General features: G+C 39.2%; 173 protein-coding genes and 1 tRNA gene (2 of these 174 running past the window's edge). 87 read left to right on the top strand and 87 right to left on the bottom strand.

All coding sequences use genetic code 11. From position 1 onward, the window contains the following. The 3 genes from UABAM_RS12995 to UABAM_RS12985 form a co-directional block, all read left to right on the top strand. On the top strand, positions 1 to 1,238 hold the 3' portion of the coding sequence (locus tag UABAM_RS12995; protein ID WP_151968436.1) for a glutamine--tRNA ligase/YqeY domain fusion protein. It extends 460 nt beyond the left edge of the window; the window shows 1,238 of its 1,698 coding nt (coding positions 461-1,698); its start codon lies beyond the left edge, outside the window; it ends in the stop codon at positions 1,236 to 1,238. A gap of 78 nt (positions 1,239 to 1,316) precedes the next feature. Then, on the top strand, positions 1,317 to 1,583 hold the full coding sequence (locus UABAM_RS12990; protein ID WP_151968435.1) for a hypothetical protein: 267 nt from the start codon (positions 1,317 to 1,319) through the stop codon (positions 1,581 to 1,583). A 171-nt stretch (positions 1,584 to 1,754) separates the two neighbouring features. Continuing rightward, a complete protein-coding gene (locus UABAM_RS12985; RefSeq protein WP_151968434.1) occupies positions 1,755 to 3,932 on the top strand; it encodes a VIT domain-containing protein in 2,178 nt (725 codons plus the stop codon). 794 nt (positions 3,933 to 4,726) lie between these two features. Here the strand turns inward: UABAM_RS12985 and UABAM_RS12980 are convergent. From UABAM_RS12980 to UABAM_RS12970, 3 genes are all read right to left on the bottom strand, one after another. After that, positions 4,727 to 5,599, bottom strand: coding sequence for a M48 family metalloprotease (locus tag UABAM_RS12980; protein WP_173013289.1), 873 nt, complete (start codon positions 5,597 to 5,599; stop codon positions 4,727 to 4,729). Positions 5,600 to 5,669: 70 nt separating this feature from the next. Beyond that, the gene (locus UABAM_RS12975; protein WP_151968432.1) at positions 5,670 to 6,215 is read right to left on the bottom strand and encodes a hypothetical protein; all 546 of its coding nucleotides are present in this window, start codon (positions 6,213 to 6,215) and stop codon (positions 5,670 to 5,672) included. Between the two features lie 231 nt (positions 6,216 to 6,446). Then, the gene (locus UABAM_RS12970; protein WP_151968431.1) at positions 6,447 to 7,601 is read right to left on the bottom strand and encodes a pentapeptide repeat-containing protein; all 1,155 of its coding nucleotides are present in this window, start codon (positions 7,599 to 7,601) and stop codon (positions 6,447 to 6,449) included. Between the two features lie 192 nt (positions 7,602 to 7,793). Between UABAM_RS12970 and moaA the strand changes: the two genes are divergently transcribed. The 16 genes from moaA (at position 7,794) to UABAM_RS12890 (ending at position 25,272) form a co-directional block, all read left to right on the top strand. Next, positions 7,794 to 8,786, top strand: a complete 993-nt coding sequence (moaA, locus tag UABAM_RS12965) for a GTP 3',8-cyclase MoaA (RefSeq protein WP_151968430.1) — start codon at positions 7,794 to 7,796, stop codon at positions 8,784 to 8,786. 99 nt (positions 8,787 to 8,885) lie between these two features. Continuing rightward, positions 8,886 to 9,713 carry a hypothetical protein gene (locus UABAM_RS12960; RefSeq protein WP_151968429.1) on the top strand — a complete coding sequence of 276 codons (828 nt, stop codon included), beginning with the start codon at positions 8,886 to 8,888 and terminating at the stop codon, positions 9,711 to 9,713. Between the two features lie 161 nt (positions 9,714 to 9,874). Beyond that, positions 9,875 to 10,666 carry a RodZ family helix-turn-helix domain-containing protein gene (locus UABAM_RS12955; RefSeq protein ID WP_151968428.1) on the top strand — a complete coding sequence of 264 codons (792 nt, stop codon included), beginning with the start codon at positions 9,875 to 9,877 and terminating at the stop codon, positions 10,664 to 10,666. Further along, positions 10,644 to 11,552, top strand: coding sequence for a peptidase MA family metallohydrolase (locus UABAM_RS12950; RefSeq protein WP_151968427.1), 909 nt, complete (start codon positions 10,644 to 10,646; stop codon positions 11,550 to 11,552). Before UABAM_RS12955 ends, UABAM_RS12950 begins: the two co-directional genes overlap by 23 nt. Further along, positions 11,524 to 11,937, top strand: coding sequence for a Holliday junction resolvase RuvX (gene ruvX, locus UABAM_RS12945; RefSeq protein WP_151968426.1), 414 nt, complete (start codon positions 11,524 to 11,526; stop codon positions 11,935 to 11,937). Before UABAM_RS12950 ends, ruvX begins: the two co-directional genes overlap by 29 nt. Further along, a complete protein-coding gene (locus tag UABAM_RS12940) occupies positions 11,934 to 12,509 on the top strand; it encodes a hypothetical protein (protein WP_151968425.1) in 576 nt (191 codons plus the stop codon). The genes ruvX and UABAM_RS12940 overlap by 4 nt, the downstream gene beginning before the upstream one ends. A gap of 76 nt (positions 12,510 to 12,585) precedes the next feature. Next, a tRNA-Met gene (locus UABAM_RS12935) sits at positions 12,586 to 12,660 on the top strand. Between the two features lie 90 nt (positions 12,661 to 12,750). Further along, complete coding sequence (locus UABAM_RS12930; protein WP_151968424.1) at positions 12,751 to 13,449, top strand: hypothetical protein; 699 nt, start codon at positions 12,751 to 12,753, stop codon at positions 13,447 to 13,449. Positions 13,450 to 13,565: 116 nt separating this feature from the next. Next, on the top strand, positions 13,566 to 13,751 hold the full coding sequence (locus UABAM_RS12925) for a hypothetical protein (protein ID WP_151968423.1): 186 nt from the start codon (positions 13,566 to 13,568) through the stop codon (positions 13,749 to 13,751). 10 nt (positions 13,752 to 13,761) lie between these two features. Continuing rightward, positions 13,762 to 15,096, top strand: a complete 1,335-nt coding sequence (locus UABAM_RS12920) for an ATP-binding protein (protein WP_151968422.1) — start codon at positions 13,762 to 13,764, stop codon at positions 15,094 to 15,096. 273 nt (positions 15,097 to 15,369) lie between these two features. After that, complete coding sequence (locus UABAM_RS12915) at positions 15,370 to 16,809, top strand: TolC family protein (RefSeq protein ID WP_151968421.1); 1,440 nt, start codon at positions 15,370 to 15,372, stop codon at positions 16,807 to 16,809. 21 nt (positions 16,810 to 16,830) lie between these two features. After that, positions 16,831 to 18,456 carry a hypothetical protein gene (locus UABAM_RS12910; protein ID WP_151968420.1) on the top strand — a complete coding sequence of 542 codons (1,626 nt, stop codon included), beginning with the start codon at positions 16,831 to 16,833 and terminating at the stop codon, positions 18,454 to 18,456. Positions 18,457 to 18,466: 10 nt separating this feature from the next. Then, positions 18,467 to 21,673 carry an efflux RND transporter permease subunit gene (locus UABAM_RS12905; RefSeq protein ID WP_151968419.1) on the top strand — a complete coding sequence of 1,069 codons (3,207 nt, stop codon included), beginning with the start codon at positions 18,467 to 18,469 and terminating at the stop codon, positions 21,671 to 21,673. Positions 21,674 to 21,677: 4 nt separating this feature from the next. Continuing rightward, the gene (locus UABAM_RS12900; RefSeq protein WP_151968418.1) at positions 21,678 to 22,163 is read left to right on the top strand and encodes a hypothetical protein; all 486 of its coding nucleotides are present in this window, start codon (positions 21,678 to 21,680) and stop codon (positions 22,161 to 22,163) included. 137 nt (positions 22,164 to 22,300) lie between these two features. Continuing rightward, positions 22,301 to 22,978 carry a response regulator transcription factor gene (locus UABAM_RS12895; RefSeq protein ID WP_151968417.1) on the top strand — a complete coding sequence of 226 codons (678 nt, stop codon included), beginning with the start codon at positions 22,301 to 22,303 and terminating at the stop codon, positions 22,976 to 22,978. Between the two features lie 23 nt (positions 22,979 to 23,001). Then, entirely contained in the window at positions 23,002 to 25,272 is a 2,271-nt protein-coding gene (locus UABAM_RS12890; RefSeq protein ID WP_151968416.1) for a fused MFS/spermidine synthase, read from the top strand. A 27-nt stretch (positions 25,273 to 25,299) separates the two neighbouring features. Here the strand turns inward: UABAM_RS12890 and UABAM_RS12885 are convergent, their stop codons facing one another. Further along, positions 25,300 to 26,121 (bottom strand): crotonase/enoyl-CoA hydratase family protein, encoded by an 822-nt coding sequence (locus tag UABAM_RS12885; protein ID WP_151968415.1) that lies wholly within the window; start codon positions 26,119 to 26,121, stop codon positions 25,300 to 25,302. 205 nt (positions 26,122 to 26,326) lie between these two features. On the opposite strand from UABAM_RS12885, the gene UABAM_RS12880 reads away from it, so the two are divergent. The 6 genes from UABAM_RS12880 (at position 26,327) to UABAM_RS33415 (ending at position 31,944) form a co-directional block, all read left to right on the top strand. Then, positions 26,327 to 26,707: a nuclear transport factor 2 family protein gene (locus UABAM_RS12880; protein WP_151968414.1), complete on the top strand. Its 381-nt coding sequence runs from the start codon at positions 26,327 to 26,329 to the stop codon at positions 26,705 to 26,707. A gap of 187 nt (positions 26,708 to 26,894) precedes the next feature. After that, positions 26,895 to 27,836, top strand: a complete 942-nt coding sequence (locus UABAM_RS12875; RefSeq protein WP_151968413.1) for an alpha/beta hydrolase — start codon at positions 26,895 to 26,897, stop codon at positions 27,834 to 27,836. Positions 27,837 to 27,932: 96 nt separating this feature from the next. Next, entirely contained in the window at positions 27,933 to 28,838 is a 906-nt protein-coding gene (locus tag UABAM_RS12870) for a helix-turn-helix domain-containing protein (protein WP_152022000.1), read from the top strand. Between the two features lie 281 nt (positions 28,839 to 29,119). Continuing rightward, positions 29,120 to 31,411 (top strand): protein kinase domain-containing protein, encoded by a 2,292-nt coding sequence (locus tag UABAM_RS12865; protein ID WP_151968412.1) that lies wholly within the window; start codon positions 29,120 to 29,122, stop codon positions 31,409 to 31,411. Between the two features lie 87 nt (positions 31,412 to 31,498). After that, complete coding sequence (locus tag UABAM_RS12860; protein WP_151968411.1) at positions 31,499 to 31,702, top strand: hypothetical protein; 204 nt, start codon at positions 31,499 to 31,501, stop codon at positions 31,700 to 31,702. 68 nt (positions 31,703 to 31,770) lie between these two features. Beyond that, entirely contained in the window at positions 31,771 to 31,944 is a 174-nt protein-coding gene (locus tag UABAM_RS33415; protein WP_173013288.1) for a hypothetical protein, read from the top strand. An 8-nt stretch (positions 31,945 to 31,952) separates the two neighbouring features. Here UABAM_RS33415 and UABAM_RS12855 read toward each other — a convergent pair whose 3' ends face one another. Both UABAM_RS12855 and UABAM_RS12850 read right to left on the bottom strand, forming a co-directional pair. Beyond that, positions 31,953 to 32,936 (bottom strand): nucleoside hydrolase, encoded by a 984-nt coding sequence (locus UABAM_RS12855; RefSeq protein WP_151968410.1) that lies wholly within the window; start codon positions 32,934 to 32,936, stop codon positions 31,953 to 31,955. Between the two features lie 63 nt (positions 32,937 to 32,999). Further along, entirely contained in the window at positions 33,000 to 34,019 is a 1,020-nt protein-coding gene (locus tag UABAM_RS12850; RefSeq protein ID WP_151968409.1) for a VIT1/CCC1 transporter family protein, read from the bottom strand. 550 nt (positions 34,020 to 34,569) lie between these two features. Between UABAM_RS12850 and UABAM_RS12845 the strand changes: the two genes are divergently transcribed. The 5 genes from UABAM_RS12845 to UABAM_RS33410 all read left to right on the top strand — a co-directional run bounded on the left by UABAM_RS12845 (position 34,570) and on the right by UABAM_RS33410 (position 40,713). Continuing rightward, on the top strand, positions 34,570 to 35,235 hold the full coding sequence (locus tag UABAM_RS12845; RefSeq protein ID WP_151968408.1) for a glutathione S-transferase family protein: 666 nt from the start codon (positions 34,570 to 34,572) through the stop codon (positions 35,233 to 35,235). 69 nt (positions 35,236 to 35,304) lie between these two features. After that, positions 35,305 to 35,553: a DUF6868 family protein gene (locus UABAM_RS12840; protein WP_229759394.1), complete on the top strand. Its 249-nt coding sequence runs from the start codon at positions 35,305 to 35,307 to the stop codon at positions 35,551 to 35,553. A gap of 265 nt (positions 35,554 to 35,818) precedes the next feature. Continuing rightward, a complete protein-coding gene (locus tag UABAM_RS12835) occupies positions 35,819 to 39,925 on the top strand; it encodes a hypothetical protein (RefSeq protein WP_151968407.1) in 4,107 nt (1,368 codons plus the stop codon). Positions 39,926 to 39,932: 7 nt separating this feature from the next. Beyond that, a complete protein-coding gene (locus tag UABAM_RS12830) occupies positions 39,933 to 40,142 on the top strand; it encodes a hypothetical protein (protein ID WP_151968406.1) in 210 nt (69 codons plus the stop codon). A 409-nt stretch (positions 40,143 to 40,551) separates the two neighbouring features. Further along, positions 40,552 to 40,713 carry a hypothetical protein gene (locus UABAM_RS33410; RefSeq protein WP_173013287.1) on the top strand — a complete coding sequence of 54 codons (162 nt, stop codon included), beginning with the start codon at positions 40,552 to 40,554 and terminating at the stop codon, positions 40,711 to 40,713. 12 nt (positions 40,714 to 40,725) lie between these two features. Here UABAM_RS33410 and UABAM_RS33405 read toward each other — a convergent pair whose 3' ends face one another. Then, entirely contained in the window at positions 40,726 to 40,896 is a 171-nt protein-coding gene (locus tag UABAM_RS33405) for a hypothetical protein (protein ID WP_173013286.1), read from the bottom strand. A 211-nt stretch (positions 40,897 to 41,107) separates the two neighbouring features. Here UABAM_RS33405 and UABAM_RS12825 point away from each other — a divergent pair, with 211 nt between their 5' ends. After that, positions 41,108 to 44,572, top strand: coding sequence for a serine/threonine protein kinase (locus UABAM_RS12825; protein ID WP_151968405.1), 3,465 nt, complete (start codon positions 41,108 to 41,110; stop codon positions 44,570 to 44,572). Between the two features lie 9 nt (positions 44,573 to 44,581). Here the strand turns inward: UABAM_RS12825 and UABAM_RS12820 are convergent, their stop codons facing one another. Then, positions 44,582 to 45,118 carry a tetratricopeptide repeat protein gene (locus UABAM_RS12820; RefSeq protein WP_151968404.1) on the bottom strand — a complete coding sequence of 179 codons (537 nt, stop codon included), beginning with the start codon at positions 45,116 to 45,118 and terminating at the stop codon, positions 44,582 to 44,584. Between the two features lie 122 nt (positions 45,119 to 45,240). After that, on the bottom strand, positions 45,241 to 45,954 hold the full coding sequence (locus UABAM_RS12815) for a hypothetical protein (protein WP_151968403.1): 714 nt from the start codon (positions 45,952 to 45,954) through the stop codon (positions 45,241 to 45,243). Between the two features lie 363 nt (positions 45,955 to 46,317). Between UABAM_RS12815 and UABAM_RS12810 the strand changes: the two genes are divergently transcribed. Next, on the top strand, positions 46,318 to 47,643 hold the full coding sequence (locus tag UABAM_RS12810) for an SGNH/GDSL hydrolase family protein (RefSeq protein WP_173013285.1): 1,326 nt from the start codon (positions 46,318 to 46,320) through the stop codon (positions 47,641 to 47,643). A gap of 46 nt (positions 47,644 to 47,689) precedes the next feature. Here the strand turns inward: UABAM_RS12810 and UABAM_RS12805 are convergent, their stop codons facing one another. Genes UABAM_RS12805 through UABAM_RS12795 form a run of 3 tightly spaced genes read right to left on the bottom strand, consistent with a single transcriptional unit; the run spans position 47,690 to position 50,030 of the window. Continuing rightward, positions 47,690 to 48,850: a M20 family metallopeptidase gene (locus UABAM_RS12805; RefSeq protein WP_151968401.1), complete on the bottom strand. Its 1,161-nt coding sequence runs from the start codon at positions 48,848 to 48,850 to the stop codon at positions 47,690 to 47,692. Positions 48,851 to 48,858: 8 nt separating this feature from the next. Beyond that, positions 48,859 to 49,452 (bottom strand): flavin reductase family protein, encoded by a 594-nt coding sequence (locus UABAM_RS12800; RefSeq protein WP_261343986.1) that lies wholly within the window; start codon positions 49,450 to 49,452, stop codon positions 48,859 to 48,861. Between the two features lie 2 nt (positions 49,453 to 49,454). Beyond that, positions 49,455 to 50,030, bottom strand: a complete 576-nt coding sequence (locus tag UABAM_RS12795; protein ID WP_151968399.1) for a hypothetical protein — start codon at positions 50,028 to 50,030, stop codon at positions 49,455 to 49,457. Between the two features lie 231 nt (positions 50,031 to 50,261). Here UABAM_RS12795 and UABAM_RS12790 point away from each other — a divergent pair, with 231 nt between their 5' ends. Continuing rightward, the gene (locus tag UABAM_RS12790) at positions 50,262 to 51,704 is read left to right on the top strand and encodes a flavin-containing monooxygenase (protein WP_151968398.1); all 1,443 of its coding nucleotides are present in this window, start codon (positions 50,262 to 50,264) and stop codon (positions 51,702 to 51,704) included. A gap of 42 nt (positions 51,705 to 51,746) precedes the next feature. Here UABAM_RS12790 and UABAM_RS12785 read toward each other — a convergent pair whose 3' ends face one another. Next, positions 51,747 to 52,700, bottom strand: coding sequence for a WD40 repeat domain-containing protein (locus UABAM_RS12785; protein WP_151968397.1), 954 nt, complete (start codon positions 52,698 to 52,700; stop codon positions 51,747 to 51,749). Between the two features lie 393 nt (positions 52,701 to 53,093). Here UABAM_RS12785 and UABAM_RS12780 point away from each other — a divergent pair, with 393 nt between their 5' ends. Continuing rightward, entirely contained in the window at positions 53,094 to 53,693 is a 600-nt protein-coding gene (locus UABAM_RS12780) for a protoglobin domain-containing protein (protein WP_151968396.1), read from the top strand. A gap of 127 nt (positions 53,694 to 53,820) precedes the next feature. On the opposite strand, the gene UABAM_RS12775 is transcribed toward UABAM_RS12780, so the two are convergent. Continuing rightward, on the bottom strand, positions 53,821 to 54,417 hold the full coding sequence (locus UABAM_RS12775; RefSeq protein ID WP_151968395.1) for an RNA polymerase sigma factor: 597 nt from the start codon (positions 54,415 to 54,417) through the stop codon (positions 53,821 to 53,823). 275 nt (positions 54,418 to 54,692) lie between these two features. On the opposite strand from UABAM_RS12775, the gene UABAM_RS12770 reads away from it, so the two are divergent. Genes UABAM_RS12770 through UABAM_RS12745 form a run of 6 tightly spaced genes read left to right on the top strand, consistent with a single transcriptional unit; the run spans position 54,693 to position 61,418 of the window. Further along, positions 54,693 to 57,029 (top strand): serine/threonine protein kinase, encoded by a 2,337-nt coding sequence (locus UABAM_RS12770; protein ID WP_151968394.1) that lies wholly within the window; start codon positions 54,693 to 54,695, stop codon positions 57,027 to 57,029. 12 nt (positions 57,030 to 57,041) lie between these two features. Next, the gene (locus UABAM_RS12765; protein WP_151968393.1) at positions 57,042 to 57,287 is read left to right on the top strand and encodes a ribosomal protein L7/L12; all 246 of its coding nucleotides are present in this window, start codon (positions 57,042 to 57,044) and stop codon (positions 57,285 to 57,287) included. Between the two features lie 39 nt (positions 57,288 to 57,326). Continuing rightward, positions 57,327 to 57,518, top strand: a complete 192-nt coding sequence (locus UABAM_RS12760) for a hypothetical protein (RefSeq protein WP_151968392.1) — start codon at positions 57,327 to 57,329, stop codon at positions 57,516 to 57,518. Continuing rightward, entirely contained in the window at positions 57,515 to 58,948 is a 1,434-nt protein-coding gene (locus UABAM_RS12755; protein WP_151968391.1) for a sodium:solute symporter family protein, read from the top strand. Before UABAM_RS12760 ends, UABAM_RS12755 begins: the two co-directional genes overlap by 4 nt. 33 nt (positions 58,949 to 58,981) lie before the next feature. After that, positions 58,982 to 59,881, top strand: coding sequence for an alpha/beta fold hydrolase (locus tag UABAM_RS12750; RefSeq protein WP_151968390.1), 900 nt, complete (start codon positions 58,982 to 58,984; stop codon positions 59,879 to 59,881). A gap of 34 nt (positions 59,882 to 59,915) precedes the next feature. Next, on the top strand, positions 59,916 to 61,418 hold the full coding sequence (locus UABAM_RS12745; protein ID WP_151968389.1) for an alpha/beta hydrolase: 1,503 nt from the start codon (positions 59,916 to 59,918) through the stop codon (positions 61,416 to 61,418). A gap of 90 nt (positions 61,419 to 61,508) precedes the next feature. Here UABAM_RS12745 and UABAM_RS12740 read toward each other — a convergent pair whose 3' ends face one another. The 14 genes from UABAM_RS12740 to UABAM_RS12675 all read right to left on the bottom strand — a co-directional run bounded on the left by UABAM_RS12740 (position 61,509) and on the right by UABAM_RS12675 (position 88,908). Next, positions 61,509 to 62,537, bottom strand: coding sequence for a hypothetical protein (locus UABAM_RS12740; protein ID WP_151968388.1), 1,029 nt, complete (start codon positions 62,535 to 62,537; stop codon positions 61,509 to 61,511). Positions 62,538 to 62,660: 123 nt separating this feature from the next. Next, entirely contained in the window at positions 62,661 to 65,279 is a 2,619-nt protein-coding gene (locus UABAM_RS12735; RefSeq protein ID WP_151968387.1) for a serine/threonine-protein kinase, read from the bottom strand. A gap of 116 nt (positions 65,280 to 65,395) precedes the next feature. Then, positions 65,396 to 67,858, bottom strand: coding sequence for a serine/threonine-protein kinase (locus UABAM_RS12730; RefSeq protein WP_151968386.1), 2,463 nt, complete (start codon positions 67,856 to 67,858; stop codon positions 65,396 to 65,398). A 421-nt stretch (positions 67,859 to 68,279) separates the two neighbouring features. Next, positions 68,280 to 69,509 carry an OprO/OprP family phosphate-selective porin gene (locus UABAM_RS12725; RefSeq protein ID WP_229759393.1) on the bottom strand — a complete coding sequence of 410 codons (1,230 nt, stop codon included), beginning with the start codon at positions 69,507 to 69,509 and terminating at the stop codon, positions 68,280 to 68,282. 490 nt (positions 69,510 to 69,999) lie between these two features. Further along, entirely contained in the window at positions 70,000 to 71,931 is a 1,932-nt protein-coding gene (locus UABAM_RS12720; RefSeq protein ID WP_151968384.1) for a serine/threonine-protein kinase, read from the bottom strand. A 68-nt stretch (positions 71,932 to 71,999) separates the two neighbouring features. Then, a complete protein-coding gene (locus tag UABAM_RS12715; protein ID WP_151968383.1) occupies positions 72,000 to 73,136 on the bottom strand; it encodes an SGNH/GDSL hydrolase family protein in 1,137 nt (378 codons plus the stop codon). Positions 73,137 to 73,145: 9 nt separating this feature from the next. Continuing rightward, the gene (locus UABAM_RS12710; protein ID WP_151968382.1) at positions 73,146 to 74,543 is read right to left on the bottom strand and encodes an MBOAT family O-acyltransferase; all 1,398 of its coding nucleotides are present in this window, start codon (positions 74,541 to 74,543) and stop codon (positions 73,146 to 73,148) included. A gap of 162 nt (positions 74,544 to 74,705) precedes the next feature. Continuing rightward, positions 74,706 to 75,518, bottom strand: a complete 813-nt coding sequence (locus UABAM_RS12705; RefSeq protein WP_151968381.1) for a hypothetical protein — start codon at positions 75,516 to 75,518, stop codon at positions 74,706 to 74,708. A 33-nt stretch (positions 75,519 to 75,551) separates the two neighbouring features. Next, the gene (metG, locus tag UABAM_RS12700; RefSeq protein ID WP_151968380.1) at positions 75,552 to 77,621 is read right to left on the bottom strand and encodes a methionine--tRNA ligase; all 2,070 of its coding nucleotides are present in this window, start codon (positions 77,619 to 77,621) and stop codon (positions 75,552 to 75,554) included. Between the two features lie 48 nt (positions 77,622 to 77,669). Then, positions 77,670 to 82,706 carry a sigma 54-interacting transcriptional regulator gene (locus UABAM_RS12695; protein ID WP_151968379.1) on the bottom strand — a complete coding sequence of 1,679 codons (5,037 nt, stop codon included), beginning with the start codon at positions 82,704 to 82,706 and terminating at the stop codon, positions 77,670 to 77,672. Between the two features lie 190 nt (positions 82,707 to 82,896). After that, positions 82,897 to 83,823 (bottom strand): serine/threonine-protein kinase, encoded by a 927-nt coding sequence (locus UABAM_RS12690; RefSeq protein ID WP_151968378.1) that lies wholly within the window; start codon positions 83,821 to 83,823, stop codon positions 82,897 to 82,899. A gap of 2 nt (positions 83,824 to 83,825) precedes the next feature. Then, entirely contained in the window at positions 83,826 to 85,376 is a 1,551-nt protein-coding gene (gene lysS / locus UABAM_RS12685) for a lysine--tRNA ligase (protein WP_151968377.1), read from the bottom strand. Positions 85,377 to 85,615: 239 nt separating this feature from the next. Continuing rightward, complete coding sequence (locus UABAM_RS12680) at positions 85,616 to 87,820, bottom strand: tetratricopeptide repeat protein (RefSeq protein ID WP_151968376.1); 2,205 nt, start codon at positions 87,818 to 87,820, stop codon at positions 85,616 to 85,618. 230 nt (positions 87,821 to 88,050) lie between these two features. Next, positions 88,051 to 88,908: a DUF547 domain-containing protein gene (locus tag UABAM_RS12675; protein ID WP_173013284.1), complete on the bottom strand. Its 858-nt coding sequence runs from the start codon at positions 88,906 to 88,908 to the stop codon at positions 88,051 to 88,053. A gap of 126 nt (positions 88,909 to 89,034) precedes the next feature. Between UABAM_RS12675 and UABAM_RS12670 the strand changes: the two genes are divergently transcribed. Genes UABAM_RS12670 through UABAM_RS12660 form a run of 3 tightly spaced genes read left to right on the top strand, consistent with a single transcriptional unit; the run spans position 89,035 to position 91,865 of the window. Further along, positions 89,035 to 89,580 carry an RNA polymerase sigma factor gene (locus UABAM_RS12670; protein ID WP_151968374.1) on the top strand — a complete coding sequence of 182 codons (546 nt, stop codon included), beginning with the start codon at positions 89,035 to 89,037 and terminating at the stop codon, positions 89,578 to 89,580. A gap of 12 nt (positions 89,581 to 89,592) precedes the next feature. Then, a complete protein-coding gene (locus UABAM_RS12665; protein ID WP_151968373.1) occupies positions 89,593 to 90,924 on the top strand; it encodes a zf-HC2 domain-containing protein in 1,332 nt (443 codons plus the stop codon). A gap of 2 nt (positions 90,925 to 90,926) precedes the next feature. Next, complete coding sequence (locus UABAM_RS12660; RefSeq protein ID WP_151968372.1) at positions 90,927 to 91,865, top strand: secretin N-terminal domain-containing protein; 939 nt, start codon at positions 90,927 to 90,929, stop codon at positions 91,863 to 91,865. 40 nt (positions 91,866 to 91,905) lie between these two features. On the opposite strand, the gene UABAM_RS12655 is transcribed toward UABAM_RS12660, so the two are convergent. Then, a complete protein-coding gene (locus tag UABAM_RS12655; RefSeq protein WP_151968371.1) occupies positions 91,906 to 92,691 on the bottom strand; it encodes a hypothetical protein in 786 nt (261 codons plus the stop codon). A 251-nt stretch (positions 92,692 to 92,942) separates the two neighbouring features. Here UABAM_RS12655 and UABAM_RS12650 point away from each other — a divergent pair, with 251 nt between their 5' ends. Beyond that, complete coding sequence (locus UABAM_RS12650) at positions 92,943 to 93,995, top strand: hypothetical protein (RefSeq protein ID WP_151968370.1); 1,053 nt, start codon at positions 92,943 to 92,945, stop codon at positions 93,993 to 93,995. A 14-nt stretch (positions 93,996 to 94,009) separates the two neighbouring features. Beyond that, on the top strand, positions 94,010 to 94,513 hold the full coding sequence (locus UABAM_RS12645; RefSeq protein WP_151968369.1) for a hypothetical protein: 504 nt from the start codon (positions 94,010 to 94,012) through the stop codon (positions 94,511 to 94,513). 69 nt (positions 94,514 to 94,582) lie between these two features. Here UABAM_RS12645 and UABAM_RS12640 read toward each other — a convergent pair whose 3' ends face one another. Then, positions 94,583 to 95,362, bottom strand: coding sequence for a hypothetical protein (locus UABAM_RS12640; RefSeq protein WP_151968368.1), 780 nt, complete (start codon positions 95,360 to 95,362; stop codon positions 94,583 to 94,585). Positions 95,363 to 95,454: 92 nt separating this feature from the next. Between UABAM_RS12640 and UABAM_RS12635 the strand changes: the two genes are divergently transcribed. The 4 genes from UABAM_RS12635 to UABAM_RS12620 all read left to right on the top strand — a co-directional run bounded on the left by UABAM_RS12635 (position 95,455) and on the right by UABAM_RS12620 (position 99,961). After that, positions 95,455 to 96,423, top strand: a complete 969-nt coding sequence (locus tag UABAM_RS12635; protein WP_151968367.1) for a hypothetical protein — start codon at positions 95,455 to 95,457, stop codon at positions 96,421 to 96,423. Then, positions 96,410 to 97,132 (top strand): hypothetical protein, encoded by a 723-nt coding sequence (locus tag UABAM_RS12630; RefSeq protein ID WP_151968366.1) that lies wholly within the window; start codon positions 96,410 to 96,412, stop codon positions 97,130 to 97,132. The genes UABAM_RS12635 and UABAM_RS12630 overlap by 14 nt, the downstream gene beginning before the upstream one ends. Positions 97,133 to 97,136: 4 nt before the next feature. After that, positions 97,137 to 98,546 carry a hypothetical protein gene (locus tag UABAM_RS12625; protein WP_151968365.1) on the top strand — a complete coding sequence of 470 codons (1,410 nt, stop codon included), beginning with the start codon at positions 97,137 to 97,139 and terminating at the stop codon, positions 98,544 to 98,546. Positions 98,547 to 98,707: 161 nt separating this feature from the next. Beyond that, on the top strand, positions 98,708 to 99,961 hold the full coding sequence (locus UABAM_RS12620) for an SGNH/GDSL hydrolase family protein (RefSeq protein WP_173013283.1): 1,254 nt from the start codon (positions 98,708 to 98,710) through the stop codon (positions 99,959 to 99,961). Here the strand turns inward: UABAM_RS12620 and UABAM_RS12615 are convergent. Together UABAM_RS12615 and UABAM_RS12610 are read right to left on the bottom strand one after the other, a co-directional pair. Next, on the bottom strand, positions 99,947 to 101,392 hold the full coding sequence (locus tag UABAM_RS12615; RefSeq protein ID WP_173013282.1) for a leucine-rich repeat domain-containing protein: 1,446 nt from the start codon (positions 101,390 to 101,392) through the stop codon (positions 99,947 to 99,949). The two genes, UABAM_RS12620 and UABAM_RS12615, sit on opposite strands and share 15 nt — an antisense overlap. Beyond that, positions 101,377 to 105,867 (bottom strand): WD40 repeat domain-containing serine/threonine-protein kinase, encoded by a 4,491-nt coding sequence (locus UABAM_RS12610; protein WP_173013281.1) that lies wholly within the window; start codon positions 105,865 to 105,867, stop codon positions 101,377 to 101,379. Before UABAM_RS12610 ends, UABAM_RS12615 begins: the two co-directional genes overlap by 16 nt. A 156-nt stretch (positions 105,868 to 106,023) precedes the next feature. Here UABAM_RS12610 and UABAM_RS12605 point away from each other — a divergent pair, with 156 nt between their 5' ends. The 3 genes from UABAM_RS12605 to UABAM_RS12595 all read left to right on the top strand — a co-directional run bounded on the left by UABAM_RS12605 (position 106,024) and on the right by UABAM_RS12595 (position 108,679). Next, a complete protein-coding gene (locus UABAM_RS12605) occupies positions 106,024 to 106,752 on the top strand; it encodes a tetratricopeptide repeat protein (RefSeq protein WP_151968361.1) in 729 nt (242 codons plus the stop codon). A 208-nt stretch (positions 106,753 to 106,960) separates the two neighbouring features. After that, on the top strand, positions 106,961 to 107,572 hold the full coding sequence (locus UABAM_RS12600; protein ID WP_151968360.1) for a hypothetical protein: 612 nt from the start codon (positions 106,961 to 106,963) through the stop codon (positions 107,570 to 107,572). Positions 107,573 to 107,584: 12 nt separating this feature from the next. Then, complete coding sequence (locus UABAM_RS12595; protein WP_151968359.1) at positions 107,585 to 108,679, top strand: M48 family metallopeptidase; 1,095 nt, start codon at positions 107,585 to 107,587, stop codon at positions 108,677 to 108,679. Positions 108,680 to 108,707: 28 nt separating this feature from the next. On the opposite strand, the gene UABAM_RS12590 is transcribed toward UABAM_RS12595, so the two are convergent. The 4 genes from UABAM_RS12590 to UABAM_RS12575 form a co-directional block, all read right to left on the bottom strand. Then, positions 108,708 to 109,637, bottom strand: a complete 930-nt coding sequence (locus tag UABAM_RS12590; protein ID WP_151968358.1) for a class I SAM-dependent methyltransferase — start codon at positions 109,635 to 109,637, stop codon at positions 108,708 to 108,710. Between the two features lie 82 nt (positions 109,638 to 109,719). Beyond that, entirely contained in the window at positions 109,720 to 110,163 is a 444-nt protein-coding gene (locus UABAM_RS12585; protein WP_151968357.1) for a CBS domain-containing protein, read from the bottom strand. Between the two features lie 12 nt (positions 110,164 to 110,175). Continuing rightward, complete coding sequence (locus UABAM_RS12580; RefSeq protein WP_151968356.1) at positions 110,176 to 110,619, bottom strand: universal stress protein; 444 nt, start codon at positions 110,617 to 110,619, stop codon at positions 110,176 to 110,178. Between the two features lie 11 nt (positions 110,620 to 110,630). Then, on the bottom strand, positions 110,631 to 111,083 hold the full coding sequence (locus tag UABAM_RS12575; protein ID WP_151968355.1) for a universal stress protein: 453 nt from the start codon (positions 111,081 to 111,083) through the stop codon (positions 110,631 to 110,633). A gap of 476 nt (positions 111,084 to 111,559) precedes the next feature. Between UABAM_RS12575 and UABAM_RS12570 the strand changes: the two genes are divergently transcribed. Then, positions 111,560 to 112,006 carry a universal stress protein gene (locus tag UABAM_RS12570; protein WP_151968354.1) on the top strand — a complete coding sequence of 149 codons (447 nt, stop codon included), beginning with the start codon at positions 111,560 to 111,562 and terminating at the stop codon, positions 112,004 to 112,006. After that, complete coding sequence (locus UABAM_RS12565; protein WP_151968353.1) at positions 112,007 to 112,447, top strand: universal stress protein; 441 nt, start codon at positions 112,007 to 112,009, stop codon at positions 112,445 to 112,447. It abuts the gene before it with no gap. A 137-nt stretch (positions 112,448 to 112,584) separates the two neighbouring features. Here UABAM_RS12565 and UABAM_RS12560 read toward each other — a convergent pair whose 3' ends face one another. The 4 genes from UABAM_RS12560 to UABAM_RS12545 form a co-directional block, all read right to left on the bottom strand. Beyond that, entirely contained in the window at positions 112,585 to 113,028 is a 444-nt protein-coding gene (locus UABAM_RS12560) for a GNAT family N-acetyltransferase (RefSeq protein WP_151968352.1), read from the bottom strand. A 146-nt stretch (positions 113,029 to 113,174) separates the two neighbouring features. Then, positions 113,175 to 114,293: a DegT/DnrJ/EryC1/StrS family aminotransferase gene (locus tag UABAM_RS12555; protein WP_151968351.1), complete on the bottom strand. Its 1,119-nt coding sequence runs from the start codon at positions 114,291 to 114,293 to the stop codon at positions 113,175 to 113,177. Then, on the bottom strand, positions 114,293 to 115,519 hold the full coding sequence (locus UABAM_RS12550) for a glycosyltransferase family 4 protein (RefSeq protein WP_151968350.1): 1,227 nt from the start codon (positions 115,517 to 115,519) through the stop codon (positions 114,293 to 114,295). Before UABAM_RS12550 ends, UABAM_RS12555 begins: the two co-directional genes overlap by 1 nt. Continuing rightward, on the bottom strand, positions 115,516 to 116,481 hold the full coding sequence (locus UABAM_RS12545) for an NAD-dependent epimerase/dehydratase family protein (RefSeq protein ID WP_151968349.1): 966 nt from the start codon (positions 116,479 to 116,481) through the stop codon (positions 115,516 to 115,518). The genes UABAM_RS12550 and UABAM_RS12545 overlap by 4 nt, the downstream gene beginning before the upstream one ends. A gap of 232 nt (positions 116,482 to 116,713) precedes the next feature. Between UABAM_RS12545 and UABAM_RS12540 the strand changes: the two genes are divergently transcribed. From UABAM_RS12540 to UABAM_RS12530, 3 genes are all read left to right on the top strand, one after another. Continuing rightward, positions 116,714 to 118,408, top strand: a complete 1,695-nt coding sequence (locus UABAM_RS12540; RefSeq protein ID WP_151968348.1) for a C45 family peptidase — start codon at positions 116,714 to 116,716, stop codon at positions 118,406 to 118,408. 82 nt (positions 118,409 to 118,490) lie between these two features. Next, positions 118,491 to 119,294, top strand: coding sequence for a pyrroline-5-carboxylate reductase (proC, locus tag UABAM_RS12535; RefSeq protein WP_151968347.1), 804 nt, complete (start codon positions 118,491 to 118,493; stop codon positions 119,292 to 119,294). Between the two features lie 135 nt (positions 119,295 to 119,429). After that, the gene (locus tag UABAM_RS12530) at positions 119,430 to 120,065 is read left to right on the top strand and encodes a PEP-CTERM sorting domain-containing protein (protein ID WP_173013280.1); all 636 of its coding nucleotides are present in this window, start codon (positions 119,430 to 119,432) and stop codon (positions 120,063 to 120,065) included. Here UABAM_RS12530 and wzy read toward each other — a convergent pair. Further along, a complete protein-coding gene (gene wzy, locus UABAM_RS12525) occupies positions 120,062 to 121,414 on the bottom strand; it encodes an O-antigen polysaccharide polymerase Wzy (protein WP_151968345.1) in 1,353 nt (450 codons plus the stop codon). The genes UABAM_RS12530 and wzy overlap by 4 nt on opposite strands. After that, on the bottom strand, positions 121,407 to 122,903 hold the full coding sequence (locus UABAM_RS12520; protein WP_151968344.1) for an oligosaccharide flippase family protein: 1,497 nt from the start codon (positions 122,901 to 122,903) through the stop codon (positions 121,407 to 121,409). The genes wzy and UABAM_RS12520 overlap by 8 nt, the downstream gene beginning before the upstream one ends. A 323-nt stretch (positions 122,904 to 123,226) precedes the next feature. Between UABAM_RS12520 and UABAM_RS12515 the strand changes: the two genes are divergently transcribed. Both UABAM_RS12515 and UABAM_RS12510 read left to right on the top strand, forming a co-directional pair. Then, a complete protein-coding gene (locus UABAM_RS12515; RefSeq protein WP_151968343.1) occupies positions 123,227 to 124,801 on the top strand; it encodes a serine/threonine-protein kinase in 1,575 nt (524 codons plus the stop codon). A 294-nt stretch (positions 124,802 to 125,095) separates the two neighbouring features. Then, positions 125,096 to 127,486 (top strand): serine/threonine-protein kinase, encoded by a 2,391-nt coding sequence (locus UABAM_RS12510; protein ID WP_151968342.1) that lies wholly within the window; start codon positions 125,096 to 125,098, stop codon positions 127,484 to 127,486. Positions 127,487 to 127,512: 26 nt separating this feature from the next. Here the strand turns inward: UABAM_RS12510 and UABAM_RS12505 are convergent, their stop codons facing one another. Further along, positions 127,513 to 129,612, bottom strand: coding sequence for a protein kinase domain-containing protein (locus UABAM_RS12505; RefSeq protein ID WP_173013279.1), 2,100 nt, complete (start codon positions 129,610 to 129,612; stop codon positions 127,513 to 127,515). Between the two features lie 142 nt (positions 129,613 to 129,754). Further along, the gene (locus tag UABAM_RS12500) at positions 129,755 to 130,567 is read right to left on the bottom strand and encodes a PhnD/SsuA/transferrin family substrate-binding protein (protein ID WP_151968340.1); all 813 of its coding nucleotides are present in this window, start codon (positions 130,565 to 130,567) and stop codon (positions 129,755 to 129,757) included. A gap of 28 nt (positions 130,568 to 130,595) precedes the next feature. Between UABAM_RS12500 and UABAM_RS12495 the strand changes: the two genes are divergently transcribed. Together UABAM_RS12495 and UABAM_RS12490 are read left to right on the top strand one after the other, a co-directional pair. Further along, positions 130,596 to 131,405 carry an alpha/beta fold hydrolase gene (locus UABAM_RS12495; protein WP_151968339.1) on the top strand — a complete coding sequence of 270 codons (810 nt, stop codon included), beginning with the start codon at positions 130,596 to 130,598 and terminating at the stop codon, positions 131,403 to 131,405. Further along, positions 131,402 to 132,157, top strand: a complete 756-nt coding sequence (locus UABAM_RS12490; RefSeq protein ID WP_151968338.1) for a lipopolysaccharide kinase InaA family protein — start codon at positions 131,402 to 131,404, stop codon at positions 132,155 to 132,157. Before UABAM_RS12495 ends, UABAM_RS12490 begins: the two co-directional genes overlap by 4 nt. A gap of 29 nt (positions 132,158 to 132,186) precedes the next feature. On the opposite strand, the gene UABAM_RS12485 is transcribed toward UABAM_RS12490, so the two are convergent. The 4 genes from UABAM_RS12485 to UABAM_RS12470 are packed head-to-tail and all read right to left on the bottom strand — an operon-like array spanning position 132,187 to position 138,653. Continuing rightward, positions 132,187 to 136,311 carry a serine/threonine-protein kinase gene (locus tag UABAM_RS12485; protein WP_151968337.1) on the bottom strand — a complete coding sequence of 1,375 codons (4,125 nt, stop codon included), beginning with the start codon at positions 136,309 to 136,311 and terminating at the stop codon, positions 132,187 to 132,189. Positions 136,312 to 136,323: 12 nt separating this feature from the next. Then, entirely contained in the window at positions 136,324 to 137,616 is a 1,293-nt protein-coding gene (locus UABAM_RS12480; RefSeq protein WP_151968336.1) for an O-antigen ligase family protein, read from the bottom strand. After that, positions 137,616 to 138,080 carry a KdsC family phosphatase gene (locus UABAM_RS12475; protein WP_173013278.1) on the bottom strand — a complete coding sequence of 155 codons (465 nt, stop codon included), beginning with the start codon at positions 138,078 to 138,080 and terminating at the stop codon, positions 137,616 to 137,618. The genes UABAM_RS12480 and UABAM_RS12475 overlap by 1 nt, the downstream gene beginning before the upstream one ends. 9 nt (positions 138,081 to 138,089) lie before the next feature. Next, complete coding sequence (locus UABAM_RS12470; protein ID WP_173013277.1) at positions 138,090 to 138,653, bottom strand: class I SAM-dependent methyltransferase; 564 nt, start codon at positions 138,651 to 138,653, stop codon at positions 138,090 to 138,092. Between the two features lie 96 nt (positions 138,654 to 138,749). Between UABAM_RS12470 and UABAM_RS12465 the strand changes: the two genes are divergently transcribed. Genes UABAM_RS12465 through UABAM_RS12455 form a run of 3 tightly spaced genes read left to right on the top strand, consistent with a single transcriptional unit; the run spans position 138,750 to position 148,344 of the window. Then, positions 138,750 to 140,996, top strand: a complete 2,247-nt coding sequence (locus tag UABAM_RS12465; protein WP_151968335.1) for a protein kinase domain-containing protein — start codon at positions 138,750 to 138,752, stop codon at positions 140,994 to 140,996. A 28-nt stretch (positions 140,997 to 141,024) separates the two neighbouring features. Then, positions 141,025 to 145,074 (top strand): serine/threonine-protein kinase, encoded by a 4,050-nt coding sequence (locus UABAM_RS12460; protein WP_173013276.1) that lies wholly within the window; start codon positions 141,025 to 141,027, stop codon positions 145,072 to 145,074. A gap of 9 nt (positions 145,075 to 145,083) precedes the next feature. Beyond that, the gene (locus UABAM_RS12455) at positions 145,084 to 148,344 is read left to right on the top strand and encodes a WD40 repeat domain-containing serine/threonine protein kinase (protein ID WP_151968333.1); all 3,261 of its coding nucleotides are present in this window, start codon (positions 145,084 to 145,086) and stop codon (positions 148,342 to 148,344) included. 387 nt (positions 148,345 to 148,731) lie between these two features. Here the strand turns inward: UABAM_RS12455 and UABAM_RS12450 are convergent, their stop codons facing one another. The 9 genes from UABAM_RS12450 to UABAM_RS12410 all read right to left on the bottom strand — a co-directional run bounded on the left by UABAM_RS12450 (position 148,732) and on the right by UABAM_RS12410 (position 155,655). Next, positions 148,732 to 148,932: a hypothetical protein gene (locus tag UABAM_RS12450; RefSeq protein WP_151968332.1), complete on the bottom strand. Its 201-nt coding sequence runs from the start codon at positions 148,930 to 148,932 to the stop codon at positions 148,732 to 148,734. A 1-nt stretch (position 148,933) separates the two neighbouring features. After that, on the bottom strand, positions 148,934 to 149,152 hold the full coding sequence (locus UABAM_RS12445; RefSeq protein WP_151968331.1) for a hypothetical protein: 219 nt from the start codon (positions 149,150 to 149,152) through the stop codon (positions 148,934 to 148,936). 208 nt (positions 149,153 to 149,360) lie between these two features. Next, positions 149,361 to 149,993 (bottom strand): lipoyl protein ligase domain-containing protein, encoded by a 633-nt coding sequence (locus tag UABAM_RS12440; protein ID WP_151968330.1) that lies wholly within the window; start codon positions 149,991 to 149,993, stop codon positions 149,361 to 149,363. Positions 149,994 to 150,076: 83 nt separating this feature from the next. Beyond that, positions 150,077 to 151,351, bottom strand: coding sequence for a dihydrolipoamide acetyltransferase family protein (locus UABAM_RS12435; protein WP_151968329.1), 1,275 nt, complete (start codon positions 151,349 to 151,351; stop codon positions 150,077 to 150,079). A gap of 16 nt (positions 151,352 to 151,367) precedes the next feature. Then, on the bottom strand, positions 151,368 to 152,345 hold the full coding sequence (locus UABAM_RS12430) for an alpha-ketoacid dehydrogenase subunit beta (protein ID WP_151968328.1): 978 nt from the start codon (positions 152,343 to 152,345) through the stop codon (positions 151,368 to 151,370). Next, positions 152,345 to 153,430, bottom strand: coding sequence for a pyruvate dehydrogenase (acetyl-transferring) E1 component subunit alpha (pdhA, locus tag UABAM_RS12425; protein ID WP_229759392.1), 1,086 nt, complete (start codon positions 153,428 to 153,430; stop codon positions 152,345 to 152,347). The genes UABAM_RS12430 and pdhA overlap by 1 nt, the downstream gene beginning before the upstream one ends. Before the next feature lie 26 nt (positions 153,431 to 153,456). Next, a complete protein-coding gene (locus UABAM_RS12420) occupies positions 153,457 to 154,596 on the bottom strand; it encodes a cyclic nucleotide-binding domain-containing protein (RefSeq protein ID WP_151968326.1) in 1,140 nt (379 codons plus the stop codon). A 59-nt stretch (positions 154,597 to 154,655) separates the two neighbouring features. Beyond that, positions 154,656 to 155,081 carry a hypothetical protein gene (locus UABAM_RS12415; RefSeq protein WP_151968325.1) on the bottom strand — a complete coding sequence of 142 codons (426 nt, stop codon included), beginning with the start codon at positions 155,079 to 155,081 and terminating at the stop codon, positions 154,656 to 154,658. Then, positions 155,056 to 155,655, bottom strand: a complete 600-nt coding sequence (locus tag UABAM_RS12410) for a hypothetical protein (protein ID WP_151968324.1) — start codon at positions 155,653 to 155,655, stop codon at positions 155,056 to 155,058. The genes UABAM_RS12415 and UABAM_RS12410 overlap by 26 nt, the downstream gene beginning before the upstream one ends. A gap of 512 nt (positions 155,656 to 156,167) precedes the next feature. On the opposite strand from UABAM_RS12410, the gene UABAM_RS12400 reads away from it, so the two are divergent. The 6 genes from UABAM_RS12400 (at position 156,168) to UABAM_RS12375 (ending at position 161,487) form a co-directional block, all read left to right on the top strand. After that, complete coding sequence (locus tag UABAM_RS12400; RefSeq protein WP_151968323.1) at positions 156,168 to 156,827, top strand: type II secretion system protein; 660 nt, start codon at positions 156,168 to 156,170, stop codon at positions 156,825 to 156,827. Between the two features lie 104 nt (positions 156,828 to 156,931). Continuing rightward, positions 156,932 to 158,470, top strand: a complete 1,539-nt coding sequence (locus UABAM_RS12395; protein ID WP_151968322.1) for a bifunctional metallophosphatase/5'-nucleotidase — start codon at positions 156,932 to 156,934, stop codon at positions 158,468 to 158,470. Between the two features lie 2 nt (positions 158,471 to 158,472). Continuing rightward, a complete protein-coding gene (locus tag UABAM_RS12390; RefSeq protein WP_173013275.1) occupies positions 158,473 to 159,441 on the top strand; it encodes a leucine-rich repeat domain-containing protein in 969 nt (322 codons plus the stop codon). A 19-nt stretch (positions 159,442 to 159,460) separates the two neighbouring features. After that, on the top strand, positions 159,461 to 160,033 hold the full coding sequence (locus UABAM_RS12385) for a hypothetical protein (protein WP_151968320.1): 573 nt from the start codon (positions 159,461 to 159,463) through the stop codon (positions 160,031 to 160,033). A 10-nt stretch (positions 160,034 to 160,043) separates the two neighbouring features. Beyond that, on the top strand, positions 160,044 to 160,547 hold the full coding sequence (locus UABAM_RS12380; protein WP_151968319.1) for a hypothetical protein: 504 nt from the start codon (positions 160,044 to 160,046) through the stop codon (positions 160,545 to 160,547). Next, entirely contained in the window at positions 160,537 to 161,487 is a 951-nt protein-coding gene (locus UABAM_RS12375; RefSeq protein WP_151968318.1) for a ketopantoate reductase family protein, read from the top strand. The genes UABAM_RS12380 and UABAM_RS12375 overlap by 11 nt, the downstream gene beginning before the upstream one ends. 276 nt (positions 161,488 to 161,763) lie before the next feature. Here the strand turns inward: UABAM_RS12375 and UABAM_RS12370 are convergent, their stop codons facing one another. From UABAM_RS12370 to UABAM_RS12345, 6 genes are all read right to left on the bottom strand, one after another. Continuing rightward, entirely contained in the window at positions 161,764 to 162,771 is a 1,008-nt protein-coding gene (locus tag UABAM_RS12370; RefSeq protein WP_229759391.1) for an SWIM zinc finger family protein, read from the bottom strand. A gap of 12 nt (positions 162,772 to 162,783) precedes the next feature. After that, positions 162,784 to 165,444 carry a DEAD/DEAH box helicase gene (locus UABAM_RS12365; protein WP_151968317.1) on the bottom strand — a complete coding sequence of 887 codons (2,661 nt, stop codon included), beginning with the start codon at positions 165,442 to 165,444 and terminating at the stop codon, positions 162,784 to 162,786. Between the two features lie 176 nt (positions 165,445 to 165,620). Then, positions 165,621 to 166,352 (bottom strand): hypothetical protein, encoded by a 732-nt coding sequence (locus tag UABAM_RS12360; RefSeq protein ID WP_151968316.1) that lies wholly within the window; start codon positions 166,350 to 166,352, stop codon positions 165,621 to 165,623. 9 nt (positions 166,353 to 166,361) lie between these two features. After that, positions 166,362 to 167,957, bottom strand: a complete 1,596-nt coding sequence (locus UABAM_RS12355) for a hypothetical protein (protein WP_151968315.1) — start codon at positions 167,955 to 167,957, stop codon at positions 166,362 to 166,364. A 19-nt stretch (positions 167,958 to 167,976) separates the two neighbouring features. Next, positions 167,977 to 169,236 (bottom strand): ABC transporter permease, encoded by a 1,260-nt coding sequence (locus UABAM_RS12350; protein ID WP_151968314.1) that lies wholly within the window; start codon positions 169,234 to 169,236, stop codon positions 167,977 to 167,979. After that, the gene (locus UABAM_RS12345; RefSeq protein WP_151968313.1) at positions 169,236 to 169,922 is read right to left on the bottom strand and encodes an ABC transporter ATP-binding protein; all 687 of its coding nucleotides are present in this window, start codon (positions 169,920 to 169,922) and stop codon (positions 169,236 to 169,238) included. The genes UABAM_RS12350 and UABAM_RS12345 overlap by 1 nt, the downstream gene beginning before the upstream one ends. Positions 169,923 to 170,119: 197 nt before the next feature. Here UABAM_RS12345 and UABAM_RS12340 point away from each other — a divergent pair, with 197 nt between their 5' ends. After that, positions 170,120 to 171,307: a sialidase family protein gene (locus UABAM_RS12340; protein WP_151968312.1), complete on the top strand. Its 1,188-nt coding sequence runs from the start codon at positions 170,120 to 170,122 to the stop codon at positions 171,305 to 171,307. Positions 171,308 to 171,440: 133 nt separating this feature from the next. On the opposite strand, the gene UABAM_RS12335 is transcribed toward UABAM_RS12340, so the two are convergent. Beyond that, positions 171,441 to 173,657 carry a Sel1-like repeat-containing protein kinase family protein gene (locus UABAM_RS12335; RefSeq protein WP_151968311.1) on the bottom strand — a complete coding sequence of 739 codons (2,217 nt, stop codon included), beginning with the start codon at positions 173,655 to 173,657 and terminating at the stop codon, positions 171,441 to 171,443. A 2-nt stretch (positions 173,658 to 173,659) separates the two neighbouring features. Continuing rightward, positions 173,660 to 174,616 (bottom strand): TRAP transporter substrate-binding protein DctP, encoded by a 957-nt coding sequence (dctP, locus tag UABAM_RS12330; RefSeq protein WP_151968310.1) that lies wholly within the window; start codon positions 174,614 to 174,616, stop codon positions 173,660 to 173,662. 224 nt (positions 174,617 to 174,840) lie between these two features. Between dctP and UABAM_RS12325 the strand changes: the two genes are divergently transcribed. From UABAM_RS12325 to UABAM_RS33400, 6 genes are all read left to right on the top strand, one after another. Beyond that, the gene (locus UABAM_RS12325) at positions 174,841 to 175,779 is read left to right on the top strand and encodes a carbohydrate kinase family protein (protein ID WP_151968309.1); all 939 of its coding nucleotides are present in this window, start codon (positions 174,841 to 174,843) and stop codon (positions 175,777 to 175,779) included. 297 nt (positions 175,780 to 176,076) lie between these two features. Then, positions 176,077 to 177,270 (top strand): outer membrane protein assembly factor BamB family protein, encoded by a 1,194-nt coding sequence (locus tag UABAM_RS12320; protein ID WP_173013274.1) that lies wholly within the window; start codon positions 176,077 to 176,079, stop codon positions 177,268 to 177,270. Between the two features lie 110 nt (positions 177,271 to 177,380). Next, positions 177,381 to 178,193, top strand: a complete 813-nt coding sequence (yqeB, locus tag UABAM_RS12315; RefSeq protein WP_173013273.1) for a selenium-dependent molybdenum cofactor biosynthesis protein YqeB — start codon at positions 177,381 to 177,383, stop codon at positions 178,191 to 178,193. Next, on the top strand, positions 178,193 to 179,704 hold the full coding sequence (locus UABAM_RS12310) for a sulfatase-like hydrolase/transferase (RefSeq protein ID WP_151968306.1): 1,512 nt from the start codon (positions 178,193 to 178,195) through the stop codon (positions 179,702 to 179,704). The genes yqeB and UABAM_RS12310 overlap by 1 nt, the downstream gene beginning before the upstream one ends. Then, a complete protein-coding gene (locus UABAM_RS12305; RefSeq protein WP_151968305.1) occupies positions 179,701 to 181,068 on the top strand; it encodes a class I SAM-dependent methyltransferase in 1,368 nt (455 codons plus the stop codon). Before UABAM_RS12310 ends, UABAM_RS12305 begins: the two co-directional genes overlap by 4 nt. A 4-nt stretch (positions 181,069 to 181,072) precedes the next feature. Further along, positions 181,073 to 181,231: a hypothetical protein gene (locus UABAM_RS33400; RefSeq protein WP_173013272.1), complete on the top strand. Its 159-nt coding sequence runs from the start codon at positions 181,073 to 181,075 to the stop codon at positions 181,229 to 181,231. Between the two features lie 155 nt (positions 181,232 to 181,386). On the opposite strand, the gene UABAM_RS12300 is transcribed toward UABAM_RS33400, so the two are convergent. From UABAM_RS12300 to UABAM_RS12290, 3 genes are read right to left on the bottom strand one after another with little or no spacing between them, the layout of a single operon-like run. Then, positions 181,387 to 185,280, bottom strand: a complete 3,894-nt coding sequence (locus UABAM_RS12300) for an FHA domain-containing protein (protein ID WP_173013271.1) — start codon at positions 185,278 to 185,280, stop codon at positions 181,387 to 181,389. Between the two features lie 17 nt (positions 185,281 to 185,297). Next, positions 185,298 to 186,167: a gluzincin family metallopeptidase gene (locus UABAM_RS12295; RefSeq protein ID WP_151968303.1), complete on the bottom strand. Its 870-nt coding sequence runs from the start codon at positions 186,165 to 186,167 to the stop codon at positions 185,298 to 185,300. A gap of 1 nt (position 186,168) precedes the next feature. Next, positions 186,169 to 186,984, bottom strand: a complete 816-nt coding sequence (locus UABAM_RS12290; RefSeq protein ID WP_151968302.1) for a rhomboid family intramembrane serine protease — start codon at positions 186,982 to 186,984, stop codon at positions 186,169 to 186,171. A gap of 23 nt (positions 186,985 to 187,007) precedes the next feature. Between UABAM_RS12290 and UABAM_RS12285 the strand changes: the two genes are divergently transcribed. Further along, positions 187,008 to 187,298 (top strand): ComEA family DNA-binding protein, encoded by a 291-nt coding sequence (locus UABAM_RS12285; RefSeq protein ID WP_151968301.1) that lies wholly within the window; start codon positions 187,008 to 187,010, stop codon positions 187,296 to 187,298. Positions 187,299 to 187,428: 130 nt separating this feature from the next. On the opposite strand, the gene UABAM_RS12280 is transcribed toward UABAM_RS12285, so the two are convergent. Then, a complete protein-coding gene (locus UABAM_RS12280; RefSeq protein WP_151968300.1) occupies positions 187,429 to 187,818 on the bottom strand; it encodes a SpoVG family protein in 390 nt (129 codons plus the stop codon). A gap of 388 nt (positions 187,819 to 188,206) precedes the next feature. Between UABAM_RS12280 and dnaK the strand changes: the two genes are divergently transcribed. Then, a complete protein-coding gene (dnaK, locus tag UABAM_RS12275) occupies positions 188,207 to 190,123 on the top strand; it encodes a molecular chaperone DnaK (RefSeq protein ID WP_151968299.1) in 1,917 nt (638 codons plus the stop codon). Between the two features lie 78 nt (positions 190,124 to 190,201). Here the strand turns inward: dnaK and UABAM_RS12270 are convergent, their stop codons facing one another. The 5 genes from UABAM_RS12270 to UABAM_RS12250 form a co-directional block, all read right to left on the bottom strand. After that, on the bottom strand, positions 190,202 to 191,437 hold the full coding sequence (locus tag UABAM_RS12270) for a PhoPQ-activated protein PqaA family protein (RefSeq protein WP_173013270.1): 1,236 nt from the start codon (positions 191,435 to 191,437) through the stop codon (positions 190,202 to 190,204). A gap of 5 nt (positions 191,438 to 191,442) precedes the next feature. Beyond that, complete coding sequence (locus tag UABAM_RS12265) at positions 191,443 to 192,447, bottom strand: hypothetical protein (RefSeq protein ID WP_151968297.1); 1,005 nt, start codon at positions 192,445 to 192,447, stop codon at positions 191,443 to 191,445. A gap of 21 nt (positions 192,448 to 192,468) precedes the next feature. Beyond that, complete coding sequence (locus tag UABAM_RS12260) at positions 192,469 to 193,410, bottom strand: NAD-dependent epimerase/dehydratase family protein (RefSeq protein WP_151968296.1); 942 nt, start codon at positions 193,408 to 193,410, stop codon at positions 192,469 to 192,471. A 9-nt stretch (positions 193,411 to 193,419) separates the two neighbouring features. After that, positions 193,420 to 197,535: an AsmA family protein gene (locus tag UABAM_RS12255; protein ID WP_151968295.1), complete on the bottom strand. Its 4,116-nt coding sequence runs from the start codon at positions 197,533 to 197,535 to the stop codon at positions 193,420 to 193,422. Between the two features lie 95 nt (positions 197,536 to 197,630). After that, positions 197,631 to 198,716 (bottom strand): thioredoxin family protein, encoded by a 1,086-nt coding sequence (locus UABAM_RS12250; RefSeq protein ID WP_151968294.1) that lies wholly within the window; start codon positions 198,714 to 198,716, stop codon positions 197,631 to 197,633. A 218-nt stretch (positions 198,717 to 198,934) separates the two neighbouring features. Here UABAM_RS12250 and UABAM_RS12245 point away from each other — a divergent pair, with 218 nt between their 5' ends. Then, positions 198,935 to 202,006, top strand: coding sequence for a tetratricopeptide repeat protein (locus UABAM_RS12245; protein ID WP_151968293.1), 3,072 nt, complete (start codon positions 198,935 to 198,937; stop codon positions 202,004 to 202,006). 3 nt (positions 202,007 to 202,009) lie between these two features. Here the strand turns inward: UABAM_RS12245 and UABAM_RS12240 are convergent, their stop codons facing one another. From UABAM_RS12240 to UABAM_RS12215, 6 genes are all read right to left on the bottom strand, one after another. Beyond that, a complete protein-coding gene (locus UABAM_RS12240) occupies positions 202,010 to 205,693 on the bottom strand; it encodes a serine/threonine protein kinase (RefSeq protein ID WP_151968292.1) in 3,684 nt (1,227 codons plus the stop codon). 23 nt (positions 205,694 to 205,716) lie between these two features. Then, positions 205,717 to 209,307 carry a serine/threonine-protein kinase gene (locus tag UABAM_RS12235; RefSeq protein ID WP_151968291.1) on the bottom strand — a complete coding sequence of 1,197 codons (3,591 nt, stop codon included), beginning with the start codon at positions 209,305 to 209,307 and terminating at the stop codon, positions 205,717 to 205,719. A 3-nt stretch (positions 209,308 to 209,310) separates the two neighbouring features. After that, a complete protein-coding gene (locus UABAM_RS12230) occupies positions 209,311 to 212,964 on the bottom strand; it encodes an efflux RND transporter permease subunit (RefSeq protein WP_151968290.1) in 3,654 nt (1,217 codons plus the stop codon). 305 nt (positions 212,965 to 213,269) lie between these two features. After that, on the bottom strand, positions 213,270 to 213,833 hold the full coding sequence (efp, locus tag UABAM_RS12225) for an elongation factor P (RefSeq protein WP_151968289.1): 564 nt from the start codon (positions 213,831 to 213,833) through the stop codon (positions 213,270 to 213,272). Between the two features lie 125 nt (positions 213,834 to 213,958). After that, positions 213,959 to 214,696: a hypothetical protein gene (locus UABAM_RS12220; protein WP_151968288.1), complete on the bottom strand. Its 738-nt coding sequence runs from the start codon at positions 214,694 to 214,696 to the stop codon at positions 213,959 to 213,961. 131 nt (positions 214,697 to 214,827) lie between these two features. Continuing rightward, positions 214,828 to 216,474, bottom strand: a complete 1,647-nt coding sequence (locus UABAM_RS12215; RefSeq protein WP_151968287.1) for a hypothetical protein — start codon at positions 216,472 to 216,474, stop codon at positions 214,828 to 214,830. A gap of 192 nt (positions 216,475 to 216,666) precedes the next feature. On the opposite strand from UABAM_RS12215, the gene UABAM_RS12210 reads away from it, so the two are divergent. Continuing rightward, on the top strand, positions 216,667 to 217,020 hold the full coding sequence (locus tag UABAM_RS12210; protein ID WP_151968286.1) for a response regulator transcription factor: 354 nt from the start codon (positions 216,667 to 216,669) through the stop codon (positions 217,018 to 217,020). 78 nt (positions 217,021 to 217,098) lie between these two features. Next, positions 217,099 to 217,923, top strand: coding sequence for a TIM44-like domain-containing protein (locus UABAM_RS12205; RefSeq protein WP_151968285.1), 825 nt, complete (start codon positions 217,099 to 217,101; stop codon positions 217,921 to 217,923). A 104-nt stretch (positions 217,924 to 218,027) separates the two neighbouring features. Here UABAM_RS12205 and gap read toward each other — a convergent pair whose 3' ends face one another. The 4 genes from gap to hydA form a co-directional block, all read right to left on the bottom strand. Continuing rightward, a complete protein-coding gene (gap, locus tag UABAM_RS12200) occupies positions 218,028 to 219,035 on the bottom strand; it encodes a type I glyceraldehyde-3-phosphate dehydrogenase (protein ID WP_151968284.1) in 1,008 nt (335 codons plus the stop codon). Positions 219,036 to 219,154: 119 nt separating this feature from the next. Next, complete coding sequence (locus tag UABAM_RS12195) at positions 219,155 to 219,433, bottom strand: hypothetical protein (protein ID WP_151968283.1); 279 nt, start codon at positions 219,431 to 219,433, stop codon at positions 219,155 to 219,157. Positions 219,434 to 219,436: 3 nt separating this feature from the next. Continuing rightward, entirely contained in the window at positions 219,437 to 220,018 is a 582-nt protein-coding gene (locus UABAM_RS12190) for a DUF4291 domain-containing protein (RefSeq protein ID WP_151968282.1), read from the bottom strand. Next, positions 220,018 to 221,397: a dihydropyrimidinase gene (gene hydA, locus UABAM_RS12185; RefSeq protein ID WP_151968281.1), complete on the bottom strand. Its 1,380-nt coding sequence runs from the start codon at positions 221,395 to 221,397 to the stop codon at positions 220,018 to 220,020. The genes UABAM_RS12190 and hydA overlap by 1 nt, the downstream gene beginning before the upstream one ends. 362 nt (positions 221,398 to 221,759) lie before the next feature. Between hydA and UABAM_RS12180 the strand changes: the two genes are divergently transcribed. The 5 genes from UABAM_RS12180 (at position 221,760) to UABAM_RS12160 (ending at position 228,002) form a co-directional block, all read left to right on the top strand. Then, positions 221,760 to 223,811 (top strand): FHA domain-containing serine/threonine-protein kinase, encoded by a 2,052-nt coding sequence (locus UABAM_RS12180; protein WP_151968280.1) that lies wholly within the window; start codon positions 221,760 to 221,762, stop codon positions 223,809 to 223,811. A 246-nt stretch (positions 223,812 to 224,057) separates the two neighbouring features. After that, complete coding sequence (locus UABAM_RS12175) at positions 224,058 to 226,364, top strand: pentapeptide repeat-containing protein (RefSeq protein ID WP_151968279.1); 2,307 nt, start codon at positions 224,058 to 224,060, stop codon at positions 226,362 to 226,364. A gap of 66 nt (positions 226,365 to 226,430) precedes the next feature. Further along, on the top strand, positions 226,431 to 226,889 hold the full coding sequence (locus UABAM_RS12170) for an NUDIX hydrolase (protein ID WP_151968278.1): 459 nt from the start codon (positions 226,431 to 226,433) through the stop codon (positions 226,887 to 226,889). A gap of 11 nt (positions 226,890 to 226,900) precedes the next feature. Then, the gene (locus UABAM_RS12165) at positions 226,901 to 227,251 is read left to right on the top strand and encodes a hypothetical protein (protein ID WP_151968277.1); all 351 of its coding nucleotides are present in this window, start codon (positions 226,901 to 226,903) and stop codon (positions 227,249 to 227,251) included. Beyond that, on the top strand, positions 227,244 to 228,002 hold the full coding sequence (locus UABAM_RS12160) for a hypothetical protein (RefSeq protein ID WP_151968276.1): 759 nt from the start codon (positions 227,244 to 227,246) through the stop codon (positions 228,000 to 228,002). The genes UABAM_RS12165 and UABAM_RS12160 overlap by 8 nt, the downstream gene beginning before the upstream one ends. A 180-nt stretch (positions 228,003 to 228,182) precedes the next feature. Here UABAM_RS12160 and UABAM_RS12155 read toward each other — a convergent pair whose 3' ends face one another. The 3 genes from UABAM_RS12155 to hemW all read right to left on the bottom strand — a co-directional run. Next, positions 228,183 to 229,589, bottom strand: coding sequence for an ankyrin repeat domain-containing protein (locus UABAM_RS12155; RefSeq protein ID WP_151968275.1), 1,407 nt, complete (start codon positions 229,587 to 229,589; stop codon positions 228,183 to 228,185). 31 nt (positions 229,590 to 229,620) lie between these two features. After that, positions 229,621 to 230,295 (bottom strand): hypothetical protein, encoded by a 675-nt coding sequence (locus UABAM_RS12150; RefSeq protein WP_151968274.1) that lies wholly within the window; start codon positions 230,293 to 230,295, stop codon positions 229,621 to 229,623. A gap of 84 nt (positions 230,296 to 230,379) precedes the next feature. Further along, on the bottom strand, positions 230,380 to 230,686 hold the 3' end of the coding sequence (hemW, locus tag UABAM_RS12145) for a radical SAM family heme chaperone HemW (RefSeq protein ID WP_151968273.1). 818 nt of this gene lie beyond the right edge of the window; 307 of the gene's 1,125 nt are visible here — the last part of the coding sequence; its start codon lies off the right edge, out of view; it ends in the stop codon at positions 230,380 to 230,382.

Here is a 230,686-nt window from a genome sequence, read left to right as displayed (position 1 = left end):
GTCCTTACCGCGATCGATCTGTAGAGGAAAATCTCGAATTGTTTCAAAAAATGCGCGATGGGGAGTTTGCCGAAGGTGAGCATATCTTACGTGCGAAAATTGATATGGCTTCGCCAAACCTAAATATGCGCGATCCAGCTTTGTATCGTATTCGTAAAGTACATCACCATCGTACAGGAGACAAGTGGTGTATCTATCCAATGTACGATTATGCACACTGCACTTCCGATGCTATTGAGGGGATTACCCATTCCATTTGTACACTGGAATTTGAAAACCATCGACCATTGTATGACTGGTGTTTGGACGAAATAGGAACAGAGTGCCATCCGCAACAAATTGAGTTTGCCAAGTTAAATTTAACGCATGTCATTATGGGAAAACGCCATATGACGAGAATGGTGAATGACAAGATTGTCGATGGTTGGGACGATCCACGTATGCCGACAATCGCTGCGATGCGTCGCCGGGGATTTACAGCGCGCGCAATTCGCAATCTTTGTGAAAGAGTTGGGGTTGCGAAACGCGAAAACACCATCGAAATGGCATTACTAGATTATTTTGTCCGCGAAGACTTGAATAGTATTGCACCGCGGGTAATGGGAGTATTGAAGCCTCTGAAACTGGTTATTACCAATTACCCTGAAGACAAAGAAGAGCTTCTCGATGCGCCGAATCACCCGACCGATGAAAGTTATGGTACCAGACAAGTGCCTTTTTCCAAGGTGCTATACATCGAACAAGATGACTTCATGGAAAATCCTCCAAAAAAGTATTTTCGCATGACGGTTGGTCGCGAGGTACGTTTGCGGTATGGATACTATGTGACTTGTACGGATGTCGTCAAAGATGATAACGGTGAGATTCTCGAAGTTCATTGCACATATGATCCCGAGACAAAAGGTGGTAGTTCTGCGGACAACCGCAAGGTCAAAGCAACTATACACTGGGTTTCTGCAAAACATGCGCTGGAAGCAGAGGTGCGTTTGTACGAACATTTATTTGCTGTGGAAAATCCGTCAAAGGGTGAAATCGAGGAAAATTTGAATCCAAATTCATTGACGGTGACTAGCGGGTATTTGGAACCAAGTGTAAAAGATGCAAAGGCCGAAGATAAGTACCAGTTTGAACGCGTGGGATATTTTTGTGTAGACAAAGACTCCTCCGCAGACAAATTAGTGTTTAATCGCACGATTACCTTAAAAGATTCTTGGGCAAAAGTTAAAAAGAAAAAATAGGAATGAATTATGTCAAAAATAGTTTTTTATAACCGCAAATGAAGCGGATGCGCAAAAGCGAGAGAGTTTCTCTCGGAAGTGGATAACGAAATCGAACATCACGATGTACGCAAAGAGCCTATTAGTGAAGAACAAACGATAAAATTGCTGAAAGGCAAGAAGCTCTTCTTGGAAAAAAAAGGCAAAAGTGTAAAACGCGTAACTTCGAAAGAAGCCGATCAGGAAACCTTATTGAAAATGTTTCTCGGACGTTCAGGTACACTACGTGCCCCTGTTCTTATGGGAAAGACTTGGGCAATGGCTGGATTTGAAGAAGATACGTATCGTGAATTGTTAGAAAAATAATCAAATTTTTTCGATCCCGATCCCATTCCCGATCCCGTTCCCGATCCCAAAAAAGTTTTTCATTTTCGGGATCGGGAACGGAATCGGGATCGGGATCGTTTTTTTTTGGGAACTTTTTTTTACTGGGGTTTCTCTAAGAAAATAAAAACTTCATTTTTAAAGGAAGATATCATGAAAAAGAGTGTTATTTATTTAGCGGTGGCATTACTTAGCGCTACAGTATACGCAAGAGTAATTCCCAATATACCTAACACGACGATTCGTCCGACAATAACTCTTTTGCCTATCCAAGCAAAAACGCATACTGTTACCACCAAGATAAAAAACAATATTGCGATAACCACATTGGAAACAGAATACTATAATCCCAATAATCGCGTTCTCGAAGGAACGTATTTATTTGCGCTTCCTAAAGGTGCGTCTGTGGGGACTTTTTCTCTGTGGATCAATGGCAAAGAGATGCCTGCCGAGTTACTCGATGCAAAAAAAGCCGAAGATTTGTATGTGAGCATTGTGCGCAAAATGATTGACCCTGCTCTTTTAGAGTTTGTTGGGCGTGAGACATTTAAGATGCGCATATTTCCTTTCCCCGCAAGAGGCAGTCGCAAGATCAAGTTAACTTACCAACAGGTTCTTAGTGCCGACAACAACTTGGTACGTTATGAATACCCTCTAACTGCGGTAGGTAATGGACACAATGATACCATTCAAAATTTTTCATGCAATATCGAAATCGAAGCGCAAAATGCGATTAAGTCGGTGTTTTCACCTACTCACGACATTAAAATAAAAAAACAGGGAAAAACAGCTAGCGTTAGTTTTTCTGGCAATCATATCAATACTGACCGTGATTTTGTTCTTTATATGTCAAATTCAAATAAGCGTGTAGACCTTAGTTTTATCCCTTTTGCGAAAAAAGGTAAAAAAGGTCATTTTTTGATGATGTTATCTCCGAAAACAAAAGTGGACGCAAGTGAGATCAATGCCAAGGATATTGTATATATTCTAGATACGTCTGGCTCAATGGTTGGTGACAAAATGGAGCAGGCAAAAAAAGCTTTGCAATACTGCTTACACCAATTAAATGGTAAAGATAATTTTAATATTGTGTCTTTTTCCACCGAAGCCACGACTTACAAAGATAAATTAATTTCTGCTTCAAAGTCTAACGTGAAACAAGCTCTTGACTACGTTGATGAAGAAATCTTTGCCCGCGGAGGCACCAATTTAGACGAGGCTTTGACCTATGCTATTGATATGGCTCCAAAAAATAGCTCACGGCCTTATATGATCATTTTATTGACAGACGGAAAACCAACTATTGGAGTTACCAACGCGGAACAGATTATCAAAAAAGTGCAAAAAGCGAATTTGTCGAATTTACGTCTATTCTCTTTTGGTATTGGAGATCAGCTAAATGCAAAGCTTCTAGACCGCCTAGCAGAAGAAAATAACGGTACAAGAGAATATGTCAGTGCAAAAGAAGATATCGAAATTAAAATTTCTAATTTTGTCGATAAAGTTTCTTTTCCTGTATTAAGTGATATCAAAATTCAATTTCCATCTGTAGATGACTTGAGAATTACCGAAGTGTATCCACGCAAATTCCCCGATTTATTCAAAGGCTCAAGCATTACTTTACTCGGTCGTTTTCGCGGACATGGAGATCAGGTAATTAAAGTGAGCGGAATGATCGGTGGCGAAAACAAGGAATTTGTTTATGAAGTATCTTTCCCAGAAGAAAATACCGAAAATAGTCATGTGCCGCGTTTGTGGGCTGTACGCAAAGTCGGATTTTTGTTAGACCAAATACGTCTTCACGGTGAAAACGATGAGCTGAAAAAAGAAGTTATTCGCCTCGCGAAAAAATTTGGAATTGTAACACCGTATACTTCTTATCTTGTCGTTGAAGATGAAATAAATCGCGTCCCTACAACAACAAGGCCTGTGCCGCGCAGACAACGCGAAGGTTGGTTTGGTCGTGGAAATGCCGGAGCTGATCGTGCAATGAAATCGGAAAGTGGTAAAGATGCGGTCCAAGCTTCGCAGGATATTAAAGAGATGAAAAACGCTAAAACAGCTTACAAAAAGCTATCAGGTAAAAAAGGTAATGCCCAAAAAGTGATTCGTCGCGTTGATTTTAAGACATTTTATTTGAAAAATGGAGTTTGGTGTGACAGTGAAACCATCAATAAAGATATGTCGCAAAAACAAAGAGTTGTATATCTAAGTGACGCGTATTTTGCTTTACTTAAGAAATATCCGAAAATAGGTAAGTTTTTGGCTATTGGAAAAGAGATTGATTTGTTGTGGAATGACACTGTTTTTGAAATTCGTATGAAAAAATAGGTGGGTAAAAACAAAAAGAGCACTAACCCTAGTGCTCTTTTTTTTTGGAGTACTTTATACACAAATAAACTTATCATCCTCTCGGATTGATAATATTACTCATCCTGCATTGTTCTTAGCTATACTTCTTGTAAAACAAAACTCACAATTTTAACTCAAATCGCTCATCCCTGGTTTGTTCTACGGTTATTCCTGCATTGTTCTTTGTAAAATGGTCCAACAATTTTTTAGAAGCAACTTAGTGTGTGGCCACTTCTAAAAAATTGCTCATCCCTGGACCATTTTACGACTTATTCATCCTGCATTGTTTCTTGTAAAGCAACTTACCAGTTTTTGAAAACTGCTCATCCCTTGTTACTTTACTTTTATAATTTTGCATTTAGTTGCGTTTCGTTTGTTGCTGCTCGTGTATAAGAACAAATACCATACCAAATGACTTTTTTTTTATATTTTTTTTTGTAAATGTTATGCGTTTTTATTTGTGGATATTCTTTTAGGTTAGTAAATACTGATCTAAGAGGGGAATTTTTTTTCTTGAGAGAAAGCTCTGAAAAGTTATTGGAAATGAGACTAAACTATTCCTATTTAGCTATGTTTGTATATCTGAAATAACAAATAGACGTTTTTTCGTCGGATAATTGTCAGGTACCTGTCGTTTTCCCGTCTGTTTTGAAATAGTGTTGTTGAAATAAATGGTGAAATGGGTGAAACGTGGAGAAATTTTGGGACGAATGAGGCGTTATAAAATGAATATTTGGCAATGATCGCCAAATATTCATTATTGAAATGTAAGATTACCAGCCAGCGTTACCGCTTTGAATCCATTGTTTTGCTTGTTGTAAACGGCCAGTTTCCATAACACCGCTTGCATCACCTTGAAATTTTTCTTCTTGCATTAGTTGGTTGAAAGCTTCTCGTCGTTCTGCTGTTGTGACGTGATCACCATTTACTTGTGAATCTTTTTCACTTATGATATCGAAAACGCCAAGCATTGCTTTTGGGTCGTAGCCTGTATCGTATGCATAACGAATACCTTCCGCATCCGCTTCTAATTCTGTTTCTTTCGGAAGTGAATGGGTAAAAATGTTATTGCTTAGATCTTTGATAAAACCGCTAAAGCTTGCAAATTGTGATGGACTTCCAAAGGACGAAGCTTTCAGAGCGCCACCACCAGCTTCCACAAGACCTCCGAGTGTCTTTGAGTTTTTCATTTCGTTTAAGGTATGTCTTTTTGCGATATGAGCAATTTCGTGACCTAGAACAACCGCAAGCTGTGCTTCATTCTGTAAAGTCAATATAAGACCAGAGGTGATAAAAATAAAACCTCCAGGAACGGCATACGCATTTTTTCTGTCAGTATCTATGACTGCCACATAGTAAGGAATATCAGGGCGAGAACTATTTTGAGCGAGAACATTTACCAGTGTGTTCATGTACAGCATTAGTTCTTTGTTATTGATAGGTTCGCCAAAATCTCGTGTTGCGTATAGCTGAACACCGACAGTTTCACCTAGTATTCTCTCGTCTTCATAAGACATTTGGCTAATGGCGGAAGTAACCGCTTTTGCAAGACCAGTCGCAACATCTGCGGCTCCTGAAGCTTGTCTTGCAGTGGTACTATCAACGCCCGCTTTTCTTGCCAAGCTACTGTTTAGTGCGCTGTCCATGTTTTTTTTCATGGATTCACAAGCGACGACAAATAAGATAGCTATTGCACATGTAATTGTTATAAATTGTTTATTCTTCTTCAAATTCTTCATCTCCCGGATCAGCATAGGCCCCAATATTACCATCTTCTTGAAATTTATCTAACATCTCCGATGTTATTTTTTCTAAGTTAACACCACGCGACGTAGGTTGAGAAGCAAAATCAGCCTTGTCTGTGGTGATGAAAGACTGATGATAGTCCATAAACTTTTGGTGTTTTTCGGAAACACTTTGACTAGAAGAAAATTTAATCGCCACTTTACTTAAACCACGAACTGCGTTACCAGTTGCAACATTGTCCGCATAATTCGCTGTAAGGAGACTTTTGTCACTTTTCGGCGCTTTCTTGGATACTTTACCTTTGTATACCCATAACTTTTTCCCCTTGTATTTGACGCGGATCCACTTGCGAACTTTTTTTACTTTTTCTAGTGCATCACCGCGTTTTGCTTTAGCAGCTGTCTTTTTTTTCCTTGGATGCTTTCGCAGTTTAGCGCTTTTGGATTTCACATAAAGGTTTTCAGAAAAACCCGCGCTAGCGAAAACAAACAAAATACAAAGTACCAATAATCTCATTGCATTCCTTTCGAGTTAATGAGAACTAGTGGGTTGTGAATAAATCAAGTCATCATTATTTTCTAGTAGTTCTTTCGACTAACTGTTGCTAGTACCCGAAATTGCTCATAGAATAGTAGATTGACAACACGATCTAATAGCTTACCACATTTTTTTTCTTTTTGCAGTAAATCTTACAATTTTTTCTAAATGAATCTCAAAATGTTTTTAAAATGTTCTTGTTTTGTGATTTTATAGACCCTTATCTTTGAGTTCTTTTAGCGTTAAGAATAGTGCATCTACTCGTTGGTTGGTCAAAGAAGAGGCATTTACCGATTGCGAGAACGCTTTTTCGTCTATGGTGGGTAATTTTTGCTGTAACTCTTTGGCAAACGCTTTGTCGAAGATAGCTCTATCTAGATTACGTGCTTTATAAAAGTACTCGACTTTTAATCCTTTTGTACCGCGAAAATTTGCCCCTAATAAGTCAGATCCCACAAAGAACACATCGTGGAATTCCGAACCTTGGAAGTTGACACTACTTAAGTTGGTTTGATCAAAAAGTGAAGAGGTGATCGGGCAGTTGCGAAAAGCACTGCCGGACAGACCTGAAAATGTGAATACGGTGTTGAATATCGAAGTTTCGGTAATCTGTGTCGCTTTAATTTGACTTGCGGAGAATGCCGAAGCTTTGATGATACATTTGTGTAGATTGGCACTTTCCATCACCGCATTGTTCAAACTATTTTGATTGAACTCTAAGCCTGTGATCGCAACTTTTTTGGAGACAATACACAAAAAAGAAGAGATAAAGTCGGTAATCGCCTGAGTGTGCATCCCCAATTCCTGGAAATCTTTTTCACGTTGTAAGAACACTTCCCATTTGTTGCCCATCTCTTTTTTGAAGTTTTGCAACATGGTGTTGTACACTTCCATTGGTGTCTTGGTATTGAGTTCTTCGATTTGTTTGAAGTTGTTTTCCACTTGTTGCAAGTCTTTATCTGCCTGATCACGCCACTTTTTTAAAGGATAACGTCGAATAAAAAAGTTGCGATCTATGTCGAGTAGTTTCTGGACAATGGTGCGAAATTCACTTTTTTCTACGCGACGCAAACTGGCAACCATCGCACCCATTACATTGTAGTCGAGTTCTACAGAAGTGCGATTGATGAGGATATCAATCGCTTCGTTGTAAAAACGGTTGCCTTTTATGATAAAAGTACCAAGGTTTGTCGCGGCGGCCAGACGTTCTTCCTGGTTGTTGGACGTCAGCTTTTCAATCTCGGAGCGAAAGTTGTTGTCTTGACGTTGTTGAATAGATTGTCTGTATTGAAAAAGACCGGCCATTGCGGGGATAAACACAGCAAGTGCCCCAGTAAAAATACCAATAAGTGTAGGTATGTCCATACTGTATCCTTTTTGTTTTGTACAATAATTTGTTTCAATAACACAATTCCGATATACGGAATACTAGACGCTGTTTGTAAAATAGTATAAAATAGTTCTAGCGTTTCTGTGCTCTATGCAAACGGCACAGATTAAAAGTAGCCTTAAGGCTTATATTTCTTGTTCAAAATTTTTATTTTCTCGGTGTTCTTTATGCTAAAAGATCTTCTACAACGTCCTATTCGCACCATGAGAATTTCAGTGATTGATGCTTGCAATTTTCGTTGTACTTACTGTATGCCCACAGATAAATACGGTGCCAATTATAAATTTTTACCCAAAAAACAACTGTTAACCTTTGATGAAATGGTGCGTTTAATCTCGATTTTTACAACGTTAGGTGTCAGAAAAATAAAAATTACCGGAGGAGAACCCTTATTACGGGAAAATATTTGCCATTTTATTTCTTCTGTGTCGCAAATTCCGCAAATAGAAGATATATCTCTAACCACAAATGGCTACTTTTTACCAAGGCAAGCAAAAAATCTCAAGGATGCAGGTCTTCACAGAATTACCATAAGTTTAGACAGCTTACAACAACAAAATTTCCAAAAAATTATTGGACGTAAGTACAGTTTGGACAGAGTGCTACAAGGTATCGCGGCGGCAGAGGACGCCAAACTTTTTCCTATCAAAATAAATGTGGTTGTTATAAAAGGCTACAACGATATGGAAATTTTAAATATCGTGGAGTACTTCAAGAAAAAACACTACATCGTACGTTTTATTGAATATATGGATGTTGGTAATGTCAATGCTTGGGAAATGCGCCACGTGGTTCCTTCCAAACAAATTTTGCAAACAATACAAGAAAAATATGCCTTAGTGGCACATGGGCTACAGTATGGAGAAGTGGCGAGTCGTTACGTACATGAAGATGGAGAAGGGGAAATAAATTTTATTTCATCGGTGACCGAACCATTTTGTAGTAGTTGTGTACGCGCGCGTTTGTCTGCGGAAGGTAAATTATACACATGTTTATTTGCTTCCAAAGGGCATGATGTAAAATCAATGTTGATAAAATCCGATGACGATATACGTGACTACTTAAGCAACATTTGGCAAAAGCGCAGTGACCGTTATTCGGAAGAGCGCTCCAATACTACGAAGAAAAATAAGGTAGAAATGTATCACATTGGCGGATAAACCATCAACATTTTACTTGTTTCCCAAAGCTTACTTCCTCATAATAAAATTGGTGTAAATCGTCAAATACCAAAAAAATCACATCTTTAAGGATTTTATATGTATAAAACAACTATAATCTTAACCTTTTGCCTTATTATGCTAGTCGGAAATGTTTGGGCAGACCGTAATGTCTCACCTGGAGCATATGCAAAGGCTTGGAAAGATGCAAAAGAAAAGTATGAAGACCTAACTGGTGAAAAAAAGCCAGAACTGACCAGTAAAAAAAAGTCTTCTGGCATCACCAAAGCAGCAAAGGCCGCGGATAAAGCATACGATGGTATGGAAGGTAACGTGAACAAAAAATCATACAAAAAGTATGAGTCTGCTATCAAAAAATTACGTAAAAAAACCAAAGCGTATTTAAAAGTTTTGGAAAAAGCGAAAAAAGAATTAGATGACAAAGACAAGGAAAAAGCAGTGGATGTACTCATCGCATATGTAAAAGCGATCGCTGCTACAGCAAAAGGAAATTTAGCAACCAAAAAATCTGCTTTGAAAAAACACGATGCCAAAACACTGGCGGTAACCAATGCGAAAGATTTACTGAAAGCTACGGTGAAAAAAGCCGACATATTCATTGCAGACATTGAAGCGGCGAAAACAATCGATGAAAAAATCGCCGCTTTCAACAAAGATGTTCACACGATCTCTCGCGATATGGGGATGCAATTAAACACCTTGAAAAAATTTGGTAAGGAAAAGTTCAAAAAAGAAGCCGGAGAACTTTTTAAGATTTCAGGTCGATGGGGAAGTAACTCTCCAAGCCTTATTGACGTCAAGGACGACGCTACCGATAACGAAAAGTTAGAAGCATTCAACGAAGAGTACGACATTTTTGCACCTATGCACAAAGACATCTATAAATTTTCTAAAAAACTCAAGTAATGAACTAAGTGAATCGTAGAAATACGATTCACGCAAACCTACCATATTTTTACAAAACCAACGTATTGTACTGTATGAAATTCGTTGACTTTTCACGATGTCAAGCTACAATTATTTGAATGTAAAATTAAAAATGTAGATAAATACTGGAGACTTAAAGAATGCAAAAAATTCTCGCTATACTACTTATGACAATGCTTGTTGTTGCCTGTTCAAGCAGTGACAATGTCGAAAATAACAATGTGCAAGACACCGAACAATCCTCACAAAACAGTTCTGACGACAACGCGCAACAAAACGATGAAAGCCAAGATGCAGACAACAGCGATGCGACAAACGATGCAAATAGCGACACCTCTGCAAACGATGCTTCTGCAAACGATGCTTCTGCAAACGACACTTCTGCCAATAACGACACTGCAAATAACGTAGCTGCGAATGACACTTGGCAAAGCAATGTGGAAAATACGATGAATGACGCAGCGGATTCTTTAAACAACGCGACAAATGACGCAAATGATGCAATGAACAATGCTGCTGACTCTACAAACGATGCAATGAACAACGCGGTAGATAACACCGCGGTAAATGCCGGCGGAAGTAATTCTGTTCTTCTCATTTTAAATTTCAATGATCTAGTGGAAGAGGCAGAAAAAGCGATGATTACCAAGGCGACCAAAAACAAATGGTTTAAAGATAAACAAACTGTGGAATTAACGGAAAAAGCTTATTACGACCAATCTGCGCAATACATGGGGTCAACTATATTTATTGGTAAAGTACAACGCGCTTATGGTGAGTTTACCATGGATATTCGTACAGGTGTTGTCGCAAAAGATGACCAAGGGTACTACGAAGAACCCATCAGTAACTGGAGTGTGCGCGGTGCGCAAACAGCAGAAGAGCTGGCAAAAGAAATAAAATACGGTGATGATGTCTTTGCAAAAAAATAATATTCTGCTTATTTCTTTATTGATAACTTCCTTTGTTTTTGCACAACAGGGTAAGTTATCAATAGAAATAAACCCCAAACTAGATGCACAAAAAATTGTTCCTCACGTGCAAAAAATATATGAGAAATCGTGTAGTAATATTGAAAAAAAACTACACCTATCTCCCCCCAAACATGTGCGTATTGTCATTTGTGCATCTAACAAAGAGATGAATATTCTCTCTGGTCACAAACTACCCTCTTGGGCGTTAGGTGTTGCATTTTCGTCGCGTAGTCTCATTTTAATTAACTACAAAAATGTCGATATATTTTCCAACAGTTTACCTTCTGTACTAGAACACGAAGTTTGCCATTTATATCTGGGACAATGGGAAATAAAAAACAATTTACAGCTTCCGCAATGGTTTAATGAAGGTATTTGTGAGTGGATTTCCGGACGACTGCACATGCAACACAATACGCAAATATTTGAAAGCGCTGTGTGGGACCAACTCATACCCTTACACGAACTAAACGACGGCTTTCCCTTAAATGCCCAAAAAGCTGCTTTGGCATATGTTCAATCGCGTGACATTACCGTTTACATCGCAAAAAATTATCAAACAACTAGTATCACCCAAATCATTCACCATTACGGAAAAGTGAAAGACTTTTCAGTGGCTGTCGAAAAAGTAACCGGCATACCACTGCAAACACTAGAAAAAAACTGGATAGACTCCATTACCCCAAAATACAAATGGTTTTGGCGTTTTACACAGCTTTTTTCGCTATTTACTATAATGGCCATTTTGACTATTATTGCATATACCAAACAACGAAAGCGCAAACAGGCACTTCTCAATAGCTGGGAAAAAGAAGATGAATTTTACGAAAATATTGGGTATTGATTATGGACGCCGTCGCATCGGTGTTGCCATATGCGGCCCTTTGGGAATCGCCAATCCCCTTACGGTAATTACACGTAAAAACAACAATGTCTTTGATGAATTCGCGGAAATTATCGAAGAAAATGATGTCAGTAAAATAGTAATGGGCCTACCGAAGAATATGGACAATACCGAAGGTGAAATGGTAAAAGAAGTCAAAGAGTTCGCTCAGGAACTACAAGAAAAATTTGATATCCCCATTGATTTTTGTGACGAACGTTTGAGTAGCTGGGAAGCACAAAATTCACTAAAGCGTTTGGGAATGTCGCCCAGCAAAAGAAAAAAAATCATTGACGCCGTAGCTGCGGCACTCATCCTACAAAATTACGTGGATCAACAAAAATGACAAACGAACAACTAGAACCAAAAGATGAAGAAGCAAAAAGCGCAGATGAGGAAACAAAGAGCGAAGAAGCAAAAAACAATGAAACGAAGCGTACGACAAAAATACCTGTAAAACGCAATGCGCAGACAAAACGCACCAAAAGAAAGAAACCAAAAAAAAGTATATGGCAACGCAATTGGCTGGCATGTATCGCGGGTTTGACTATTTTTTCGTCACTGTTTTTGCCATGGATAGGAAAGACCAAAGGCTTAGCCCTAATCTGGCAGATGAAAAACGATAGAAGATTGATCGAACATCTCTACCACCCACAACAAGATTCATGGATTTTCTTTGGACACCTTGCCATCATTTTGGCGTTTGTACTGGTAGTATTTGTCGAATACTGGCGTGAAAAAGCGGGGAAATTCAGTGCATTGATTTATATGTTTTTTGCCGGCGTCATACTCGCGACGTTAGGCTACGCGCATATTGCGAATATCAAGGCTTTCGCTAGCGGAATGTGGGTTGTGATAGCTGGCGCTATTGCACTTGGGCTCTCTGGCTCTACGATGTTCTATGTGAAAAGAAGGTAGTTTTTTGGAAAATTTACAAAAATGTTCTTGACTTTGTTCGGTCTTGTGATATATTCTTCCATACAAAATAAATATAGGTGAAGTAGCTCAGTGGTAGAGCAGTGGAATCATAATCCATTGGTCGGGGGTTCAAATCCCTCCTTCACTACCAAAAAATAAAAAAGCCCTTGAATTCCAAGGGCTTTTTTTATTGCTAAACTCAATTCTCCCAATTCATTTCTCTAAACTTGATGGGGATCCTGTGAAAAATTCACAATATGTATTGACACAAATTGATCACTCTATAAAAGCAAACATTCCCAACATAAACTCTAAAATACACAGTGATGTTGGTGGTGGTTACTCCCTTCATTTTCGAGCGGACAATCAATTGTGTAAGGTCTATTTTTATAAAGAAGATACATCCCCATATGCCGCATTTTACTCCGATGGTAATTTGTTATTTGATGTTCAACTGAACGATTATGAGTTGTTGGCCAAAGTTTTACAAAGATGGGTCTGCGACAAGGCAACACCATCACAAATACAATCTGAATTTCCCTGGTTACATACCGCGACCCTTTCAGATTACTATGATCGTGACCGAGCTATTGAAAATGTATTTATGGAAAGTTGGGATTCGATTGAGCGGTTTTGTAACGAAGAATATGTACGCTGTAAATGCGATACTGTTTTGTTGCAAGATATGGTGCGTAACATGCGTAAAAGTGGCTATGATCGCCTTTTGCGTGCCGGAACAACATTGTTGTCCTTAGGACTTTCGCGTTCTCGTCGTCATGGATTGAGAGAGGGACAACCGTGTATTTGGTTTGAATTTAACGGCGTAACAATGGATGTGTATGCCTATTTTACCTCCACAGTGTTGGAAAAACATCCCATAAAATTTACCGCAGAAATTGAACAACTGTTACAAAAATTAGCAAAGTGTAAAATCAGTTAACACGCGACTTACGATGAGGTAGAAATCTGTTCAAAAAACAATTTCACCTTGAAGAAAATGGCTATGAAAACCACCAAAAATAGCTGGAAGAGTTTAGAGCAAAGTGCGAAAACAGAGTGTTTTTTATTGGCTCGAAAGATGAAAGTTTTGGTAATCAGAATTGCCAGTTGCTGGGAGATAAATTACAGATTAGAGTAGTTCCCTCCTTGGAGCGAGAATGGGGAAAATATGTCAATATACCTGTAAAGTTTAGTTATAAACAAGAAACCATCTCCGCAGCGCTAAAAAGTCAACCGTTGTAGGAATTGAGAGATGTTTAGAACAAATAGAAGTATTCGTTTTAAGTTTACCATAGCATTTGCATTGTTTGTGGCGATAACCCTGTGTATTTTTTCAACTGTGCTTTACATTTTGTATAGTCATCAGGTTCGTCAAAATATTGAAAAATCTCTTCATTTTATTGTTGAACAAAGTATAAGAAACTTTTTTGATGAACATGATAAATTTCATTTGCATACTCAAAATGAACCGGATCAATTTTCCCAATTTGTTATTTTGCAAGTGTACAAAAAGGGCAATTTATTATACTCATCTCATGATATTCCCTGGCAGAATAAGGAGTATCCTCTCCACCAATATGTCGAAATTAAAAACGGTAAAGTACTGGTTTTATCTAAACCGTTTTCAAGAGAATATACAATCCGCGCATTTTATCTACAGTCGAATGAAATTAGCCAATTAAACAGTTTGATCATTATTTTAATTGCACTGGTAATTATGAGTGTCTTGTTCTCCGTTATAGGTTCTTGGCATTTGTCCTTTAGACTTCTAACCCCTTTTCGCAAAATAGCAGAGGATGCTTCGCGCATTAGTACGAAAAACTTTGATGAGAAACTCAAATTCTCTGTGAAAAATGATGAAGTTGGCCAATTGTGCACTACGCTGAATAAGTTATTCGATCGTTTAAAAAAATCTTTTTCCACATTACAAAAATTTACCAGTAATGCATCTCATGAATTAAAAACTCCTTTAACTATTATGCGTGGAGATATTGAAGTTTTACTACGCAAAAAAAGAACACCTGAAGAATATGAACAAACTTTATTGTGCACGCTAGATGAAATAGATCGTATGTATCGTTTGATACAAGGTTTATTACTTCTGTCTCAGGCGGAAGGTGATGAAATTGAACTGGATAATTGTGAAATTTGCTTGGTGGATATTGTAGCGTGTGCGAAACACAATATTGGTAAAATACATCGAAACTCTGATATTACTCTCCATGAAACAATGGATGATTCCGTTTTTGTTTGGGGAAACTCTATCTGGATACAACAAATCATTGAAAATTTGATGAACAATGCTTTCCAAAATACACCGCAAAAAGGTGATATTTATATCAAAGTAGAACAATCTATAGAATATGCTATTTTTCATATTAGAAATTCAGGAGATGGTATTTTACAGGAAGACGCGCCTTTTATTTTTGATAGATTCTACCGAATTGTAGGTTCTGGCGCAGGAGGATTTGGACTAGGTCTTGCAATATGCAAAGCCCTGGCGGAAAAACACGGTGGCCGAATTGAGTTTTCCAGCGTTCCTCGTCAAGAAACGAAATTTTCTCTTTATTTGCCGCTAAAAAAATAGGGCGTGTCATCAATTCACCTTCATTCACTATTGAGCCCTTCTAAATACTAGCGTCGTTGCTCCTTATTTAAATAACCTAGCTATGATGCATACGGAGCGCCTAGCTAGAATTTACAATGACTTTAATATTAAATAAACTTTAATTGATGACACACCCTAGGTTTCTGCGTTTTTCATAATTTTTTCATGATCTTTTCAGGATTTTTTCATTTTTCCTAACTATGATAGAACGAAATCAGTTTAGATTACGAACTTATAGTTGGGAGTTTGTTCATGTTTTGTTGCAAAATACTTCTATTTATCATCGTTATTTTTTCAGGGTGTCAATCCTACAAACCACAGCCAATTATTCCGCGAAATTCATTGAGCGACATTGAAAAATCGCGAAATACTTTACTTGCTAGTGAAAATCTATCTTCTATTGATTCGCAAAATGATCAAAGAGCTTGGAATTTTTCTTTTATAGAGGCGGCAAAAACACTAAAGGAAAACAGTCCTAGCCTGAAACAAGCACGATCAGAGTACAAAAAAGAATTGCGTCAGGCTGAGATAAAGACACCTTTGCCTAACCCTCAACTACAAACAGGTGTGATTATCGGTTCGAATTTGGGAGATGATAGTTCTGGCCGTGTACAACCACTTGTATCTTTTGGTTTTACTATTCCGCTGAGTAAACGCCTATCACGCCAAGATGAAGTAAATAGCTCTCGGGCAAAATACGCTTACATGAAATACTTATTACAGCATCGAAGTGAATATTTGAAGTTACGCAGATACTACATCGAACTGATTTTACTCGAAAATCGAAAAACTATTCACAAAAGAATCGTCTCTTCTATTCAGACCTCCATCAATGTAACGCAAAAACTGATCGATGCAGGTGTTGCAACGGCACTCGATATTGGAATAGTAGAGCTTGAGTTATTAGAAAAACAATCTCAACTTGCCAAGGTCGAAGGGGAAATGACAAAAGTAAGAGGCAAACTATCACAAATTTTAGGTGTAAGCAGTAAATTTTTGGTATGGCCTTCCTCTATTACCTGCCCAAAATTACCGAAAAGTGTACCTGAACTTGCAAAGTTAAAAGCAATTATGTTAGAGAATAACTCTTCGTTGGCTCTGTTACAAGCTACATACGAAATCGCAGAAAAAGAACTGCATTTACAAATTACGAAGCAAACACCAGACATTACACTTACCCCTTCCTTTGAGGGCGATCCTGGGCAAGATACAAACTTTTGGGGAGTTGCAGTAAGTTTCCGCGTGCCCATTTTTGATCAAAATCAACGGGCAATTGCTTTAAAAGAGAGTAATAGAGAGCTCGTTAAGGTCCAGTACAATGGGGCATTGAGCAATGCATTGGCATTTCTTGAGACATCTTATCAGCACTATTTGCAACAACAACAGAGATTTCAAAAGATAACGGATATCGTTTTGCAAAAAAGTAAAAGAAATGTTGGTATCGCTTTGGAAACACTAAAAAGAGGTGAAGTCGACTTTTTAAAATATATAGACTCCGAGCGTTCTCTTCGCAATATTTTGCTAGATGTTCATGAAGCGAAGACCGAAATGTATAAAGCATGGTTGAATATGGAAACTGTGATGGGAATGCCTATATGGCTTTTACCAGAAGAACAACAACAGAGCATTCCATCTTTATCAGGCAAGCAAGTGAATGAGGAGAACACTCCGCGCGATCAACCGGGAGAATAGATGTTTTTAGGAGACTGTTAGATGAAACAAATACTATTAGTAAGCATTTTGAGTTTGATATGCGGAGGATTGGGAATTGCAGGCGGATGGTTTGCTGGACTAGAGAAGGGAAAAAGCTTTGTCCAAGAAAAAGAGGAAGATCACGACGACCATGAAAAGCCAGCCATATCAGAAATTGCTTTAGAAAATATGGGGATTATTGTCGGCCCAGCGAAGTTATCAAGCTTTAGTAAATATAGAACAATTCCCGCTGTTGTAGAGGAATTAGTAACTACATCACAACCTGTTTTTACTCCCGTTAGTGGTCATATTGAAAAAGTTTTGGTTAAAGAATATGAGTTGATAAAGAAAAAGCAGGTGGTGGTTTCGTTAATTCGCGATGCGATTCCGCGTATTGATCTTACTTTAACAGGAGATATTCTCAAGCCTGCAACAGAAGAACTTCATGAATCGTTCGCTAAATTTCGACGCGCAGTGAAAAATCTAGAAATTCTCGAAGCAGAGTTGCAGCGTATTCAAAAATACTCCAAAAGCGAAATAACAGATGCTTACCCAATACTACCCAAGAAAAGAATTATTGAACTCAATTATGAAATCACTCGTGCAAAGCAAGAAATTACGATTACCCAAGAAGAGTTGGTGCGACATGGGCTGTCGGAAAGTCAAATCGAAGCGGGTAAGTTGGGAAAGATACCACGTATTGACGCACAGATTTGGAATAGAACTTTAAAGTCTCATGGTTTATGGCCATCCACAGCAGAAAAACTTTATCAAGTTTTGCCGGAAGATATTCAAAAACTTCACTGGACAATGGCAACGATTAGTGAGCTTGTGGCTGCTGGTCTCGTAAAGCGTGATTTGTACATGTGGCTGAAAAAAAATCGCGCTGTCGGAAAACACTTTCTTGAAATAGGCGGACTGCTACAGCGCGGAAATTCTTTGGATAAGATCCGTCACATGTACGATTTAAATGCCTTTGATTCCATTGTTAAGATCAATGCCCCAGATAATGCCGATAGTTGGGATGTTGAGGAAATTTTGATAAAGGAACATCAGTCAGTCGAAGAAGGGCAACATCTAATTACTCTGAAAAACCCAAAGCACTTATATTTGGTGGCAAGACCAGAAGGTAGTGAGAGAAACTTAATATTGAACGCCTTACAAAACAATGTAAAAGTGCAAGCAAGCCCTCTGTTGGAAAAAGAGGGGCCCACTCTTGAAGATTTAGAAATAGAAAACATTGTCAGTGATAAAAAAACGGGGGCAATGAGAGCATATATACAAATTCAAAATGAGGTATTTAAGATACACTCCTCTGTAGTAAAACGTAGAACATGGAAGCTACGAACGAAACAGCAATATATTTTACGTGTTCCCACGGAGACAATGGAAAAAGTATATGTTTTTCCTAAAGATGCGGTAACCGAAGATGGTCCCAGTAAAATTATGTTTCTGCAAAACGGTGATCATTTTCGACCAATAGAAGTCAAAGTTTTATACCAAGATCATGAGTCTGTTGTCATAAGTAATAAAGCCGATATTTTTCCTGGAGATATTGTCGTTTACCAAGGTGCTTTTGCTTTAGGTCTAGCTCTTAAGTCAAGTTCTGGTGCAGACGCTGGGCATGGGCATGGACATGGTCATTAGGAGAACTTAAATGCTAAACCGAATTATTGCTTTTTCACTCAAGAACCACCTATTAGTAATAATTGCCTCGTTATTTATTGCTGGCTATGGCGTCTTTGTTGCAGTACAAATGCCCGTTGACGTACTACCTGACTTAAACAGACCAATCGTTACGGTAATTACGGAAATCCACTCCATGGTTCCTGAGGATGTCGAGAGAAGAATTACCATACCACTAGAACAAGTTTTCAATGGCGCAACAGGAGTTTCACGTGTTCGTTCTTCTTCGGGGTTGGGGATTTCCGTCGTTTTTGTTGAATTTGACTGGCATACAGACATTTATCGAAATCGCCAAATCATTCAAGAAAAAATACAACTTGCCAAATCAAAACTTCCTCCACAGGCCAATCCGCAAATGGCTCCCATTTCGAGCATTATGGGACAAATTCAGCTAGTAGGAGTACAAAGCCGAAGCGGAAAAACCAAAGCCACGGAGCTAAGAGCTTTGGTGGACTACAAAATAAAATATCGCTTGCTGTCCATTCCCGGTATTTCGCAAATCATTTCCATCGGTGGTTCGCCACGGCAACTTCAAGTAACGGTGAACGCGGATAAACTTCGTTTTTTCGATGTTACACTTGATGAGGTAGCCGAAGCCATCAAAACGGCAAATTTGAATGCTGCAGGTGGGTTTCTCAATATAGGTTCTAAAGGACCAACAATTACAGTAACAGGACGTGTTGTTGAAAAAGAGCAACTTGAAAAAGCAATGGTCAAGTTTGATCCGGTAAGATCTATCCTTTTAAGAGATATTGCGCAAGTTGAATTTGGCCCCGCGGCGATTCGTGTAGGTGATGCTGGTATTAACTCAAGGCCAGGTGTGATTATGGTTGTTTTTAAACAGCCAGGCACTGACACGGTATCTTTGTCTAAAAGAATAAACCACGAGTTAGAATCACTACAACTCGGTTTACCCAAAGACGTTGTTTTGGTGCCTGATATTTTTCAACAATCTATTTTCATTACCCGTGCCATTGATAACGTAATGGAAGCGGTTCGCGACGGTGGTATTTTGGTATTTTTTATTTTACTGTTGTTTCTAATGAACATTCGTACAACATTTATCACCTTAACAGCGATTCCGCTTTCTGTTGCCGTGACCGCAATTATTTTTGATATGTTCCATCTATCCATCAATACCATGACTTTAGGAGGTTTGGCCGTTGCCATTGGTGCATTGGTTGACGATGCGATTGTCGACGTGGAGAATGTTTATCGGCGTTTAAAAGAAAATTCACAACGCAAAAAACCAAAACATAAGTTATGGGTAATTTTTCGCGCATCAAGCGAAGTTCGCAAACCTATACTCTTTGGAACGTTGTTGGTAATAGTCGTATATCTGCCACTATTTTTTCTTTCTGGTTTAGAAGGACGTCTTTTTGTTCCTATCGGCATTGCTTATATCTTAAGCGTTGCTTCTTCCTTATTTGTCGCGTTAACCGTGACTCCCATACTGTGTTACTATTTACTTTCTGAGATGAAAGGTATGGAGAGAAAATCAGATACCTGGGTTGTCTCCAAGCTCAAAAGCCTTGTCGGAGGAGTTATTGACTTTAGTATTAAGTACCACCTGCAAGTTTTTGCTGTGTTTTTAGTGATGGTCGTTGTTAGTGTTTTTCTTCTTTTGACAAGAGGTACGCAATTTTTACCGCCTTTTAACGAAGGGGTGGCACAAATCAATATGTATTTGCCACCAGAAGTAGCACTAGAAACTTCTAATGAGTTTGGAAGGCGCCTCGAAAGAATTTTAACCAAAGTAGAAGGTGTAAAAAACGTTGGACGCAGAACTGGTCGATCAGAGAACGATGAAAATGCTCACGGAGTGAATATTACCGAAATAATCGTTACTTTTGATCCCAAAGCCAATCTGCCACGTGAGGCGATTGTTGCCGACATTCGTAAACACATGAAAGAAGAGTTTCCTGGACTTCCTTCCGAAGTAGATCAACCACTTTCCCACATGCTTTCGCATATGCTTTCCGGTGTGAAAGCACAAGTGGCCATAAAAACCTATGGGCAGGACCTCGATGTTTTGCGTTCTGTGGCGAAAAAAATCGAACAAGCGATAAAGTCCATTCCTGGCGTTGTCGATTTGTATGTGGAACAGCAATTACTTCTAGATCATATTGTGATTAATCCTAAACGTGACAAGCTTGCACAAATAGGTGTGACAGTCGAAGACATTGCGGAACTTGTAGAACTTGCTTTAGAAGGCGAAGAAGTATCGCGCATGCAAATAGGTTCGTTTACATATCCGATGATCGTGCGACTTGAAAAACAAAGCCGTGAGAATCTAGACAAAATTAGAATGTTAAAGGTTCGAACAAAGCATGGAATTTCTATACCATTGTCGGATGTCGCTGTTGTTGAGGTAGGTAAAACGCCTAATAACATAAATCGCGAAAATGTATCGCGACTCATTGTCGTACAACACAATGTTGCTGGTAGATCTCTTGGTGAAGTCATCGCTGACGTACAAAAAGCGCTTAAACCTATCGAAAAAGAATTGGGCAAAACAACTGGTTATTCCATCCGCATTGGTGGACAATACGCTGCCCAGATCAATGCAACAAAAAGAATATTTGTTTTAAGTTTTGTATCTGTCGCCATTATGTTTTTAGTGCTCTTTGCACATTTTAAATCGATCAATTTTTCCGTATTAGTACTTGTCAGTATTCCCATGGCGTTTATTGGCGCGATGCTATATATCATTATAAGTAAGCAGGCTGTTTCGGTAGCAACGATGGTCGGACTGATTTCTTTAGGAGGTATTGCAGCACGCAATTCGATTCTTCTACTGGATCGCTATGTTCATTTGATGCGTGATGAAGGTGTTCCTTTTAGTGCTGCAATGATTATTCGTGCAGGACAAGAGCGTATGGTTCCTGTTTTGATGACCGCTTTAACAAGTGGAATTTCTCTTGTTCCTATCGCACTTGCACCAGGAGAACCAGGGCGAGAAATTCTCTACCCCGTAGCAACGGTAATCATTGGCGGATTAATTTCTTCAACCATACTTGACTTTATCGTCATACCAGCGTTATTTTGGATGTTTGGTAAAAACTCTGCGGAAAAGATTGCTGAAGAGCCGGAATCGTTTGATTCTGCAACAGAAGAAATGTACATTGCATTTGAAGCTGATAAAGGTTCCAATAAACACGATAACTTTAAGGAGTAAATTTGTGAAAAACTTTTTTATAATACTATTATCTTTAGCAGTAATATTTTCGTTAGGGTGCGATCAACAAAAACCTACGAGTAGTAAAAATAATAATGAAGAAGAACACGGTCATGGTCACCATCATCATGAAGCAGGTGCACATGGTGGTAATATTCTCGACTCAGGAGGAACTCTTCACGTTGAGTTTGTACATGATCAAGAAGCCGGAAAAGTATCGTTATATATTCTGGGAGGAGATGGAAAAACTCCACAAAATATAAGTAGCGCTCCGCGAATTAACTTAAGAACTTCCGATGGTCCCAAACAGTTAAAAACGCAAAAAGTCGCCGATAACGCATCTCACTACGAAGTAAGTGACAGTGCTCTAAAGGGCGATATAAACGGAAGAATTGCCATTGATTTCGAAGGGAAAAGATTCAATCTTGATATTGAAACTTCCGATGACGATCATCACGATGGACATTCTGGACACGGGCACGATCATTGAGGAAGGCCGATCAAATAAAGTAATCATAATACCATTCTGTAAGAGGAGCACTCATCAAACTATAGCTTTTGACAATAAACGTTATATTGTTACCTACGGAGGATAAGCTCCTCTACAATTGGAAACCTGGAGGCATTATGAGAATTTTGTTAGTGGAAGATGAAGAGGGCGTTATTCGTTTTATTACAAAAGGACTCTCGGAAGAAGGGTTTACTGTTGACTCTTGCCCTACCGCAGAGTCAGCACTGCAGCAGATAGAAACGCAAAAATACGACTTACTTATTTTAGACATTTCTCTTCCCAAGATGAACGGTTTCCAATTTCTGTCTATTTTTCGCAAAAAAGAAAAACTAGTTCCCGTTCTGGTGCTGACGGCTAAGGATACACTTAATGATAAAAAGCAAGGTTTCGAATTACAGTGCGATGATTATTTGACAAAACCGTTCCACTTTGAAGAGTTACTTATGCGCATTAGAGCGCTGTTGAGAAGACATATAAAAGAATCCAAAGTGGTCGAAATTGGAAATCTACGCTTAGATATTGGTTCTTTCAAGGTCTTTATTGATGATCGTCCTGTTTCTTTAACAAAAAAAGAGTTTGCACTACTGCGGTATTTTATGGCAAATGAAGGGCATGTAATTTCGCGCACCCAAATATTGAACCATGTTTGGCAAGAACCCTACAATATTGGAAGCAATGTCGTGGATGCTACGGTAAAGTCCTTACGTAAAAAAATATACATCCAAGGTAATTCGTTTAAGATTTCGTCTGTGTATGGAATAGGTTATATTCTCCAAGATGAACAGAGTCTTTAAATCTCACCTCTCAGGATCTAATTATGCAACTACTATTATACAGTCTTATATTTTTCTCTGGAGTAAGTGCTTTAGTCTATGAAATTATCTGGAGCAGGCAAATTGGATTGTTGTTTGGTAATACCGCGCAGTCAGCGGGTATTGTTATTACCATTTACTTTTTAGGTTTGGCGATTGGTTATAAGTGGGCTGGCAAAACTATAGATAGCCGGCAAGGTCCTCTGCGACACTACGCAATTGCCGAAATGTTTGCTGGTCTATGGAGTTTTTGCGTTCCTTCACTATTACAATACACTTCGATGAACTTTCCTGGAATAAATCACGACCATGAACTTGTACGTACCGTTTTACGATTAACGTGTATAACAATGATTTTTTTTCCAACAACCATTGCTCTCGGATATTCATTTCCCGCTTTTGCCAGATTTTTGGCAACACAACAACACAACTCGCGTAAACCCATTATCACCTCGTATGCTTTAAATACCATTGGGGCATTTTCAGGGGTATTGTTCACCGTTACGTTATCTATTTATTATTTGGGAATAACAGGTACGAATCACACCGCAGCAAGTATATCTTTTGTATGTGGACTTGTTGCTTTCATGCTTTCTATAAAATGCAAAGACAACTGTCCCGTTAACGACGATATACAAAGCAAAAGTACTTCTCTAATGGTGTATTGTTTGGTCATTCTCTCTGGATTTAGTATCCTAGGTTTGGAAGTTCTCTACATCCATCAATTTTCTCTAATCTCACACAACAGCGTTTACAATTTTTCAGCAACTTTGTGCTCTTTTCTATTTTGTTTGAGTTTGGGAAGTTTCTTGACCAATTACCTCGCGAAAAAAACACACGCGTATTTTGTCCTGATTTGTTTAGCCGTATCTTTTTTTCTCCCACTGTCACTACAATTTTTTCACTACGCAACACACGGTAAACTATTTATTTTTGCAAATAATTTTGCCTTATACATCACCTACTATTTTTTATTTAATCTATGCGTTGTTGTATTACCCATTACCACGATGGCAATGATTTTACCTCTGTGTTGGGGGCATCTAAAGTCACAACAAGCAAAAACAATTGGGAATCTTACATTTATAAATACTATTGCGGGAGCCATTGGCTCTGGAGTCACGACATTTATATTGATACCTCATCTCGGTTTTTACGCGTCGTTTATATTTTTTGCTATTTTGTATTGGTGCGCATCGATCATACTTCTGTGGCATTTTGCGGAAAAAAAATATCGTTTTCTTCCTGTTTACGCCATAGTACTAGCGATCTGTCTTTTTTCTCCGCTTCACCAGTACCAAAGGAAAAAACACCAAGTGATATGGCAAAAAGATACATTTTACGGTCCTATAAAAGTCATCAAGGAAAAACGTTCCGGAAATCTAAAAATAACGCAAAACAACCATTACTCTTTAGGAAGTAGTTTTGCAGAGATACGCGAAAAAAGACAGACTCATATTCCACTACTACTTCACCCATCACCACAACATGTTGTGTTTTTGGGAATGGGAACCGGTCTAACGGCAAAAGGTGCTCTACAACATCAACAAGTAAAACATATAGATATTATCGAACTAATTCCCGAAGTTGTTCGCGCCGCGAAGTTTTTTCACCGAGAACGCGACAGCATATTCGAAGACAAGCGAGTAAATGTGATCGTCAATGATGCACGACATCACCTCTATCGTAAACATAAATTTTATGATGTGATTATCTCCGATCTTTTTGTTCCGTGGCATAGTCATACAGGATATTTGTATACAGTAGAACATTACCAAAGTGCTTACAAATCACTAAAAGAAGATGGTATTTTTTGCCAATGGTTACCTCTATATCAAATGGGAGAGCGAGAATTTCGCATTATAACCAACAGCTTTTCGTCTGTTTTCTCAAACACCTCACTGTGGCGCGGAGAGGCAAGCAACAGTTACCCTCTTGTCGCTTTAATCGGCTTTAAAAAAGATGTCGTAAACCTTGCTAACACAAAGAAACGCATACGCAAACTACAGACAAAACGAAAGTTTTCCGTTGCATTAAAAACAGGACGTGTAAAAATACTCGTTCCCACAGATAAATTCTTGCACAGCGAAAGGTTTTTTTCTTTGTACATGGGCGAATGGAAGTATCAGGGACGACCTCTAAACACCGATGACTTTCCTCTCATCGAATTTTCAACTCCGATCACACAGCATAAATCACAATTTTTACACGGTGTAAAATGGAAAAATTTTCGCGAAGAAGCGTTGAGTAAATTACCGAGAAAATACAGAGATTGAGTGATACGAAAAGAAATCCACCTGAATTTATTTTCCTTTGTATTGAGGTGAACGTTTTTCGATAAAGGCAGCTATCGCTTCAGCAAAGTCTTCCGATTGCAAGAAAGCACTATTCCACGTAGCGGTATATTGCAAACTATCTCCAATAGACTTACCATCTTGAAAATTGAGAATGTGTTTGACCCCTTGTATGGTAAGAGGTGGATTGGCTGCGATGCATTTAGCTTCTTCATGGGCTCGTTGCCAAAGTTCATCTGGAGAATCCAACACAGCGCTCACTAAACCTAACTGCATAGCGCGTTGTGCATCAATATCTTTTGCGGTCAGAGCTAATTCGCGCGTTGCGGCATCGCCGATAATTTTTGGAAGTCTTTGCAAACTACCTAAATCCGCAACAATTCCCATGCGCGCTTCACGTAAGCTAAATAGTGCGTCCTGGGAACAAAATCGCAAGTCGCAAGCAGAGATTAAATCAAGCCCAGCCCCGATACACCAACCATGTATAGCTGCGATCACTGGTATTTTGAGACGTGCAGGGGCCGAAATTGCATTTTGCCATTTTTCTATTAAGAGCCGAAGTTCATTACGGGGTTGTGCTAAACCACCTTGGAGTAGAGGTTTCAACATGGACATCGATTGTTTTAGGTCTAATCCGTAAGAAAATGATTTGCCTGCTCCGCGCAAAATAACAGCACGTGTTTTGTTGCAAGTTTCGAGGTGACTAAAAATACTACCTATTTCCTCAAACATTTTCGGATTAAAAGAGTTACCGCAGTCCATTCTATTTAAAATAACTTCAACAATATGATCTTGATGATTTACTTGTATCGTTTCGTAATCATAGCTCATTTATAGCTCCTCGCTTGGTAAATTCTATTTTTTATGAGTAAGAATTTTTGTTGCCATTACACTTGGTTGTTTTATTGCGCAACTTGGATGTCTATTGAACATTGCAATATGCCAAAAAAATTATACTTTTCGTTTTATCACACAAAAGATATTTTGTGTAAAGATAATTCCAAAAACATTTTTAGATCTCAATGAAGGAGCCGTTATGTCTTTAGACATTTGTAAACTTTATTTAGAGGCGCTTAATACAAAAGATTTAGAGGGCGTTCTTAAACTATTTCACAATGAAGCGGTCGTTTATTCACCGCTTTATGGAGAAATAAAAGCGGAGCTGTTTTATAAAACACTGTTTGAAGATACAACTTCTTCGGATACGAAATTATTAGATCTATTTTATTCCGATAGCAAAAAGACATCTGTTGCTCTTCACTTTAATTATCGTTGGCAGATGAAAAATGGAGAACATTTTGAATTTGATTGTGTTGATATCTTTGAGATTTCTTCAGATGCTACTCAATTTTTAAAACTAACTATTATTTATGACACAGCACCACTACGTGACGCTTTCAATGGAAATAAGAGATAAAGGAATACCGCAGCAAATAAGCGAGTTTTGTACAACATGTTTACGAACATTTTCTCCGTCGTAATGAAAGCAGAAATGTATCCAAATTACGCAGTTTTGTTTATCGACGCTAGGTGGATAGTTCGATAATATATAAGCTATTCAGCCATTTATGGACTTAAACACAAATTCGAAAAGGATAAATATTATGACAATCGAAATAAAGCCAGGTACTAACAAAATCAATTTTAAGAGCCAAGGTATCAACATTGTTGGTGTACTGTATACTCCAGAAAATTTTAATTCAACAAAGACCTATGAAGGCATTGTTATGACTCCTCCATTTCCACAGGTGAAGGATCAAGTGTTGGCGAACTACGGCCCAAAATTGGCGGAGCGCGGTTATGTGGCACTGGCTTTTGACTACAGTTCAAAAGGCGAATCCGACTCCTACGATCCGAAATTTCGTGATGATGAAAACATGACACGCAAGTGGGAAGATCTACGCAATGCGATTTCCTACCTTGGGAGTCTAGCATTTGTTGAAGGTATCAATGGTATCGGTTTCTGCGGGGGGGGTAACATTATGTCATCTACAATTATCACTGATTTGCGCGTAAAAGCTTTTGCTTCTGTCAGCGCGATGATGGCTTCGGATATGATGCAATTTGCTGATCGTAATGTGTTTATTCAGCAGGTTCAAGCAGCGAATGCTGCGCGCCAAAAGATGTTTGAAACCGGAGAACCCGTTTTGCATGACTATTTCGGTTACACTGATCCAGACTTTTTGAAGAAAAACCCTAATTTATCCGGGACATTTGCTGAAGGTTACGATTACTACGGAACAGCGCGTGGTGGTACAGAGACTTATCCGAACTTCACCAACGTATTGATTTCTACAGTTTTTGAAACCGCAGCAGTGAATCTGGGTGAACATTATGCTGACAAGTTAATCCAGCCCTATTGCGGGATTGTTGGGGCAGAGGCAGATACGGCCATTTGCACCAAAGCCTACTTTGATAAAGTAACATCCGCAAAAGAATATCATGAAATTGAAGGTGCAAGTCATGTTGGTTTGTACGATGTGCCGGAAAATATTGAAAAAGTTGTCGAAATTATCGATACGTTTTTTCAGAAGCACAGCAAGTAGGTACAAAAAGGTAATATGAAAAGAAGTGTGCCGCCCATTACTCCTATAGGCGGTCCACGGAGATTAAAAATTATAAGAAAATATAGAGTGTGCCTTATGACAACAGAAAAAATACATTTCAGCGATTTGGCAGAGTACCATGAATTTCTTGGTCTTTCCATACCAGAACATCCATTGTTTTCGGTGGTATCTGTGTCATCTAATAAAGATGCGTGCGATATTGATATGATACTGAGCAGTGATTTTTATTCCATATCACTCAAGCACGTTACCTCCGGTGAGATTCTCTATGGTCGTACCAAATATGATTGTAGAAACGGCACGATGATTCTCACGGCTCCCCATCAAGAAATTAAATTAAAAGGAGTAAAAGTTGAAGCAACAGGCCGGGCAATTATTTTTCACGAAGATTTTATTCGTGGGCACAAGATCAAGAATGAAATCAGGAAATATAGCTATTTCAGCTATGGAGTAAATGAGGCTTTGCATTTATCACCCAAAGAAGAACAAATGATCGCTCAAGTGATTGACCAAATTGAGGTAGAGTACTACAACAACCAGGATGAATTTAGTAAAGATCTGATTTTGTCGCTATTGGATACACTGCTGAGATATGCCAATCGTTTCTATCATCGTCAGTTTTTACACCGTAAAGAAGTCAACTCTGATCTACTGGACCAGTTCATTGATGAGGTAGAGAAATATATTGTCGACAATAAGTGGGAAGAGAAAACCATTCCGACAATAGAGGATGTGGCAAGCGCAATGGCAATGACCCCACGTTATTTAAGTGATGCGCTCAAGGTAGAAACTGGTAAAACTGCCATGGAAAACTTACATCTGTACATAATTGATAAGGCGAAAGATCTCCTACTTGGCTCCAATACATCGGTGGCAACCGTGGCCTATAAACTGGGCTTTGAATACCCACAATATTTCGCTAGGCTATTTAAAAAGAAAACGGGTATGACACCGACGGAATACCGAAGGTCCGTGGATTGAAGTTCTCCATTCCAAACTATTTCTTTTTTTACTACATTTTGCTATAAAAGAGTTGCTAAATCTAAATAAGTTCTATTTTTGGGATGAAAAGTTTGTAGACAATCCTTGAGGAAATCAGTGAACTTAAAAATTTAGGCGCTGTCTTTTTTACACCAGAAAAGTAAACACAAGTAGCGATCATATAAAAAGATTGTTGTCTATGTGGGATTGGCTCGCGATGAGCACCCCTAAAGGTTAGCAACCGCTTAAGGTAACCAAAATGAGAAAATAGGGAGGAAATTGTGGGAAAAACAGTCTGTCCTAATTGTAAAAAAGGCTATACTCTAGCCAACGAAAAGATAGAGCAAAAGCAGCCTGTAACATGTGGACAATGCCATAAAGTTTTTATACCCCTTGCCAAAACATTTCCCGGTGAAATAGCGCAGAGTGGACAACAAATCAAAAAAAAGAAATTTGGCCGCTATGAAATCATCTCGGTAATTGGCCAGGGAGGTATGGGAAAAGTTTATCATGCTTTTGATCCCAAGTTAAACCGTTCTGTCGCTCTGAAAATACTTCTTTCCTCACAGCAAAACCATATTAGCGAGCGTTTCATCATCGAAGCACAGGCAATGGCGTGTTTGATGCATCCAAATATTGCTGTGATTTACGATATTGGTAGCAAAGATGGCAAGGACTTCTTTACAATGGAGTTTATAGAGGGCATTCTTCTTAAAGAATTCATAAGGCAAAATCATTCCATTTCTGAACTTTGTCAGGTAATGCTAAAAATTGCGAAAGCATTATCTTATGCTCATCAGCAAGGTGTTGTTCATCGCGATTTAAAACCGTCGAATATTATGATGGTGGATCATGAACCAAAAGTGATGGATTTTGGGTTGGCGAAACTACGAGAGAACCAACAAGGACTTACCACATCGGGTATGCTTTTAGGTACGTTGCAATACATGTCTCCAGAGCAAGCAAATGGTCAGGTCAACATCATTGATGAAAGAAGTGATATTTACAGTTTAGGTGCGATTTTTTACGAAATGCTGATGAAAAAACCTCTCATTGAAGGAGAGACGAATTTCAATATGCTCTACCAGGTACTCAACGCCCAGGCTAAATTTTCGAGTGATATACCGGGTTCTCTTGTGCAAATTTGTAAACGCGCTTTAAAAAAAGATGTAAAACTACGCTATCAAAAAATGGATGACTTTATCCGCGATTTAGAAAGTCACCACAGCAAGAAAATACCACGAAAAATTGTGCGTAATAAAACAACTTCGCGAACAAAAAACAGGCGAAAACCCCCTAAGAAAAAAAATATGAATCCTGTTTTGTATTTTGTTCCCGTTGTTTTGTTTTTTGTTTTTATGGGGGTACTCTTTACCACAAATGACGACCAACGACAAAGCGAGAAAAATTATTCTACACACGAAGATCATAGCAAAAATTTACACACCAAAAAACCACAAAAAAACGACACCTCTGACAATAAAAGTACAAATCGAGAAGTGCGTCTAGTAAAAAATAGACCTGTTTTTCAAGGAAACAACGCTCACACCGGCGTCTACAACGAGAAATCGATTTTATTTAAAAAATTGAAGTGGAAAACACCCGTACAAAAAAAAGCAACTAGTTCTGTGATATACAAGGGGCTTATTTTATTTGCCGCGCGAACAACATGTTATGCGCTAAATTCTTCTAATGGAGAAATCAAATGGACTTTCGATAAAGCCGACCAGGATATTTGGGCAACACCTGTTGCCGCAAATGACGTTGTGTATTTTGCAAGTAAAGATGCTCACATATATGCTCTAGATATAAGAACTGGCCAACTCATCGACAAGTACAATTCTCATGGAGGAATTGATAGTTCTCCGATTATAGAAAACAACACTTTGTATTTTGGAAATGGCGAAAAGATGTTTTATGCCCTAGATGTAAAAGGCCGGAAACCTAAGTTTAAATGGAAATTCTTAGCAAAAGGAGCGGTTCAAGCTTCTCCCACCATTTATCAAGATTACATATATATCAATAGCCGTCCAGTACAAGGAACGAAACATTACACTAAGGGAGTTTGTCATGCCATTGATAAAACAGGAAAGGAAAAATGGCGTTTTCAAACAAAAGATCAAATCATTTTTTCCGCGCCAACAGTCGCAAATGGTATTGTCTATATTGGAGACTACTCCTATACTTTTTTTGCTTTGCATGCAAAGACCGGAAAGCTTTTGTGGGAAAAATCTGTGACGGGTAACGTGGACGCTTCAGCAGCCGTAAATAACTATGGTGTTTATGTTCCCGATTCTAGCGGATTATTGTCAGCATTCCATCCGAAAACAGGTAAAAAGTTATGGAGTTTTTCCACCACACCAGCACAACCTATTTTCGCTTCGCCTATTATTGCCCAAAAAGTACTATACGTTGGTTCGACAAATGGTACTATGTACGCGATCGATTGTGAAACAGGAAAAGAGTTAGATAGATTTGAGACAAAAGGTAAAATATACAGTTCTGCGAGCATAGACAAAAACAACCTCTATTTTGCTAGTGACGATGGATTCTTTTATGCTTTTGGCAGATAAAAATCATGTATGTTTTTATGTTTAGCTCTTTGTTCAATTCATCGAAAATAGTATCAAATTCCCATTGTCCCATCGAAGCACAAGTTGGTGAAGTGGATACCAGAGTTTATGTTAGTGGCCCTGGCAATGCGTGCGTTAAATAGCAATAAAGCCACGTATCTGATTGGGCATGCCCAAGCTGCTCGTACAGAAATGTTACATCTTGCCAATGAATTTCGAGCGTTGGCGAAAAGGACATCTATTGCGACACCAGCACTAGATCAATTATACACGTATGCAAATAGTGGGTGAATCCCCATGAAAGAAAGTGGTATAACGGGGCAATCTCAATACAAAAGAAAAGTAAAAGGTTGGGGAAAATGAATATTCATACATATACAGCATTGTTTGCAGGAGCTTTTTTGGCCTTAGGTTTGCTTGTGGGCTATATGAATGCGGGGATTGTTCCTGCCGAGATGAAAAATATTGTGAAAGCAATGATGGTGATTTTAGTGGGGATAATTATAGTTCTTGGTAAGGATTTCTCATCCTAACAGAGTAGCTATTTTAGACAATAAGTACGAAAAATATCGTAAAATTTGCGAATATTCACCTCAAGAACAGCTTCCAATGAGGAATTTTCCGGATAACAAAGAGAGAAACCCGCAGATAGTAAGTCTCCGTAACTATCCGTGTATCCGGTATTGTCAATGTACAGTTGTACGGAAATTTTTTTGCGAACAATGGTGGGATCTATTGCCACGCTTAAAGCCAAAGGATCGTGGAAATAGAAAATATCGCGACGCCAATGTTTTTCCCATACTGCACAAAAATGTTTGAGAAGTCTTTGTGCCTCGGAAGAGTTATCCAACATATCAACTATCTCTTGTTTGGGAAATGAGATTTTGTGTGTGACATTCCGTCCCACCATAATTTTGGGGATATCTGAATTAAGTACCGCGTTCGCTGCCGCTGGATCAGCGCCTAAATTGTGCTCATAAAAAGTAACGTACTCTTTTTCGGGAGTGATTTCGAACTGTTGTGCAATGTGTTGTACACCAACATCGAGAATTTGTGACTCTTTTTTTTGAATACCACCACCCATAAAAACCAAACGCTTGATTTTGTTTGTAACTCGTGGATACTTGGCGATGAGATGGGCTATATTTGTCATCGGTCCAATACAAACAATTATAATCTCGTTTTCGTACTCTTCGATTTTGCTACGCATTAACTCTATCGCGTCGTGAAACATTTTGGATTTTACATTTATCTCTGGTAATTTTAAGTTATCTTGTTCGTTTCCTGTGGTCCAAATAGGATTTAGTTTGGAAATTGGTGTTGATTCGCCAATGCCTACAGGAATATCTTGTTGGAATGCATTTATTAAACTTTGTGCGATTTGGGCGCGAATTTGTGTGGGGCCATAGACTGTCGAAACACCACAGAGTTCCACTTGCGGATGATTTAGAGCTAAGGCCAATGCAAAAGCATCATCAACATCGGAACCAATATCTGTGTCTAAAAAGATTTTTACTTTTTCCATCGTTTCGGTCGCATACAAAAGGCCATAATGATTGTTATAACTTGCTTTTCACTGAAAATACAGTCACGTTCTTACTTTATCTTGTACACTTAAAACACAGTTCGATATACCGCTTGTCAAGATTGCCAAGCTGCCCCAAATAAATATACTGCGTCGTAAATACCAGGAGCAGACAAGTGACATAATGATCAAAAATAATATTGTACAAGGAAATAGCACCATCGAGATTGTTTGCGGTAAACTTTTTACAAAAATGACTACAAGAGGAAATATGCCACCACTGCAAAAGGTAGCAAAACGCATAAACTTACTGGAAGTGGAAGTGCTCCAGTCAATCTCGTCTATAATGGACAGCATGTAGGGGAAAAATGCAACCAGAGCAAATGCAATAAATGAGATTGTCACAACAACACCGTTGTAGTCGTTGATCAATAGATACGTTGCTATGATTGCCAATGCAAAGCCAATAATCTTGTACCACTTCCAAAAATAATCGGTATTTACTGACCAAGTCATATCTGCTTTGGTGGATTCCATTTCACCATCACTTTTTAGCTGTGAAATATCGCTACCGCGAGAATTTTGCGCTTGTTGTAGAGTATCGTAAATGTCTTCTGCACTTTCGACAAAGGGAAATGTTTTCATTGTATAGTTGTTGTTTTTTATTGTCATTGATATGAGTCTTTCCTCGGCAAGTTGTCCCTCTGCTTTTACCTTTATATCTTTGACGTGGAAATTTCCCCAGCGAATATTTCTTTTAAGGACATTGGTATATGGTAAAAACACGCAAAAGGGGTAATAGAGCGGAATGGAGAGGCAAATTCCTTCCTCATCAACGCGTATATAAAAACAAGAGATAAAAGCTGCCTGAAAACATCGCAAAGTGGTCGCAAGAAGAATCCAGGGGATCACAACTTGCATAAGACGTAACAACACCGTGTAGATGCCACCTTCTTCCTTTATCGACAACAAAAATATTGTGCTTGCTACCAAGATCACAAGGCTTAATATTCCAAAAATGAAAGGACGTAAACGATTTTGTTGTACAATATCTGTTGTGGCTGGGGTGGTTGATTTCTCCATGGAATGCTCTCTTTTGTAAGGAAAGATGAATAAAAGATACTGACGGTTACTATTTTTTGTGACAATCCATTATTTCATATACTTCTCGGATATAAGATTTAAAATGATTTTTATTGTAACATAATTTTAAAAACTTCGTATCTATCTATAGAGGTTTCGAGGAAACTAGTACTTTGGAACATTAAAACTTAGCAATTTCAGATACTTAAGCGATGCCTCAAATTAAATTTTCTAGAGTACTAGGGCGTGTCATCAATTAGCGAAACTCGCCAAATGTAGAGAAAATATACACCTAGTGTCATTCCTGGCTTGACCAGGAATCCACAAATAAAAGTGCAAAACCCAATAAAGACAAGAATTTCTTTTTACATAAGAATTTTTTTCTTTTATTGCTTTCTCTCTTAAAAAGCGTGGATCCCGCATCAAGTGCGGGATGACACCGTAAAGGAAATATTTATTTAATTGATGACAGCCCATAGATCGTAAAGAGTATATTTTTTAGTGTGAATGAGCGACTGTTTTCTTTTTATTTGAAATATAGGAGAAACACATGATTGATTTTTATACTGCTGCAACTCCCAATGCGCATAAAGTTTCTATTATGTTAGAGGAGACGCAACTTCCTTATGAAGTTCATCATCTTTCATTAATTGATGGCGATCAAAAAAAACCTGAGTACTTGGCCATTAACCCCAATGGCCGGATTCCGTCTATTATCGATAGGGATCATGGAAATTTTGCGGTATTTGAATCAGGTGCTATCTTAATATACCTAGCGGAAAAAACAGGTAAATTTTTATCAAAAGACATGAAACAACGTTCGCGAACCATTCAGTGGCTTATGTTTCAAATGGCTGGTATTGCTCCTATGCAAGGACAAGCAAACGTATTTTTTCGCTATATAACACAGGACATTCCTTTTGCTATTGAACGTTATCAAAAAGAAACGCGGCGTCTGTATGAGGTACTCAACAATCATTTACAAGACAACGAGTACTTGGCGGGGGAGTATTCGATTGCTGATATGGCGACATGGCCATGGATTCGTATCCACGATTGGGCGGGTGTGAGTATTGATGGTTTAGATCATCTACAACGGTGGTGCAAAATAGTAGGAGAACGTCCTGCATGCCAGAAAGGCATTACAATACCCAAAAAGCTTGAGTTAGGGGACCATGATGAAGTCGCAAAAGCAGGAAAGAAACTCACCGAATAGTTGATTTGGACGGCATTGTTTTTGCATATAGTAGGTGTAAATCTTAACAGTGTTGCCATAAGGAGAAAAATGATGTCTACAGAAATATTAACTACATTGTTGGGTTGGGCTTCCGTCATCAATATAGGGATATTGATGGTTTCAACAATAATGATTTTTTTACTTGGTAACTTTGCCACCAAAGTTCACAGCAAAATGTTTAAAATGGAAGAGGCGGATGTACAAAAAGGCTATTTCCAGTACTTGGCGCAATACAAAATAGTGACTTTGGTTTTTAATGTTGCCCCATACCTTTCGTTAAAAATCATGGGATTTTGAAAACAAGCACATAATCATGATAGAACTGGTTATGTGCTTTTTTTATTATAACTTACGCGTTTTTATATGGGCGCGATTTGGCTGCGGTGTAAGATTGGGAAGGCTTTGGGTGGCTAAACCTCTGTTATATATAACGTTACGATAAAATATTTTCAGGAAAAGACTTGCGGGGTTGCAATGAAAAGTTTAATATAAGTTTATAGATTTGAATAACTTGTGGTTGTCATTTGCTACTGTGAATAAAACTTTCATTTAGGAGAAAACAGTGCAATCAAAGTTAATCATCATTTTGATATTTATGGTGGGTTGTTCGATGATGGACGCTCCACAACAAATATCTGAAAAAACGCCGCAAAATTCCGCCAAAGAAAATAAAACGATTACTGAGGTAAAACCAAAACTTGAGGATGCAGAACTCCCTTTGGGAGAAGAGCTTGAGGAATCGAATAATGTTACCATTGTAAACAGTGATACACTTTTGTTACCAGAAAGTGAAGGTCGCGTTGCCCCTGACGAAATTCGAGATTTTCCTGGTCCGCCAATAGATCTAAAGAGACTTGGTCATCGACCAGAGGAGCTCCGCGCTAATCTCCTTATTGCTGATGAAGACGATGATCTAAAAATCGAAAGAGTAAAAGTGGAAATTCGCAAACTTTTTCGCAATGCTTGGGATTTGTCAGAAAAAGGCGAATATGCACAAGCAACAGCTGAAGTGCAGAAGGTACAAGAGATTATTAAATGGGTTCCATACCACTACAATTTTGTCGATCCTTATGGGCAATTTGCACAAGTGTTTTACCAACATTTGCAGAAAAAAGGGTCGGCTAAGGATCTTGGTTCTTACATTTGTGAGCAGATCTCACTGAAAACACAGCAGATGAATGAAGAAAACTTTGCCCGTTCATATGCCTCTATTAAGCAAATGGAAAAATTTGCGGAGTTCCTTCCGCAACTAAGAGCGACATGTCACTATTCAGACCAAGTAAAAAATGCCCTTGCCGTTGTGGCGAAAAATCAATCCTCTAAAGTCGAAAAATCTCTTGTTCACATTTCAAAATTACGCAAGGACAGACAATACGATCAAGCTTTGAGTGAACTACACAAGCTTAAAAAGGACTTGGTTTTTGTATCGCGTTCTGAAAATGAAAAGCTCTCGCAAAAACTCTCTACAAAAATACTAGAATGTACTGTGGAAAAAGATCGCGAGATACACATCGCTGCCAATGACAATGTTCGGCAAGGTAAAGCGTATTTACAAAAAGAGCTCTATCAGAAAGCTGTGTTATCATTAGAACGGGCGCATAAACAGTTATTGTCTCTTAACTACAAACATACATCGAAAACTTTGGAGGTGGCAAAATTACTTGCGAGTGCCAAAGATAAAAAAATAAGCGTCGATATACACGCGCTAGTGGCAAAAGGCAAGCAGTTGCTAGCACAAGGCAATGAAGAGGAGGGGACCGCTGCGTGGAAACAAGCACAAAAGATGCTAACGAGTATTCCCTATCAGCAAGATCGCAAACTTCGCGATGTAAGTAGAAAAATAAAACAATATTTCTATCAAAGACAAACACCGACAAAAAAACATCGCAATGTTGCGCAAATTCGCGTGGGAGAAAATCAGTATCTGACATTAAAAGAATTACGTGTGATTGTCAAAGTAGAGGATTTTCGTGTACGTACGATCGTTGATCATGTGTTCTACAATCCTTTTCCAAGGCAATTGGAAGGTTCTTTTCGTTATTCTTTACCAGACAACGCCAGCATGGGCTACTTTGCTTTCTATCCTGATATGGAGAAGAAGGCCGTGCGTATAGGCGACGCGTCGGCAAAACTACCGCAACTTCCTTCTCTGACAAAAATTGCCGATACGAAGATAGATGATTTTTTCAAAGAGGAAACGAATGTATTTGGTGACCCAAAAGTGGCTCATGTCGTTCCAAAACAAAAGGCATTAATTGCTTATGAAGAAACTACCCGCAGAAGAGTAGATCCGGCGTTAGTAGAGTGGGTGAGTGAAAATACTTTCCGTGCGCGTGTTTTTCCTCTTCAGGAACGAGGCTATCAGCGGGTAGTGATTGCATATGATCAAACTCTCCCTGTAAAGAGTGGTCGTTGTGAGTACCAGTTCCAGCTACCGGATTTGCCACAATCAAATATTTCCGCGGTACTGCTAGCAAAAACACCGGGGATGTGTAACCTTCGCCGTGGGCCAAAACACGACCGTTGGTTTAGTTATGAGTTACATGGTGCTGCGGAGAATATTCTCTATGCTTTTCAACCACGACAGCACCAATTTATTTTTAGTAAAGATGGCGGAAATCGTTACATGTACGGGAGTGTTGATTTACAAATCCCACGCAAGAAAATAGAGCGAGAAGAATCACCGGCTATATTTTTATTGGATACATCCCTCAGCCAAGAAACAATAGAGTTTGAGCATTATGTTCAGTTGTTGGAAAATATTCTGAAACACAACAGAATTTCCAAATTCAATGTGCTACTTTTCGATGTGGAAAGCCGTTGGCTTTATGACGATTGGCAGTTAAATACTAGCGAAACACGTCGCAACTTCAAAAAAAATCTAGATGGACTGTTGTTGGAAGGGGCCACGAATATCGAAAATGCTCTGAGCACTTTGGCAGAAAAGCTCACCGTGAAAGGTATTGATGTGTTTGTTTTAAGTAATGGCGCGGCCACGTGGGGCGAGCTTTCTTTGAAGCGCGTAATCGCAAAATTTAAACAAGAAGTGCCGCACATCCCGTCTTTCTTCTGTTATAACTTGCAGTCAGCGACGACACACGAGTTGGCGAATTTAGTGGAGCAGTTTGGTGGCAACATTTTTGCCACATCCGTCGGAGATGACATGGAGAAAGTGGCAACAGCACATTGCCATGAACCGTTTTTGGTGGGGCGCATTGAAACAGATGGCTTACAAGATGTTATTTTTCATCACGATTTTCGCAGTGTGTATCCTGGACAACAACTCATTGTGGCAGGCAAAGTAGTATCACAGAATCCCACGATCACCATCCACGGCTCCTTTGCGGGCAAATCACAGGTTTTCCCGATCACGATTTTGGATAAAGAGGACGGTGAACTAGCGGCAAGGGGCTTTGGCGAAATGGTCGTCAAAAGAATGGAAAATCTCGATGACCCTAATCTTGAAAAAACCATTATCGCCTACGCAAAACATTTTTCTATACCAGGTAAGACTTGTTCATTACTGATGCTAGATACAAAAGAGGACTATAAACGTTTTCAGGTCGATCTCCACAAAAATACCACGCTACAACAAGTGGCATTTGCGATACGTTATAGTCAAGTCCCGGAAAATGTTTCGTTTTTCAAGAGCGATTTTGACTACGTTTTGCAAAGTCTTCCGCAACAAGCGCTAGAAAAAAGCGATGTTGTGAAAATACTCGCATTAGTGCGTGACGAAGATTTTGCCGTACATAGCGAAAATTTACCGCAAAATATAAAAACATACCACGATATTCCCGCGGAGTACTTACGTAAGCGCAACCAAAACAGTGAAGATTTACACAATTACATTGTGGAAGGCAAACGGCGCTACGACGAAGGTTTGGTTGCCGACTATATACGTTGTCTGAGTTGTGCTGTCGAGGAACAGCCACGAAAATCTGATGTTTTGCGCATGGTAGCTTATGACCTTCTTGCAAAAGAAAAGCCTGAGTATGCCTTAGGTTTGCTCGTTCGCGTATGTAAAAAACGCCCCTTTGAACCACAAAGTTATCGAGATATTGCAAAATGCTATGCGTCGATGAAAAATTACAAAGTGGCGGCTTTGTATTATGAAATTACCCTTGCAGGTAAATGGCATCGACGTTTTCAACGTATCAATACTGCCACAGCCTTCGAATATGCTTACATGATACAACAAGCGTTATACGAGGAGAATCTCCACGAAATGGAGCGTAAATTTTGGCAGGAAAGGCTAGTTAGGTTAGTCACAAATCACAAGGTTGTGCAAAAAAAAGCCGATGTTGTGGTTATTGTGACGTGGAATACCGATAACAGTGATGTCGATTTATGGGTAACAGAGCCGAATGGCGAGGAGTGTGGACACAGTAATCGCAAGACACAAATAGGGGGCCGATTATTAGATGACGTCCTTCAAGGATACGGACCAGAACTATATATTTTGCCAAAAGCACCATCGGGAAAATATAGCATTGCCACAAAGTATTATTCTGCCAATACCAATCGCTTAGAGGAAGCAACATTTGTAAATGTTACGGTGATTACCCGAGCAGGAGATCGCGACCAGAAAGTGCATCATTTTTGCAAAATGCTTTCGCAAACCAAACAAACAACGCCTATCTATAGTTTCTCTTGGCCGGAGAGATAATATTCGTGTGAATAAGTGCAGATCGCTACACCAAAACGCGCAAAGGTTGAAGGTGCGTACACATTTGCAGAGACTAGTTGACTTGGAATACGCGGTGATCCATTCGGGAAATCGCGGTCAATGCTTGATGTATGAACTGTTGTACAAAGGTGAAGGCAAAAAAAAAGAGACGTTTTTCATGGGACTAATCGACATTAACAAACTAACCACGACGTAAGGTTGTGGTTTTTTTTGGCAAGGTTAAGGGGGCATTGCGCCCCTAAAGTGCGCCACTTGTGCATAGGGTGTGGAGTTGAAAATCGTTTTGTGAGGTTTATTTTCCCTTGTGTTAAGAGATTTAGGCTTGAAATTAGCGAAAAAACACTATTCGGGAAGTTGTTTTTGTGTGCGTCGCATCGTAGTTGTTGGTGGGTGGTGTTGAGTGTTATAGGTGTTCTTCTTCCATGTTGGGCCCTCACCATCGACTTGTTGCTTTCAGCGAAGCTGAAAGCAACAATCCTCATGCCTCTCCCATCGGAGAGGCGTAAAGCGTCTTTTGTGTTAAAAAGTAAATATGCTTGAGATGCAGTATGCTTGATGATCTAATTAAAGATAAACGCAAATACAAGTGAAAGGGATATTCAAAGATGAGAATAAGAAAAGCGAAAATAGTAGATTCAAAGCATTTGGAATTAGAGGAACCTTTACAAGGAGAGATAGGCCAAATCATACAGGCCGTTGTTTCCGATAATGAAGGTGATGCTTGGAAAAACAAAGCAAAACAACATTTTTTTCAAGATGTACTCTGATGAGGATAACATCTATGACGAAGTATAATTTTGGAGCTTTCTCGAAAAATCGGAAGATGATAAAATTAGAGTTTCTTTGATCGCAACGAGTTTATTGCTGTGAATATCTACCGCGCGATATACAGTCCCCATACCTCCTTGGCCAAGTTTTTGTTCAATTTTATATTTGTCGTTGATTAGCATACGCCTTATCTCATTTCTTGGTATTATCGGCTATTTTTTCTCGAAAACGTGTGTTAGAATAATAAACCACCGTTACGACATCCCTGCGCGCTTATATCATAAACAAAGTAATGACTAAAAAATATCGAAAAAATAATAGAAAAGTAAAAACTATCTTCTTCGATCATGAAGCCTCTGTCGCAACCAAAGGTCTTTTGCAGGAGTAAATACTATGAGAATGTCTTCGGATTATAGAATACAAGCCTTGGTATATTTTCTCAGATATGGTGGTGTTTTATCTTCATCGCAACTTCAACAAATACAACTGCAACAGGATTTAGTATCCTACATACGCGACCAAAAAATACTCAGTGAGCAGCAATGGTATTTTTTTGACCATTTTTACCATGAATATTTAATCGTAACGTATGCACGACAAAAAAATGTCATCTCTCAGCAGCAATTTCACGATATACTACTGCGCAAAATGCAGTTAAGAACTGCCTCATTGCTTTCAACGGAAGTGCCGATTATTGAAAACAATCTACGTAAAATTCTCATCAGGCTAGAAGAAGAAAAATTGATTACTTCCGAAGAAAACGTTCAGTTGCAACAACAATGCAATAGTGCACAACGGGAAAAAAGCAAAAAATTCAATCACTATGTGCTAGAAGAAGAACTTGGACGAGGTGGAATGGGAGTTGTTTACAAGGCTCTTGATACAAATCTAAACCGTTATGTGGCCTTAAAGATTATTAGAGGGGATAACGCGCAGCAAGAAGATATCATGCGTTTCATGCGAGAAAGTAAAGCTGTGGCACAATTAGATCATCCAAATATCGTAAGAATATTTGAGATGGGAAAAGTACCCGAAAATTATTATACGATGGAATACATCGAAGGGATGACGCTACACAGTGCGATTCACGACCAGCAGATTACGATACGCGAAGTTGTAAAAATCATCAGTGACATCGCCAGAGCTCTGGAATCAGCACACCAAAAGAATATTATCCATCGCGATATAAAGCCTGCAAATATCATGTTGGCGAATAAAACGCCAAAGCTCATGGATTTTGGTTTGGTCAAGATGGATTCCGGGGCAAGTCTTTCGAAAACAGGGGATATCATAGGTACCATTTTTTATATGTCCCCTGAACAGGTCGAAACGATAACGTTAACTGACAATCGCTCTGATATATATTCTCTAGGAGCGACGTTGTATGAAGCTTTGGTGGGGCGTCCTCCGTTTCAAGGTCAAACTCATATTAACGTAATTCACCAAATTGCCTATGACGAACCCATTTCTCTGCGCAAATTAAATCCGGACATCGCTGCCGAGTTAGAAGCGATCTGTCTAAAATGTTTAGAGAAAAAACCAACGTTACGTTATCAAAATGCAATGGATTTGGCCGAAGATTTGATAAACTTTTCGCGTGGTTTACCCGTCTCAGCGCGTCCAGCGAATTTCGTCAAAAAGACATATCGCTGGTGTAAACGTCATTATACGTTTACTTTTATCAGTTTGGCATTCGTTGTTTTTCTTGTAAGCATTTTTTATCTCAATAAAAGAAATAATGACGAATTAAATCGCAAAAACGAAAAACTCGTAGAGATAACAAAACAATTAGAACATACAAACAATAGCTTGAGAACAGCAAAAAAACAGCAGGAAGTTGCTTTTGTGGAAAGTCAAGAACGCCTAGTTGATGCGCATTTGAAAATGACAGACGTTTATCTAGAGCGGTTCGCATATACACAGGCTCAAAGCGAAATCAACAAAGCGCAGCAAATTTTACAACTTCCCATCATGTCGAAAATTTCTCGCTATCAAAAATACTGCGCACAAACGGATATTTACCAAAAATATGCCATCGCTCCGCATCTTCCGCGTCTTACAAGTGAATGGGCACTTCCCCATCAACAGAGATGTTTCGTTTCTTCTCGTGGACGGTATATTGCTTTTATTGTTAGTGGTGAAATTCGCTACTGGGATTTGAAAACATCGCCGCAAAATTTTTTTTCTATTCCGTGTACAGCGAATACTTTTCTGTGTTTCAGCAAAAGTGAAAAATATTTATTTTATTTACATGACCGGAAAATTTATCGTTACTTTTTTCAAGATAAAACAAGCACGATGCTCTCTTCGGTCGTGGAAAACTTCGTGGAGGCGGCCGCCAACGAAAATTGGCTGGCTCTCTACTATAGAAAAGGCAAAAAAAGGCATGTAAAACTTTTCGATATACAACGACAAGAGTTTAAAGATGTTCTTAGCAGTTCGGCTAAGGTGATTTTACATATGACACCGAGCTACTTTGTGGGAAATGATCGTTTTCAGGTAAAAATCATGGACTTGGTGTCAGGGAAAGAACAGCTATTTTACCATTTGGGAAACCGACCAAGCTATATGTGTTTGGCGAATCAGCAAGATCTATTTATGGGAGACAATGCTGGTAACATATACATATACGATACCGGAAAACTTTCGTCTAAAAACAATGTCCCCACCGTTATTAAAGCGCAGAAAGATAAAGTTAGAAATATTCAGTTTAGCAAAGATTTACAATTTTTCGCGACAATGGATAACAGTGGGGTCTATGTTTGGGATTATACCACGAGAAATAAGATACTCTCGTTACCTTTGCTAAAACCAGTAGGAGTGCGCTTTTGCGGTAAAAACACTCTACGTGTATTTTTTCACAAGGATAACAAATTTGTGGTGCAAGATTGGAATTTTTCACCGCTGTTCCAAAAAACTCTTGAATTGGATAAAAATCATCGCGGTAAATTTACGCTGGTGAGGCAAAACGTACAACAAATCGATTCTTTTTCCTCTAACCCTGTTACCTTTAGTAGGAATAACAAATTTGCCGCGATCAGTTATGCCTCTTCCATCGTTTTTTGGAACCTAAAGACAAATAGATCTTATACTTTTAGTTTTTCTATATTGACATTTGGAACCGTAGATCAAATTATGTTTAGCGAAGACGAAACAAAAGCCTTTTGTTTGTCTGAGTACGGAAAACTTGTTATTGTCGATATGGAGAACATGCAGCATCCCAGGTACTATGATGCTGAGTTTGAACAAGATTCAGTGATTTGCTTACTTAATAAGCAGTTATTGTTGGTCGCTGGGCAAAAACGTTTGCGCCTTTACAACATTTCTACGAAAAAGTTACAGGAGATTGCGAAGTTAGGGGCGGATATTTTTCATATAAAATTGAGTCCTGACAAGAAACATTTGGCTATTTTGCAGGAGAAGGGCTTTGAAATTTGGCAACTACAAAACAGTACGCACAGTATACGCATTGTCAAAAAAACAACGGTAGCTAAGCGTCAGTATTGGTTTAGGTCGCAAATAGTATGGCACCCTGCAAGTGAGCAAATTGTCTCTTCAACAGCTAGAGATATTCAATTTTATCGGCGGAATGGTAAAAATACGTGGGTAAATACGCACAATATTGTGCATGACAGAGAGGTGAAGCGTTTGGGGTATTCGCGTAAAGGCAAATACTTGGCGGTGCATAATTTGCATAACACAGCTGTGTACGATGTAAAAAATAATGTTAGGGTTTTGCTTTACCCAGGTTATGCGAAAGGGATTTCTGCGAATTTTGATCGCAAATGGCAGTATTTTGCTTTTCCCGATGTGAGAGGTGGTATTTTTTTATTTCACATGTCAAAGGGACAAAAGTAGGATTTTGTTCTACTTACCTTGTATTTTTTGTTGCGCTTCTTGAATGAATCTTTTGATGGTGTCTACATCTGAGTGGCCTAAAGACAGCACTTTTTGCCAATCAGGAAGTGATTTCTTGTATTCCTGTTTGTAGCGGTACAAAGTCGCTCTGTGGTAGTAGCCGGCGATACTATTTGGTGCGAGTTCTATCGATTTATCATAATCCTTTTTGGCTTTTGCGACAAAACCTTGAACAAAAAATACAAGTCCCCTGCGACAGTAAACTTCCGCTTGATTGGGGTCTAGCTGTAAAGACTTTGTGAAGTCACTTTCTGCGCGTGCTAAGTCGCCTTTTTCCGAAAAAACAATACCTCTGTATGTGTACGCTTTGACGAAACTAGGATCGTGATGTAGTGCTTTATCATAGCATTCTTTTGCTTTGTCATAGTCGAATTTCTCTAGATGTTTTTGTGCTTTTTCAAATTCGATTTTCGCCGCTTCTGGGTTTATTTCACCACAACCACTTAATAACGAGAGACTTAGCAACAGAAACATTACTTTATTCATAAATTCATTCCTAAGTAAAAATTGTTTTACTAAATAATGAATCTAGGCATAACTTTTTTATAAAAAGGCATGCCTAGAATTTGGTAAATTTTACAACACCACATTTTTGAACCACTGTGTTTTTATTGCCAATAGCCACGGACCCAATACCATTTATTTCCTCTTTTGCTACATTTACCATAAATCCACTTGGATTTTCCTCGTGGTGGTTTGGCATAATGACCCTTTTTCCACACCCAGCGTGAACTCCAAATCCATTCACCCGAGATCCACACGTAGCCAACACCTGGTGATTTCATGCGGCGAAACTCTCTACGTTTTTGCGGGAATGGAGAAGAAACAACTACCCCTGGAGTATACGTACGTACTGTTTTAAGACGCGTGGGGGATTTTACGATGACAGGCCGTTTTATGATGACAGGTCGTCGAATAGTGCGACGTGGTGGAGTAATCGTTGAACGTGACGGATTTCCTCCGGAAGAGGTATCTTCGTAAGAGGTGTCTTCATGAGAAGTATCTTCGCCAGAAGTGTCGTCATAAGAAGTGTCTTCGCCAGATGTATCTCCTCCAGAGGTGTCTTCATAGGAGGTGTCTTCACCAGAGGTATCTCCCCCAGAAGTGTCTTCATAGGAGGTGTCTTCACCAGAAGTGTCTTCATAGGAGGTGTCTTCTCCTGAAGTTTCATAGGAATTATCCTCTTCATAAGAAGTCTCATTTTCCGAATTTTGTTGTTTTTCTCCCACATCGATTTTGGGATCTACATTGAACGTGAATTTACTATTGCAACCTGCATACAACAAACATAAAAAAACCATCGCAATAAAACGCGTTTTCATTTGTTTTCTCCTTGAACCAAATCTGTTGAAAATTACCTTAACATGTTAAAGAAAGCAATAAATATGCCATAAAGTAGTTATTTTTACTTTTTCCTGAAAAATAAAGCTTTTGCGCGGTTAACGTCTGTTAAGCGTAAAGGTAGGAGAAAGTCTCGTGTGTAGAATGATAAGATGGGATATTGTACGATAATGTGTCGTAAATGGAAAGCAAACATAGTATTTCGTTGAAATTTCACGGTTGACTCTTTTTCAAAATAATAATATGTTTGTGTGAATATTTTCTTCTACAAGAAAATATTTTGTATGTAAGCAATATATTGTGGTGGAATTGTAAATTTTCGAATGTATAGAAAGGAAATGTACGTGACCAAAAAGTGGTGGCTGACTATTTTGATTTGTGGCAATGTTATTTTGTGGCTTATACCGAGCGATGTGGCTGAAATTCTTGCAGAAGACGACGATCTCATTTTTGAGATGTACTCTTTGAGTAAGTTTGCTACACAGATGATTTTTTTATTGGTAACTATTTTTGTTATGGATATTGCATTGCGCGACAACAAAAAAAGATGTTGTTTGCAGTGGACGATCTTGGCTTTGTCTGTAGCGGCGACATCTTTCATCGCGTATATGTATCTTCTGACCACCTTGCCAGCGTATTTTTATCAGAAAACTGGTAATGTCGTACACCGTATTCCCGCGCAAAAAACGAGCGGTTTTTTTCGGGATCGTCCTAGTTCGAACTATTTGCAAAAATATTTTCCTCGTGTACCATCACATCACTTTACCTTGACAACCGATAAAAATGGTTTTCGTAATCTCGATATTCCTGAGACGGCGGACATCTTGGTTATCGGAGATTCTTTTGGCGAAGGATATGGCGTTTCCGACAATGAAACGTGGTCACAAGTGTTACAGAATATAACGGACAAAAGAATTTACAATCTCAGTGTCACCGCGACGAACCCTGTGCATTATTACCATAACTTAAAAAAGTACATACGGCAATTTTCACCCCAGTTAGTTATTTGTATGATTTTCGAGGGCAATGATTTTCGCAAATACAGAATAAAATCCTTTGCGAATGCGTCTGATCGTATGTTGCGGCGTAGAATAAAAAAGCGTTTAGCTCATTATTTAAGATGGCGTATCTTTCCGTGGACTAGTGATTACTGTAAGCTAAAATCTATCTCGTGGTTGCCGCTAGTGGTACCCACTGCATCGAAGAATTATTATCATTTTTCCGCCAAAAAAATACACAACATGTACCGCGCGCCAAGAAAAATAATTGGTTCTAGGGCTTGGAAAGTGGTATGGAAAGCTCTGGCGGATATTAAAAAAGAGGCACAGGAAGCGCAAGCCGAAGTTTTATATGTTTATGTACCTTGCAAGACGCGTGTTGTTATGCCACTGATCACAGAACATAAATGGGAAGCGATCCACAGCTATTTAGGTATCAAAGCACCATTTTCCTCCAAATTTGCAACGCATTTTTTTGAAAAAATGGACAGCATTGAACGTGCGTTTTTGCAGAAAAGTGAGCAAGAAAATTTTCAAGTCGTATCTACCACAACAATGCTACGCCAGGGAAGTGCAAAAGGGCGGAAGTTATATTTTACCTATGACGATCACTGGACAGCACTGGGCAATAAAGAAATTGCGGAGTTTATTGCCCAGTGTATAAAAAAATAGTTTTGTATAAAATCTTGGTCGCGTTGTGAGCACGTTGCGATCAAAATTAATTTTTGTTCGTGGGCGCATCCAAAAGTAATAAGCTCAGTAACGCGGTGCGTTCCCATAATTTGTCAATGCGTATATGCTCATGAGTGGCATGTGCGCCATCGCCAACACATCCCAGGCCGTCTAGTGTTGCGGTATACAAACTCGTGGTGTTGCCATCTGAACCGCCCCCAGCGCAGCCTTGTTCTATTTCTATACCTAAAACTTGCGCTGCTTGTTGCGCCCGCATCCATAGTACTTGGTTGCGCTTGGTTTGTTCCATAGGGGCACGCCCGATGCGTCCTTCTACTTCCACAATGACATCTTCGCGCGATGGTTGTAAATTGAGTATTTCTTCTTCTACCATTTTCGCATCTTCTGGTGTGGGGACACGCACATCGATCACCGCAGAGCTTTCTGGGGCAATAACATTCGGTCGTACACCACCTTCAATCATACCGACGTTAACACTGATACCGCGTTCGTAGTCATTCATGGCAAACAATTTTTGAACAATCATCGACAACTCGACAATGGCGCTAACTCCTGCCTGTGGGTCTAAACCAGCATGTGCGGCTTTTCCTTTTACTTTGACACGAAAGTGCCCGACGCCCTTTCGCGAAGTCTTCAATTTTCCCTCAGCACCAAGCGATGGCTCTAAGACAAATACACGGTCGGCATTTTTTGCGTAGTTGGCAATGAGTTCTGTGGACTCCTCACTACCGATTTCTTCATCGGAGTTGATGAAAACCATTGGTGCAACGTCTAAATCTAGTTGTAAATCGCGCAAAGTTTCCAAGGCAAAAAGCATTTGCGTGAGTCCACCTTTCATATCGTATGTACCCGGTCCATACAATATATTGTCTTTTACCTCTACGGGCATTTCTTTGATGGTATCGATGGGCCATACGGTGTCGCAGTGTCCAATGAGCATTTGGTATGGTTGTCCTTCTGCAAAATCTTTTGGCACAGCGAGAAGATTGCCTCCGGTGGTTTTACTGGGCAAAATTTCGACGCGAAAACCAATACCTTCTAGTTTTTCTGTCAATATTTGAAAAACTTCTTGTTGCGATTGCGGCTCTGTCGAGGGAGATTCGCTACACGCCAACTTTTGTAAAAAATCCACCATTTTATTTTGCGATTGCTGCAAGTGAGCCGCTATTTTTTCCACATGATTCATCTTTTCCCCTATTTTCTGAAATCCGCAGGAAACGGAAATGCACAACTTTGTTTAATTTCAGCAAAGCGTCCTGGATCTAAATATGCCAATAGAGGGGCTTTGTACACCATTTGTTGTTCATCATCATCCGAACAACGTAGATAGTCGCGATCAACATATGCCGCAGTTATTTTGCCAACGATTAAGCTATTTTTTGCAAACCCGTCGATGAAACGATCCAGTGTGCATTCAAAAAACAGAGAACCGTCTTTGATAAAAACACCATCTATTTTTTTGGCAGGAAAAGTTGGTAAACTACATACAATGGGTTTTTCTCCTGTTTTTTCACAGCGGCAGGTTGCTGCCAGACTTGCCAAAACGGTTTGTTGAGCGCGAGGGTAGCTTACGGTAAATACTCGATGCTCCTTTATGTTTTGGTAAGTTTGATGATCAGGAGTACACACGAAACCAAAGTAGTTTTCCCAACCAAGCGCTGTGGCCATATGCTTTGGTGCTAAGTTGTAACTTTCCTCTTCTTTGCTTCCAATCAATACGAGAGGGTTTACAGTATAAAAGCGATCCCATATAGGAGAATCGCAGTCTAGCTCAACCAGTTCTTCCACGATTATTTTCCTTCCACAAATTTTCTCAACTCATCGCCCAAAGTTTTAAAAGCTTGCGGGGCTTTTTCTGCTTGGGGATTGCTGCGAAAATGCACCTCTTTTTCTTGACCATTCCACTTTACCTTGATCATATATGGGTAGTAACGTTGATTTTCGTCTGCCCCGTAAGTATTTTTTTCTAGAGACATGAATTTACTCGCCATAATTTTCTCGGTGATCATTTGTAAATCTTTTGCTGAAAGTTCTTTGCCATCTATGTGAGTATGAACTCTAGAGTCCGAAGGTGTACCCGATACAGGGTTGCTATACTCGTACTCCGTAGATGTGTAATATAGTTTGCCTTTGTTGATTTTAATACTCGATTTCCATGTGGTATAGTCGACAAATAAATCCATATACTTTGTTTTGTCTTCTTTATTTGTTTTATCTTCTTTATTTTCTTTTTCTTGGGTTTGTTGTGCTTGCTGGTTTTGTTCATTTTGCGTTTCATTGTTTGTATTGGTTTTGGGGTTACACGCCACCAATAAAAAACTTAAACCCATAACAAGCGCAACAAAATGTATTTTTTTGATAAACATATGATTTCTCCTAAAATGATATGTGTTTTTCTGCAAATTTCTTACCGGATAAAGATTTTTTAGAATGTAAAGTTCTTAAGTTACTTTCTGTTAGTGGTTTAAGTTTTTTTGTGTAGTGTTAAGTTGGTGTTAACGAATGCACTGTTGTTGTGTGTAAAAAAAATTTTCGTTTATTGAGAATTATGATATCATTTTACGCATTCATTTTTCTTTCTTACATGAGGTGTTAACATGTCTTGCGTTCTTGATGTTGCTATTGTTGGTGCGGGGTGTTCTGGTATTTGTATGGGGATTAAGCTCAAACAAGCGAAAGTAAACAATTTTAAGATATTTGAAAAAAGTGGTGGTATTAGCGGTACATGGCACGACAATACCTATCCTGGGGCGGCGTGTGATGTTCCTTCGCATTTGTATTGTTACTCTTTTGAACTAAATCCTGAGTGGTCGCGCGTCTTTTCTCCACAACCGGAAATCAAAGCATATTTTGAAAAATGTATTGAAAAATACGGAATTGCGTCGCATCTCCAACTGCAAACGGAAATTGTCTCTGCGGTGTTTGATGGCGAGCGCGCTTTGTGGCAAATCCACACGGCAAGTGGTGAAGAAATTTTGGCACGATTTTTTGTGAGTGCCGCAGGCGCATTGACGATACCTTTTCTCCCTGACATTAAAGGTATCGATGATTTTACCGGAAGTTCATTTCACTCTGCACGTTGGGATCACAGTTGCGAACTAGAGAATAAAAATGTTGCCGTTGTGGGAAGTGCGGCAAGCGCTGTACAAATTGTACCCGCGATCGCCGAAAAAGTAAAAAAATTGTACATGTTCCAACGCACCGCGAATTATATTTTACCGCGTTTTGATCGTGCATATAGCGAAGAAGAAAAGCAAAAGTTTCGCAAAAGTGCATGGCGGATGCGTTTACTGCGTTGGAGAATTTACTGGTTTATGGAAGGACGATTTAAATTTTTCCAACGCGGTAGCGCGGAAAACTCTAAAGAAACGTACTTAGCATTGAAAAACATGAAGAAATATATTACGGACGAAGAATTGCAAAAGAAATTAACACCGCAATATGCAATGGGGTGTAAACGCGTTCTTTTGTCGGATGATTTTTATCCGGCGCTTACTAGAGAAAATGTCGCGGTGATAACCCCTGGAATACAACATGTGACCGCAAACGAGATTGTCACTGAAGATGAGAAAAAACTACCTGTCGATGTGATTGTTTTTGCTACGGGATTTCAGGTCGATAAATTTATGAATTTTGATATCGTGGGGCTTGATGGCAAAAAACTACAAGATGTCTGGCAAAGCCGTCCCATTTCTTACTTTGGTATTACTGTCAGCGGTTTTCCCAATTTTTTTATGTTATTGGGACCAAATACCGGCCTTGGACACAATTCTATTATTTTTATGATTGAAAGTCAGGTGAATTATATCTTACAGTGCATGAAAAAGCTGGGGAAAAGAAAATATATTGACGTCAAAGAGCAGGCAATGAAAAAGCACGACGAAGAGTTGCATGCGCATTTTGCGGGAACGGTATGGTCTGACTGTAAAAGTTGGTATCAGAATTCTGATGGCAAGATTATCGCTCTGTGGCCACAAGGGACTGTCGATTATTGGAAGGCCACGCGTAAACCAAAGTTTCGCAACTTTGTCTTTAAATAAAAAAAGAGCAAGTGTTTTTACTTGCTCTTTTTTTTGCGTAATTTATTTTGCTGGTTCCCAAACATAGGCATGAAAGTCAGAGCTTGCTGCAACCACATTACCTTGTGTCGAAAAATCTAGAGATTGCACATAATATCTTTCTCCGACATGTAGTGTTTGTAAAGCTTTTCCTGTTTTGGTATCGGTAATGATAAGTCCATCTTCGTTAGCTCCTGAAGCGAGTCGTTTACTTTGCGGGCCAAAGGCAACACTGTTGATGTACGCTTTGTGGTTTAGTGTGCTACAAACGGGTTTCCATGTGGTGGTATCCCAAATGGTTACGGTATGATTACCTGATTTTGTGAGATAGCCTGCCGCCATTAGTTTGCCATCCGGTGAAAAGGCAACAGCGCGTCCTACTTTTACGTCTGCTGCGGCAAGACGGGTTATTTTTCCTGAAGCGACATCCAGTGTGGCTACTTTGTCTTTGCCTCCGGCGATTGCGATTTTTGCACCATCTTTAGAGTACGCCACTCCTCTGACCGCATCTTCCAGGTCGATACTTTGCAATTCCTTGCCGTTTTTCAAATCCCAAATATTAATGCTGTAGTATGCGTTGCCGGTGACAGCTCTATTTCCATGAACACTCAAGCAATGTAGTTCTCCTGTGTATTTTTTTGCTTTCATTTTGTGTATTCTCTTACCATCTTTTAGATTCCAAACGCATACATGTGGACTATTGTCTGCGGTAACAAGTGTGTTTTCGTCAGAAAAAACCACCGCGGTAACTTTGCCGAAGGTTTCCATATTTTGAATGGCCTTTTTGTTTTGCCAAATAGTGATTCGTGAATATCCCGTCCCCATTTTGGAAGCAGTGGCAAAAAGATTTCCGCTAGGTGAAAAAGCGGTGACGTTTGTTCTTCCGGGAAGTTTTTCTTTGCAACTTGCATTTGTGGCGAAGGTTTGTGCAAAAAGAGTTGTGTTAACAATTAGTATTAGAGTGATGAAAGTTTTCATGTTGGTGCCTTTCTGTTATTTGTTTTTTAGTTGTTATTTTTGCTTTCACCAATGTATTGGCGATGATTTTTGAGAAGGTGACGTAAAAAAAAATTTTTTATGTAAAGTTTTTTATTCGATCTCTATTTTTTTGATTGTTAATGAAGTTATGTTGTGCTTAACAGTGCTAGGGATCGTTTGTGGTTATTTGTGTATGTAGAATATTTTTCTCAAAATATCGTTTTCTGTGGTTTTCTTATATTTGCGGGGATGTCTGTTTGTAAATGCGCTACTTAACGCATGTAAATTTTCATATTGGAACAGCTTTTGCATTTACGTAAAAAACCAATATGGATGATTAACCACACAATATCTATTTAGGTTCAAATAAATACAATAATAGGAGATTTATCTGTGAGCGAAAATAAAGGATACAGTACTCTTAGAGAACGTTTTTTGGCTACAATGAAAACGATACGTGCCTTAACCGGTGTGACACAAGATGATTTTGATGTACTCAGAGGAATTGCAACAGAAACCAGTGCATGGAAAGATGAATTTGTCACGAGTTTTTACGATATTCTATTTGGACAGCCACAAACAGCAGCTGTTTTTACGGCGAATGAAAGAACTCAAAGAGAAAAAACTTTGGGAAATTGGTATCTTGACCTCTTTAAAATAGATGACGAGGAGCTGTTTTGGGACATTCAGGTAAGAATAGCTTTTTACCATGTTCAACGTCGCGTGTACAATCAATATATGGTGGCGATTGGCAATAGGTTTGAAGAGCTATTTCTAAGAAAAGTTATAGCAGCGCTTGGTCCAGAAAAAGGTGTGGAGGCATCTGCATCATTTAATCGTATTATGGACACTGTTGTGGGAATTACCATTGCGTTATATGATAGTATTGTCCGAGAAGGTTATGGTATTTCACTCGAACAATCTGACGAGATGGTAAGTAAACACATCGGTGAAGTGCAAAAAGATTACCTAAGTGGCTTTTCAAAGAGTTAAAGAATTTTCCAAATGCCCTGGCCAAAAAAATCGCTCCAGGGCACTCTTTCGCTTTATGAATATCTGTTGATATTCCACACACCTTTTACTCTGTATTTTACAGAGCCCTTAACAATATACAATTCTATTACGATGGTTTTTCTTGATAAGAATCTAAATACTCCGCTAGGACTTTACGCGAAGATTGTAAACGTTTTTTTACCGCGTCCACAGTGAGATTCATTTGTTGGGCTATTTCCGAGATTTTTTTTCCTTCGAGGTAGTGGCTGACAAACGGTTGGTAAAGAAGAGGTCTATTGTCTTGCATCTTTTGTAAAGCGTCTTCTAAATCACAGGAAATGGAAACAAAACGATTGGTGTCATCACTTGCTTGGTCTGCTAGCTCCGGCCACGACTCGGGAAGTTTTTTGCTGTGTAACTTGGAAAGTTTGCGTTTAATGATGGTAAAAAATAGACCGCGTAAGTGACCTCGGTCGCGACTCAGTGTATGCATGTTTTTATAATCGTTTTTTATAAATTCATAGAGAATGTCAGAGACAATGGAGTGTGCATCCAGTAGGTTGAGTCGGCTACGATATTGAACCAACTTTTTGGCAAGAGCATCGCAGTATTTTGTCGCAAGATATTCTCCTAACATTTTGGGACCGTCTTGTTCGAGAATACTTTCTATTGTTGTCCATTGCGTAGAAATTTTTGAAAGCGCTTCTGCATGTTTATTATCCATTTTGGCGACTCCGTTTTTATAGCTATTTATTTGTATATAATAACTATATTAACTCAGATTGCTCGTCGAAAGTAAAGAAAAACAAACGATATCGCTCTTATCCACAACTTAGAAGTAAACCGTTTAATGGTTTCTTTTCCTCGCGTCCCCATCGTTAATGAAAATTTAAATGACATATGTGCGAAAAATTTTACCTTCCTCATGGTGGGAAATTGTATAATAAAAATTCTTGGTAACAATATTGTTTGTACAAACTTTAGATATTAGGATTTCTCATGTCTTCGGTACCTCAAGATATATCAAAAATAGGGACTCTCGCCGTTCATCGCCGCTGGATTAATCAGGATGAAATTACCACTATTCTTCAAATACAACAACGACGACGCGATCGCGGAGATGAAAGTTCTGATACTTTATTTGGAAAAATTTGCGAGGAACAAGAACTTCTCAGCACCGAACAGGTTTCTATTTTATTGACGGAACAGAGGTTGTTGAACAACCAAAAGTTGGCGCATTACACTCTGGAAGAAGAGTTGGGGCGCGGTGGTATGGGCGTTGTTTATAGGGTTTTTGATGAAAAAAATAAACGCCATGCCGCGATGAAGTTGATATTCGTTGATAGCAATGAAAATCGACGCGTAGATCGATTTTACCGTGAAGCGAAAGTTGTGGAGGCTTTGAATCACCCAGGTATCGTTACCGTGTGCGATTACGGTTGCGAACCAAGCGTACATTATATCGTGATGGAGCTTATCGAAGGTCAAACGCTGTCGAATTATATCCGCGAAGAACACGATCGCGATGAAGATGCTCTTGAAATCGTTTTACAAATCGTTGCGGCAATGCGCCATGCCCATGAACGAGGAATTGTGCATCGCGATTTGAAACCAAGCAATATCATGATCAATGACGAAGGCAAAGCGGTTGTCTTGGATTTTGGACTGGCGAAAGATATTAGTAAAGATAGTTCTCTTTCTGCTTCGGGGATTGTTGCGGGAACACCCGCGTATATGGCACCGGAGCAAGCCGTCGATTTTAAACGTGTGGATGCGCAAAGCGATGTATATTCTCTGGGGGCTATTTTATACCACGTTATCGCTAAAAAAGCTCCTTATGAGGGAGACTTTGTTCATATCGTTAACGATTTGCGCACCGGAAAAAAACCGCAAAATATTGCGGTGTTGCGTCCCAAAATTTCACGTAGTCTAGAAAAAATTATCCATAAAGCTTTGGAGCACGATAAAGAAAAGCGTTATCGCAATATAGAAGAGTTAGAGCAAGCGTTGAAAAATTACATGAACGGGCACAAAAAGTTTTCTCTTCCGCGTATCCCACGAAGGCTGCGCCAGGCAGCAATTGCATGTGTTTTTTTCGCTGTTTTGACGTTGTTTTCTATTGCAATGGTAAAGGTTTTTTCGGGGCCAACAGCAGAGAGTCACCATAGGAAAACAAATCAAATTTTTGCGAATAAATTACGGCAAATAAATGCAAAGTTTGAATGGTTGACCGCAGACAGTAATTTCGGTAATTCTCAGTTTGCGAATTATGAGGTGGATCACTTAAAGTCGGTTAAGGAAATGGGGACCATTGGTCGAGATGACCGGCAAAATTTGCAAGATAAGCTGGAAATGCTACAGCTTTGGCAAAAGACGTTGCAGAAGGCTCCACAAGGAAAAGTGGATCGCGAAATCGACCAGCGCGAATATATTGCCGACCAAATCAATTTGGCCGAAGGTAGCTTATTGCTTCTCGATACTATTGGTAAAAGTAAGGATGAACAAATAGAATTATTGGAACTCGTTGTACAAAAGTGGGCTCCTAATCGTTCAAGACCTAAAGATTTTACACGACTTTGGACATTGGCCGTTATTGTATATACTACCCTAGAAGTATATTGGCATGAAAAGGCAGTAATTTTGTCCAAAGAAAAGACAAATGTCTCGGAGAAGAAGCTCAAGGTTCGTGCGATACAAAGAAAACGTAAGTGGTATTTGCAAGAAATTTTAGCCATTGCAAACGAGATTCGCATTTTGGTCAAACCGTTACATCCACGTATTTATAGTGGTTTTCTATCGCGTAAAGGATTAGAACACTTGCGCTATGCATGGTTGTTGACTTATGAAAATGCACAATTGCCCAGCGAAAAAAAACAACAGGAAATAGAGATACAGTATTTGGAGAGCTTTTATACTTTAGGAGAAGTGATTGATTTACAACGCAAACATAATTTTCATCAAATCGTTACGATTCAACATCAATCCATCGCTCGATTGCAGTATGTAGATTTGACGGGACAAATGTATAAGAATCGTCTCACCAAAGAAAAAAGAGTGGAGAACTGGGAGCATCTCGTAAAAGCACTGACACTTCTGGAAGACGCTATAAAACTACGTGAAGTCGAAGATGCATCGGATGCTCTTCATCAAATTACGAAAAACTATATCGTTTACATCATCGCAAAGCAACAACAACACTTTCCTGAAGTTAAAAACAAAATCAACGTACAAAATTTACAACAGCTTTTTAAAACAAACGAAAAACAAGCGGAAAAACTTTTTTACGATTACATTAGACAGTTGCAAAATTTTAATACCGCAAGTTTTGAGAAATGAAAGTAATCAACTATGTCGAAAGAAAAGTTAACAGACGAACAATTACAAGAAATTACGGCATGCCTAGAAGAAGGTAAGAAAATTGAAGCGATTAAGGCATATCGTGAAACTACGGGTGTAGGCCTTGCGGAGGCAAAAGAGTTTATCGATAGTTACTTGTCGTCGCTACAACAAGAATTTCCCGAGCGTTTTCCACAAGCAAAGGGTTGCTTGGTTTTTTTGATCGGAGCACTGTTACCTGTTGTTTATTTTTTGTAATTAAGACGTGCATCTCTATAAGAATAGCGGAGAAGTTGTATGAAATTGAGATTGGTAGTCGTTTTTGCAGGGATTCTTTTTTTGTCGCAGGACTATTGGAATTGGTCCGATGAAGGACAGTTTTCTATCTTGGGATTTCCTAAGGTGGTGACGTATTTTTTTGTTTTGCAGTTGGCGCTTGCCGTTGCAATCGGACTATTTTCGATGAAATTTTGGCAGGAAGACCAATGATCGCCGCTTTTACTGTGATTGGTATTTACGTACTGGGTACGTTTTTGATAAGTATTTACGGACATCGTGCAGCTCAAGATACGCCGCAAGATTATTTCTTAGCGGGAAGAAGTGTTGGGGTTACGGCGATGTTTTTTACCCTGATTGCCACGAATTTTAGCGCGTTCTTTTTTTTAGGGTTCGCCGGAGCGGGATATCGCATTGGTTATAGTTACTATGCGATGATGTCTTTTTCTACAGCTGTGGTGGCATTTTCTTTTTATTTTATTGGTCATAAGACATGGAAAATTAGTAGCGAAAACAACTTCATTACGCCACCGGAAATGATAGGAGAATTACTCCACAGTAAATGGCTGCGTTTTGTATTTTTAAGTGTGATGATTGTTTTTACTTTGCCATATATTGCGATTCAACCGATTGGTGCGGGAAAGATTCTCTATACGATTAGCGGTGGACAAATACCGTATTTTCTCGGGGCCGTCTTGCTGACGTTTTTTATTGTGTTTTATGTTTTTTGGGGTGGTATGCGCAGTGTGGCGTGGACTGATGTCTTCCAGGGAGTGGTGATGTTTGCGTGTATCGTTACGGCGATGCTTGTGATTGCCCATCAATTCGGAGGAATCGCCGAGGCAAATCGCAAAGCGTACGAGTTGCAACCGGAATTGTTTTCGCGTGCCGGAAAAGGTGGGTATTTTACACCGAAAATATGGTTTAGCTTTTCGTTGTTGTTTTTGTTGAGTGTTCCGATGTTCCCGCAAATGTTCATGCGATTTTTTATCTGTCGCTCTCCAAAGTCATTGAAAGCTTCGGCAACGCTCTATCCGATCGTAACGGCCATTTTATTTATATGCCCTGTGGCAATTGGTGTTTGGGGACACATGGATTTTCCCGGCTTAGACAAACAAGGGTCTGACAATATTTTGCCGCAAATGCTCAATTCTTCCTATTTTCCTTCATGGTTAGCGATTACTATTTTGTTAGGTGCCGTAGCGGCGTTTATGTCGACACTTGATTCACAATTGTTGGCACTTAGTTCCATGATTACACGTGACATTTATTTGGTGTTTATAAAACCTGATGCCTCTATGAAAGAGCAGGTTTTTCTGGGGAAAATACTCGTTGTTGTTCTCGCTGTTTTTGGTTTAGCAATTGCCTACAACCCCCCAGGTACTATTTTTGCCATTGTGAAACAAGCTTTCACGGGACTCGCGATGTTGTTTCCCACTGTAGTTTGTGCTTTTTATTGGAAAAAAACTACTGCGGCGGCATGTATTGCGTCTATTCTGTGCAGTGAAGGTTTATTTGTGATGTACTTGTTTGGATTTATTCCCAAAAGCTATGCGTATGGATTTTTACCTGTCGTTCCTCTAACCGTTATTGGATTTGTTATTATCATGATGGTTTCTTTATTGCAAAAAAGAACTGTATAAAGCTTTCTTCTGGAATTTTATTAGGAGTTTTTTATGTTACGTGTGTGTTTATTTCTAGTACTATTTGCGAGTGTTTGTTGGGCGCAAGATACCAAAACGGAAGCGAAGAGTGATATTCGCGATTTAGTGGAACATCATTATGCGGACAATAACGGGGTGAAGATTCACTACGTGTCTTTAGGTGAAGGTCCTCTTGCGGTAATGATTCACGGTTTTCCCGATTTTTGGTATACGTGGCGTGATCAGATGCAAGCGCTCTCTAAAAATTATCGCGTTGTTGCTGTAGATCTTCGCGGATACAATAAAAGTGACGCACCTAAAGGTGTTGAACAATACACAATGGAATTGCTAACGAGCGATATCGTTGCGGTCATTCGCAATGAAAAACGCGAAAAAGCGCTTATCATTGGTCATGACTGGGGCGGTTCTATTTCGTGGAGTTTGGCGATGTTTTATCCACAAATAGTGGAAAAACTAATCATTTGTAATCTTCCACATCCGAATGGAATTATCCGTGAATTAAAAAATAATCCACAGCAGCACAAAAATAGCGAGTACGCACGAAAAATACAACAACTAGGTGCGAAGTCTTTAAGTATTGAGCGATTATCTTATTGGGTAAAAGACCCTGAGGTAAAGAAAGTGTATGTGGAAGCGTTTAAGCGCTCTAGCTTTGAAGCGATGGCCAACTATTATAAAGCAAATTATCCGCGTGAACCGTACGCGACAAGAGAGTTTCCGAAGGTAAAATGTTCGGTACTTATGATCCATGGTTTAAAAGATTGGGCATTACTTCCTGGGGCCTTGAATGACACATGGTTGTGGTTAGAAAAAGATCTAACACTGGTCACGGTACCTGACTCTAGTCATTTTGTGCAACAAGACGCGTCGGAAACCGTTACGCGGACAATGAAAATGTGGTTGTCACGTTAGGTGAAAAGGTAGTTATAACAAAAGGATAAAAACAATGAGAGTTCTTGGTACACAATTAAACAAAATATTACTAATATTTCTTTTTTTACCATTGGGCATTTTTGGCGAAAATGTGTCTTTTAAAATCGATGTCGACCCATCGCTCACCAAAAACAACAAAACCTTTTCCGGACGTCTTTTTGTTTTAGTGAGTAATAGTAAGCGTTCACTAGACATCATACGTCCCAATTTTATGAACCCTAGGTCTGTATATGTCGCCGCGACAGAGGTAAGTCATCTTGGCAAAGGTCGTGGTGCACAACTTCATAGTAATGCGGTGTGTTCCCCACAGATGCTTTCCTCTCTTCCCGCAGGTGAGTACCAGGCAATGGCCGTTTTAGACGACGACTGGAACTTTAGTTATCATTTCAATATGGATGGTGGGGATTTATATAGTGATGTTGTGCGATTTACGATACCGATGCAAAACGTTGCGCTGTCATTAAAGAAGGTCGCTCCATACAAAAAAGTTTCGCTGCCGCTGAATGTTAATGTCGTGAAAATGGAAAGCAAAAATTTATCTAAATTTTGGGGACGTAGCGTCAACATGCAAGCCAGTGTCATGTTGCCACCGTCTTACAAGAAGGGAGATCGTAAATATCCGGTCGTTTATGACGTTCACGGCTTTGGAGGCGACCATTTACATCCTATACGCAATATGCGACAGTTTACCAAGGAAATGAAAAGTGGTGAACGTCCGGAGATGATTTATGTTTTTCTAAACGGACATTGCCCCCTGGGACATCATGTTTTTGCCGATTCTGCCAACAATGGTCCATGGGGAACAGCACTTGTTGAAGAGTTCATTCCACATTTAGAGAGTAAATTTCGCATGGACGCGCGGCCACAGGGACGCTTGTTAACGGGCCATTCTTCGGGAGGTTGGTCGACGCTGTGGATTATGATTACGCATCCTGATTTTTTTGGGGGTGTGTGGTCTACGGCTCCTGATCCTGTTGATTTTCGTAACTTCACAGGACCAGACTTAAGTCATTATCCTCCGAGAAATATGTATAAAAACGAACAAGGGAAAGATTACAACTTGGTGCGCTTTGGCGGACGAGAGGTGATGTCTTTAAAGCAATTTGTCATTCAAGAGAGAGCTTTTGGACGTTTTGGTGGACAATTTGCTTCTTTTGAAGCGGTGTTTAGCCCCAAGGGAAAAGATGGGCAACCGATGCCTCTTTTCTGTCGCGATACGGGAATTATTGATCCTGTTGTGCAAAAGTCTTGGGAGAAATACGATATCGCAGTTGTACTACGCAAAAACTGGGAGAAGTTGGGACCCAAATTGCATGGAAAAATACGTATCATCATTGGAACAGAAGATACGTTTCACCTAAACGAAGCGGTCGTTTTACTGGAAGAAGTGTTGAAGGAATTAAAAAGTGATGCTGTGATTCAGTACATTGAAGGCGGGGATCATTTTAATATATATCGCAATGGGTTGGCGAACCGTATCGCGCGCGAAATGTATTCTGTTGCAAGACCTAAGTAGTTTTACTATTATGAAGCGATGCTTAAGTATAATCGCATACTAGTAAATATCTATACTTGAGCATCGCTTAATAATAGTTGTTCCAAAATACTAATCTTTTCTATAAAAACCAATACGCTCGACCACATTTTGGCAAAAATCAGTGAATGCTTTGTCCACAGGTAGAGCTAAACTTTGTCTGTTTGGCAAATCTTCATAAGCCTCGCGCCACATTTCTCGAAAATCTTTCGCAAATGTACTTTTGTAGTATAGATATGTTTGGTGCGAAAAACGATGCGACACTTTCGATAGAGAGCTTTCATTCATGTGGATAGAAAAGTGTGAACTTTGTAATTGTTTTTGTTTTTGTAAGTAGATATCTGTCAATTGGCGCAATGCTATGTACTCTGCTGCTAACTTTTGTAAATACATTTTATCGAGTGTCTTTCGTACTTGTGGTTTTTCGTGCTCCTCTTTCTGTTTGATCGGTTGGTTATGCTCGGATTCACTTTCGATGATGATTTCTCCGGGGGCTGCGTCTTTGCGATCGTTATTGATAATATACAAACCAAAACGACGATCATGCTCTGGACTGGGTTCGCGATTTGGTATTGCAAAAAGATAGATGAATTGATGTGCGGCAATTCCCGATACGGGAACTAAAACGCCATTGATCGTCGCGTAACCAATGGCCACAGGTACGGGAAGAATCGTTTGCCCAACGGGAAAAACAACCGAACCGACTAAACCTCCGGCAATTCCAATGGGGGCTGTCGCAACACGCATTGTGGGAACGAATAAATATCCCCATAGTGCGTTGCCTATAATCCGTGGCATCCAACCAAAAGGGGTTTCGCGCACGTTTGCGCTAATATTACTACTTGCCTGTGCATAGTCCTCACCTATACCTTCGATTAAATATTTGGTAAAGCTGTCGCGGGCAAACTTGAGTGAATCGCTGTTCCACTCTGCGCAGTCTTCCCAAAATTCTTTCGTGGTATACACCTCTAAAATTTCTGCGGTGTCTTCCCAACTTTCTTTGCTGTATTCCAACATGGGGCATATTCCGGGAACAATCCAAATTTCCCAACGATTGTCGTGTTGATCGGTAATTTGTCCCTGCATGTATAGATCAGCCATTTGTGTAGCGCTTGTAAATACAAAAGGTCTACTTCCTCCACAACAACATAGAAAACAGGTCAGTAGTATGACGAAAATAGTTTGGAATCTCATGGCATGCCCTTCCGTTGAATTTAAGAAGTTTTATTTCATTTTTTGCTGTAGTTCTTTTATTTGTTTTTTTATTCCTGCTTGGTCTCCGTAGCCAAGAGAAAGAGCTTTTTTCCAATCTTGAATTGCTAATTTATATTGACGCAAGGTACGGAAAACTTCTCCTCTGCAAACATAGCTGTTTGGGTAATCTGGATTGAGATCTATTGCTTGTTGTAAGTCACTCATCGCTTTTTGCGGTTTTTTAAGATGTGCATATACGACACCTCTCTTTGCAAGAGATTTGTAGTTATTGGGAATTTTTTTAACGCATTCATTGAAGTCATTCAAAGCTTTGTGATATTTTTTCAATGATAGATACAATTCTCCTCTACTATGACGAATCTGGTAGTTGCGCGGGGAAAGATACATTGCCCTGCTTAAGTCTTCTAAGGCCAATTGATATTTTTTTTGCGTGGCATAACTGAGTGCTTTGTAGTAGTACGCGTCGACATTTTTCCTGTTAAGAGAAATAGCGGTATTGTAGTTTTGGATGGCAATATCGTGCTTTTGTAGAAAAGCGTATTGATATCCCCGTCTTGTATACAGTAGGTGATTTTTAGGGGATAGCTTTATCGCACGATTTAAGTCGCGTAATGCTTCTTGATGTTTGCCGAAATCGCTATAAAAATTGCTTCGGTGAAGGTAATAGTTCCAGTAGGGAGTGATCGATATCGCTTTGTTTATGTCCTTCATGGCCTCTCTATATCTGCGAAGTTGGTAAAACGATCGCGCTCTAACGCTATAAGCATTTGCATAGTTAGGTTGCAAACGTATTGCTTGGCTCAAAGGCTCAATCGATTTTTCGTATAAGTGAATTTTTCGATATAAGAGTCCGCGATTGTAGTATATTTTTACATCTTTGGGATTGATCGAAGCTGCGATATCTAAGTCGCGAAGGGCTTTGTCATACTGTTTTAGTTGCGTATAAAGAGTTGCGCGATTGTTGTATGCAATATCATCATTCGGGTTCATGGAAATTACCTGATCGAAGTCTTGTAAAGCTCTTTTGTAATTCCTTAACGCTAAATAAATATTACCTCTGCTGCCATACGCCGATGTTCGATTTGCATCGATAGTAATGGCCATATTTAAATCTTCCACTGCTTTTTCGTATTGCCGTAAAGCTGTATAGGCCTCGCTACGCCTTATGTATAGGATATATGTTGGTTTGATGAGCAGTGCGTGTGTAAAACTATCCAAGGCCTTTTGGTATTGACCTAGCTTAACATGGGCGTAGCCTTGTATTTGAAAGTTAATAGGATTTTGTTTTTCCAAATGAATTGCTTTATTTATATCGGTAAGAGCCGGGTAATAGTCTTTTTGGTTAATGCGAACAAACGCTCTTTCCCTATAGGCAAGGGCATAATTTGGATTTTGGGCAAGCGCTTTACTATAGAAGACAAGGGCTTTTTGGTATTGACCAGATTCCTTGTATATGGAGGCTTCTTTTGCGTATACTTCGTGTTTTGGGATATTTAGCGCCCATTGGGTAATCATAAATGTTGCCAATACCGCAGTAACCAAGGTAAGAATACCTGCACAAATGAAACCATAGCGCTGGGCAAAAATTTTCATACCATCCCAAGCGGTATGAGGTTTTGCCATAATGGGTCTATTATTTTTGAGATTCTTGAACTCGCGCACTAATTGTTTGAAGTTTTCATAGCGTTCTTGCGGTTTTTTCTCTAAACATTTTAAACATATGGCTTCTAAGTACGGTGAAATTTTTGGATTTATTTGTCGTGGTAAAATAGGGGTTTTATTTAATATGTCAAACAATATGTTTTGGAAACTATCACCATCATGAACGCATTGGTAGGTGAGAGCCTCGTACATAGTTGCGCCAAAGGAATATATATCACTTTGTGCGTTTGCTTTTCCATTGATTTGTTCTGGAGCCATATAGTGAATGGAGCCAATGATATCTCCGGTTTTCGAAAGGTCCTTGTCACCAAAATTATGGACTTTTGCTAATCCAAAGTCCATAATTTTTGTTTGACCTTCTTTGGTGAACATGATGTTCGACGGCTTGATATCACGATGTACAATGCCTTTTTGATGGGCGTGTGCTAAGGCTTGGCAAACTTCGGTGAGGACATTTATTAAAAATAGGGGTTTGATGTTTTTTTGTTGTACTAAGTCGGCAAGAGTGCAACCATCGACATACTCCATCGTAAAATGTGGTCGAGGGGTTTCTCCGAACTCATAGAGACTGGTGATTCCGGGATGATTTAATTGTGCCATCGCCGCAGATTCTAAACGAAATCTCTGGATATCTCTGTGTCTAGCCTCTAAAACTATTTTTAAAGCGACAACTCTTTGTAATTGTTTATCAAAAGCTTTGTAGACAATTCCCATGCCACCTCTACCCAGTTCTTCATGGATAAAGTAGCGACTAAATGTTTCACCGCAAGCTAAAGCAAATGATAGTTCATGTTGTTCACTACACTGATTATTCTGATTTTGAGAAGAAATAAAAAAACTATCGCCTATGGCATTAGATGTGTCTGGTACTTTGTGCTCTGCGTTTGGGAAATCAGAATGATCGGACGGAATTTTTGCATCTTTTGCGGACGAGAACTTTTTATTTTGATTGTGTTGATTTTGCATAGTGAAACCTACGATAAAGTAAGACCAGTCGTTTCTTTAATAAGAACTGCGGTATAAATTTTGTCTAAATTGTTGATGTTTGTACACCTTTTTAAGGACGCAAGTTAAAGATCAATTTATTTTATTTTTTGTTTTAACTCATTTATTTTTATTTGTATCGCTGCGGAGTTTTTGTGTCCTAAAGATACGGCTTTTTGCCAATCTTTGATCGCGCGTTTGTATTGACGAAAAACAAAGAAAACTTGTCCTCTGCGCAGATAATTATTTGCATTTGGTTTGAGGGCTATCGCTCGCTGCAAATCATTGAGGGCTTTTTGTGGTTCTTGTAAACGCGAATAGACCATACCTCTTCTCGCAAGAGCTTCGTGTTGATTTGGGTTGTTTGTGATAAATATATTGAAATCACTCAGGGCCTTGTAATGCTCTTTTAAATAAACGTATATCTGCGCTCTGTCATAGTATATGTCATGAGTATTTGGTGACAGTGAAATGGCGGTACTTAGATCTTCTAAGGCTAGTTGATATTTTTTCAGGCTGTGATAACTAAGTCCTCTGTAGTAGTATGATTTCATACTGTTTTTGTTCAACGCAATAGCCGTGTTGTAGTCTTTAATCGCAGCTTGATGCTGCTGTAAGGAAGCATAGTGGTATCCTCGTTGTAAATATAACAAGAAATTTTGTGGAGAAATATTTATGGCAGAGTTTGTGTCGCGCAATGCTTCTTTATATCTTCCCAAATGGTTGTAAAAATAACTACGGTCGACGTAATATTGCCATTGTGGTTCCATGGCGATCGCTCGGTTTATGTTGGTGAGGGCCTGATTGTGTTGGTCTAATTCAAAAAGTGACCATGCTTTACGTACGTATGCTTCTACGTAACTAGGCCGCAGCTGTATCACTGTGTCGAAGTCGTCAATAGATTTGGCATATTGATGAATTTTTTGATACGCAACGCCACGGTTATAATACACTTTCATATCGTTGGGAGTGATGGATACCGCCATGTTAAAGTCTTGGAGAGCTTGTTCGTACTGTTGTAGTTGCATGTAAATACTTGCACGATTGTTGTACGCAATTTTGTCTTGAGGATTAAATAAAATGACTTGATGGAAGTCTTGTAAAGCCTTTTCATAATTTTGCTGTATAAGATAAATACTACCCCGGGCTCCATATGCTTGTACTCTAGTTGTATCTAAATCAATGGCGCGGTTTAAATTTTCTATCGCATTTTGGTATTGTTGTAGCGTTTGATATATCGCAGCGCATCTCATGTATATATCATATTTGGGTTTGATGATCGTTGCGCGCATGTAATTGTCTAAAGCGCTTTTGTATTGCCCTAGCTTTGCTTGGATATAACCGCGGTATTGATAGTTGATTGGTTGTTGTGGCTCAAGAGTACTTGCTCTATCTAGATCACGAAGAGCCTGATTATACTGCTTTAGATCAATATACACCAAGGCTCTTTGCGTGTAAGCGGTTGCGTAGTCGGGATTTTGTAAAAGAGCTTGGTTGTAAAACGATAGTGCTTTTTGATATTGACCAGAGTCTTTATATATATTTCCTTGTTGTGTGTATTCTTTATCCGTGTAAGTTGTGGTACTTAGTGCCCATTTAGTTGTCGAAAATGTTGCGCCTATTGCAATAACTAACGCCAAAATAACTGTACACATAGAGCGATGTTTTCGCATAAAGATTTTAGCGTTGTTCCAGTTTTTCGTGGGTTTGGCAATAATAGGTCTATTGTTTTTGAAATTTTTTAATTCACGCGCCAATTGTTTGAAATTATCATAGCGTTTTTCTGGACGTTTTTCCAAACATTTTAAACAGATAGCTTCTAAGGCAGGTGAAATTCTTTCGTTTAGTTGTCTTGGTAAAATAAGGTCTTCGTGCATAACATTGAACAATATATTTTGAAAATTTTCACCATCGTAAACATGGCGATATGTCAAAGCCTCATACATGGTAGCGCCAACAGAATATATGTCGCTTTTAAAAGTTGCTTCACCGTTGACTTGTTCTGGGGCCATGTAGTGAACAGTTCCAATAATTTCACCTGTGCTCGAAAGGCCTCCATGGTTTTCTAGCTTCACCAATCCAAAGTCCATAATTTTGGTGCGCCCTTCTTTGGTAATCATGATATTGGACGGTTTTATATCGCGATGTATGATGTTGTGTTGGTGGGCGTGAGCCAGGGCATTGCATACTTCGATAATCACATCTACTAAAAATAGAGATTTGATATTTCTTTGTTTGATCAAGTCGGCAAGGGTGCAACCCTCGATGTACTCCATGGTAAAATGAGGCCGAGGTGTTTCGCTAAACTCATAGAGTTTAGTAATTCCAGGGTGATTTAATTGAGCCATCGCCGCGGATTCTAAACGAAATCTTTTCGTTTCCTGTGCTTTCTGAACTACTTTTAAAGCGACAAATTGCTGTGAGCGGGTATCAAAGGCCTTGTGTACAACACCCATACCACCTCTACCCAACTCTTCGTGGATAATGTGGCGACCGAATTTTGTGCCAAAAGTGAATGTTGGTGATTCATATTGCGCGTCAAATAAATTAGGATCATGCATTTTTTGCTCCACCTTTTTATTTTTGCATTAACTTTTCTACGTCGGGAACAAAGAGGCCATTATCTCTCGCTCACCTACAGTTTGATTCGAAAATCCTAAATCATGGCGAATCGCAAGGATGAGGGAAGCAAAGGCGCGTACCGCTTGATGATTGTTTTCCGAACTGCGCAATTGGTGAAAACGTTTGAGAACTTGCTCCGAAGTTGTTGTTGTACAAGTTCTTTGCGTTGACTTTTTTGTTTGTGATTATTTTGCATAGCGAAATCCAATGTGAAATGTCAGCAATACTTTTGACAAATTATAGCAAAATACATCAGTGACTGCATGAAATTTTATGTAAATTGTTGTGTGAGATGATTTGTGGTAACACTACGAGTGTTTAGCTTTCTGATTAACAAAAAGCTAAACACTCGTAGGATGTTTACCAATAAATTTGAAAGCGAACACCCATTATGTGATTGGGTTCACTGTTGTTTATATAAGAAAAGATATAGTTGGTAGTTATACGCAAATATGTGGTTAAGTACCAGTTGAGACCAAGAGTTACATTGCTCATGGTTTCGTTAAATTCACCACTGTCGAGACTTATGTGGGAACAACGCGCTGTAAGCTCTACAGCTCCGAAGGAGTCCCATGATTTTCCCAGAGGATTGATGGGAAAAATTTCACCGAATTTTCCACTGTAAGATTTATATCTGCGTGATTCGCCTGTTACAAAATAACTGCAGTATACGTAGGCACCCCAAAAATGATCATTTTCATTGTGCCTGACATATGCTGACATAAACTCTGCCTGTATCGAAAAATTATTTTTTACCCAAGAGCTTTCTAAGCCAATAAGCTGCACGGCATCGACGTTTTCAATGTCTCCAATATCAATAAAATCCAATCCAAATTTTGCATCTGGTCGCGCATCGAATTCTACAATATTGTCGCGAGGCCTACGATAGCTATATGCAGCGCCAAGGTGCCAAAAGTCTGTTTTACTATTACGGTACACTAATCCACAAAGACGCGCTGTGATCGTTTCACTATCATCCGAAAGCGACGGTGGGTTGTCTCCCGATTGATCATTAAATAAGCCTATCGAAAACAGCACTCTGTCATAATGAATAGAGGCGATAAATCCCAGGTTTCGTCCCGGATTAAATGCCTCTAGAGCTCTTTCCATAAATGTAGTGAAGCGTGCACTAGTCAATTCTTCCAGTCCAAAAGGTTCTCGAATATAGCCTATTTGAAACTGAAATATTTTATATATGGGATCGCGGAAAAACAGGTAGTTGCTCTTGAACTCAAAATCCTGGAAACCTTTGGTATCCGCGAAGTCAATTTCCGCTTTAAAACGAAAAATATCCTTAAATTTCCCGGTCAAATTGACACGCATCGCACGCTGACCATCAAAGTTTTCGACATCTTGATCGACAAGATCGCGGTCGATATCTTTAGAGAAAGCATCGTAAACAAAGCGTCCACCAAAACCAAATGAGATTTTGTCGCGAACTCCAAAGCGTAGTCCTTCGTTCCAAAAAATATAATCGTCTGCAAAACCAACGACTGGATCGTAACTAGTGTGTTGGTTTTCTTGTGCCATACTAAAAGGCACAACCAACAGGAGTCCTATAATTGTCCAAATATTCACCGGGCGTATCATCAAAAATATTTCCTAAACCTAAGTTGTTTAACTTATTGAAGTGCTATATCTATTGACAAAATTACTTATATAGAAATATTGAAATATAAATGTACTTATGTGATTTATTTTATGAGTTTTTTATTGAGATTGGATACGCTCAATTTGTGATAGATTGCACTACTACCAAGAAAAAATCTGTAATTGTTTCTGAAGAAACATTGAGTTATTTGTGCAAAAGTAAAGGATGTAAAGGTCTTTATATTCTGAGTTTAACACTTGCAGAATATTTAATATGTTAAACATATATATATATATCAAATATGATTGCTAGTATGGAATAAAAAAAACATTTTTTATAATTTTTTTATGGAAGAATGTCGTAACTCTAGGACCTGTCATCATTCAGTACAGATAAAAATATAACGGATTCATTTAATGATACGTCAGTAGTATTGGGCGTGAGAACTGGGATGAAAAATAAGCAATGACACATCGCAAAGCGTTTTTACTACTTTTCCGAGGATGTATACTTCAACAACCATTTTTTGACTTTAGGCAAATCACCTAATTTTTTGTACAGATTGGCAATGCGCAAAATGATTTTTTTGTCGTCTGGGGATAGGTTATGTGATGTTTGTAAATCTTTTATTGCGTTTTGGGTTTGGTTTAATTGTGCGTATATTTCTGCGCGAGCATTGTAATAGCTCGGTTTTTTTTCTAACGATAAAAGAGCGTTACAATCCGCGAGGGCTTTGTGGTATTGTTGTTGTTTGCGATATAGACTTTGTCTTTGATAGTAACACTTGTGAGGAGAATAACCCAGTTCTAAAGCGCGCGTTATACTGCCGATGGCTTCGGTATACAGCTGTTGCTGTTTTAGTAAACGAGTATGTAAATACCATGTTTGGGGTATGGTAACGTTGTAATCCAACGAAGTTTTAATGTCTTTTTGCGCAGCTTTAAAGTTATTGGTGGCATAAAAATATTCTGTCCTAGCACAGAGTATGAAAGGGTTATGTGGTTCATAGTGTAGCGCTTTTTTGTAGCATTTTAGAGCTTCGTCATGTCGTGACATAATGTGAAGAATTTTTGCCTTGATTTCGTATAAGAAAACAAAAGAGCGACAGACTCGGATTCCTTGATTCACCATTTTCAGAATTTGTCGTAGCTTTTGGGGATTTGCTTTGACGTGACGAAGTTGGAGTACGGCGTTGCTATAATATTCGATTTCGCGTTGTGGAGATTTAAACGTCGCTAATGAGTCTTTTTTTGCAAAAAGGGGAGATATTCGAGTTGCTAAGTGACACAAAAAATGTAAGAACTCGATATCCTCTGTTTGCGATGAGGAATCTATGGCTTTTTTGGCGATAGCAATGACTTTGACTATTGTTTGTTGGCGTTTATCTGCTTGCCGTTGAGACAAAGCATAGTTGAGTAAAAATTTGACATGAATGACGCTGGGAAGATTTACGCGTTCTTCTATAGGAAAATTCTCATCGCGTTTTTGTACGATGGGGTAACGATTCAGGCGTTGCGCGACAGTGTTTGTGGGACAAATTTTTTTGGCTGTTGGTTGTGAGAAGATCCGTTTTTTGTCACTGTGCATGTTGAATCCCAAAAGGCACAAAAATAGTATCCACGGAACGTAGTTGGATATATGCGTCTTGCGATGGACAAATTTGTCTAAATCTCGTGCCAAAGTTCTTGCACTCTGGTAGCGGCGTTTTTTGTTTTTCGCCAGACACTTCATGCATATTTTTTCAAGAAAATGTGGTATTGACTTGTTGATACTACGTGGTCGCGGTGGAATTTCTTTCTCGATGCGTTGTACGTTTGTAAGCGTTACATCCGCAAAAGGATTGCGTTTTGTGAGAAGTTCATACAGGATGATACCAATGGCATATATATCTGTACGTTGGTCTACTTGTGGGTTTTGTTGCAGTTGTTCAGGAGCCATGTACGGTAGTACGTCGCGAATGATCTCACTACTTGTTGTTTCATCTAGGTACTTTGCTTGGCCAAAATCAGTTATTTTTGGTATGCCGCTGTGAACAATGATGTTTGTTGGTTTGAGATCGCGATGAATAATACTTTCGCGATGCGCATGGTAAAGCGCATCTGCAATTTGTTGAATGGTATTTGCTATCCATTTTATGGATAAATTTGGCTGCTCTTTGCAGTATTTTCTTAGGTTTTGCCCTGCAATATGCTCCATGACAATGTAGTTAGAGCCATAGTCAAATACTGTAACGATGTTGTGGTGTTTTAGTTGAGCAATTGCCTGGGCTTCTTTTGCCGAAAGGTTATTTTGCGCGAGAATTTTGAGTGTGACAAGGCGCTGAAGTTTTATGTCATAAGCACTGTATATTTTTGTTGTGTCGCTTTGCTCAAGAAGTTGGTTGATTTCATAGCGGTTGTCGATAAGTTGTTGTTTTTGCATAATGTAACTGTGCGATTTTCGCTAAAAAATGTTTTCTCTTTTACTCAGTTCTCTGGAATTATAAAACATTACTTTGTGATGATGTTATTGTTCAAGATATAATTGCTGATAATTTCTGCAATTCTTTTGGCTCCATACTCATTAAAGTGGTATTGGTCATAGTAGCACTCAAATTCACTGGATAGTTGAGCGTATAAATTAATATAGTGTACTTGTTTTTGTGTGGCAATTTTTTCGATTTCTCGCGCAAAAGCCCCTGCAATTTCATGATATAAACGTGGGGTGGGGACAAACACCGCTTTTTTACTCCTGAGAATATAGCGATCAATGTATTTTTCTTCCAGATTTTCTTTATACATGACGGGCTGACTTAATAAAATTACCTGGATGTTGTTTTGCTGACAAATCTTTATAAATTCGATGGTCGTTTCTCGGAATTCTTTGATATACAGCGATAAAACTTGTTGATGAAAATCACTTAATTGATTTGATTTTTTTGCTTTTTGGTATCGCATTCTTTGTTCGTAAATTGATTTCCAACTGCGTGTTTTTTGTGTAATGCCAAACTCACTTTTGATGTCGGTTATAATTCGTTTGCCTAAATCTTTCCAAGCTTGGTATAGTAAAGTTTCGCGAAGTCTTGGGGGAAAAGTCTTTGGGAAAACCACACTATTGGCAAAAGCTTTTGATTTGTCTTCCTCGGTTAATTCGCGATAGCCTCTATCTAAACCGGCGATAAAACACGGTAAAAATATGGCCAGTTTGAAAGAAATACCTTTGTCCAATAAACTATTAAGGTGCATGACATTGTGATAAGGACGCAAGCCACTTTTTGCGGAGATATTTAGGGTAAATGGTTGTTGTTGTTGTTGGGTATTGATAACGTCCATGGTCAATTGCGACCAAGTTTCTTTGTCATCCAATAAAAGGCATTCGGTTGTACTGTTGCCAAAACTAATGGCAAAAAAATCTTTGTTGCTAGGGCTTTTTCCACGTAGTCCCAAATGATTTATTGTATAGTTGGAAACGTCCGATATTCCATAAAAAGTATTGCCGACATTTCTTGTTGATTTATGATTGGAGAGATGCACCATATTACCAGAAAAGTTTACAATTGCATGAAGATACAACAGCGCTTCCGCTACGATTAATAGTAGCGGGGTGACAATGACAAATGGCAATATTTTTTTTGTTTTTATTTTCATGACGATTTTCTAAAATTGAAAATAGATAAATTGTTCTGCGCCAGGTGCTGCCAGGAACAATATACAAAATATAAGATAGAAATAAATACAATATTGTGTGACGATACTATAACTGCTAAAGGCGATTTCATTATTGTTACGCAGTTTATCGTATTGTTCACCAATGACAAAAAACGAGAAAAATACCAAACCTAAAAATTTTGTAATAATGTCAATGCTCGGTATCTCTAAAATCGTCAATCCCCATAGCATTTCCAATATTTGTTGACCACTTTGTGCTCGGAAAATTAACCACCCAAGGGCCGTGAATTGGAAAGTCACAAAACACATTACCACGAATGATAACACACTCGTGTATTTTTTGCGCCGGCTGCGGAAAAACATCAGTAAACTTCCTTGGTAGATTCCCCACCATACAAAGTTCCAGGCTGCCCCATGCCAAAGACCTCCCAAGACCATTGTCGTGAATAAATTTATCTTCGTACGTATCTCGCTAACGCGGTTTCCGCCCAGCGGAATGTAGAGATAATCGCGTAGCCACGACGAGAGAGATATATGCCAATGAGTCCAAAAGTCTGCTGGGTTGGTTACAAAATAAGGTGAAGCAAAATTTATCATCAGTTCTATGCCAAGAAGTTTACTAATTCCCCGTGCAATATCGGAATAACCAGAAAAATCTCCATATATTTGGAAAGCAAAAGCATAGCAGCCCAAAAGGACATACCAGAAACTGAGTGCGGAAGGTTCCATCGAAAAGATTTGATTTACCAAAACGGCGATATTATCGGCGACATATACCTTTTTGAAATACCCCCATACTATTAGACATAAACCACTTTTTATTTGACTGCGACTGATTTTGCGCACACTTTCAATTTGCGGAATTAATCGTGCTGCACGTTCAATCGGTCCGGCGACTAACTGTGGAAAGTATGCGACAAACACTGCAAAATTTAAGAAACTTCTCGTTGGTTGTAGTTTGCCTCGATAAATATCGATGGCATAGCTCATCGTTTGAAAGGTGTAAAATGAGATTCCAACAGGTAATACTATTTCTAAGCGTAGGAAAGCAGGATGAACATCAAATGTTTGTAGGAGTTGCTGTAAACTATCTACAAAGAAATTGAAATACTTGAAAAAACCTAGAATTCCCAGGTTACAACAAACACTAAGTAATAGCCATTTTTTCTTTGCCTTTTTAGAATCAGCATCGGCAATATGCTGGCCACAAAAAAAATCGATGATCGTGGAAATAAGGATTAGTGATAAGAACCGATAGTCCCAGAAACCATAAAAAATATAACTACTGATTAGCAAGAGGATATTTTGCTTTTTATGAGATACAGTTCTGTATATCGTGTAAACAATGAGAAAGAAAACGATGAAAATATTTGAATTAAATAACATAGGGAATCTTATCTGAAGTGGTTTTGCTTTGGGTAATATTCGTGTTTATAGAAGAAGCCAATCTTAACATACAACAATTTGTGTAACGACAAAACATGACGATTTTTTTAATTCGTTATGCTGTGGTTGCTATAAACAGACGGTTTTACACCGTCTGTTTACTTAATCTAATTTTTTGAGAAATTCTCGTGCTTTGATGCGTCTCTTGTCGGTGTTAGCAGACATGCTTAAAAATTTGCGAAAGTGTGCGGTGATTTCTAGTATTTCTTCTGGAAAATCGTTCTTAAATTCGCGAATATCTGCACCATCTATTTTGGCAAGCAGTAGATCTTTTTTGTGTGTGGCATATTCGTAGTGAATATGTGCAATCACACGATTGGCTTGCTTTTTAAATTTACGGTTTCTATTTTTTAAACCCGCTTGCTTGCATAATTCTAAAGCCTGTGTGTAGTTTTGTTGTGCTATGAGTAAATCTACTTTCTCTTTGAGGTTTTCGACTTCTTGACTTAGGCGGTCTTTTTCTTTTTTGGGTTTATTGTTTGTATTGGCTTTACCATCTTTATCGTCTTTATTTTTGAGCTTGCTGTCAAGCCATGATAATCTGTCAGGTAGTAACTTTGCTACTTCGCCCCTTTTCTTGCGCAGTTGTGTCCATTTACCGTTACCGGCAAGTGAGAGAATTTCCATTTCTAGATTTTTCTTCATTGCGTCTAAGCGTTGCTGTGCTTGTTGCCCTGCTGGCGAATTCTTGTGAATTTCCGCAAGAGTACTATAGTTAACATACGCTTTTAGCAAATTCCCTTTTGTCTCTAGCGAACGTGCTTCTTTGTATAACTTTTCAGCATTGCTACTAGTAGGTACTTCTTCTTTGAAAAAAACTTCGTATACGTAAAGCGCAAATGTCGCCACGGGAATGAGGATAAATACACCCCACACGAGAAAAGGGTTATTCATTGCATTTTTTTCTTCGCTCATAGCGCGACTCCCTGTTATGAAATAGTTGGTGTTTTAGCGTACTGTTGCTCCAGGGCAAACTTTTTTGCCGGGATGCAAGGTGATCGCTTGCCCATCAATGTCCGCACACAGTACCATGCCTTCGCTTACTAGGCCTCTGATTTTTGCGGGTTCTAAATTGACAAGTACAGGAACCGTTTTTCCTATGAGTTCTTCCGGGGTATAATGTTCTGCTAGACCTGCTATTATCTGTCGTACTTCATGTCCAATGTCTACTTTTAAATGAAGTAGCTTTTTGGTTTTTGCCACCTTTTCCGCTTCTAAAACTTTGCCCATGCGAATGTCTAGAGCCGAAAATTGATCATAAGAAATTTTGTCTTCCTTGAGAGGAACTAGTTCAACTTTAGGCTGTTCTTGTTCCGTTTGCGAAGCGTTGCGTAAATTTTCTTCCATTTGCTGAATTACCTTATCTTCTATTTTGCTAAAAACACCTTGTGGTTTGTGAATTTTTTGTCCTGCTGGTAAGTCTTTTTGCAGTTCATCCCAAGAAGAGATACCATTTTCATATCCCAGTTGTTTCCATAGTTTATCACAAGATTCAGGGATGACTGGAGTGAGCAACAATACTATTTTGTGAACGAGTTGTGCCGTTACATAAAGGGTATTGCCACAAACTTTGCGGTCACTTTTCGCTGTTTTCCATGGAGCTTTTTCGTCAAAGTATTGATTTCCGACTCTACCTAAATTGACAACTTCCGCTACGGCTTGTCGTACTTCAAAGTTGTCGTAAGATTTGGTCACCTTGGCAACACTGTGTTGTATTTTTTCAAGCACTTCGTTGTCGCGTGCGTCTAGGTCTTCTGGTGTGGGAATCACACCTTCGAAATTGCTGCCAATAAATTTAAGAACGCGATTTGCCAAATTGCCTAAAACACCTAGTAGCTCGTTGTTGCATCGTGCTTGTAGGTCTTTCCAAGTAAAAGTAAAGTCACTTTTTTCGGGAGCGTTAAGGGCTAAATAATAGCGCAGATAATCGGCCGCAAAATGTTTGCAATAATCGTTAACCCACACAACATTTCCCTTTGAAGTAGAGGCTTTCGCTCCTTCTTCTCCATCGATACCGATATTGAGATACTCGTTTGCGGGTATGTGCCATGGCAATTGATAATCTTTTTTCTGTCCAATTAGCATTGCGGGCCAAATAATCGAGTGGAAAGGGATGTTATCTTTTCCGATAAAGTGGACTATTTTGGCGTCGGGATTTTGCCAATATTCTTTCCATTTGTCTTTATCACCCTGTTTTTCTGCCCATTCTATGGTCGACGAGATGTAACCAATTGGAGCGTCGAACCATACATATAACACTTTACCCGCAGCATCATTTAAAGGCACGGGAACTCCCCAGTGTAGGTCTCTAGTAATGGCTCGTTCGCGCAAACCATCCTTAAACCATCCCTTGACAAAGTTAACGACGTTTTCTTTCCAATAGTCCTTGGAGTCAATCCATTCTTCTAGTTTTGCTTGTAAAACGTCGAGTTTTAGATACCAATGTTTTGTCGGGACTTTACTGAGAGTTCCGTTTGAGCATAATTTGCATTTTGGACTACCCAATTCCATCACCGTGTATTGAGCATTGCATACCGAACATTCGTCGCCGCGGGCTTCGTCGTTTCCACATTTAGGACAAGTACCTTCCACATAGCGATCTGCGAGAAAACGATCGCACTCTTTACAATGTAGTTGGTCGTCAATTTTTGAAGAAATGTAGTCGTTTTTCTTTAATTCGGTAAAAAATTCTCGCGCTAAAGCCGCGTGGTGTTTATTGTGTAAGTTACTGGTTCCCGAAAAGTTATCAAACTGGATATTGAGGTTTTTAAATCCTTCTTTGATTTCTTGGTGGTATCTCTTTACGATAACTCTTGGACTTACATCTTCTTTTTCTGCGGTAATAGTAATGGGAACTCCATATTCGTCTGTTCCGCAAATGTAAATAGCGTCGTCACCGCTTAGTTTACGAACGCGAGTGTATATATCGGCAGGTAAATAGGCTCCTGCAATATGCCCGATATGCAAAGGACCGTTTGCATATGGCAGTCCCGATGTAATTGTGTATTTACAGCTCATAGTAAACTTTCTTGTCTCAAATTTGTAAACGCAAAATATTTTGTATAATTATCCTCTAACTATACCCCACTTTTTGCGTTTTTCCCATAAAGTTTTTCTACTAAATCCCAAAATTTTAGCCAACTGGCTGTCATTGTATTTACTTTGATTTTTTATGACAAATTGTTTGGCATACTCATCTATTGATAGTTCTTGACTGAATAAACCTTCTAATTTTTGTGAACGATTTTCTGTTAAACTTTCAAAATGTTGCGCCGCGAGTTTTTTGTCATCGTGAATACTCAAAGCATTGTACAAAACGTTTTTTAGTTCGCGTATGTTCCCAGGCCAGTGATAATCCAAAAGAACGTCCATTCCTGAATTGTTGACGCTGCGTACAGCACTTTGATTTTCCTCAGCAAACATTTTTAGGAAATGCTCTGCCAGTAGGGGAATATCTTCTTTGCGATCGCGTAATGGTGGCAGGTCGATTTGCACAACTTTTAAACGAAAGAACAGATCTCCACGGAATTCTTGTTTGTCGACCAATTCTTGTAAGATTTTATTCGATGCAGAAATAATGCGCACATCGACTTGAATTTCGTCTTTACCACCTATGCGCCTTACACGGTTGTTTTCTAAAACACGCAGTAATTTGACTTGCATGTTGGCACTCATGTCACCCACTTCATCGAGAAATAAGCTTCCTTTATCTGCTAGTTCAAATAGCCCTTTTTTGTCAGAATACGCATTCGTATACGCGCCTTTTTCGTGACCGAACAACTCATTTTCTAGTAGTGAATCTGAAATCGCGGCACAGTTTTCCGACATGAAGTTTTCTTTGTTACGTGGACTGTTGTAGTGAATTGCACGAGCAACCAGTTCTTTACCGGTACCACTCTCTCCTTGAATCAAAACCGGAATATTTTTACTACTAACTTTGTCGATAATGTTAAACAAATCTTGAATTTTCTGACTTTTACCGATGATATTGCGATAACTGTATCTTGAAGCCAGTTCTTGTTTATTGCGATGTAGTATGAGTTTTACGTCGCTAAGTTCTTCTTCTTGGCGCCTAACTTTCTTGGAGAGATTGGTGTTGGCCTTTCCAAGTTGTTTGTTGAATGCCTCTATTTTTTTCTGCTTTTCTACGTTTTCCTGTATAAGTCTAGCGTTTTCAATTGCCAGGGCTGCTTGGATCGCAAAAGCACTTAGGAGATTTTTTTCTTTTTCGGAGAAAACGGATGTTTCAAAACGGTTGTCGATGTACACAGCACCTAAGATTTTTTCATGGCTTGCAAGAGGAACGGCAAGTATCGAATATAAGTTTAGTTCTGCAACGCTGCGATAGCCGTTAAAACGTTCGTCTTCCATCGCATTTTCCGATAAGATGGGTAAGCCTGTTTTTATCACCTGTTCGGTGATCGAGTGACTAACTTCAAATTGTGGATTTTTAATGTACTCTTTTTCGAAATTTCTCGCGACTTCAAATGCTTTTTCTGTATCACAAAGAATGATAAACCCTCGTTCTGCTTTTGTGAGCTCAATGGCGGTGTCCATGATAAAGTCAAGGAGTTGTTTTAAATCGCGTTCGCGTAGTAGTTTTTTATTGATATCTAACAATTTTTTTAAGTTAGAATTTTCTACGCGTAGTGCGTTTAAGTGATCGTTGCCCATGGACTCTTCGTAAGAAGAAATAACATCTGAGTATTGCAACTCGTCTACTTCTATCGGGAGTTCTGTCGTGAGTATCGATAGCATTTTTTCTAACGATTTTGCGGTGGATGTGCTGTAAAAACTTTCAATTTTTTCTTGTGGTAAACCACTCAAACAAAAATCGACTGTTTTCTTGGCCGCTTGGTATTTTTGTACAGCTCCCTGAATATCTCCTTGGGCGCGAAGAGTGTTTCCATATTCATAGAATGTTTTCCATTGGTATTCGTTGAACTTTAAGCTCTCACAAGTTTTTAATGTTCTATCAAGTAGTAGAATGACCGTTTCTGGATTTTGTTCGCGGTAAACTTTGATTTTGGCTAAATCAACAGAAACTTGTAAGCGCGGCCATTTTAATTTTTCTGCAATTTTTTCGGCCTCAGGAAGGTATCCTTCCGCTTCTTGGATGTCATTGTGCTCAACAAGATTTTCAATGAGTTGACATTTGGCAAAGCATACACAGGCTTCGTCATTGACCTCTTGGAATATTTTAATCGCTTTATCAATGTATATTTCCGCTTCTTCATGATGCTTGGCTGCGAAGAGAATGCTACTTTTGATTGCATAATATTTCGCAATGAGAATATCTAAATGATTATCTGTGGCGATGCTAAATGCACGGTCGAGTAGAAAGTCTGCTTTGTCGTAATCGCCGATGGCGACGTTGAGTTCACTAAGACCAAGTAGGCATTGTGCTTCCTGGTAGGGGTTTTTTACTTGTTCCCATAAACCTAGGCTGTGTTGATAACTTTCTAAAGCTTGTGCGTATTTGCTTTCGATTTTTTTTCGCTCTCCGAGGAGTCTTGAAAGAAAAGCCAAGCTGGATGTGTGATTTAGGTTTTGCGATATTTCTTTACCGCGCGAAATGAAGTTGTCAATGTAGGGAGTTTGTTCCCATAGTTCGCGAAAGCCGAGGATTTTTCCATAAAATTCGACAATGACTTGTTTGTTCGCCATGTGTGCAAAGTTGTCAACGATGGCATATAACGATTTTTGAATATTATCAATGGCTCTTTTGGCATCTTTTTTCGCCAAAAATATACGCGCTTGCACAAAATGATACAGCGGTTCATCTAAGCTTTTTTCCATCAGGTATTTTTTTGATTTTTGATGAAATTCTTGTGCAGACTCAAGTTCATTCTCTTCGCACAGTAATTCTGCTAAACGCAAGAAAACAAAAGCTGAAGGAGTGTCATCGGCAATTTCATAATAGATTTGCCGTGCGTCTTTTATATTGCGAAGATGGTATAGCACTTCTGCGACCCACACACGCTCCGTCTCAAAATGACGTAAAATAGTGACATATTCATTGAGTTTTTGTTGGTGATACTTGGTAAGACCAAGTGATACAACGTAGTAGCAACATTGTTGTATGTACTCAATCCATTTATTTTCACTGAAGTTTTCGCGAGGAAGGTTTGCGAGTAAAAAGTAAAATTCTGGATCTTGCATTGTTTCTATGGATTTCGCTAACTTCAATTCGATGTCGTTTTTTTCTTGTACATGATTTTGTAGGTACTGCGCCGTAGAAGTGCTGTAGAGGTCTATGGAGAAATTTGCAGAGACGCGAATAATCGAGTAAAAGGATAGATAATATAGTGCCGAAATAACTTCCTCACCGCTGGCTTCTGAAACTTGAAATAGCGTTTCGAGAGGTATGGGGTGTTTGGCCACTGAAATAATATTGAGTATTTTCTCACAGAGCGGTGGAAGGGTTTCGGTGTGTTGTAATATGGCATTTTCCAATGTTTGTGGCAGATGGATATTTTCAATGTCAATACACCACTCTCCCTCTTCCATATACAAAGTTCCTTTTTTGAGCATGCTGCGGAAAGTTTCGTATATATAGAGTTTGTTGCCCTGGCAAACTTTGTAAAGTCGTGCTGCAAATTGTTGTGGGATATAATCCATGCGTAAAATGGCAGAGATACACTGCCCTGTTTCTTCCAGTGAAAAAGGACTTAGCCCTAAGTGAACTAAATATTGCTTTAAGTCATCGTCGTATATTTGCTCTTCGAAAAAGTTTTGTAGTGGATGGTTTTTTTGCGGTTGTTGGTAAGTAATGACCATAAACAAACGTGGAAAATTTTGGCGGTTTTCCAGCTCATTTTTTGTTTTGTTCCATAGGTATTTAATAATATCTACTGTTGCTGAATCTGCAAGATGAAAGTCGTCAATTAAAAGAACTAAAGGGGTTTTGCGCGAATAGTCAATGATGGTTTGTGCTATTCTTTCCTTGGTTTGTAAGTTCAACTCTTGCTGGGTGGTATTTACATGTAGTGGTATGTTTTGCTTGTCAAACTCTGGAAATAAAAAGTTGTCTTTGGCAATGGGGCGCAAAATGTGATTGAAGATAGTGATGGCGTTGTTTGCTCGTTCCCTTTTTAGAGGAACGTAATTGCATTGTATGCGAAAAGATGCTGCTAGGCTAGCCACCTGTGAAAGAAACTGACTTTTTCCTTGTCCATGCTCTCCTTCTACCAAAAACGCCAAAGTTTGGTGAGGTTTTTTTGATTGCTTACACACGCGCGACAAAATGGAGTTGATATTTTCATAAATGGCTTGTTCGCCGATAAAGCACGTTTTCAGGTAGCTTAAGTTTTGGGACGTTGGTAATGGATGTCCCGAAAATTCTTCGATGTAATTGATGAGTTCGCCAAGAGTAATTCTATTTTGTGGTAAAATTTCTGTACTTTCACGGATAATCTTTGCCAAGAAGTTATCCATCTCTGCGAGAAATTTTTCTTGTGGTAAGTTTTGATTACGCAAAGTACTACTCATTATTTTGTACAATGTCATTCCTACCGAGTAAACATCACAAGATGAATCATGCTCAAATCCGTATTTTAATTCGGGGGCGACATAACATGAATCATTTAAGAAACTGTGCCCAAAAGGAATCAGGCCTACATCTAAAAGTGAAACGTCATCATTTTCGTCTATCAATATGTTGTAGGGCGAAATATTATAATGAAATACTCTTTTTCCATGAAGAACAGGAAGGATCGCAAGAACTTTTCCGATGTAGACAACTAGTTTTTCCATTTCGGAGTTGTCATTGGCCAGGAGGCGTTGGTTGCCTCTTATGGGGGTTGCAAAGTAGCAACAATGAGTGTCCTCATAACTTGAAGACGAGTTTTTCATTAGTGTATGTCCGAAGTCACTTGCAATTTCCACTCCTGGACATGTGAGTTTTTGTAACCATGCGTAGTAGTTGCGGTAAAAAACAAGTATTTGCTTCCAAAGGTTTGCAGGGATATTGGGAAAAAGTAACAATCTTAAATACATATTGGCAGATTTTAGATTGTCATAGGTTAAGTAGAGCAATGAATTTTCAGATTTGTATAAAGTTTCTTTAACTTCGTATCTGTTATTTATAATTAAAGGCTGCATAGTTAACCACTCAAACTTGTTTTACCGATAAATTTTAGTTGTGTTATAACGAACCAAACTACAAACCTAAAAAATATACACCTGTGTCATTCCTGCAAAAGCAGGAATCTACGATATGAAGACGACTTGTAATCGTCTGGATCCCTGATCAAGTCAGGGATGACACCATTAGAATAATTGATGAAAGTTTTTAGAAGTGCACTTTTTTTAAATCGTATAGTATCTGTGCGACAGTTTGGTAACGAGATTCTTTGTCTTTTGCGAGGGCTTTGAGACAAATATCTTGTAACTTTTGTGGAACATCGTTTCTGTATACGGATAGCAAAGCGGGTTTTTTTGCCAAAATTTGATACATAAAGTGAAAGGAATATACACCCTTTTCAATAAAAGGAGGTCTACCTACCAACAAGTAATGCAGAATGCACCCTAGTGAGTATATATCACTTCGCTCATCAATAAAATTAACAAGGCCTTGGGCTTGTTCCGGCGCCATGTACTGCAATGTACCCATTACCATACCCGTGTGCGAAATCTTTTTGTTTTTTACTTTTGTTTTTGCTAAACCAAAATCCATGATACATGGGTCATTCTGTGGGCGAATCATGATATTATCTGGCTTTAAATCGCGATGAATAACCCCACAACGGTGAGCATAGTGCATTGCTTCACAAATTTTACCAAAAATGTGCATCACTTTTTGGTAGCAACGATTGGTTTTTACAAAATCTTTTAGTGATATACCTTCAACGAGTTCCATGGAAAAATAAGGTTGCCCACTTTCGTGGCCTATATCGTAAACTTGTACGATATAGGGATGTTTTAATATTGCTGTTGTTTTGGCTTCGCGCAAGAAACGTTCTGTACTTTCTTGCGAAGCTTTGTCCGCAGAGATAATGAGTTTTAGGGCGATTTCTTTGTTGAGTCGTGTGTCATAAACCTTGTACACGGCACCCATACCACCACTTCCCAGCTTTGCAATCACTCGGTAATTTCCAAAGTGACTGCCAGGCTCGAGAGAAGATATTACTTCTACGCATTCTAAATTTGATGTAGACAATTCATCCGACATATTCCAAAAGGAAAACATTTCCGAAGGATCGTCACATTCATCGTGCAATATTATTCCTCGCTTTTATCTTCGTCTTTGTTTTCATTTTCATTTTCTTCTGCCTCACTTACAATGCGGCGCATCATAGGAAAGGCAATCACATCGCGGATCGATGGTTGATCGGTTAATAAAATAACTAGGCGATCTATACCCAATCCAACACCTCCGGTCGGTGGCATTCCCATGGCAATGGCGTTGATAAAGTCCATATCGATGGGATGGTGAACAGTTCCTTCTTGCTCCATGCTGAGTTCATCAAATTTGCGTTGTTCTTTAAATCGCGCATATTGTTCGACAGGGTCGGTTAACTCGGAGTAGGCATTACCTATTTCCATACCGACAACAAATGGTTCGAAACGTTCGACAAGTTTTTCGTTACCACGTTTTACTTTGGTAAGCGGCGAAATTTCGATGGGATGATCCATAATGAACGTGGGCTGTATTAGCTTTTCTTCGCATAACTCTTCAAACAGAAAGTTAACACCGTGTCCCCAAGAAAATTCTTTTTTCATTTTGCCGTCTTTGTCGAGCTCTTTGACCTTTGCGCGAAGTTCGTCTTCGCTCATGTTTTCTACATCAATATCGCCAAATTTTTTAATAGCTTCGATCATCGTGAAGCGATCCCACGGAGGTGAGAAATCAATTTCCGTGTCTTGATAGGTTATTTTCATGTCACCTGTCACTTTTTGCACCACGGTGGAGACCAACGTTTCAAATTGATCCATTTGGTAGTTGTAGTCGGTGAGCGCTTCATACCATTCCATCATTGTGAACTCAGGGTTGTGAGAACGATCAATCCCTTCGTTGCGAAAATTTTGGCAAATAGTAAAGACTTTAGGAAAACCACCGGCAATAAATTTCTTCAATGGCAACTCGGGAGATATACGTAAGTATGCCTCTTGATTGGACAGCGCATGGATATTTGTTTCGAATGGCTTTGCCGCAGCTCCACCGTAAAGAGTTTCAATTGTCGGGGTGGTAACTTCTAAGAACTCCCGTTCTTCCATAAAAGTGCGTATGGCAGAAATAATGCGTGAACGCGTTACCATTGTTTCGCGCGCTTTTTTGTCGGTAATCCAACGAATATAAGGCTGGCGATATAATATTTCCGCATCAGAAAGTTGATAAAAAGACTCTTCTCCTTTTGATTTGGCAATAGGTACGGGGACGACCGCTTTGGATAACACGGACATTTCTTCACCGTTGACGCTCAACTCTCCCATTTTAGTTACAAATAGCTTTCCGGTCACTCCAAGCCAGTCACCGATATTTAATTGCAAAAGTGCCTGCCAATTTTCGTCACCAAGATTTTTTTGTTTCATGTACAACTGTATGCGATTGTCAAAGTCTTCTAAGTCGATAAAAAATACTTTTTTGCCTTGGCGGCGCAATGCAGTAATTCTTCCTGCAACGGACACGTTTTGTTCCATTAATTCTTCTTGTTTTTCGCGGATTTCGTTCAACTTATGGGATGTTTTGAAATCGTAAGGATAAGGAGTTACGCCCATGTCGAGTAGTGCTTGTCTTTTTTCTAGTAACTCCTCATTAAACGGTGTTTCCACTTTGTATCCTTTCTTACTTTTTTGCTTTTCTATATTGGTGTTGTATTGGGTTCTATTATGGTTTTGTTTTCAGACTAGTTGATCATGATTTAGTTTTGCTAGGAGAACTAATCCCTAAAGTTAGCTTGAATTCTAATACAAAACTACCTCATGTGTCACTTCTGCAAAAGCAGAACAACACTCTGAGGTAGTTGTTAGTGCCCCATTGTAAAGGTGATTTCCAAGTTTTCCAAAATAGTTTACTTTACGCTATTCTGAAATAACTCGTTAATACTTGGCATTATATTGTTGAGTTTATCTTGCGCGACTTTAGCCCATTTATTATCTGGATCAATGCGTAGTATATGATCACAAGAAGTGAGCGCATCGCCAAAGTTACTACGCTTAACATTTTTTTGTACATGTTTCTTGTATGCAGCAATGGCTTCTTTGTTTTTTCCGAGCTTTTCATATACTTTGCCCAACTCAAAGTAACAAATGATATTCGAATTGCGGTCAAGAGACAGAACTTTGCGAAAAGCTTTTACCGCTTGCCACAATTTATCGGCTCCCATACTCAAATAGCCTGTTAACATTAATTCATCCATCGCTTCGAGTAGGTCTTTTTCTTTCTCTAGTATTTCTGCTTTTTTAAGCCGTGTCGCATAGTTAGACGGTTCGTAAGAAAGTAGACGATCAAAAGCTTTTAATGCTTGCGAGATATTATTGTTCTTTGCCGCCGTTGTTCCAAGATTAAATAATTCTTGAACGGCCTCTCTCTCTCGTTTTACCTTCAAGTATGACTCTGCTAAACGCAAACGATTCTCAAAATCTAACGGTTTTAGCGCTGTTAGGTCTTTGAGGGCTTCGATGACCAAATTGAGTTCGGTATTGTCATTGGCCTTGGCCAATAGTTCTTCTAAGTTTTGAATTGCCAAGTCGTTTTTATTTTGCTTTATGTATGCCTTGGCCAACCATTCTCTGGCGATGAGATTACTTGGGTCAATTTCAATAATTTTGCAACTAACTTTTACGAGTAGTTCAATGGATTTTTGATCTATTTTGTCGTTTGTGGAAATTTTATGACCAATTGCTAAGTAATAATCCATTGCTTCTTGGTGTTTTCCCACTTCGTGATAGATTTCCGCCACTTCTTTGCGTGCTTCTAAATTGTCTTGGTCCATGGAGATGATTTTTTCATATGCTCCAATGGAAGCTTCGCGATTTTCCGAATCACTTACTTTGTCTGCCAGAGATCGATATGTATCAATGGCATTTTGTCTTTCACCCTCTTCACGGTACAAGTTTCCAAGAAGATCAAGGCCACTCAAATTATCAGGTACACGTGCGATGGACTCTCTTAGCAGTACAATTGCGCGGCGTCGATCCCCGCGTAGCGCTAGCCACCTAGAGTAATTCGTTGTGGTTTCACTATAATTTTCCAGACGACTCATTTTGGGAAGAAGTGTTATTAAGCGCTCCTGTGCGTCAAAATTGTCAGGTGTCAAATGGGTGACCATTTCGAACGAGTTAGCGGCTTTGTGGTATACCTTTGAGTCAAGGTAGTGATAACCAAGTTCCAAATATTGTTTTGCTGCTTTGTCTTTCATTCCCATCGCTTCGTAAGAACGTGCCAGCCACAGGGTTATTTCTGCGCTCTTTTCGCCAAGTTCTTCGGCACGCTCATATAGTTTTATTGCTTTGTATTTGTTTTCGCGGAAAATATCTAATTTTGCCATACGTGCTAAATCAGGTCCGGTGCGAAAAGCGATGTTGCCTTGTTGTAGTAGGTTGGCAATAGCTTTCATCGCGACAAAGGGACTTAAACGAACTTGATCGAGAATTTCTTCTACATCGCGAAAACCATCTATTAAACTCAGTACAGCTGTTTCATCTTCTTCTAAGTCTTCTTTTGCTTCTTCTTTTGTTTCAGGAATATCGGCTTTAGAAGGGATAATTTCAAGAATGATTTTCCACTCGTCATAGCGTCTAGCTGCTTCCAGCAGAACCATACCGGTGTTCATTGCCATGTCGATATCCAAAATTTCCATGTCGAATAGCATGGCCTGAGGATCACCCTCTTCAAATTCACAGTGGCAATCTTCCCAAGTAAAGAGCTCGCAAATTTCTTCTAAAATTTGAAATTGACAGACTTCTATCACAAGTTGTTTGCCTTCCTCTGCTTCTTCTAGAAGCAAGGATGCCATTGATTTTCCTGTAGATTTTTGTTGTGCGCACATTTCCTGGTAGGATTCTTCGTCTAATCCAGGATGCCTCTTCAATCCCTCTGCTAGAATCGAAGGCTTTTGTGGGGAAGAAACCTGTTGAATGTCACCTTTGCGAAAATATACATACTTTTCACCTAAATCGCTTTGGACTTTTAAAGTACCGGTTTTCATGTCGTTTGATATACTTTGAAACAGGTTGGGAAGTCCAACTATATCTAAGCCGCTTTTTGAACTCATAATACACCCACACAAAAATAGAATGATGATATCGTTACCGAGAAACAAATGTTATAAAGTTTTCGTATACTGTTGATTAAGTAAATACATAACGAATATGAAAGTACATTGTGTTTGGACTCAAACACTTTTCATTTTATTCACTAAGTAGATATCTATACAGCTTACTAAACAATACAGATGATACAAAGTACTTATTGTAGCAATTGATAAACTTTGTGACAAGCCTTTTATTGACCGTTTAAATTCCAGTCATATGTTGTGTATTTTATCGACCAATTTTTATAGTTTTTGCTAATTTTTTCGCGAATATCTTTGGGGGCGAATTTGCAGACAAACATCAGTAAACGAACTTGTTGGGAAGCCTTTTTGTAGTCTTCACCAAACCACTGTAGTTTGGTTGCCAATTCATCGCGAACAAAATCACCGCGAAACCAGTCTAATATAGAACTTAGGTATACGGTATTTCCATCGATTTTGCAGTTTTCTTTGCGGCGAAAAAAGTTTTGCGTCATTTCTGTGAGTTGCGTATCGAGTATATTTCCTTCGTAGGCTCTATTGAGCAAGTGAGGACAACCGATACTTGCGCAGACGATGGCGAAGTGAATGCGCGGTTCAATAAATTCTTTACGCAAAATATCGTGTTCTAATTGATTGAGACTAACGGTTTTTTCACCGACTTCCCAACGGACAGCGTCCCAACGCTTGGCACTGGGAATGTCGCGAATTCCTTTTATCCCGGGAAAATATTCGAGAATAAGTTTGATGGTGAACGCATTGTAGGCGTTGATATAAGCTGCTAGGAGATGATCACGTGCTGTTTGAGTACGGCGGATCGTTTTGAAATACGCAAGTGTATCATCGAGGTTTTGTTGATTTTCTTTCCACTTGCTATAATTTACGGAACCGTTTTTTACATATTCCTGTAAGTCTTTATCCCACTTTGAGAAAGACAACGATTGACCTTTATTATCGTAAAGTTCACCCGCCTCTACCGCGGGTGGATAAAAAATAGTACGAATTAGTGAGCATCCGACAATGATGGCGACAATAATAACAATGATTAAAATAACATATGCTCGCTTCATGAAAATATTCCTATAAATTTTTTTACTAAACCTTTTAATCATACTTCGCGTCTTTTGATTAAATGCAACCCGGGGACAGAACCTTATGTGAACGCAAGCTGTATTGCGAAGGTTGGAAAGGTCAGAATGTTAGAAAAAATTGAAAATTTAGCCCTGTCTTTACAGAAGGGAAACATGGAAGTTTTTCCTGAAATAATGGATCACTATCATCCTATTATGTACAAAATTGTTTTTGCCATAACGCGCTCGCAAGATGATACCGAGGACATTATACAAGAAACGTTTGTCACTATGTTAGAGAAAATTGAACAGTGGCACGGAAAAAACTTTCACGCTTGGATTTTACGCATAGCCAAGAATTTATCTATTGATCACTTGCGTAAAAAGCAGGTTAAAAAACGACATCTGCCGCGTCAATACTCTTTTATGGAGAGTTTTTCTGACGAAAAAGATCGCGTAGTAGAGAAAGAGCAGATTGATATTTTGCATTCTATTATTGAGACCTTGCCGCCCAAGCAAAGAGAAGTTTTGTATCTCAAGCACTTTAAGAAAATGTCTATTCGCGAAATTGCAACAAAAACAAATTGTGCCGAAGGGACGATTAAAGCAACGCTATACCAAACATTACAAAAGTTGAAAAAAGAGTTTAAGCAACAAGGCTTAATGGAGTAGAAAGGTGTTTTGATGGAATGTTCAATATTTCAAAGGGAAATGGCGAGTTATCTCTATGATGAAATGCCTAAAGAGCAACGTGAAATTTGGCAAAGTCACATAGACAATTGTAGCAATTGTACGCGAGAGGTTCAAGAGTTACAACAAGTTCTCGATATTGTATCGCAAAGCTCAGAGGAACATTGGCGACCTAAGAAACGCAGGTTTGAAAGAATATTGTTGCGCGTTGTTCCCATTGCCGCCGTTTTACTGTTTTGTTTCGTGTTGGGATTTGTCTTAGGAAAATTGTATTTGCCTGAAAATCGCAAACAAGTTGTGAAAAAAACAAATATCAATGAAGTTCTGATGATTCTAGCTCAGAACCAAAAGTACCGAACTTCGTTGTCTCAGGGGCAACTAAAACTTATCCAGACTATGGAAAAAAAGTTAGTGCAAGATACGAAATTACAAACACAAATAAGCGATTTGCATCAATTAGAAGAATTGACATACACTGCGGATAAAAAATACGTATCTGAAGCGCAGCAAAAGTTTTTGGAGAAGTATCCAGAGAGTGTTTTAACAGCACCCATTCGCATATCTTTAGCGAAAAATTTACATGAAAATAAGCAGTACAGGAAGGCGCAAAAAATATATCGCGAAATTTTAGCCGATACTTTTCTTGATCCCAGCGAACGCGGAAAATATATGTGGCAACTATCACAATGTTATGAAAAAGATAGTGCGGCGTATTTTCGGATTTTACAACAACTCGAAAAAGAAGGTTCGTATGGGAGTTATTCGTGGAAATCATGTAAACAGCTAGCGGACCGCGATTTTAAACAACAACAGTTTTTAACCGCTTATGAGCGTTACAAAAAGTATCTACAACAAAGTATGTTAAACGACGAAGAGGTCAAGCAACGCATAAGTTGGATGAGACATCACGAACGCGACAATTATTATCCCTTAATGTTGTATGTTCGTGCACAGGAGCAACAAGAGTACTATGGATTGAAGGTGATTATTACCCAATATCCCGATTCACCACTTGCAAGCAATGCTTTTAAGATGTATTTGAAAAATCAGGAAACAACCGTACGCCGTATTCATAAACCTTTTCCCAAAAGTCGCGACGCTACTACGCTGGCGACCTACCTAGAGGAGGTTTCACAAAGTAACGAACAAGATGAAGTGGCAAAATTTGCCAAGTATTGGCAAGCGAAAATTTTAGAACAACAGTTACGCGATGTGCCACGCGCACTGCAAATTTATAAAGAAATTATGGAAAAAAGTAATAACTACCGCCTCCAAGAAATCGCTTACGAGAGAGTTCATCAAATATTGAATGCAGAAAGGAAGTAAACATGCTTCGAATTTATACCTTAATAATTTTGGCAACTGTGAGTCTATATGCACAAAATGAAATCGAAACATCTGAGATTAGTTTACAACAATTTATCGATCATGTGGCCAAGAAAACGGGAAGAACCATAATATATGACACTTCCGTAGTTGCGAAGAAACTCAACATTGCTAATCTAAAAGCCTCGACAAACGAAGAATTGATGAATGTTTTATACTCTGCATTAGAGTTTAACGGCTACATTGTCGAAAAAGTAGGTCAGGGAAATAGCGAAGTTTTAAAACTGAAAAGAAATATCCAAGGGCCGTGGACATCGACTTCGATTATATATTCGAAAAAAGAACTAGAGGCTGTTGCCAATACCGATAAGTTTATCACCATGGTCATCGATTTAAAATACATTTCCTCGCGAGAGGTTCAGACGACATTACGCTCTTTACGTATTGTAAACCCTCAAGGCGGAAACTTGGCCGGAATTGAAGGCTCAAATACACTTTTAGTGACCGACTACGCACCGAATGTAAAAAGAGTATACTCGGTAGTCGAAGGCATGGATCGCAAGAAAAATGTCGAACTCATGACCAAACAATTCGCGATTGAAAATAAAACAATACCGGTGAAATTGAACGAAAAAACCGACTACAACCTAGCGATTGAGGTGAACAAAAACGTTTCGGTAGTGGTGAAAGACGAAAACGATAACGTTTTGGTAAACGGTAATGGTTCACATACCAGATTGTGGCTTGGTTACCACATGAAGAATAGTATCAGCAAGAAATTTCAGGTGGAGTTAGAAGTGTTAAAAGAGGACATTGCTGAAATAAATGTGCAAATCCACGATGCTAAAAATTCCGATAACGCGGTGTGGAGTTTCTTCACCGTCCATGCTCTCGCCAAAGGAAAGAAAATTAAGTTCTCCCTCCTATTGTCCACAAAGTAACATCGTTTTGCGATTCACACGAATCGCAAAGCAATTTCTACTACAGCGTTTTCGCTATTTTTTGCCGGCATCTCAATAAAAGAAAGCCGCCGAGTATAAAAAAAAGGTATGTGTGCGGCTCAGGTATTGTGTCGAAATTAACGATTGAATTGATTTGTGCGCTACTTAAGCCGGTAAATATAGGATTGGCTTGTAGTGCTAAACCTTGGGTAATCGCTAAGTTTACGTCTTCAACTCTATTTTGCAAATCGCGAGCCAAAAAAGCCATGTGCATTATGGTTATTGATTCACCAGGGTTGAGAACGAGATCGACTCGATTATCAAAAAAACTGTCAGCAATGTTGGCATTCATTGAGCTAAGAAAAGGATTGTTTCCAAAAATATGGGCGATAACGGGATCACTCTGAGGGATATTATTATTGTCAGGATCGTCAAACGAGACAATGATACCGGCTTGATTTAAGGCGATTTTTTCGCTTGAATTACTACCTAAACGACCAACAAATCTAATTGTTTCTGATATCGATGACTCTGAAGTATTGGTAAACGTGTCGACGAAGCGATAGACATTATCACTGGTAAGAGTATCGACTTGGCGTTCAAGAGACAAACCGCGATTTAAAAATCCCCAGAAACCGTAAAAGTCAAAGGCGTCAAGCCCTCCATCGATGACAGACCCCACTCTGGTATTTCTGGGTACAGGACCCGTATATGATGATGTTGTTTGTCCGCTACTAACAAAAATGTCATCTTGGTCTATGGTGAATTGTTCGCCATAAACCAAGATAAAAAATCCGATAAATATAATAAATAAAAGTTTAAACATTTTGTCCCCATAGTGCTAAGGTTGCCGTTTACGCGCAACAACACTGTTAAGTTTTTCATAAAGTTTGTGGGCGAGAACGAAGATCAATTCAATTGATTTTACATATTGTATGCCTTATTTTTCAATACAAAAAATGATATTGTGCTTCCCACACTTGAGAAATTTCTAATTCGTGGTTTCTTTTCTACAATTCGGAACAGTTGTTGCTCTTTTATTTACTGGTCAGATTGTGATAAAAGGAGGAGTAAATCATGAGAATTATATTGTGTATTTTAATTTGCAGTAGCGCACTGTATGCGGATTGGGTCCAAATATACGAGCATAGCCATGAAAGAGGACGTAGTTGGCGCTTACACTTACCGGTACTGGGAAAAAATTACCTTCCAGGTAACAATTACCATGTGGGCTCTATTAGGCGAATTGGCTCGCAGATTAAGGCGTACAACGGTGGGATTTTTTATCGCAAAGCGTCTTCCTTTCGCATTTGGGCAGTGAAGTCGGACATTACTTTGTATTTGTTTGATGGGGATCACTTCAACGGACAAATGTTGCGTTTTCATGTGAAAAAAGGGCATTCTAAAGCGATTATTACCGCAGGATGGTTTGATAATCGTTTGCGTTCTTTGATTGCTGTTCGCGAAAAAGAGGGAAAGACGCCTCTTGAACAACTTACCGATACTCCCATACCTCTGGATAGCTTGGTGGATAAACTTCGCGATGAGTTTGGTAAAGAAATCAATAAAAGCAAGGATATCGTAAAGCATCGCAAACTCAAAACACAAATTAGTTATGATACGGCTCATGGTTTTTGGACGGAGCTTGGTTTTGCCAGTAGTTATTGGGCAAAATACTACGATATTATACGTATTTATCACAAGATAAGTCTTGATATTAAGCACTGGGCTTTTGATTATGATGCGTGGATTAAGCTAGGTTATCGCTTTCATGTCGACCGCGAACAAAATTTGCACATGTCATGGGTGGCATGGGGCGTTTGGGTCGAGTCGGGTGTTTTGCGTAAAAAGATCTTGCGTGGTTTGGCGTCTACCGTGAGAGGGAATGTCACTACCATAGGTGACAAAGTCACCGATGGAATTCGCCAAGGCATCGAAGATGAAATAGGTCCTTTAACGGATGCAGTGTGGAATTACGTGAAGAAGGTCGGTTGGAAAATACCATGTGATAATTTTAATAATCGTAGTGGGTACCGTCGTCCTAGAACGCCTTTTGGTTGGGCGAGTGGTAGTCGTAAGGAAATGTTTCCACCAACACTTATTTTGCACCATAGAGCCGATAATCCATAAGGAAGGGGTTTATTATGCGTTATGTAAGTATCATCATTTTACTCACCGGTGTTGTGTTTGCGCAAAACGTATCAAAAAGAACACGCGTTGCCCCGCAAGTAACGACGACAAAGATTACACCAATACTTGCGAAAAAATTGGTAAAACCAACTTTTAGCGAACGAGCGCAAGTTCCAACAGCAAGACAGTTGCAAACCGTAGTGAAAAAGCCACTGCGAACGCGCGTTGATTTAAAAAAATATGGATATCGCGATATGAGATCTTTTAAGTTGGGCATAAAAAAGAGTTTAGGACTTCCGAAGAACTATCCATTGCAGCACATTTATGTCAATGAAATTTATTCTGATGGTAAGCGCGGACTTTTTGTTTCGGGATTTAATCCGCGTATATTCCAAGTATCAAAGAACGCAATGCAACTAAAAGTGATCTCACCACATATTTTAGAACGCGAATTTTTACCGCGGGTACTCAATCGCGGCAAGGTAAAGAAAGTACGCAAAATAAAAAGACAAAAATAACTTTGCACATTATGGTGATTTCAAGCCTTGTATGGAATATCTGTACAAGGCTTATTTTTTTCAATAAAGCTAATTACTTTTTTTATAGATACGAATGAGAAAAAATCCCAGTAGAAGAGCAATAAATGTCGTTGGTTCTGGAATTGGTGGCGCTTGGCCCTGGCCAGCTTGTGGCAAAGGGATGGAGGATGAGTTAATGTCGAAGTTTTCGGCAAATTGTTGTGGACCTATACTACCACTTGCCGTGGCCGTCCCAAAGAAAATGTCATCAACAGATACGACATCACCGCTATGTTCGTATATTATTTCGGTGATGAGAGGACCGCCATTCGAATCGACGCCAAAAAAACCGTTGATGGCTTCCGAGCTGGGACTAAAATCTGGAACACCAGGTATATGATCTAATGGGTCAAATAGCAGGTCACTACCATCGGCAAGTTTCACTTTGAAATTGGCAATTGCACCGATAGCACCACCAAGAAAAAAACCTACCGCATCCACGCCATTCGCAAAAGTTAATCTAATATCAAGTCCTGTGTTTATGTCAAATCGCGCATGACCAACACCACTAACGGCTCCCCCATCACTATCGCCATTTGGGAAGGGGTTTGTGTCATCTCGTGAACTTTGGTTAAGGGTCCCGAAAGGGATACTGAATGTGGCATTTTTATCGGCAAGAAAATTATTGATTCCTGTCGTTGTATTTTGTCCAGAGGCGACTTCAAAGTCAATATGATGGAAAGGATTATTATTGAAATCATTTGCATCAAGAATGACAATAGGTGCCGAAAAAAGAGGCGGGACAAAAAAGATTAGCGAAATTAGCGCTAAGTTTAATTTCATTTTCATTTTGCTGCTCCAAGAATTTGTAAAATAATATACTAATCGCAATAGTTATTAGTGTAAAATACTCTCTTTCTATATAAAGAGGAGTACACAAATTGGATTGTGAAGAACGAAGAATAGAAAAGAGTATACGAAAGATTCCGCGGCGTATTAATTTGAAAAAGCCTATCATTGGAAACTCTTTTCCTACATCTTTGCTCAAAAATATGTCTGTTTATGAGTTATACATTTGTATATGGTCGCAAAAGGTATCCATTCCTCGGGCGGATGTAATCGTCTGTTATGAAAAAGTTGATGAAAACTACCAAGGCAGAGCTTTGAAGGTGCCTTGGCAGCAAAAAGAGATACTATTTCGAGATTTAAGTGACAATCATTTCTCATCGCAGACAGAGCTTATTGAGATCGAAGACACAACTGAAATGGAAGAGGCTTCGTGTGACGAAGACGTGTCAAAAACACTTTTAGTTGACAGGAAGTCGAATTTTTTACAGTCTAGAGAAGATTACTTTTTGCACCATGTCAAAACGGGGAATTTTATTCGAGCATCTGCAAATCATAGAGAAGACCAGTCTTATTTTTTCGAAGCACTCTATCGAAAATATGGGCAATTATCTTTTGAAAAAATGCTCCGCAAGTTTAAATCTGGTAAAAGCAAAGAACAAAATTTAGTTGATTACATGCGGGAAAACTTTCCCGAGGTAACCCAGGCACAGTCTTATACTTGCGCTTTTTATTTAAAGGTGCCTTTTTCAAAAAAAGGCGATAGCTATTTCTTTTCCCGAGACGATCTTCCTGTGACGAATTTGCCAATATACAGTATGCTCGTTTTGGGAAAACCGCGAAAAAAAAATGTAACCCCTCACTTTACAAAAGAGACATTTGCAGAAATGTATCAGACGGTAGTGAAACAAGTTATGGTTCCTGCGATTGAACAATGTATAGATGGAAAAGGGGTGGGGTTGATAGAGCAAATTTTACACAAAAACAATCTTCCCCTATCGCAAGAAGCTATGCAAGGCTTGTTAAAATTTATTAACGAGGAAATGAAACGTGACACTAAGTGACTCTACTTTTTTGACGTCGGACTGTCGTTATTTTGATGAAAAAATGTTTTTCTTTTGCATTGTAGAAAAATGGGAACAAGTAACATTTTCAGAAGAACATAATCTGTTAATGCGGTATTTTTTACAAATGAAATTTACCGAAGAGAGAAAGTATTACCTTGCTATTTTTCACTTGTTAACATGTCCATTTTGCTTACAGAGAAGTTCTATTTTACAAGAGAAGAGCCATCCCGAATTATGGAAATTGATTTACATAGAGGAAAAAAATATACCAGCTATTCTGCAAAAAATAGATTCCAATACTCCCAGAAACTACTATATAAAACTGCTTTTACGTAAGCTTTTTACGAAAGAAAATTCGGTTGCTTTCAAACTATGTCATAAAGATCAAGAAATTCAAATACAAAACTGGAAAGTAAAAGCTGCTGGCACTCACCTTGGCATACCCACAACCCAAAAATTAGATGCTGCGTTTTTTGGTGAGCAAGAAGCACTTCTTACGTTTGATCATAGTGTATATGATGAATCGATTTGTATTAGTTTACAAGGGGTTCGCCAAAAAATGCGTTTGCGATGTAACCTACGAGTGAATTTTCACAATGGAACTCAAGAAGAATTTTTTGGTAAGGCGCTTGAACATGGTGGTTCGTGGTTATTAAAAATGAATAGACGAAAAATAAAATCGATTGAGTTAAACTTTTGGGACTAGTTTTATGGATCTACTTTTAGGTTTTCCGCTAGAATCATCAACGGAGCCATCGTATATACTAGTTCAATGTGTTAGTGGGACACGGCATAGTGTGGTATCGGGGAAACCTGGTAGCCGTTTAGTTCGTGATTCAGGTGCCGAATATGTATGTCAGCTCGCAGAGCCTTCGATGCGTCGTCAGAAATTCCGTTTAAATTTTCAGATGATTCCTTCTCCTGAAAACATCGCAAATTGCGATGCTGAAAACCTTCCGTACTATGGCAATTCTGACGGTGCAGCGTGTTGTTTGGCCGTTGCGGCAGGGCCTGATCACTTCGATTTTTTTGCAAAGTCGCCTGTGATTCTTGTTTCGTGTAGTGTGTGGCAACCAAATACAAATTGGGAATTTGAAGGTTTAAAATTAGGATGCGTAACAGATCACAGCCGTGAGTCGGAGAGTTTAGATTCACTAGTAAGTAAGTGGGAAGCTACGCAAAAAGCGAGTTGGCGTTATGGGGGAGCCTTGATTCTCCATGAAAAAGATGCGCGAATACTGGCAAACAGTTTAAATTTGAATTTATATAGTTGTGATGTTCTAAAAGAGAAAAAGAACTTTGTCCCTGGAGAGCCACTTCTTGTATCAATAACAGACAATGGCTTTGTGAAGTTAGCAAATATTTTTAACATACCAACTAAAATATTTGCAGAGCCGTCTCTTGCTAAAAATGCTAGGAGAGCTTTATATGTTGGTGTAGTTACAATTGTGTTACTACTTTTTTTTACGATGTACGCTTATTTTGTGCGAAGTACGAAGTCGGTAATATGGAAAGAAACTTATGTTCAAGATAAATACTTTCAGGAACAAGACTACTCTTTTCGAACGTTTACGAAAAACTATAATGAGGAATCTCATACCAAAATTACTATAAAACGCGATCGTCGAGATAACAGAGCGCTAGCTCGGATAAACATACTCATCCGCAATGGAGGAGAAGTCAATGGCGTTTACATTTACCAAAAGCACACCTATCACCCTTCCATACAAGGTACTATTCATAAAATGCGCTTTCGTTGTCGGGGAGTTTTTGAAACTCCGCAAGATAAGCACAATACTTTGGGAATACCTTTTTTCTACGCGGTAGAGCAAGATGGAAAAATCTATATTACCAGAGAATGGCAGCGGATGACATCTTCCGGCTTGAGTGATTTTTTTAAATTTCTCGATGAGGACGATTTTGTAGAGTTTAACGAAAGTTATAGCAACGCGGATCACAGTAGCCTACATTCGGACCCGGCAAAGCGTCCTGACTTTTCAACGACAGGAAACGAAATTAAATTTGGCTTTGTATTCTTCCACGGTACTTACGGCTCTTTTAAGCGTCAAGGATACATTGACGAATGGATTGTACGTGTTGGCTATGAAGAAAAGCGCTAGATCATATAAAATAAGGTTTAGGTTGACGCAATGAAATTTCGCGATATATTCGTTTAAAAATATCTTGCTAAGTTGTAAAGATTACAAAATTTCTTTTACGAGCATCTATGATTTGTCTAAAATCCCTAGACACAATATTTAGAATATTTAGGAGATTTTCGATGAAGAAAAACAACGCGGCTTTCTTGCTTTTATTACCATTGCTTATCTATATTGCCAATTTTTGTCTGTGCCAACAATGGAGTAAAACCTTTTTAAAGTTAGATCGTCTATTCTTGTATGCTTTCGCGCTGTACGCACTGCTACTACTCGTAGTATTTTGTTTCCTCTCTCGACACATAACCAAATTTGTATTGTTACTATATGCTTTTTTGATGAGTTTTGTCTTATTAGAAATATCGCTGTGGTTGTTTTTGGGAAATAGCAATTTTGGCAAGCTCGATGACATTGTATTGCACCATCCTAATATAAATCGACAGGGCGGTTTGGTGAAGAATTTGCCAGGGATTTCAGGGAAATTTAGCTTTAAGACGAATCAGTATCGATTACGTGGAGCTATGGAGAAAACTTGGGAAGAGTACGATGTTAAAATTTTGTGTGTGGGAGGAAGTACAACCGAGTGTTTATATGTAGAAGAAGAATTGTCCTGGCCATATTTGTTACAAAACACTTTACAGAAAAAAATCGACAAGTCTGTCTACGTAGGGAATGCTGGTAAATCGGGAATGTATAGTGTTGCCCATTCTTATTTGTTGGAACATTACCCCTATCTTTCGAAATTTGAGTGTATTGTTGTTTTATGTGGAATTAATGATTTGGGAGCATTGTTGCGTGACAATTACGAGGAACGCAGTCGTGAGTTGACAGAGAATTCTTTTGATATGTTTTATCACTATTTGAGTTTTTTCAAACTTGTGAAAAAGATATATATTGGTACCATTGTTCAGGACTTGGAAGCAAACTGGGTTTTGGCTAGGCGAAAAAAACGACAACGCAAGTTGGAGATGAATACAATTACGGTAAAGCCACGTCGCTATCAATTTGCTTTAGATCGCTACAAAGCCGATCTTCGAAAGATTATTGACATTTGTCGCAAGAAAAATAAGAAATTAGTACTCGCAACACAACCGGTTTTGTGGGGGGAGAATCTTTCCGCGTATTTAGAGGCGTTGCTATCTGCGGAAGTAGCAAATGGCGCGTATCGTTCAGATATCTTGTTTGAGATGATGAAGGGCTACAATGATGTGATGCGACAAGTTTGTAAAGAACAAAAAATTTTGCTGGTGGATTTGGCCAACAAGCTGCCAAAAGATACCTCTGTTTTCTATGACGATTGTCATTTTAATGTTAGCGGCTGTCAAAAGGTTTCCGATATACTGACGGAGCCTATCGCGGGTTTTTTACGATCTAAATAGGTGTCGCGCAGGTTCTGTTTCAATTTTGCATTCAGGGAGTAACATCGATAGTTTTTTTCGTTGCTTTCTACTTAGTCGAATACCCTGTATGGAGAGTGTTTGCAACGATTTAAGTTGCGAGATCTCCTCGGGAAATTCCGTGATTTTTGTGTAGCTTAGGTCCAGGTTTTTTAGGGAAGACAATTTGTGAATTACCAAAGGGAAATGCGATAAGTCGTTGTTGCGCAAATATAGCGACTGTAGTGATTTGAGGTGCCTTAGTGTGTTAGGCAACGTTTGCAAATTGTTACTGGTTAAGTCTAGTAATTGTAAATTGTGTAATGTACCGATTTCTTGTGGTAGTTTATGTAAAATGTTGTTGCCTAACATCAAGTATTTGAGTTGGGGTAAGTTGTTCATTTCCATGGAAATATTCTGTAGCTGATTGTGTGCGAAGTGTAATATTTGCAATTTTCGGAGCTGATTTAAGGAACGCGGCCACGTTTGGAATTTGTTGTTGTCTAAGTGTATTTTCTCTATGTTACTAAGCATCTCCACACTTTGCGGAAGTTCAGCTAACGAGTTGTAATTGGCGTTTAAATTTTTCAATGAGGTCAATTCTCCTATTCTTTGTGGTAGTTTTTGTAGTTGGTTGTCTGTCACACACAGGTTTTCCAGTTGAGAAAGTTGACAGATTTCATCGGGTAGTTTACTCAATCTATTGTTACTCAATCGTAGTTTTTTTAGGGCATGCATATTGTAAATTTGTGGTGGAATATCCGTCATAGCATTACTGGTAATATATAAATTGTGTAGGTTTTTGAGATGACAGAGTTCCATGGGGAAATCTTGTAACCTATTGTGCGATAAATACAGTGTTTTTAATGCTGTGAGTTGCGCAAACTGTGTAGGCAATTTTTTTAGACGGTTGTGCTCTAAATGTAATGTTTCGAGATTCTTTAGATTTTTGATATTTTCGGGAAGATTTTGTAACTCATTGAGATTTAAATTGAGTTCTTTGAGTAATGGTAAATGAGTAATTTGCGTTACGTCGCGGAGACCATGGTTTTTAATTTTTAAATGAGTGAGTTGGGGTAAATTGCCGAAAACATTGGGCAAATCTGTGCAACTTCCCGAATGCAAGTAAAGTTGTGTGATAAACGGAAATGAATACAAACGCGATGAGGGACTTTCCCACTGCAGTGGTTCGTAACTGGAAGACAGTGAACCATACTCTAAACGTACGAAACCGCTGAAGCCGCAGTGATGAAATTGGCATTCGCGTAAATTGCTAAAACGCACATTGCAGCGAAAACTACAGTGGGTAAACGAGCTATTGTGTATATTGTGTATCTTCTCTTCGTCTAGGGAAAATACACAATATTGATAATGAGTGCTACTTCTTACCTGGGTAAGATTTTTACGCGTAATATGGTTTATTGCGTTTTCCATACGAGCAATTCTTCCGTCCCACATGAAGCAATATTCTTGCCATCGTGACTAAATGTACAGTACCGTACTTCCCCTGTGTGTTTGCGTAATGTCAATAGTGAATTTATTGTACCTTTTGTTATCTTTTCTACATCCCAAATACGTACCGTCCGATCACGACTGCAAGAAACAAGTCTTTTACCATCAGGAGAAAAACTACAGCAATTTACTTGGTCAAGATGATCTTCTAATACAACAATGGTTTCTAAAGTAGTTGCGTCGAGAATGAGTAAATTGTTCTCGCTGCCATCGGTCGCTATTGCAATATATTTACTATTTGGGCTATAGCAAACATGTTTAATTATTCTTACTCTGTTTTGGTATTGATGCTTATATCGTTGAAAATCAAACTCCGATAGAAATGGGCTTATGGTTTTATTTTTTAAATGGCCCACGGCAAGTCGTTGAAAAAACTTGAAGTCTTTTTCTTTTAAACGCGGTAAATCTCGCTGGTATTTTTTTACTTGGCCTTGTTGTCGCAATATTTGTCTTCGTGGTGTTTTTTGTTCTTCTAGTCTATCTAGTTTATCTAAAGCGTCTACCCATTTGTAAAATTTGTGGAATATTGTTTTATTTTTGTCAATGTCGGCGGTGATCGAACCATATGGTTTTGTATAAATTTCATCGTCGCACAGAACACTAATGTGCTTTCCGTCAGGAGAAAATGTGCATTGGTCGATTTCATTGTTAAAGTACGCGGACCATAAAGGTTTTTTACTACTCTTTTCTGTTTTAAACAGATGCAGGAGAGAACGAAGGCCGCCGTACGACTTTTTCTTTCCACGGCTATTGTAATCTTGACCTGTTAGAATCAGTGGTTGAAGGGGATGAAAAGCGCATACCATCATTTTTGCACTGTCTTGGTCTTGAAGACGCACTACTTTTTTATGGTTTAACGATAGATTTTTCATTGTTTTTAGAATATTTAGAAACGATGGAGTGTTGGTATATTCGATAACGCCCAGAGCACGCCCTAATTGTGAACACAAAGCTATTTTGTTGCCTTGTGGATGAACGGCAGCACCTGGTATACTTACAATATGTGGATATACTGGTTTTTTTTGGGTGTCCCATAGCAAAAATTCTTCTTCGTTTCCATAAGACGAGAATACTATATCACTGTTTTTAGGATGGAAGTGTACGTAGCGAAAAGTTTTTTTGTCGGTAATACCCACCGGATTCACAACGGACTGTAAATTGAAATATGTCAAAGTATTGTCATCCGCACCGAAAATGATATGACTTCCGGTATTGTCAAAAATAACATCGTTGACTTCGCTTCTGTTTACTGTTAGAGAAGTTATTTTTTGGAAATTACGTAAGTTCCACAAGCTAACTTCATTTTCTGTGCTCGCAGTCGCTAGAATATGACTTCGAGGATGAATCGCACAGCTGTTGATTTCTCCCAGGTGGCCAGGAATTTTCTTTAACAGCTTAAATCTTTTTGTGTCACGAATGACGATCATACCTTTTTCATCTGTGCTTATTAGAAGTTTTCCATCTTTGGAAAACGCCACATCACTTACTGTCTCTTCGTGGCCCCGTAAGTATAGTTCTTTATGCGTTTTTGTATCGATAACAACGACCGCCATATCTAAATTTTCGCGACCAACAGCCAGCTTTGTTCCGTCGGGAGAAATATCCAAAGCGGTAACACTGTGGGCAAAGCCATCACCCTTCTTTTTGTTGGAGTACACATAATACTGGCGCTGTGCTTTTGTGCTATTCACACTCCACATGATTACATTGGCAAATCTAGGAGTCGCTTGTTTGTTGCGGCCTTGTTCAAACAACAGTCCCCCTCCGTCTTTGTCTCTCTTTTCGTAGCCTGCATAGAAGTGTTTGCTATCGTGAGCAAAAACACATGAGGTTACTTTTCGTGCTTTTCGTTTATTGTCAGCGTATTCTGTGGTATAGTTTTCGTATTTCCTAAGTACTTTTTTATTTCGAATATTCCATAAAAATAGACGGCGACCTTGTGTTCCTGACAGTAGATACTTTTGGTTTGGACTAACGACTAGTTGTGTAATTTTATCTCGATCGGGACGATCCCAAAAGATAAACTGCGATTCTTTGGTAATGGGAAGTTTGACACTGAGGACACTCCCTTGGTTGTCTCCACAAATGATTTGCGAAGAAGCCTCGTGATAGATACATGAGGTGATTTGTTGGTCGTGATGGAGTTGTTGGTATTTTTTATGGGCAATGGTGTCTAACCATTGCCATTCCCAGCCGCGATTGTGTATAGGTTTGCCAATGTTTTCTGGTTGTAAAATAAAGCGTAGGTCTTGTGGGGCGTCTTTTTTAAGAAGCTCGTAGTCTTCGCTCTCTGTTATTTTACGTAGCAAATTTTGTACTTCACGCTCTTCGTTTCGGTAACTCTGTAAGTATCTGGATGTGGCTTGCACTTTGTTGCCCTGCGCCGCAGATTGTCCGGCCATAATGGTTAATTGATATTGTTTAATGACCGAAGCTCTTTTCGAAAGAATGGCTTTTCCTAGTTCGATCCCCATTTTGTCACGTGCTTGCTGGGCTTCGTTGTGTGCTTTTTTGACTTTGTCTCTTTCTTCTTTTAACACGGCGTTGTTATGCGAGACCATGAGTATAATTAACAACAAAACAGCGGCAAAAGAACCAAATGCCGTCGTTTTGACTTTGTTGCGTTTGATCCACTTGTAACCTTTGACCATTAAACTAGGTGGTTTGGCGTTTACAGGACGGTTGCGTAAGAAGTTTTCCAAATCGTCAGACAAATCTTTGGCACTTTTGTAGCGATGGCGCGGTTTTTTTTGCAGACATTTTAGGCAAATGGCCTCTAGTTCTTTGGGAACACCTGGATTTAGTTGGCTTGGAGGCATGGGATCGTTGTTGTGAATTTGGTTTAGAATCATATAGTAAGAGCCACCTTGAAAAGGCGGACGGCCAGTAAGAGCGTTGTATAGGGTTGCGCCGAGCGCGTATACATCACTGTGGTGCCCAACATCTTTATTGTCAATTTGCTCCGGAGGCATATAGCCCAACGTTCCCATCATGCCACCATCGCGCGAAAGTTGCTCGTCGCGGTCTTGCTCTTTTGCCAAGCCAAAGTCCATGATTTTCGGCTCATTTTTGTCCATCATTATATTCGATGGTTTAATATCGCGGTGGACAATTTGGTGCTCTTCGAAGGCATAACTAATCGCATCCGCGGATTTTTTCATGATAGCGGCGATCGCCTTAGCTTTTAAATTTCCTTTTTGTATTAAGCTGGAGAAAGGTTTGCCCTTTATATATTGCATGGTGAAATAATTTTTGGGAGTATCGCCGAATTCATATACTTTGACAATGTTGGGGTGGTCAAGCTTTGCTGTGGCACGTGCTTCTACTGCGAAGCGGCGAATTTGTTGTTCGGATATATTGTGTTCGTTGATGATCACTTTTAACGCAACATTTCGGTCTAATTTCGTATCATAGACTAAAAATACTAGCCCCATACCACCGCGCCCTAATTCTCTTTCAATGCGGTAGTGTTTAAACATTTTTTCATTGGCATCAACGGATTCATTAAATTGAGAAACGCGAAAAGCCTGTGTGCTGCTGTGCTCTTTCCCTAGTTGACTGTTTCCTATTTCATGATTTACTCCGGGAGGGGGCGGTGGATACGCTGTTTCTCCAATATAGGAGGTGATGGGTTTTGCCATATCCATAGGAGAGTGATCTTGTGCTGCGCCGGAATCAATCATAGTTTGCTGTGGGGACAAATTCATTTGCGGCATTTGCCCGGTGAGTGATGCGGCATTGGTTTTTTCAGTGTTTGCTTGTAATTGTGGAGCGTTTGTATCCACAAAAGTTTGTTCGGTATCTATATGTGGAACGTTTGTATCAACAAAAGTTTGCTGTAAATTGTTTTGCGGCATGTGTGTTGTTACAGATGTTATACTGGTTTTTTCGGTGCTTACTTGCGATTGTGGAACGTTTGCATCAACAAAAGTTTGTCCGGGATCTACATGTGGAATATTGGTGTCAACTAAAGTATGTTCGGTATTCGCTGGGGGAACGTTTTTTTGGGGGAGTGCTATCTTAAAGTCCACCGCTGTTTGTTCTGTATTTACATTTTGTGAAATTTTGTAGTCTACGTTGGTTTGAGCAAAGTTATCTTGGCGCAAATTCATTTGTTGCATTTGTACTGTGTTCGGTGCTACAAAAGTTTGTTCGGTGTTTACTTTGGGCATCTGACCTGTACGATTGTTATTCGCCGACGCGAGCATGTGTTGTAACTTTTGTGCGACATCTGAGGTAATGTACTTGTAATGCACTAGGAAGTTTATGAAGTTTATGGAGGGTTGCGATTGTCGGGCAATAGAAATTTTTTGTGCTACTTCCATTGCTTGACTGTTTGTCAACACCTTTTTTGTGACTAAAAATTGTAGAATGTTTTTTTCGTATTGCGCTATCATATGCATCATCACCAAAAAAAAACAAAAACTCTATGCCAAAAAATTCATTATAATAGATAAAGCAAAAAGCGTATATAAAATTGTTTGTGCTTGTGCTAAAATAAAAAAAGTACCAAGAAAACGTACTTGTTTTAATTGATTTGGGAATCATGAACCATGGAAAACTCTAGAAAAGCACTTTTGAACCGACTACGCCAAGAACGCGAAAAATTTGCGGTGAAAAAAAATTGGCCAGGAATGTTGTTGGTTTTAAATCGCATGTTAGATATAGATCCTAGTTCAAAGAGATTTTGTGCACTTGCTGATTTACTACGCAAATTAGGATGCTTTGAAGAAGCAAAAAAGAACTATGAAGATGCTATTATTCTTAACCCTGATAATGAGAAAGCGCATAGAGGTTTAGAGAGAGTTGGGGAAAAAATAAAGCATTTAGAACGCGTGTTTTCACCGAAGATGTTAAGTACCTACGAAGAATTGAGCACTAGTAGTGTGAAAAAAATTCGCCAACAGATTATGAATAGTATTTGCGAACAAGATTGGGAGAATGCTGCTCACTATTGCAGTGAGTTGACAGAATTACAAGCAACACCCATACGATTTTGTATGGAGGCGGCAATGCTAATAAAGTGTGCTAGATGGGAAGAGGCGGTGATAAGTTATGACAAAGCACTATTAAGAGATACACATTGCTTGGTTGCGATAAACGGGATTGAAAGAGTGAAAGAAGCTTTGCAGGAGCGCAAAAGATATGAATTAAAAATTATCACTCTCGATCCAGAGCCGGAAGATCAATTTCGTCAAACTTTTGATGACAGTATGTATTTGGGAATTGCCGAGGATAAAAAAAAGAAAGACGATGACAGCAGTGGGGAAATTATCGTTTAAGTACAAATACTTAAGCTAAAAATAAAAAGGGATATTTGTGATTGTTACGGATCTTAAAGCATTTTTATATACATTTTTTTTTAAAAATTTTAAAAAATTTGCGCGTCTACAAGATTATATCCTATAATTATATACTAATGTTATTTGTTTAATGAGCACAAACCTATCGTTTTGTTTGTGTATGAAGATGTTTCCTAAGGAGATTTGAATGTTTAAATTCAAATTTAGATTGTTTCCTCTTGGTTTTATTACCGGAATGTTTGATCCCGAAAAACTTTTAGAAGTAATTCGCGAAGGTTGTCAAGATGGATATCGTATTTTACGAAGAGAGTTCACTTTTGAAACACGTCGTAAATTCGGTATCTTTATGCTTCCTGCATTTGGAATGGTATTTCGTCGCGAAGAGAAAAATCAAGATCCCGAGCATGATTATCGCCTTGCAACTTACTGCACACGTTTCTTTACGAGAACCGTGAATTTAAATAAGCTGCAAGAAACTTTAGATCAAGCTGCCGACGGTGGTTTTGAAATGTACTACGCAATGAAGTATCCTGCCCGATTCTTACTAATCTTCCCTCGTGAAGCTTACATGTTTATTTTTCGCAAGCCGTATTCTGGTGAAGGGAAGCAATACAAATACTTCATCCAACAAACGCCTTACCGCTTTTTCACCAAAACCATTGATCCTCAAAGATACGAAAATGAGCTCAATGAAAGTGGTGCAAAAGGTCAAATTAAACGTACTTTCCGTGATGAACGACGCGTTTTTGGTATTTTCCGGCAACAAACAGTTGTGGCTGTCTTTGAGACCACTTCGTAGGAGACATTCACTGTGAGTTGGAAAGGACGCGCTCTAGATCCGAGTCTACCTAATGGGAGAAGTGAGTGTACTTTGCGATTGTCAGGAGCAAACTTAATTGCGGAGCTTCCTGAAGGCGAAGACATGACCTTAAACCTGGGAGATGTAGATTACGTCGTTCGTGGCTACGATAAAAAAGAATACGTTTTTCGTAAAAAAAATGCACACCATCCATTATTTTCCACATATGATATTGGGTTGATAAAAGCAATCAAAGAAGCGAATATACTCGAGTTTAATGAGGCCTTGCATCGCCATAAGAAAGATACATGGGCATCAAGACGTCGAAAATATATTATTCCTTTTGTGATGTTAATCACCCTGATTGTTGGTGGTACGTGGTTTGTTGCCTATCCAGCTGTTGATATGGCTGTTGCGGTAACTCCTATTTCCGTGGATCGTGAAGTTGGTAAGATTGCGATTGCAGATCTTATACACAACGAAGTTCAAGATCCCGTGGTTACAGGAGCTATTCAAAAAATAGTCAAGCGTTTGGTAAAGCACGTACCGGAAAAAGAATTTCACTTCAATGTTCACGTGATCGATAATCCGATGGTAAATGCTTTTGCCGCACCAGGTGGTGAAATCGTAGTTATGACAGGGCTTATCAAAGAGAGTGAGTCTGCAGAAGAAGTTGCAGGGGTACTTGCTCATGAAATTAGCCATGTTACGGAAAGACACGGTTTAGAAAAAATCTATCGCCAAGCTGTTTTCCTTATCGCGCTAAATGTCATTATCGGTGATGCAGGTGCGATTGCAGAAATTGCATTAAACGGCGCTAGTGATCTTGCTAACCTAGGCTTTTCTCGAAGTATGGAAAGAGAAGCAGATTTAGAAGGGCACCTTTTACTGGTGAAATCTGGTATAAACCCTTCTGGATTGAGATCTTTTTTCGAAAAATTAGCGAAAAAGCACGAACACAACGAAAATGCAGCGGTTCGTCTCTTGAGTACGCACCCACTATCAAAAGATCGAGTGGAGTATCTGGCGGAAAAAGAAAAAGAGCTAAAAAATAATTTCGAAAAACTAGATATTGATTGGCAGGCTGTAAAAGATAAATTGAAGTAACAATAATAAAGCCACATTTGTGGCTTTATTATTTGACTCCCGTCACAAATAAATAATACTTGCCTGTTACTGTTACATTAAAACCCTGGCGAAATAACAACCTTCTGTAGTATCCTATATCCTTTAGCAACAATGACCATTCTGGTTTTTGATAATTTTTGCTTTTGGCACCAAACTTCACTTCACCATCTATGTAACGTGCGTTGGGGAAACCTAAGATTATCTTACTACTGTTGTGAAGAAATTTTTTGAGCAGAGGTGCAATGATGTTTTTTCCATTCAAAGAGGGGCTATGGAAAACACCTATGGCAATCAGCACATCAAATTTCCCAATATCCCACTCTTGCCAATTGCCTATATCGTCTACCATCCACGTATGATTTTGCGGAAATAAATTTCGTGCTCTGTCAATACTACTTTGGACAATGTCAATTCCTAAAAATCGCAGTGACTCATACATTTCACGAGAACAAATACTTTGGAAAAGTTTAAATTCTTTGCCCTCGTTTACCCCCAGTCCTAAAATTCGCATATTTTTTGCGATGTTACATTTTTGTAGGCAGTCGGCATAATCAATTAAAAAAGCGGGCTCTTCCAGTTTGTCGATACGTGCAAATAGAGAATCTATGCCATACTTGTTCTCTAGGGAGTTTTGGCTTAGGTGCCAAGAGTTTTTTTTATTTAAATTTTGGTAGCGTATTTTTATAAATGGGGGATCGCTTTTTTCCGGTGTCAAGTAACGATAATCGATGATCTCCGCAAGATCGATCCACGCCTTATGGGACCGATATCGGTATTTTATATCGTGAAATGTTTGCATTTCTCCGTTGAAGGTTCCATGAACTAGGTCGGGATTTACTACTTCGAATGTAATGTACTTTTCGTGTAAATGTGGAAGTAATTGTTGGTAAATTTCCCACATAGTTTGCGTGGTAAAACGTGGATGGTTGCGCGACATGTTTTTCACTTTATGCTGTGATTGGACTTGAAACTTGTGTTGTACGGGCGGTAGAAACCGCCCTACTACACGAAGTTATTCACTAAAATTCAATATTTGAACCGCACTTTTCAAGTATTTCATCATAAGATTTTAGCAAATCATAAACGGAAAGGATACCTATAGGGCTGTCTTGGTCATTAATTACTGGTAAAGCACCATAGCGATATTCTACCAACAGCTTTACAGCCTTGTGTATGTGTTCATTCGATTTGATCGTTTGTAGTTCTGTGGCCATGATATAACGAACTTCGTCATCCTCGTTGGGCGTGTATAGCGAATTCCATCCATCTTCACCTTTTGATAAGTCTGGACGACGTAGGTCACGGTCGGATACAAGACCGAGTAATTGTCCATCTTGAACTACAAGTAAATGACGAAAGCTGCTGCTTCGCATTTTGTTAAATGCTTCTCTAGTACTCATTGTGGGAGGAATTGTTTCTGGTAATTTTTTCATCCAGTATTCCACTTGCCATTTATTGGACATGCTAACCTCCGATTATTCAACAATCAATAACGGCTTCTTTATATGGTGTAGAACATAACTACTTACACTACCCATAAGCACACTACGCACGGAACCTAAACCTCTACTACCAATAATTACAAAATCAGCATTGGTGCTATCTGCTGCTTTAATTATGTTTGCACCTGCTTTGCCATTTTCGAGTAGAGTTGTTGCTTTTAAATTTGCATCATCAAAACCTTTTTTGTACTCATCAAGGACATCTTGGTAATGCTTTTTGAGATTGTCTTGCATTTGTTGTACATAGTTATCGTCCAAGTTGTACATGATTTGATGATCTACAAGGTCTGCTGGGACTTGGTAGCTATGGTATAGCACTACTTCAGCGTCAAATTTTGTGGCAATCGCCTTTGCATGCTCTATTGCTTTTTTGGAATGATCTGATTTATCTATAGCCACGAGTATTTTTTTATACATTTAGACCCTTTCTATTCCGTTGCGTCTGTCGTTTTTACGATTAAAAGTGAGCAATCGCAATGTCTTGCGACATAGTCGGTAACACTACCGATCAACATTCGATCTAAAATACCATATCCATGGGAACCCATAACCAAAAAATTGACATGTTCTTTTTTTGCAAATTCGACGAGTGTCTTGGCTGGATCTCCTTCCAAGAAATGTGATTCTTTGACATTGTGTTTTTCACACAGCTCTTTTAGAGCTTCTTTCCCTTTATTTCTAGCTTCGTCCACATATTCTTTCATCCATAAGGAAGAAGCCCCTGGCATGGAATGATATGGACCAGGAGGTTGTATATGCCCGTCAAAAATATGTATGATTTTTAGTTCTACACCAAGAGCATCGGCAATTTTTTTGGCTTCTAGCGTTGCTTTTTCTGAGTATTTGGAAAAATCAGTTGCCAAGTATATGTCATTAGCCATAATTTGTCCTTCCGTTGTAGTTGTAAAGTTAGTGCTTTTTTTGCAAATAGTATGCCATATATCGAAAGTTTATACCAATATATTCTACTACAAATATACGGAATAATTTTACTATAAATAGATTGTTAATTCAATGAATACACATCTTGTGCAAGTATATTTTACACTGTATCTTCCAACTACGATAAGTTGTGAATTTTAGGGGGTTTCGTGACACACCTAATTTAACATTGTTAAAATAACCAATAATTTTCACTTTATGATAGCAATAAAAGTAGAGTTGTTCTATATTGCATAGTGTAGAAAATTTCTTGTTATGAATAATGTTTTTTAGAATGTAGTTTATTGTGTTGGTAACAGCAAGTAATTTTTAGCAAGAAAAGCATAAAAAAATGTAGGTTCTTTTTTTGTGGTTATTGGCATGATATTCGCATTGTCTTTTTGGCAAAATAAAAATATGATAGAAAGGTCAATAAATGACAACAATAAAAAAGATTTTAGTGGCAACGGATTTTTCCAAGACTTCACAAAAGGCAATAGAGTATGCCAAAACAATGGCAAAGTCTCTTAATGCACAGCTCGATGTTGTCGTTGTTATCGATCCGAGTGTTTTGGACTTCGGTGTGACACATTTTACAATTGGTGGAGTTTCCAAATGGGCGGAGAAATATCAAAGCCAGAAAGACGATGTAGATAAAAAACTGCAAGAATTGAATTTGGAAGTGAGCGGTGAAAAGTTCACTTTAGATGGGAACCCAGGTAAGACGATTGTTAAATACTTGGAAGAAGATAACAGTTATGACCTTGTTATTTTAGGAAGTCACGGTTATGGAAACCTTGACCGATTCGTTTTGGGTAGTGTTTCCGAACACGTAACTCGTTATGCGCCTTGTCCTGTTATGGTTATAAAGAAGGATGGTTAAATGTATAAAAAGATTCTAATACCTATTGATCGCTCCGAACATTCACAAAAGTCTGTGGAGCACGGAATAGCTTTGGCTAGTTCTTTTGACGCAGAAATTGTGTTATTACACTGCTATGATTATCCTGAAATATTAAACGATGAATTTTTAATTTACGGAATACCCGATTCCTATATCCAAAATATCAAAAAGAATATCGAATCGCACAGCCAGGAATTTTTACAGGGAATCAAAGATAAATGTATCGAAAATAAAGTATCTGTAACGATTGAGTTCCGCGAAGGTCATCCTGGGCACAATATTGTGACCGCTGCGGAAGAGTTAAACGCCGATTTAATTGTTATGGGTAGCCGACATATGGGAATGCTAAAAAGACTCATTTTTACAAGTTCAAGTAACTATGTCTTACACCACAGCAAAATATCTATCTTTGTTATATAACACTTTGGTGTCATTAATACAATCCATGGGCCAAAGATAGAATATCTATACTGGTGTTTTCGGGAGCAAAAAGACGAATCCCAATGTTCGCTGTCTTTTGTTCCCGAGAACAAGTACGCCAAATTTTATTTTGAGAATTACAATTCACAGGACATCAGTTTACACTTCATATCCACAAAACCTAGCTTTTTGTAAAACGTTTGCGAATTTGTTTCCTTTTCGCCGACACCAAGCATGATACTTGCACAATGATTTTTTTTGGCGATCACAACGGCTTGCTGCATTAGTTTTGTACCAATTTCTTTTCCTCTATGACTTTCTTCAACGTATAAATCATCACACCATGCAAACCTTGAAACTTTGTAACTGCTCTCCGCGAATGTTATTGAAATGATACCAACTAACTCATTGGCCAAAAAAGCACCTAAAAAAACAAAGTTCACCTCTTTATTGAGTGCTTTCTCCAATAAAATTTGCAGTTTGTCATCCGTTGGACAAGGTTCTCCTGCATATTGATAAAATTTTTTCATGAGAAGTGAAAACTGATCTTTGTCGTTTTTTTGCAGTTTACGTATTTCCATTTCGTCTTTCTGTTTGCGTTTGATGTGTATTTTTTAGGTTTTCTTCATTCCGAATACCGCCTTTGATGGCGACAAGTGTATTTGACGACAAATACACTTTTCTATGCCAACTTGCATACTTAGCCAATGTTTGCCGCTGAGCAACACTATTTATTCACTGCGGCGATAATTTGGGCAATGATGTGTTGTTGATCTTGTGGTTTTAAATAAGGGTGCATTGGCAGACTCATAATTTTTTGCGCTGCGTTTTCTGAGATGGGAAAGTCTCCTTGCTTATAGCCTAAAGACTTAAATGCATCTTGCATATGCAGTGGTTTTGCATAAAAAATGCATGTGGGGATGCCTTGTTCTTTTAGATGTTTTTGTATGACTTCGCGTTTGTCACTGAGTATTGAGTACTGCGCCCATGTGCTGGTACAATCGTCGGGAATAAAAGGCGTTGTTACATATTCATTCAAGCTTTGCGTATAGAGGTTGGCGATTTGTTGGCGTTGCTCAATTTCGCGAGGAAAGATTTGTAGCTTGTGAAGTAGTACGGCCGCTTGAATGGTGTCCATACGTGCATTTAGTCCTAAGCGAACGTTGTCGTATTTGTTTTTTCCCTGTCCATGAACACGTATAGATTCCATCTTTTCATGTATACTTGTGTCGTTGGTGAACACTGCGCCTCCATCTCCATAAGCGCCTAATGGTTTGGCGGGATAAAAGCTTGTTGCCGCGACATGACCAAAGGCGCCCGCTTTTTTGCCTTTATACACAGCCCCTAAAGATTGCGCTGCGTCTTCGACGAGAATTAGATTGTGTTTGTTGGCCACAGATGTTAGTTCATCGTAGTCTGCACAAAGCCCGAAAAGATCTACGGCAATAATTGCTTTGGCATTTAAGTTTTCGGGTAAAGTCGCTATTTTTTCTTCGAGTAATTGCGGAGCAATATTGAATGTTTTTTCATCTATATCCACAAAAACAGGAGTGGCTCCTAATAACGAAATCACTTCCGCTGTGGCAATAAATGTAAAAGGAGTTGTAAAAACGGCATCTCCTGGTCCGACATCATATGCCATCAATGCAAGCAATAGAGCATCTGTTCCGCTTGAACAAGTTAGTACATGTTGTACTTGAATAAATTGTGCCAGTTCACTTTCCAAGTCGCGAATTTCGGGGCCTAAGACATACTGTCCATGTTGTAATACCTTTAAAATGCTGTCGTTGACTTCTTCTTTGATGGTTAAGTACTGTTGTTTTAAGTCGATAAATGGTATGTTCATTACTTTATTTTACTCCTGAGTAATTGATCCCAGCGGCGAACGACACTCTTGCGGGAAAAATGTTCTTTGTATACTTGGTGTGCTTTTTGGGAGCACTGCTGTATTGTTTGTGGCTCGTTTTTTAATTTGATTAGTTCTGTGGCAATTTGCGGAATATTGTGGTTATTTAGCAACCATCCTATTTTGTATTGCGAAATCCATTTTGCTATTGCGGAGTTTTGCGGACCGTTAAAAATAATAGGTTTTCCCATGGCAATGGAACCAAAAAATTTAGAAGGCACAACTATTCCTGACCATTGTTCTTTTAAACTCACAAGGTGTATATCCGCGCAGCCGAGACGTTTGGCAAGTTGGGCTTCGTCAGCGAAGCCTGCAAAACGAATGTTGGTATCTTGTGCCGTGACTTGCGATACCAATTCTTCATAGCGATTACCGCGACAAGCAAAACAAAAAACAATGTCTTTGTGATCTTTACATAAATAACGCGCTAAATCTACTATTTGTTGAAAGTCATGCGCCTTGCCCATATTACCTGAATAAAGAATGGTAAGTTTGGCGTTTTCGCCAAAGAGCTGTACACGCGTCTTTTCGTTGGGCTTTTGTAAGGTATCTGGCTCAACGAGAGCCCAAGGGGTGAGTGTGTGATACAATGCTTTGTGTTTATAGCGCTGCAAAATAGAGCGCATACACTGGCCGATGTCTACCATAACATCTACAAACTTGTACGATAACGACATAAACCGTTTGGCGATGCGCATGATTGTATGCGTCATTTTTCCGGTTTCGTTGGCGATCACGGCTTCGGGGTATACATCAAAACACCAATGAACTAAAATTTTGCCACGACGAAATATTTTTAAAAATGGAAATATTAGGGCGGCGAATTGCGGATCTGTTCCCACGATAATAACATCGCTTTTGCGACCCATGAGTAAGTGTAACAGCCACATATTGAGTATAAAAATGGAATTAAATATACGTCCGTAGTTGTTCGCTTGATTAAAAGATGGTCTATAAGCGCGTATGATTTCAATGTTATTCCACATTTCTTTTCTAGGATGAATTGTTTTTTTTGTATAACGACAGTAACGATTGCTCGTTAGCACTCGTACTTTCCAACCCAAATCTCTTAGACTTTCCGCTAGTTGAGTGAAGTGACGTGCACTAACGACATCATCGGGGAAAAAAAAGTGGTACATCAATGTTACGGTGGGAGCATTGTTCATATTCGTTTTTCTTTACGTAGTTGTTCCTCTATCCAGTTGTATGTTGCCTCAAGGCCGACCTCTAACGTTACAGAGGGGGACCAATTGAGAATTTGCGAAAGCAAGGTATTGTCACTATTACGTCCTCTCACTCCTTGGGGTTTTGAAAGGTCGTATTTTTTTGCGATTTTTTTTCCTGCGATTTTGGCGACAATATCTACTAACTCATTGATGGTGATTAAACGATCCTGCCCTAGATTTAAAGGTTCGTGATAATCAGATTGCATTAGTTTATACATACCAACAACACAATCCTCTATATAACAGTAAGAACGTGTTTGTTGTCCATCTCCCCAAACTTCAATTTCATCCTGAGTTTTTGCTAAGGCAACTTTGCGACAAATCGCCGCAGGAGATTTTTCGCGTCCACCATCGTATGTTCCCAGGGGACCAAATATGTTGTGGAAGCGCACCATGTATGTTTTGAGGCCGTAATCCTCGCGATAATGGCGGCATGCACGTTCGATATATAATTTCTCCCACCCATACCCATCTTCAGGGAGAGCTGGATAAGCGTCTTCCTCTTTTAATGGTACTATATCTGGTGTATCTTGCTTGTAGGCAGGGTATATACAAGCCGAAGACGTATAAAGAAATTTTTGCACTTTGTTGGTTTTTGCTGCGTGCAACATATGCATATCAATGACGGTATTTTCGAAAACAATATCCGCTTTGTGCGTTTCAATAAAGCCAATTCCACCCATATTTGCCGCTAAATGAAAAACTTGCTCCATATCTTGAGTTGCACGTAAGCAGTTTTCTATCTTTTTTAGGTCGAGAAGTTGAAATTCATCTGCATCTGTATCTGCAAACTCGGGTTTTTTGATATCAACTCCGCGTACCCAATAGCCTTTTTGCTTTAAGAAGGTAACTAGATGATGTCCAATAAAACCTCCTGCGCCTGTTACCAATATTTTTGTCATAGACCCTATTCCTTTGTTATAACCTTTTGATTTGTTTCAAAACAAATCAAGACATTTTCTTGTGAAATGTCGAGGTCATTATAAAAATAATCCTTTGCGACGTCAATTATCATCCAAGATGAAATTTTATTGCAATTTTTTTTGCATTTATTTATTATTTAATATAGAAACTTATGTGTTGTATTTATTTACACTTAATTCGAAATTATGAGGTTAGAGGTATTTATTATTTATGAATAAATATTCTATTATTTTAATAGGTCTCTTGTTCGTTGGCTTTTTGTTTGCTGACGGAAAAAGTTTACAAGAGTTAGAGATTGCGTTTGCGAAAGACAATTATGAAATCGCTCATAAGACTACTTTCGAAAACCAACGTGGGTTTATAGCTCACCATAAATATGCAGTTAACTACGAAAGTAAGGCTCCTAAACGAGTATTTTACGTTGAAGGTAGTGCATATCAAATGGGCTACTTGATGGGAACTATGGCGGAAAGAGACGTTGATCTGATGACAAATGAATTCATGGACAACGTACTACTTAGTTTCATTAAACTTGATGTTGATCCTAAAAAGATTCCTGAAATTTGGGGAACTTTGTTGGACATCGTCAAAAATGAAACCAAACGCGTTTTGCCCGATATGCCTGAAGAGTATGTACAAGAAATGAAGGGGATTGCTGATGGGTGTAAGTCAGTAAACCCAGAAACGCGTGTAACATTTGATCGCCTTCTGATGTTAAACTCTGGTTTTGATACATTACTTTCCAATTTCTACGCGTTAAACCAACTATGGGAAAAGTACAAACTTTCGGTGAAAGATCTTGATATTCCGATTATGTGCAACGCTTTTTCTGTATTTGGAAAAGCAACAAAAGACGGAAAACATTACTTTGGTCGCGATTTTATGTTTCCTCCTGGGGATGCATTTGAGTTTACCGCAGCAATGATCATCTATCGTCCAAGTGACGACAGAATACCTTTGGTAAGTGTTGCTGCTCCTGGATTTGTAGGTTCTATTGCCGCAATGAACGCCAATGGTGTTGCCATGGGAGTTGACATGGTTCCTTCTGGTGGATGTGACAACAATCGTCCTGGAATCAACTCGCTCATGATGATTCGTAAAACAATACATCGTGGCAAAGATGTCCATGGCGCTGTAAAAGAAGTCGTTGAAACACAACGCGGTGTTTCTTGGCTTTATATGATTGCAGATGGGCAAACCGACAAGTCCGTAGTTTTAGAAACAGGAAAATCAACAGATTCTCTTGGTGCGATCAAGTTTCCTCCCGATGAATTGAAGTGGTTGGCCTTACTTCCTGATGCTGACTTTTTAAAGCGTTTTGAAAATCAAAAGCACCAAAAAGGTCTAATGGTGCGTTGGAATGATTATAAATATCCTGAAAAATTCCAAGAATTCAACAACGATTTATTTTGGTATCACGGCAAAAAAATCAATTCTAAGTCATGGGGTGAAAAAGGTTTTATTAACAGAAAGCACACCGAAAAAAATTGTCCTGAGGCATTTTACTTTGCCCCACAACGTGAATCAAAAGACGATGTACTCATTATGACAAACCACTACGTTACTCCAAGTATGCGTATGTGTGCAATGAATCCAATGACCATCGAAATTTCACGTAATAAGGCCAACGAGGTTCAGTGGCGCTATGACGAACTCAATGTTCAAGTACTAAGCAATTATGGCAATATTGATGCTGAAAAAGCCTTAGAACTTATCGATTTTCTTTCTCCAGAGCGCAAGCATCCTGAGTTCTACAAGAACAACAAAAAAAGTTCTGATGGTAAAACCCAACGTATTCGCGGAAGTGTTTCTTTGTTCGACTTAACAGACAAAACTGTGAAAACAAAATTCGGTTTTTATGCCGATGACTGGATTAGCGTCACACTTCCCAACTATGTAGATTAATCTCAAAAATTAGGGCGCGACAAGCGCCCTAGTACATTCCAACATCCTCACCTCATCTTATCCTTTAAAGGCTATTTTCTCTATGGAAGTACACAAAAAAATTGCTGTGATTGGTACAGGCAACCTTGGCAATGCAATCGTTGAGGGAATGATTGAATCCCAAAAATTTTCCGCAGACAATATCATTGCCACGAGAAGGCAAACGCATTTAATTGACAGTTTACAACAAAAAGGTGTGCACACGACAAGTGATAACTGCCAAGCTGTACGCGAGTCGCACATCGTCATTTTAGCCGTGCAGCCTAAGCAACTGGAACAAATATTACATGAAATTGCCGACGACTTGCACGAAGATCATATTATCGTATCGGTAATTACGGGGGTGGCAATAGAACAAATTGGTCGTTTACTTTCCAAACCGATTGCGATTGTTCGGGCGATGCCCAATACTGCAATTGCGATTAAGCAGTCGATGACATGTATTGCACATCGTAATGTATCGCCAGACTCTTTATCCGAAGTACAGTCTATCTTTGATACTTTAGGAAAGACTTTGATTATCGATGAAGAATTGATGGCGGCGGCAACTGTTTTGGGAGCATGTGGAATCGCTTTTTTTATGCGTTTTATTCGTGCAGCATCGCAAGGTGGAATTGAAGTGGGGTTCCATGCCGAAGAGGCGCAACTAATTGCAGCGCAAACAGCGAAAGGCGCTGCCTCATTGCTTTTAGCTCACCACACACATCCCGAGCAAGAAATTGATAAAGTAACAACTCCACAAGGATGCACCATTGCAGGGTTAAACGAAATGGAACACAACGGCCTTAGTTCTGCTCTCATCAAAGGAGTTAAAGCGTCTTTTAATCGAATAGCGGACATCACTTAAGATGTTTTTGTTATAAAGAGCACTGGGGCGTTTTACGCCCTACTTTTTTCCATAAAAAATCTCTATTGATTTTTGTTTATATTTTACGTATAATATTGTTACGTATGAAATATAAATGATAAGGAGAACATAACAGTGCGCAATACACTTATAGCACTAATTATATTTTTTATACCTTGCGTCCTTCAATCTGAAATACTAACACTTCGGGGTGATACTATTAGCGCCGGTGCTTTTAGTTTTGATGGTGGAGCAGGAGTCGATTTTTCAGGTACACCATTTACCTTAAGGCTAGAAATTGACGAAACTCTGACGGTGTTCTCTGGCAATCAGTTCGACGCGAGTGGGCAAGACGTTATTCTCGGAATACAACTCATATTTCCGACAATCAACGATGTTTTCACCGCAGACGTCTCGACAATTGATCGAGGGCTACGCGACGCGGACCCCAATAACGGACTGAATTTACTAACCGATGGTAATAGTATTCGCATTTTACCTCGCGACGTGAACGAATTAGGGCCTGCCCTTGATGGCGAAAATTTGGCCGAATATTTTAGTCGCACAGGTGGGGCGTTTATCGCCGAAAACGATCTAGTCTTTGCAGGTGGTATTGAATTTACCAACAATGCTGGCCAGCTAGTGACCATTGATCAAGTAATTAGAACCACGGTTGGAGCCAGTGTAAAAGTGACCGTTCCTGAACCTACGACATATTTTATTCTGATGTGTCTAGGAGTATTGGTTTATTTTAGAAAGCGCAGAGCTTAAACATCGGCTCTGCGTTTCCAAAATAAATCGACGCATACCTTGATTATCAATAACAATAAATAACTCCATACGATAGGTCGTATGGATACCACAGCATGATTTCTTATCCAAATCAACATGATATAAAAGCCATAACATTTCCATACCGAACTATATATGTAGTCGCGTTGATGTAATGCGTCGATATACCAATTGCCAATCAGCATACCAAAAAGAACAAAGACAAAATAGACACCCCATAAACCAAATTGTGCATAGGCCTCTGCTATTTTTAAATACCCTAAGCCTGACCCCAGTGGATTCATATGCGAGTGGATCCACTTTGACATCGTTTCTTCATCCCTCAGTTTCCACGCCCCGAGATTGGGTACGATACTTTCTATCGCCATTATATACGATTTTCCACCTGTATGGCTCTCTGAACCAGGAATAATCATCATTGTTCCCATAAGAACTTGTAAACTGCTACCCGTTTCTTGTAGCGCTTTTTCAATGGGACGTGTTGTCTGTATCTCATTTAACCCTCTAAATTCAAATAATAGAGGTATGACAAATAGTATTGCTAATGCTAAGGTAATTACCTGTAGAGAATTTAAGTTTATTCTCATGGCAATGAGAAAACTCAGTAGGAAACTAAAACAACCCCCGCGGTCACCTGTGAGTAAAAAAATAATACATAATGTGAGTCCTACAAGGTAGGCTATTTTTTTCTGGAAAGACGTGCGGAAAGACAATGCCATCATAGTAGATGACAAGGGAACGAGCCAATGTAGCAATGTTGTGGGAATGCGAACATCATTTTCTTGTTGATAAATTACATAATCCATATATCCATGTTGGAATGTGCGAAACAAGAAAGAGGGATAAACAAAGAATAGTATAAAAAATGAAAAAAGTACCAATGATGAGGCGATAAAAAATATAGGATTGGCATGATCCCTTTGCTGTTCCGTAAGTCTCTTTTCTTTTTTCGCACGACAAAAAGACAGGTGTAGTCCAAACTGAAAACTTAAAATAGCGATGATGACGGCTTCGATAGACTTTATGAGAAATTCTTCGCTAAACCATTTGAATTTGTCAAAGGCTTGTTCACTCCCACATAAAAAAATAAACAAACACCCACTCGTAAATAGAAATGTTACCGCTAGGTAAACTTGTGGATATGATAGTAATGGTATCTTTAAGAGGCTGTAATTGTAGGCAACGGATATAGCAAATACGAGGATGACACATACTGTAGCTACTTCTAAAGATGAAAACATCGGAGAATAAAAATACACCATCATTGTGAATAGCAGTGGCATAAAAAAAGAAATGGTTAATAATGGAAGAAAGTTTTGCCTATTCATACTTTTTCCTTAGAAAATTTATAAACGTTTTTACATTATCGAAGAATATTATCGTGTATAGAATAGAGTATATCAAATAGCTAAGAAGGAAAATTTCAAAAATCTTTAATAGACCAGAAGCAGGTAACAAATGCGACAGATATACCAAACCAAAGTAATTTAATGTAGCGATGAAAAATTGTGTTGTGATGGGGTAAGAGAAAAATGAAAATTTAAAAAAGTGTGCTACTTGAAGCGTGCGAAGGGTACTAAAAAACGCAATGAGTATAACAGAGGTTAATGAAGCGCCTATTACTTTGAAAGAGGGAATAAGCAAAAAGCATAGTACGATATTTAACACAACACCTAAAAGACCATTGTAAAAATGCAAGTGCGACTTATTTGTCATTGACAATATGTGTCCATTTCCCGCGGTTGTTAAAAATATAAACTGCCCAATAAGTAGTATGTGTAACGAAGTTGTTGAAAAGTGACTAAATGACATGGCCGACAATAGAAGCTCTGATGTGGTGTATGTCGCTATGATCGCTGGAAATGCCAATATCATATTGAGCTGTGTGGAATTTATGTATAATTTATACATTGTATGCATGTCTTCATTCATAAAATAACGGCTGACCATCGGCGCAAACACCGTAAACGTTGCCGAACCAACTGTTTGGATAAAGGAACAAATTAAAAGCATTGTCTTGTAAAAAGTAACGACGGGGGGAGCGACAAAAAATCCAAGAATAATCAAGTCGGACAGCTGGGTAATTTTCAACAAAATACTTGAGAATGCCAAAGGAATGCAATATTTTATCCAATAAAATATGGAAAATTGATGTTGGCAAAGTAGTTGTAAGCGTTTTTGAAAAGTTGTGTTTTTTATTTTGGCAATTCGCGAAAAGAACAAAGTACCTGTTAGGTACATCGTAAACTGGCCCAGAGCATACGAGATGATAACGCCGATAACCCCAAGGTGTGGAAATAAATATAAACAAATGACAAGAGACGAAATTTCTATAAGTGGAGAAAGGATTTCGCGCCCAATTAAAAGGTATAGATTTGTTTCGAAGCTCAAAGTTAGTAGTAATGGTATTTCCGCGGCACCAATAACAGGAAGTATTAAAATCAATAAGTAGATGGTCTCATTTGTGGTAGGAGAGCTACTATTTGCTAGCAAAAATTCACATAGTATGTAAGAGATGAAACTGATGATAAAACCCAAAAGTACAGGAACATAAATCGAAACGGTGAGAATAGCGTGTAGTGTCTCAGGACAATTTTTGTTTTCGACGGCAAATTTTACCATTCCGTGTAGTCCGGCTCTTTGAATGATTATACATATGGTAAATATGCTGAAAATGGTGATGAAAATACCGAAGTCTTTTGCTCCCAAACAATAAATTTGTAAAGGAACGATCGCAAATTTTGCAAATCCACGTAGAAATATACCAAGAAGGCTAATAAACGCACCAACACCGATTTTTTTTATATCTTTTTGCATAGTTGCTCTATAGATCGTCCTGATAGAGATTTGTTTGACGGACCAGTAAATAATATGCTGTAATTATACAAAAAAGCATATCTTTTTGTATAAAAAAAGCCATATGCCGGTGTTAGGTCTGAGCCCAAGCGGGTCTGTACGGATTGCCTCCGTGGTTTCAATACCAAAAACATTATAAATGTACTATTACATCTACCATAATTTTATGCATAGTGAATTTGACGAGCACGTTTTGAAGCAATGCTATGAAACAAAGAACATGTAGTTGACCATGAATCACACGTCATGGGTATATTCTTCATCTTATTTTAGGAAGTCTTTGTATGATAAAAGTGTTGATGAAAGTATTACAAAACGCAGTATCTAAAGGCATTATTAAAGATATTTCCGTTGTCGAAAAATATATCGATGCGTTTGTCAACGAAGAAATGACTCTGCAAGAGATTGAAGATCAAATCTACGAAGGAAAAGAACCATCGATTTTCTATCGTGACGATTTGAATGACTTGGTTGTTGAAAATGCCGATAATCTCGATAGAACCGTGACTGTGATTAGTGGAGATGAAGATGTTGACCCTGCGGCACGTACAACACCATTGGAAAAAGATCCACAAAGTTTTACAATCGAGTCCGAAAAAAATAATGCCCAGGTTCAAATTGCTGCAAACAGTGTCGAAAACAGCCCGTCCTCTTCTAGCCGCAATATTGCCGAGCGTGCATTAAAGAGTGTTGAAATCTTACAAGAAACCAATTTCGATAAGCGCTATGAGGTAAAGGAGGAAATTGGTCGCGGTGGTATGGGGGCGGTTTACCTTGTTTCCGATAAGAGTTTAATGCGTAAAGTTGCGATGAAGGTTCATGAGTTGAAAAATGGTGGTGAGGAAGCTACGCGATTTACCGCCATTTCTTTGGAGCAGTTTATAAAGGAGGCGCGACTTAATGGGCTTCTTGTTGGTGAGTATGTGTTGCCCATCTACGAAGTCGGTATTATTCCCAAGGAAAATCCAAGATTTCCGACGGGAGGTATTTATTACACGATGCGTTATTTAGAGTCAGCAAAAACGCTGCGCGACTTTTTACAAGTTAAAGGCGTAAATAATGTGGATAAATTCAAGATGTTTCGTGCTTTTTTTAAAATTTGTACAACGATAAAGCATGCCCACGACCAGGGATTTATTCATTGTGATTTAAAACCTGATAATATCATGTTTGCTGATATTTCTGAAGAATTGTTTGTCATTGATTGGGGACTGTCGAAGTTACTGGGCCGAAAAGACAACTACGAACGCTACAGTTACATGTATACGAAGTGGAATGAACTCGACGACAATCTTTATGAAAGAGGAATACCCACTTTTACACTTGGAGGAGATAGCGCAAAAGTGGGAACACCCAAGTTCATGTCTCCTGAACAAGCCCGCGGAGATATTGACAATTTCAATGAAGCAACAGATATTTACGGTTTAGGTGGGATTTTGTATTATATGTTTACTCTTAAACCACCCAATTTTACTAAGACGATAAATATTGAAGATGTTCTACGACGAATCGCGAGTCAAGATCGCAGTGATCGACGGGATTATTCGGCACTTCCCGAAGAAGTACGCGATATTTGTAAAAAGTGTTTACAGTTTCGTCAAGAAGATCGCTTTCAGCACGTGGGGGAGATACTCGAGTGTTTCAGGAGTGCGGGGTTGGTTCAAGATACTCGTTTAACGAAAAAGTGCATTTTTTGTGGTAATAAGGTATACGGAAAGTATTGTACTCATTGTGGAAAAAGTATATTTTGTCGTGGGTGTAATAAACCTCTTTCGACAAATGATAAGAAATTCTGTTCGTCTTGTGGGCGAGCTTTTTCGCCTTGGAAGAGGATAGGTAAGTGGTTTTTGCCTGATTAGGCGTATTTGGTTAGGGTGACGGTCAGGGGCACGGTCCAATGCTATTGACTTAATAAGTAAGTGTTATTCAATAAAAGACTTACAAATTCATGTCATTCCCGCGAAAGCGGGAAACCAGCAATACAAATTTGACTTGAAAGCGTCTGGTTCCCTGATCAAGTCAGGGATGACACGTGGCGTAAGTCTTTTATTTACGATTACGGTCACGGTCAGGGTGACGGTAACGATGACGGTTACGGCTACGATGACGGTTACGGCTATAAATATTCTATTACAACTTGGTTTAGAGAAGATATGTCACAACATGAAATTGAGTTCTGTCGCAGAGCAGTTGCAATGGGCTATTTGGATGCAAAGCAGGCGGCACAGTGTTTGGAAATGAAGAAAACGAATAGTCATTCTAGCATCATGCAAGTGTTGTTGCAGTCGCGGCTGATGTCAATGGAGCAGATTCAGGTGGTGATGCGTGCGTCGCAGCAGGGAGGAAGTTCGCAACCTGCTCCGCAGAGGACGTTACAAATTCAAAGATACCACGTTTTACAGGAAATAGGACGTGGTGGTATGGGAGTTGTCTATAAATGTATGGATACGCAATTACAGCGTGTTGTTGCATTGAAATTGCTCTTAGCAGGAGACAATAGTCATCAAGAAGATATTGATCGTTTTATGCGCGAAGCGAAAGCTACGGCGAAATTTGATCATCCTAATATTGTCAAAGTTTATGATATTGGTGTGGAAAATGGTCATCCTTACCTGGCGATGGAATATATTACGGGAAAATCTTTGAAAGAGATCATTGCTGCGTCAACCTTAACGGTAAAGAAAACTGTGCAGATGATGATTAAAATATGTGACGCATTACACTATGTTCATTCCCAAGGCATTGTACATCGAGACTTAAAGCCTGCTAACATTATGGTCGATGATAAGGGCGAACCGCGGATTATGGATTTTGGGTTAGCAAAGACTGCGGAAAGCAGTAAGAAGTTGTCACGTACGGGAGCACTCTTGGGGACAATTTTGTATATGCCTCCTGAACAAGCGCAAGGAATACATCGCGATGTCGACGGGCGTAGTGATATTTATTCTCTTGGAGCAACTTTATATGAAATTTTGACAAAGCGTGTTATTTTTTCGGGAAAGACATTCCAACACGTTCTTACGCAAATTTTAAATGAAGAACCACCTTCGATTCGCAAAATAAAACCGCGAATTCCTCAAGATTTAGAGTGTATTTGTTTTAAGGCAATTGCGAAAAAACGCGAGTGGCGTTATCAAACCGCAGGCGAATTTAAAGAAGATCTTATCGCCTTTGCAAATGGAGATGTGGTGCAGGCAAGTCGCTTGAATATTTTACAAAGTTTGTGGCGCAAAATGTTAAAGTACAGCAAATCCCCCATCGCCATTTCTGTTATGATATTTCTTATTTCGATGATTATTCTTGTTGTGTCCATGTGGAAACTTTCTGGCGAAAAGAGAAAAGGTATTGTACAAAAGTCGCAAGAGACAGTCGTGAAAAAGTCACGTACAGTTTCGGCGATGGACACTTTTTTTGAAGAGCTACGTAATAAAATGGATATTGTGGATGAGACGCAGATGGAGAAAATGATTGCCAATCAAAAAAAATGGCGCGACGACCACGTATTTTTTTACAAATTAGCTTCTTTTTATTTTGAGTATGCTTTTCGCAGTGATGGGGGTTTTCAGCGTCGTATGCAGAAAATGGAGAAAATGATTGCTCGCGGCAAAAGCATACGTGCCACCGCACAAAGTGTTTTATTGCAAAATTTGCACGATTACACAAGAGAAATAAGCCCCTCGAAAGTAAACATAGATAAACATGAGCGTTCCATACGTGAAATTCTTCCCCAAGAGCGCAATCATGGCATTGCACAAGCTGTACACGCTTACAATCGACGTCAATGGCTACATGCCTCGCAGTTTGAAAAAAATATTATGCGCTGTGAGAATATTGTCGCTGTTTTTAAAAGCGTGCGTGCTTATCGTCCGGCCAAAAAAATACAAATTACAAAATTCCGCTTAACATACGATGGCAAAGTAATTACTCCTGCGAATGAGTTTGTTTTTATCGCAGGCGAGAACAAAGATAAGATTAACTATAGTTGTTTCACTCCTAATGGTCGTATGTTACAAAAAGTACTCAACCGCAACACTTTAAAAGTAGAGTCTTCTTATGATACATCTACTGCTGGAGGCAAAGTAAAGTGGACGCGTTTGCAAATGGCGTTAGAAGCATTTGCGTTGTTATTTGTCACCAAGCATTACAAATTAGGTTATGCAATTGAGTTTCCTACAGAAGCAGATTTTAAACTACCTGTGGTACACAAAAATACTCAGAACACGGATACTCAAAATTTTCGTATCCAGAAAACCAAAGGGGAGTTATTTTTGACTTACAAAAATAAACGTCTCAGCGCAAGAGGTGAGTATGTATTTTTTGTTGCCATTTCTGGTAAGAAAGTTGTTTATCTGTGTGGCAAAGATGATCGCAGTATGTGGGAAGTTTGTTATGAACGCCATTCTAAGAAGAGAACGGCACAGCAGATTTTTGTTTCCAATCAACGAAATTTAAAAATGACAGTGAGCTACATCGAAAAAGGCTTTCGCAATTTTTACGGCAAACGCAATTTCCAAATCATAGCACACAAATTGAATAAAAGATAGTTTACGAATAACAGGCATACACAACTTTATTTAGTGCGCTTAATCGCATAAATGTGAAACTCTTTGAGAAAATATACGTATTGTGAGTTTGCCAAATGTATTTCTATGCTATTTTCTCCGTTGTGAATAAAGGAATCTATGTTGAAAATTTGCGTTTGTAATATGCGATTGCTTAAAACATAGTTTTTTTGCAGAAATGAATCGTTGACTTTTATGTGGATCACCGATTCACCTTTTCCCTCGACCAAGCCCGGCATGCTGACGGAAGCATAAAAAAATTGATAGTCTTTGATATATTTATTGATGGAAAAAGACGTGAGTAGCTTAGAAGTATTGCGATAGCGAAAGACCACCGAACCTTGCATCTGATCTGAGTATGTTACTTGGACCACTTTGGCCGCTGTATAGTTTTTTTTGACGAAGGAATATATTTTGTGACGCTTGACGTTTTTCGGCAAAATTTTTTGTTGTTTCCCCCATTCACAAATAAAACGAAGCGGTGTTTTCTCTTCCTGTGCTGACCAGATCGTGTGCTTGTCTTGTGTATTTGTCGTTAGCACCGTTCCCGTTGTTTCTAAATCTTTACCTGAGTAAATAGGCCAATTGCTATAACTCAGAATTTCCTTGTTTTGCCATTTGTCGGCGTTAGGTCTTATTCCAATCCATAATGGGCTACTTGGTGGAATAAATGACAGCAAGAAATTTTCTTCTTCTGGTGCATTTATTGTGACTAAATGTCCACCTAAATAGCGACAAATTTGCTGCGCTTTTTTCCACGAAACTTTGTTGTATACATACAAGTAATATTTTCCTTGCCAGTTATAGACTTTTCCTTGTAAAGAATCCGCACGACTACTTAAGACTTGTTGAATTTCCTTTTTGCTGCGAATAGCTGGGTGAGGTGGAAATTCGCGTTGTGCAATAGGTAACACGTCTTCTTCTTGTATTGGCTGCACGGAGAAAAACTTTTGGTACTTTTGTGGAGCGTTGTTGCGGGATAGAAAAAAAGCGATTGTTGCGAAATTCAATAACAACAGGGCAATCACAATACTATATTTTTTGAAATTGCTATGCATATGCGAAGTTCGCAGTGACGTTTCTTTTGCTTTGGTTCTTCTTCCTTTGAGAAAACGATCTAACTCTCTTGCGAGTTCTTGGGATGTCGCATAGCGTTTTTGTGGGTCTTGTTGTAAGCACTTGAGGCAAATCGCTTCGATTGTTTTGGAGATTTTTGGATGGATTTGCGAAGGTCGGGGGAAATCCCCCTTTTGTATCTTGATGCGCAGTTCAATGATATTGTTTGCGACAAAAGGCAATTGTCCTGTAAGAATTTCGTATAGAATAATTCCCATACTGTAGATGTCACTTTGCGGTGCCGCTGTTTTTGAGTCCTCCATTTGTTCGGGAGACATATAGAGCGGAGTTCCCATGGCGATATTACTTTTTGTTAGTGAAGAGTTCGCTCCTGTAATTTTTGCCAGTCCAAAGTCGGTGAGAAACGCTTCTCCCTTTTCATTGATTAGAATATTGGATGGTTTTAAATCGCGATGCAGAATTCCATTTTTATGGCATTGATGAAGAGCGGTGGCTATCTTTTGCAATATTTGGATATTTTTACGTAGACGGCCATTTTGTTTGATAAAATATTCTAAAGTTTTGCCTTGTATGTACGGCATGACATAGTAGTGACGACCATTGTGTGTTCCCATTTCATAAATAGAAATAATATTGGGATGTTGCATTTGCCGCATCGTTTTTGCTTCGCGTACAAAGCGCTGTATTTCGTCTTCTCCATCGGAAATAAGAACTTTGATCGCTACAATTTCTGTGCTACTCTTTGCTTTGTAAACAATTCCCATACCCCCACGGGCAATTTCTTGGATAATGTGATAGTTACCTATGGTTTTTGGAGGTGCTTGTGCGTTTCTGGGCATTTCATTGTCATTGCTCAATAGCGTTTGCACTAAACTTTTATCGATTCCCTGAGAAAGCAAAAAGTCTTCTACGCTACCTCCGGTATTTTTTTGCCAATTATTCCACAATTGCACCGCTTGTTGCGTTGAGCATATACCACTATGAGTTAGTTTTTGTATGGCTTTTTGTAATATAGTACTGGAAATATCCATATTTGTTCTTCCTGGTTTACAATTGCAATTTGTCTTGGTTCGCCCATTCGCGAATATCGTCTTCCACATATACATCTTCGAGTATGGTAGTTGCCCAGTTGTGAGAAGAGGCGAGTTTTTCAAGTAGGCGAAGAGAAATGACCTAGTTGTTTTCTCCTGTTTGAATATATTTTTTGAGCGCAATTTTTTCCATGTCGAGAATGTGGAAATATTCTTCGAAAGGAATATATTTGATTTCACGAATGAATAATTCGCGAAAGATAGGTTGCATTTGCGGAGCTTCGTTTAGTTCCCATAATATCTCGCGTATTGTTGTTATTTCTAATTCTGATCGCGAAGCACTTGTGACGTAAGGAGGAGCAGGAGCATGCGGGGTACGGTGAATGATGCGTATTTTTTTGAAAAGTTGTGGACGAAATTTTTTTAAAATGTGATAGCTAAGACAATCGATGGCCGCAGTATCTACTTTATTTTCGCTAACCATTCGTATGGAGTTTTCGTGGGAACCGCTATATTCGGCACGTGAAAAAAAATTTGTGCAGTTTTTGACGTAATTTGCTACGACAAAATACAATATGTTTGCTCCTGAGTGAGAATGTTGACAATTAATGGCGCATGATTTATGGTATAGGTCTTCAATACTTTCTATCTTCGCGTCACTACGTACGATAATAAAACTTGAATAGTTGTGGTCTAAGCAATCAGGAACATTGTAACAAGGTGTTGCGACTACGCGGAGGTCTCGAATGAAAGGCTTTACCACATCGTATCCACATGCCTGACTGAAAAGGAGAAAAGGTGACTGCCATTGGTGCTTATAGGATATGTTTCTTGTTAGAAAGTCGGGCGGATGGAAACCTGCTTTTTTTAGGCGTGATGCGAAAAAATGCCAAAACGAGTCTGTTGCTGGTTTGATTTCGGGAAAATCGTACCATGGTAAAGAAGCAATATTCATAATACACTCTACATTCAGGATAATCTATATGAGTAATTTACATCAAGCGCAGGACGGTACTCTCGTTGATTTTCAGCACATAAAACGTCAAAATTCACAGGGGACTTTTTTTTTATGGCCTTGTGGAATGGGAGATATACGCTCTCATTTATACCAAAATTATTGTGATATTTTAAAAAAATTTGATTTAATACTATACAATCCTCGCTCCCATGGTGAATCTCAAGGAAACTATTGCTTTCACCAAGCAGTACAAGATGCTCGGTATTTTATGCAGCACCTAAAAATTCATCCGCCTTTGTATGGGGTTGGACATAGCGCCGGTGGAGCAGGTATATTAAGGTTAGCAAATAGTTTTTCTTTTCAAAAGCTTTTTCTTTTTTCTCCGATTTTAAACTCACGGCAGGCTTTAGAGTTTATGTATCGCGAACAGACCCAATATTTGTTTACGAAACTTTTTTGCCGCGAGCGCAGTTACAATCCAAAACTTTGGGATGTTCTAATGGATGGTCAATGGCTAGATTATGACCATTGGAATGGCATAAAAGACTCCATTGAAGACAAAGCGCCTTTCTTGAATTCAATAAAAAAAAGTATGGAAGAGATTGCTCATCCAGGTTACGGAGTATACGACGAAATTGTAAAACATGGTAGCAAATCACTCATTTGTATACCAGAAAAAGATTTATGGTTCTCTATTGAAAATCAATTGCAGGTAGCAAAAAAAAATAACATTACTATCGCGACAGTTTATAATGCAAAAAATCATTTTTTCAAGCGCCGTTGGAATAACATTTGGAAGTTTATTACATATGCAGTAAATGGAGAAAATGTATGAGTAAGCTATTTGTAAATGAAAAATTTGATTTAGGTATCGATATTGTAGATGTGGAACAAGTAGATTCTTTGGCTAGTCAGGGACAAATTTTTATTGAAGCAGGTAGGGTAGTTATATCAAAGCTACAGTTAGGCAATGTAAAATGTTTTATCAAGAAGTATTCTTATACTCCCAACTATCGATTTTTGGGACGGCCGAGTTATACGTTTCGCGAAAAGCATTCCTTTGATTGTTTTTCCGAAATGGGGATTCCACACCCTGAAGTGATTTTTTGTGCAGAAAATAGACAATTTGGTCGCTTGCGTTGGGCAATTATTGGAATGCAAGAAATAGAAGAATCACAAAATTTAATACCATTTTTTATTGAGTGTAAAGATCCGATACTTCGACAAAATTTAATTTTACGCCTAGCGGAAATGACAGCACTGATGTGCAACCGTCGTTTTTCTCATGGTGGGTGGCGTATGCGCAATATACTCATTGATAAGAATCATCAATTATTTTGTGTGGATTGTCCCAAAGGGCATTTTAAAAAGGCACCTGTTGGACGTAGTTTAGATTTTGACTTGTTGGGAATCTTCAGAGATTTTATGCAAATGTGCTCCGAAGAAGAGAAAATATTTTTTGTGGAAGAGTACTGCAAAAGAACCAATAAAAATGCCGCATTTTGGAAAGAGCATATTGCGGAGATGTGCCTAAAGAAGTTTAAGAGAATAAACCCCTTGGTGCCAGGGCAAACTGTGATATGTTAGGCATAACTTTATGATAACAATAAGTAAAGTTATTTTTTCTTTATACGTTTGCACAGATTTTCATGTGTTTCAAACTGTTCGCGCCGTTTCTTGCTAGTTGTTTCGTACAAAGTACTCATTTTATTTGCATAAAGAGCCGAAAAAGGTTGGGTTAGAAACAACTTGTAATATAGTAGGCGACTCTGATCATACATACCTAGTTTTTCATATAAGTCGACAATTTGACGTAACAATTCAACGCGATTGACATTTTTGATAAAATTCAATTGTTTTTCGATTTGCTTTTTTTGTTCTGTTCCATGCTTCTTCCACAAAGATTTTGCCAGTTGTAAACGATACAATGGGTAATCATTTTTTTTTATGGCCTTCCTCAGTAGCCACAACGTTTTTTGTGTGGGCTTCTCGCCGAGGAGTAGAGCTTTTTCATATAGATATTTCGCTTCTGGGTGTAGATCAATGGCCCAGGTTAAAATCTGTAGCCATTTTTTTTGTAGTGGCTTTAAGCGATAAGCCATGGATGTTAATTTTTCTATGTACAAGTCATACTTTGCTTCTATGGGCTCATTTAGCGCTATGTAGCGCGAATATTCTTGTTCACTCATCACTTCATAATACATCAAGCGATTGTATAGGCCGATGGCCGTGCCTTCTTTTCGCGCTTCGTCGTTGCTTTCCTTTGCTTCTTTTACCATATTTTCCAGGTCTTTGTATTTTTTTGTCAAAGCGGTTAGTGAAATATAGCTCGCTTTGCGAAGTTGTGGATGACTACTTTTTGCGAATTCTTTGAGACACTTAATTTTTTCATAGCGAGTGGGAAGGTGTATTTTCATTAGAAAACGCATTACGGATTCTTGAACAACAGGTAAGTGTAAGTGAGTTAGAATAATGGTTTTGACTAGATCACTTTTTTCCTTGTAGATATCGGATAAGTTAGGTTGCCCAAATAAAGATAAGTGAAAGTAAATTTGTCCGCGAAAATATTCGTCGGGATCTTGCGGGGTGTGAGAACTAATGAGTTCAATGACGTCAATGGCTAATTGCAGACGCTTTTTGGTCATTCCTTGATTCATTTGTGAAACAAAATGAATAAACAGCATTGTGTAGATAAATGTTTTTTCATTGTAACTTAAGAGTTCATTGCTTAAAAGACTACGCATGTCTTGTTGTCCAGGGCTCGTTTGTGCCCAAACATGAGTGGCTTTGAACATTAGCTTTGTTTTGCGTTCTTTAAATATTAGTCGCCTTAAAATGGGACGTAGAGATGGAAAATTAACGTGGTGCCTGAAAGAGTCACTGAAGAATAAGTTTACTAAAATAATAGAGGTATCCTTGTCCCTAAGCCCCTTTTTGTAGTGATCAAGATAGAAATTTTGAGCTTCGAGATTGTTTTGTGACATGGAGTGCCATAAGTACATGTAGGCATAATGGCGCATATTTGTCGACGTGTTATTTAGGTTTCGTAAGACAATCTGTTGGCAGCGTTTTTGTGCATAAGTTGATAAACGTGCGGGAGTATCTTCGAGTGTATTATTTAAAGAGGAGATCAGTGTTCCCGCGGCGCACAGTTGAATACGCTCGTCTTTGTTTTGTAGCATTTTTTCTAGGAATGCCACCGTTTTTTTTCCCAATTCGATACGCATTTTGTTGATGAAATGGGCACGATAATAAATACTATGACATACTAAGTATATTAAAAATTTTTGTTGCTGAGCAGGTAAATTTGTTTCGAGTACTTTGTAACGATTATCATCATCGGTAAAAAAAATGGGAAACCCCGCTTGGCGTAACACGCAAGTGGCGATGATAGATGATTCAAGCGTGTTGGATCGCAAAGAAACCTCATCAAGGAGTTCTATTTTATACGATTTTATCAAATACTTTGCGGCAAGATATTTGTAGAAAATGTTCGGGTGTGATATGAGTATTTTATATACTTCATCGTAGTTTATCGCGTCATGAAATCCGCGTAAAGCACTGCTGTCGATAAAAAATTGCGCTAGATAGTAATAATGGTCTTCTACGTATTCTTCGCCTTTAGTATGTTTTATTTGAGTGACCACTTCATAAATAATGGAACGAATATCTGAAAAACTTTTTTGTGCAAAGTTTTTTAAATCTTTTGTAATGTTGCTTTGGTAGCGCAAACTGAGTAGATGTTCGCGAATGCGTAGCTGTAGGGAAGTATTTTTATTTTCGCGTAAACTTTGCAAAATAGGTTTTAAATCTACTTGGCTTTTGGTCTTTAGATGCTTTCTTTCTTGGAAGCTAAATAAGTACTTGTCGCGAATGGCCACTAAATTTTCAATGAATAGGTTAGGTAGTTTCGGTAAGATTTTTTTGGTACATTCGTTGCGTAGTAGTACGAGATTGTTTTGTTGCAAAATTGGCTCAAATAAACCAAGCTCACACAAGCCGTTAAAAACGGTAAAATTTGGTTGTTCTTCGTTGACAAAAACGTCCTGGAGGATATGTTGGCATTTGACGTTTTTTCCTTGTCGTAGTAAACTTCGTGCATAAAAAGTTCGGTATGCGCTATTCTTAGGGTCAACCCTTAGACATTTTTCAAAAGCTTTTTTCGCACGAGAAGGCAAATTTTGTTTTAAATATGCCTGGCCAAGAAAAAATAAAATTTCGTGACTATTTACACTTTGCTTTTGAGCGCGTTCCAGAAAAGAAATCGCTTTGTGAGGTTGGTCGGTTTCTAAGTAACATACCCCCAAATAGAAAAACAGTTTGTTTAGCATTTGATTGTCATTGATGAGAACAATTTTTACTTTGCGAAAATGAGATAGTGCTAGCGAATAATTACGCTCTTCAAACAACAATACCCCCTTGTAAAAGTGCGCTTTGTATAAAATCTTTGCATCGACATCTTGGAGTCGTAAAATTTTTTGCAAAATTTTATCAGACATCGTGTAGTATTTTTTATCCTGGATTTGCGCAACTTTACTGTAGAGAATGGCCACATGCAAAAGTACATTGTGCGGGATTTCATCTTGTAGTTTGTAGTGCTTTTCAAATAACTGCTTTGCCAGAGAATATTTTCCTGAAAGTACATAAGCTTCCATGAGAAGAGCTGTGGCGTTTTTTTCATCGTGTTTACGCAGGATATGTAAATCATAAATAGCATCACTAAAGTTACGCTGCTTTATAGAGTTTTTGGCACGAATGAGCAAGATACCTTTATCCGGTTCGTAGTCCATCGTTGTGACATCTTCGCGGAGAAAGAACACAACGCTTATCAGAAGAATGCAAGCAAGTATAATGCCGTGAACTGGACGAAAGTGGAATCTTGGACGGCGAAATGTCTTTTTTTGTGGATTCAAAAAATTTTCTAAGTCATTCACTAACAAATGTGTGCTTTCATAGCGCAGTTTTTTTTCTGTAACACACATCATCCAAATGTCGTTGAGTTGTTCAGGTACTTTGTTGTTACGCTTATTTAACATCACAGGTTTCGTGTAGCGTATATTTTGAAAAACCTCTTCGCTTTTTTTTCCACCGACCATCATCTGTCCCGCCATCACTTCATACATAATGGCTCCAAAAGCATAAATGTCTACGCGAAAATCGACTTCTTTAGGTTTACCAAGCAGAACTTCAGGGGCCATATAGTGTGGTGTTCCTGAAAATTCCCCCGACTGCGTAAGTGCAAAGCGGTCACTAGCGACATTTTTGGCGAGTCCAAAATCCATGAGTTTAGGAGTGCCATTGCCATCTATCATGATATTGTTGGGTTTTAAATCGCGATGGACGACGTTCTGGTCATGGGCATAAGCCAAAGCTTTGGCAATGGGGTATAGTAAGCGTGCTTTTTGGTGGACAGACATGCGGTGTTTATTTAGATATTTGTCTAACGTTGTTCCGTTGATATACTCCATCACTAAGTAAAAAACGCCTGATTGAGCTCCTGCCGTGTATATTCTGACTATATTGGGGTGATTCAAATTGGCGGTAATTTCTGCTTCGCGCAAGAAACGTTTTTGAGTAATACCAAACTCTTTGTTAAAAATGAGTTTGATGGCTACTTTTCTACCTGAATTTTTGTGCACAGCGCTGTACACAGCCCCCATACCACCACGACCTAAAAACTCTGCTATTTTATACTCACCAAAAGATTGGCCAGGACCAAATTTGTATAAAGTAAAATCCATAACGACCTTTTCTTATATTAGGTGGGCAAATGCCCAACTGATTGTATTGCAAATAAGAAGTAATAACATTGCAATAATTGCCCATGCTGGTTTTTGTATTGTCGTGCTGTGTGATGGAGTACGTAAAATGAAAAACCAATTGAGCAATAAACACATATAACCAAAAGCTGTTTGTAGTGGAAAACTGACCAGTGAATGGGTTAGTAAGACGAACAATGCAGCAAAGTGACCAGCACCTATACTACAGCGTGTTTTTTTATAGTCAGTATAAGCATAATACAGCATCAATAATAACAATACAATAAATAAACACCCCCCTATTATACCTGTTTCAAGGAATATTTCCAGGTAATCGTTGTGGGTGTGGGCAAAAATGCGCTTGGTTGCTGGTTTATACACCTCGTTGCCACGCGCAGTTGCAAAACGGTTTTTATGATGCCATGCTTTTTGATACCATTGTTCAAAGCCTGTCCCCACCCACATGTGTTCGCGAAAAGTGCGCCATGAACTAACCCAAATGACAATACGTTCTCTGGTAGCTCCATATTGGTGAAAACTCTCTTTGTTCCACAAACTACGTCCTTGGTATAGCGGAATGGAGCACATGACGACAAATAGTATGGCAACGCTTAGCATTGCAAAATAGTTTTTGCGCAATAGAATGAATACAATACATGCGACAAATAAGCCAACAAGTGCCCCACGAGAGCCAATAAATAGTACAGGAAATATGAAAAATATAATGGAAATAACACAGCAAATTTTTCGATAACCACACAACGTCTTGATATAACCACAGAGAGACACGGCTGTTGCGGCTGCCAAGCAGGCGACAAAATTAGGATTTCCTAGTGTAGATCCGTAAAAGTTAGGTCGTACCATTGGCACAGGGGAAAGTTCTGCGTACTGCAAATAAGAAATACCTACGACAACAAACATGATGGTGAACCATGTTTGTTTCACAAGTGACTTGCGTAAAGGAATGTGAATGAGAAGTGCTAAAAACAGAACACCGCAAAACCAAAAGGTGTATTTACTGATCGCAACAAAAGGGTTTGGGGATACAAAACTTGAGATCGCGGCCCATGAAAAAAACAACAAACAGCTTAGTAACAAAGGATTTACTTTACGAATGTAGATGTTATTGTGGCGCCATATCCATAGTGTAAAAGCAATTAAAGTACATAGTTGGAAAACGAGTTGTTTGGGAATGAGAAAATTTTGATCAAACAAATCGCACAATAGTGTTGCACTCAAGCACATCGTTGTAAGTATAAAAAAAGTCAATATGTGTTTTATATTCATTAATTTTGTTGCAAGATAAACTCGGCAAATTCACGAACAGCTCCGCGTCCACCTTCACGTTTACTCTTAAATTGACAAACATTGTGAACTTCATCTACCGCATCTGCCGGGCATCCCGCAATTTTAACTCGTTGTAAGATGGGAATATCAGGTAGATCGTCTCCCATGTAGCAAGCTTCTTCGTCGCTTATATTTTTTTCAATAAGTATTTGCTCGTAAACCGGTAATTTTTCACTAATATTATCGTAGATGAGAGTAACTCCCAACTTTTCCAGGCGTTTATAAAGTGCTAGTGAAGAACGCCCGGTGATAACACCCACTTCAATTCCATGTTGTTGTAAGCGTTTGATCCCAAGGCCATCTTTTACATTAAAACGTTTGAATTCATCACCGTTCTTGTCGATGTAGATAGAACCATCTGTGAGAACTCCATCAACATCGAGTAATACAATTTTACAAGCCACAATAGACTCCTATCTTTTTTCTATCACAAATAATTTGGGGACTTCCTTACGCGGAGACGGTTCCACTGGAAACATAACTGTATAAATACTCTTCTCTAAAGAGGTAAACCACTGCTGAATTTCATTCCATTCGCATTCTCCGCCGCTGTGACCTGTATAGACCATAACAACTAAATTTCCACCACTTTGTAATAAATCTAGGCTATGAGAAAAAGCTGTTAGGGTTGTCGACGCAGCCGTGATGATGTTTTTGTCTCCCCCGGGTAGGTAACCGAGGTTGAACATCACAACCTTTATTTTTTGGTGATAATTCTGCGGAATGTGCTCTAGCATTTCTGCATGACTGGTGTGAAAAATTTCGACGCGTTGATGAAGCGCAAGTTGTTCTAAGCGTTTTTGCGTATTTATGATGGCCTGGTGTTGGATATCAAAACCAAATACTTTACCTGTTTTTCCCACGATGCGTGCAAGAAAGCTCGTGTCGTGTCCGTTTCCCACTGTGGCGTCAATGGCAACGTCTCCTGCGCTTAGTAACTTTTCCACATGTAAATGACAATAATCAGTTAATCTCAATTTTTTCTCCTGTTCATTTTTGCCGCGGCATTATATCATATATAGACGGGCATTGGTAAAAAAATAGGGATATTTGGTACTTGTGGCGGAGATTGTATGGATTTGACAAAACACAAACATTGGCAGTTACAAAATGGGCAAGTTTTGGCAACAACGGAGATTTTTAGCAAAATTATTGCCCAGGAAATAGATAAAAACGAGTTATGTCGTACACAACAAGGTGCATGGCAACCACTAGGTAATGTATTTTCTACTATTGGAAAATATGGGATTTTGCGTGAATTAGGTAGTGGTGCTTTTGGTAAAGTTTATTTGGGAATTGAAGTCGACAAAAGACAACGCCACGAGAGACTCGTCGCCATTAAAAAACCCGCAGAAAGTGTTTTACGTCAATATGCCCAAGAAGAAGGCAAGAGTGATCGTGAAGGCGAAATGTGGGCGCGGATGCAAATAGGGCAAGTATTTTCCAATGAAGCGCTTCTTACCGCGCGTTTGGCGATTTGTCCACATGTGGTAAAAGTAATCGACCACAGTGTTACCGAACCGTATATTGCTTTGGAGTTTTGCAATGAAGGAACATTGGCGCAAAGAATGGCAAAGTCCTACACTATAAAGGATATCTATCATTGGGGACGACAAATAGCCTGTGGATTACAAGCAGCACACAGCCTTCAGCCAGACGCTCTAATTCACCGCGATTTAAAACCGCAAAATATTCTTTTGCATAACGGTGAGATCAAAATTTCCGACTTTGGTACTTCACAAATGACATATATGGCAGAATCACTGCGATCATTGAAAGGTGGGTATACACCTAAGTATGCTGCTCCCGAAGCGATCAATGGCCAAGCCTACACTGCGACAGACATATGGTCTTTTGCGGTAATTATGTTTGTAGTGATTTGTCACGAATATCCTTTTGCCGGCGAAAACATAACACAACTGATGATGAAAATTACCTGCCAAGACCCAAAGCCCATAGCAAAATGTAGCAAATTTCCTCTCGACAACTCTGTGTACGACTTGCTAAATCGCTGTTTCGAGAAAGATGTTCAGCAACGCCCGACTGCAGAAGAATGTGTGGCCGTTTTTAGCGCAATTCCTCTAGAGAATAAGCAGCAGGAAACCATTGTGGATATCTCTCGTGAAAAAACCGTTGCCAAAACCGCAACGTCGTTGCCGCAAAACAGTACCACTTCACATGATGACAAACCTCACTTTGCAGAATCAAATCGTTTGCAGAATCGCTTGGCACAGCAAGCAAACTCCATACAAACCATTGCTGCTGCGAATAAATCGCGCAATGCGAGAACAAAATCGCGTAAAGCAAAAGCAAAACGTTCCACAACACAAACGCCGCCGAAAAAATCAAAATGTTTGTTATTTGCGGTGATAGGTGTCATGGTTGTTGGTGCTGTTGTGATTTCTCAACGCAAGGCCATCAAGCGTTTTATCTATAAGCAGCCTATGCGCACGAAAATCACAACAAATAAAACGTCTGCGACAAATCCTGTCAAAAATAAACCGAGACAAAAGACCGTGCCGCGAAAAATACAAAAGCCTGTGACAAAAGAAAAAGCTAGAGTTTTACCTAAAGAAAAAAGTAAAAAAATTATAATATCTAAAGATATAGATGGTTTTGTCTTTACTGGTAGAATTACCTATGAACTAGGAAATGTTCGCAACACAGTAAGAGAATATAAACATCTTGAGACGGGGATTGAATTTGTATTACTACCAACAACTGGTATTGATTTATCACCATTTATGATTGGGAAATACGAAGTCACACAGCAGCAATGGCGAAAAAGTATGGGAAAGAATCCGTCGCAATTCAATAAAAACGTATACGCAAAAGGTGACTTGCATCCTGTGGAAAATGTCAGTTGGCGCGATGCGCAACGTTTTTGCCAAAAATATGGTTTTGATTTACCCAGTGGCAAACAATGGGAATATGCATGTCGTTCTCGCGTAAAAGCGTATTATTATTGGGGAAATAATACGTTTATTCCATCATATGTGGTGTGCGCTGACTATTGGCAGTTGGTACTGCAAAAACGCGGAAAAAATTTTCGTGATACCAATGTGAACTGGGTAACCGAAGGTACAGTAACACAACCTGTGGGGTCGACACCGCGTAATTTATTTGGTTTGCACGATATGTTGGGTAACGTATTTGAATGGTGCCTCGGACAAGGCACCAAACCAGATTCGCGGATGGTACGTGGTGGCTCGTGGATGTCTCCGCGAATGCAATGCAATCATGCTTACGTTTACTATTTTTCCAGTTTTGCAACAAAAAATGAAGTTGGCTTTCGCGCAGTAAAAAACTTTGATGAGTAAAGGTTTTTGCGAGTTGAAAAGAAATCATATGGCGAATATATTAAATCATCTCGAAAAAAAATATACAATTGTGGGGAAAATTGGCCAAGGGGCTATGGGCGTTGTGTACAAAGCTATGCAGCGCTCACCACAACGCGAGGTGGCGATTAAGGTGATGAAAAGAAGCTCTAATCGCGCTAGTGATGTTCGTTTCCAACGCGAAATGGAAATTACCGCACAGCTAGATCATCCACATATTGCCAAGGTATATGCTGCTGGAGTTGTCGGGGACGAACGATATATTGTTATGGATTATATATTAGGGCAGACATTAGCTAGTTACATAGAGGAACAGTCGTGCCTGGAAACAAAGTTGCGTATTTTTGTCAAAATATCAGCGGCGATTCGTTACGCTCATCGCCAACAGGTGATTCACCGCGATTTAAAACCGGACAATATTTTGGTGAGTAACGATGGCAAACCTTATGTGATTGACTTTGGTCTTGCACGGCGTAACAATGAAAAAGAATATGACCTAACCAAGACGCGCGATTTAATTGGAACACCGTGTTACATGGCACCTGAGCAAATTGTTGGCCAGCGTTCGCAGATAGATGAACAGGTAGATGTATACGCCTTGGGAACTATTCTTTATGAAATCCTAACGGGAAAACGCATGATCGGGGGTAGTAATCTTTTAGAGGTCATGTTCAATATTCGCCGTGGAACTATTATTGCACCGCTTAAAATCAATCCAAGTATTGACCGTCGTTTGCAAATTATCTGGAAAAAAGCCACAGAACGTGAGAAGCGTTATCGTTATGAAAATCTCGAACTTTTATGTGGTGATTTGGACAACTTTTTCGCCAACAAGAAAGTGAAGGCCGATTACCGTAAATTACTACGCGGTTTTGTTTCTACAGTTGTCGTTGTTATTATGGTGGTTTGCTATGCCCTGTATAACCGTGAATTTACCGTGAAAGCGCAGCTTAGCAGTGAAGAAAAACAAATCCAAAAGCGCGTAGAGAAAGTGGTCACTTTTATTCATAACAAACAATTTCTACAAATAGAAAAAATGAGTATTGACTTTTCGCAGTTGAAATCCACACATGTTCTCTATATCGCCAAAGCTTTTTATCGTGAAAAACAATATAAGCGTACCTCTGAAGTTCTTGCATTTATTGAAAAAGACAAAGAAATATTCTCGGAAGTTTCTTATTACAAAGCCCTGGTTTTCTACCATCAAAAAAAATACTATAGAGCTTTACAACTTCTCCATAATGTGGTGAATATTCCGGCAGCAGATTACTATCGCGGGGTTTGCCTTTTTCATCTACAAGAGAAAAAACGAGCGTTGAAGTACTTACTCAAGGCAGAACAAGATCTTCGCCAAGATGTTATTTTGCTAGAGTACATTACCAATATATATATGGAAGAAACGAAGGAGTTTTCTAAAGCGCAAAAGTATCTAGAACGTTGTGTCGCATTGTCCCCCTTCGTTACGCGTTATGCCATTTCTCTTGGCAAATTATATATGCAGCAGCAGAAATATTATAAGGCTTTTTATTACTTACGACGCGCTTTTTTGATGGACCACGACTTTGAAGCCGCACAGTTGATCCATGAGATTCCTTACCACAATCCACAACTAAGTGAGCATTGTTATCAACTCATTGCTCATGTTTTTACTACTCAATTTGTCACAAAGCCACCGCAGATGTTCGCAGAAAAATGGTATGAGATAGAAAAGCTATACACCGAAGAATATACCTCATGGCAGATGGCACGTAAAAATGTCAATGCTTCGATTACCATATTTCTCGATACTCTATCGTCGCCTGCAATGTACAAACAAGTAGAAGCGGCCTTATACACGTCGCGTTATAGCAAGAATTTTGACTCTGATATCAAAAAATTTTTACAGCGCAAAGATTTGACGTCGCAAATCAAAAAAGATATTGTGTGGATGCAGAAAAAAATCACCAGCGAAAGGATACGCGAGCAATCGCGGGCTATTTATCATAAGTTAGCGCAAATGTATCGCAGCCGACGTATACCTAACTCTTGGGAGTTTAGTAAAGGGCAGTTTTTCGAGGCGCTCTATTTTGCCAATAGTTTGTTTGAGAAATATCTCATATTGAATGCATGTCTCCAACTATATGGTTTTTCTCCTGTCATGCGTATCGCCAACGATTCTGGGCAAGATAGTGCGTTGCGTATTTTAGCGACAGTTGTATTGCGCGAGGCTTTTCTCGCACAGGACAACTCTGTATTTTTGGATATTTATAAGTTAAAAAATACATTTTCCGGGCGCGATTTTGAATTTTTGCAGTTTGTTGTGGCGAGGTCGATGTTTGTACCGCATTTTTTTAAACGTAGAGATTCTTTTGGACGCAATTTTAGCAATAAAGAAAAGCGTATCTCTATTCCCCAGCGTGAGCGGGATTTACTCTACGATTTGATGGATAGCTCTTCTTTTAAAGTTTCTGTTGCTGCTGCGGCAAGTTTGCACGGCATTGCTTCTATTCGTGATTTGCCCGCGGAGTGGCCCAAAATAAGAAAGATTTTGCAAAAAGCTTTGTCACATAAAGACGAAAATATTAGAGTTTTTGCGCACTATCAAATATGGAGTAGCAATAACACGACGCAAAATAATTTATATCTCAATTGGTACCGACGTGGTTTGGAAGATCCTTGCATTCAAGTACAAGATGTGGTTCTTTCCTTTTGCGAGAGATGCAAAGTAGATATATTGCAACTTATGCCGCAAATAAAGAAATGTTTGTCCTCCGATGAAATTTTAATACGCATTCGAGCATTATTTGCGTGGTCCATAGGATTACAAAATACGCTGATTTTCGAAGACGATTTTTACCAACAAAAGTTACTTCAAACTCCTTTAGAAGCAACAGCGGCATACATCTTTTCTTTTTATAAATTTTTCCTAGGAGGAAAACGCAAACTGGAAAAGCGCAGCGTAGCGATGATGGCACGCGCGATATTTTTCTTTAAATATATCGACAAAACACTACAGTCTTTACCTGTCACCACACAGTGCTCGGTCTCTTATATTATATCGTGGTTGAACATTCATTTTTCTCTAAGAGAAATGCAACAAGTTAGGGACAAAAAGTTGTTGGCCTTCCTGTTGCACCAGCTCCACGAAGAAATAAGCCTTACCGCCGCAGAGAAAAAGCAAATTGGATTTTTGCGCCCTTTGACAAAGCGTGAAAAACAATTTATCGCAAAGAAGTTTTGCGATCATAGTGATAAAGCGGTGCAAAAATTTGCGATATCTAGTTATGCAACTTTAAGTAACAAAGAGCAGCTCAATACGCTTTTACATAAGGCGCAACAAGCAACAACGAACTACAAAGAGGCAGTGGCGTTAGGGCTGTACCAAAACTTTTTTAATACATGTATCCGCGAGGTGCGCAACAACAAAAAAGCACAAATTGTGTCGACGGAATCGCATGACTTTATGTTGAATAATAAATTTGATCAGATTTATTTTTTCTTTTCGCAAAGGTCGCACCCTACCATTAAATATCTGCAATTTGCGGTGAAACTAGACCCACAAAACGAAAGATACTTGTTTGCCGATTCACTATTTCGTTCACACTCACTTTCTGGTATGCACAAAGCATTGCAACTGAATATGGAAAATCGCGCGGGATATTTACAACAAATTTATTTGTTTAAACTCGCAGAAGAAGCGGTACGGCAAAATCGTAAACAAGAAGCGATGAAATACTTACATCAACTACAATACAGTGAGGATTTGATCTTTCGCGGTGAAGTGGCACACCTTTACTTCTTTTTAAAAGAATTTAGGGAAGCGCAAGCTCTATTTGAAAAAAATTTATTGATAAAAGGCAACGAAAGAAATCCTTTCGACGAGTTATTTCGCGATCACATGCAATTGCCACGCATTTACCTAAGTCATCGCAAACCACAGTTAGCACAAACGATGTTAGATTATTTGTACGAAATACATGTACGTGGACAAAATGGCCGTAGAAGTGGCAGAGAGAAATATGAATTTCATAAATTTCTATATAAAAACTATCCTGATTTGCGGCAGTTAAAAGTGAAGTAGAGGTTTTGTATGAATTTTGACAAATTTGTGATGCAAAAAATTGGTTTGCGATTGCCACAACAAGATTTAGAGAAATGCCTCGATTACCAGAAGAGTTGTTTACAAAACGGACAAAAAATTTTGTTGGCGCAAATACTTCTATATGGCAAATTTATCAATCCACAACAATTCTTTCATTTAGAAAACGAGTACAATACCATCACGCAAAATGACAATGGTGTTCCTTCAAAGATTGCCAACGAAGACACCACTGATTTGTTGACGCAAAGTAAAACCGATGCCGCATTTTCCGTAGGATCGTTTTTCAAACATTACAAAATTGTAAAAGAACTAGGCCGTGGTGGCATGGGAATTGTCTTTAAAATTTTTGACCAAAAACTCAATCGCCACGCAGCTTTGAAAATTATACAAGGAGTTAGTTCTAACCTAATTCAGCGCTTTCAACAAGAGGCCAAGGCCATTGCCATTCTCGATCATCCAGGTATTGTTAAAATATTTGAAATTGGTGAAGAGCCCTTAAACTACTTTACCATGGAGTTTATCGACGGATACTCTTTGGATCACTATATCAAAAATTTTGAACTAAACGAAAAAGAAGTCATTTCTATTTTTATACAAGTGGCAACAGCATTGCAAGTTGCTCACGATCATAAGATTATTCATCGCGACTTGAAACCTGAAAATATAATGCTCACCAAAAGTAACGCTGCTAAGGTCATGGATTTTGGTTTAGCAAAAGTGATGGATGGTGATTTGTCTTTATCGCGAAATTTTGTGGGAACACCTGCGTATGCTTCGCCGGAACAGGTTCATGAACAAGAACTCGATGTGCGTACCGATGTGTATTCTTTAGGAGCGACTTTATACGAGGCCTTGACGAAGAGACGTGTCTTTCAAGGCAAAACTTCGGTCAATATTTTATACCAAGTCGTAAACGCCGCGCCTGTCGCACCAAGAGCGTTAAATCCCGAAATTTCTCTCGAATTAGAAGCTGTTTGTTTGAAGTGTTTAGAGAAAAAACCACAAAAACGCTATCGTAACGTAAGTGCTTTTGCCGAAGATTTACAAAACATCTTAGAGCACCGTCCTATTATCGCCAAGCCCCCGAGTATGTACAGTAACCTTGTGAAGTGGTGGCGACGTAATATTGTAATTGCTTCGATTGTTACTGTTTTTACCATCGCCATCGTACTACTTCTTATCTTTTTTAGCGTACAATTGACACGTAAGCAAATCGAACTTACACAGCGTGAGGAACAGTTAACGCGCAAACTCAACCAAAAAGAACGTGAAATCTCTATACAAGAAGAATTATTGGGGAAGAAACAACAAGAGTTACAACAGGAACGTAAAAATTCGCGTGAAAGTCTTTATCCATACGTTATTGCGATGAGTGATAGCTATTTGGAAAATAACAATGTGGCTTTAGTAGACAAATTGTTGACTTCCAAAGAATACTGTCCGAAATATTTACGCAATTGGGAATGGTATTATCTGCGTGAAAAAAGTCATAACGAAGTACGTAGTCGCAAACACGACGTTTCTGGACATATTGCGATAAATTACGCGCAAAAAATTATCGCTTCCTGTGAAGGAAATCGTATCAAAATTTGGCCGTTATCACTCAGTGACGAAATTTCTATTTTAAAGATGAAGGGTAGTGACGATGCGTTTTATGGTGCGTTTACACATGACGGAAATTATCTCGTCGTCGCTGACCATAACGTGGTGACCATGTGGAATATGTCGACAAAGCGCAAAGAGCAACGTTGGGAGTTTAAGGATCGCATCCGGTATTTAGATATAAATCGCAATGGTATTTTGGCAGTTGTGTGTGAAAACAAGCTAATATTTTTGTCGTTAGCTACGCGAAAACAGATGTTTGAGCACTTCGAAAAAAATGTGTATGTACGTTGTGGAAGTTTTCATCCACAACGGCAAAACTGGTTTGCCTATACAGGAGCACTTGGCAAGGTCCATGTATTTGATATTGCGATGCGTAAAAATATATATAAACTGGCGCATTCCGGTATGACGTACATTTGTAGATTTAGTGACGATGGCAGGTATTTGGCAACCGCGGGAGATAATTTTCAAATCAAAATTTGGAACATGAAAGATGGTAGTTGTTTAACGACATTGCAAGAACACGACAGTTCAAGTAATAAAAGAGTCGCAAAAATTATTTACGGTTTGGATTTTTCGGTAGACAATAAATACATTCTTTCGGGAGGCGAAGATAATGTTATCAAAGTCTGGGATGTCAAAAATAAAACGTTGACGCGAACTTTCCGTGGACATAGCAATGCTGTGGCTTCTTGTTTCTACATACGCGGTACCAAGCATATTATTTCGACTTCTCTTGATGGTAGCATGAAAATGTGGGACCCCTTCGTAAATGGCGCGCGCACTATTGCGATGAATACCGCTGTTTATCACTGTGACATCCACCGCAAAAAAAATCTAATCGCCGTTGCTGCACAGCATTTTATTTACTTATACAGCCTGTCACAACACAAATTACTGCAACGCTTTCCTTGTTACAGTGATCCAAGAGTGTGTAAATTTGTCGATATGCACAATAAGACCTATATCGTCTCGAACCACAGCAATGGTTATGTTAAATTGACGGATATTGAAACATCCAAAAACGAAAGTTTTAAAACATTTCGCAAGAATGTTGGGGCCTTTGATATTTACGGTACGTATATGATTGTTGAAGGAGACCGCACGATACGTCTTTTTGATTTAAAGTCGCGTAATGTTCTTTGGGAAAAAAAATTCAGGTATACGGCAAGACAGGTAATCTTTTCCGAAGACGGCAAATATTTTGCTATGGTAGGGCATCGAATATGTATTGTCTACGATACCGAAACACGACAACAAAAATATAAATTTACCGTGGCGAAAGACATCATTCGCAGTATGGCGCTCCATCCATCCAAAGATCAAGTGGCCATTGCTATGGGGAGCAATATCCTTGTGTATAATTTTGTGTCAGGAGAAAAAGTTCTCGATATTCGCGGACACAAAACATTGGTAAAAAGTGTCGGGTTTAGTCAGAGCGGTGACAGACTCGTTTCAGCGTCGGGGGACTATACGGCACGCGTTTGGAATGCGCAAACAGGAGAACAATTGCTTGTACTTCGCCATCATACCGCAGACGTAAATACCGTACAATTTTTTGGCGATAACCAATATATTTTGTCTGGTAGTGCGGATAAGAATTTGATTATTTGGGGATATCGCAATAGTTTGCGTGGGAAATAATTAGAGTGTTGTTTGTCGACTTAGGTTAAGAGTTTCGTTTTCCGTATTGGTGCCCTCACCATCGAATTTAAGGTTTTAGCTTCGCTAAAAGCCTTAATTCTCATGCCTCTCCCACAGGGAGAGGCGTAACACGTCTTCATTTATCTTATTGTGTTATTTGGTACCGTTGAATACACAACTACTCTCAAAAAGATAGTAGCGTTATAACTTTTGACCTGCAACTCAAGAGAATTTTGTTTTTAACAAAAGAGACGCATTACACCTCTCCCTGTGGGAGAGGTATGAAAATAGCAGGTTTCAGCGTAGCTGAAACCTGCTATTTTGATGGTGAGGGCACCAATACGGAAAACGAAACTCTTCTCTTAAATTGACAAACCCTTAGCGTTACTACACAACACCCGTGAGTTGCAAAATGCCAAAGACGACAATAATAGGGCAAAGGGTTTTCATCATTTTGCCAAATTTTTTACGCCACAATTCCAGTTTCTCTGGTTCTTTGGGATTTTTTGGTAGCGTTCCGTTGGCAATAAGATAGAAGTATATACCGCATACTATAGGGATAAGACCTTGTAAATTTGCTAACTCCATTTTAGCTTTCCTCCTCAGGTTTATTCGCCCACCATGCCACACCAGCAATAATGATGAGACCTATGACAAGCGTTATCAGCGAAATAATAATGCTTTGGGTTGTGATGACGTTGGTATTGTAATATTCTCTCACCAGTGAAATAGACGCACCGGTAATAATCGCCGATATAGCAATCACCCAACTTTTTGTTGTAAATAGTTTTGTATTATGATTGTTCATCTGATTTCTCGTAGTTATGTTCCCGTATATTGTCTATTCACTAATGTATTGGCATTCATTTTGGAGAAGGTGACATTGTAAATAAAATTTTTGGAAAAAATTGCCGCATGGGAATCAAGTTGGAAATGTAGGGGCGGACCTTGTGTCCGCCCGGCCCTCAAATTTAGTTGGATCTACGCTTACTGAATTGTAATTTCGTTTTATTTCATTAGTTGTCTTTTTTGCCGTAGTTCCGTAATTGCCCCTGAATTTTTTCTTGTATCTCGTGCAGAGGAAAATCATACCCTTGTACGAGTAGCGAGGTGACAAATTCTTTGTGGCTACGACCTTTGCGGTAGTCGGGTACTTTGGGAGGGTATTTTAGATAACGCTCAAAGATATTTACATCTTCCCCTACGTTAAGTACAGCATGGTAAAATACTTGCAGTCGATTGCGGTACATGGCGGTGCCGGCGATTTTTTTTTGTCCTATGGCAATGTCCGAGATTCCTTTCACTCCCAAGTCTTTCACTCCCATTTGTTGCAATGCTTTTATAATGATTTGATTGTAGGCGTAGAAGTATTCTTTCGAAGGGCGTGAGGAATCAAGTGGCTCGGTGATGGAGATGATGAGCATATTTGGTGAAAGAACCACGGATTGCCCTCCGGTGGGTCTTTGGTAAATCTTGACGTTGTCTTTTTGCGCTTGTTCTACAAAAACAACCTCTTCCACTTTGCTATTACTACGACCTAAAATGATGAGCACTTCTTGTGGGCGCCATACCATGTAACGATATATAATTTCTTCGTTATTTAAGATCGCGATATCTGGTAGATCGTATTTTAAAAAATCTTGTGCCATATTGTCCTCGTTTCGCCGAAATGCCAAAAAAAATAGAGAAGATTTCAACACGAAATCTTCTCTATCGTTGCGCAAAATGCTTTCTATTGCATCATTAGAAGTTCCATCGGATCGTTGAGTAGATCCATGACTCCCTTTAAAAATCTCGTTGCGTCTCCACCGTCAATTAGACAATGGTCTACGGAAAGAGATAGTGGCAGGATGCGACCTATGGCCAATTCGTCATCTTTGACTATGGGCATCTGTCGTGCGCGTCCTACACCAAGAATGGCCACTTCTGGTTGATTGAGTATCGGTGTTCCGAAAATTCCGGCAATAGAACCAAAATTGGTGATGGTGAATGTACCACCTTGTAGTTCGTCACGCGATAGTTTACGTTCGCGTCCGCGTGTCGCTAGGTCTTGAATGGCAACACTTAGCTCGAAGATCGATTTTTTATCGGCGTCGCGAATAACGGGTACTACGAGGCCGCTTGGTGTATCTACTGCGATTCCAATGTTGTATTCGTGCTTATAAATCAGGCGGTCATTGGCCAAATCCATTTGACTGTTTAGTACGGGATTGGCTTTCAAACTAGTGACAACCGCTTTGATGATAAAGGGTAGATAAGAAAGACCTGCGCCGCGGTCTTTGAATTTTTGTTTTTGCGATTTGCGGAGCTTTTCCAAATCAGAAACCTCTACCTCTTCAAAAACAGTCATGTGTGCCGAAACTTGTTTGGATTCTAGCATACGCTTGGCAATGGTCTTACGAATTTGCGATAAAGATTCGATGGTTACAGGGGCATCTTTTGCTACGTTAACCGGCTGGCGTGCTGCCGGGGTAAATGTGGAGCTTTGACCTGCAAATCCTTCGATGTCTTTGCGCGTAACACGCCCACCAGGACCAGTACCCTTTACTTGACGAATATCGACTTTTGATCTACGTGCAAAAGCGCGTACCGCCGGGGTGGCAAGGACTTTCTTCTGTGTTGACGCTGTGGCTACTTGCTCTGCGTCACCTTCACTGCTTGAAGGAAGTACATCATTGTCACTCGCTACCTCTAGGTTACCCACCACTCCATATGCAATTTCTTTTTTTTGCTCTTTCGCATCTTGTGCTGGTGCGCTTTCGCTCTCACCTTCCACCTGGATTTCAATAAGTGGGTGTCCCACATCGATGACATCACCAACGTTACCGTGACGTGCGATCACAACACCTGTACGCGGAGAGGGAATATCATCGACTACTTTGTCGGTTTCCATTTTGACAACTTTTTGGTCAGACTTGATTTGTTGTCCGACCTCTACATACCATTCTAGGATCTTTCCTTCGGTTATGCCTTCGCCAATATCGGGAAACTTAAATACAAACGGCATGAAATGCTCCTATCTTTTAGTATTCAACTAGCTTTTTGATTTCGTAAAAAATACGCTCGGGAGTATGGTAATAAAGATGTTCCCCTTTTGGTAGAGGGACTATTGTATCAAAACCAGCTAATCGTGTTGGAGGAGCTTCGAGGTACAAGAATGCTTCTTCATTTGCCAGAGCGATCATCTCTGCTCCCACACCGAAAGTTCCAGGACCTTCCGTTACAGAAAGCAAACGACCTGTTTTACGTATGGAGGCTGCTACGGTTTCGCGATCTAGAGGAGAAATGGTGCGCAAATCGATGAGTTCTACACTCATGCCCGCTTTTTTGGCGATCTCAACAGCCTTGATGCTTTCGTTCATTTGTGCACCAAAAGAGACGACGGTAATATCGGTTCCTTGGCTAACCACTTTGGCTTTGCCAATGGGAATGGTGTATTTGTCCTCGGGTACTTCCTGCTTAATCGCGCGATACATTCTCTTTGGTTCCATAAACACAACGGGATCATCGTCTTCAATCGCGGAAATGAGTAAACCTTTTGCATCATATGGTGTCGAAGGGATTACCACTTTTAATCCAGGAATGTGAGCGAATAGAGCTTCCATACTTTCTGAGTGGTGCTCAATAGCTTTGATACCACCACCGTATGGCATGCGAATCACCATAGACATGCGATACTTTCCCCGTGAACGGTTGTGCATTCTCGATACGTGGGAGATGATTTGGTCAAACGCAGGGTAGACAAAACCGGAAAACTGAATTTCCGCTACTGGACGTAAACCCGACACACACATTCCTACCGCAGTACCGATGATACCGGATTCTGCAAGGGGGGTGTCAAAAACGCGTTTTTCGCCGTATTTTTGATATAAACCTTCGGTAACGCGGAATACACCACCCTCGACACCCGCGTCTTCACCAAAAGATAGAACTTTATTATCTTCGCCTAGTTTTATGTCCAAAGCAGAGTTAATGCTTTGTACCATATTCATCACCGCCATTATTGCGACTCCTTCCACGCAAGAAAATCTTCGTACTGTTGTTTTTGCTTCGCTAAGTGGGAAGGCATTTTTGTGTACATGTATTGAAAGACGTCCTCTAGTTTATACTTTGGATAGTTTTCAAATTCTAGAAATTGTGCTTCCACTTCTTTATTGTATTTTTCTAAGAGTTCGGTCTCTTGTTCTTCAGACCATAACTTCTTTTCGATCAAATATTTCTTTAAACGTAACGCGGGGTCTTTGTCTTCCCAGGCTTTCTCTTCTTCTTTGGTACGATAGCGTGTTGGGTCATCTGCGGTAGTGTGAGCACCACGACGGTACGTGAGGGCTTCAATAAACACAGGGCCATTGCCTGATTGCGCATGTTCATGTGCTTGTTTCGCAGCGGCATAACATGAAAAGAAGTCATTGCCGTCTACGCGTATACCTGGCATGCCGTACGCGACAGCTTTTTTGGCAATCCAATCAACGGCTGTTTGTTTTTTAGTCGGTAGCGAAATAGCATACTGGTTGTTTTGGCATAAAAATACTACGGGAACTTTCCAAACTGCGGCAAAGTTCATCGCTTCGTGGAAATCTCCTTCCGAGGTACCTCCATCACCAATAAAACCAAAAACAACACCTTCTTTTTCCTGATATTTCAGTCCATGAGCAATACCCACGGCATGTAATAACTGTGTTGCAATTGGTACGGCTATCGGTAAAAGATTTGGCGCTCCTGGAAAGCGACTTCCATCTTCATGACCACCCCAATATAGGTAAATATCTTTTGGTGTTGCTCCTTTTGTTAGGTAAGCTCCTAATTCACGATAAGCAGGTACAATCCAGTCAATATCGCGCATTACGGTACTCACACCAACTGCGGAAGCCTCTTGTCCTAAGTTAGGTGGATAGGTATACATACGTCCTTGGCGTTGATAAGATACGGCTTTTAAGTCTACCATTCGCGAATAATGAATTAATTTATAAGCATCGATGACTTGCTGGTCGTCGAGTTCCGGCATCATTTCCTTATTGGTTATTTTGCCGTCTTTGTCCATGATTCGCAGCATTTCACCTTTTAAAGGGTCATATTTTTTGAACACGTTTTTCTCTCTTTCCAATAAATGTGCTATAGTTGCACGTCTGAAGATTTCCATTTGCGCGTTTGTTCATCTAAACGTCGCATTCCTTCTAGAAGTAGTCCCATCGTATCATAAGGAATCGTTCGTTCGCGCTCTAAAGTTTCTTTTTGTGAAAAGCGAAAATCTCCTTTTTTCCACTCGAGCATCTTATAGAAACCTTCTTCGCCTACAAGATCTCCTAGTTCAGTATCCACTATTTGGCCATGCTGAAAATATACATTTCCTTGTTTTTTGTCGTTCTTTACGTATAAAATACCGTTAGACTCTGTTGAGGATAGTGTTTGAACGAGTTCGGGAAAGGCGATGGTGTGTAGTTGTCCAACCATCCCCGAAGCCACAACTAATCCCACGCGGTGGTTCGTATCTTTGATGCGTTTTGCTAATAGCTTAGTGATCATTAAACGCATATTTGGTGCACAATCCATCAATTGACGGAAACCTTCTTTGCTAATGGATAGCATTGTTGAAGGCACAGAGGCGCGAATCGTAGCAGAAACAGCTTCATTTGTCAATAGAGACATTTCTCCAAAGCAGTTGCCCGATTCCAGTTTTACAATCACACTTTCCATACCGTCTTTGTAAACTTGTACAACTTCAACTTCTCCATTGTAAATGATGAAAAAGCTGCGTCCCTTGTCACCTTTTTTCAAGATAGTTTCACCGGCTTCGTATTTTTTTAAACGAATTTCTCCCAGGGCATCGAAAAGGTCGTCCGCGGTGACGGTTGACAAAATAGGAATTTTTCGTAGTTTGTTGATCATCTCGCGTTTATCCTGACGACCAATGAACATTTCATCGTGAATAAAGGATATGTCCTCTTCGTGTTCTGTGACTTCGAGATTAAATGACACTCCTGTGGTCATACGTGGGCAAGTGATGGGTCCTTCTTCTAAGCCAAATTCTTCTAGGAATTCCGCTTTGTCACTCATCTCCTCGCGTAGTTCACATATCATATTCTTGTCTTTTTGCATTTGATGTTTCATCAACTCTGCGATGACAAACGCGCAAACTTTATTGGTTTTTTCTAAATCGACTTGGGGAAAATCAAGGACAATTTTGTCTCCCGCTTTATAAAGAGGACAGCAATCTACATTTTCCGCTGTCAAAACAATTTGGTATTTTGGCACATCACACCTCAATCCGAAATTTCTGTACTAAAACGCGTTGGCGATGAATACCCCCGCGCTTATTCTGTCAACAGTAGTTTGTTTTTTATCAAAGCAATCAACCATTTTTCACGCATACGATTGCGACCACTTTTTACCCATGTGGCACTTGTTTCGTTTAAATAATCTTGCGTAGAGTAGTTGATGTACTGTGCAACAATAACTTCCAATTTTATTTGTGCATTATGCGGTTTTATTTGTATCTGGGTTTGTTCTTTGCGACCTTTTTTTTGGTAAGGTGACAAGTTCACTTTCCAATTTGTCGAAAGATATTGCGGCTTATTTACCGCGATTTCAAAGCCTTCCTGGATAAGTATATCTTTACAAATGTCGTGTGTTGATAAAATATCAGAGGATATAATCAATTCTGAGTGGCAGCTACATCCGCAGATGTATACCAGTAAAACAAAATATTTCCATTTATGGATTAAGCTCTTTTTTATCACTGATCTCCACGGCATCATCAATTTCGTCTTCCTGTTCGCGTTCGTCTTTATCTAAATATTTTAATATGTAAAGTTGCGATTGTACTAAGCTAATAATTCGCTGCTCCTCGAGTGCATTGAAACCATTGGGGAACCAGAACGCCTCATCTTTTGAATTAGGGTTTTCCAAACTGCGGTTCTGTTGCCGCTCAACGCTAATTTTTAAAACGTATTTTTCTTTTCCTGCATCAGGGTCATTTTCGTCTTCGTCTGGTAACTCAAGCCCTAACTCTTCTAATGCCTTTGATTTTTTTTGCTCTTTTTTTGTTTCGCATTCATCACAACGTTCCACATGGACGAGGACTCGGTCGCGATAACTTTCTAGATACATGGGAGAGAGTTTATAGTGCCACTCGGTCTCAATAGTACCCTCTTCCTTTTTCGCAAGGTGAATATCGTAGCGCTTTTCGATAATCTTATACGCTGTTTTCCAAACGGTTTCTTTTTCAAATGCGTAAGGTTCTGATGTCGCATGATAGTATGTACATCCCCCGAAAATAACGCTTACATAACACAGTAGTAGTAGTTGCCTCATCTTTTTTCCTTTAAGATCTTTAGAAAACCATAAAAAAAGTCAATATAGGGCTTGGGTTTGCTGCGAAGAACTTCGCTAAGAATGTCTTTTGCCTTAGATTGTAACAGAGAAAAGCACAAAACGCAAACGCTAATAGCCATGGTGGGGTGTACATGCGATGAAGTTGTCGTTTCCTACGGTATAATGGTGATTTGTCATCGTGATAGATATTCGTAATTATCGTGACCGTAACCGTGATCGTCGCCGTGACCGTGACCCGTGACCGTGACCCGTGACCGTGACCCGTGACCGTGACCCGTGACCGTGACCCGTGACCGTGACCGTGACCCGTGACCGTGACCCGTGACCGTGACCCGTGACCGTGACCCGTGACCGTGACCCGTGACCCGTGACCCGTGACCGTGACCCGTGACCGTGACCCATGACCGAATAATATTATAAGTTGTTACGATTACGGTTACGGTTACGGTCACGGGCACGTTTTTATTAATCGCTGTAGGAGCATTTTACTCATGCATACAAAAAAATATGGTTTTACGATAACAGAGTTGTTGGTGGTGTTATGTATTTTTAGTATCTTGCTTTCGGTTGTGTACTCCAGCTTTCAAGAAATACGCAAACAAGCGTTGACAATTTCTTGTCGTGTAAATATGTATCAACTGAGCAAAGGTTTTTTATTGTACTCTTTAGACTACGGAGGTTTTTTGCCTCATTCTGATCGCGATAGTGATACCGGGAAAAACTATTGCTGGTTTGATGTGTTAGATGAATATTTGAATGTGAGAAATTTACAGTCCGTAAAACAGTGTCCACAATGGTCGGGAGCAGGCGAAGGAGAAACCACAGACGAGCATAGTATCAAAATGAACGGCGCTTTGTGCAATCGCGAACGGCGCAACGGAAAAAATGGCGAAAATGGCAAATGGTATTGGCCCCAAACTTGGTACATAAAAGACAAGTCGAAAACGGTTTTGCTTGTCGATGGAACAATGATTCCACCGTTAAATCGGCATACCGATACGCGTATTCACGAACCGCATAAGGACATAAGTATGCGCCACAATGGTACGAATCTGTTGTTTATAGATGGCTCATGTGCTTTTGTGTTGCCTACGCCGGACGGGAATTCGATTCCCCACGACAAATTTGTATGGGAACCGTATCGCAAATAGTGTTATAATGTGGCAAATATGATAGAAAACGGAATGGATGCGGAATAGAATCTGTTGCGAAATCGATTCAATATACACACAGTTACAAAACAGAAAGAAAAATTATGCGACATTTGTTTATACTACTTTGCGTTGTGTGGAGTTTCACCTTTGCGCAAGATACACAGATAACGATACTACACAGCAATGATTGTCACGGACATGTATTGCCCTTTGATATTGCTGGTCAGCAAAAAGTCGGTGGTATATCGCCGCGAATGACATACATAAAAAAAATTCGCGAAAAATTGACCACGAAAAAACAACACTTACTTCTTTTAGACGCTGGAGATCTCAATACCGGAGACCCTTTTTCCGATATGCTTAAAGGGGAACCTGCGGTACGCATTATGAATAAAATGCGTTATGATGCGATGGCGGTGGGTAACCACGAATTTGACTTGCGTCTGGAAGATTTATTGCAGCAGCAAAAGTTGGCGAAATTTCCCTATCTGTCGGCAAACGTAGTGTACAAAGATACGCAAAAATTGATATTTCCTCCTTACATTATCATACAAAAAGGAGATATCAAAATTGGAATTTTTGGGATGACAACCGATGATACTCCGATTGTAAGTACTTATGGAAATGATTCGCGTTTGCAGTTTTTAAAACACGAAGTCGTGATTCCCAAAATGATTCGCGAGTTGCGACCGCAAGTGGATTTTCTAATAGGTGTATTTCACATTTCTCTACATCAAGTCGTTCATTTATGTAAGCAGTTTCCGGGTATGGATATTGTGATTGGAGGACATTCGCATATCATTACGCCTGAGCCGATCAAAGTGGGCAAAACGCTGATTGCCGAAGCAGGGTCTTATGGGCTTTTGATGGGGAAATTTGATTTGACATTTCGCAATAAAAAACTAGTGAAGTGGAAACATCGCAATGTGGGAATAAATTTAAAATCACCGATTATGAGTCGCGGGAGCAACAAAGTCGCGGTGCATGCTTCTCAAAAAATTTTAGATTTAGATAAAGAGGTTGAAAAAATTTTCCAGCCGTATCGCCAAAAGGTCGGCAAATTACTCGACGAACCACTTGGAGTGGCAACGAAAAACTTTAAACGCGGCAGAAGGCATTCTCCCCAATCTTCCACCATTGGCAATTTGATCTCGGATGCTTTACGAGAAAGAACGCGAGCAGATATTGCTCTGCACAATGTCGGTGGTATTCGTGCAGATATTCTCAAGGGAAATATTACTTACCGTGATGTTAAACGCGTTTTGCCATTCTCCAACTCTCTGTATATCTATACATTAAAAGGCAAAGATGTATTAAAAATTTTACAAATGATGGCCGATTTTGATCCCACCACTGGTCGATTTTTTGAAGTATCGGGACTAAAGTTTCACATCAATCGTGGCAAAATACACGATGTATTTGTGGGAAAGAAAAAACTGGAGAAAGAAAAAACATATACCCTGGCAGTGAACTCGTTTATCGCACAAGGTGGAGACGGTTTTTCTGTTTTTAAGGAACTTTCGCAAAAAGTGGACACTAGCTTTTTACTATGCGATGTTTTGTGTGATTACATTCGCGAACGCAAGATTATTTCGCCTGACCGCACCGCACGTTTTACATGGAAAACAAGCGGGAGATAATTATGGCACGTTGTAAAATCTATTCTTGTTTACCCAGTGCTCAGCAAGAACCCGATCAAGTACAGATTTTAGATCTAAGCCATCAACAACTTCAAAAAGCGCCTAGTGAATTGGGAAAGTTTGTCCACCTCGAAGAACTAGACCTGAGCAGTAACGAGCTGTGTGATTTGCCCCGCGAAATCACGCAGTTACAAAATCTTAGGGTTTTATGGTTAACCGGCAATTGTTTTACGCAAGTTCCACAGGAGATTTTTGAACTACGTTCTCTGGAGAGGTTATACTTGAGCTACAACAATATTGAGAGCTTACCAGAGTTGCCAAAGGATCTTCCACTGCGTGCCTTGTTGATTTCTCACAATAAACTATGTGAAATTCATCATAGCTGGCAGAAAGCGCAAAACCTAACGACAATCATTGCCAATTGTAACAAGCTACCGATTATTCCCGAAGCAATATGTCTATTATCCAACTTAGCGGACTTAGACTTTAGTGAAAACCACATAAGCGAAGTGCCCACTGAGATTGACTGGCCCAATTTACAAAAACTGTACATTTGGAACAATCACATTGAAAAGTTATCCACTCAAATTAGCAAATGTACCCAGTTACAAGAATTTGACATTAGTGGTAACTATCTCGAACAAATTCCACAAGAAATTGGTTCTTTGCACAATTTGCAAATGCTAGACATGCGCAAGAATAAGTTACAACAAATTCCGCAAGAAATTGGGCAATGTAAAAAACTACAACGTTTGCTTCTAAGTTATAACAAATTACAACAACTTCCTGAATCCATTGGGGCACTATGCGCTCTTCATGAACTTTCTTTGTATAAGAATGAACTGCATAGTTTACCTAAGACGTTGAAAGATCTCGGTGAACTAAAAGATATTTCCCTAAAAGAAAATCTTCTTTCCGCGGACAAAATACAACAATTGCAGCAACAACTACCGAAAGTCTCTTTTCACTAAATCCACAGGAGAAAAGGTCATGGAAATTTTTGGTATTATTGTACTTGCCTCACTCATCGGTCTCTATCTTTTTTACCAAGAGAAGAAGAAAATGTTAGACACATTGAAAATACTCAACGAAAAAAGACAAGGCAAGCTCGTTCCTGGGTTGATATCGTATCCGCGTTGGAGTTTTCCTCATTTAGATACCACAATCGTAGTTTCGGCATTAAACGGTGATCGTGGGCCATTTACGTATGTACAGTTTCATAGTGGCGCTTTTGATGAACAGCACACTTACGAATTAGAGGGGAGAAACGTCGCCACAAAATTGTTGCGCACAACGCGAAAGATCGGAATTGATAAAGACTTCGATGCTCTTTTTCACCTACACTCTGATAATGATGCATTCGTATTGCGTGTTTTTGACAAGGGGTTGCGACAAAAACTGCAAACGATAGGCAAAAAATATCCGCTAGAGATTCAATGTTCCTACAAAGATAGATGCCGCTTCATGTTGTCTGTACAAAAAATCGTAACACAAAAAGAAGATGTCGAAGAGCTTGTTGCCATATCTATTTTTATATATGAACGAATGATGAACAGTTTGTAAGAGGCTAAACATGAACGAAATACTTTTTTCTTGTATCAAAGACGGCTATAAACAAATTCAAAAATACATTATGTTTCTGTACATAAGTGTATTTTTCTTTGGTTACACCGTGATGTCGGATGGTAAACAAAGCTTAGATATAAGTGGTCTGGAAGTTAGTACTGCATGGCTAGGTTTTTTGGCCTTTTGTGCCTATTGGGCGATCTTTGGCGTAATCGTTGCGATGGGCAAGAAAGTCAAGTACTTACTAGATCAATTGGAAAAGACCGACGCCACATTACACGAAGTCGCACTGCATTACCCCTCCATCATTAACGCGCAGTCGTTTTTGACTATGTTGGTCATAGGCCTTCCTGCATTATGTAATGGCTTTTTATTTTCGGTAATTGTGCTCAATCTATTCAAGGTCGACTCCAGCAATTTAACCTACTTAATATTTGGTGTATGCACTTTTATTTTTTGCCTTCCGGTGCGTTTTGTCGCTTTGTATTTAGATATGGACGATGATGACTAAGGTCACCATCATTGGCAGCGGGGCAATGGCCAGCTTATTCTCTGCGCGCCTTGCAAATATCTGCGAGGTGTACATGCTGGGAAGTTGGGCGTCACAAATCCAAACGTTACAACAAAAACCGCTGCAACTTATCGATGGCGCAACGACATCCGAACATTCCATACATGCCACAAACAATATCGCCGACATTCCCGAAGTACAGTGGATCATTCTCCTGGTAAAATCTTTCCAAACAGCACGTGCTGCGCAACAAGCCAAACAATTGTGGAGTAATGAAACAAAAGGCGTTATCACCTTGCAAAATGGTTTGGGAAACTGGGAGAAACTACGTGGGTATTTCGAGAAAGAGCAATGCGTGGTAGGGGTGACAACACAGGGGGCAAAAATAATTTCTCCGGGAGTGGTCGAAGATACAGGACGTGGGAATATCACTCTCGCGAAAACAAGTGTGACAAGTAATTTGGCAAACCTTCTGCGAAAATGTAGCTGGGAAGTAGAAGTAACCGACAATATCGATGCACTGCTGTGGAAAAAACTAGCCATCAACGCCGGAATTAATCCATTAACGGCGATTTTACAGCAAAAAAATGGCTACTTAATTGAAAATCCTATTGCGCAAAAAATCATGAACACACTGGCCAAAGAAGCGGTATCTGTCGCCAAAGCGCAGGGGATCGATGTGCATTTTATCGGTGGCATAGAAAAGTGCATGTATGATGTAGCAAAACAGACCGCAAAAAACCACTCGTCGATGCTGTGTGACCGTTTGCGAAACTCTCCTACCGAAATCGACGCTATCTGCGGTGAAGTGATTCGTCGCGGGAAGAAGTACAACGTTGCCACACCTGCAAACCAGTTGGTGTATGATATGATTGATGATATCCATCGCTATGATCAGTTACCTGATGTATTGCGGTACATACGCGATAAAATAGGGTAGTTTTGACAGTAACACAAATTTCTTGGAACCTTTTAAGTTGGTTTGTCCTCACTCAAAGAACCTTACAAATAGAGGGACTTGATACTTTGGTAAGGCCGTTTGTCCTCACTGAATGGTTGTAATAATTAAAAGTTCTCCATGAGGACAAACTATACTAAAAAAAGACTATAGTCCTGTATTTTCGCTGTAACCATCATGAGGACAAACTATTGTTCGTCATTGTTTTACGCAAAAGTGAGATATTCAAGTACTAAGATATGATGATATTTTGTGAAACTAAACAATAATCGAAAAAGTAACTTTTCGTCCATGCTTTTCTTTTTTTGCGTAACCGTGCTTCACTAGTTTTTCTAAAACGGTACGTAGATGGGGACTTGATACTTGTGCTTGCTCTGCAAACATTTTATCCGAAGCACTACAGTGTTTTTCGCGTTGTAATAGCTGCAAAACGCGTTGCTCTGAATCCTTTAGGTGAGATATATTTTCGTTATCATCAACCTTTTTGCATTCTGTTACTTTTGATGGCTCGGGTTTTTTCACGTTTTGACTTGTTGCGAAATGAATGTCGTCTATATCAATACCAAACAGTAACGCTAGGTCAGAGTCATTGAGAACACGTGAGCTTTTTTTCTGAGCTTTTTCCAGAAAACTCAGCTTTTTATTCTCCACTGCCTTGTTGATTAAGTTATCAATTGCCACATCGCGTAGGGTAAAAAACAAAGTCGGATGGGAGTCGAGTCTGACTCCGACTCCATAGAGAACTGCGGCAACGTGTTTGCACATACCCGTCCAAATAGGGCAATTGCAGCGGAAGGATATTTCCGACAAAGAAGGAAATAGGCCGCTTTGTTGATTAGTAAAAACTTCTCCTAAAGATTTTGGGAATTTCCCGTCTAAGAGAGCTTGTAGTGACCCTAGCTTTCCTTGGCAATTTTTTTCGATTTGTTGCCATTTTTCTTTGTCTAACAGGTCGATTTCTATACTGACTTTGTAGGTCTCATTACATTGTACTAGCGCGTCCACTGACGCACGGTCTATTTGCAAATCCAAAATGAAACCGTTGCGTACATAGCTTTTTCCGTGGCTAATGCGATTGTCACCATCGGCGTAGCTCTCGATGTTGTCGGTCCACGCTTTGCCCCACCACGTTGTGACAAGCTTTTTCCCCGTGACCACCACCGGTTGTATCCGGGGATTTGTCTTACGTAGCTCTGCCAATTTTTGCTGCGCTATTTTCTTTTTTTGTGCGACAGTTTTATTCGGTTGATCGTATTCGTAATACATGGCTTTCCTTTACTACAAACGCAACTTGAACATATCGAGCATTTGTTGGTCGTCCATTTGTGAGATCCAATTTTCTCCGGAGCTTTCGATAATTTTTTGTGATAGTGACAGTTTGTCTTCGAGCATCGCATCTATTTTTTCTTCAATAGTACCTTTGGTGATAAATTTGTGCACAACAACTTTCTTTTTTTGCCCGATGCGAAATGCGCGGTCTGTGGCTTGATTTTCCACTGCTGGATTCCACCAACGATCGAAATGGATGACGTGATTGGCGGCGGTTAGATTTAAACCGACGCCTGCCGCCTTCACAGACAAAATAAAGAATGGAACGTATTCACTACTTTGGAAACGTTCAATGAGGCTTTTTCTTTTCTTTACCGCTGTTCCTCCATGTAAAATTAGACCTTCGCGACCAAATACCGTTGTTAGAAAATCGTGTAATGCCGGTGCTATTTCTTTGAATTGAGTAAAAACCAAAACCTTTTCTCTCTTGGCGTGAATGGTTTGGCAAATTTCATTGAGCTGAGCGAATTTACCACTATCTTTTTCTGCATAGTCACCGTTATCGAGATACTGTCCAGGATGATTGCAGAGTTGTTTAAACTTAATGAGTGAACCCAAGATAATTCCGCGGCGGTGTTTTCCTTCTGCCTTTTTTATGGCTTTTGCAAGGCCGCCTACTAGTTGCTTATACAATAGAATTTGCTTTTTCGATAGTGAAGCGTATACTTTCATTTCAATTTTGTCGGGTAAGTCACTGATGATGGATTTGTCTGTTTTTAATCTGCGCAGAAGATAGGGACTAATTATTTTCTTGAGGCGTGTGTATCCTTCGCTCTTCAATTCCTTGGCAAATGAGGTAAATTCTCCGATACTACCCAACAATCCTGGATTAATAAAGTCGTAAAGAGACCACAAATCTCCAAGTTTATTTTCGATAGGCGTACCTGTGAGCGCTATTCTATTATAACACTTTAATTTTTTTACCGCTTTGGTTTGCTTTGTCCCTGGATTCTTTATCGCTTGTGCTTCATCCAATATGACATATTGCCAACTGTGGTTTTGTAACCACGGATATCTTTGAACTAATGCATATGTTGTGATGACGATATCATAACTATTTAAAAAATCAGCACTTTTTGTGGTTTTATTGACGTCGGCATTTGAACTAGAGTGAGCGATAAAATATGTCAGTGACGGCGCAAAGCGCTCAATCTCGTTTTGCCAATTTGCCAAAAGTGATGCGGGAACGACAAGTAAATGTGCCTTTTTATTTTCCGTACTCTTTATACTGTTGATAAAGGCAATGATTTGAATCGTTTTTCCCAAGCCCATATCATCTGCTAAACAAGCGCCAAATTGTAGAGAATGTAAAAAATGTAGCCAATTTAGCCCATGTTGCTGGTAACCACGTAGCGTTGCTTTAAAATTGCGTCCAGGGCAAGTAGTTTGGATTGATTCGGGTTTTTGCAATTTGGTGACAACAGAATCTAACCACTGTCCGTTTTCTATGGTGAGTATATTGTCGTAGGTTGTAATACCGAAAAATTTTTTAATACCAAGTTGGATGTGCAAGGCCTCTTGAAGTGTCATACCATTGTTTTTAGTCACCTGCTGCGCTTTTTCAAATACAGATAGAATTTTTTGGAGTTTTTCGTGATTAACCTCTATCCATTTCCCTTTGAGATAAGCAAGTCCCTGGGATTCTTCAAGTATTTTACGCGCCTCACTCGCACTGATCACCTTACCATCTAATAAAAGTTGCACATTGAATGAAAGTAAGGAGGCCATTCCCACACGTGAAGGAGTAGAACTACCGACTTTGATACCCAGCTGAATACCCGCAGAACTTTTTCGCCACCAATTGGGAATGCGACACAAAATACCAGACTGTTCGTAAATGGCCACTTCGCGCAAAAATGTCAGCGCTTCATTGGCTTTCCATCCTAATGGATGGAAAATTTCCCCTGATTGCAGTAAACCATGAACCAGCGCACTTTTTTCCGCAGCCGTTTCGATGGTAGCTAAAAGCTGCAACATATCGCGATCACTATGAGCATACTCTTTAAGAGCAAACTTTAACGGAATATGTTTTGACTTTGATTCATTTGCAAGGCGCGTGGAGTAGGTAGCCAGAAATGCAAAAGGATAGTCCGATGAATGGGGATTTTCCACAAGATGAAAGTATACGCGGCCAAGTAAGTGAGCATCAGGCTCATAACTCTTTATCAATGCCGCCACCGTTCCCTTGTGTTTTCTGATCTCTTTTTGTAATTCCTTATTGAGTTGTGACCACAATGAACGTAGAAGGTCTTCATGCAAATACTCGTAGCCGATCATAAACGGTGCGGTTCGTAAAAGGTATCCTATTTCCTGTGGTAGTAATTCAATGTTAACCTTGTCGCGTATTGTCTCCAAGTCAGGTGTTTGTATTAGTTTTTTGGTAAAGGTGTGTGCAAAAGATTTCCAAAACTCCAGTGACGGAGAAAGTGAAGTGTTCTCATCAGAAAAACCCAAGGAAATCAAAGCCTGAGCGACGTTTTTTTGAAAGACGGTGTATATTTGTTGTTGTAGTTTTTGTGCATTTTTGTCGACGACACCACTGCTGGTGATCCACTCTAACGCAATAGAACCGTCACATAGAATAACAGCATCAAGTTGCGAATTTGTCATAATTTTTTGACCGTTTGTTTATGTTGGGGAATGTGTGTTTGTTGGGCATCAATTTTTGAACAAGGATACCAATGACGTCTGTTCCAGCACGTATTAGATGTATTTGGCTCCGGTGGAGGAATAACCGCTGCGATGCCCCACATTGGTGGGGATCGCATACATTTCGTATAAATATACTAATTTTTCTGACAAACCAAGGTGGCTTGCCCTTTGATCCAGTAATCGCCACCGTGATAGGTGATTTGTACTGCGGAGATTTTGAGCAGAGTGTTATTTACGACAGACCCCTTCACACGAGCTAAAGCGACGTTCTTGGCTTTACTGGTAATAAAAACACCATAGTCGACGATCTTTAAACCACCAGAGTCCAAATAAATACTATTGTCACCATTTGTTTTGACCATGGTCCAGTTTCTCTTCAACTTGGTGTAATCTCTTTGCTCTTTCGGAAATACACTCTTTGCGATTTCGTTGAGTGGCATGGCAATTTTTAGGAGAAACTTTTTCTTATTTTCTATATCTGTCAACACAGAAGCGTAGCGAAGTACAGATGCCTGTATTTGTTTATTTCCCGCCAATGTAATTTCATTTTTAGCGATGTTGATGCTATACGAAATGCCTTTTGGTTTGGCAGTTAAATGTTGAACCTCGATCTTGACATTATTTTTTTCCGCGCTTACAGCGCACAGCGTGTGAATTTTGTCTATGCTGTATACGCTCATTTTGTCTTCTGTAATATAAACGGAAACGAGATGATCTCCCGGGAAAGTCTTCAATATGTAATGCTCTCCAGAGAGCAGATCTCTACTTTGTGAGCGGAGCACGTCATCATGTGCCAAGTGTAGCGATCTTTCGTTGGCACATAAAAAAGTCGCGATACATAAATATATAAAAATATGTTTTAGCATGGATTTATCCTATTCGTAGTTTGAATTTCCATAAGAGAAAGAGCTTCCAAAAGATGTGGTTCCTGGAAAGCTAGGCGCGCTACGCATAATGTCCCAAAAAATCTTATCACGTGAAGGTATTACTTTTTGAACTTTCATGCGGTATAGGACTTTATCTTTCCCATCGGTATTCAATGAAAAAGTTCCGATGACTGCTATTGGGAAATTGGAATATTTTGCCGTTGTGTTTTCTAGCTCAGCAAAAATAAACTCGGTTACCTTTGGTACACCTCCAAAACAGCAGTTGTCGTTCATGTTAACAAGTAAAAATTGTGAAACATCTGTTTTCATCATGTCTGTAGGAACCATATACCCCGCAATGCCGATTACTTTTCCATCTAACTTTCTTACATAATCAGGCACCTTTTTCATTTCTTCTTCGCTTAAGTTATCGCTAATGTCGTAGCTCGATAGAAATTGAAAAGACATCGCTTCATAGTCTTTTTTTTCTGTCGTTTCTTTTGTTGTTTGACCTTCACGTTTGGCCAGCGTTTTTTTCTTGATGTCTTTTACTTCTGTTGAACCTATTTTGGCAGCTATGTCTGAGTCACCTTTGGAAGTATCAACTTTTGCTATGATGTCGCTGTTGTTTTCCACTTTGGCATCGTCATCAACCTTGGCAACGGTGTTGTTGGTGCCAGGCTCAACTTTGGTGTCAGACTCAGTCTTGGCAACTTTGGTGTCAGACTCAACCTTGGTGTCAGACTCAGTCTTGGCAACTTTGGTGTCAGACTCAACCTTGGTGTCAGACTCAGTCTTGGCAACTTTGGTGTCAGACTCAACTTTGGTGTCAGACTCAGTCTTCGCAACTTTGGTGTCAGACTCAACCTTGGTGTCAGACTCAGTCTTGGCAACTTTGGTGTCAGACTCAACTTTGGCAACTTTGGTGTCAGACTCAACCTTGGTGTCAGACTCAACTTTGGCAACTTTGGTGTCAGACTCAACCTTGGTGTCAGACTCAACTTTGGCAACTTTGGTGTCAGACTCAACCTTGGTGTCAGACTCAACTTTGGCAACTTTGGTGTCAGACTCAACTTTGGCAACTTTGGTGTCAGACTCAACCTTGGTGTCAGACTCAACTTTGGCAACTTTGGTGTCAGACTCAGTCTTCGCAACTTTGGTGTCAGACTCAACTTTGGTGTCAGACTCAACTTTGGTGTCAGACTCAACTTTGGTGTCAGACTCAACTTTGGTGTCAGACTCAACCTTGGCAACCTTGGTGTCAGACTCAGTCTTGGCAACCTTGGTGTCAGACTCAACCTTGGTGTCAGACTCAGTCTTGGCAACTTTGGTGTCAGACTGAACTTTGGCAACGGTGTTGTTGGTGTCAGACTCAACCTTGGTGTCAGACGCAGTTGTCGTCGTTTGTATATTTGTTTTATCAACTGTGTTTGGCGAATTTTGTTGATTCGCGTTGGAATCTATAGGAGCAGCTAGTGACTCTCCTTCAATGTTATCTATATCCTCTAGTGAGCCAAAGTCCTGTTCTTGCATTTGCGTTTGCCAACCATATATGGCGGCTAAACTGATGGTGGTAATAATGATCGCGATAAATGGATATTTCACGGCGGACTCCTATTTCAATTTAACTTGAGGGAAGTAGGTTTTTTGCTATATCGGTTTTGTATGCTTTTATTGCGGGAATTAAACCTGCAATTGCTCCAAGTACTACCATTCCTAGTGGTACCCATACAAGAGCCATGTTTTGTTGGAATACTTCCAGAACAACACCTGTTTGTGCATATGTTATATATTTTGCTAAACTCATGATAGCAAAAGCAACAACAAAAGACAAAATACTACCAATAAATGCGATCATCGTTGACTGCATTATGATGATGCTAAAGATAATATGCTTACGTGCCCCAAGTGTACGTAGTATTGCAAATTCTCTCTTGCGTTCGTTCATCGTATTATACAAGCTGGCGATAATCGATGCCATAGCGACAATTGCCACTAGGTAGGCTATGAGTTCTAGTACTTTGGTAATCCATGCCATTTTGGAGAAAAAATCGGCAACTACTTTGTTAATGGGCCATGCAAAAGAAGCTACTTTTCCTTGTCTGTTAATTAGGCGTTGTAATTGAAAGCCGGCTAGTGGGCTGTTGAGTTTAATCATGACCGCACTGACTTCTTTGTGTTTGTCGTCAATGGCTTTGTTTGCTTCAGCCTTGTATTCTTCTCCTCCACCACGCAATACATGGCCAGACATGCGAAAAATACCTTCTATGGGTATTAATATTATACGATCTGTTGGCGTATTTGTCGTCTTTAATACACCAGTGACGACATATTCTTCGGCGTGCTTTTGACTTTCGTCGAAAATAAATCCATGATAAGGGTTTATTTTTGAACCAACTCTTAGTCCTGTTTCTTTGGCGACGAAACTGCCAATTACCGCCTCACGCTTTTGTACATTAAAAAAGCGTCCACCTTTGTTTACCAATAGTTTTTTACCTTTTTGATATTCAAATTTGGTGAAAATTTCTTCGTTGGTACCAACAATGCGAAAGCCGCGATAGTTGTCTCCTACGGCGTAAGGGATGGCGAGTTTTACACGTGCGTCTTTTTTTATCTGTTTATACATTGACCATGGTATATTTCCCGGGGAAGTTTCGAGATGAAAAACGGTATTTAATACCAATTGTAATTGACTTCCGCGTGCCCCTAAGACAGCGTCAAAGCCAATAGCTCCTCCCGTAAATGCGGCCAATGCTTGGGTTTGTATTAAAAAAATCGACATCAATAATCCACCCGCAAGAGCGATGGAAATGGCGGTAATCCAGGTGGATAATGCAAACTGTTGTAAACTGCGATTTACAACTTTCAAAATGGTGCGTAGCATTATTTTTGTCCTTCCGTTTGTAAAGCGACATTGATTTCTTGCATAGACTGCAGACGGTTAAATTTATGCAGTATTTTCTCGTCGTGACTGACGAGGAGCAACGCCGCTTCATTTTCATCGCAAATTTCTCGGATTAAAGTTAGCGCTTCTTGGGCATTTTTTGCGTCTAAGTTTCCCGTTGGTTCATCGGCTAGAACAAGTTTTGGTTTGTTAATCAATGCTCGCGCAACTGCAACGCGTTGTTGCTGTCCAATGGAAAGTTTCGCCGGTACATAATGCATACGGTGTTCTAAGCCAACTTTTGTCAATAGACTTTTGGCTCGATCTTGATCGACGTTGTAATTTCCAAAACTCATCGCAATTATTAAGTTTTCTAAAGCGGTGTAACCTTGCAATAGATTGAAAGTTTGGAAAATGTAACCGATGTTATTGGCGCGTATAATGTCGCGTTTGGCTTCTGGTAGTTGACTGATATTCTCTCCATTGACAAAGATATTACCTTGTGTGACAGCAAGAATACCTGCAATCATGTTGAGAAAAGTGGTTTTTCCACAACCGCTCGTTCCTTGGAGAGCGATTTGTGTGCGCTCTTCTACTGAAAATTTAGGAACGTCGATTACCAGATGTTTTTCTCCTTCTGGAGAAATGTATTCTTTTTTGAGGTCTTCAATTTTTAATACTTCCATAATGTCTTTCTTTGCTGATAACTTTAGACATGTTGCCACATGTCGTATTTTTTCTTAGGAAATAATATGATTTTATATTATAAATATCGCAAAATTTAGTTGAGAATTCTAATATATAAAAAAATAGAATGTGTCATCAAGGAAATTTATCCAGTTAGAGTGCGACTTGTACGCCTCTTTATTTTGAGGAAAAAATTATGATAATTCGCATGGTCATGATCGCTTTGTGCATGCTACCTTTTACCTTTGGTGAAAAAGCTTATTACAAACAAGAGCTTATTTTCCCATTACAAAAACTTCATTGTCATGGATCTTCCATTGTTACGATGAAAGACAAATTACTTGTGTGCTGGTTTTACGGATCGGGAGAGAGAAAAGCCGATGATGTTGCCATTGTCGCTTCTTACAAGAAAAGTGATAATTGGGATCAGCCATTTATACTTGCCGATACACCGGGATTTCCCGATTGCAATCCTGTTTTGTCCTTAGACCCGCAAGGTAAGTTGTGGCTATTTTGGACCGTGGTTTTGGATAATCGTTGGCAGTCAGCTATTGTTAAATATCGTTATACTAAGGATTACCAAAACAAAATTACATGGGAGTGGCAAGGCAATGTACATGTGAAACCACAACGGAGTTTTGCGAAACATCTTCTCTCTGGATTGGACGAATTTGTAAAAAAATATCCAAGTTATGCACCCGACTTAGAGAAAAAAACATTGGATGATTTAAAAGCCGATGAAGAAATGTACTATTACATCAAAAAGAAAGGCCATGACAAATTACAACAGCGTATTGGATGGATGACGCGCATTCACCCACTGTGGCTTCCTTCGGGGAAAATGTTACTCCCACTCTACACGGATGCCTACTCTGTTTCTATTGTGAACATTACCTCTGACTATGGTCGTACATGGACAACAAGTCATCCTATTGTTGGTTACGGCAATATTCAGCCGAGTTTGGTACGTAAGAAAGATAACTCTATCGTGGCAATGATGCGGGAAAATGGTCCTGAGCATCGAATTCGTTTAAGCACTTCTGTAGATGGTGGAACGACATGGAGTGCGGTTAGCAATATGCCATTACTAAATCCCGGTTCTAGTGTGGAATGCCAAGTACTAAAAAGTGGCCATTGGCTTCTTGTGTACAACGATACCTACGATGGCCGTCATCAGCTCAAGGCTTCGTTATCTGATGACGAAGGAAAAACATGGAAGTGGCATCAATATTTAGAAAAAAATCCTCAGGGACGATTTTCTTATCCGTCTATTGCACAAAGTGATAACGGTGCCATTCACGTTACATACAGTTATCATCTCAAAGGTCAGGGTAAATCAATCAAGCATGTAGAGTTTAATGAAATGTGGCTGAAGAGTGAATGAGTTTTAATATTTATTGGAATAGTGTATTTTTAGATGGCTCGTTTATGCTCACGACTATTGTTAAGGAACACCGTCATCACTGTGTTCGTAAGTGGTGGGGACTTACAATGTTCGTGAGCGTGAACGAATGTCGCTATTTGGCTTGTAGACGTATAAGAGCTTCTTTTGAACGTACATCGCCTTTTGCTGCCGCTTGTTTATACCAGTAAATGGCAACGGTGCGATTGTCAGTGGCTTGTGCGCGCACGATACCTTTTTCTGTCATTAAACCTAAGGTGTACATTGATTCCGCGTAGCCTAACTGTGCTGCTTTGGTAAAATATGGTATCATTTTATTGAGGTCTTTTTTGACACCTCTGCCATAGTAGTACATTAAACCTAGTTGATGAGTGGCAAGCATGTTGTTTTTTTCTGCACTTTTTGTGTAGTATTCAAATGCCAAACTATGATCTTCTGCGACACCGCCATAACCATAGTGGTAAAAATCACCCAATCTACCCACCGCTTCTACACTATTCTTAAAAGCCGCCTGACGAAAATAGACTAAAGCACGACGATGGTCTTTTTCAACTTTTTTACCTATGAAATAGGCTTCTCCTAACTCAAAAGTCGCATTTGCGTGTCCATTTTCCGCGGCATATTCAAGATACTTAAGACCTTTCTGGGTATCTTGTTCAACGAAAACACCTTGTAAGTGAAATTTTCCCAAATTGTAATATGCTGTCAAATCGCCGTATTTGACAGCTTTTCTTAGCCAAGACATAGACTCATTTATGTCTTGTGCACCACTGTAGGTATTAAAATAAAAATATGCCAAGCCATTCATTGCCCTACCACTACCAAGGCTCGCGCCCTTTTTGAGCCAGACCTCAGCGTTTACAATATTATTTGTCGTCAATCTTTTGTGAAGATGAAGGAGAGCAAGACGTTCAAACGCCTCTGGGCTTTTCAGCTTTATAGCTCTTTGATAAACTTTGGCAGCTTCAAGGTATTTTTTTTGTTTTTCTAAAATAGTACCCGCTTCTAGGAAACTGGGAATATATTGTCGTTTCATCGCTAGGTTATAGTAGTTGAGAGCACGATTCCTATCTTCTAATACTCCGATACCATGCGTATACATCATGCCTAGTGAATGTATGGCAAATGCGCTATTTAGTTTTTCTAATGTGGGACGAGCTTTCCGTGCCAACTCATTGGCTAGAGACACATCTTCATTATTTTTGCGACATTCGAATACGATGAGAGCTTTTTGTATTAAGAATAGAGGTTTTTCTACTATTGCCAGAGCTTTTTGATTTTGTTTTCTGGCATCACTATATCTTTCTTGTTGGAATAACTGTCGCGCTTCCTGAAAATAACTGAAGGCTTTTTTGTTTTGTTCGTGTTTTTGCTGCGAACTATATAGCTGCATCGAAATCAAAACTACGCTTACAAGAAGTACCAACAAAATGCCCATGAGTTTACGTCGCGATTTCTTTTTGGCACGCGCAACTTTGGCCTTGACGAATTCTTCTTCGTCATCTTTTCTTGGCTCGATGGGGGCTGATAGACGCTTTTTTATGGTTTTGCTGATTTTAGCCGTATTGGAGGAGGCCGCTTTATAAATCTCTTTAAGTTCGTTTTTTAGCTGTAGTGCATTTTGTAAACGTTGTGCTGGGTTGGCCTCTAAAGTGTGTTGTAGTAATTGCGAAAGGCGTTGGAAATTCTCTTGGTGACTTGTAGGGGCCAAAGGTGGGAGGTGGTTCGTATGATACATTTTGCCAAGGAAATTTTCTTGCGGATATAAAGCGTATCCAAAAAATACATAAAGCAGCGCTCCCAACGAATATACATCACTATTGGGCGCTGCTTTGCGCTGCAGGCGTTCCGGACTCAAATAACCTTTGGGAATTTGGTAAGCAACGATCCCCGCATCGATGAGTTTGATTCTGCGATCATTTTGCCTAACAATAAAGCTATCGGGGGATATGTTTTGGTGTACAACTCCATACTCATTGACGGTGGTAATGGCAGAAACAATTTGCATTGCCATTTCGACTTGCTCGCAAAAGCTGTATCGCGTAACACTGGGGATAAACTGTGCAAAGGGAATCCCTTGCATATACTCCAATGCAGTAATTGCGTGGTGATTGTTAATAAAAAAATCACAACTTCTAATTACGTTAGGGTGTTGCACTTGCGATAAAAGATAACCGTTTTTTTTATGCTGCTCAACCCAATACGCAGTGTTTTCTCTGGGAAGTGCTACTGTTTTTAAAAAGACTTTTTGGTTATTGGTCCTGTTTTCAGCTAGAAATAACTTCCCAGAAGTATTGTCTGTTATCTGCTGGAGTATTTTATACTTTTCCATAGCTACTTTACAGTTTGTAGTTGTTGTGATGTATACATTTTTCCTACATTTTCGTTGGCTATTTTTTGTCCTATAGATTGACACGTTTTCACCCAATTAACATCGGGTTTTATAAATTTTACATTGTATTTGTTTTGCAATAATTCTTTGGCCGCTGCATTTTCTTTGTGTATGCTTGTGGATAGTACCTTCATATGTTTGGAGATAATCCGCGCAACTTTTTTGCGATATTTTGTTGGTATACTTCGATACGCTTTTTCGTGCATAACAAATCCACCAACAGTGTTGTTGATAGGTAGATCTATACAATAATTTACATGTTCGTGCCACCCTAAGGCCATGAGTAAATACGGTGAAGCATATACACTATTAATATCTTTATTTTGCAAAGATTGCAAGACTTCTTTTACCTTTATTTCTTTTCCTTGTAGTTGTAATCGCGCAAAACAAGTTTTAATTAGGGGTTCTTCTGTGTAAAGCCAGTTTTGTAGGCGCTGAAAATTTTGTAGAGATTGCACTTTTTTATTGGTAAACGCATATGTGAACCCCGAGTCTAACCACCCCAAAATTTCTATTTGTTTTTTGTTGAAATCCGCTTCGAAACCTTTTTTTAGCTTTTGTTGAGCACTTTGCCAATGCGGATAGTTTTTATAAAAATAAGGTAATTTTAGAATACTCGTTTGTGGCACGAGTTCTTCCATACCCGATTGCAAAAAAAGTGCACCGTCCACTTTGTATTTGAGGATTTTTTGTGCCACTTGGCTTTCATTTCCTTTTCGTGAATCTGCATAAATCTTAAGGCGAACACGTCCTTTGGTTCTTCTTTTTATATCACGATCCATATCGCGAAGTTTCTTTGTCCAAATAGATCCTTCCGGGGTCACTGTGGCAATTTTTAATACCACTTCTTCTGCGAATACACTAGTCAAAAAAAGAATAATTAGTATGTATAACTTCATGACAATCTCCTATTTTTTTATGTAGCAAATATTTTCTGTGAACGAAAGGCAAATTCAAGCAATTGTATTTCTACTTTTATTTTGTCATAAAAACAAAACGGTGTAAAAAATAAATCTATATTCTGTGAAATAAAAACTAATTTTTTTCTATACGTGCAAATTTGAACCACTATAATAACGTTTTTGAAAAACTATGCGTCTTTATTGATAGAATTGCAGATAAAATGTTAGACAAAAAATTTGATGTTATCTTTTATGGAATGGTAATTGTTGATTATTTGTTCGTTTTCGACAAATTTCCACAACGATTTTCGATCACTTCTGCAAAACAAAAATTAAAGAAACTCGGCGGATCAGCTACAAATTCTGCTACATGCATAAGTCGTTGGGGAGTAAAAACGGGGCTTATGGGTTGTCACCACCTCGGGAGTGATGTCGAGGGTGATTTTTTTTCAAATGCCCTGAATGAATACGCTATAAATACCGAAAAAATCGACGATAGCCGTCAAGGAAACACGCACTGTGCATACATACTTATCGATGAAAGCGGCGAGAGAACCATCATCGCCGACCCAGCTCCCCAAAATTACATCAGCATTTGTCCACAATATTTACAACAATCAAAATTACTTTGTTTGGATGGCTATTTTGCACGAAGTGCAAAATTTATGCAAGAGGCGGCATTTAAAGCTCATGAGTTACAGGTCCCCATTATTTTATCTGACACCGAGCCGGACGAACCTCATTTTACGCTAGCAAATGTTGTTTTGGTGTCGCGACAAACTACAAAAGAAAAATTACCACAGCTAGAAATGGAATTACTGGCTACATACAAGGATCATCGTGATATTAAAGTGATTGTCACTCTCGGATCTTTAGGATGTATGTTTGTATACCGTGGCGAGTGTACATATTTCGCTCTTCCTTATACAGGAAATATTATGGACACCACCGGAGCCGGAGATAACTTTCGTGCAGGAGTTGTGTATGGTTATCTGCAAGAGTGGGATATAGACAAAATACTATCATTTGCCATGTTTGTGGGAACAAACGCATGTAAATTCTATGGTGGATGTGTTCCTACGGAAGTAGATAGCGAAAATTGGTTAGAGTCTTTTGCGAAAAGCTATGAGGTCAAAGAGTGTAGTAACGTCACAAGATAAAAGATTTTCTGAAACCTAAAAATTCGTAGTTGCTTGGTGGAAATGACTTGCAGTTTTTTCACGAAATCATTATGATAACCTTTATGGGTTCAAAGTGTCATCACTCATTTTTTTAATCTATTCTCTACCTGAGAGATGCGGTCAAAAACACTTTACCACTCCGTACAGCTGGGCAAAATTACCATGTAGAATTTGGTGAATTATTTTCGACCACATCCCTGAGTAATGACATTGCACAGACGCAACACCTGATAGGTCAGTTATTATTGTTACTTTGTATTAGAAATGGCGTGTATTATGAGATGTTTGTTATATTTGATTTTGGTATTTAGTTTAATTTCCTGTACATGCAAAAAATATGATAAGCCACAGAATAAAATTCAAAAGACAGAAAAAAAGTCTCAGGAAATTAAAACCAGTGCATCAAAAAAAGTAAAAAACGAAACAAGAGTTCCTCGCTCCAAGAAATTAAAAGATCATGTTCAAGTTACACCACTTATTACCAGATGGCATCACCAAATAGATGGTGAAAAAATTGTGAATCTATACTTAAGAGACGAAATCTTAGTTGCGGTAACCGAGTCGTCATATTTATACGCTTTTAATCGCAAAACAGGTGAACCTCTGTGGGTATATAAAGTTGGACACAAACTAGATTATGCACCCACCAAATACAAAGACAAGCTTTTTGTCTTAAGTATGGGACATTTACATGTTATTTCAACTATCACCGGTGGACAATTACTGAAGAGAGAACTTACCTTCGTTCCTTGTTCCTCTGTTTGTGCAACAGACCGTTATGTTTTTGTCGCAGGATGGGATCGTTTTGTCTATGCTATTGATCCAAGTACCGCGAGACATGATTGGCGTTTTCGTTTAGATGATCATGTGTGGTCAACTCCTGTTGAAGTTGAAGGTTCCTTATACTTTGCTACGATGGATAACCGCGTATATTCTATCAGCAGCCAAACAGGAGATCGTATCAGTGAGTGGGGTGAAGATAGTATTTTTCATACATTTGGAAGTAACAAGGCTCATTTGACAGCGACCGATGATCCTCCGACATTGTTTGTAGGTTCTAGAGACTACAACTTGTACGCGATAAATCGCATCACCGGTATTGTTGATTGGAAATTTGAAAGTGGTGGTGAAATCAACGAGCAGCCCCTTTCAATTGGTAATGCTGTTTATTGTATCTCACAACGCGAAGCTGGAAAAAGCTCTATTATGCATGCGCTTGATGTTGAATCCGGAAATTTAAAATGGGAAATAACAAACGGAAAAAGTATTTATTTCCAAGGAAAATATCACGTATGGATTATGAAATACGGCAAAAGCTTAATAGGTGTTAATCCGAAAACAGGTAAGGCTACCGATGAATTTAGTCTAGAAATGTTTGACCATTTTACCAGTAATACCAACGATGACTTGGGTTTTGTTGGTTACATGGCGACGGATGACGGATACATTTTTGCTGTAGAAGAAAAATAAACGACTCCACAAACATATCACATTGGAATTGCTACAGCAATTCCAATGTAGTTTCACTTCCATAAAACAACAACGAGTTGTTGGATACGTTCACTCCCATGCAAAATTCTATGACAAATAACCTAATTGTGGTAAAAGGTGCAGGAGAAATGGCTTCTGCAATTGCCCATCGCCTTATGATGTGCCATTTTCCCGTCGTGATGACCGAAGTGGAAAACCCTTCTGTTATTCGACGAACTGTATCGTTTGCCCAAGCCATCTTCCACAACAAATATTGTTTGCAAAATATTTGTGCGGAGAAAGTCGCGAAAGAAAACATTTCTGAGATCTTACGTTTAGTTACGCAAAAAATCATACCGGTTGTTGTAGATCCCACCGCCACTATTATTCGAAGTTTAAAACCCGCTGTCGTTATTGATGCTATTATCGCGAAACGCAACACTGGTACGGCTATTCACGACGCACCGCTTGTTATCGGTGTGGGGCCTGGTTTTACCGCGCGGCAAGATGTTCACTTTGTCATTGAAAGCAACCGCGGTCATCACTTGGCACGGATCATTTGCAACGGGAAAGCAGAGGAAAATACCAGTACACCCGGTAATATTGCCGGAATGACGAATGAACGATTGTTGCGTGCTCCTGTTGACGGAGAGTTCGTTGCGCATACATTTATTGGAGCACCTATAAAGAGTGGTGAGCTTTTTGGGAAAATAGGTGAACACACAATAAAAGCCAAAATTTCGGGCGTGGTTCGCGGTATTATTGCGGATGGACATTTTTGCAAGGTGCGTACCAAAATCGGAGATATCGATCCACGCGGGGAGATAGAATATTGTTTTTGTATGTCAGAAAAAGCGCGAAACATCTCCGGAGCAATACTAGAGGTTGTTGTAAGACATCTCTATACAATAAGGAATCTTTAATGCTAAAAATTTTTCATCCATGGCTGTTGGCCATATTTCCCACATTATTTCTATTTCAACACAATATGGATCAAGCAAATTTTAGCGAAACTATTGTTCCCGTGATCATTACTATTGTTGGAACAGCAATACTATGGGGACTTTTGTTGTTGTTGATGAAAGATGCGGATAAATCTGCGGTTTTAACGTCTTTGTTTTTAGTTCTGTTCTTTAGTTTTGGTCATATCTATACACTTGTGCAGATTTCGTATGGAACATTGCTATGTACACAAGGTGTACTTTTTCTAATCGCATTCTATGTGTGCTTGAAAATGAAGCAAAGTTTTCAAGGGGTGAGATCTTTTTTGAATGTATCTTCAACTGTACTTGTGGCACTGTCGGTTTTTAACTGTGTGTGGTTTTTGTATTCGGCGAAAGAATTCAAGTCACCGCAGAGTGTTGTCGATAACGGACAGAAAGATGTATTACAGAAACCAGATATTTACTACATCGTTGTCGATGGCTATGCACGCCAAGATGTGCTGAAAGACCTTTATCATTACGATAATAGTCCCTTTGTGTCTTTTTTGGAAGACAACGGATTTTTTGTTGCGCAAAAGTCACGTTCGAACTATCCTCAAACATACTTGTCGTTGGCATCTTCACTGAACCTGACATATCTGAATCATTTGCGCGTACAATTGGGCAAAAGTTACCGTAGCCGCACACCTCTTAAGAGAATGATTTACGAGAACAGTGTGGCGTACTTTCTCAAAAAACATGGCTATAAACTTACCGCATTTTCGTCTGGGTATTCGGGAACGGAGTTGACCAATGCCGATAGCTATCTGGCGGCGAATAGGTACCCTATTAGTGAGTTTCAACGCGTACTTATGAATGTAACTCCTCTCGTAAGAGTTAGCCATGCACCTCTTCTCAATCTTGTCGCTGAGGGAAACCACGTGGCACATCGCAAGCGTATTTTGTACACTTTAGACAAGCTGGGGCATTTAGAGAATGAGTCTCCGACATTCGTTTTTGCTCATATTGTATGTCCGCATCCGCCATTTGTGTTTGACAGTGAAGGAAAGATTCCTCCACATACTTTTGCTCTCAAAGATGGCCATCGAAAGCAGGGAGAAGACGTTGCTGTATATATCAAAAGTTATCGCGAACAGGTTAATTTTTTAAATGGGAAACTACAACAAGCGGTTACGCAAATTTTGCAAAAATCACGTGAGGCAATTATCATGATTCAAGCGGACCACGGACCGTCGTTGCAAATAGATTCCAATGACTACAAAGCAGCAAATTGCACCGAAAAATTCTCCATTTTAAACGCCTACTATTTTCCGAATAAAAAATACGAAAATCTGTATCCGGAAATTAGTCCGGTAAACTCATTTCGCGTTGTATTTCATGAATACTTTTCTACAGAACTAAAGCTACTACCCGACAAGAGCTACTTTGCTAGTTGGGCTTACCCATATGACTTTATTGAACTCAGTGAAGAAAATTTTGAGAAAAAATGAAAGATATGAACCAAGTATCCAGTTCATTTCGTGATCCTGCGGGCTTTGTTTTTGTTAAAGACGGAACTGTGTATCGCCAAATTAACAAAGAGTATGAGCACGACTACCGCAAGTTAATGGATAGCGGACTATACGAAGCACTTACCAAAAAAAAGTGGTTGGTGTGTCATGAAGAAGTGGACATTACGAGAGATGAATTGGCTTATAAAATCATTCGTCCGCAACAAATACCATTTATTTCTTATAGCTATGAATGGTGCTTTTCGCAATTAAAAGATGCGGCGCTTCTAACGCTTGACATTCAAGAGTTGGCTTTGCGTTTTGGAATGTCTCTTAAAGATAGTAGTTCGTATAATATACAGTTTTTGCCAAAACCAATTTTTATTGATACAACATCTTTTGAAGAGTATGAAGAAGGAAGTGCGTGGGTGGGATACCGACAGTTTTGTCGACACTTCTTAGCTCCCTTAGCCCTTATGAGTCGTTGCAATATTTACTTAAATAAAATGCTCACTTCGTATATCGATGGTATTCCTCTTGATTTGGCCAGTTCGCTGTTACCTGCACGTACGAAGTTCAATATTTCGCTGCTGTCACATATCCACCTTCATGCTAAGAGTGAGTCGTTTGATGGTGCGCAAAAACCGAAAAAATACAAAGTTTCGAAATTGGGATTATTGGGAATTATTGATAATCTACGCTCATGCGTAAAGCGCATGCAGTTAAAAAAAGCACATAGCAGTATCTGGTCGGATTATTATGAAAAAGAACTCAACTATTCCGATGAGGCATTTACGGCAAAGAAGGAAATTGTTGCGGAGATGTTAAAAAGTATTTCATCGCAAAGTGTGGTGGACTTAGGGGCCAACCGTGGAATTTTTAGCCGCGTGGCGAGTGAGATGGGAATTTTTACCATATCTTCTGATATCGATCCTATTGCGGTGGAGCGAAATTATTTGGAGGCGAAAGCCAAAAAACGCGATCACTTACTTCCCTTGGTGGTCGATATCACAAATCCAAGTCCAGGCATTGGTTGGGAAAATGAAGAGCGAGAAAGTTTTTTCACTCGTGCACCTGAGACAACCGCTTTGGCGTTGGCATTAATTCATCACCTGGTTATTGCCAACAATCTCCCTTTTGGGAAAGTTGCCGCGTTTTTTTCTCGCGTATGTCAACATCTCATTATCGAGTTTGTCCCAAAAAGCGATTCGCAAGTAGAGAGAATGTTACGCCATCGCAAGGACATTTTTGGCTTTTACACTGCGGATAATTTTGAAGCGGATTTTGCGAAAGAATTTACAATAAAACGAACGGTGCCCGTAGAGGGAAGTAATAGAGTAATATATCTTATGGAAAGGAAATAAGTCGATGTTAGCATACATTGATCCTGGATCAGGAAGCCTTCTAATTCAAGCGATTATTGCGCTATTTTTTGGGGCAATTTTTTATTTAAAAGCTTCGTGGCGTAAATTTATTAGTTTGTTTTCGCGTAAGAAAGATACCAGTGAAGATAAAAGCGATGGGTAGATTTTGTTTTGTGTTGTGTGATGTTCTTTTTCGTATTGATGCCCTCACCATCGAATTTAAGGTTTCAGCGTAGCTGAAAACTGCTAATTCGATGGTGAGGGCACCAATACGGAGAAAGAAACTCTTATCCTAGGCCTCTATTCTCCAAAACCAAACTATAACCCGGAAATAAAAGTGGTCCACAGCTTCTCTATGTTGTCTAGCTCACCTTCAAACGTCTGCAAAAATAACGCTGCTTCGCGACCGCGGACACCACCTCCGTGTACTTGTTGAAGAAATTTTTGAAAAGCAACGCGGTACTTTTCTACCTTGGTATGTGTCAAGTAGTAATAAAGTGCCCAGTTTTGCGAGTAAAAGGTCATGGCCTTTTGTGGATCGGTGTTGATGAACTCTATTGCGCGTCCTTGAATTAAGTCGGGTATGGAAAAATAGTCTTTACGCAGAATATTGCGCTTTATCCACGATAAGCGTTGTTGTGAGACAAAGTCAAAACTTAGTTTTTTGGTTTGTCTGTTCCAATTAAAGCCTTCGAACTGTGTGGCGATGGCTTCGGATAGCCACGACGGAGAAGAGGAGCGCGGGTAGGCGTTAAATTGAAATAAGTGCCCGCCTTCGTGAATCATTGTATTTAAAAGTTGTGCGTTGCTGTTGCGTTTCCATCCAACTCCCACGTTCATGCCTGGATGCGCAAAACCTCCTGCACGTAGTGAGTTTTGCTGACCGGTGTCTATGCAAAATTTTCGGTAATCTTCGTAGCCTTTAAAAGCAAACAGAGTCATGCGTCTTCTGGCATCAATACCACCAAAGAATTTTTTATATACGGCGTATGACTGTTCCATAATCGAGGCAAATTCGTTGAGAAACTCTTCGGAGATATTGGTGCGAATCTCATAGTGTTCGGTCGAAATCGACCATGCGTCTTCCCAGTTGCTGCGAATTTTGTTGATTTCGGCTTTTGAATGCCATTTACCCTTGTATTTCACATAGCCACGGGCTAAAAGTTTTTGCTCATCAACAGTGATCCATTTGCCTTTGTATTTTACTAGGCCTTGTTCTAGGCGTTGTTTGTCTGCGGGAGTTACCCACTCTCTTCCATGGCGGACCAGGCCTTTGGCTAAGTTGCCGCGTTCTTCAGGGGAAATGAGTTTTCCGCGATATGCTACGAATCCTCCTTTGGGGATCGGAACTTGGAATTTTTGCGATAGGTACAAATCCACACGTCTTTGTCCACGCGGGTTTTGGCCTAGGTAGTCGATAAAAGAAGTATTGCCCTCGTCAATGAGTTCGTTTTCGAAACAAAACACACCGATGTAGTATAAATCGTCGCTTTCATAACGCATACGCTCAAAAAAATCGTATATTTTTTGCGGAGACAAATAATACCAGCGTTGACGAATCTCTCCGTTGGGAATGGTTATTTGAAAATGGCGGTATGTTGCGGTGGTAATCGTTCCTTGTATATCACCAATTTGTACGCGGTCATTTTTGAGTTTACGAGCTTTAATTGCGCTAATGAGTTTGTCGAAGAGCTTGGCAAGAGGTCTGATTTCCTTCATGCGCCTTTGGATTCTTACGCGAAATGTTGTAATCGTAGTGTCTTTGAGTAATTTGGCAAACTGCTCTTGGGCTTTACGATAATTATATGTTCGTGCAAATTCATCGATGATTGAGTAGCGCACCGGGAATTCTTCGCGCTCTTTTTGTTTGGCCATTTCGATGGCTTTTAGACGATCTTGTTCTCGTTGTTGTTGTCGTCTAGCATCTTGCTCGCGTTTGTTTCGCGCGATTTCTTGTTGACGTAACTTTTTGATTTTTTGTTGCGGTAAAAGCCTACCTTTGTAAACAGCAAAGCCTCCTTGGGGCACTTGTATGCCGATCATTTTGGCGTAGACTTGGTCGATGCGTTTTTTGCGCTGTGGAAAGTTTTTGAGAGCCACGATGGCGTATTTTTCACATTCTTCGGGGAATAGAAACTCTTGGGCCATTTCCATTAAAGTCATCGCGTACTTTTCGCCTAAGCTAAGTTGTTCTGCGATGTACAAGAACATCTTCGGTGAAATCTTCTTCCACGGATACGGAAAAATTTTATGATTGCGGTTTTCCAAAATGAGTTGTGATGTTTTTTGGTCAGCCTTGTTGACGCTACAAATACCTTTTCCAGGTATGTAAAGGCGCACTGGATTTTCATGGGCAGAAACGGTTAACAGCGTGTTCATTTCTTTAAACAAATTTTTGCGAATGGTGAAGTAATCGATGTGCTCTTTTAGCGTTTGTAAGTTGGCAATTACTTGAATTTTTTTACGCGCTTTTTGCAAAATAACAACTGCTTTGTCAAAACGATAGGTTTTGGAATGTTCACGAGCGTCCTTTAAGGCTTTTGCAATGGTGGCTTTGTCGTCTAGTTTTGTCGTTTTCTTGGTATTGTTTTCTACTTTGGATATATTTTCTTTTGGTTTATCTAGAGGCGATTTGCGAAATAAGAGTGAGTGAGCAAAAAACGCAAGAAATGCTATGGCGACCAGCATGGCTGCTGCTCGTGCAAAGGCTTTGTTCCCCTGTTTAGCAGGAGCCTGCGATACCTCTAATTGTTGTACGGCATCTTTGAAAAAGAAAACCGAGTTGCCGATTTGGATACGATCTCCATGTTGTAAGTGATGGTTTTTTATCGCTTCATTGTTGACAAAAACGCCCAGGGCTGAATCGCAATCTTTAATGAAGTACTCTTCACCTTCGTTGTAAATTTGAGCATCGCGATTAGATGAACTGTTGACGACGACGTGATTACTTTTGTCTTTTCCTAAAAATAGAAATCGTCCTAGATATACAGGCGTTTGACAAATGTCGTTTTCAAAAGGAACGAGCGCATAACCACTTTCTTCGAATCCTTCAACAGCCAAACTTGCGTTGTTATAGAAAGTGAAGCAGTTGCTACATATGCGCAAACGGTCTTTGTGGTTTAAGGTACTCTTCTTGACGCGTAGGCCGTTGACATAAAGGCCATTGCGGCTATCTTGGTCATTAATGACAACGCCCGCGTCGTCAATGATTATTTCTGCGTGTATTCCCGAGACTTCTGTATCTTGTAAACGAACTTGGCAACCTTGCTTACGTCCAATTAGTGTTGACTTTCCGGTAATAGAAAAGCGTTCCCCTTCATCGCTTTCTATGTAAAATTCGCCATGTTGCTGTTCTTTGTTTTCGATAAGGAGCTTTTGGCTACCGACCATTACATGATCACCATGCTGTAAGGGCCATTTGCTTACTTTTTCTCCATTCACTTGGGTTCCGTTACTGCTGTTTAAGTCTTCAATCCACAAAGAACTACACTCGTAAAAAATGCGACAATGTGTTCGTGAAACTGTGGGATGATGAACAACTATGTCGTTGGTATCTCCCTTGCCGATGACGAGTTCTTTTTCCACTTGTTTTGGGGGAAGGTTGGCAAATGTGACGGTATATTCTTTTGAGCTACACTGTAAAAAAATCGCTTGCCAATTGCCTATCTTTATTTTGTCAAAATGACGAATAGGGCATTCTTGTATACGTTGCCCGTTGACAACAGTACCATTGGTACTTTCTAAATCTTGCACAAAGTACCCTTGTTGTTTCTCGACAAATTGCGCATGCTTTCCCGAAGCGTTTTTATCGGAAAATGTAAAGTGGTTGTTATTCAAGCGTCCTATTGTAAACGGAAATTCACAAATAGCGATGGTCTGTTTGCTTTCCGCATCGAATAAAAATGGTAGTGGGTTTTGTGTATGCCAAGCCATAAATTTATAGTTGCCAACACCAATTCTGTCTCCATGAGTTAAAATGTGCTCGTCATGTATTTTTTTATTGTTCACATATGTGCCGTTGGTACTTCCCAAATCGCTTAGTATGTAATTTTGTTGTTGCCGTGCGATTTGCGAATGCTTTCCCGATACCCCTTTGACATCTATGTGAATGTCACAATGTTCGCTTCTACCTATAGTTAGGGTCTCTCCTATCGGAAAAGCTGTGTATTTTTTTTCACTCGATAGATGAATGAGAAGCAAATTTGAACTCATGATAACTCTCCAAAGCATTAGTTGATTTTGTAATATCTTAGAAATTCTTTTTCTATTTCAATACTTGGTTTTTGTAGGATATCCCACAGTGCATAAGGCGAACATTCACCCGGTTTGCCCTCTTCTTTGAAATATTGCAAAAACGTGTCGGCTCCCTTGACATGTTTTAGAAAATAAACAAATAAATAACTTTCGTAGTAGTAGATGGTGTTTTTACGGCTTCTAAAATCTACTGCTGTCGCCGAACACAGCTCTGTAAGAGGTACGAACATATGATTTTTAAATGCTTGTCTAACAAACAGGACCGCCTCATTGTCCAGTTCTCCTGGAATTAAGCTACCATTTACGACTTGATACTTCTCAAAATACATGGCAAGCCCTTCATTGAACCATACGCTATATTCAGGTAAATGAAAGTCTACATTAATGTCCAGAATCATGTGTGTCAGCTCGTGATACAGCGTTTCGCGTGTATTATTGTTCCAATATAAAACAATTCTCTGTTGTACCGGAGAATAAAATGCGGCATTGTGTGGTATACTACGTGAGTATTGTGATTTATAGAAGTTGTCAAATTCTTTGCGATTTCCAAAAAAGAAGACCTCAATTCTGTTTTCTAGATTTTTAAAGGATATTTGGGATTGGTGTTCGCGAATAAAAGCAGAATAGAAGTCTTCGCAGAGTGTCGCGACTTGGCGTGGCGACTCGGGAATTTCTTTCGTTAAGGTATAAAAATGTTCAGTTTGAAATGATTTCGAATCTCCAAACTGAGAGGTTCTTACCTCCCTGGAAAATCCGGGTAAAAAAACTTTTAAAATAAATACGATGATAATTAAAGGAAGAAAAACGATTCCCCACTTAATTATTTGAACTTTGAGTTTGGACATTTTAGTCATCCCGATACTTTTTACTGGCTTTTTTCAAAAAGTCTTTTTCTTTATCACTAAGTGAGTTAATGCCGTTACTGTTTATTTTATCAAGTAGTTCGTCGACTTTGCCACGCATGTTTTTGTACTTTTTTTGCTCTTGAATTTTGTTTTGTTTCTCCATTTGCATTTCAAGGCGATCAATCCACTGAATAACTCCCTGCCCGTAACGAAAAAACAAATATCCGGCAGCGAGACCACCTAAGTGAGCCGCAGCACTTACCGAAGAATGGGGAAACATCAGGGCGTTGTATAGTTCAAATCCAATAAGAATCCATATAAGGGTTCGCATACGCATGGGAAGGATAAACATAAAGTACACTGTGGCATGGGGCATTAAACATGCCGCTACCATGAGAATGCCCATAATGGCACCCGACGCACCGACTGCGGGGATTCCTGCACTTGTGTTGATGTAAGCATTGATTGCATGGACAATTGCGGCAAAGACAATACAACCTATATAGCAAATGTAAAATTTACTTGTACCATAGCGTCTCTCGACAACGTGACCGAAAAAAAACAATGCCAGCATATTAAAAAAAATATGCCAAAAACTAAGGACATTGTGCATAAATCCATGAGTAAAAAATTGCCATATCCAAAAATTTTCAATCGCTTTTCGTGGTGTAAGAGCAAAATAGTCTTCGATAAATGATGTTTTCATTACCGATGTTGCGATTACTTGTATCGCAAATACGGCAATTGTGCATGTCATAATTCGTTTTACCCCAGGAGTTATGTGGCTACTTCCCGAGGGCTGGTGATATACTCTCATATTTTTTCCTAGAAAGAAGATTCATGAAAAAACAGACGAATACACTGCTGTATGTATTTTTACTATGTCACGTTTTGTTCTTTTATACACATTATATACAATATCAGAGTATTTTTCTTGCAAATAACAAAATTAACATCAATTCCTGTCGTAGAGAGCGTTTGTGTATCGTACCTGGTATCGGAAAAAAGACAGCGCAAAAAATTCATATCTTCCGTTTGCAAAAAGGTCGCTTTAAAACAGCACGAGATTTGGAGTATATTCTCAATAAGAAAACTATTGGTAAGGTTTTACCTTTTTTTTGTTTTGAATAGGTATGAGTTGTGTTTAAGAAGATAAATAGCAAAAGTTCTCAATCGAAGGATTGAGAACTTGCATTTGAAGTATTATAAATCCATTTATACCAACAAGTCTGAGCTTGAAGGTTTTTATTTTTAGATTTGTTTATGCGGGTTGCCCGGCAAATTGTTGTAGAAAAATGGCTTTTTCTTTTTCGTAGACTTCAAGAATTTTGTCTTGGAGTAGATTACGACATTCTGAATTAATTGGATGGGCTATATCAGCGTGCAGTTTTGCTCCTTTTGCCTTGTCTCCCTCTGTGAGTTGTACACCACATTCGTTACAAAAACGAGCTTTAATATGATTTTTTGCACTACAATGAGGACATTTACCCATTATTTTTCTACTCGGCATAGCCACGAAAGCCCCTTTGGCGCCTTCGATGATTTTTAAATCGCGAATCACAAAACAATTGTCGATTGTAATGCTGCAAAAAGCTTGCAGTCTATCATTTTTTGATTCGACAACTTTAACTTTAACTTCTGTAATCTCCAACTTGTTTCTCCTATATAAAATCAATGTTTGCTGATCACTATGCATAGTGAAACAAAACAAGTAGACCTAAATAACTTACCTAAGACATGTGTTTATTCTTTTTAAAAGAATGTATTATTTTGTTTAATCTTTAATATTATAATATTTATTAAAAATTTTACAAGAATATCTCCGCCAAAATGACATTATTCTACAGCATAAAAGAGCATATATTGGCAATATGAACTATCGTAAATCGATGCGCTTCCTCTTTAAGTTATTTATTTGAAAGGTTTTATATTGTTGCGGGGTTTTACGGCATGCTATTTGCTACAGATAAAAATAAAATAAAAATATAGATAAAAAACTTACACGATACTCCGCAAATTTCAGAATAAAGGGATAAATCATGGGTAAAATTATAGGTATTGATTTAGGAACTACCAATTCCGTTGTTGCCGTTATGGAAGGTGAACAACCCGTCGTAATTGCCAATACTGATGGTAGCCGTATTACTCCTTCAGTTGTTGCATTCACAAAAGATGGTGAACGACTAGTTGGTGTAACCGCAAAGCGCCAGGCTGTGACAAATCCAAAAAATACTATTTTTTCTATCAAGAGATTTATGGGGAGAAGACACGGCGAAGTTGCTTCAGAAGAAAAAATGATCCCATACAGCATCGAGGGAGAAGCGAACGATCTCGTTAAAGTAAATATTGACGGAAAAACATATACGCCACCAGAGATCAGCTCGTTTGTTTTGCGCAATTTGAAAAAAGCCGCAGAAGATTATCTAGGTGAAGAAATAAAAGAAGCCGTTGTAACTGTACCTGCATATTTCAATGATAGCCAGAGACAAGCGACTAAAGATGCCGGACGTATCGCTGGTTTGGAAGTTAAGAGAATTATCAACGAACCTACAGCCGCTTCATTAGCATATGGTTTAGAAAAGAAGAAAAACCAAAAAATAGTGGTTTTTGACCTAGGTGGAGGTACCTTTGACGTATCTATTCTCGAAGTGGGCGAAGATGTTTTTGAAGTAAAATCGACCAATGGAGACACCCGTCTTGGTGGAGACGATTTTGACGAAGCTCTCATTCACTTTTTGGCAGAAGATTTCAAAAAAGAACAAGGTATTGATTTACGTAAAGATGAAATGGCTTTGCAACGTCTTAAAGAAGCTGCAGAAAAAGCGAAGTGCGAACTTTCTACTGTAATGCAAACCGATGTGAATTTACCGTTTATCACCGCGGATCAAAGTGGCCCAAAACACTTAACAAAAAAAATAACTCGTGCGCAGTTTGAGCAACTCGTGAAAGACTTGGTCGAAAGAACAAAAACCCCTTGTGTTCAAGCATTAAAAGACGCAAAGTTAAAAGCGAGTGATATAGATGAAGTCGTTCTTGTTGGTGGTTCTAGCCGTATTCCTTGTGTGCAAGCAATGGTAAAAGAAATTTTTGGAAAAGATCCGCACAAGGGTGTGAATCCAGATGAAGTTGTGGCTTTGGGTGCGGCAATCCAAGGTGGTATCCTCGCAGGAGATAGCAAGCTAAAAGATGTTCTTCTTCTCGATGTAACCCCTCTATCTCTTGGAATCGAAACTCTTGGTGCTATGATGACACCTCTTATTCAAAAAAATACAACGATTCCTACCGAAAAGAAAGAGGTATTTTCCACTGCGGCGGACAACCAAACTGCGGTAGACATCCACATCTTACAAGGTGAACGTAGCATGGCAAACGATAACCGTACCTTGGGTAACTTTCGCCTAGATGGTATCGCACCTGCTCCACGTGGTATTCCGCAAATTGAGGTTTCCTTTAATATCGATGCAAACGGTATTTTGCATGTGTCTGCTAAAGACAAGAAAACTGGAAAAGAACAATCTATCCAAATTCAAAATTCTTCCGGATTATCAGAGGAAGAAATTGAAAAAATGCGTCAAGATGCAGAAAAGCACGCGGAAGAAGACAAGAAAATTAAAGAGCGCATTGATACAAAAAATCAGGCAGAGAACTTGCTATACACAATGGAAAAACCCATTGCCGAGCATGGAGATAAAATTTCTGAAGATCAAAAGAAAAACATCGAAGACGCCAAAGAAAAGCTCAAGAAGGCTATCGAAGGTGGCGATATTGATGAGATGAAAAAAGAAATGGAAAACTTCAGTGTTGCATGCCAGGAAATTGGTAAAATGATGTACGAGCAAGAACAAGCTCAAGCTCAAGGTCAGCCAGGCGGTCCACAACCAAGTGCAGGCGAAGAGCCAGAAGCGGAAAAGAAGAATGATGATGTTATTGATGCCGAATTTGAAGTAAAAGAGTAACTTATTCTCTAAAGTATGCCATCCTCATAAAATTGAGGATGGCATATTATTTTCACCATATATTTGCAAATCAAAGTTCTACTTAAACACTCTCACCGTAGAAGAAAAGCTTACCTCACCATTGCCGTATTTGAAAATTGCTTCCACAAAAGCGGCACGATAAATTCCTTCACGGACTCTTACAGTTGCTGATGTGATAAATTTGGGAAGTTCAAAGCTTTTCCACGACGCATTACGAAAATCACGTCCTGTGGTGGCATCTGTGTGCCAAATATTCACTTTGTCTAACGCTCCTTTTATTTTCAGAGGTATTTTGACCTTCTGTTTTTTGTCTTGAAATCCCCAGGAAAATTCGGGAAGCTTCTCGCCACTATTTGCATAGTGAAGTGCTGCAACGATAATGTTACGGATGCGAGATGTAGACTTGATACGATGACGATTGTTGGGCACATAACAAATGTATGTTTTGCCCTTTAGACCTTCGTAATACGAGTTAAGATTAATGAGCGGAGAAAATCGATCATTGGTGGCGAGAACGATGAACTTCGGAATTAAAATACGCTCTCTATAAGAATATGGATCAATGGCTTTGGCGACAATTGTTCCTTTTTCCGTGACTATATCACGAAATACACCTGCTTTGTCGTAATCTTTTACGAATGAACCGTATTCCCCCCAAATATCCATATAATGCTTTATTTGTTTTTTTATATTGAGGAAATCAAAGACAATGGGAACGATGGCTTTTACTCTAGGATCTAAAGAAGTTAGCCATGTTGTCCAGCCTCTCTTAGAGGCACCTGTTACTACGAAGCTATCTATTTTTAGTTGTTTGTTCTTCGCAAATTCTTGCGCTAGATTCATTGCTTGGATAGCGCTTTTTACCATGGGATACAAGATCAAGTGTTTTGTGTCTTGCTTCTTGATGGTTTTTGCAATTGAGTATGCCAGCAACTGATCTTCAAATAAACCATTAAACATCGGTTGATTGGGAACCGCCATTAAAACAAAAACAACACTTTTACTCAGTGTCGCAATTTTTTTTGCAAATTTAATTTCTGTTTTGCCATCACCACTACCGGCGATCCATAGCAAAGCCGTATTATTTTTAACTTCCCCTTCAGGTAGTACCACATAAAGGTGATGATACCAACTCTTTTCTTGCCAAACTTGTGAAGTAAAAGCAAGTTTGTGAACATTATCTTTTTTGTCCAATTCTTCCCACGAAAACGCTTTGTCTTTAGCAAAGATATACTTCTCTAAATCCGCGTTTATCATACTGGTTAACAATAGTAATAAAAAAAGCCATCTCATAGTATTTACTCGATTAAATAATTCCATTGTTTTTTACCAAAAAGTACGTGTATTCCACCTAACTTTTGATCGATGAATAAGCGTGGAATAGCTTTATTATCCATAGGTTGTGAATAAAGTTGTGCTTGATTTTTTATGCTCCATTTTTTTCTGTTTTTACGATATTTACAAACCCACAATAAATAGGTAACTTGTTTGCGATCTTTTTTCATAATAAAAACTCTAGTATCAGAGAGGTGCCCAATATAGAACATGACTTGGTAGCGAACGTTCAAATTTCCGCGTTCCTCTATCCATTTTTTTAAATTTCTTCCATACTGGTATTCATCAACAACACTGTCTAAAATTTTTTGCCGTTTTGGTTTTGTCAGATGAAAAATAAGTCCCTTGTTCGTGACAATGATGAAATCATAGATGCCTGGAAAAATATTGTGGAATTCATAACCTGTTTTTGTCAACCCTGCGCGGAAAAAGGCGCCTAATTGATAATGAATACCAAAAACACTTATGATATTTTTACGTAGGTTTGGCGAAAAGTTACCTTGAAGATAAGGAAATTGTTTTGTTGGTAATGCAATATTCTCGTTAATGATAAGAGACTTCGCGTAGTAGTTCTTGCGTTTTTGACCTAAATTTTGTTTTGTGGGGAATACAAACGAACGTTCTTTATTGTTTTTTATAATGCGTATACGCCAGCGCGCACGTCCCCAATACCTTTGTCCTTTGCGCGTTGTGATCATTAAAATATGTCTTTTGACGACGATTTCTTTTTTGGAACTCCACTCTAAATTTTGTTCTAAACTCTCGTGGAGAAGCTTTACGCTGTAAATTTGTTTGACGCGAATTTTTACATCTTTGTTCTGAAAAATGTCTTTTATACGCAATAAACGAGCTTCAATAGTACCTTCATATGTTTTCCCATTCTCCAGAGTTATTTTTCCCTCTACTCCATAAAGAGACAAACTGAGCATCATGGATATGATAAGTGCAATGTATTTTGTTTTTAGCATATCGAGTACCGCCTGATAAAACTATGTTGCAGGAGTTTTCATTTTATGGGAAATTTGCGTGATCATATCGCTCACCATCGCCGCTAAATCGTATTCGGGTTGCCAGCTCCAATCTTTACGAGCATGTGAATCTTCAACACTATCAGGCCATGAATCTGCATAGGCTTGGCGTTCATCTGGGGAATATTCACATGTGAACTGGGGAATATGTTTTTGGATTTCGCTTACCAACTCCTCCGCAGAAAAATGCATCGCGGCAATGTTGTATGCCCCTTGAACGGTAAGGTTTTTGCGTTCCGCATTCATAATGTCAATAGTTGCACGAATTGCGTCTGACATATACATCATCGGCAAGCGCGTATCTTTGCGTACGAAACAAGTATAGTGTTGCGACTTTATCGCTTCATAAAAAATTTCTACCGCGTAGTCCGTTGTTCCGCCGCCAGGCATTGCTTTATAGCTAATCAAGCCTGGATAACGTATACTGCGCACATCTAAACCGTATTTTTCGTAGTAATATTGACTCAACAGTTCTCCAGATACTTTATTGATGCCATATAATGTCGTTGGATGCAAGGAAACGTTTTGTGGACAATTTTTTCTTGGTACATCTGGACCAAAAACAGCGATGGAGCTAGGAAAAAAAACTTTTTTAACTCCGCACTTTCGCGCAGATTCAAGTACGTTCCATAAGCCATTCATATTTACTTGCCACGCGAGTTCCGGTTGTTTTTCACCCGTTGCCGACAATACCGCCGCCATGTGGAAAATAGTATTAATATTATTTTCTTTTATCATATGCTCTATATCGCGAGCATTTGTCACATCTAAAAGAGTATCTACGGTGTCAGATTTTCGGATATCGGAAGCAATGACGTGATCGTTACCATACGTCTCACAAAGCATGAGTCGCAGTTCCGTTCCAATTTGTCCACCGGCCCCTGTAATTAATACATTTGTCATTTTATTTACTCACTTGTCTTTTGAACCACTGATCATTTTTTGAAACTCTTTCCAATGTAGAAAAGAAACTCTTGGATTTTGTACTGTTCCTGTTAAAGATAAACCAAGTACACCATCTTTTACATAATCTAGAACATCGGTTACCAGAGGTATACGCGGTATAATTCTCGGGGTCAAATTTGTGCGCAAACGTATATTACACTGACCATTTTTTATACTACCGCTTCCCGAAATAGATAACAATGAAGAACTTAATTGTAGAGATAAAATTTGAATGGTTTTTGGTGAAAAGGAAAATTTCATACTCCCTTCGCGAAAGCTGGGTTTAGAAGGCAAAGCGAATAAGTCAAAGATGGCCAGGAAGATGGGGAATTCCCAGAGATTACCATCTTTGACATCTATTTTTCCACTACCGGTGAGTTGCTCGGAGTTGTAACTAGTTCCTTCAAATTTGAAAAAACCGGATAACAGTCCAGAGACATCTACTTTTTTTTCCTGTTTCACATCTCTTACTAGTTTGGCTAGACTAACTTTGTCAATAGAAAAAGATCCTTTGTATCCACCATAACTACTGGTGTCCATTAGTATTTCGCCTTGTATATTCCCATCGTACATTTTTGCTTTTGGTTTTAGCGATAAGTAGCGATTGAAAAATTTGATATCTGCGTTTAAGTCTTGTAAACTTACGGAATCTAGCTTTATACTCCCTGATCTGCACTTACCATTCATGGTATTTTTTCCATTGAAGGTAAATCCCGAACAAGAAAAGTTTCCCGAGAGTTGGCGCAAAAAAGCGTCCTCCGCCATGACTGAATCGATGTTTAAGTTATCAACACGATAGCGAAAATATGGCTGTTTTTTTTCTTCCTTGTAAAAAAGAGCAAAGTCAATATTTTTTACAGTACCCTTGGGTTTTAGGGTAGTCAAAATTTCCTTTAGATATGGACGCAGAGCTGTGTAGAGTAACTGATCCATTTGTAAATTCTCGGCACGGCATTTAAGGTCAACAATTGTTTTTCCATCTTGAAGAATGTCTATAACGCCATCTATGGCAATATTACCATGTTTCGTTTTTGATACTATATTGCGTAACTTGACTGTGTTGATATCCACTTCAATAGGCGCATTTGCTGCGGAACGTAAATTTTTTAAATGGTAAGGAAAGTCTTTATAAATAAAGTCTAAATTTTTGGGAAAAACCACTAGATGAAATGGGGTTTGTCCTGGACGAATAATTAACTGAAAGTCCACTATGCCCTTCATTTTGAAGTCAACAAGAGATTTTTTTACGTCTTCTGGGTAGCAACGTTGTAGGTGCTTATCTACAATTACTTGATTTCCACTGATGGATAGCTGGTAGTCGTCTGATTTGACAATACCTTGCAACCGCGCAGTCATTTGTTTACGGCGCAAATAACAGTTCTCTATTTTTACTTCTTTGGGGTTTACCAATACAGTTCCGTACACATCGTCAAAATGGTAAGGAAATTTTTTGTAGTATCCTGTCATGTGATTTAGGGTAACTTTGGCTTGCCAATCCATTTTCTTTTGTTTTCCGCGTATGTCAATTTCTAGGTTTATTTTGCCCTTGAGACGAAATAAATCATGAATGTCTTTACCACCAGGAATATAATCGAAAACTTTTTTTTCGATAGGGAAATCTTTTACCATAGTACTAAAACTATAACGATCGTTTTCCACAAGACCTTCAATGTTTATTTGAGAATCGTTGACACTCAATCCTGAGGCGTTTAAACGGAATTTACCAGGCGAAATACGCGCGTCACCCATAATTTCTCGTACGGGGTAGCAGAATTTTTTATGAGAAACGGTTACTTGATTTAGCTCAATATCTGCTTGCCACTCTACATCTTCTTTGTAAGCTGATTTATGTACTTTGACTATGGCATCGATTTGTCCTTGTGGCGAGAGTTGTTGCCAAATATCTTTGCTGTTTTTGTCCAAGGCATCGCGCAGGTCGTTGTTGAGGAGAGCGTTGTTACCTTTTACTTCTAAATCGAGCGCAATTTTGAATTCGTCATCGATTTTTTGAGGAATGAGTAAACCTTCTATAAAGAAGCTACCCTCGGCATTGCGTGCGGTAAAATTTTTAATATCGACTCTTTGTTTTTCTTGTTTGATATCAACAACGACAACACCGTTTACATTTTTTACAGGATAGTAGAAATTTTTATAGGCAATTTGGGTATCAAAAGTTTCTACGCGTACTAAAGCTTCAGGATCTAATGTTCCTGTTCCCAACTTCTTATCAACGATAACTTCTACGTCAACTTTACCTCCTTTGGGGCTGATTTCTTCCCAAACTCTGGCGACGATTTTGTGCCACTCTCGCAGCCTACCCAAAAAAGGCTTGTTGTTGTTGAATAATTCGTATATTCCCGGACGAACTTCGCATTGTTTACATTTTATATCGAGTTTTAGACATGGATATGGTTTGACCGCTAGCCAAATCTTACCGTTTACAAGTCCACTTCCTCCATAATCTCGCGTATTGCATGTTAGGTTGTTTAGATACAGAATACCGTTTTCGAAAACAACGTTACCCTGGGCATTTTTAACAGGAACAGGTGCTTCCCAAATAGTGACCGAAGCGTCTTTGACATACACATCTATTTTAGGGATATAGTGCACGGGAAAAGACAAATTTCTCGATATACTGGGGTCAAATTTTTCGGGAAAAGTAACACGACCACTGACCTTGCCTTCTGCTTGAGAAAACTGCCAAATTTCGTCTCCAAAAGGAATGGAATCCCAAAATTGGCGCGTTAGATGAACATTGTCGAGTTCTATATTCACATCTTTTAAACGCTGATCTTCCCAGAGAATTTTCCCATAAGGATCAAAGCGACATGTTCCGTTGCAAAAACGCCATTCTCCTTGATGAATAGTCGCTGCGGTATCATCAATTTGTACCTGAAAGCGTATGTTGTCTATCGTGGTTGGTTTTTTGTTGCGATAGACAAAAGAGCCTTTATCTATGGAACATAGCATTTTCCAACTAAATTTTTGCTTTTCCTGTTTTAGCTCAAAGCTATTTTTCATAGAGGCATTGATTTTTCCTACCTCTTTTATTTCTTTAATCATTGGGTGTAGGTGCTGGTATTTGCCAAGCCATGCATTTGTTACGGAAATGTCCTGTGTTGTCAAGAACAGACGGCCACCATTTACTCCCCATGAACCGTTGTTTCCGGTGATACGTTCTTTCAAAAATACACATTGCAAATCTATGTTTTCGAAGCCTTTATTGGAAATAGGAGAACGAATACTTAGATTGGTAAGGGGGTATGAATCTAAAACGCCATCACGCCAATAGATAGATGAACAGTTAGTCAAAAACTGGGCTTGAAAACCCTTCTTACTATTAAATGAAATGTTTTTTAACGAAATGTCACCTGCTACATCTAGTTCACGCGGCCACGACACCAGTTTGTTGTGTAGATCGTCGAGCTTGAGCTTAATATCCGCACTTTTTACACTGGTAACATCCGCAAATTCGCCTTTTACGTTTAGCTTTGATGTTAAGAAGTTACAAGCCGCGTCCAATGTAAAATTGTATTTGTTATCAACGGAATTTGCTGCAATGTTTAGTTGTGAGCAGGAAATTTGTTGCGTGAAAATCTTTGGATCATTGTAGGATACTTCCCCGCCGTAAACATGAATATCGGGTAGTTTATCAGCAGAAGGCTTGTCGCCTGTTTTAGGAGGAGTAATGTAGTTTTCTACAAGGTAATGGTAGTTATACTTGTCGTTTTGTTTGCGGATAAAAACTTGTGGTTTTTTGATCACCACACTCGATATTTTTTGTTGCACGAGACTCGAAAGTTTGATTTGTAATTCTGCGATACTAACAAATGTATTGTTTTGTAAATCACGTACGTGAATATCTTGGATCGTTAGTATTTTTTCACGGAAATCAAAGTTGATGTTTTTGGGAGGGGTAAATTTGTCAGCTATGTGTGGTGGAAAAAAATTCTTTATTGTCTGACGAAATTTTGTTTGTAAAAACTCTTGGTTGTTGGCAAGAGTGTATACATAATAAATCACTCCACCTAAAGTCACGATTAGGAAAAACGCCAAGAAGTAAAAAATTTTTTTTTTTGACATTAGGATATACCCTCATAGAGGTAAGACGTCGACTTGAGATTGTAGTAAGGTATTACAGCCATGATGATCTCATGGCTGTATAGCTTTAATGATGATTATTTTTGTTCGTCTTTTATGATGCCACTAACGAATTTGTTTACAAATTTTTTGGTCTTGTCGCCAACAAAAGAAGATTTTGTCAATTTTCCTTTGAAAAACACTTTAACAGTTGGATAACCACCATCTAGATATTTACGAAGTTCGGTGTTTACATAGGCATCGACATAACAAATTTGTATTTTGTCTTCTGAGTACAGTGGAGCCACTTCATCCAAAGTTTTGCGCAAACGTTTGCATGGTGAACACCAATGTGCCGAAAACTGAACCATCATCGGGACGTCAGAACTTTTGAGTGCCAATTCAAATTCTTGGGTGTTTTTGAATTCGATAACAGCGTTGGCCGCGGAAACTTTAACACCAATGGCATTGTCGACAAATTTTTTGACTTGAGCCTCTGACTTATCACCAACGAGAAACTCACCATTCGCTTTGCCTTTGGTGAAGATCTTGCTTGTAGGGTAACCACCCTCAAGATAACTCTTCAATTCAGGGTTTTCGTATGCGTCTACATAGCAAAATTTTATTTCTGTGGCGTTGTATTGTGGGGCAATATTTTTGACTTTTTCTTTTAGTCTTTGGCAAGGGTTGCACCAGTGAGCCGAAAACTGTACAAATACTGGTGATTCACTTTTGGAAATCATGTCGTTGAATTCTTGGGTACTTGCCAACTCAATCAATTTGTTGTCTTCAGCAACTCTTTTAGAAATTACTTTAGAAACAAAAGACTTAACATATTTCGCCGATTTGCTACCAACGAATGAGGCGCCCATTTTTTTCTGGGTAAAAGATCTAGTTGTTGGGTAGCCACCATCAATATATTTTTTTAGCTCAGAATTGACATAAGCGTCGACATAGTAAAATAGAATTTGGTCGTCTGTGTATTCTGTACTTACATCGCTTATTGTTTTCTTTAGTTTTTTACAAGGATTGCACCAATATGCAGAAAACTGTACGACGACGGGAACCTTGGCGTCCGCAATTGCTTTTTCAAATTCTTGTGCATTTGCCAACTCTTTTAAGTCAGCAGCAGTAAAACTCGAAGCAATACACAATACGGCAAGTAAAATAAGGAAACGAGACATTATTACCTCCCAATGAGTTTATAAACTCTATATATTTAAACTAACTACGAACGTAGTTTTATGTAATTATAATATACTACATTTTTTTTAAAATTGAAGTATAAAAACGGCGACTGTTAACGTTTTACGAAAAAATGAATTAGAATTGGATTACAGCGTGTTATACTAGTTATCATCTAATCAAAAGTTCTAAGTAGTGTTCATCAAGAGGTTATACTATGGATTCTAAACACCACAAAAAGAAATTGCCAAAAGAAACACATGATACAAAACGACAAAGTAGTATTCCTACGCAAGTAATAAATAACCGACTACATGAAAAGACTTCTGAGCAAACGCACGTTCTTCATAATATCTCTGACACAAAAATGCCGACAGCGGTAATACAAGCACCGCAAACACTCGTTAATAGCGATTTTCCCAAAATGGCAACGCAAGTGATTAATGGTACTCCTGCCACCGAAGCTTGTCATGCAAACGATACAAAAATGCCCACCGTGGTTATGGAAGAAAACATTTTAAAAAAGACCATCGCTACAGTTCCCAGGAACACCGATCAGGCCATTGTGATTGGACAATTATTTGGAAAATACATGATTGAGGGGGAATTAGGACGTGGGGGAATGGGCGTTGTTTACAAGGCGACAGATACTCAGTTAAAGAGAACTGTGGCTTTAAAAGTCATTAAGCAAGATCACCCGACAGATCTCAAGCGGTTTATGCGTGAGTCGGCGGCGATGGCACAACTAGAACACCAAAATATTACCAAACTATATGAATTTGGTACATCTCCGCAGCCATTTTTTACGATGGAATATATCGAGGGGGTGACTCTTTCACACATCATCAAAGAAAAAAAAATCAAGTTGTTATTTTTTCTCGATGTAATGATCAAAGTGTGTGATGCGTTGGCACATGCGCACAAGCACGGTATATTGCACCGCGATATTAAGCCTTCGAATATTATGATCAACCACGATGGTGAACCTAAGGTCATGGATTTTGGAGTGGCAAAGATCGCGAACGATTACGAAAAGAGCTTATCAAAAACCGGTGACATCATGGGAACGATACTGTACATGGCACCTGAGCAACTCGAAGGAAATGCCACAATGCAAAGTGACATTTATTCTGTAGGTGCCACGATGTATGAAGCTTTGACATATCGTAGTTTGTATCAAGGAGATACATATCATAATTTGATGATGCAAATATTGCAAAATCATCCCATTCCTCCGCGGCAACTCAACCCTAGCATCTCACCGTATTTTGAAGCGGTTTGTTTGAAATGCTTGGCGAAAAAACAACAATATCGCTATGACAGTTTTAAACAATTGGTGCGTGAGCTAAAAAATTTGAAATACCACAAGCCGATCATCGCGAAAAAGTACACGGCGTGGGATACCTTAAAAAACACTGCTTCCGAGCACAAAACTTTTTGTGTAAGTGTGTTTGTTGCGGTGGCAGCTTTTCTGATCTCTTTTGGTTTTGTTGTAAATGCATGGCATGGAGAAAAGTCGGAAAAGGAAAAAACCAAGGTTGTTCTCAACAAGGTGATGGAACTATTGGAGTATGCAACCAAAGAACATGCGTCCTTACAGAAAGATGAAAAATTTTCGGTGCTTTTTTCACAAATTTTTGACGACTTAGAGAAATATGGCGAGGAAAAAGACTGGAGTTTTGTCAAAGGTTATACAACGCAAAATATGGGCGATCGCGAAAAAAGTATCGCGTACTACAATGAGCAAATTCGCAACAACCCCAACTCACACAAGGCGTACAACAATCGCGGTATTGCCTATTTTTATTTGTTAAAGTACGATTTAGCACTTCGCGATTATAATAAAGCCATTGAACTTCAGCCTATGGATTCTAGTTTTTATAACAACCGTGGTGTTCTCTATTTCCAAAAAGGGGAATACCTACTTGCCCTTCGCGATTACGAGAAAAGTATTGAGTTAAATCCACAATATGCCGAGGCATACAACGGTCGTGGGCGTGTATATCGTATGTTGGAAAAGTATGATCTTGCTTTTCGCGATTACAATAAAGCCATTGAAATAAAACCAGATTTGGATGACGCATATAACGGACGAGGTAACTACTACTGCGAGAAAAAGAAATACAATTTAGCACTTCAGGACTTTCAAAAGGCAATGGATCTTAATCCGAACTCTTCCGATGCATATGCAAATCGCAGTACGTTATACTGTAAACAAAAAAAATACGATTTGGCCGTTGCTGATGGCAATAAATCGATTGAACTGAATCCTCAGAGTCAGTGGGCATATGCCAATCGAGGTGATGTTTACAACGCGCTGGGGAAGTATGAACTTGCCCTTTTCGATTTCAATAAATCCGTGGAACTACGCCCTTATTACTTGAGTTTCTATGATCGCGCTCGGTTCTTTTCCAAATGGGGAAAATACAAGCTAGCGATTCGCGATTATAACAAAGCCATTGAGTTAAAACCCGATTTTGTGGATGCTTACAGCTACCGCGGGCGCGTCTATATTGCGCTAAACAAGCATGGTCTTGGGTTGAGAGATTTCCGTAAAACCATTGAACTCGACCCCGATTTTTTTGACGTGTATAATAATCGTGGTAATTACTATCTCAGTATTTATAAATTCGATTTAGCACTTCGTGACTACCACAAAGCGATGCAGTTAAAACCTGAATCAGAATTGGCGTATAACAATCGCGCTCGTCTGTATTTGGAACAGAAAAAGTATGATCTTGCTCTGAAGGATTGTAATAAAGCACTCTCACGCAACCCTCATAGTTGGTCGGCGTATATGATACAAGCAGAGATTTATTATCAGATGAAGAAATACAACTTGGCTCTTCGCTACTATAACAAAACGATTGAAATGAAACCAAGTTACAGTAATTACTATATACGAGGTCGTTTTTTTCATTACTTGAAGAAGCATGATCTTGCTTTACGTGATTACGATAGAGCCATTGAGTTGAACACTAGTTTTGCGCCGAGTTATGTCAACCGTGCGGGAATTTATTTGGAGTTAAAAAAATACGATTCATGTCTAAAAGACTTAAACAAAGCTCTAGAATTAGATTCTGAGTTTTACAGGGCGTATCTAAATCGCGGTCATTTGTATTACAAGATCGGTAAGTATACTTTGGCGATAACGGATTTCGAGAAGGCTACGGAATCTCCCACACTACGAAAAAAAGCACATGGTAGTTTAGCTGCGTGCTACACCGCTTTGCAAAACGATGAAAAAGCCAAATACCATTTGCGTAAATTCCAAGAATTAGAAAAATAAGTTCTACTTTAACAACTCGTCGAGTTTATTTAGCGTTTCGCTGTAGTTCTTTTTGGAAAATTGATTCAACTGCTTGACTCGTTTTTGATAAGCATTGTGGTCGACGAAAAAACTCTGATCGAAAACGACGATATCCCCGCTGGTTGTTGCGAAGTACACTTTTTTCCAGTCGTTACTAAAAATTCCTACACGGCTTTTGAAATGCCCACGATATATACGAAAAATATCATTTGTCTTGTGCGGGTGATAAATTTTTAGGTTACAAATGTAAATATCTGTCATTGTGAATATGGCGAGGTAATGTCCGTTCGGAGAAAATAGAAGTCGTAGTGGTTTCCCCGCAGATTTAAACTCCATGATTTTTTTTTGCTGCGCAAAATTTTCGTAGATTTCAACGCGGCCATTGTCTGCCGCGATGGCAAAACGTGTGTTGTGAACCGCGATGGCAGAGGTGTAATTCCCTTTTCTAATCTTAATACTTCGTTTATTATGAGGTGTAAAGATCGCAAAACCACCGTTTCTGCGGGAAATTTCATTAATGCCGACAAGAACGTAACCGCTATTGGTGTGCAACATATTGGTGAGTTGGTATTTTGCCTGTGACGAAGAGGGGACTAAACAGCGTAACTTTTTTGTCTCGATATTCATAGAATACAGTTGTAAATCTGGTTTGACAAGAAGAAGAGATTTATTATCCGTTGTAAATGTTATGCGTCGGATTTCTTCGTTATTACGACCGAGTTCCCTTAAATATTTTCTTCCTGAGCGACCGAGTAAGTCTACATTTTGCGGTTGTGTAGATTGCTTTGTAAAGGTATCCATATCGTATAGACGTATCTCACTTGCCTTAAAAAGAATCGCCAAATATTTTCCATTGTTACTTAACTCAAAACTATCCGGAGATTTGAGTACCTTACAACTGGTGATAAACTTACCATTTTTCCAGACTAAAAATCCAAGAACACTTGTGCAAATAAGAAAATCTTCGCTGACGAGCGTATCGCGCGTTACTTCTTCAGAGGCTTTATAGAAGTTCGTAAACTGTAATATTAATTTTTGCGTAACTTTGTCTAGCAAATATTTCTTGAAAGGAAAAAAGTATTGTTCGCAGTATTTTTTGGTGACAAGCGAAACTTGTAATCCATTTTGTAAGGTGGCTAAGTGCCCATTCACGAAAGTGTCTTCGCCAGTATAAAACTGCGGCTTATCGATGGTGATAATTTTTTCGCCTCCCGTAGAGCTAATGATGTCGATACCCGTATCGGTGAAAGCGCCCAAAAAATACTGTGGGGCAAAGTCTAGTTTATAAATGCTTTTATCACTACTCCTAAGGCGCCTACTCGACAATAGAGTATTGTCTTGGTTTGATAGAGGGCTTAGGTAGGAAATAATGATTTCCCCTGAATTGCGTAAAAAAGCAAATTGGTTTCGCCCCAACATCGTAAAATTTTTATGTTTTAGTGAAGGGTCTACTGTGGGAAACTCAAATGGAACGATTTGCATTTTTTTCGATTTTAAGTCGAAAATCTTTAGCGAAAGGCGCGACACAAAAATCAACTGATTTTCTTGGCGATTTATCGCCACGCGCCTTCTGGAGAAGTCTGTTTTGGTCGGGTGACGCGATATTTTACCGCTTTGTAGATCATAGACTAAAATTCCACGATTGTACATCATCACTAGATGGTTGTTGCCAAAGTCGGCAAAGAATACCTCCTGTGCATGAAATTTTTTGATGAGTTTGTTGCGGCTACGACTAAATAAACCTACAAAGTCTTTTGCTCCTTCTTCGAAGAAAAAGCTCACCAGATCATTTTTTGTGCCAAAAGCTACATTTCCTGCCTGGCCAGGGTATGAGACACAACTTTGCGTTGACAAATCAACAAAGTACAGATTTTGGCTCTCTCCGACAACAAGTAATTTTTCATCGGGAGAAAACACACTATACGATTTTTTAAAAGTACGCGGTAGGCAGTCTAAAACAATGGCTTTGTCTGTCGTGAGGATTTTGCCAAAAGGTTTTTTCCACAGCAACCATTTCCCCTGAACGGTTTTTTGTGCGATGTAGTTGTTTTTGGGTGAGACACAAACACTTAATACGTTTTTTTGCAATGCATGCGTTGTTTTTGAAGGAAAATTGGGTAAAACCGAAAAACGCAGGTGATCGTCAAGACGTTGATAGTAGCGCGTATTTTCTTGTTTGCGCATTGCGGCATGACTCTCTGACCAAATATCTTTGGCCTTGAGCCGTTCAAATAAATTGGCCACGTCTGCAGAGAGATCGTCTAAATCTTTGCGGTGAAGATAAGGGTCGCCGTCTCGTTGTAAACGATGATAACGATCTTGACGATTTTTTAAGCTAATGTATTCTTCCTCCAGTTTTTTTTCGATAGCGATTTTCTCTTCCAAATCTTTTAGTTTGTCCGCAACTTCTAAATGAAAAAATTGCTCATCAGTTTTAAAGTGTAAGTAGTTATAAATGGACTCTCTTTTTGTATTTACCAAGTCATTTTTACTGCGAAAAACTTGCTCTTTGTTGTCAATTAATTTTTTGTTCAGGTCTAACTGGACAGTACGTCCTTTATCGCGGAGAACATTGTTTGTCCACAAATAAAATATGCTTGCTAAACATACCAATACAAAAATGGAGCACTGGATGGCGTGATTTCGTACCCATTTGATAATTTTTTGACTACGGCTAGGAGGTTTTAATCGAATGCGTTCCCCTTGTAAAAAACTTTGTATTTCTTTGTGTAAAAATCTTACCGAAGAAATTCTTTTTTGTGGTGATTTTTCTAACGCTTTCAAACAAATCGTTTCCAAATCTCCTTCTTTGGGTATCGAACTATTGAGTTTTGAAGGTGGGATGGGTTCTGACATCGTAATTTGATAAAGCAGCTCAAGGTGGTTTTCCCCATCAAAAGGAACGCGTCCGGTCAGCATTTCATATAAAATGATTCCTAGAGCATATACATCGACTTGATGCGTTCCGGGTGTACCTTGGGATATTTCTGGCGCCATGTACTTAGGTGTGCCGAACACATCACCGGTTTTTGTAAGATTATCTTGTTGTTTAATGTTTTTGGCCAATCCAAAGTCAACAACAATCGGTTCTCCGTCATGCCTTACGAGAATATTGGCTGGTTTTAAATCACGGTGTAGAATATTTTTGCTGTGAGCAAAAGCGATGGCGTCGCAAATTTTGGCAAAAAGTTTTACTTTTTGTTGAATGGAGAGACGAATAATATATTCATCTAAAGGAATACCTTCTATGTAGTCCATCACAAAAAAATGATAGGGGGTTTGACAAATATCGTAAATATGAATGATATTCGGGTGTTGTATTTGCGCAACGGCCTTTGCTTCTAATTGGAAACGCTTTAAAGCGTCGGCATCGTTGTTGTTGAGCATCACTTTGAGAGCGCATTGACGTTGTAAATGTGAATCGTAGGCGAGATATACCGCTCCCATACCACCGCGACCTAACTCACGGATAATTTTGTATTTTCCAATTCTCTTTTTTTCGCTCGCCACCCAATCGCTGATTTCTTGCCAGTGTTTTTTATTGCTGGAAATCATGTAGTTGGCGTCTATACGTCCTTGTGTAATGTATGTTTTCATTAAATCCACAGTATAAGGACCGAAAAGATTTCCGTTGGTTTTTGATCGAATAAACCAGTTTTGACTCATGTCTAGCCTCTATTGAAGTATCACTATTCCTGCTTTAGTATTCTCTTTAACTTTTCTCTACTTTCGAAAAAGTCATTGCTCAAAAAGTTTTTTTGTTGTTGCAAACGTTTTTCATAGGCATCTTCATCGACGAAAAACTCCTGGTCAAAAACCAAAACATCACCGGAATTATTTGTAAAATATGCTTTTTTCCAGTCGTGACGGAAGGTTCCTATGTGATTCTTGTAGTGTCCGTTGTATATTTTGAAGTAATTGTCTTTTTCCAGATTATATGTCTTTATATCGAATATATATGTGTCATGTGCGGTAAAAGCTGCAACGTACTCTCCATTAGGAGAAAATAAAACTCGCTGTGGTTTTCCGGGGCATCTGAATTCCATGATTTTTTTCTTGGGTGAGCGAAAATCGTAAACGCGGATAACTCCGTTTTCTAAGGCCACCACAAAGTATTGTTGATGAATATTTATCGCGCACACCGCGTCTTCTGTTTTATGTATTGTTCTGCGTCTTTCGGGGGTAAACACCGCATAGCCTCCCTTTTGGCCATTGTGTTCCGAAAATCCTACTACGATGTAGTCGTCATGGGATTGCATCATGTCTAACAATAAAACGCTGCCGTCCCATGAGTCGCGACAAATTTTTGTGATTTTTTTGGTTTCTAGATTGTATTTGAACAGTTGTAGGTTGGAACGCGATAAAAAAAGATGTTTTCCGTCTTTGGCAAAGGTCGCACTCGATATTTCGCGCATTTCTTGGCTGTGACTATTTAAAAAATACCGTCCTGTTTTGCCCAAGATATCGCTACTGATACGCTTGAAGTTTTGTGTTTCGTATAGATGTATTTCGCTCGCACGATAGCGAACGGTCATGTAATCATTTTTTGGGCTCAGTTTAAATTTTTCGGGAGATTTGTATATTTTACGGTAGCCAAAAAACTTGCCATCTTTCCAAATTAAGAAACCCATCCAGCTCGTATAAACCATAAAATTTTTAGTGATGAAAATGTCTTGTGCAATTTGCCCACCGGTAGTATATATGCGCATGAAGCGTTGGATTACGCGTTTTAAATTGTCGTCGACAGAGTATTTTTTTAAAGGAAAAAAATACTCTTTGTAATCTTTTTTTGTCATCATCGACACCATGAGTCCATTGTTAAATGAGGTGAGTTGTCCATCCACTTTGTCTCTTGTATCGTAATCAATGGTGATGATTTTGCTTCCGTTCTGGGTGTTGATTAGTTCGACACTGTTTGTTTTGAAAACGCCAAGAAAATACTGCGGAGCGAAAGCAAGCTTGCGAACATTTTCGTCGCTACTGGGTATTAATCTCTTACTCGCGATGATCGATACTTTGTCTGTGGAGAGTTGACTGAGGTAGGAAATAATCACTTCTCCTGAGTCTCTGACAAAAGCAATTTGCGAGTGATTGATATTGATAAAGCTTTTTTTTGTAGAAGAAACGGTGGAACTAGAGAACTCAAAAGGAAATGTTCTCATTTTTGCTGTGGCGATGTTGAAAATGGACACGCTTAAGCGCGATAGAAAAACCAATTCATTGTGCCGGCGATCTAAGTCTACCCTTTGACGAATTGATGAAGTGGGGATGTCGTGATGTCGTGTTTTTTGTTTTTTAACATCAAACGTCGATATTTTTTGTTGGTGGACCACTACAAAAAAATCTTCAGAAAAATCGGTGAAGATCAAATAGTTGGTGAGAAATTTTTCGACAATGGTCTTGCGCTTACGATCATAAATATTCATGAATGATTGGGTATTTGTATAAGTAACAAAAGCCACAAAATGGCGATGGAAAGCAATGTGTTCCATGCGTCCACGATGTGAAAAAACAATACGTTTTTTGGTAAGATCCCAAAAGTATAGATGGCGGTTTGTTTCTACGACGAATAAGGTTTCATCATCGGAAAATGTACATTTATCGTCGTCTCCTACGGGAATATCGTCGATCTTTGTTGCTGTAGCTAGAGAAAGTTTATCGAAGGGGCGTTGCCACAATAGCCACTGACCAGACGTGGTTTTTTGCGCGATATATTTATTCTTTTCCGAAACGCACACTAGCTCGGAATCCTCGGTAAAATGATAATGTGTCTTCCGCGGAAAATTGGGAAGAACCGAAAAACGTAATTTGCTATCAAGTTGGCGGTAGTAGTCCTTATTTTTTTGCAACTGTGTTTCGCGATCTCGTAAGGGCCACCGTTTTTTTAGCTCACGTTCAATTTCGTCTTTCTCGTCTTTATCTGAAAAGTTTTCTTGGGTGTAATTGGGAGGGTAGTTTTTTTCAATATAATTGTATATGTCGTAAATTTCTATCTCACCGTTTATTTTATCTTTTAAATTTTGCATTTGCTCTTTGACAGAAAGATGAAAAAATTGGTCGTGGTTCTTTGAGGATAGATAGGTGTCGATTGATTTCTTTTTTTCTTGAGCCAGTGCACGTGTACTACGCAGCGTTAACATTTTGTCTTGGAATCGCGTTTTGTGATTTTGAATTGCAATGCCCCACAAATAAACCCCAATCGTGATGCCGATCACAATCAAGGCGATGGATGATACGGCAATAACTGTACGGTGTTTGTTGAGCCACTTCAGTGTTTTTTGAACGTTGGTGGGCGGTTTTAAGCGAATGGGTTTACCCGACAAAAAACACTTTATTTCTCGATGTAAAAATTGTACGGAGGCAATTCTATTCTCAGGTGACTTCTCCAGTGCTCTTAGACAGATGGTTTCTAAATCTCCTTCTTTGGGAATCGAGCTATTTAGTTTCGAAGGAGGAATGGGATCTGCCATGGTAAGTTGATATAGCAATTCTAGGGAATTTTCGCCATCGAAAGGAACGCGGCCTGTCAGCATTTCGTAAAGAATAACACCGAGTGAGTATACATCGACCTGAGGTGTACCAAATTGTCCTTGGGTCATTTCTGGCGCCATGTATTTGGGAGTCCCAAATACATCTCCGGTTTTTGTCAAGTTATCTTGCTGTTGGATGTTTTTCGCAAGTCCAAAGTCAACGATGATCGGTTCCCCATCGTGACGCACCAGAATATTGGCAGGTTTTAAATCACGGTGTAAGATGTTTCGCTCATGAGCAAAGGCAATGGCGTCGCAAATTTTGGCAAAAATTTGCACTTTTTGCTGGATGGAGAGGCGAATGAGATATTCATCGAGAGGAACACCCTCGATGTAATCCATGACAAAAAAATGGTGCGGCTCTTCGCAAATGTCATAAATGTGAATAATATTCGGATGCTTAATCTGGGCAACGGCCTTGGCTTCTATCTGAAAACGCTTTAGGGCATCGGTGTCGTCATTGTTGAGCATTACCTTTACCGCGCAATTACGCTGTAAATTTGGATCGTAGGCTAAGTACACCGCTCCCATGCCACCACGACCTAATTCACGAATAATTTCGTATTTCCCCAGTTTCTTTTTGTCACTTGCGGCCCAGTCGCTGATTTCTTGCCAGTGTTTTTTATTACTCGAAACAGTGTAGTTAGCGTCTATGCGTCCTTGTGCAATATATGTTTTTAGTAAATCTACTGGGTAGGGACCAAAAAGATTTCCATTGAGTTTTGATCGAATAAACCAGTTTTTACTCATACTTTAACCTTTTTTTATTTTTTCACGTAGTTTTTCTCCCCAAGTATAAACGACAGGGATAATAACTAAAGTTAATAATGTTGACGAGATAAGACCACTAACTACTGTAATGGCAAGTGGACTGCGAATTTCAACGCCTTGCCCTCCGCTGGCACTAAAAATACCTGTCATGGGTAGAAGACCAAGTAGTGTTGTTAAGGTTGTCATTAAAATAGGACGTAAGCGCGTTTGTGCTCCCTCAATCGCGGCTTCGGAGATACTCAGTCCTTGCTCGCGTAGTTGATTAATGAAATCAATCATCACAATGGCGTTGTTGACTACAATTCCGCACAAAATAATAATACCGATAAGCACGATAATGGAGATGGGGATATTGAGAAGCACTAAGGCAAAAATCACTCCGATGAACGCCAGAGGTAAAGTGAACATAATCATGAGTGGTTGAAATAACGATTCAAACTGACTGGCCATAATCGCGTATACTAAGAACGCGGCCAAAAGTAAGGCAAATTGCATGCTGCGCGCAGCTATTTCTTGCTCTTTACTTTGCCCAGCAACGTTAAATTTATAACCATCTGGCCAGCTCATACTGTCGAGAATGTTACTAATTTCATTTGCGGCCCCTTGTAAATCCATACCGTAAATATTTGCGGTGAGTAAGATAACGCGTTGCTGTTGAATGTGACGTATTTCTGAGGGGCCCGTTCCTTCTTTAATATTACTCACTTCACGTAAGTAAGTGCGGTTTTCGTCATTGCTTACCGTCATATTGTCCAGTGACTTCATTTGACTACGGTCTTTGGTTCGCAAACTAACGATAATGGGAACCTCTTTTTGCTTTATCCTAAACTTTCCAACATTCTCTCCCTGGATTTTATTGCGTATTAGATTGGCAACATCCGACAGTGTTAGGTTGTTTTTAAACAGGTAGTCACGTTTGTAGTAAATGTGAAGTTCTGGATTACCGCGCTCGACGGACACTTTTACATCATATAAGGCTTTTATGGAACGCATTTTCTCCGCGGCCTCTTCGGAGATACTCTTAAGTTTTTGCAAATCAAAACCGTAGATTTCTATTTCGATAGGCGTTTTAAACGAAAACAATGTGGGACGCGAAAATCGTATGGATTTTACTTCAGGGTCACGAGGCATCCTCTTACGAAGATTATTTAGGTAGTTGTCTTCCTCAAGCGGTGGTACTTTTGTTGTGTCGAGTAAACAGGTGATGACTCCTGTATGTTGTCCTTCTTCGTCGCTACTAGTTGTTGTTTTTTCGGCACCTACACGGCTAAATACCTGTTTAATATTTTCTTGTTTTTGTAAAAAATATTCGTATTTGCGAATAATTTCGTTACTTTTGTGAAGAGGCGCACCTACGGGAAGCGCAATGTGCATGCTGAATTCTCCTTGGTGAAGTTCGGGAACTAGCTCTGCACCTACGTAATTTATTAAACAGAATACGGCACCGCAGATAAGAAGTGTGCATATGAGGGCAATAATAATTGGTCGATAAATGGCAAAGCGCAAAATACGACCGTATATAACATTTCCTATGCGAAAGAAGGAGGCAATTGTTGTCAAAGGCCACATGATAAATTTGAACACGATTGCAACACACATCGCCACAAAATACACAGAAATTAAACATAGGTGTATGGTGAGTATGCATAGCTTTGTGATGATCTCCACAGGGAATAAAACGGTATTTTTGAATAGCATAAATCCCTTGGAGTACCATTTCGCTTGTTGCCAATTTTCGCGTACATAGTTGATGGTGTTAAATGCGGTGTAATCTCGCCATCGCCATTTTTTCTCAATGAGGTTATCGCTAAAGTTACGCGAGGCAAGAACTGGTATGACAATGATCGCCATAATCAGTGAGGCAATAAGTGAGAAAACTACTGTCAATGCTTGGTCTTGAAATATTTGCCCTGCGATCCCCTCTATGTAAAGTATGGGGAAAAAAACTGCAATGGTTGTTAATGTAGAGGCGGTAATGGCTCCCCCAACCTCCGAGGTACCAATAACGGCACTTTCCTTCGGTTTTTTTCCTGCGTTGCGATGGCGAACGATGGATTCCAAGACGACGATGGCATTGTCAACGAGCATGCCAATACCTAGAGCTAGTCCTCCCAGTGACATAATATTGAGGGAGGTTTTTGATAAATGAAGTGGAGCAAAAGTGGCAATAACGCATACTGGAATGGTAATGGCAATGATAAACGTACTTCCAGGACGGCGTAGGAATAAAAATAACACGATGATCGCAAGTATACCCCCGGTGATACAGGTGTTGATCACCTCATCGATTGCGTGACGAATGAAGTCCGACTGATCGGAAAGAATTTGCAATTTGACACCTTTGGGGAGCTCATTAACAACCCAGGTAACCGTTGGTTGAGAACGACCACGCTTCGAACCATACTGTCGTTTTTTATCTTTTTGTGCTTTTTTGTCTTTGTCTTTTTTCTTGTCCTTATCGGCATTTTTTTCACCGTTTTTATCGTCTTTTTCTCCGTCAGCGGCATTGTCTTGTTTTGCGGCGTTTTTCTCATTCTTTTTTTGCTTGCCGTTTTGTTTTTGCCCGCGTTTACCACGTTTTCCGCCTTTTCCACCGCCTGAAGTGGGACGACTCTTCCTGCCCTGTGAACGCATTGAATTTCCACGTCCCTGCCCGCCTTTATTATTCGTGGTTTCAAAGGCACTTTTATCTTCTGGACCAAATAGTTTAAATTTAATTGCACGTGCCACGGTGACGATATTTGCATCTGCCTCTTTGAAGATTTCAATTTCAACCGAAGGATTGCGTCCAATGCGCGTAATGATTTCGCGTTCACGATTTGTTTTGTGAACACGGCCAAGCTCTTTCAAGGTAATATTGACACCTTCTTTATTGACGATGGGTAAATGACGCATCTCATCCAGGGTTTTAAATTCGTTTTTGGTGCGAACGAGATAGGTGCGTTCTCCTTCGCGAATAGACCCGCATGGTGTATTGAGATTTTCTTCTTTGATTCTCTGTACAACGCGGCTAATCGGAACACTAAATGCCGATAGTTTTGACTCTTCTAAATCAATGCGTATTTCCTCTTCCAATCCACCTTTGACCTTTACCGAGGCTACACCTGGTATTGTTTCCAGAGCACGTTTGATTTCTAGCTCGCTGATGTCGCGTAAAGTAAATAGAGAGGCATCACCATAGATACCTATACGCATAATCGGGTCTAAAGACGGATCATAGCGAAGTATGAGAGGACGATTTGCTTCACTTGGAAGCCCGACACGGTCTAGTTTTTCTCTCACTTCTTGGATGACAACCGCCATATTTGTGTTCCAGCTAAATTCGAGGACTACATCGGATATTTCTGAACGAGATGTAGAACTATATGCCACTAAATTGCTAATAGCCGCGAGTGCTTCCTCTATTTTTTCCGTAACATTTTTTTCCACTTCTTCGGGTGCACTTCCTGGATATTCTGTACGAATGGTTAACGTGGGGTACGAAATTTCTGGCATCAAGTTTACCGGAAGTCTTTGATAAGAAACAAAACCGAAAATAGCTACGGCAATAACTACCATTGTGACAGCTACAGGTCTTGAAACAGCCAGAGAAACAATATCGTGAACCAGGGTAAAATTTTGCTTGTTTGTTTGCATATTTGTCACCGTCTGTTGAAAACTAAGTGGAATGTAGTGTTAAGTGTGTCATTCCCGCGTAAGCGGGAAACCAGCAATATAAAATTAATTTTGTTAAGCGCCTGGATCCCTGATCAAATCATGAATTAAGTAAGGGATGACCGTGCCCAACAGGTCGCTGTTGTTTATTGAGACGAAACTACCAGAAGTGTCATTCCTGCGGAAGCAGGAATCTAGCAATCTAAAGTCAATCTGTAAATGCTGGGTCCCTGCTTTCGCAGGAATGACAACCTGGTTTTGTTTTGTAATTCCAGAGAACACCCTAGTTATTTTTTGTTGACACGCTCTACGTATTTTCCATTGCGCGTATCTATCTTTAAGGTTTCGCCTTCTTTAATGAAAAGAGGAACCTGTATTTCTAGCCCCGTTTCTAAAACAGCGGGCTTCGTAGCTCCCTGAGCTGTGTCTCCTTTAGCTCCGGGTAGTGATTCTGTCACTTCTAGGAATACGAAATCTGGCATAGTAATTTGCAGTATTTCCCCTTCGTAAATTTTAAAAGAAATATTTTCATTTTCTTTTAAAAATTTCAAAAAATCTTCGATCTTTTCTTCGGGAACAGGTATTTGTTCGTATGTTTCGGGATCCATGAAGTAAAACAAGTTTTTATCGCGATACAAATATTGCATTTGTTTTTTCTCGACGATAGCTTGCTTTAATGGTTCTTTGGCGCGAAATGTTTGTTCAAAGATGCTACCAGTATTTAAATTTTTTAATTTAGAGCGCACAAAGGCGGGACCTTTTCCTGGTTTGTGATGTTGGGATTCAATAACTTCGTGAACCACATTATTAAGTAAAATAGTCATCCCAGATCGTAGATCATTACTGTTCATTTTTGTTTCCTAAAACAATGTAGATAAAAAAAAATTGTGTGATACAGATTATTCTCAATCTTATACCACACAATTGTACTATTTTCTATATTTTTTGTCGTTACGTTCACAGTTCACACTTTAATTTATCTGCAACCTCTGCGAAAGCCATTACGATGAAGATAACGGTAGCGCCCGCGTGGACTGCAGTTGTTTCGGTAACGATAGTTGTTAAAACGGCTATTTCGTGGAACGATGATGGAGTAAGGAGAAACGTTAAATCCAAATCCAAAATTACCCCCCGAGAAACCATCTCCGTAAACTCTTACACGACGAGCATTTGGATAATGCTTGTAACCGCTGTTATAGTAAAGTCCTCTGTTTAGGATATCAGATGGACTGTTGTAGTCTTTTTCTGGAAATCCATACTGATGACTGTAGTAGGTAGAAAGAAAAAACTGGTCGAAAGGCTTTAGCTCTTCGCGCTCATCACGACGTTCATCACGACGCTCATCACGGCGTTCACGACGCTCACGGCGTTGTTCACGTACTTGTGGTTTTTTTTCTTCGATCACTACTTCGCGTTCTTTTTCTATAACTTGCGTAGCCGCTTTAGGTGCTTGTTTACGCACTTTGGCGTTTGTCTTAATCTTTTTGGCTCTATTTACTAGAGTTTTGATTACTTTGTCACTAACACCTGCTTTTTTCAGTTTGATAATGTCGTTTGTGCTTAAGACGATTGGCTCGTCAGAAACGGCAATTACGCTAATGATAATATCATCACCAACATTTGCGTTCGCTAAACTAATCACATCATCAACATCTAAGCAATAGGCACTGGTACTGAGAAGTAATACGATTAAAAGAGATGTAATTGTCCTCATACAACCCGCCTTTCTATTTTAAAGAGTATAGCGAAATTTATTACTATATTATGACATATATTTCACTAAATGCAAATTATCTATTACTTTACAAATAAAAATTTGTGCTTGCAAAGTATTGTAAAAGGGGCTCAATTTTCTTCTAAATTTGAGTTGGTCGTTTTCGAGACGGTCATCAATGGTTCCGTTGGCACTTGTAAATTGAGTTCAGGTAAATGTCCTACAATTGTAAAAGTGGTGGCAAAACCTTCTGTTTTGTTGAGACCCCATAAAAAATCACGTGCATTCATGGAAAAAACTTGCGCTTCATCCGTCGATTGCATTTTGGCTTCTCTACATTGTATTTCACCTTTGCCAGCAAATAGACCCTGGTCGTAGTTTCCGGAAAAAGATAGCGAAACTTTGCCAGCAGTAAACCACACGTCGCAGCTATCTTCATGCAGAAACTTATAGTCTGCTACAGGCAAATCTGTCACTTTTAGGTCTATTTCAACAGGAGAAAGAGGAACAGCAGGTACCTGTAAATTGCGGATGGCAAATTGCAATTCCAATTTTTGCTGCTTATCTTTGTCTTGGTCATGAAAATCTATTACAAGTTTTTGGCTCTCTATTGTTGCAATGGCATACGGTGATTTAGGTCTTATGTATCTAGCTGATGCTGCTTGTGATATCAATTCTGGTTCTTTTAGTTCATTGAGTTGCGATAGCGATTCGAGGTTTTTTTCCTTGAGTAGTGTCTGTATTGTTCGCGGTTTTTTGGGCGAATGTAGGAAAATATAGTCCTCGACAATTTTAATGCGCTGTTGCTCTTTTACCAGTTGCTTTTGTTGTAATGTAGTCAGTAATTGATGTAAAATCATCACCCAGTCGCTTTTTTCACCGACTTCAACATTCGGAAACACATGTAGTTGCGAGAGGTTTAGCATTCCATTTTTTTTCTGCAAATGAAGCGTCGCACCACTCAGGCTTACTTTACTAAGGTAAAGCTGTCGATCAAAAAGCGATGTCAATGAAAAATCAACTTCCAAAAAATCAGCCGTCATTAGTATAGTGCGATCTTTGGGGTTTTTTATTTCAACTTGACTAATTAATATTTTTTGACTCCACACATCTATCGATGCATTGGTGATTTCCACTTGAGTTCCAAGGTGTGGATTGACATATTTTTCAATATACCAACGCGTAACAATACCACTGCAAAGCGAAACAAAAGCCAAGAGAAGAACAACGCATGCCAATAGAATCACGGTTAGGTGTGGACGTACGATTTTATTCCCGGTGACATCGCGGTCTTGCCACAGACGACTGCGCATTTTTATCGACCATTTATTGTAATGCAACGAATTTGCCAACGAGGTGTCGGCAAGTTTTATGGACAAAAAGTAGGTGAAAATATACAGGAAGAATGATGCTGTTATGGCCAAGCACCATGCCCCAAAAGCCGTATAACGATCAAGTTCGAAAAACGTCAAAACAGGTGTGTGAGTTAGATCTTGCCAAAAAAAACTCCACGAACTGTTACCTGCTAAAGCATATAATCCGATTTCATACAGAAATGCCTCTAGCCACATCACACTTGCTCCCCATGAAGCTAAAGCGGTGAAGAGTACAAAGGGGACAGAAAAACGGAATATGAGTAACAGTGGTAGAAACAATAACCATGTGACTCCGGCGCTATAAGTAAGACCGATCAGTACACCTATAGCTACGCTAAACGCTTTTTGATTAGCTGTTCCATGGCAACGAAAAAGTCCTAATAAATATCTTAATATCGACATAATCTCTTCCTTTATAGGCAGCGAATAATTTGCGATGACTTCGTTTTTATTGTAAGGCGGGAATGTAAACAAGTCAATTTCAAAACACAATGGTTTCGCTGCAAAAATATTAAACGGATTGCGTCTCGGTATTTTCTATTTCCCCTAATAGCTGTTCTTTCGTTATAATCCAAGTTTTTAGGGAAATACTACATGAAAAAAATCTTGGTTATAGATGATGAGGCTAGCCTAATTAAATTACTCAAGAGAGTTCTCGAGAAAAAAGGATATTCTGTAGCGGCTTACACTGACGAGCGTGCTGGGCTAGCGGCGTTTAACAAAGAGCAGTACGATTTACTCGCTGTAGATTTTAATTTGCGTTCTATCTCGGGAGAACAAATTATTTGTGAAGTCAAAAGCAAAGATCCTTCTTTTCCTGTTCTTATTATGAGTGGTAAAACAAATGACTTCGTAGAAAAAAAAGCTTATGAAAATACCTACTTTATGTTGAAGCCGTTTTCCATTACAGAGTTTGCGGAAAGAGTTAAAGTCCTTTTGGAAAGTTAAAGTTTTCCAACATTTTAAAATTTGCTACGTCTAAGGTTTCATCTGGGAACATCCCATCAACAATTTAAGGAGCTTTTAATGGATACACGCAAACTTTTATTTTTCACTATTGTTGCCACTGTTTTTTGTAGTCCACTTTACGCAGGGGCCGGAGGAACAAAAGGTGATGGTGGAGCAAGCCTTATTGTTATTTTATTATTACTACCATATCTGATAGGGCAAGCAACATACATTTATTTGATGCGTAGACGTTCAAAAAGCGATGCTTGGAAAGTACTTGATAAAGCGAAAAATACTGATAGTGCCTGGAATTATGAGAAATTAGCTGCACACACCGAGAAGGTATTTAGGCAGTTGCAAAACTTTTGGTCGGAGAATAATGTAGATGACTCCAAGGCATACTTGCATAAAATGTATACACATGAGTATTGTAGGATACTACACAAGAATATCCGCAAAGGACACTTTAATCGCATATCCAATATAAAAATTTCGCGTGTAGATATTGTTCAAGCGCAAAACTTCATCGATGACAACAAGGACATGTTTGTCGCGCATATTTGTGGTATCATGGAAGATAAGGTTGTTACCAAAAGTGGCCAATTGATCCGTAACCAGGGAGATTCGGATGATTCTCCTTCGCGCAGCATTGATGAATACTGGTTTTTTCAGCGAAGTGGCGACGACTGGTTACTACGTGACATTAAGAAAAAACATTGCGCGTTGTTTGATGTAAGTGTTGATGAAGAAAATTCTGTTGTCGTGCAGGAGGAATTGATGCGCGTGGCCAGAGCTAGTAAGAGTAGATATGCATTTATCGCTTTTTTGGTGGGGTGTGGTATTACGACCGCTGGGTATCTTGGTTATGCCGCAATTTTTGGAGCATTATTTAACTTATTCTAACTTTGGATGAACTGGATTTTGATGGATGAATAGGATAGGTTTTTTGACAAGATTAACAGGATAGACAAAAGATCCTGAATTACAGGATCTTTTGTAGAAGATATTTATTTATGTAGACTTGCGGTTAATTTCATTAGGTCAACAACGCGGTTTGAATACCCCCACTCATTGTCATACCAAGAAACAACTTTTACTAAATTTCCGGAAAGAGCCATTGTGCATCCTGCGTCAACAATCGAAGAATGTGGGTTGTGTATGATGTCGGACGAAACGATTGGATCTTCTGTGTAGCCTAAAATCCCTTTGAGTTTTCCTTCGGCATTTTCTTTTAATACTGCATTTACTTCTTCGGCAGTCGTATCTTTTTTGAGTTGTGCGACTAAATCGACACAAGATCCATCTACGACAGGCACGCGAAGTGCAAAACCGTCTAATTTCCCATTTAAATCGGGAATTACTTTTCCTACCGCTTTCGCGGCACCGGTTGTTGTTGGAATGATATTCACTGCTGCCGCACGTGCACGTCGCATGTCGCTGTGAATTTGGTCTGCTACGCGTTGATCGTTTGTGTAAGCATGGACTGTTGTCATCAAACCTTTTTCAATGCCAAAAGAATCGTTTAAGATTTTCGCTACGGGTGCTAAACAGTTTGTGGTACAAGATGCATTTGAGATAATTTGATGTTCTTTTGTCAGAGTCTCTTCGTTAACACCCATTACGATGGTGGCATCAATTGCATCTTTTGCCGGAACGGTTAAAAATACACACTTCGCACCTGCTGTTATGTGTTGTGCACACAAATCTCTTTTGCGAAATACTCCTGTAGATTCTACTACAAAATCTACACCCATGTCTTTCCATGGAAGTTGTTTTGGATCTCTCTCGGAAAGAACGCGGATTTTCTTGCCATTTACGACAAAGTCACCACCTTCTACAGCAACTGTTCCCTGAAAAGGTCCATGAACGGAATCGTATTTTAGTAAATAGGCGAGTGTATTTGTGTCACTCAAGTCGTTTACTGCAACGACTTCAAATTCGGGGTTTTGCTGCAATACTTGAAATACTAATTTACCAATACGACCAAAACCGTTGATTCCAACTTTTATTGCCATGTCTGTTCTCCTCCAAACAACGACATTTCATTTGTGGCGTGTAAAAAATTGCAAAACAATTTACTAGCAGTCACCATAACTCTCTTTGGTAAATAATCAAGCAAAATTTGCAATTTGTTTTATATTTTCGCTGTAGAGCGCTGTAACAAAAATACCAAAGTATAAGTAACGAGTATTGTTAGGAGTATAGGAACTAACCAGCAAGCCAAATAATAATCGAGATCAGCTGTTTTTAGGTATTGTAGCCACTTTAGGAGACTGCTGTTAATACGTATTGCTTTTGTGAAACCGAGTTTTACCCATAGAAAAGCGAAGAAACATATTTCATGAACCGTTACAAAAACAAGAGGGAGAAGAATCATATATATATTTTTCGTACTGAGAGTGTTGTTTTCCATTTATCATTCCTCTATTTGCATTTGTTTGCGGATTTTTTCATCGTGAATTTGATAAACTGTCTCTTCGGGAACCACGGGCAGCTTTTTCGACGATAGTGAATTTTTTATTTCGTGCGCTAAATGTGTTACTTCCTCTAATTCAAGAATCCAATCGTTTACATAATTTTTAACCATTTGCCCACGAATACCGAGCTGAATCGCACGACGCTCTATTTTGCGCAAAAAAAGGTCGCGGTCAGGGTCCCATTGATAACGAACAGATGATTTTTTTAAGGTGTCACTCCACAACTCTTTAGAATGAAATAAGTTGCTGTCGTATGTTGTGGGAACGGCATCGCGTAGTATTTCTATAAACCCTTCGTGGCGTATTTTGATTTTAAGAATGGCTTCTTGACGATGTTTACTGGCATACCCAGAACGGTATAGCATCCATGCAAAAGATGGCTTAATCCACGTCATACGTTCCATGTTAAAACCTTTGGAAAAGGTACCTTTTTCTAACGCAGCAGCGACAATTTCTGGTTTGAAAGCTTGATAAACATAAATTCCTTCACTATCGAAATGAGCATATATTTTTTTTTCCATTAGTGACTCCTTGGTTGGCGTTTCAAAAATTTTCCGATACCTTTTTGGCCTGTGAATTGACCATCGCGTACTTGAACATGTCCGCGCACCGTGACGGCATGACACCTTCCTTTGACTTTTATTCCCTCAAACACGCTGTAGTCAATATTCATGTGATGTGTATTGGCGGAGATGGTTTCTTCGACGTGGGGATCGTATATCACTAAATCGGCATCGCACCCCACTTGAATGGTTCCTTTGCGCGGAAACAGTCCAAATATTTTTGCCGCTCGTGTACTTGCAACATCAACAAAGCGATGAATATCAATTTTACCTGTGTTAACTCCGTGTGTATACAACAAGCGAATACGATCCTCTAGCGAAGGTATACCGTTGGGGATGTTACAAAAGTTCTCTTTACCCATCTGGCGTTGTTGCCAATCAAATGGAGCGTGATCTGTGGCAACAGTGGCTAAAAAACCTTGGTGCAAAGCGTTCCATAGTATTTTTTGATTTTTTTTGTCGCGAAGTGGCGGACTCATGATGTACTTCGCTCCTTCAAAATTGGGTAACTCTGCATGGCTTTTATCGAGAAGTAGGTACTGAATAAGCGTTTCTGCATGAATATTCACGCCACGCATTTTGGCGGCAATCACTTTTTGTAGTGCCTCTTCGCATGAAAGGTGCACGACATATACCTCTCCACCAATAAGCTCTGACATGACACACAAACGATGTGTTCCCTCTGCTTCTAGAATAGGTGGCCGGCTATGATGGTGATATTCCGTGGTGAGTTTTTTGTCATCAACGAACTGTTGTTGGCGGATGTCGATAATATGTGCATTTTCACAGTGGGCAGCGGTAACGACACCGAGCTCTTTTGCTAGGAGCAACGTTTTGTAAATATCTCCATCGTTCATGCCTAAAAAGTCTTTGTAAGCAAAAAATATTTTGAAGCTGGTAATGCCATGTTGTAAAACGACTTCCCGCAGTTCATTTTCAATTTGCGCATCAAGATGACTTACTGTCATATGGCAGGTGTAGTCACAGCAAGGATTTACTGTTTGTTGCCTCCATTTCTCTAGTGCCTCAAGAGATCCTTCCTGGCGCTGTGGGTTGACAAAATCAATTAGGGTTGTTGTACCGCCGCATAATGCTGCGATTGTTCCTGTTTCGTAGGTATCTTTTGCATATGTTCCCATCGCATAGAGGTAGATATGCGTGTGTGGATCGACAAACCCCGGAAAAACTAGCTTGCCACGCGCGTCAATTACGTGTGCATCCTGCGGAACAGGCAGATTTTTTCCTATTGCAGTTATCGTTTCATTTTCACACCATATGTCTGCGACATAACGACTATCCGCAGTGACAATTTCTCCGTTTTGTATTAATAATGCCATCGAATTTCTCCATCGTATATGAGACTATCTTTAAATCCGAGCCCGCTTCCGAGCCCGAGCCTGCTCCCGAGCCCGATCCCGAAAATTAACAAACAAATTTTATTACAATGGTGTATCAAAAAAAGAGCCGAAGTTAAAAGTGATAAATCTAGAATAACTAAGAGTTTTTATCGTTCGGGCTCGGGCTCGGGCTCAGGATCGGGCTCGGTATATGAGACTATCTTTTATCCTTGCATATTTTTTTTATAAAATATATAATTCAAGAACTCTTTATAACTTATTTTTTTCAAGTTTTTACGAAATTTTTGTAAAAATGTAATAGGAAAACCTTTTTCCGCAAATAAAATATTCCTGGAGAAAACATGAGTATTGGCCAAATTGTTGTACAACGAGAAGAAAGTGGAGAAGAAACATTCAACATACCATCCGGAGGTTATGTTGTTATTGGACGGAGCTCTTCTGCTGATATTCAAATTTCAGATCTTTCTATTTCTAAGTTACACTGTAGAATAACCAACCGTGGAGACAAGTTTCTCTTAGAAGATTTAGGTAGTCGTAATTACACATATCTCAATGGCGAAAAAATAGATGCTGTTGTGGCCTTGCAGAACAACGATCTCATTACCGCAGGGCGAATAGACGTATGGTTTTATAGCGAAGAAGGGTCCGCGAATCCTCCAGTGAATAAAATAGAACCGGATGAAGATTCCAAAGTGGAATTGGTGACCCCTTCCACGACGGAAAGTGCAGAACCTGCGCCGTTTTCTTTCCACTCGACAGGAGAAATGCCCGCGATTGAAGATTTTGCATTAAAAGAGGATCAAGACGAAAAAAAATTGAAGGAATATGCTGTTCCACGTAGAATTACGGAAAGAACAAGTGCGATAGACCGCAAAACAAGATCGCGGCGAACCACGGAAAAAGTTCCCACCTCCAAAGAAACAAGCGATTCTATCTCCGTACCTAGAGCACCTATTTCTACAACGGCTTTGTTAGAGGCAGCTTCGTCACCTGAGGACGCCATGTTTATTAGCATGCTTCTCTCCAGCGCTGACGTAAGCATAAATACATCTCAAATTGCTGAGTGTATGAAGATTCAGAAAAGAAACCCACGCCTAACTTTAGCACAGATAATGCAAAAAAAAGGTTATGTCGATGCTATTAAAATTGCCGAACTTATGGGGCTTGTTGGCAACATATTAAATTTTGAACAATCCGAAATTCCGCGAACGACATCTGGTCGTTACAAAGTAGCACAGGTGGCTGATGCACCACAATCAAAAGAAGACGAAAAACGCCATCAAAAATTTTTCATCAAAGTTATCCGTGCACGCGGATTTATCAAACAAGATCAACTACGTAAGTGTATGCTACTTCACCAAAAATACATGGCCAATGGTGTAAGTGTGCGTTTTCTAGAATTGCTAATACGCGAAGGTTACATGACAAAAGAACAAGTGACGGAAGCGTGGCGTTTTGTCACTGGAGATATTCCATATATCATCGACGGGTATAAGATGATTTCTCTCATTGGTGTCGGCGGTATGGGATATATTTACAAAGCACGGCAAATTTCGATGGATCGCCTTGTGGCCATTAAAATTCTATCAGAAGAGTATAGTAGTAACCCGAAGTTAAATGAGCTATTTTTAAAAGAAGCACGCGCTGTGGCAAAACTGAATCACGAAAATATTATTGCGGGATATGATTTTGGACGGAAAGGTGACTTTTGCTTTTTTGTCATGGAATATGTTGATGGTGTATCTCTGCATGAAAAATTGAAAAACAGTGGTGACAAATTACCTATCTCCGAAGGAATAGAAATAATTACACAGGTTACAAAAGCGCTGGAACACGCATCTGCCAGAGGTTTTGTCCATCGTGATATAAAACCAGAAAATATATTGATCAAAAAAGACGGTTTGGTAAAACTATGTGACCTGGGTTTAGCAGAAAGAATTGATGATTCAAAGAAAAAAGAACAGGACTTTGGAACACCTGCTTTTATGAGTCCCGAACAAATTCGTAGCGAGCCAAATCTTGATATTCGCAGTGATATATATTCTTTGGGGATAACATTCTATCGCACTATTTTTGGCAAGCTGCCTTTCCAAGGATCTGCCCGAGAAATTATGGCAAAGCACTTGACAGAAAAAGTCAAGTTTCCTAGTGAACCAACATCACATCGTGAAAAACGCGCCATTGAAATTATCGAAAAAATGACAACAAAAGAAAAAGCGGATCGCTACCAAGAACCTTCAGAACTCTTAAAAGATTTAGCCGATGCAAAAAACCCCGAGATGATTCAGATTCCCAAACCAGACATGCTCAAAGGTATCGATGCGACAGTTGCGATTCCTAAACTTAGCCGGCGTAAAAAACTTGCTCTTAAAAGGCGTAGACGCCGCCGATAATGCTACGCTTGTGGTTTTCCTGAACACATCTTAAACACATACGCTTCTTTCAATGATTCTTAATATTATGGGGAATTATTGAAAGACATTCGGTTGAATCGTAAATTCCCCGGGAAATACAAATCTAATTTTAGGGCATATTGCTCACAATAGAAGTTGAAAATCAAGTTATTCACTATAAACAGAAATGTTTTTTTAGTGAAATTATTTATTCTGAGTTACAGTTATATAGACAGGATGATGTAAATGTCTACTTTATCGGAAAGAGATTCATTATTTCTTGAAATTGCTGTTGGTGAGAAACTAATTTCCGCGCAGCAAGCCAAACTTTGCAAAGAGTTTTCTGGTGCCGTATCTGAAAATCTTGTAAAGAACGGATTACTATCAACGGAACAAGTGGCATCTCTTCAACAAAAAGTTGAGGATAAACTCAGTAGTGGTAATAAAGTAGCAGTGGCACAAGTTGAAATTTATAAAGAAGACACACTCGATGAAAAGGTTGTTGCTCTTGCAAAAGAAAGACAGCTCATTAGTGAAGAAGATGAGAAAAACTGTAGAAAACAACTTAAGAAGTTATATGACCTTGGTTACAACCCGCAATTGAGTTCGATACTCTACAGTGCCAAATGTATTTCACAAGAAGATTTAATGGCCTTGTACAAAGAAGTTGAACCAAACGCAAAGGTAAGCATTGTCGCGAAATCAATGCCGTTTAGCGAGCTATCTCTTCCTACAGTACCGACAATCGGGACCTTGAAGAGAAAAACACGACATGAAGAAGTTCAGCAGCAAGAATCTATACCTAGCGAAACAATCCATATGCTAGATAAGATGGAAGAAGTTGTATCGCAAATTAGCGCACCTGAGATTGACATTGCTTCAGAAATTGCCCCTCTTAAACAGGAAGAAGAAGTTCAGGAAGAAGTTCAAGAAGAAGTGGAAGAACAGCCTACAAATGAGAGCGTAGCGCCTACTCCAGTAGCGACTCCGATGCCCACAGCTACAACCGTGACCATTCCAAATTTTGATAAAGTGCTCGAATATCTGGAAAATATAGATTATAAAGTAACCAAGTTACAACAAGACCAAAAAACGGCACTGACAGAAGCCCTTAGCCATGAAGAAATGGAAGAGCGTTTTGATAGCGAAGACATCCCCGATGAATTGCAACGTATTATAAAGCGTTTACGTCACGTTTCTGAAGAAGAAGTTCAAGTAGCTATTCGCGATGGTGTGGGATTAGAGAACTGTTACATTCCTAAAATGTCTAGCTCAACACCTATTGTGGTTAAAAAAGTGAATTTTACCAATTGTGTGATTGACCAAGTGGATTTTGCAGGGGTTCAGTTTAAGAATCACGTTGACCTTGGCAATAGTCGCTTTTTAACAAAAGCTATTTTTAAAGAGTGCCATTTTGTAAAAGATGCGACATTTAAAAGTTGCGAGTTTTTAAATGGTGCAGACTTTGCAAAAGCGAAGTTCGATGGCAAAACTACTTATAACTCTTCTGCGTTTAGGCGCTATGTAAGTTTTAATCGCTGTGGATTTGGCAAAAAAACAGTTTTTACACGTTGTTATTTTGCCAAAGGTGTTAAGTTTGGTGAAGTAGAGTTTACTGGGCCAGCCAGTTTTAACGATATCTTTATCGATCATCGTTTCTACATGGAAAAATGCCAGTTTAAAGACAGTAGTACTTTTAGTGGCGCGCGTTTTGCCGACATCGCTGACTTTGGACGTTCGAAGTTCGAAAAAGAAACCAAATTTATTGGTGCAACATTCATGAAGTGGGGAAGTTTTAAGAATTGTAAATTTAGCGGTAGTGCGAATTTCAATACGATGAATGTTGTGGGCGATTTGGCTTTTGACAATTCGACATTTGAAAGTGTTGTCAACCTAAGAGCAATTAGCGCAAGTCGCAATATTAGTCTACAAAATATTAAGGTAGGCAATGAGGCGGCATTTAAATTTCTCGACGCACATATCGGACGCCTTTTTGTTTCTTTGAGTAGCCTGAAGGGGCATATTGACAGTCATATTCAAGAAGACTACCATGTTGCACGCAAAGAATATGGTCTACTCAAAAATAACTTCCGCGAGATAAACGAATACGACAAAGAAGACTGGGCATACTTGATGGAAAAACGCATGGAGCGCATGGAAATGAAGGTAAAAGGTCCGCTCTCGGCGTTAAAGAGATTTCTCAATTGGTTGGCGCTAGACATTGCTTGTGGTTATGGTACAAAACCGGCGAATATCTTTGTCACCTCGTTAGCGATGTTAGTGTTCTTCGCGGTGTTCTATTTTTCTTCCGGAACAACAGAGTTTGTTCCTAGTGGAGAACTTGCTCTAGACCACTCGGTAAAGATAGAGCAAAGTATGTCATTTATTGACGCTGTTCAGGTATCTTTCCGTACATTCACCAATGCTTCGATTGAAGGATGGGTTCCTTATACAGATAGTTGGCTGAACTATGTTATGATGTTTGAGTCGTTTTTTGGCTTTTTCGTAATGACGGTTCTGGTCGTGACGTTTAGTCGTAAAGTAATTCGTTAACAGCGTGATACACAAAAACAGATTTTCTGCGGAAAATCTGTTTTTTTTTTGCATAGGATGTTCACCATGAAGTTAGCAACGCTCTGTTATTTAAAAAAAGACAACAAAACTTTGATGTTGCACCGCATCAAAAAAGACAAAGATATTCATGCCGGAAAATGGAACGGTTTGGGAGGGAAATTTTCTCTACATGAAACTCCCGAAGAATGTGCAATACGCGAAATTGAAGAAGAGTCGGGACTCATTGCCGAAAAATTAAATTTGAAGGGAATGATTACCTTTCCTGAGTTTAAGGATGGTGAAGATTGGTACGTTTTTGTATACGTCGTTACCGATTTTAGCGGTGTTTTACATGAATGTGAAGAGGGTGAACTACATTGGATTGCCGACGAAGAGATTACCAATTTAAACCTTTGGGAGGGGGACCGTATCTTTTTTCCGTGGTTAGAACAAAATCGTTTTTTTTCAGCCAAATTTGTGTATAAAGATGGTAATTATATAACTCATGAGGTTAGCTTTTACTAAAGGAATAAAACATGATACCTGAACAACAAGACTCTTTTTCATCACATAAACCAGAAGATATCGCTAAAATTTTAAACCAGCATTTGGAATTGGTTAAAAATTATGCAAACGAAATTGGATGGCTATTGGAGCAAAACGCCAATTTACGTAGTGAATACGTAACCTTTTTCAAAAAAGACTTAAAAGAAATTGAGGGGGCTTTACAGAATTTAGTGAGTGATGAAGAAAAAGGCAAAGAATTTTTAAATCAAATTATTTCCGATTTTCGCCGGGATTTGGAACGTTCGTATGAGTTGTTAAATTTTACATTTTTTTGGAAGTTGGCCAAGGCTTTAGACGCTGGTGAATACGACGATGAATAGTCCTTCAGATTCTCAAACAATTCAATTTTACCAAATTTTAAACACCTTTCTCAAAACAGTTGGGAAGAATCACTCTCATATTACTAATTTATTGCGCGAATTTAAAAATTTGCGCATAGAATATCTAGAGACACTACGTGACAACATTATCCCTGAGTTAGTAAAGTCAAGCCAAGTGAAAGAAAATCTTGGGCCACAGCAATTAGTGACACTTCTTGGGGGAATGAGTGCCTCTTTTCGCAGCGAACAAAAAAAGTCGTATCAATTTTTAGAAAATACGTTGTGCGAAGAGTTACTAACAAAAGTTCCACAGCAAGTGATGGAGCAAGGCTTTGAAGAGATCAATGAATTGCGTAGTGAATGTCGTTCGCTGATTAACGAGAACGAAGAATACAAAAAAAAACAACTTCATTTAGAAAAACGAGTGATGGAGTTAGAGCAAAAATGCAACGACTTAAGTGAGCAACTACAGAAGAGTGAATCTTCCCAGCAAGAAATGTCTGGACGTGTACACGAGTTAGAAGGTAAGGAAAAGGCGGTTCAAGACTATGAAGATATCTTGGGAAAAATTCGTAAAGAAATTGAAGGAAAGAGCGTTTACGATTTGTGGCGCTTAAAAATAATGTACAATCGCATTGCATCTCTGACGCGCAGCAATTGGACGCATCCTGGAACCCCAAAGCCAGATGTGTTTACTCCCAAGTCATTTCACGCCAAGAAGTTTCTCGACTCAATAAAACCTGATCACTAAACATAGTCATCCCTGCGAAAGTAAGTTTTTACAGGGATGAACTTTTCATCTTATTGATGACCACACCCAGTGTGTCATTCCTGCGAAAGCAGGAATCCACGATACAAAGTTGATTTGTAAACGCCTAGATCCCTAATCAATTTAGGGATGACATCCCGGACTTAGCTTAATTTGCTAAATTTACTTTTTCTTTAAATCTAAGAACATATACAACTGACCATCTTTATCTGCACAGACATAGTTGTTGAAATACTCATTTTTCGCGTCTTTGATTTCAATACTACCTTTCCAAGTGAAAGGATCATTTTTGACAGAGCGAGCGAAAATCTTGCCCCCTTTATCTTTTATTACCGCGGCAACTTCATTATAAACTTGTGCGCCTGTTACACCACCTCCAGGAAAAGGAGCATCTACTGTTTGAATAGTCGCAAGTTTTTTAAAATGAGTCTCTTTGTCAAAAAAATCGTTGGTCCAGCGATAGTATATAATCACCGATACATTGGTTTCGAAATCCCCTTGGCCCTTCACAATGTGAAAAACTTGTTTGGGTTTTTTGACTTTGGGAGCGACGCCCAAGATTTTTGAGATTTCGTCGTTTTTGGCAAGGTCTCCGACTTTTTTACCTTTGTATTTACCTTCGGTAATTTCCTCATTAACATCTGCGCCTTTTTCAACAAGAAGTTTAACGAGTTTTTTCTTTCCGCGTTTTACCGCACGATGAAAGAGTGACAAGCCTTTTTGCTTTTTGTGAAAATCTATGTGGTCGGCGAATACACATAAGATTTCGACTTGGTCTTTGTTTCCATACTCTACGAGCATTACCAAATAATCATCGATATCTTTGATGTCAGCTCCGAGAGAGAAAAGTTTTTTGGCCACATCTACACGCCCACGAAAGCAAGCATTTGAAAACGGTGTTTCGTTTCTTTTGTTCTTTAGTTTGTGATCAGCACCTTCTGCGATTAATTGATTGACCAAATCCAATAAACCACCGTTGGCAGCGTAGTGTAGGAGGGAACTACCATTGTTACTCAGGTGCTTTTTATTGGCCTTATTCGCTATTAATAGTTCTGCTACTTCCGCTTTTCCGTATCTTGCTGCGAGGAATAAAGGTGTATTGCCACTGTCATCTGTTGCATCTACTTCGTGTTTGGCGGTTAGCAACTTTTCTGCTAACCATTTCATCCCCGATTCACTTGCGGCATGGAGCAATGTGTAGCCATTTTCCATTGCTGTTGTTTTTGCTCCTTTGTCAAATAGCAAACGTGCAACTTCACCATTGCCTTCCATTGTGGCAAGTAACAAGGCAGTTTGTCCTTTATCATTATCCGCTTTTATACGAGCGTCGATATCCGCTCCTTTTTCTAAGAGCAGTGCCGCAATGTCTTTGTGCCCTTTTTTGGCTGCGATGTGCAGAGGAGTTATGCCTAATTGCCAGCCTTGTTTCTCTGCTTTTACATTTGCACCGCTAGCAATCAATTCTTGCACATCTTTTATATTTCCTTTACTAACCGCGTTAAAAAGTTTGTCATCATCAGCGTAGGTTAAGGTTAGTAGAAGACTTAAGATCATTATTACTTTTACCATTTCAACATCCTTTCATGTTGTATTTTTGATTTTACTTTTTGGTAAGCAGGTCCATAATCTTGTAAGCATCTTCTAAGATAATCATTAACTCTTCTGGTTTAATTCGCTTTCCTTTGTTTATCAAAAATAGATCGTTGTTACCTTCAAAAATAAAATTCTTGCCTTTGTAATCCAAAAATCCACGGCGTACGTTTTCATCGAAAGTTTCACGCACCGCTTTCTCATCGTCACCTTGTAACACAAATGCTTTGGAAAAAGCTGGATCTTCGACAAAATCAATATCTTGCCCACCAAAAACTTTTCCTAAAAAGTCAAAGAAAGCGATTTGCATACGCATGTAGCAGCTGGGAAGCCCCAATCCTTGTTTTTCAAAAATACAAATCGTATAGTGGTGTGTACTTTTATTTTTACCTGATCCTGTCGTATATTGGTAATCCATTACAGTAATTCCAATATCACCATTTTTTCCGGTCATGACGTTTTTAGCCTTGCGATTGCTTCCGGTGCTAAAGGTTTTAAAAAAATTGTATTTAAAAACATAAGAGTTGTCTTTGTCTGCAAAATCAAAACCAATGTCACTCGCGACTTGTTTCCAATTCCCGGTGCGTTGCTTTTCCCTTTTTATTCCATAAATGATAGCAACTGCTACGAGGAAAATGATGAAACCAACGAAAAGAAATGCAAACATTTCTGGATTAATAGCCATTTGTGTTCTCCTAGTTATCTTTTACCAATAAATCGATTATGTTGTATCTTAAGTTGTTTTGAATTAGGAGGTCCATCTACTCTCCTACTCGGCAAACAATTCTAAAGTGATATAGTCTGCAATCATTCTACCATGATGTGATAAAAACAGTGTATTATTTTCCATAATTAGTGTCTCATTGTGTATAAATTTTTGCGCTTTCTCCATTACATTTTCTTTGCCACTTTCTCCGCTCAATGTGGCTATTTTTTGCAAGTCTGTCCCCCACATAGTGCGCAGAGAGGTCATAATATATTCATTGACTTGTTGCGTAGGGGTTAAGAATTCTTTTTCACAAGGAATCTCTTTGTTCTCAATACCATGAACGTAACGTAAATTATTGGCAATATTC

Source organism: Candidatus Uabimicrobium amorphum (genome assembly GCF_009002475.1).
In the GTDB taxonomy this organism is placed as follows: Bacteria; Planctomycetota; Uabimicrobiia; order Uabimicrobiales; family Uabimicrobiaceae; genus Uabimicrobium; species Uabimicrobium amorphum.
This window is presented reverse-complemented; position numbering and strand designations above follow the sequence as displayed.

What these genes read in the sequence shown, in the direction of transcription:
- UABAM_RS12985 (WP_151968434.1), top strand. Translation starts at nt 1,755, where the DNA reads ATGAAAAAGAGTGTTATTTATTTAGCGGTGGCATTACTTAGCGCTACA.
- UABAM_RS12980 (WP_173013289.1), bottom strand. Translation starts at nt 5,599, where the DNA reads ATGGACAGCGCACTAAACAGTAGCTTGGCAAGAAAAGCGGGCGTTGAT.
- UABAM_RS12975 (WP_151968432.1), bottom strand. Translation starts at nt 6,215, where the DNA reads ATGAGATTATTGGTACTTTGTATTTTGTTTGTTTTCGCTAGCGCGGGT.
- UABAM_RS12970 (WP_151968431.1), bottom strand. Translation starts at nt 7,601, where the DNA reads ATGGACATACCTACACTTATTGGTATTTTTACTGGGGCACTTGCTGTG.
- moaA (WP_151968430.1), top strand. Translation starts at nt 7,794, where the DNA reads ATGCTAAAAGATCTTCTACAACGTCCTATTCGCACCATGAGAATTTCA.
- UABAM_RS12960 (WP_151968429.1), top strand. Translation starts at nt 8,886, where the DNA reads ATGTATAAAACAACTATAATCTTAACCTTTTGCCTTATTATGCTAGTC.
- UABAM_RS12955 (WP_151968428.1), top strand. Translation starts at nt 9,875, where the DNA reads ATGCAAAAAATTCTCGCTATACTACTTATGACAATGCTTGTTGTTGCC.
- UABAM_RS12950 (WP_151968427.1), top strand. Translation starts at nt 10,644, where the DNA reads ATGATGTCTTTGCAAAAAAATAATATTCTGCTTATTTCTTTATTGATA.
- ruvX (WP_151968426.1), top strand. Translation starts at nt 11,524, where the DNA reads ATGAATTTTACGAAAATATTGGGTATTGATTATGGACGCCGTCGCATC.
- UABAM_RS12940 (WP_151968425.1), top strand. Translation starts at nt 11,934, where the DNA reads ATGACAAACGAACAACTAGAACCAAAAGATGAAGAAGCAAAAAGCGCA.
- UABAM_RS12920 (WP_151968422.1), top strand. Translation starts at nt 13,762, where the DNA reads ATGTTTAGAACAAATAGAAGTATTCGTTTTAAGTTTACCATAGCATTT.
- UABAM_RS12915 (WP_151968421.1), top strand. Translation starts at nt 15,370, where the DNA reads ATGTTTTGTTGCAAAATACTTCTATTTATCATCGTTATTTTTTCAGGG.
- UABAM_RS12910 (WP_151968420.1), top strand. Translation starts at nt 16,831, where the DNA reads ATGAAACAAATACTATTAGTAAGCATTTTGAGTTTGATATGCGGAGGA.
- UABAM_RS12905 (WP_151968419.1), top strand. Translation starts at nt 18,467, where the DNA reads ATGCTAAACCGAATTATTGCTTTTTCACTCAAGAACCACCTATTAGTA.
- UABAM_RS12895 (WP_151968417.1), top strand. Translation starts at nt 22,301, where the DNA reads ATGAGAATTTTGTTAGTGGAAGATGAAGAGGGCGTTATTCGTTTTATT.
- UABAM_RS12890 (WP_151968416.1), top strand. Translation starts at nt 23,002, where the DNA reads ATGCAACTACTATTATACAGTCTTATATTTTTCTCTGGAGTAAGTGCT.
- UABAM_RS12885 (WP_151968415.1), bottom strand. Translation starts at nt 26,121, where the DNA reads ATGAGCTATGATTACGAAACGATACAAGTAAATCATCAAGATCATATT.
- UABAM_RS12880 (WP_151968414.1), top strand. Translation starts at nt 26,327, where the DNA reads ATGTCTTTAGACATTTGTAAACTTTATTTAGAGGCGCTTAATACAAAA.
- UABAM_RS12875 (WP_151968413.1), top strand. Translation starts at nt 26,895, where the DNA reads ATGACAATCGAAATAAAGCCAGGTACTAACAAAATCAATTTTAAGAGC.
- UABAM_RS12870 (WP_152022000.1), top strand. Translation starts at nt 27,933, where the DNA reads ATGACAACAGAAAAAATACATTTCAGCGATTTGGCAGAGTACCATGAA.
- UABAM_RS33415 (WP_173013288.1), top strand. Translation starts at nt 31,771, where the DNA reads ATGAATATTCATACATATACAGCATTGTTTGCAGGAGCTTTTTTGGCC.
- UABAM_RS12855 (WP_151968410.1), bottom strand. Translation starts at nt 32,936, where the DNA reads ATGGAAAAAGTAAAAATCTTTTTAGACACAGATATTGGTTCCGATGTT.
- UABAM_RS12850 (WP_151968409.1), bottom strand. Translation starts at nt 34,019, where the DNA reads ATGGAGAAATCAACCACCCCAGCCACAACAGATATTGTACAACAAAAT.
- UABAM_RS12845 (WP_151968408.1), top strand. Translation starts at nt 34,570, where the DNA reads ATGATTGATTTTTATACTGCTGCAACTCCCAATGCGCATAAAGTTTCT.
- UABAM_RS12840 (WP_229759394.1), top strand. Translation starts at nt 35,305, where the DNA reads ATGATGTCTACAGAAATATTAACTACATTGTTGGGTTGGGCTTCCGTC.
- UABAM_RS33410 (WP_173013287.1), top strand. Translation starts at nt 40,552, where the DNA reads ATGAGAATAAGAAAAGCGAAAATAGTAGATTCAAAGCATTTGGAATTA.
- UABAM_RS33405 (WP_173013286.1), bottom strand. Translation starts at nt 40,896, where the DNA reads ATGCTAATCAACGACAAATATAAAATTGAACAAAAACTTGGCCAAGGA.
- UABAM_RS12825 (WP_151968405.1), top strand. Translation starts at nt 41,108, where the DNA reads ATGAGAATGTCTTCGGATTATAGAATACAAGCCTTGGTATATTTTCTC.
- UABAM_RS12820 (WP_151968404.1), bottom strand. Translation starts at nt 45,118, where the DNA reads ATGAATAAAGTAATGTTTCTGTTGCTAAGTCTCTCGTTATTAAGTGGT.
- UABAM_RS12815 (WP_151968403.1), bottom strand. Translation starts at nt 45,954, where the DNA reads ATGAAAACGCGTTTTATTGCGATGGTTTTTTTATGTTTGTTGTATGCA.
- UABAM_RS12805 (WP_151968401.1), bottom strand. Translation starts at nt 48,850, where the DNA reads ATGAATCATGTGGAAAAAATAGCGGCTCACTTGCAGCAATCGCAAAAT.
- UABAM_RS12795 (WP_151968399.1), bottom strand. Translation starts at nt 50,030, where the DNA reads ATGTTTATCAAAAAAATACATTTTGTTGCGCTTGTTATGGGTTTAAGT.
- UABAM_RS12790 (WP_151968398.1), top strand. Translation starts at nt 50,262, where the DNA reads ATGTCTTGCGTTCTTGATGTTGCTATTGTTGGTGCGGGGTGTTCTGGT.
- UABAM_RS12785 (WP_151968397.1), bottom strand. Translation starts at nt 52,700, where the DNA reads ATGAAAACTTTCATCACTCTAATACTAATTGTTAACACAACTCTTTTT.
- UABAM_RS12775 (WP_151968395.1), bottom strand. Translation starts at nt 54,417, where the DNA reads ATGGATAATAAACATGCAGAAGCGCTTTCAAAAATTTCTACGCAATGG.
- UABAM_RS12770 (WP_151968394.1), top strand. Translation starts at nt 54,693, where the DNA reads ATGTCTTCGGTACCTCAAGATATATCAAAAATAGGGACTCTCGCCGTT.
- UABAM_RS12765 (WP_151968393.1), top strand. Translation starts at nt 57,042, where the DNA reads ATGTCGAAAGAAAAGTTAACAGACGAACAATTACAAGAAATTACGGCA.
- UABAM_RS12760 (WP_151968392.1), top strand. Translation starts at nt 57,327, where the DNA reads ATGAAATTGAGATTGGTAGTCGTTTTTGCAGGGATTCTTTTTTTGTCG.
- UABAM_RS12755 (WP_151968391.1), top strand. Translation starts at nt 57,515, where the DNA reads ATGATCGCCGCTTTTACTGTGATTGGTATTTACGTACTGGGTACGTTT.
- UABAM_RS12750 (WP_151968390.1), top strand. Translation starts at nt 58,982, where the DNA reads ATGTTACGTGTGTGTTTATTTCTAGTACTATTTGCGAGTGTTTGTTGG.
- UABAM_RS12745 (WP_151968389.1), top strand. Translation starts at nt 59,916, where the DNA reads ATGAGAGTTCTTGGTACACAATTAAACAAAATATTACTAATATTTCTT.
- UABAM_RS12740 (WP_151968388.1), bottom strand. Translation starts at nt 62,537, where the DNA reads ATGGCTGATCTATACATGCAGGGACAAATTACCGATCAACACGACAAT.
- UABAM_RS12735 (WP_151968387.1), bottom strand. Translation starts at nt 65,279, where the DNA reads ATGCAAAATCAACACAATCAAAATAAAAAGTTCTCGTCCGCAAAAGAT.
- UABAM_RS12730 (WP_151968386.1), bottom strand. Translation starts at nt 67,858, where the DNA reads ATGCATGATCCTAATTTATTTGACGCGCAATATGAATCACCAACATTC.
- UABAM_RS12725 (WP_229759393.1), bottom strand. Translation starts at nt 69,509, where the DNA reads ATGATACGCCCGGTGAATATTTGGACAATTATAGGACTCCTGTTGGTT.
- UABAM_RS12720 (WP_151968384.1), bottom strand. Translation starts at nt 71,931, where the DNA reads ATGCAAAAACAACAACTTATCGACAACCGCTATGAAATCAACCAACTT.
- UABAM_RS12715 (WP_151968383.1), bottom strand. Translation starts at nt 73,136, where the DNA reads ATGAAAATAAAAACAAAAAAAATATTGCCATTTGTCATTGTCACCCCG.
- UABAM_RS12710 (WP_151968382.1), bottom strand. Translation starts at nt 74,543, where the DNA reads ATGTTATTTAATTCAAATATTTTCATCGTTTTCTTTCTCATTGTTTAC.
- UABAM_RS12705 (WP_151968381.1), bottom strand. Translation starts at nt 75,518, where the DNA reads ATGAGCGAAGAAAAAAATGCAATGAATAACCCTTTTCTCGTGTGGGGT.
- metG (WP_151968380.1), bottom strand. Translation starts at nt 77,621, where the DNA reads ATGAGCTGTAAATACACAATTACATCGGGACTGCCATATGCAAACGGT.
- UABAM_RS12695 (WP_151968379.1), bottom strand. Translation starts at nt 82,706, where the DNA reads ATGCAGCCTTTAATTATAAATAACAGATACGAAGTTAAAGAAACTTTA.
- UABAM_RS12680 (WP_151968376.1), bottom strand. Translation starts at nt 87,820, where the DNA reads ATGAGTTCAAAAAGCGGCTTAGATATAGTTGGACTTCCCAACCTGTTT.
- UABAM_RS12675 (WP_173013284.1), bottom strand. Translation starts at nt 88,908, where the DNA reads ATGAAGCGAGCATATGTTATTTTAATCATTGTTATTATTGTCGCCATC.
- UABAM_RS12670 (WP_151968374.1), top strand. Translation starts at nt 89,035, where the DNA reads ATGTTAGAAAAAATTGAAAATTTAGCCCTGTCTTTACAGAAGGGAAAC.
- UABAM_RS12665 (WP_151968373.1), top strand. Translation starts at nt 89,593, where the DNA reads ATGGAATGTTCAATATTTCAAAGGGAAATGGCGAGTTATCTCTATGAT.
- UABAM_RS12660 (WP_151968372.1), top strand. Translation starts at nt 90,927, where the DNA reads ATGCTTCGAATTTATACCTTAATAATTTTGGCAACTGTGAGTCTATAT.
- UABAM_RS12655 (WP_151968371.1), bottom strand. Translation starts at nt 92,691, where the DNA reads ATGTTTAAACTTTTATTTATTATATTTATCGGATTTTTTATCTTGGTT.
- UABAM_RS12650 (WP_151968370.1), top strand. Translation starts at nt 92,943, where the DNA reads ATGAGAATTATATTGTGTATTTTAATTTGCAGTAGCGCACTGTATGCG.
- UABAM_RS12645 (WP_151968369.1), top strand. Translation starts at nt 94,010, where the DNA reads ATGCGTTATGTAAGTATCATCATTTTACTCACCGGTGTTGTGTTTGCG.
- UABAM_RS12640 (WP_151968368.1), bottom strand. Translation starts at nt 95,362, where the DNA reads ATGAAAATGAAATTAAACTTAGCGCTAATTTCGCTAATCTTTTTTGTC.
- UABAM_RS12625 (WP_151968365.1), top strand. Translation starts at nt 97,137, where the DNA reads ATGGATCTACTTTTAGGTTTTCCGCTAGAATCATCAACGGAGCCATCG.
- UABAM_RS12620 (WP_173013283.1), top strand. Translation starts at nt 98,708, where the DNA reads ATGAAGAAAAACAACGCGGCTTTCTTGCTTTTATTACCATTGCTTATC.
- UABAM_RS12615 (WP_173013282.1), bottom strand. Translation starts at nt 101,392, where the DNA reads ATGGAAAACGCAATAAACCATATTACGCGTAAAAATCTTACCCAGGTA.
- UABAM_RS12610 (WP_173013281.1), bottom strand. Translation starts at nt 105,867, where the DNA reads ATGATAGCGCAATACGAAAAAAACATTCTACAATTTTTAGTCACAAAA.
- UABAM_RS12605 (WP_151968361.1), top strand. Translation starts at nt 106,024, where the DNA reads ATGGAAAACTCTAGAAAAGCACTTTTGAACCGACTACGCCAAGAACGC.
- UABAM_RS12600 (WP_151968360.1), top strand. Translation starts at nt 106,961, where the DNA reads ATGTTTAAATTCAAATTTAGATTGTTTCCTCTTGGTTTTATTACCGGA.
- UABAM_RS12590 (WP_151968358.1), bottom strand. Translation starts at nt 109,637, where the DNA reads ATGTCGCGCAACCATCCACGTTTTACCACGCAAACTATGTGGGAAATT.
- UABAM_RS12585 (WP_151968357.1), bottom strand. Translation starts at nt 110,163, where the DNA reads ATGTCCAATAAATGGCAAGTGGAATACTGGATGAAAAAATTACCAGAA.
- UABAM_RS12580 (WP_151968356.1), bottom strand. Translation starts at nt 110,619, where the DNA reads ATGTATAAAAAAATACTCGTGGCTATAGATAAATCAGATCATTCCAAA.
- UABAM_RS12575 (WP_151968355.1), bottom strand. Translation starts at nt 111,083, where the DNA reads ATGGCTAATGACATATACTTGGCAACTGATTTTTCCAAATACTCAGAA.
- UABAM_RS12570 (WP_151968354.1), top strand. Translation starts at nt 111,560, where the DNA reads ATGACAACAATAAAAAAGATTTTAGTGGCAACGGATTTTTCCAAGACT.
- UABAM_RS12565 (WP_151968353.1), top strand. Translation starts at nt 112,007, where the DNA reads ATGTATAAAAAGATTCTAATACCTATTGATCGCTCCGAACATTCACAA.
- UABAM_RS12560 (WP_151968352.1), bottom strand. Translation starts at nt 113,028, where the DNA reads ATGGAAATACGTAAACTGCAAAAAAACGACAAAGATCAGTTTTCACTT.
- UABAM_RS12555 (WP_151968351.1), bottom strand. Translation starts at nt 114,293, where the DNA reads ATGAACATACCATTTATCGACTTAAAACAACAGTACTTAACCATCAAA.
- UABAM_RS12550 (WP_151968350.1), bottom strand. Translation starts at nt 115,519, where the DNA reads ATGAACAATGCTCCCACCGTAACATTGATGTACCACTTTTTTTTCCCC.
- UABAM_RS12545 (WP_151968349.1), bottom strand. Translation starts at nt 116,481, where the DNA reads ATGACAAAAATATTGGTAACAGGCGCAGGAGGTTTTATTGGACATCAT.
- UABAM_RS12540 (WP_151968348.1), top strand. Translation starts at nt 116,714, where the DNA reads ATGAATAAATATTCTATTATTTTAATAGGTCTCTTGTTCGTTGGCTTT.
- proC (WP_151968347.1), top strand. Translation starts at nt 118,491, where the DNA reads ATGGAAGTACACAAAAAAATTGCTGTGATTGGTACAGGCAACCTTGGC.
- wzy (WP_151968345.1), bottom strand. Translation starts at nt 121,414, where the DNA reads ATGAATAGGCAAAACTTTCTTCCATTATTAACCATTTCTTTTTTTATG.
- UABAM_RS12520 (WP_151968344.1), bottom strand. Translation starts at nt 122,903, where the DNA reads ATGCAAAAAGATATAAAAAAAATCGGTGTTGGTGCGTTTATTAGCCTT.
- UABAM_RS12515 (WP_151968343.1), top strand. Translation starts at nt 123,227, where the DNA reads ATGATAAAAGTGTTGATGAAAGTATTACAAAACGCAGTATCTAAAGGC.
- UABAM_RS12510 (WP_151968342.1), top strand. Translation starts at nt 125,096, where the DNA reads ATGTCACAACATGAAATTGAGTTCTGTCGCAGAGCAGTTGCAATGGGC.
- UABAM_RS12505 (WP_173013279.1), bottom strand. Translation starts at nt 129,612, where the DNA reads ATGGATATTTCCAGTACTATATTACAAAAAGCCATACAAAAACTAACT.
- UABAM_RS12500 (WP_151968340.1), bottom strand. Translation starts at nt 130,567, where the DNA reads ATGAATATTGCTTCTTTACCATGGTACGATTTTCCCGAAATCAAACCA.
- UABAM_RS12495 (WP_151968339.1), top strand. Translation starts at nt 130,596, where the DNA reads ATGAGTAATTTACATCAAGCGCAGGACGGTACTCTCGTTGATTTTCAG.
- UABAM_RS12490 (WP_151968338.1), top strand. Translation starts at nt 131,402, where the DNA reads ATGAGTAAGCTATTTGTAAATGAAAAATTTGATTTAGGTATCGATATT.
- UABAM_RS12485 (WP_151968337.1), bottom strand. Translation starts at nt 136,311, where the DNA reads ATGGATTTTACTTTATACAAATTTGGTCCTGGCCAATCTTTTGGTGAG.
- UABAM_RS12480 (WP_151968336.1), bottom strand. Translation starts at nt 137,616, where the DNA reads ATGAATATAAAACACATATTGACTTTTTTTATACTTACAACGATGTGC.
- UABAM_RS12465 (WP_151968335.1), top strand. Translation starts at nt 138,750, where the DNA reads ATGGATTTGACAAAACACAAACATTGGCAGTTACAAAATGGGCAAGTT.
- UABAM_RS12460 (WP_173013276.1), top strand. Translation starts at nt 141,025, where the DNA reads ATGGCGAATATATTAAATCATCTCGAAAAAAAATATACAATTGTGGGG.
- UABAM_RS12455 (WP_151968333.1), top strand. Translation starts at nt 145,084, where the DNA reads ATGAATTTTGACAAATTTGTGATGCAAAAAATTGGTTTGCGATTGCCA.
- UABAM_RS12450 (WP_151968332.1), bottom strand. Translation starts at nt 148,932, where the DNA reads ATGGAGTTAGCAAATTTACAAGGTCTTATCCCTATAGTATGCGGTATA.
- UABAM_RS12445 (WP_151968331.1), bottom strand. Translation starts at nt 149,152, where the DNA reads ATGAACAATCATAATACAAAACTATTTACAACAAAAAGTTGGGTGATT.
- UABAM_RS12440 (WP_151968330.1), bottom strand. Translation starts at nt 149,993, where the DNA reads ATGGCACAAGATTTTTTAAAATACGATCTACCAGATATCGCGATCTTA.
- UABAM_RS12435 (WP_151968329.1), bottom strand. Translation starts at nt 151,351, where the DNA reads ATGCCGTTTGTATTTAAGTTTCCCGATATTGGCGAAGGCATAACCGAA.
- UABAM_RS12430 (WP_151968328.1), bottom strand. Translation starts at nt 152,345, where the DNA reads ATGGCGGTGATGAATATGGTACAAAGCATTAACTCTGCTTTGGACATA.
- UABAM_RS12410 (WP_151968324.1), bottom strand. Translation starts at nt 155,655, where the DNA reads ATGAGGCAACTACTACTACTGTGTTATGTAAGCGTTATTTTCGGGGGA.
- UABAM_RS12400 (WP_151968323.1), top strand. Translation starts at nt 156,168, where the DNA reads ATGCATACAAAAAAATATGGTTTTACGATAACAGAGTTGTTGGTGGTG.
- UABAM_RS12395 (WP_151968322.1), top strand. Translation starts at nt 156,932, where the DNA reads ATGCGACATTTGTTTATACTACTTTGCGTTGTGTGGAGTTTCACCTTT.
- UABAM_RS12390 (WP_173013275.1), top strand. Translation starts at nt 158,473, where the DNA reads ATGGCACGTTGTAAAATCTATTCTTGTTTACCCAGTGCTCAGCAAGAA.
- UABAM_RS12385 (WP_151968320.1), top strand. Translation starts at nt 159,461, where the DNA reads ATGGAAATTTTTGGTATTATTGTACTTGCCTCACTCATCGGTCTCTAT.
- UABAM_RS12380 (WP_151968319.1), top strand. Translation starts at nt 160,044, where the DNA reads ATGAACGAAATACTTTTTTCTTGTATCAAAGACGGCTATAAACAAATT.
- UABAM_RS12375 (WP_151968318.1), top strand. Translation starts at nt 160,537, where the DNA reads ATGATGACTAAGGTCACCATCATTGGCAGCGGGGCAATGGCCAGCTTA.
- UABAM_RS12370 (WP_229759391.1), bottom strand. Translation starts at nt 162,771, where the DNA reads ATGTATTACGAATACGATCAACCGAATAAAACTGTCGCACAAAAAAAG.
- UABAM_RS12365 (WP_151968317.1), bottom strand. Translation starts at nt 165,444, where the DNA reads ATGACAAATTCGCAACTTGATGCTGTTATTCTATGTGACGGTTCTATT.
- UABAM_RS12360 (WP_151968316.1), bottom strand. Translation starts at nt 166,352, where the DNA reads ATGCTAAAACATATTTTTATATATTTATGTATCGCGACTTTTTTATGT.
- UABAM_RS12350 (WP_151968314.1), bottom strand. Translation starts at nt 169,236, where the DNA reads ATGCTACGCACCATTTTGAAAGTTGTAAATCGCAGTTTACAACAGTTT.
- UABAM_RS12345 (WP_151968313.1), bottom strand. Translation starts at nt 169,922, where the DNA reads ATGGAAGTATTAAAAATTGAAGACCTCAAAAAAGAATACATTTCTCCA.
- UABAM_RS12340 (WP_151968312.1), top strand. Translation starts at nt 170,120, where the DNA reads ATGATAATTCGCATGGTCATGATCGCTTTGTGCATGCTACCTTTTACC.
- UABAM_RS12335 (WP_151968311.1), bottom strand. Translation starts at nt 173,657, where the DNA reads ATGGAAAAGTATAAAATACTCCAGCAGATAACAGACAATACTTCTGGG.
- dctP (WP_151968310.1), bottom strand. Translation starts at nt 174,616, where the DNA reads ATGAAGTTATACATACTAATTATTCTTTTTTTGACTAGTGTATTCGCA.
- UABAM_RS12325 (WP_151968309.1), top strand. Translation starts at nt 174,841, where the DNA reads ATGTTAGACAAAAAATTTGATGTTATCTTTTATGGAATGGTAATTGTT.
- UABAM_RS12320 (WP_173013274.1), top strand. Translation starts at nt 176,077, where the DNA reads ATGAGATGTTTGTTATATTTGATTTTGGTATTTAGTTTAATTTCCTGT.
- yqeB (WP_173013273.1), top strand. Translation starts at nt 177,381, where the DNA reads ATGACAAATAACCTAATTGTGGTAAAAGGTGCAGGAGAAATGGCTTCT.
- UABAM_RS12310 (WP_151968306.1), top strand. Translation starts at nt 178,193, where the DNA reads ATGCTAAAAATTTTTCATCCATGGCTGTTGGCCATATTTCCCACATTA.
- UABAM_RS12305 (WP_151968305.1), top strand. Translation starts at nt 179,701, where the DNA reads ATGAAAGATATGAACCAAGTATCCAGTTCATTTCGTGATCCTGCGGGC.
- UABAM_RS33400 (WP_173013272.1), top strand. Translation starts at nt 181,073, where the DNA reads ATGTTAGCATACATTGATCCTGGATCAGGAAGCCTTCTAATTCAAGCG.
- UABAM_RS12300 (WP_173013271.1), bottom strand. Translation starts at nt 185,280, where the DNA reads ATGAGTTCAAATTTGCTTCTCATTCATCTATCGAGTGAAAAAAAATAC.
- UABAM_RS12295 (WP_151968303.1), bottom strand. Translation starts at nt 186,167, where the DNA reads ATGTCCAAACTCAAAGTTCAAATAATTAAGTGGGGAATCGTTTTTCTT.
- UABAM_RS12290 (WP_151968302.1), bottom strand. Translation starts at nt 186,984, where the DNA reads ATGAGAGTATATCACCAGCCCTCGGGAAGTAGCCACATAACTCCTGGG.
- UABAM_RS12285 (WP_151968301.1), top strand. Translation starts at nt 187,008, where the DNA reads ATGAAAAAACAGACGAATACACTGCTGTATGTATTTTTACTATGTCAC.
- dnaK (WP_151968299.1), top strand. Translation starts at nt 188,207, where the DNA reads ATGGGTAAAATTATAGGTATTGATTTAGGAACTACCAATTCCGTTGTT.
- UABAM_RS12270 (WP_173013270.1), bottom strand. Translation starts at nt 191,437, where the DNA reads ATGAGATGGCTTTTTTTATTACTATTGTTAACCAGTATGATAAACGCG.
- UABAM_RS12265 (WP_151968297.1), bottom strand. Translation starts at nt 192,447, where the DNA reads ATGCTAAAAACAAAATACATTGCACTTATCATATCCATGATGCTCAGT.
- UABAM_RS12260 (WP_151968296.1), bottom strand. Translation starts at nt 193,410, where the DNA reads ATGACAAATGTATTAATTACAGGGGCCGGTGGACAAATTGGAACGGAA.
- UABAM_RS12255 (WP_151968295.1), bottom strand. Translation starts at nt 197,535, where the DNA reads ATGTCAAAAAAAAAAATTTTTTACTTCTTGGCGTTTTTCCTAATCGTG.
- UABAM_RS12250 (WP_151968294.1), bottom strand. Translation starts at nt 198,716, where the DNA reads ATGTCTCGTTTCCTTATTTTACTTGCCGTATTGTGTATTGCTTCGAGT.
- UABAM_RS12245 (WP_151968293.1), top strand. Translation starts at nt 198,935, where the DNA reads ATGGATTCTAAACACCACAAAAAGAAATTGCCAAAAGAAACACATGAT.
- UABAM_RS12240 (WP_151968292.1), bottom strand. Translation starts at nt 205,693, where the DNA reads ATGAGTCAAAACTGGTTTATTCGATCAAAAACCAACGGAAATCTTTTC.
- UABAM_RS12235 (WP_151968291.1), bottom strand. Translation starts at nt 209,307, where the DNA reads ATGAGTAAAAACTGGTTTATTCGATCAAAACTCAATGGAAATCTTTTT.
- UABAM_RS12230 (WP_151968290.1), bottom strand. Translation starts at nt 212,964, where the DNA reads ATGCAAACAAACAAGCAAAATTTTACCCTGGTTCACGATATTGTTTCT.
- efp (WP_151968289.1), bottom strand. Translation starts at nt 213,833, where the DNA reads ATGAACAGTAATGATCTACGATCTGGGATGACTATTTTACTTAATAAT.
- UABAM_RS12220 (WP_151968288.1), bottom strand. Translation starts at nt 214,696, where the DNA reads ATGAGGACAATTACATCTCTTTTAATCGTATTACTTCTCAGTACCAGT.
- UABAM_RS12215 (WP_151968287.1), bottom strand. Translation starts at nt 216,474, where the DNA reads ATGTCGATATTAAGATATTTATTAGGACTTTTTCGTTGCCATGGAACA.
- UABAM_RS12210 (WP_151968286.1), top strand. Translation starts at nt 216,667, where the DNA reads ATGAAAAAAATCTTGGTTATAGATGATGAGGCTAGCCTAATTAAATTA.
- UABAM_RS12205 (WP_151968285.1), top strand. Translation starts at nt 217,099, where the DNA reads ATGGATACACGCAAACTTTTATTTTTCACTATTGTTGCCACTGTTTTT.
- gap (WP_151968284.1), bottom strand. Translation starts at nt 219,035, where the DNA reads ATGGCAATAAAAGTTGGAATCAACGGTTTTGGTCGTATTGGTAAATTA.
- UABAM_RS12195 (WP_151968283.1), bottom strand. Translation starts at nt 219,433, where the DNA reads ATGGAAAACAACACTCTCAGTACGAAAAATATATATATGATTCTTCTC.
- UABAM_RS12190 (WP_151968282.1), bottom strand. Translation starts at nt 220,018, where the DNA reads ATGGAAAAAAAAATATATGCTCATTTCGATAGTGAAGGAATTTATGTT.
- hydA (WP_151968281.1), bottom strand. Translation starts at nt 221,397, where the DNA reads ATGGCATTATTAATACAAAACGGAGAAATTGTCACTGCGGATAGTCGT.
- UABAM_RS12180 (WP_151968280.1), top strand. Translation starts at nt 221,760, where the DNA reads ATGAGTATTGGCCAAATTGTTGTACAACGAGAAGAAAGTGGAGAAGAA.
- UABAM_RS12175 (WP_151968279.1), top strand. Translation starts at nt 224,058, where the DNA reads ATGTCTACTTTATCGGAAAGAGATTCATTATTTCTTGAAATTGCTGTT.
- UABAM_RS12170 (WP_151968278.1), top strand. Translation starts at nt 226,431, where the DNA reads ATGAAGTTAGCAACGCTCTGTTATTTAAAAAAAGACAACAAAACTTTG.
- UABAM_RS12165 (WP_151968277.1), top strand. Translation starts at nt 226,901, where the DNA reads ATGATACCTGAACAACAAGACTCTTTTTCATCACATAAACCAGAAGAT.
- UABAM_RS12160 (WP_151968276.1), top strand. Translation starts at nt 227,244, where the DNA reads ATGAATAGTCCTTCAGATTCTCAAACAATTCAATTTTACCAAATTTTA.
- UABAM_RS12155 (WP_151968275.1), bottom strand. Translation starts at nt 229,589, where the DNA reads ATGGTAAAAGTAATAATGATCTTAAGTCTTCTACTAACCTTAACCTAC.
- UABAM_RS12150 (WP_151968274.1), bottom strand. Translation starts at nt 230,295, where the DNA reads ATGGCTATTAATCCAGAAATGTTTGCATTTCTTTTCGTTGGTTTCATC.